Origin of the sequence: Sciscionella marina DSM 45152, assembly GCF_000379465.1 — a bacterium.
GTDB classification, from domain to species: Bacteria; Actinomycetota; Actinomycetes; order Mycobacteriales; family Pseudonocardiaceae; genus Sciscionella; species Sciscionella marina.
Genome location: NZ_KB905392.1, coordinates 393,569 through 615,388 on the forward strand (window position 1 = coordinate 393,569; position 221,820 = coordinate 615,388).

Sequence of the window (221,820 nt, forward strand, 5' to 3'; positions counted from 1 at the left end):
GGCGATCCGCCGTGCCCTGGCCGCGTCCTCGATCCGGCTCGCCGCACTCAGTTCCAGCTCGCGCAGCGTCGCGACCGCGTCCCGCCCGGCGGCCGAACGCAGGTACGCGACATCCGCGAGGGTGAACGCGTAGGCCAACTAGATCCGCACGGGCGGCTGGGGTTTGCGCCCGGTCACCAGCGCGTTGTAGAACAGCTCCCGCGGCACCACCCGGCGCAGCACGTTCTCGTCCAGCCAGGACAGCCGCTGCCATGCCTTGTAGGCGAAGAACTTCCACCGGACGCCGAGCTTCGACTCGGGAACCGCGGCCTCGAAAGTGCGCACCGGCCAGCCGAGGAACGCCGCCGAGAACTCCTCGGTCTTCGCCTCGACATCCACCGCGCCCGCGGCGAGCGCGATCCGTTCCAGCCCGGAGGGATCGAAGGTGTGGATGTCCACCACGGCCTCGAGCGCCGCGGCCCGGGAGGACTCGTCGAGCTCGGTCTGCGGGCGCCGCCACTCGCGCAGCGGGCCGAGCTTGGTCACGTTCGTGGTCAGCCACCAGGTGAACTGGCCGAGCCGGCGCGCGTAGGCATCGCCGATCTTGGTCGGCTCCCCCGCGAACACGAATTTCCCGCCCGGCTTGAGCACCCGCATGATCTCGGCCATCGCGGTGTCCAGGTCCGGGATGTGGTGCAGCACGGCGTGCCCGACCACGAGATCGAAGGTGTCGTCCTCGTACGGAATCCGCTCCGCGTCGGCGACCCTGCCGTCCACGTCCAGGCCCAGCTGTTCGGCGTTGCGCAGCGCGACCTGCACCATGCCCGGGGACAGATCGGTGACCGAGCCCCTGCTGATCACCCCGCCCTGCATGAGGTTGAGCAGGAAGAAACCGGTGCCACTGCCGAGCTCCAGGGCGCGGCCGTAGGGCCAGCCGTGTTCCCCGCCGATGAGCTTGAACCGCCCGATGGCGTACTCGATGCAGCGCTCGTCGTAGGAGATCGACCACTTCTCGTCGTAGGTGCCCGCCTCCCAGTCGTGGTAGAGCACATTGGCGAGCTTGGGATCCTGGTACGCCGCCTTGACCTCTTCGGCGCTGGCGTTGGGATTCGGATCGGGATCGAGAACCTCGGTCATCTCGCGCCTCACTTCCCTGTGAAGGTGGCTTTGCCCGGACCGTTCTCGATGAACGATTCCATGCCGATCGTGCGGTCTTCGGTGGCGAACAGCCCGGCGAACAGGTGGCTCTCCAGGCGCAACCCGTTGCCGAGGTCGGTGTCCAGTCCGCCGTCGATGGCCGCCTTTGCCGCGCCGAGTGCCAGCGCGGGACCGTTCTCGAACTGGCTCACCCAGCGATTGGCGGCCTCGTACACGTCATCCGGTGCGACGATCTCGTCGATCATGCCCAGTTCGCGCCCCTCGTCGGCGAGCACGAACCGCCCGGTGTAGACGAGGTCCTTGGCCTTGCTCGGGCCGACCAGCCGGGCCAGCCGCTGGGTACCGCCCGCGCCCGGGATGATGCCGAGCAGGATCTCCGGCTGACCGAGCTTGACGTTGTCCGCGGCGATGCGCCGGTCGCAGGCGAGCGCGAGCTCGAACCCGCCGCCGAGGGCCGGTCCGGTCAGCGCGGCCACGGTGGGTTTCGCGATCGCGGCGACGGAGCCGATCGAACTGGACAGCCCTTCGGCGCGGGCGACCATCTCGGCATGCGACATCCGGGCGAACTCCTTGATGTCCGCACCGGCCGCGAAGGCTTTCGGACCGCCGTAGACGATCACCGCGCGCACATCGGAGCGCTCGTTCGCCTCCTGCGCGGCCGCCCGGATCTCCTCCTGGATCTGCCGGTTCAACGCATTGACCGGCGGCCGGTCCAACCGAATGGTGCCGATGGCTCCCTCAACCTCAAGCCGTACGAACTCCGCCACAGCGCCTCCGCTCCTGCACCCTTCGGTGATTGCCGTTACTCGAGTCCCCTGGAGGCTACCCGGTAGTACGTCGGCGCGCGAAGTAGCGTTCCCCGTCCCGCCAGAGCGCGAGCGGCTGACCGAACGTCGCGGACAGGTTGTCCTCGGTGAGCACCTGTTCGACCGGACCCGCGGCCACCGCCTTGCCCTCGCGCAGCAGCAGCGCGTGGGTGAACCCTGGCGGGACCTCCTCGACGTGATGGGTGACCAGCACCATCGCCGGCGCGTCCGGATCACCGGCGAGGTCCGCGAGCCGCGCGACAAGGTCCTCCCGGCCACCGAGATCGAGCCCGGCGGCGGGTTCGTCGAGCAACAGCAGTTCCGGATCGGTCATCAGCGCGCGGGCGATCAGCGTGCGTTTGCGTTCGCCTTCGGACAAGGTGCCGTAGGTGCGCTCGGCCAGGTGCGCGATACCCAGCGAATCGAGCAGTTCCCGGGCCCGCGCGGTGTCCATGCCCTCGTACTGCTCGCGCCAGCGGCCCAGTACCGCGTACCCGGCGCTGACCACCAGATCGGCGACCGTCTCCGCGGCGGGCACCCGCGCGGCCAGCGCGGCCGAGCAGAACCCGATCCGTGGTTTGAGCTCGAACACATCGGTCTCGCCGATCCGCTCCCCGAGCAGGTCCACGGTCCCGGTCGTGGGGTGCAGCTCGGCGCTGGCGATGCGCAGCAGGGTGGTCTTCCCCGCGCCGTTGGGCCCGAGGATCACCCAGCGCTCGTCCGGCTCGACCACCCAGTCGAGGCCCTCGAGCAGTGCCGATTCCCCCCTTCGCACACCGACACCGGAAAGGGACAGCACGAGGTCATCTGGTTGCGGGCTCATCTGCGCGGTCACGGCCGCCATTCTGGTAGGTGCGCGACATCCGATACCGGCCGGGTGCCCGGCTCACGGTCAGCGCGCCGCGCCGCGCAGCGACCCGGCGATCGCCCGCATCGCACCGGCCAGGCTCGCCCCGGCCACATTCGCCCAGTCGAAATAGTCCCGCCAGAGCTGGATACGGCCCTCGCGCACCTCGAAGGTCCCGCACACCCAGAACCGGGACTCCCAGCGGCCCACGATCAGGGTGTCCATCCGCTCGGTGAGCACGACGGGCCCGTTGCCCGCGATGTTCACCAGCTCCGCGCGGAAGCCGGTGCCGTAGCGTGTCATGGCGCGCAGGGTCTTCTCCACCGCGCCGATTCCGCGCGCGGCGGGCAGCGACACGTTGTGGTAGACCATGTCCTCGTCCCCGAGGCCGATCGCGGTGTCCAGGTCGAATTCCTCAAGCGCGGTGAGGAAGGCCCGCACGGTCGCGATCTCCGGGGTGTCCACATCAGCCATGTCGCGACGGTAGACCCGCGCGGACGGCGCGCCAATCACCCGGCGAGGTAGGCGAGCAGTTCGGCGGCGCGGGCCGGGCGGATCAGGAAGCCGACGTGGCTGCTCTCCAACGTCCGCACTTCGAAGGGGTTCTCCGGCAGGTGCGCATCGGCCTCGGCGATGAACCGGTCCTGCAGCGCGAGCGGTAGCGACCGGTCCCCGGCAAGCCGGATGTAGCTGCGCGGTATCCGGCCCCAGTTCGCCAGGTCGGCCTTGCCGAGTTCACCACCACCGTCGAGACTCTCATCGGGTTCGAGGGTGTTGAGGTAGGCGAGCAGTTCGCTCATCGAGCCGTCCGCGAGCATCGCGGCCCGCAGTGCGGCGAGCAGTCCGGGATCGGCGGTGCGCCAGTTCATCCGCAGCACGCCCAGCGTGGCGGGATCCCCGAGGAGCACTCCCGCGGTGTCGTTCAGCGCACTGTTCGCGTGTTCGGGACCGCTCTGGTAATCCTCGACGGTGCCGTCCACACAGCACCAGGCACCGATGTAGACGATCCGGCTCAGCAGCTCGGGCACCGCGTTACCGACTCCGGTGAGCGCGAGGCCGCCCCTGCTGTGCCCGGCGAGGATGACCGGACCGTGCTCGACGGCACGGCGCACCACCCCGGTCACGTGCTCGATGGTGTCCGCGAAGGTGTATCGGCTCAGCACCGGTTCCGCTCCGGCGAACCCCTCGAGATCCTGGGGCGCCTGATAGGCCGCGGAGAAGGCCGCGCCCGGACCGTGCCCGGGCAGATCCACGGCGAGCCCGCGATGGCCACGCAGCGCGAGCTCACGCAGCAACGGAGCCCAGGTGTACGAGTTGCTGTTCGAGCCGTGGACGAAAACGAACGTCGGGCCGCTCACCGCGGTTTCAGCTCCCCGGTCCCGTAGTAGGTCTTGCACACCTTGCCGTCGAGATCGGTGGTGACCTCAGTGGCACTGCGCCCGTCCTGGGAGGCCACGATCGAGGGGCTGAAGTTCTTGCACTGCTTGTTGTCCGGCTTGTCCACGGGCACCGGGGCGGGCATCTCGTACCAGTTCCCCGCGCCAAGGTGGTCGTTGCCGAGCACCGTGTTCCCGTTGCCCGGGGCGTAGCTGCCATCCTTTTTCACCAGGATCTCGCTCATCAGCAGCACGGTGCCGTGCTGCCCCGGACCGGGACTCCAGCTGATCGTCGGGGTATGTCGCGCGTACTTGCCGTCCGGGGTGCGCACGAGGGTGCCGAGATCGTGCGGGTCACCGTAGTTCCAGCCGTCCGCCGAGGTACGCGTGTACACGCTGCACAGGTGCGCGGGATCGTTGTTGCACACCTCGTAGGCGAGCAGATACGTGCCGTTGGGTAACCGGAGCGCGCTGGCCATGCCCGGGCGCACCGACCATTGTTCGTTCACCACGGTTTCCCGGTAACCGCCCCAGTGCACCCCGTCCGTGGACCGCACCTGCACCAGTTTCTGGTCGTGATGGCTCTTGTCGCTCTCGTCGGAGTAGAACACGACGAGGCTGCCGTCCTTGGCCACCTCGAGCTCGGGCTCCCAGATCGGATCACTGGTCGGGGAGGTCGCGATGGTGGAGACGAAGGACCAGGACCGGCCGCGGTCCTCGGATTTCCACAGCCGCAGCTGAGTCCGGCGCTGCGCGTCCGGTGCGTTGAAGCCCACGGTATCGGCCCACAGCAGGGTGCCCTCCTCCAGCGAACCGACGTCCTGGGGCAGCTCGTAGAACGCCCCACAGCAGATCCCCCGGCCGTTCGCGGCCTCGGGATCCTTGATCGTCGAGAGCCGCTGGAAGGTCCGGCCCCCATCGAAGCTCTGGTGGATGATCCCGATGCCGTCTTTGCCCGACCAGCCCTCGATGCTGGTCAGAATGCGGCCGTTGGCGAAGCCGTTGTGCGCGAGCCGCAGGATCCGCGGATAGGTGCTCGCCTTGTCGTAGAGCACGTTCCGCTGTGCCGCGCCCGCCTGCGCGGACACCAGTGTGGTGCCGAGCAGCAGGAGAACGGCGGTCAGGATCAGGCGTCTGCTGCTTCTCGACCTCTTGCGCACGAGTACGCACGTTAGCACTATTCGTTCAGGATTCGATACGTTCCACACCATCCCGGAGCGCGCTCTGTCCGATCGTGCGCAACGTCGCGTAGTGTCCCTCGAACGCCGCCTTCCCCTGCTCGGTGATCGCCAGCCAGGTGCGCGGGCGTTTGCCGACATACCCCTTGTCCACGGTGAGATAACCGGCTTCCTCGAGCACCCCGATGTGTTTGGACAGCAGGGAATCGCTGACCTCGAGGGTGTCCCGGAGCAGCCGGAACTCCACCTTCTCGGCGGCCGCGAGAGCAGCCATCAGGGAGAACCGCACCGGGGTGTGGATCAGCTCGTCGAGCCGGTGCCGCGGATGAGTCACCGCAGCCGTCGCAGCACGAGCACGGCCTCGATGAGCACCGGTACCGCCGTCACCACCCCGCAGGCCAGCCACACCAGCGGCCGGTCGCCGAACAGGCGCGGGCCGAGGAACCCGCACAGCACCACGGTGAGCCCGGCCCACGGCCACATCCACCAGTTGCTGGTGTGTGGGCGCACGGCCTGGTTTCGCTGCCATCGCCCGGCCACGTAGATCAGCACCATGGTCGACAGCGCGATGACGATCGCGTAGGCCGTCCCCGTCGCCAGTGGCACCAGCGTGTCCCAGGCGACCGTGAACGCGGCGAACCCGAACAGGAACCACCCGTACCACCGCGCGGCCCTGCGGACCCGGGCGGCGGCGTCCTCGGCACCGCGGATCAGATCCTCACTCATGTTCACCTACTTTACCGCCATTCAAGTAGATGAGCAACGGTACAGTCGCGGCCATGGCAACCGAACGCGACCGCGATGACGGGGGCCGCGCGCGCAACTCCCGCCCCCGCGACGGGCTCGGCAGGCCGCTGCCGCACGGGGCGGAGGGCGTCGAACGCCTGGAGGAGGGCACGGTGCGCAGCCCGGCGGAATCGCTCGAGCTGGCGCAGCGCCTGCTCGACGAGGGCAAGCCGTTCCACGCCCACGAGGTCCTCGAGGACGCGTGGAAAAGCTGCCCGCCATCCGAACGGGAGCTCTGGCGCGGTCTGGCCCAGCTCGCGGTCGGACTCACCCATCTGGCCCGCGGCAATCAGACCGGAGGCCGCTCGCTGCTCGAACGGGGCGCGGAGAACATCGCCGAGTTCGCCACCGCCGCGCCGCACGGCATCGCGGTCAGCTCGCTGATCGACTGGTCCCGGCTGACGATCGGGCAGCTGTCCCCGGACCGTCCCGCCCCGGATCCGGCGGCGATCGCCCCTCAGCTCAGCGCGAAGTAGAGCATCGGATTCGTCTTGCTCGCCTTGATGTCCTCGGTGAACCCGAGCTCGGCGCGCAGGGCACACAGCGCATCGAACTCATCCCGCGCCCTGGCCCGTGCCGCGGTGAACCAGGGCTCGCGCCGGGTGTCCAGCCAGTCCAGCACGACCCGGCCCTCGGAGAGCGGTTTGGCGAAGCGCCAGTGGAACACATCGTGCACGCTGACGTTCATCGGCCAGGAACACGGATCGAGCAGTGCCCGCACGTACCAGCGGGCGAACCGCGCCCCGTGATCGGCGTCGATGAACAGGTACTCGGTCCGCTCCGGGAGTGCGGGCATCGTCTCGCGCGCGTCCCCCGGCCGGAACTCCCAGCTGCCGCGCAGCTCGGCGGGTACCGTCTCGCGCACCCGTTCGGCGATGTCGTGTGAACGCAGCATCCCGGTCCCGTTGTCCCGCAGCGCGCGCAGGATCCAGGTGGTGGACCAGCCGTGCAGCGTGCCCAGCTCCACCACCAGCTGCGGGCGCCGCGCCCGCAGCAACAGGTAGGTGATCTCGGCCTCGATGTCGTCGAGCTGCGCGGTGAACCCCTTCCCGCTCGCGGCGAGAAATTCCCGCTGCTCGGCACGCACCCGGTGCAGGTCTTCGGCGTATTCGGGGTAGAGCCTGCGGATCTCGGCTCCGGTCACGGCTACCACGGGGGAAGGATATCGTGTCGGTCATGACCACCCTGCGATCCCGCGTCACCGCGTGGGCCGTGCGCAAGTACCTGCCACGCAAGCTGATGCCGCTGCACCGCGATGAGCTCGACCCGGTCGCCGCGCTCGGCGCGACCCGGGAACGCGAGCCGGTGAGCAAGGTGTCACTGCCCTTCGTCGGGGTGAACGTGTGGCTGGTCACCGGGTACGAGGAAGCCAAGACCGTGCTCGGCAAGGCGAAGCAGTTCAGCAACGACTTCACCCGGCTGTCCAGTATCGGGCTGGATTTCGACGATCCCGGCGGGCTCGGGTTCACCGATCCGCCCGCGCACACCCGGATGCGCAAGATGCTCACCCCCGAGTTCACCATGCGCAGGCTCTCCCGGCTGACCCCGCGCATCACCGAGATCGTGAACGGCCAGCTGGACGAGATCGCCGCGAGTGCCCAGCCGGTCGACCTGATGGAGCACTTCGCGCTGCCGATCCCGTCCAAGACGATCTGCGAACTGCTCGGCATGCCCTACGACCAGCGCGAGGAGTTCCAGCGGCTGTCCACCGAGCGGTTCGACCTGTTCAACGGGGCCACCGAATCGATCGGCGCGATGTCCGAGGCAATGGAGTACCTGCGTGAGACCGTGCGCGCGGAGCGCAAGAACCCCGGCGAGGGGCTGCTCGGCATGCTGGTGCGCGAACACGGCGACAACATGGACGACGAGGAACTCACCGGCCTGGCCGACGGGCTGCTCACCGGCGGGCTCGAGACCACCACGAGCATGCTCGCGCTCGGGGCCATCGTGCTGCTGCGCGACCGGGACACCTTCGAGCTCGTTCGCACCGATGACGAGGTGGTCCCCGGATTCGTCGAGGAACTGCTGCGCTACCTCACCGTGGTGCAGGCCGCGTTCCTGCGCTTCGCCCTCGAGGACATGGAGATCGGCGGAAAGCGGATCGCCAAGGACGACATCGTGATCGTCTCGCTTTCCGGGGCGGACCGGGATCCCGCGATCCTGCCCGAGGGCCGCACCGACGAGTCCGGGCTGGACACCTTCGACCCGCGCCGGCCGAGCACCTCGCACCTGGCCTTCGGCTACGGCATCCACCGCTGCGTGGGCGCGGAACTGGCGAAGATGGAACTGCGCGCGGCTTATCCGGCACTGGTGCGCCGGTTCCCGAACATGCGCCTGGCGAAGGACAGCGAGCAGCTGTCCTACCGCAAGGCATCCATCGTCTACGGCGTGGAATCGCTTCCCGTGGTGCTCGACTGACGGTTGCTCGACCGACGGCCGCGCAGCAGGGCGGTCAGCCCGATCGCCCCGGCCACCGGGAACAGCACCAGGCCGGGTAACTGGTAGCGCCAGGAGAACTCGAAGGCGTCCGTGCCGACGAGCAGCAGCACCGCGGATCCGGTCGCCAGCAGCGCGGCCGAACGCAGCCGCCCGCTCCTGCGGAACACGCCGGCCACACCGAGCAGCCCGGCGATCGCGAGCGCCGGGCCCGGCGTGTAGCCGCCGTGGAACTGGTAGGCGCGCAGGAACCAGGCAAGCTGCGGCTGCACCGTCGGCCGCATCCCGTCGTACCGTTCGGTGTAGTCGTCGGGCGTCGGGTATTCCGCTCCATAGGTCGGGTAGTCGTACTGGAACTGCCAGCGCTCGATCGCCACATCCTTGTCGAAGGTCTTGCGTATCGGGGAGAAGCTCTTCCCGATGTCGATCAGGATCTTGCCGAGTACATCGAAGGGCTGCTGGAAGAGGACCTGCTTGCCGAACTGCCCGGCGAGCGCGAGCCGATCGGATCCGGGCGGCAGCGGGCCCGGCCAGTTCGGGTCCGTGTCGGCGTGCGTGTACCAGTCCACACCGAGCCGCTCGTCGAGCGGTTCTTTCGGGCAGAACACCCGCAGTTCCGGTTTCAGGTCGAGGGTCCGGCAATCCGCGACGGTGGCCGCCCTCCCGTAGAGCACGTTGCCCGAGGAGATCGTCAGCCCCCAGCGCCCGGTTGCCGAGTGGAAATAGGTCACGTACGGCACGAGCACCACGGCCAGCCCGACCGCGACGCCCAGCACCCGGGTCCCGATCAGCCGCCACTGCCGTGCCGGGATCGCCCCGCCCGCGAGGATCAGGTAACCGAGCACCGGGACCACGAGCACGATCCCGATCAGCCGCAGCAGCACCCCGAATCCGATCAGCACGCCGACCGCGGCCGCCGCGCGCCAGCTGGGCCCGCTGCCCCGCGCCAGCTGACCGCGGCGCCCGGCGAGCAGCCACAGGAGCCCGATCAGCACGCCCTGGAACCAGATCTCGGACATGATGTTCTGCTCGATCTGCAACTGGTACGCATCCAGCAGCAGCGCCGCCGAGGCGAGCGCGGCCACCCAGCGATACGCGCCGAGGCGCAGCGCCAGCGCGTAGATCCCGAGGGCGATCGCGAGTCCGGCGAGATGCTGCACGGCGGCCACGAGCGCGGTGCCGCCGATCCAGACGAACACGTTCAGCACGAGGTCGTAGCCGATCGGATTGAGCTGGACCGGGCTGAGCGCGGTGAGATTGTCCAGGTACCGGAACGAATCGATGTAGAGGATCGACGGCCGGTAGGCGATCCAGGTGAGCACCCGCAACACGAGGCCGATGCCGAGCAATGCGGCGAAGATCCAATGTTGCCGCGCAAGAACGGCAGCCCGCCGGATGATCATGTCGCGACGGTACAGGGAGCCGTGCCGCCGCCCGCCCGCCCATCACCGGGAGCACATCCGCACCCGGCTACGCTGTCCGGTGATGCGATCCGGCATCGAGTGGCGGTGACCCGCCGCTCGGTTTCGGCGAGGTATTCACCACCGATATGGCATGAAGGCTGGAACTGTGATCGACGCCGTTGGAAACCCGCAAACCGTCCTGCTGCTCGGCGGCACCTCCGATATCGGTCTCGCCGTGCTCGAGCAATACGCCGAGCGCAAGCCGATCACCGCGATCCTCGCCGCACGGGCATCCAAACGCAGGGACGAGGCCACCAAACGGCTCGAGAGCGCCGGTGCCACCGTGCGCACCCTGGACTTCGACGCGCGCGCCCCCAAGACACACGCCGAGGTGATCGGCGAGGCCTTCGCGCACGGTGACGTGGACATCGCGGTCGTCGCCTTCTCCGTGCTCGGCGACCAGGAGCAGGCCTGGACCGACGCGGACAAGGCCATCGAACTCGCCGAGGTCAACTACGTCGGCGCGGTCTCCACCGGGGTCGCGCTCGCCGAGCGGTTCCGCGCCCAGGGCCACGGCCACATCGTCGCCTTCTCCAGCGTCGCCGGGGAACGCGCGCGGCGGTCCAACTTCGCCTACGGCTCGAGCAAAGCCGGGTTCGACGCCTTCTACCTCGGGCTCACCGAGGCGCTGCGCCCCTCCGGCGTGCACGTCACCGTGGTGCGCCCCGGATTCGTGCACACCAAGATGACCGAGGGCGCCAAGCCGACCCCGCTGGCCACCACGCCCGAGAAGGTCGCCGACATCGTGGTCGACTCCGTGGCCAAGCACCGCGAGCTGGTCTGGGCCCCGGCCCAGTGGCGCTGGGTGATGAGCGCACTGCGGCACGTCCCGCGCCCGATCTTCCGCAAGCTCCCGATCTGAGCACAGACGTATCCCATCGGATACATTTGTGGCGGAGGTACCCGATGGAACTGCTTGGCAGAATTCGCCGGGCGACCGGGGCGAGCCAGCAATGGCTGGCCGAACGCGCCGGCACCTCGCGAACCACTTTGTCCGCCTACGAGCACGGCGCGAAGTCGCCGACCGTGGAAACAGCGGGCCGCATCCTCGCTGTACTCGGCTACGAAGTCACAGCCGCTCCGATCGTCACCTTCGCCTCAATTCCGGTCGGCAACCGGACGGTTCCGGTTCCCGATCGGCTGCCCCGGCTCGACCTCGATCGGGCCTTCGCAACCGTGTCCTTACCGCTCCACCTGAACTGGTCTAACCCGGATCGCATCTACCACCTCGATCAGCGCAGGGACCGAGCGCTCGTATACGAAACGGTGCTCATCGAAGGGACGGCCGAGGACGTTCTCGGCTACGTCGACGGCGCCCTGCTCATCGATCTCTGGCCGACTCTGGTGATCCCTTCCGAGGTGCGCACGGCATGGGCACCATTGGTCGAGAATGGCCTCCGGCAGGCGGCATGACCCCGCCGTACTCCGGCCGCGATACGACATTGAGCGAGTTCCAGCCCGAAGTGACCACACTGTTCTTCGAGCTGCCGTCGAGTCATGGATTTGTCCTCGCCGGTGGCGGCGCACTCATCGCACAGCGGCTCAGCGACCGTCCGACCCGGGATCTCGACTTCTTCGCTTCCGAAACAGCCGCCGTTTCCCGCGCCCGTACTGCTTTCGAACACGCGGCGGCCGTGCGCGGATGGCATGTCGAATGTGTGCATGATGGCACGACGTTCTGCCGCCTGCTGGTGCAGGGAGCGGAGCCCCTGATCGTCGACATCGCACTGGATTCAAAACCGGAGTATCCGCACGTTCCCAGTCCCGCCGGGCCGACGTAGGCTCCTCGCGAACTGGCCGGCCGCAAAACACTGGCTCTGTTCGTTCGCGCCACGGCACGTGATTTCGTCGACGTCTACGAACTCGCCGAGAAATTCGGTAGGCGGACACTGCTCGCGGAGGCGGCGAAAATCGACGCCGGATTCGACACGCATGTCTTCGCGGAAATGCTCGGGACACTCGATCGATTCGACGATCAAGACCTGGCGACGCGCGATGTTGCCACGGTGCGGACATTTTTCGCACAGTGGCGAGGCGAACTGAGCGCTCAGCCCACGTAGACGGCCATGGTGACGGTGGCCGCCCAGAGCACACCGAGGATCGGCAGCACCGGGTCGCCGAGCACGATGTCCTCCGGAGCACCGGCCGCATGGTTGTCCACGTCGACGGCGTAGCGCAGGATCGCAATCACGAACGGGACCACCGAGATCCAGGACCACACGGAGCTGGAGATCGGGTGCACGGTGAGAGTCCACAGGGTGTACATGACCACGGTGACGGTGGCGGCCAGAGCCCAGACGAACCGCAGGTAGGACGGCGAGTAGGAGTGCAGCACCTTGCGGGTGAGCTTCTGGTCCTTCTTGTCGATCAGGGCCCGTTCGGCGGCGCGCTTCCCGGCCACCATGTACAGGGCCCCGAAGGCGCAGAACATCACGAACCACGGCGAGATCTTCACCTCGGTGGCCACCCCGCCGGTGACCGCGCGCAGCACGAAGCCGGAGGCCACGGCGAACATCTCGAGCACCGGCTGGTGTTTGAGCCCGAAGCAGTAGGCGAGCTGGATGACCTCGTAGGCGGCGATGACCAGCAGCAGCTGCCAGGAGACGAGCAAGCACAGCGCGAGCGCGGCGAGCATGAGCACGACGCCGACGCCATAGGCGACCGAGAGCGGCACCGCGCCGGAGGCGATCGGGCGGAATCGTTTCTTCGGGTGCCTGCGATCCGCCTCGACATCCCGGGCGTCGTTGATCAGGTAGGTGCCCGCCGCGGCGACGGTGAACACCACGAAGGCCAGGATGGTGGCCAGCAGCACGTGCTCGGTGAACAGCTGGCCCGCGACGAACGGCGCCGTCGCCACGAGCACGTTCTTGATCCACTGCTTGGGCCGGATCGCCGCGATCAGGCCGAGTATCAGCCGGACCGGTTTCACCGCGGTGGTCTGTGCCTGGGTGGTTTCACTCATGACTCTCGCCGTTTCGCTGGTTCGCCGCTTTCCCGATGGCCGCGCCGAGCACCGCGCCGGTGAGCACGTCGCTCGGGTAGTGCACGCCGAGCAGGAGTCTGCTCAACGCCATCACCGGGAGCGCGACCCGGCCGAACCGCAGGCCGAGCAGCGGGCCGAACACGACCGCGGCGCTCGCGGTGGACATGGCGTGCGCGGAGGGCATGGAAAGCGAGCTCGGGGTCTTCGCGAGCACCTGCACCCGCTCGTCGTGCGGGCGCGGACGGCGCACCACGCGCTTGATCAGGATCGCCCCGGCGTGTGAGGCGGCGACCGCGCCGGTCGCGGTGATCCACCGCGTGCGGCGCTCGCCGTCCACCGCGGCGCCGAGCAGGCCGATGACCAGCCAGCCGATGGCGTGTTCCCCCGCCGCGGACAGCGCCCGCGCGCCACTGACAAGGGGGGCCTTGTCGAGTGCGGACTGCACGCTGCGCAGGACCGCGGTGTCGGCACGGTGGAAACGGTCCAGCACCGTCCCCGCTCCGTTGTCTGTGTTCTGCCGTCGCGCCGTTTCGCTCGTGGCCATCTCGCTCGCTTCTGGCTCGTGCCGGATCCGGGTACCCGGGACATGAGCATGCCCCGATAAACAGGCTATCGGGGAGGTTCGGCGCCCCACGCGCCGGGAACCCGAAACTCGTCAACGTGGCGCCGACCACAGCATCCGGCCGATTCCGGAGGGTCAGCTGACCATGCCACACCAGGATCGGGCACACTGGACGGGCGTGTGCCCGAGCTTCGGCACCCGGAAACCAGGACAAGTGCGGAGAGGCGTGATGCGTGTGTCGCCGACAGTTGGGCAGCAGGTCGAACCTGCAGACCCGGCACTCGACGACAAGTCGGTCGCGGCGAAGCCGGAAACCACCCAGCGAAGCGGCGGCCCACCAGCCCGTCGCGGGGATCGCCGCCTGTACCGGTTACTCATCCACCCCGCTACCCAGATCGCCGCGGCACTGCTCGGCCTGCTCGGCACCATCGCCACCGCGATCGTGGGTCTCGAGGCCGGGCGTCTTCCCGAGGACCCGAGCCGGATGTGGTGGTTCACCCTCCCGCAGAGCTGGTTCGACAACCCGAGCACGCTGCGCCTGGTCTTCTACCTCGGCCTCGCCGCGCTCACTATCGGCTGGTTCACACTCGGCCTCGGGGTGCGTGCGGGACGTTGGCGCATCCGCCAGCTCTGGGCCGTCGGCGGCACCTGGGCGCTGCCCTGGCTGGTCGCCCCGGTCGCACTGAGCACCGACGTCTACACCTACCTCGGCCAGGGCCTCGTGCTGCGCGCGGGCAACAACCCGTACACCAACGGTCCCGCGACGGCCGGGCTCACCGATCTGCTCCAGCACCGCATTCCCGGCATCTGGATGGACGTACCGTCCCCGTACGGCCCGGGGTTCATGGGCATCGACTCGCTGATCGCCCCGCTGGCCCGCGACCATCCGACGACGGCGGTCGTGGTGATGCGGCTGCTGATGCTCGCCGGTCTCGCGCTGGCCGCGATCTGTGTTCCCCGGGTGGCCCGGTTCGCCGGTACGAACCCGGTGGTGGCCACCTGGATCGGGGTGACCAGCCCGCTCGCGCTCGGTGCCGTGGTGCTGTCCGGGCACAACGACGGGCTGATGATCGGGCTCGTGATGGCCGCGCTGGCGCTGTTCACCCGGCGCGACATCCGGTACTCGGCGCCCCTGGCCATCGGTGTGGCCACCTGCGCGATGATGATCAAGATCCCGGCCGCCGCCGTGGTCGCGATCCTCGGCTTCGCCTGGGCCTACCGCAGCAGGGCGGTCGGCAAACGGGTCACCAGGGTCGGGATCGCCTTCGGCATCTGCGTCGTGGTCACCGGCGTCGTCTCGCTGATCACCACGCTCGGGCTGCGCTGGATCAACCTCGACGCCATCAACTCCCCGAGCCGCGCCGCGCCGACGTTCACCCCGCTGAACGCGATCCAGCGGGCGATCTGTGACCTCGCCATGGACTGGTTCGGCATCGGCGAGGAGACGCTGCCCCGGGCCAATGTGCTCACCGGGATCCAGATCGTCACCTACCTGTGCGTGCTCGCCCTCGTGATCGCCGTGCTCGCCCGGCTGCCGAAGGTCGGCACCGCGCGGGCGAGCGCGATCCTGCTGACCGCGGTCATCATCGCCACCCCCGTGTTGTGGCCGTGGTATCTCGTCTGGCCGGTGCTCCTGCTCGGCGCGAGCATGCGCAGCAGGTGGCGGATCATCCCGATCCTTTTTGCGGGCGGTGCGCTGTTCCTGACCATGGCCGACGGCTCGCCGTACGACATCGGCACGACCGGTTCCGTCATCGAGGCCCTGCTGGTCATCGCCCTCGCCGTCGCGACCGGCCGCTGGGTGGTACGCAATGTCATCCGTACATCGCGGTCGGAAGTGACCGCTCACGTCTGAAACAGGCCCGCACTCCATGGGAAGCAGCACCATCACCCGTCCGAAACGGGAGGTTCCGGCCAACACCGGGAACACCATGCGCCAGTTCGGCTCGAGAACGCAGTGGTTCGCGCTGATCGCGCTGGTCGTCGGGCTGTTCGCCTACTGGCTGACGCACGCCGGGCTCACCGACGACGGGTACATCACCCTCGACTACGCTCGCGCGTTCGCCACCGACGGCACCTGGGGCATGACACCGGGGCTCGAATCGAACAGCGCGACCTCCCCGTTCAACGTGCTGCTGCTCGCCGGGCTGATGTTCCTGGCGAAGCTGATCACCGGAGAGACCTCGCCGATCATCGTGCTCGGCATCGTGACGGTCGCCGCGATGGTGGCCACCGCCGCGTGGTGGTCGGTGATCAGCAAGCGGCTCGGAATCTCCTGGAGCTCCGCGCTGACCGGGCTGGTGCTCGTCCTGCTCTCCCCGTTCGCGCTCTCCGTGGTCGGCCTGGAGACCCAGCTGCTGCTCGCCCTGCTCGTCGGGCTGTTCGCCGAGGGACTGCGCGGGCGCCCGGTGCTGTTCGGGGTGCTGGCCGGGCTGACCATCCTCACCAGGCTGGACAGCGTCATCGTGGTGTTCGCGCTGAGCCTCGCGCTCGCCGGCGTCCGCAGGAAGTGGTGGCGCGCCCTGGTCCCGACCCTGATCGTCGGCCTGCCCTGGTTCGTGACCAGCTGGCTGACCCTCGGCTCGGCCATACCGGACACGCTCGCCATCAAGCAGCAGACCGAGCTTCCCGGTGGCTGGACCTTCAAGACCGGACTGTGGCTGTTCGTCTCGAGTGCGAACTCGGCGGTGCCCGCGATCCTCTCGCTCATTCCCGCGGTGCTCGGCCTGATCGCGTTGATCTACTGGGTGGCGAAGGTGCGCGGCGGACGATTGGCGCCGCTGGCCATCCTCGGTGGCGCGGGAGTGCTGTACTTCCTGGTCTATCTGGCCATCGATCCCGCGGCGTTCCTGTGGTACTACGTGCCCACCGTCGCCCTGCTCACCTTCTTCTTCGCCGGCGCGCTCGACCCGCTCTCCATGCGGATCCGCGCCGTCCGCGCCTCGGCCCTGCGCGCGGTCGTCGGGCTCGTGCTCGCGGTCGGCACCCTGATTCCCGAGCTGCTGCACGGCCTGCCGTGGCAGACCCCGCCGATCTTCGGCAACTGGGCACTGCCGACCGAGTACATGCGGATCGGCAATGACCTCGCCACCCGGCTGAACGGCGAGGGCATGCTGGCGCCCGGCGAGGTGGGCACCCTGATGTTCGGCTGTCAGTGCGACATCATCGACCAGTTCTCCGACCGCGGCGCGGCGATCCCCTATCTGCGCAGGCAGGTGAACAAGGCCGGACCGTTGACCAAGTGGGCCTACGAGCTCAACTACGCGAACCTGGATTGGACCAAGCAGCGCACCCCGCTGCGCTGGCGGATGGAGTGGCATCCGGGCTGGATCAGTCCGCGACCGGATGTCTGGAACGTGCACTCCCCCGGCATCGGACCGGGGCACTTCATCATGCTGCCGATCGACGCGCCCAAGAGCCCGGTCATCTTCCCGCCGGAGAAGCCGTACTACCCGCCCGAGAGCTGAGAACCCGCCAACACCGGCTGATCGGGCAGCTGCCCGGTCAGCCCTCGGCTTCCTGAACCCGTGGCTCCACGATCGTGGGTTCGATCTCCCGGAAGAAGATCCGCGTCGAGGTCAGTCCCGCCGTCTCGTCCGCTTCGGGCAACGCGTCCAGTTCGGCCTTGATGGTCTCTTCCACGGCCAGGTACTTGCGCCCCGCCCGCAGATCGGCGTCGTTGCGCAGCCGCACGATCATCGGGAACTCGGCGAGCGCGTTCGCGTCGAACAGCCCCGTGGTGTAGATCAGCTGCACCCCGAGTGCGCGGGCCACGGCACGCTGCAGTTCGAGCAGGTACCCCGCGGAGGCGCGGCCGATCGGGTTGTCCAGGAACAGCACCCCGGAGTGCCGATGCTTGGCACGTCCGCGATTGTTCGCGCGCAGTGCGGCCATGGTGCAGTAGAGGATGATCGCCGCGGTCAGCTGTTGCCCGCCGGAGAACACGTCACGGATCTCGGAGACCCGCTGCCGCTCGGTGCGCAGGACCGCGTCGGGCTTGAGCATCTCGATCCGGAACCCCTTGGGCGCGGCGGCGAGCACCCCGCGCAGCAACAGCGACATACCCTGTGGGGTCCCGTTCTTCCCGGTTGCCGCCTCGTCCACGACCTCACCGAGGCGCTCCACCAGTTCGGTGTCCTCGAGCGAGCCGAACGCGATACGCAGGAACTCCTGCCCGGACCAGTCGCCGAGCCCATCGGGCAGCCGGGAGACCCGCTGCGCCGAGCGCAGGGTGCGCAGCGCGTCCTCGACCATACCGTGCAGCCGGGTGATGATCCCGCTGCGGTGCCGGTCGATCGCGGCGAGGTCGTCGGTGAGGGTGCGCAGCCGTGGCCGCAGCGCCTCCGCCCACTCCCCCGAGTAGGTCGGCAGCTCGGCGCGGCGCACCGCGAGCATCTGCCTGCGCACCGGCACCTGCAGCTGTTCGAACCGGCTCTCGGTGGCGAACTGGGCGAGCGAGTCAGAGGCCTGGCGCACCCGTTCCTCGGCGCGGTTCGCCGTCTCCTGCGCGTGCGTCCACTCCCCGCGCAGCGTGGCGTACCGGGATCGGGCGGCCTCGATATCGCCCTCGAACGGCTCCTGTTCCCCGTCCGGGCGCGCGTCCGTCGAGTCCAGCAACACCCCGAAGCCCTCGGTGCTCGCGCGCGCCGAGGCCAGCGCCCGTTCCGCGGTTTCGTGTTCGCGAACCCGGCGCTCGTGTTCACGCGCAGCTTCGGACTCCTCGGCGATCGCGGCGTCCACCAGCTGCTGGCCGTGCGCGATGTCCCGCGGCTGGGGTACTTCGGCCTCGCGTGCCTCAGGCAGCCCGGCCAGCTCGGCCTTGCGGGTCGCGACCAGCGCGATCGCGTTCGACCGCCGATTCTCCGCCGCCTCGACCGCGCGGGCCGCGCGTTCCCGCGCCGCCGTGCGCGCCGAGGCGTCCGAACCCTCCGGGGTTTCCAGGAGTTCGCTGGCCAGCTCGCGCACCTCGGGATCGAGCGCCTCGAACGCGGCCAGGCTCACCGCCTCGGCCCGCTCGGCCTGGTCGAGTTCGGCGCGCAGATCACTGCCGACCTCCACCCTGGCGTAGGAGTCCTCGGCCGACCGATAAGTCCTGCGCAGCACCTCGATCGGTTCCTCGGGCGCCGGATCGGCCGCACTGACCTCACCGGCGCCGGGAACCTCGGCGAGCTCGGCGCGGGCCCGGTCGGCCGTTCCGGTGTGCCCGTCCGCCGCGCGCTGGTGTTCGGCGGCCTCGGCGCGGGCGAGCTCGGCGACGTCGCCGGCCTCGGTGGCCCGTTCCGCGGCGCGGGCCACGTTCTCCCGCTCGCGTTGCTCGGCCTCGGTCCACTCGCGCAGGTGTTCGCTCAGCTCGGCGAGTTCACTGAGCCGCCGCGCGTTCTCCTCCGTCGCGCGCAGTTTTTCGCGCGCGGCGGGCACGCTTTCCCGTAAACCGGCCCGTTCGGTGGCGAGGCGGTCCAGCTCCTGCTCGCAACGCCGCACCCGCTGCTCGGCCTCGGCCACCGCGGTCTCGGTGAACTCCACCGCCGCGGCGAGCTCGGTGGCGCTGCCCTCCGGGTATTCCTCGCGCCAGCGTTCGAGGCGGGCGGCCAGTTCGTCATCGGCACGCTGGCGCTCGGTGAGTTCGGTGAGCCGGTCCTGGCGTTCGGTGTGCCTGCGGGCGATCGCCTCCTGTTCCCGCGCCGCGGCGTGCGGATCGTAGAGCGCGGGATTCGAGGGCACCACGAAATCCGCGCCCGGTGCGACCCCGCCGGCGCGCAGGGAATCCGTGGTACCGATGGCGATGAAGGTGTTCGGGTAGAGCTCGCGCTCGGTGAGGATCTGCTTGGCGAACTCCAGCTGGCTCGCCTTGTTCAGCAGCACCCCGCTCGCCAGCTGCGGCGCGTGCTCGGCGATGCGGGCCCGCTCGGCCACATCCCCGACCGCGGCGAGGAAGGTCCAGCCGGGCCAGGCGGTGATGCCCTCCTCCTCGAGTACCGCGCACACCTCGCCGATCTCCGGTGGCGGCGGCAGCAGGTCCCCGCCGGCGAGCGCGAGCCGGGCCTGCTTGTCACTGGCCTCGGCGACCTCGAGTTCGAGCCGTACCCTTCCGGCCTCGGCACTGGATTCGGCGAGCAGTCTGCGCAGCGCCGAGTAGTCCGAGTCGAGGCGGATGTCCTCCACATCGAGCAGCGCGGCCAGCCGTGGTTCCGCCTCGAGGACGGCGATCCGTTCCTCCGCCTCGGCCTTGGCCTCGCCGGCGCGCTGATTACGTTCGGCCGCGGTCGCCGCGCCCTGCCGGGCCTCCTGCAGGGTGAGCTGGGCTGCGGAGTGCGCCTCGCCGATCCGCTCGGCTTCCGCCTCGTGTTCGGCGAGCCGTTCGCGCGCGGTCTCCAGTGCCTCACCGGCGCGGGCCGCAGCCGAGGTCACGTCCTCGCCCGCCGAATCGAGCAGCCCCTCACCCGCCGCGGTGCGCAGCCGGGCGCGCACTTCCTCGACCCGTTCGGCCAGCGCGTCGGCGCGCGCGGTCGCGGTCGCGGCTTCGGAGGTCGCCTCGTTCTGCCGGGCCTGCGCCTGGGCCGCCCGTTCGGTCTGTTCCGCGGCACTGGCCTGTTCCCGTTCCGCGGCCTGACCCGCGTCCTTGGCAAGGGCGAGCAGTCCGCGCGCGAGTGCCTGCGCCGCCGCGTTCTTCGCGGCGAGGGCGGGCCGTGCCTTCTCCTCGAGACTGTGCGCCAGTTCGCGCAGCCGCCGCGCGGATTCGGCGGCCCCGCGCTGCTCGAGCACCGTCGAGGTCTCCCGCCACGCGTCCGCGGTACGCCGGGTCTCGGCGAGTACCTCATCGGCTTCCACGCGTTCGGCTTCGGCTTCGGAGAGCCGCAGTCCGGCGACCGCGCGCCGCAGCGCGGCCACCTCGGCCGCGGCCCGGCGTCTCGTCGATTCGGCGAGCCCGAGGCTTTCCTGTGCCTCGGTCAGCCCGGCCTCGTACTCTTCGAGCCGGGCCTGCTCCACATCCACGCGCGCGTCGACCGCGCCCGCGAATCCGGCGAGCTGGGCGTAGACCCGTTCCGCCTCCGCACGGCAGGCGAGGGTGAGCGCCTCCTCCTTGGCCAGCGGGCCGCACAGTTCGAGCGCCCCGGCCACGAAGTCCCGCTCCACGTTCAGTTCCCCGCGCTGGGCAAGGCTTTCCGAGTAGTTGGTGAGCACCTCGGCGAGCTCGACCGGTCCGTCCTCGGGGAGCACCGCGCGCAGCAGGAACTCCACGAAGGCCTCGTCGGTGGCGAAGGAGAACGCGTCCGCAGCCTCGCCCTCGCCTGCGTTCATCGCCCGCTGATAACGGAACAGTTCGGTGTCCAGGCCGAGCATGTCCAGCCGCTCGGTCCATTCCCCGCGCCGCCGGGTCCAGAACAGGTCGATCCCCGGGTCCTCGGACTGTGCCTCGCCGAGCCGGTCCCGGAACGCCGAGACGGTGAGCAGCCTGTTGTCCTTGGTGAGCGGGAGGGTTTCCAGCTCGAGCGCTTCGGAGGGGCGGAAACAGTACCAGGTGTCGATGAGGTTGGCCGGGTCCGCCGAACTGACGTGCCCGCGCCACTCCGAGACCTTGCCGGTGACCAGCCGCTCCCCCGAGCCGGTGTGCATCCACTCCAGCGCCACGTGCGCCACATCGTTGGGCAGCACGAACTTCTCCAGCACCCGGGTGCTCGTGGTACCCACCACCTGGCGCCTGCCAGGCAGCATCACCGAGAAGATCAGCTTGATCAGTACCGACTTCCCGCCGCCGTTCTCCAGGAACAGCACACTCGCCGGGGAGGGACGCCTCGGCGGTTCCGTGACCTCGAGCAGATCTCCTTGCTGGCTCTGCACTTTCGCGCCCGCGCCGGAGAAATCGAGCAGCACATCCTGGTAGCGCGCGCCAGGCGGACCCACGGAGTGCAGCCGCACCCTCGAAAGCTCGTACATGTTCTCCTCTACAGAGTGTCCACAGTGGACGTTCGAAGCGATCCGCCGGACTCGGGCACGGTGACCACGCCGAGCTCGAGCAGTTCGGCGAAGGCGTTGTCCGCGGCCAGCTCGCGCACCTGGACCTGATAGCGGTGGGTGGTGCGGTACACGCCTTCGGCGTCGGCGTTCACCGCGACCAGAAATCCTTGCTCGGCAAGGAAACGCAGGGCCCGGGACACCATTCCCCGCGTACTGTCCGCGGCGAGCCGCCCGTCCTTGGTCGCCGCGGCCTCGGGCCGGCGCATATAGGCCTGCCAGGCGTGCTCGAGTTCCGGGGCGTCCACCAGCGGATCGCCCTTACCCGCCGCGCGTTCGTCGAGCACCCGGCAGGCCTCGCGTACCACGCCGTCCACCTGCTCCACGCTCACCCTACCGACGTAGGTGTCGTTGGCCAGATCGTCCGGTCGCGGGAAACCGAGCGCGGCAACGGCGAGATGGATGATCCCGTGCAGCACTTTCTCGGTCTCCCTGCGGTCCCGGATCTTGGCCGCACGCGCGTAGGAATCCATCTTGGTCTCGAAGGCGGACTCCTCGTTCGCGGCGAGCACGATTCCGGATCCGGCGCTCACATCCAGCACCATGAGCCCCATGCCCGCGGCCACCCCGTTGGTGAGCTGTTTGAAGACGCTGTCCTCGCCGTAGCGGCGCACCAGGTCGGCGTACACCACATCCCGCGAGGGCACCTGTTTGGGACGCAGGCCGAACGCGACGAGCCGCGCGGCCGACTCCGCGTCGCTCAGCGTGACATTCGCACTCATCGCTCTATGACTCCTGATCCGTACCGTCTTCGGCCGTGCCGGTCTCCGCGCTGATCTCCGCCGAGGTGAGCAGCAGCTCGTCGCCGCCGTAGACCTCGGTCTCGATGGTCCGGCCCGTGGCGACGGCGACCAACATCCTGCCCTGTCCCGAACGCACCGCCGCACCCACCTCGGGGCTGTAGGCGTGCACCGCGCGCAGCGCGACCAGCCTGGCGAGTTCGGGATCGCGTTCGGCCGCCTCGGCGAGCAGCCCGGACAGTTCCCTGCCCACCTCGGGCAGGTCGAGCAGCTCGTCGGCCATCCGCCACTGCTCCTCGCTGAACCGTTCGCTGTCCTCGCTCGGGGCCAGCTGGGGGTCGGGCACCTCGCCGACGACCTTCGCGCGTTCCGGGGCCGGCCGCAACAGCAGCGAGACGAGCGAGGGCAGGGAGGTCGCGGTCGGCGGGCGGATTCCCGCGGCAGCACGGAAATATGCCTCGAGCGGGCGGGCCGCGGTGCCGACCGGCTGATCGAGGATCGGGGTGAGCAGCTGGCCGTACAGGTCGATCGCGGCGCGCTTGGCTGGGCCGGAGAACTGCTGCCGGTCCTGTTCGGCGCGGAACACCGCACCCGCGGACTGCAACCGCGCCTGCAACTGGGTGTGCCTGCGGATGCAGTCGCCGACGATGTCCACCAGTTCCGCGGCCCTGCGCTTCTGCTCGATGTCCTCGGTGTCATCGCGCGCGGCGGTGATGTCCCGCAGGATCGCGCTCTCCGCGCGGAACCGGGCCTCCACGTGACGCAGTGCGGAATCGAGCAGTTCGGGGATCTCCCGCTCCCAGTCCACGGCGCGCACATCCCTGCGGGTGGCGTCCAGGCGACCGCGCAGCGTCTCGCCGAACTGCACGGTGCGGTACCGCGCCTGCTCGGCGGCCAGCTTCGCCTCGGCGAGGCGCCCGGAACTGATCAGGTGCTCCAGCTTGAGTTCCGCGGCGACCTGGGCGGACTCGACATCCGTGTCCAGCGCGCCGACGAGTACGTTGATCGCCTCGTCGGTGGCCCGCAGGTAGACTTGACCGTCGGTGCCCGCCCGCTCGACGAGCAGCTTGAAATCGAAGGCACGGCGGCGGTAAGTGCCGCCCTCGTCGAGTTCCCCGTACACCCGGCGGAATCCGCGGTCCACGGTGCCCACGTTGAGCAGGTTGTCGAGCACCCAGCCGGCCACCCGCGCGTGCTCGGTGTTCGGCCTGTCGGGAGCCTGCGCGGCCACGAACGGCGTGACCTTGTTGATCATCCGTTCGTGATCGGCCCCGGAGTCGAAGTCCATCGCGATGGTGACCTTGTCGATCATGTGCAGTGCGATCTCGGCCATCTGGTAGATGCCCGCGTCCACCCAGTCGAGCATGCCCTTGCGCGCGTCCAGATCGTGCAGCGGCGCGGTGCACGCGAGCGCCTTCATCCGGCGCGTCATGGCGTCGTCGAGCTCGTAGGTCGGTTCATGCTCGGGCACGGAGACCAACCGTAGTCGGGTCACTCGGGCAGCGGTTCCACCGGGAGCAGCCCCAGCTCGAACGCGCGGCTCACCGCGTGCGCCCTGCTGGTGGCCTTCAGTGCGTGCCGGATCCCCTTCACGTGCGTGCGCACCGTCTCCGGGGCCACGAACAGCTCCTCGGCGATCACCTCGTTGCGCTTGCCGTCCGCCATCAGGCACAGCACCTCGAACTGGCGCTGGGTGATCGCCCAGTGCACCGCAGGGCGGTTTCCGGGGCGCCCGATGCGCTGCTGGCCGCCCAGCGCCGGATGCACGACCGGGGAACGGCGGCGCACCCGGTCGATCCCGCCGAGCAGTTCGGTCCCCGCAACGGTGCGCGGCAGCAGCAGGTCGGCCCCCGCGGCGAGCACCCGGTCGGCATAGCTGCCGTGCACCAGCGGTTCGGGGACCAGCACCGCAACGATCGGCGGATGCTGTGCCCCTTTGAGGGTCGCGGTGAGGTAGCAGGACTCGTCCATCATGGCGTCCAGCAGCACCAGATCGGGGGCCAGCCGCGCGCAGGTGGGCAGCACCTCGCGGACCCGGCCGATCCGGCCCTGGTACCGCAGCTGTCTGCTGGCCGTGAACTGTTCGCGGATGCCCTCGGCGAACAACGGCTCCGCATCTACCACGAGTGCCGTGATGATGGCGCTGTCCACAGTTTCTGCTGCCAAGCCCATGCGTTCCTCAACCGTCTGTGCCCGTATTGTCCGGCCGCATCGACGTGTCCGCGATACCCGCAGTAGAACGCACCCCGTTGCGCACCGGGTCAACACCCGATGCGGTGAAGATATCGGATGTGCGCCGCGCGTCACACCCGAAACGCCGCGTATCGGCTCACTTACCTACGGTCCGCCGGATGCTCCGGGCTGCCCGCCTGCCCGGGAATCGGCGCACCGGTGACCAGATCCTCCCGGGTGCGCAGCAGCTGTTCGGCGATCGCCTCGGCGCTGCCCGGTTTCGCGGTGATGTACTCGCCGCCGCCGTTGTCGGTGGTGTAGAACAACACCCGCCCGGGATCCGGATCGATGTGGTTCACCGGGCTCGGCGCGATGTGCCTGCGGCCGTTGGGCGAGCGCACCGCGACGTAGTACTGCCCCTTGCCGATCGGCCGGGTGGCGAACACCTCGCGCAACAGGGCGACATCCCCGGTCAGTTCCTCCGGGGCGGTCTCGAACAGTTCCGCACTGGGCACGCTGACCGGGCGGAACCGCGCGGGCGGAAACGCGGGCAGGGCCGTGACCAGGGCCCCGGGGTCCGGATTCGCCTGCGAGATCCGGACCGTGTTCCCGTCGAGCACCGCGAGCATGGCGTGGCCGCCGTGACAGGCGAGCAGCGCGCTCACCCCGAACCCGTTCGTGCCGATGATCCAGGCGAAGTACTCCTCCTGGGCACCGGCCAGCATCTGGTAGACGCCCTCCAGATCGGCGGTGAACCCGCGCCGGTCCTCCCCGGCCAGCTCGCGCAGCTCGGCGAACGCGGCCAGTTCGGCGTGCGCGCTCGCGTAGGGATCGTCCTGTTCCCCGCCCGGCATCGGCACGTAGAGCGCATCGGGCAGTTCGCCGACCTTCGCGTACCGCCAGGTGACCGCGAAGGTCTCCGCCGAGAGCCGTACCGGGAGGCGAAGCATGGTCACTCGCCGCCAATGCCTGGGAATTCCCCCGTTTGCTTCCCCGTCTCGGCGGCGTACTCCGCATACGCGTCCTGGTTCGTCCGCGCACCGCCGTGGTACGCCCCCGCGTTCACGGCCGCCGACCCTCCCCGCGCCATGAGCACCGGATTGTGCACCGCGCCGAGCCCGCCGCAGTCCGGTGGCTGCTCGGTGACCGGGACGACCCTTCTCCTCGTCTCCACGAAGGCGTCGACCTGTTCGGCGAGCATGCTCGCCCCGGCCCGGGCGCGTTTGGCGATCTCGTCCAGCCGGTCACGCAGCGGGGCGAGCGCGGCCAGTGCCGCTTCCGCCGCCGTGCCCTGCCAGCTGCCCGCGAGCGTCGAGCGCACCGCGTGCACCCCGTCGGCGCCCGCGGCCAGCGAGGCCGAGATCGTGTCCGCGGACTCCCGGGCCCGCTGGTATCCCTCGGGGCCCGCCCCGGAATGGAAGTACTCGTAGATGCGTGCCGGATCGGCGAAATCGGGCCGGCAACCGCCCGGATGGCGCTGCGCCCACTGCCGCACGAGTGCCTGCGCCGCGGCCGCCCGGTTCGGGGCGGCGTCGACCATCGAGGCCCGTTCGGCCATCCAGTCCCACAAGGCCATCAGCGGTCCCCGCTCCCCGGCGCGTCGGCATGCAGATGCGTGCGCAGACCGAGTTCGTTGGCCAGCTCACCCGCGTTGTACTCGAGATCGATCGCGATGAGGGCGTCCACCGCGCGCTGGGCCTGTTCCCGGGTGGCGGCGTGTTCCTCGGATACCTCGCCGACCCAGTCGAGGTAGCGCTCGTGGAATCGCTCGGTCGCCGGTGCCGTGCCAGGCGCCCGAACCGTGTCCAGGCCGCCGAGATCCCCGCGCTCCTCGTCGAGTCGCGCGATCAGATCGCGAAGCATCGTCAACGCGGACCGCATACCCGCCGCGTCGTACTGCAGATCGCCAGCCACCGGCACTCCCTGACCATTCCGTGCGCGGCGCGCCACGCCCGACGCGTTCCAGGATAACGGTCCCCTCGGGGCGGGAAACGGGGGTTGTCACGCACCCCCAGCGCGTGACAACCCCACGACACTCCATGACCGCGGTCGCCCCTCCGCCCCTGCAGGGCAGCATAGCGACAGCGTCAACATTTGCATACGTTTGCGGCCGTCCGTACGATCATTCGCATTCGCCGGTCCGCCGGCCCGGAGCACCTGGCCCGGGACGGATCTCGGGAAACCGCAACCATGGGGGTCGCAGGTCATGGCACACGGAGGTACCACCTGGTGCGCCGACTCGTTCGCCGCACGACTCGGCGGGCTCATCGAACAACTCCGCGAACGGCGCGGGCCGCTCTCCTACCGCAGGATCGCTCAGGGCATCAGTGCGCTCGGCGGGCCGACCATCTCGGCCGCGTACCTGCAGCAACTGGTCACCGGCAAGCGCGGGGACCCCAAGATCAGCTACGTGCAGGCCTTCGCCCGCTACTTCGACGTCCCGGTGACCTATTTCTTCGACGAGCAGACCTGCGAACAGACCGATTCCCCCGGGCGGATCATCGCCATGCGCGCGGAAAGCCTCTCCACCGAAGGGCGCAGGCAGATCATGGGACTGCTCGACTACGTCTGGCGCGCCGAACGGGGCCGCCGTCGCTAGCCTCCAGCGCTTGTTGACACCCTGCCAATATTGCTATCGTTCCGCTACGGCAACGAGGAGGCCCGGGTGCCCGAGTACAGCGAGATCGACTACGCGGTGGACGGGGCGATCGCCACCATCACGCTCGACCGCCCCGAGGCCCGCAACGGCTACACCGTCACCATGGCCGATGAACTCGCCGCGGCCTTCGACCGCGCGGACAACGACGATTCGGTGCGTTGCGTGGTGTTCACCGGCTCGGGCAAGGACTTCTGCGTCGGCGGCGACCTGTCCAGCGGATCCCTGGACCTCGGCGAGATCGATGAGCGCGACGGATTCTGGAAGGAACCGGCCGGCCGTTGCTCGATGCGGATCTTCGCGATGCGCAAACCGGTGCTCGCGGCCATCCGCGGCGCCGCGGTCGGCGCGGGCTCGACGATCTGCCTGCCCTGCGACTACCGGCTGGCGAGCACCGACGCGCGGTTCGGTTTCGTGTTCTCCCGGCGCGGCATCGTCCCCGAGGGCGCCTCCACCTGGTTCCTTCCCCGGCTCGTCGGGATGGGAACCGCGCTCGACTGGATGGTCAGCGGCCGGGTGTTCGACGCCGAGGAGGCCAGGAACGCCGGTCTGGTGCAGCGGCTGCACGAGCCGGACGAACTGCTCGACGCGGCCTACACGCTCGCACGGGAGATCGCCACGAAGGTCGCGCCGGTCTCCGCCGCGGTGATCCGGCAGATGCTCTATCGGATGAGCGCGCTGGATTCCCCGTTCGCGACGCAGCGGCTCGATTCCCGGCTGATCGAGAACATGCCGGACAACGCCGACGCGATCGAGGGAGTCATGGCCTTCCTCCAGAAACGGGAACCGCAGTTCACCGGAACCGTTTCCCGTGATCTTCCCGATTATCTGCCGTGGTCACCGGAATGAACGTCGTCATCATCGGTTCCGGATTCGCGGGAATAGCGGCCGCGATCGAACTGCGCGCGCACGGGATCCGGGACATCACCATTCTGGAACGCGCGGACACACTCGGCGGGGTATGGCGGGAGAACACCTATCCGGGCTCGGGGTGCGATGTGCCGGCGCCCTACTATTCACTTTCCTACGCCATGAATCCGTATTCCTCGAATCGCTATACGGTGCAGTCCGAGATCCTCGCCTATCTGAACCGGATCGCGGACCGGTTCGGAATACGCGAACTCATCGAATTCGGCACCGAGGTCACCACGGCCCGATTCGACGAACCATGCGGGGAATGGGTGATCGGCACCGCGGCCGGGAGCGAATACCGGGCCAGGGTGCTGGTGCCCGCGGTCGGCCAGCTGTCCCGGCCCGCCATGCCACGCATTCCCGGTATGGCCGAGTTCACCGGGCACGCGTTCCACTCGGCGCGCTGGGATCACGACTTCCCCTTGCGTGGCGCACGGATCGCGGTCATCGGAACCGGGGCGAGCGCCATCCAGTTCGTCCCGCGCCTGCAGCCGCTCGCCCAGCGGCTGACCGTGTTCCAGCGCTCGGCGCCCTACATCCTGCCCAAACCCGACACCGGCTACGGTCCGGTCCGGCGCGCACTTTTCCGGTTCCTGCCCCAGACTCTCGGCCTCGAACGGCTGCTCTTCTGGTCCGCGGGCGAACTGAGCACCCGCGCGCTCACCGGTGACGAACGGGTCGCCTCGGTTTTTCGCGGGATCACCGAACGGTTCCGCGCCAAGCACATCACCGATCCGGTCCTGCGCGCGAAACTCACCCCCGACTATCCGATCGGCTGCAAGCGGGTGCTGTTCTCGAACGACTACTACCCCGCGATGACCAAACCCAATGTGGCACTCGAGACCACGCCCATCGACTCGATCACGCCCTCCGGGGTGCGCACCGAGGACGGCGCGGTACACGAGGCGGACGTGCTCGTCTACGGGACCGGTTTCTCCGCGACGGACTTCCTGGCCCCCATCGCGATCAGCGGCCGCGGCGGACATCCGCTCTGCGAGGAGTGGCGTTCCGGGGCGCACGCCTACCTCGGCATGACCGTTCCCGGATTTCCCAACATGTTCTGTATGTACGGCCCGAACACGAACCTCGGCAGCGGCTCCGTCCTCTACATGGTGGAGCGCCAGGCCCGCTACCTCGCCAAGGCGGCCACGTTCCTCGCCCGCCACCCCGGCGCGGACCTCGAGGTCGATCCGGCCGTGGAACGCCGCTATGACGAGGAGATCCAGTCCCGGCTCGCCGGCAGCGCTTGGTCCGGCTGTACCAGCTGGTATCGGCAGGCCGATGGCCGGGTGCCGACGAACTGGCCGGGCAACGTCTCCGAATACCACCGCCGAACCAAACGGTTCGACCTGAACGATTACCGGATTGGAGCACTGGCCCGAGCATGATCGACCCCAGAACCCCGGTCCTCGTCGGCGTCGGGCAACTCAGCTCGACCGATCGCGAGGCCCGGTTCAGCCCGACCGGACTGCTCGGCGAAGCGGCGCGGACCGCACTCGCCGAAGCGGGCGGCGGCATCACCGAACGCATCCGCTATGTCGGCGCGGTGGACAGTTTCGCCTCCCAGTTAGCGGATCTCGCGGGCGCTCTCGCCGGTTCGCTCGGCATCGAGGCCAAGGAAACCGTGGCCACCAGGATCAGTGGCACCAGCCCGGTCGAACTGCTCGCCGACGCCTGCGGGCTGATCGCCTCCGGCTCTCTGGACGCGGCATTGCTCGGTGGCGTCGAGGTGGTGCGCGCCTGGAAGGATGGGCGGCTGATCGAGGACCCGTCCCAGCCGGACGGGACCGCGCCGAGCCGGGTTCTGGGCACCGACCGCACCCCACAGCACGAGGGAGAGCTCGCCGCCGGGCTCGATCAGCCCGCCCAGTACTACCCGCTTTTCGAGCAGGCGATCCGGTCCGCGGACGGCAGCTCTATCGAGGAACACGACCGCGCGCTCGGCACGCTGTGGTCCCGGTTCGCGTCCGTCGCCGCGGAGAACCCGCACGCCTGGGACACCTCGGCCCCGAGCGCGGCGGACATCCTGCGGATCGGCCCGGACAACCGGATGATCGCCGCGCCGTACCGCAAACTGCTCACCGCGAACATCTTCGTCGACCAGGCGGCCGCGCTCGTGCTGTGCTCGGCCGAAACCGCTACCGCGGCCGGGATTCCGCGGGAGCGCTGGGTTTTCGTGGACGCGACCGCCTCGGCGAACGAGCACTGGTTCGTCGGCGAACGCGAACACCTGCACCGCAGCGAGGCCATCGCCGCGATCGGCACGGCGCTGCGCGAGCACACCGGCGTCACCCCCGCCGGACACGAGCACCTCGACTTGTACTCGTGTTTCCCGTGCGCGGTACGCGTCGGCGCCGATGCGCTCGGGATCGACGCCTATGACCCGGCCAGGGTGCCCACCGTGACCGGCGGGCTCACCTTCGCCGGAGGCCCGGGAAGCAACTACGTGATGCACTCGCTCGCCGCCATGGCCGAGCGGCTGCGCGCCCATCCCGGGGAACGCGGACTGTGCACCGCACTCGGCTGGTTCCTCACCAAACACGCCGCCGTGTCCTTGAGCACCGAGGCACCCGCCACGCCGTACCGGCACTTCGACGCACAGGCCGCCGTGGACGCGCGGCCACGCCGTTCCGTGGCACTCGGCTACACCGGGCCCGCCGAGATCGAAACCTACACCTGCGCCTACGGCCGCGACGGCGAACCCGAAACCGGCTACCTCGCCTGCCTGCTCCCAGACGGTCGCCGTGCCTTCGCGGCGAGCTCCGATCCCGCGCAGGCAACCGAACTCGTCGCCGGAGATCCGCTCGGCAAACCGGTCACCCTGACGGACGGGGCGCGGTTCCGGCTCGGCTAGGACGGCGCGATGCTGCTCAAAACGCGGTGGCGTAAGGGATCGCGGACGGATCGAACACGCTGGTGTTCCGCCGGCATCCCGGAGTGCCCGCCGCCGAACTGGCCGGATCCCTCCGCGCGGCGTCGCCTTCCTCGACGGGGAATGCCCGTTTCGGTTCCGCGCTCGCTGAGCCGAACAGCCGCCGGGCCACGGCTTTCCGCACGGGTGCCCGCGTCGACCTCGATGCGGTGCTGCCCGCACGGGCCAGGCCCCGTCCAGGGTCCCGGGCGTGACCAGGGCGATAGGCACGCCGGGCAGTACGGGCGATGGGGCGAGTACGCGATTTTCGTCAACGGGTCATACGGCACGGGCACATCCTCGGCGTTGGAACACATCGGGGATCTGCCGGACACCGCCGGGCAGCCGTTCAGCCTCATGGACATCGACTGGTACCACCGGTCGTGGCGACCGGCCGCGTTCAGCCCGGACGATACGGTCATCGAAGCCCGGAACATGGCCCTCGTGTGAGCCGACTACCGGTCCGCCGGACCGCGACAGCTCGTGGTCAGCGGTGTCGTCAGGGGCCGGGAGAAGCTCGATCGCTACAGCCGATCCCTGAACCTCGCCATCCGGCCCGTTCAGCTGTGGCCGGCCCACAGGTGACCGAGACCAGACTGCGCCGCCGCTGCATCCGAGCTGCGGACGATCGCGGTGCTGTGGTGCCCCGGCTTTGACGTGCTATTTCAGCTCAGCGCTCGATTTGTTGAGCAGCCGCCGGGCCACGATGAGCTGCTGGATCTGTTGTGTCCCTTCGAAAATGTCCAGGATCTTGGCGTCCCGGGCCCATTTCTCGAACAGCTGCTCCTCGCCGTAGCCGACCGAGGAACACAGCTCGACGCAGCGCAGCGTGACCTCGGTCGCGGTACGCCCGGCCTTCGCCTTGGACATCGAGGCCTGCAAGGAGTTCGGCTGCTTGTTGTCGGCCATCCAGGCGGCCTGCAGGGTGAGCAGGTAGGCGCTCTCCCAGTCGGCTTCCATGCGCAGGAATTCGGCGGCCGCGGCGTGCCTGCCGAAAACCGGGGCGTCGTAGTCGAGCGCGACCCCGGCCTCGGTGAGCACGGCGCGGGTCGCCTCGAGCGCGGCCTTGGCGACGCCGACGGCCATCGCGGCGACCATCGGCCGGGTGTTGTCGAAGGTCTGCATGACCCCGCCGAAGCCCTTGCTGGTGTCGACCTCCGGGCTGCCGAGCAGGTTCTCTTTGGGCACCCGGACGTTGTCCAGCCGGAAATGCGCGGTGTCCGAGGCACGGATACCGAGCTTGTGTTCCAGGCGGACGAGTTCGAAGCCCGGGCGATCGCGCTCCACGAGGAAGGACTTGATGGCGGCCTTGCCGAGAGAACGGTCCAGGGTCGCCCACACGACGACGACCTCGGCGCGCTCCCCCGCGGTCACGAAGATCTTCTCGCCGTTGAGCACGTATTCGTCCCCGTCGGCGACCGCGGTGGTGCGAATCGCGCCGGAGTCGGAACCGGTTTCCGGTTCGGTGATGGCCATGGCGGCCCATTTCCCGCCGAACCGGCCCATCTGCTCGTCGTTGGCCACTGCGGCGATCGCGGCGTTGCCCAGCCCCTGCCCCGGCATGGACAACATCAACCCGGCGTCGCCCCAGCACAGTTCGAGCACGCCGAGCACGGTGGCAAGATTGGCACCGTTGCGCGGTCCCTTGGACTCCTGCTCGGTCTCCTTCTCGTTCTTGTCGCCGCGCCCACCGGCCGCACCGGCGCCACCCGCCGCACCCGAGCCCTGCACCCCGTTGATGAGCTGAGCGAGCATGTCCATCTCGGTCGGATAGCTGTGCTCGGCCGCGTCGTAGCGGCGGGAGTTCGGGCGCAGTACCTCGGTGGCGGCATAGCGCGCCTGATCGATGAGGGTCTTGAGCTTGCGCGGGGTTTCCAGGTTGATCATACGAGCACGCCACCTTCCATCACCGAGACCGCGCGCAGGTCGCGGTACCACCGCTCGACAGGATGCTCCTTGACGAATCCGTGCCCGCCGAGCAGCTGCACCCCGTCGCTGCCGATCGCCATCGCCTTGTCCGAACAGAGTTTTCGCGCCAAGGCCACCTCGCGCGCATACGGCAGGCCCTGCTCGGCCCGCGCGGCCGCACGGTAGGTGACCAGCTTCAGCCCCTCGAGTTCGATGCCGATGTCCGCGACCTTGAACGCGACCCCCTGGCGGTTGCTGATCGGCTCGCCGAACGCCTCCCGCTCGTTGACGTAGGGCACCACGTAGTCGAGTACCGCGCGCGCCGTACCGAGCGCGAGCGCCGACCAGCCGAGCCTGGACAGCCGCACGCAGTCGGCGTACACCTCGCTCGCCGCGCTACCGAGCAGCGCCGCTGCGGGCACCGAGACCTTGTCCAGCCGCACCCGCCCGGCCCCCGCGGCACGGATGCCCATGCCCGGTTCGGGGCGCACCGAGAGGCCGCTCGCGGAGGATTCCACGAGGAAAAGCGCCGGGCCGCGCCCTTCGATGTCGGCGGCGATCAGGAACAGTTCCGCGCTCGCCGCCAGCGGGACGAAGGACTTCTCCCCGCTGAGCACGAACTCGCCGCCCCTGCGGTATGCCTTGGTCTGCAAGGAGAACGGGTCGAACAGCGGGCGCGGTTCGGCGACCGCGAGCGCCGCCGCCGGGCTGTTGTCCCCGACGAACGCCGGCAGATAGGTCGCCTGCTGGTCCCCATCGCCCCACAGCGCCAGCGCGGTGCTCACCGCGGACGGGGCAAGCGCTGCCACGGCGAGCCCCATGTCGCCGTGCGCCATCGCCTCCGCGACGAGTACTCCGGTCACCGCCGAGCGCTCGGCACTGATGCCGCCGAGCGCTTCCGGGACACCGAACGCGGACACGCCGAGCTCGGCGACCTTCGTCAGCACCTCGCGTGGCGCGGCGGTGACGGTGTCCGCCTCGGCCGCGGCCGGCCGGAGCACCTCGGCCGCGAGCTCGCCGACGGTCTCGGCGATCATGCGCTGTTCATCGCTCGGGGTCAGGTCGAACAGCCCGCCCTCGGCCGGTTTCTCCTGGCGCACCGGGCCTCCCGGACTCTTCGCCGCGCTGAAGGTCCGGCCGGCGGCGGCCGCGGCGGCGAACCCGCTACGCGTCGCGGTACCGACGACCCGCTCGACCTGTTTGCGCAGGCCGAGCCGGTCGAGCGCACCGTTTCCGGCGAGTTTGTTCAGCGCAAGAAGCCCAAACTGCATCGCATCCCTGCGGACGCCACGACCTGGAGCGTTCGTGTCACTCATCGGCACCTCATTCTTCTCACCAACTCGAGAAGCAATGTACTGCAAACCTACTCGCGAGTAAACTTACCTCGAGTCACCTGTGTCGGCGATAACTTCCCGTAATCGGTCTTCACCCGGACAGGTGGTGAAGTATCCCACTCCGCACTCGGACGTCTCCCAGCGTTCACCCTTCGTTCACCAAGCGCGGCTAACTTTCGTGTGCGGCGGCAACGCAGCCGGCCCACCCCAATAGCTTCGGCATGGATAGGGAATAGCGTGGAAAGCTCCCTGCTGGTGGTCGTGGTCATCGTGACCGCACTGGCATTCGACTTCACGAACGGTTTTCACGACACGGCCAACGCGATGGCCACCTCGATCGCGACGAGAGCGCTCAAACCCAAGGTCGCCGTAGCGATCTCCGCGGTACTGAACCTGGCGGGCGCATTTCTTTCGGTGGAAGTGGCGAAAACCATCTCCTCGGGAATCGTGAGCGAATCCGGAATCACCCCAGCCGTGATCTTCGGTGGATTGATCGGCGCGATCGTGTGGAATCTGCTCACCTGGTTCCTCGGATTACCGTCCAGCTCCTCACATGCCCTGTTCGGCGGGCTGATCGGCGCCACATGGATCGCCGCGGGATCGGGTGCCGTGCATTTCGGCGTGGTGTTCGAGAAGGTGATCATTCCCGCGCTCGCCTCCCCGGTGATCGCCGGGCTGGCCGCGATGGTCGCCACCTATCTCGCCTACGTGATGACCCGGCGCGCCAAACAAGCCAGTACCACCAAGGGTTTCCGGGCCGGTCAGATCGTCACCGCCTCGCTCGTCTCGCTCGCGCACGGCACCAACGACGCGCAGAAGACCATGGGGGTCATCACCCTCGTGCTGATCACCGGCAACATGCTCGGTACCGGCTCCGGCCCGCCGATCTGGGTGGTCGCCGCGTGCGGAATCGCCATGGCGGCAGGCACCTACATCGGCGGCTGGCGGGTGATCCGCACTCTCGGCAAGGGCCTCACCGACATCCAGAGCCCGCAGGGATTCGCCGCCGAAGTCAGCTCCACCGCGGTGATCCTGGCTTCCTCGCACCTCGGGTTCGCCTTGTCCACCACGCACGTGTGCTCGGGAAGCGTGCTCGGCGCCGGACTCGGCAGGCGGCTCGCCGAGGTTCGCTGGGGTGTCGCGGGGAAGATGGCGGTCGCCTGGCTGCTCACCCTGCCCGCGGCCGCCGTGGTCGGAGCGATCGCCGGAGAGACCGCCTCCCAGGGTTCACTCGGCACGATCCTCGTCGCGGCCGCCGGACTCGTGATCGCCGTCGGGTTCTATCTCGCTTCCCGGCGCAACCCGGTCGATGCCAAAAACGTCAACGAGACCGAGCAGATGCCTGCCGAGGCGCCCGCTCCGGTCGGCTAGGAAGGACCTCGCGCGATGCACATCGACTGGTCGTCGCTCGGTCTGGTCGCGGTCGTCGCCCTCGTGGCGACCACCGTGCTCGTCGCCCTGTTCGCGACGGGGATCCAGGCCCTCTCCCGGCGGGAACGCGCCGCCGAGGCCGGCCGCTCCGACGCGGTGGCCACGGTCACCGCGGGCACCTCGTTCCTGCTCTGCGCCGCGATCGTGCTCTACGGGATCTATCTGATCGTGCTCGGCTGAGCCGCGATTCCCGGCACCGCGGTTCCTAAGTGGAGCCGCCGTGGGCGGGGAGGTAGAACATTCGCAGCCGCATCTGGCGCGCGCCTTCGGGGGCGTCGTCGACGCTGTGCGCGTGTTCGTTCAGTAGCTGGATGAAGCCCTCGAACACGGCCGCCAGCCCCTGCTCGGTGAAGTAGCCGCCGCCCCTGGCACCCTTGGCCCACTCACCGTGTTTGCGGAACTCCGCGATGAACCGGTTGAACAGCTCGATCTCGCCGGGCAGCTGCGCGTCCCGCCATGCGTCGAGCGCGGCCCGCTCCTGACCGGAGAGCGAGTCGTAGGGCGGCTCCCGGCGATCCACCCGGACCGCGCGCCACCACCGTTGCCTGCCCTGGGAGAGCTCCGGAATCTCCTCGATCACCCCGGCATCAGCGAGCACCCGCAGGTGATAGCTCGTGGTGCCGGTGTTCTCCCCCAGTTCCTCGGCGATCCGCGTCGAGTTCGCCCGGCCGAGCCGATCGAGCTGGCGCAGGATCTCACCGCGCAGCGGGTGCGCCATCGCCTTCCACGCCGGCTCGTCACCGATCACACGCCTCGGCGGCTTCTTCGTCATCCGGCAACCGTACCGCATACGCAGAAGTTTGTTTGCAGAACTTTCTTTGCAAAATTTTCTCTGTATAACTACCCTTGCAAGCATGACCGCCTTGTTGCGCCGGACAGCGCTCACCGATCGGCCGCAGCCCGCGCGCCTTGCCCGTGCCCACCGCTGGGCACCCTGGGTACTCGGGGCGACCGCCGTGACCTTGGTGCCGTGGGCGGGTCTGCTCGCGGCGAGATTGCCGGATACGACGGAGGTACGGCACTGGTCGACCGCCTGGGCAGGTCTCGATCTGCTGCTGGCCGCGGGATGCGGGACGACAGCGGTACTGCGGCACCGGGCGAGCCATTGGTCGAGCCCGGCAGCGGCGGCAACGGCCACGGCCGCGGTGCTCGATGTGTGGTTCGACGTGCTCACCGCGCAGCCGGGTGCACCATTGACCACGGCCCTCGCGCTCGGCGCGGTGGAGCTGGCTTTCGCGGGCTACTGCGTCATGATCGCCGTGGACCGGGAGATCCCGGCTAGAGCTTCCTGCCCGCGCGGACCCGTCGGGTGACCGCGCGCTCGGCGACGAAGGACAGGAACGGGATCGTGCCGGAGAGCAGGATCCAGACGGTGCCCTTGATGGACCAGCGCGCCTTGAGCGCGAGGTCGACCGCCATGACGATGTAGATCATGTAGAACACGCCGTGCAGCGGCCCGATGATCGCCACTCCCGCGTCGGCGTCGAAGCCGTACTTGAACACCATCGCGGCGCACAGGGCGAGCAGTCCGATTCCGGTGATGTAGGCGATGATCCGGTAACGAAGGAGCGCACCGGGAATCTTCGCCGCCGCGGGAGAGTTCGTTTCCTGCGATTCGCTGGCGAGTTCACTCATGGCCGCTCCTTGGTCGGGGTGTCGGCCGCGTCCTCCGCGGCGAGTTCGGCGAGGAAGGCGTTGTAGCGGGCCAGCGCCGGATCCTCCACGGTGTCCTCGGCGACCGTCGGTGCCACGTAGGCCATCTTGGAGGAAGGCGCCTTCGGCTGCTCCGCACCGGCCAGCGTGGCGATCGCGTGCCCGTTCACCGGCTGCCCGTCGACCAGCTGTCCAGACCGTGCCGGATCCGCGGCCGAGCCGGGATCGGCGACGGTCTCCCTGGCCCGCTCGCGCCGCGCATAGCGGTAGATGCGCCACACCATGAACAGCGGGAAGAACCCGAAAAGCGGCCACTGCAGCACGTACCCCAGGTTCTGCAGCGTTCCGCTCGACGATTCGAACCTGGTCCACTGCCAGTACGCGAGCGCGATTCCCAAGGCGAGCGCCGCCAGGCAACCGAGTGCGATCCACACTCGCCGCGCGGTCACCAGTCGGCCTGCCATACCCCGAAAGTAGCACCGTGACGGCCGTCGCTCGACGCCAGCCCTCGCTCTCGGACGGTGGCGTTACCGGGCGGCGCGGGCGTACTGATCGGCGAGGCCGTAGACTTTCTGGCCGTACTCGACCGAGTTGTTGTACGACATCACACCGGACCACCAGCCGGACCCGGTCGACATGTCCCGGCCGCCCGCACACAGGTAGCGCCCCGCGGTCAGGGCGGCGTCGTCGATCTGCTGTGGATCGCCCTTGCCGTCACCGTTCGCGTCCGAGGCCCATTTGCGCCAGGTCGAGGGAATGAACTGCATCGGCCCGACCGCGCGGTCCACATTGGGATCCCCGTCGATGGCCCCGCCGTCGGTGTCCCCGACCGAGGCCACCGCGCCGCTGCCGTCCAGCGGCACCCCGACGATGGGTTTGCTCGGCTTGCCGTCCTCCTGCAGCACGGCGCCGCCGTAGCGGCCGTGGTTCGATTCCACCCTGCCGATGCCGGCGATCATGGTCCAGGAGAGGTGGCAGCTCGGCTGGATCGACCGCAGCACGAGCTCGGCATTGCCGTAGGCCCACAGCGCCCGTTCCGGAATGTCGGATTTCCCGGCGACCCGCTTGGCCCAGGCGGTCAACGGATCACCGCCGCCGGACTCGGCGGCCTGCGGACGCGGTGTGGCGCTCGGGCGCTCCGGTTCGGTGCTCGGCCGCGGAATCTCCTTGTTGAGCGAGACGGTCTTCGGCGCATCCGAACCGGGACGCACATCCGCGGGCACGACCTGCAGCGCGGGAATGTCCTGCGCGGTGGCCCCCTGTTCCGGCGTCGAGGCACCGACGAGGAACCAGGCCCCCACGCCGCCGACGGCGAGGACGACCGCGACGATACCGAGCCTGCCGAGTAAGCCGAACCCCCTGCGCGGACGCTGTGGCCGCTGCGCCTCTTCAGTCACCTGGCTCCCCGTTGTCCTCGTATTCACGTCGTGCCTACTGCACAGTAGTAGAACGACGTCTCCCACAGGAGGTTACGAGTGGGGATCCTACTGCGTCCAGCGCACCCGGCCCGCGCCCACGAGGCGGATCGGACCGGTTCTCAGGCCACGCCGTCGCGGCGCTGCCTGCGCAGCCGGGCCACACACCACTCCGGTGCGCTGCCCCGCCGCAGATGCTCGAGCACGGTGTACGGCCCGAGATGCTTGCCGAGGTCCTCGGGGCTCAGGCCGGCGGCCCGGTACTCGAGGGCCCGCTGATCGAGGGGGCTGAGCCCGGCGTCCCACCACTGCTGTGCGTCCGAGATGCTACCCACCATCTGCCAGCACTTCGCCGCCGCGATCATCAGGTCCTCGGGTACCCCGGGGAGGCGCCGCCGCATCACGACGAGATAGGCGGGGTCGACCTCGTCGACGGCCACAGCGCCCGCACGCTGACCGTCGGCCGGGCCCGCCTGCGTGGGAATGCCGGGGCTGGATTCGGCGAGCCAGGCGCTCGCGAGTTCATTGGCCTCGACGAGTTCACGGTCCGCCGAACGCTCGGCCGTCCACTGCCGGACGAGCTCATCGACCCCGAGATCTTCTGCCATCTGATCCTCCCGCAGGAAACGGATGGTTGTGCACCAGGTGTCACCGCGTGAACCTGCCTCTGGTTCTTACGGTGAATCGAAACAACCGTCACAGCGCCCATGACGATGTTGCTGCGAAACCTATGCCGCTGATGGGCTTTCGCGCTAGCCCCTTATTCGGTTTCGGCCGATCAAACACCTATGACCTGCGGTTACCCACGGAATTACACACGGATGGCGCAATCGGGACAACATATTGTGACCGACGTTGTCCCAGCAGATGAACGCCCTTAGGTGAATAGCGAGCGGACGAACGAGATTACCCCTTCGGCCCCGTCCCGAAGTCCGCCGAGAATATCTTTCACGACATTCGCCGATTGGGTGGGCGAACTGATGAGGAAGAACAGCACCAGCGCGACGACGACGAGCACGATGATTTTCTTGACGTCCATGCGCTACCACTCCACCCTGCACCAAACCCGTGCGCTCGTTATCGGCTCGCGGCAGCCGATCATAAGGGGTGGAACGGGAATCGGCTAAACCGCCGCGCGGGCCCCGGGCGTATCCGCGGGGCCGCACCACGGTCGGGCGGCGCGGTCCCGCGGACCTTCAGGCGATCGTGCCCGCCTCGCGCAGTCCGGCGATCCGATCCGCGGAGTAGCCATAAGCGGCGAGCACCTCGGCGGTGTCCGCGCCCTTCTCGTGCGGGGCGCTCGGCGTCCCGGCCGGGGTGCGGTCGAACTTGGGCGCGGGTGCGGGCTGTACCGCCCCGTCGACCTCGACGAAGGTCTTGCGCGCCGCGTTGTGCGGATGCTCGGCCACCTCACCCGGGGAGAGCACCGGGGTGAGGCAGGCGTCGGTCCCTTCGGCGAGTTTGGCCCACTCGTCCCTGCTCTTGGTGCGGATCCGGGCCGAGAGGATCTCCCGCACGGCCGCCCAGTTCTGTGGGTCCAGCCGTTCCGGGAGTTCCGCGGCGTCCAGGCCGAGCACCTCGAGCAGCGCCGCCCAGAACCGCATCTCGATCGCGCCGACGGCGACATGGCGTCCGTCGGAGGTCTCGTAGGTGTCGTAGTACGGCGCGCCGCCGTCGAGCATGTTCTCCCCGCGCCGGTCACTCCAGCCGCCACCGGCGAACAGGCCGAACATCTGGGTGGCCAGCAGCGCCGAACCGTCGACCATGGAGGCGTCCACGACCTGCCCCTTGCCCGAACGGGAGCGTTCGAAAAGGGCCGCGAGGATGCCCATGGCCAGCAGCAGACCGCCGCCGCCGTAGTCGCCGAGCAGGTTCAGCGGCGGCACCGGGCGCTGCCCCGAGCGTCCGATCTGGTGCAGGGCACCGGAAAGGCCGATGTAGTTGAGATCGTGCCCGGCGAACGGGGCGAGCGGACCGTCCTGGCCCCAGCCGGTGATCCGGCCGTACACCAGGCCCGGATTGATCGCGTGCAGATCCTCCGGGCCGAGGCCCATCCGCTCGGTCACCCCCGGCCGGAACCCCTCGATGAGCACATCGGCGGTCGCGGCGAGGGTGCGCACCACCTCGACGCCCTCCGGGGACTTGGTGTCCACCCCGATGCTGCGCCGCGAACGGGCGAGCGGGTCTCCCGCGAAACCGAGCACATCCGCGCCCGGTTTCGCGCGATCCACCTTGATCACCTCGGCGCCGAGATCGGCGAGCACCGTCGCGGCGAACGGGCCGGGGGCCAGCCCGGCCAGTTCGACGACGGTGAGCCCGGTGAGCGGTCCAGCCACGTTCTCCTCCAAGTTCGCCTGCACCCGCGGTCACAGGGTCCGCGCGATGATGTCCTTCATGATCTCCGTGGTACCGCCGAAGATGCGCTGCACCCGCGCGGCCGACCAAAGCCGGGAGATCGGGTACTCCTCCATGTAGCCGTAGCCGCCGAACAACTGCAGACACTTGTCCGCGACCTTGCTGAGCCGCTCGGTGGTCCACCACTTGACCATGGCCGCGCCCCGCACGTCGAGTTCGCCACGCAGATGCTTCTCGATCGCGCTGTCCAGATAGGTACGGCACACCTCGACCTCGGTGGCGCACTCGGCGAGCACGAAGCGGGTGTTCTGGAACTTGATCAACGACCTGCCGAAGACCTCGCGCTCCTTGACGTACTGCAAAGTCAGCCCGACCGCGATCTCCATGGATGCCACCGCGGTCACCCCGATGACCAGCCGTTCCTGCGGCAGCTGCTGCATGAGCTGGATGAAGCCCTGCCCCTCATCGGTGCCGAGCAGATTGCTCACCGGCACCCGCACATCGTCGAAGAACAGCTCGGAGGTGTCCTGGGCGTGCATACCGTTCTTCTCCAGCACCCGTCCCCTGCGGAACCCCTCGCGCGCGGTCTCCACCGCGATCAGCGAGACGCCCTTGGCGCCCTCGTCCGGATTGGTCTTGCACGCGACCACGACCAGGTCGGCCTGCGAACCGTTCGTGATGAACGTCTTCGCGCCGTTGATCACGTACTCCTCGCCCTGGCGCACCGCCTTGGTCTTGATGCCCTGCAGGTCGGATCCGGTGCCCGGCTCGGTCATCGCAACGGCGGCGACCCACTCCCCCGAGGCCAGCTTCGGCAGCCACGCCTTCTTCTGTTCCTCGGATCCGTAGGCGTTGATGTAGTGCGCCACGATGCCGGAGTGCACGGCGTTGCCCCAGCCCTCGTCCCCGGCGTAGGCCTGCTCCTCGAGCAGCACCACCTCGCTGGCGAAGTTCGCGCCGCCACCGCCGTATTCCTCGGGAATGGAAAGGCAGAGCAGCCCGACCCCGCCCGCCTTGGTCCACAGTTCGCGGTCCACGTGCCGCTGCTTGGCCCAGCGGTCGGCGTTCGGCACGAGCTCCTTCTCGCAGAAGGTCCGCGCGAGGTCCCGGAACGCGGCCAGGTCTTCGTCCATCCAGGACGGCGTCGTCGTCGGGTGGAAACCCATCACGACCTCCTTGTCTCTCGCGATGAGGTAAAAACATTCCGACTGGCATGTTTGTTGCCTGGCAGAAGTTACCGGCGCCCGATCGGCCTGTAAAGTCCGGGCACTGTGACGTCAACTGCCGAGACCACGACGCCCGGCGCGCGGGGCAACGGACGCGGGCACCGCACCCAGGCCGAGCGCACCGAACAGACCACGAACGCGTTGCTCGAGGCCACCATCTCCTGCCTCGTGGAGCTCGGCTACGCGCGCACCTCGGTCAACGAGATCTGCAAGCGCGCCGGGGTGTCCCGGGGCGCCCAGCAGCATCACTTCACCACCAAGGCCGAACTGATGGCCAAGGCGATCGAGCACCTGGCCACCAAACTCTCCGAACGGTTCACCGAACAGCTCGCCGCGGCCCCGGAAAAGACCGACAAGGTCGAGACCGGGATCGAGCTGCTGTGGCAGGCCTACGCCGGGGAACTCTCCGCAGCCGCGCTCGAGCTCTGGGTCGCCGGGCGGACCGATCCGGAACTGCGCGCGGCCATGCGCCCGGTGGACAAGGCCCTGGGGCGCACCTCGATGCGCGCCTTCGCCGCGGTCTCCGGGATCGAGGTGGAGGCCAACCGCGCGCAGACCCTGTTCTGGATGACGGTGAACCTGACGAGGGGGCTCGCGCTCGACGCGGAGATCGGCGGGGACCGCACCCGCAGGCACGCCCAGCTCGAACTGTGGAAGGAACTGGTCAGTGACTCACTGAAAAAGAGTGACTGACCACATCACAGGAACACGGTGCGGGCGGCGCGCGAACCGCGGCGGTACGCACTACCCTGAGCTCCGGAGGCAACTTTTCGCAGCCTTGCCGCGTGGACGGTACTGGAGGCGTGAGGCGTCGCTATACCTGTCGGGGAGGTGGCATGACGCGGCAAGACGATGAAGGTCCGCCCGAGGAGGGACGCAAGCGCGGTTTCTCGGTACCGGGCAAGGCGACCATCGCCACCGCGGCGGCGGTGCTCGCGTGCGGCATCATCGGCGTGCTCCTCGGCGCCTATCTGCACGAGGTGCGGCCCGGGCTCAGCGCCCCGGCCGCCTACGACCACGGTGTCTCCCGGACCACGGACACCTCGACAACGGTGACCACGATCGTGGTGACCGAGGTGCCGCGCACGAGCAAGCACACCACCGAGAACAGCCAGCCGCCGCCCGCTCCGACGACCGTGCCGACCACGACACCAGCTCCGCCGTCGAGCTCGAGCTCCGCGCCACCGTCGAGTTCGAGTTCCGCGCCGAGTTCGGCACCGAGCTCCACTCCGAGCAGCACCACGAGCACCTGCGGGTTCCTCGGTTGCCTGTTCGGCGGGGACGGCGATCAGCGGTGAAGCGCGCTCACCGGTGCAGCAGGCCGCGGTCGTAGGCCACCGCGACGGCCTCGGTCCGCCTGGTCGCACCGAGCTTGGCCATCGTCCTGCTCAGGTGCACGCTCACCGTCTTCTCGCTGATGAACAGCGCCAGCCCCACCTCGCGGTTGGTCTTGCCCTCGGCGACCAGTTCGAGCACCGCCTGCTCGCGTTCGGTCAGCCCGGACTCCCCGCCACCGGGTGACCCGAGCCGGGCCCGCTTGATCAGGTCCTCGGCCGCTTCCCCCAGCGGAGCGGCGCCGAGCCGTTCGGCGACCTCCCTGGCCTTGCGCAGCTGCACGCCCGCCCGCTCCCGCTCGCCGGCCTCGAGCAGCACCCGCGCGTAGCGCAGGCGGTAGGTGGCCTGGCTGTGCACCTCGCCGTAGCCGAAGGCCTCGACCGCGGCGGCGAACCGCTCCGCGGCGTCCGGCGCCCCGGTGGCCGCGGCGTACTCGGCTCGGACCGCGGCGAGCCAGGCCTTGGCCTCGATCCCGAGCGAATGTTCCGCGTCGATGCGTTCGGCGTGTTCGAGCAGCTGACGGTCCTTGCCCGGGGCGAGCCCGGCCGCCTCGATTCCACCCGCGTCCCCGATCGCGCCGAGGGCAAGCGCGGCCGCGCGGATGCCTCCGCTGGCCAAGGGCTTGCCGACGGACACGAAGAAGGCGAGCATGGCGTCGATCACGCGCACCGCGCCCCGGTGGTCGCCGCGCCAGGAGCGCAGCGCGGCCTCACAGGTGGCCGCCCACACCGGGACCTGCCAGTCCAGCTGCCACTTGTCCCGGATCTCCTCGAGCATGCGCTCGGCCTCGGTGAACCGCCCGCGTTCCACGAACACCGGCAGGCTCATCGCGGTCAGCCGCGCACTCACCACATCGTCGAGCGCGCGCCCGCTGGACTGGGTGATCTCCAGGCTGCGGTCCCAGAACCCGGCCTGGAACAGTGCGGCCGCCAGCTGGATCCGGCATTCCACCCCGAACACGCTGAACGTGAGTCCGTACTCGCCCGCCCTGGCCAGAGTGGCCTCCAGTTCGGTGATCGCGGCGTCCAGCTCACCCACCTCGAAAGCCTGGAAACCGAGCATGTGCCTGGCGCGCAGTTCCGCGTTCGGCGCCTCGGATTCCGTCGCGATCCGTGCCGCCTCGAGGTAGTGCTCGCGGGCCTGTTCCGGGTGGCCACTGCGCACCTCCACGGTGCCCAGGGTGATCAGGGCGTTCGCTTTGCCCGGCGCATACCCGGCCTTCTCGGCGGCGGCGATGGCCTGGATCGCGGCGTCCCCCGCCGCCTCGGTGTCCACCCTGCGCAGCAGGATCGAGCGGGTGGCCAGTACCGAGGCCTTGTCCCGGTGGGCCTCGGTGTCCTCCAGCAGCTGCCAGGCCCGGTCGATCGCGTCGAACGGCTCCTCGCCCGGGTCGTCGAGCGAGACCACCGATTCGGCGACCCGGCGCAGCGCGCGGGCCAGATCGACGGGATCCGTTCCCGGTTCCGCGGCCCGCACCGCCTGCCTGGCGTACCGGTGGGCCCGTTCCGGCTGGCCGATCGATCCGCACAGCGCGGACGCCTCGCGCAGCAGGCCCGATTCGGTCACCGCGTCCGGGCGCTGTCCGGCGGGCACCTTCGGCCAGATCCGCAGTGCCCGTTCGGCGTGCCGTAACGCCTCGTTCGGGGCACCGAGCCGTTCGGCCTCGTCCACCGCGTCCACCAGGGCGGCGAGCGCCTCCGGAAGCGTGTCGCTCTCCAGGGCGTGGTGGGCGAGCGCGGCAGCGACCCCCTTGCCCTTCTCTTTCTTGATCGCGGCGACGTAGTGGCCGTGCAGCCGGGCACGCTCACCGGGAAGCAGGTCCCCGTAGACGGCCTCACGCAGCAGGGCATGCCGGAAGCTGTAGCGGTCCTGGTCCCCGTCCACGACCAGCAGGTGATGCCCGATCGCCTCGCGCAGGGCACCGTCCAGGCCCGCCTCGGTGTGCCCGCTCTCCTCGGTGACCGCGACCAGCCTGCGGTGCCGGATCCACCGGCCGCCGACCGCGGCGATCCGCAGCAGCTCCTGGGCCTCGGCGGAGAGCTGCTCCACCCTGGAAAGCAGGACGTCGGCGAGTGCCCAGGGCAGCTGGCCCTGTCCGGTGCCCGCCGCGGCGATCAGTTCCTCGGCGAAGAACGCGTTGCCCTCGCAGCGGGCGGCGATATCCCGCAGCAGGGTGCCGCTCGATTCGATGCCCGCTTCCTTGGCCAGCTCCCGCACCAGAGTGGTGCTGTGCCGCTCGGAAAGCGGCCCCAGATCGACTCGGAGCACCGCCTTGTCCCGGACGAGCTCGGCGAGCACCGGGCGCAGTGGATGGCGCCGGTGCAGCTCATCGGTGCGATAGGTGGCCACCACGAACAGCCGCTGAGCCTGCAGCCGCGCGATCAGGAAGGAGAGCAGGTGCAGCGTGGAGGACTCGGCCCAGTGCACGTCCTCGATCGCGAGCAGCACCGGACGGCGCGCGGCCACCTCGGTGAGCGCGCCGAGCACCGCGTCGTAGAGGCGCAACTGGCCCACGTCCTGCTCGACCCGGCGGCCACCGGGCGGCACCAGGACCGGCGCGCTGCCCTGCGCCTCGGGCGGCTCGATGCCGGGAGCGAGCGGAATCAATGCGGGGCGGGTGGCGACCACATCCGGTTCCACGGTGCCGAGCCTGCCCAGCGCCTCGGCGAACGGCAGATAGGGCATGCCGCTCTCGCCGACATCGAGGCAGCGCCCGGCGAGCACCAGCCCGCCGCGCTCGGTGGTCAGCGCGGCGAGTTCGCGGAGCACCCTGGTCTTGCCGACCCCGGCCTCCCCCGCGAGCAGCACCGCACCCGCCGTCCCGTCGATGGCGGACTCGAGCGTGCCGCGCAGCATGTCCAGCTCCGCGGCACGACCGATCAGCGGTAAGGCGTTTCCTACTCGGGGCACGAGCTCCATTCTCGCGTACGGCTACGACAGTTTCCGATCCGTTTTTCCGGTCCGGGCTTTCCGGGCCTTCCGGGACTTCGCGCGCTCGCCGGTCCGCGAACGCCGCCACCACGGCACCAGCGGTACGGGCCTGCCGAGCGCGCCCTGGGCGTCCCGGATCCTGCGCAGTTCCTCGCGGTAGGCGAGTTCGGCTTCGATCACTTCTGGGGTGAGCATGGTCCTCGAGCTCCTCGTCGTCATCCGACCTTGTCGAGCTCGACAGTTCCGCTAAGGCCCGCCCCCGGACATCGGGCGAACACGTCGCAGGAGGACGCGGAAGGACCGTGCCGGATCCCTTACCCCGCGCGGCACGGGGTAAGGGCACTCATCCCTTGCTGAAGGATTCGATCAGCCGCAGGCTCTCGTCCTGGGGCAGCGCCGAGGCGATCAGGTGCTCGAACATCAGCCCGTAGCGGTCCACATCGTCCTGTTTCTCCAGGTAGACCGCGGACATGGTGTTCTCGACGTAGACCACGTCGGTATCGGCCTTGTCCGCGAACCGCAAGATGAGGAACGGGCCCTCGAGTCCGCAGTGCTCGCCCGCGGAGAACGGCAGCACCTGCAGGTTCACGTGCGGCATCTCGACGGCGTCGAGCAGGTACTTCAGTTGCCGGTCGCGTACTCCCTTGCCGCCGACCTCCCGGTGCAGCACCGCCTCGTCCATCACCGCCCAGTAGCGTGGCGGGTCATTGCCCCACAGCAGCTTCTGGCGTTCCATCCGGCCGTCGACGTGCCGGTCGATCTCGGCGTCCTCCGCGTCCGGGCGGATGCCCTTGAGCGTGGCGAAGGCGTACTCCCTGGTCTGCAGCAGGGCGGGCACGAGCAGTGCCTGGAACGCGCGCAGCGCCACGGCCTCCTGTTCGAGACCCACGAGCGCGCCGGTGAACACATCGTTGTACGCGTGCCACCAGCCCTTCTGCTTGGCCTGACGGGCGAGGGTCACCAGTGTGTCCCGCTGCTCGCCGTCCACCCCGTAGAGCTCCAGCATGTCGCGCGCGTCGCGCGGATTGACTCCGACGTGCCCGGTTTCCATCCTGGACACCTTCGAAGCCGAGCACTCCAGCTTTTCGCCGACCTCCTCGATGGTCAGCCCCGCCCGCTCACGCAATCGCCGCAGCTCCGAGGCCAGCCGCCGACGACGCACCGTCGGGCTTTGCTCCCTAGTCACGGGCGAAATGTTACGTCGTGCCGATCACACGGAGCAGACCCTCCTGCACAACGGTCGCGATGAGGGTGCCATCCCGGGAGAAGAACCGGCCGGTAGCCAGCCCGCGGGCACCCGAGGCGCTCGGCGAGGCGCAGTCGTAGAGGAACCATTCATCGGCGCGGAACGGCCGGTGGAACCACAGCGCGTGGTCCAGGCTCGCGCCGATGACCTTGTCCGTCCCCCAGTACACGCCGTGCCTGGCCAGCGGCGCGTCCAGCAGCGTCATGTCACTGGCGTAAGTCAGCACGCAGACGTGCAGCAGCTGGCTGTCCGGCAGGGTGCCGTCGGCCCGCATCCACACCTGGTTGCGTGCCGCGCGCGGGCCGTTCTCCCTGGACCGCCATGGCGGCTCGGTGACATAGCGCAGATCGATCGGGCGCGGCCGCAGCGCACTGGAGGTGAAGCCCTCGATCTCGAGCTCCGCGGCCTGTTCGGCGACCCCGGGCAGGGTGTCCGGGTCCGGGACCTCGGGCATGTCGTCGGAGTGCTCGATCCCGTCCTCGGTCCGCTGGAACGAGGCGGACAGCGTGAAGATCGCCTTACCGTGCTGGATCGCGGTGACCCGGCGGGTGGTGAAGCTGCGCCCGTCGCGGGTGCGCTCCACCTCGTACACGATCGGCACCCGCGGATCCCCGCCGCGGATGAAGTAGGCGTGCAGCGAGTGCACCCGGCGTTCCGGGTCCACGGTGCGGCCCGCGGCGACCAGCGCCTGGCCCGCGACCTGACCGCCGAACACCCGCACCGGCGAATCGGGCGGGCTGACCCCGCGGAAGATGTTCTCCTCGATCACCTCGAGGTCCAGCAGGGCGATGAGCTGGTCGAGCATCGGCTGCTCGGGCCCACTGCCCTCGGCAGCCGCGCGCCGGGCCGCCTCGGTCATACGTCCTCTTCCCCGAGCCGGTGCACCCGGATGAGGTTCGTGGAGCCGATGGTCCCCGGAGGCGAACCGGCGACGATGACCACCTGGTCACCGCGCGAGTAACGGCCGAGTTCGAGCATGGCGTTGTCCACCTGGGTGATCATCCGGTCGGTGGAGTCGACGCTCGGCACCAGGAAGGTCTCGGTGCCCCAGGTGAGCGCGAGCTGGCTGCGCACGTTCTGCTCCGGGGTGAAGGCGAGCAGCGGCAGCCGGGTGTGCAACCGGGCGAGCCTGCGCACGGTGTCCCCGGACTGGGTGAATGCGACCAGGGCCGAGGCGTTGAGTCGTTCCCCGATGTCCCGCGCGGCGTAGGAGAGCACCCCGCGCTTGGTGCGCGGCACGTGGGTCAGCGGCGGCACCTCGACCGATTCGCTCTCCACGGCCCGCACGATGCGGCTCATGGTCTCCACCGTCTCGATCGGGTAGCGCCCGACACTGGTCTCACCGGAGAGCATCACCGCGTCGGCACCATCCAGCACGGCGTTGGCCACGTCGGAGGTCTCGGCTCGGGTGGGCCGGGAGTTGTTGATCATCGAGTCGAGCATCTGGGTCGCGACGATGACCGGCTTCGCGTTCTCCCGCGCGATCTGGATGGCGCGCTTCTGCACCAGCGGCACCTGCTCGAGGGGCAGCTCGACGCCGAGGTCTCCCCTGGCGACCATGACCCCGTCGAAGGCGAGCACGATCGCCTCCAGGTTCTCCACCGCCTCGGGCTTCTCCAGCTTCGCGATCACCGGCAGCCGCCCGAGCCCGACCCGGTCCATCACCTGGTGCACCAGGTCGATGTCCGCGGGCGAGCGCACGAAAGACAGCGCGATGAAGTCGGCCCCGAGGCGCAGCGCGAACTCCAGGTCCTCGATGTCCTTCTCGGAGAGCGCGGGAACCGAGACATCCATCCCGGGAAGGCTGATCCCCTTGTGGTTGGAGACGGTACCGCCCTCGACCACCTCGCACACCACGTCCGACCCGTCCACCTCGGTGACCCGCAGGCAGACGTTGCCGTCGTCGACGAGCAGCCGGTTCCCCGCCTTCGCGTCCTGGGCGAGCCCCTTGTAGGTGGTGGAGACCCGGTCATGGGTTCCGGCTACGTCCTCGACGGTGATCCGGACGACGTCCCCGGTGCGCCATTCCACCGGCCCGGAGGCGAACGTGCCGAGCCGGATCTTCGGGCCCTGGAGATCGGCGAGTACCCCGACCGCGCGACCGGTTTCCTCGGCTGCGGCGCGGACGAGCTCGTAGACCTGCTTGTGGTCGGAGTGCGAGCCGTGGCTGAAGTTCATCCTCGCCACATCCATGCCCGCCCCGACGAGAGCGCCGACCTTCTCCGCCGTCGACGTGGCCGGACCGAGCGTACAGACTATTTTCGCGCGCCTATTCACACCACGACAGCCTAGTCGCTCTTCCTGGATCGATCCCCCTCGCGGGGGCGCGTGTCACCATGGCGCCCTCGTCACACACCCACGTGGTCGACGAACCATTCGGTCAGCGGGCGCGCCGTCCGCCAGGAATCCCGCACCCTGCGCAGCAGGCCGCGCTCGTGCAGCAGGTTGTCCGGCTCCCATTCGCGGACGAGATACAGGCTGCGATGCCGCAGCAGCTCGAGGCGCGGATGATCGGGTGCGACGCCGCGCGGCTTGGTCTTCATCGTGTCCCCGCGCAGCTCCCAGCCCTTGCGGGTCAGCCCGTCGATCAGGTCCTGCAGCTCCCCGCCGCGCCGGTCCTCGTCGAGCGCGGTGCGCAGCCGGGCGAGCTGGTCCGGTTCGGTGTGGAAACAGCCCGCACCCACGAGCAGTCCGTCCGAGGAAAGCTGCATGTACAGCGCCCCACCGCCGCGACCGCGTTCCAGCACCGCACCGCAGTGCGTCTTGTACGGCGTCTTGTCCTTGGCGAAGCGCAGATCCCGGTACGGCCGGAACACCTTGCCGGTACCGAACTCGCCGAACTCCCCCTCCAGTTCGGCGAGCAGGGCCTCCATCGGCGCGCGCACCTGCTCGAGGTAGATCTGCTTGTTGTCCTCGTAATAGGCCTTCGAATTGTCCGCGAGCAGCCCGTCGTAGTACTCGACCGCGTGTTCCCCGAAGCCCTCGAATCGCATTCCCGCAATGGTAGTGAATTCGGTGGCGCGCTCCCCCGCGCGGCCGGAATGCTCTCCCCATGTCACCTTCCGGGCCGTCTTCGGATTTCCTGCCGGGCATCGAGCTGTCCCGCTACTGCTACCGCGAATTCCTCGCTCCCGTGTTCCATGGGTACCCGCATGCGGCCGCGCTGCTCGGCCCCGGGTCGGAGGTATTCGGCTTCGACACGAACCGCTCGACCGACCACGACTGGGGCCCGCGACTGCAGGTGTTCGTCGAGGACGAGACCGGTGAGCTCGCGGCACGCGCCGAACGCGCACTGCCCCGCGAGGTCCACGGTCATCCACGGTTGCCCGGGGCTCTCGAGGTGGCCGGGCTCGGCACGTGGTTCCGCGCTCGGCTCGGCTTCGATCCCGGCGAGCCCACGGTCTTCGACTGGCTCGCCACCCCGACCCAGTTGCTCGCCGAGGTCACCGGGGGCGCGGTGTTCCACGACGGGACCGGGGAACTGACCGCCGTCCGGACCCGGTTGTCCTGGTACCCGGACCAGGTGTGGCGCTACATCCTCGCCTGTCAGTGGCAGAAGATCAGCGAAGAGGAATCGTTCCCCGGACGGTGCGCTGAGGCCGGCGACGAACTCGGTGCCGCGGTGGTCGCCGCCCGGTTGGTGCGCGAGCTGATGCGGCTGGGTTTCCTGCTCGAACGCCGGTACCCGCCGTACAGCAAGTGGCTCGGCAGCGCGTTCGCCCGGCTGGAGCTCGCGCGGGAATCGGCGCCCGTACTGCGAACCGCCACGGGAGCTCGCGAGGCCGGGGAGCGGGAGCAGGCGCTGGCGACCGCCTACGGGCACCTGGCCCGCGCGCAGAACGCGCTGGAACTGACCGAACCGGTCGACACCGCCATCCGCACCTACCACGCACGGCCGTACCGGGTGCTGCACGCGGAACGGTTCGCGGACGCCCTGCTCGCCGGGATCACCGACCCGCAACTGCGCGGGCTGTCCAGGGCCGGGGCCGTCGACCAGTACGCGGACGATCCGAAAGTCCTTGTGCCGCAAGGGCCGTGTCCCGCAACGACCGGCAACACCGCGCGGGCGATCACCGCCGCGGTGCACCCCGGACTCAGCGGGTCTCGCTGACCAGCCAGTCCAGATATTCGCTGCTGCCGCCGGTGATCGGTGTGGCGACGATCTCGGGCACGTCGTAGTCGTGCTTGGCCCGGATGTGTTCGGTGAGCGCAGCCACCCGGTCTGCGGCGGTCTTGATGTCCACCCGCCATTCCGGATCGGTCTGCACCGCGCCCTCCCACCGGTAGACGCTGGTGATCGGTCCATTGACCTGCGCGCAGGCACCGAGGTTCGCCTCAACCGCCGTGGACGCGATGCGCAGCGCCGCCTGTTCGCTCTCCGTGGTCGTGGTGACGATGGTGTGCTCGGACATAGCCGCAGGGTACCGAGTAACCTCACACGACGTGCGAACTCGATCGTTGCTCGTCGTGACCGCTGTCGCCGTGCTGCTCACCGGGGGCTGTGCGCAGCGCTCCGAACAGGCCGCCGCTCCCCCGAAGGACGGCGGTTACCCGGTCACGGTCGATTCCTCCGGCAGCAAGCTCACGATCAAGAGCAAGCCGAAGCGCATCGTCTCGCTCGGCCCGTCCGCCACCGAGGACCTGTTCGCGATCGGCGCGGGCAAGCAGGTGATCGCCGCCGACTCGCTCTCCGACTACCCGAAGGGCACCCCGCGCACCCAGCTGTCCTCGTTCCAGCCCAACGTGGAGGCGATCGCCGGGTACAAACCGGACCTGGTGGTGGCGACCGACGATATGAACGGCCTCTCCGGCAAACTCGCCAAACTCGGCATCCCGGTGCTGTTCGTCAAGGCGCCGAAGAACCTCGACGGTGTCTACGGACAACTCGGGACCCTCGGCAAGGCGACCGGGCACGAGCGCGAAGCCTCCGACACCGCCAAACGGATGCGCCACGACATCGACAAGCTCGTGGCGGACACCCCGAAGCCCGCGAAGGTGCTCTCCTACTTCTACGAGGCCGACAGCACGCTGTACACGGCGACCTCGAAGACCTTCATCGGCAGCGTGTTCGGCATGTTCGGGATGCGCAACATCGCCGACGACGCGGACAAGACCGGCTCCGGCTACCCGCAGCTGTCCGCGGAGAAGGTGCTGCAGAGCAACCCGGACCTGATCTTCGTCACCGACAAGGAGTCCGCCGCGGCTGTCGGTGCACGCGCCGGCTGGTCGGCGCTGAACGCGGTGCAACGGCACCAGGTGATCGAACTCGACCCGAGCATCTCCGCGCGGTGGACCCCCAGGCTCGTGGACCTGGTGCGGGAAGTAGCCAGGGCGGTGGACGAGGCCGGGAAGTAACCCGCCCGCCGAACGAACCGGGTCCGAAGAGAAGGCACGTGATGAAACAGGCGGCGGAGCCGGGATTGCGCCCCACGAAGCTGCGCGCCCGGCACCTCCTGGTGACGGTGCTCCTGCTGCTCGCCGTGGTGCTCGGGGCGATACTGCTCGGCGCCATCGATCTGGGCGCAGGCCGGGTGCTCGGTGAGATCTGGGCACAGCTCACCGGCGGCGTCTCCCCGCTGTCCGCACAGGAGGCCGCGATCCTCTGGGAGATCCGGGTGCCCCGGGTCGTGCTCGGCTGCCTGGTGGGTGCGGCACTCGCCGGGGCGGGGGCGGCCTATCAGGGAGTGTTCGCGAACCCGCTCGCCGACCCGTACCTGCTCGGTGCCGCGGCCGGGGCCGGGCTCACCGCGACGGTCGCGGTCGTCGCCGGGGCAGGCACCTCGGGTGGCCTGGTGCCGATCGTGGCCTTCGCGGGCGCGATCGGCGGGGTGGTGCTCACCTGGACCCTCGGCAGGGCGGCCGGTCGCGGCACCATGACGCTGCTGCTGGCCGGTGTGGTGATCTCGGCGTTTCTCACCGCCGTGCAGACCTTCGTACAGCAGCTCGACACCACCACGATCAGCAAGCTGTACAGCTGGATGCTCGGCGGGCTCGGCAGCCCCGGCTGGTCCGAGATCCTTGCCGTGCTCCCCTACATCGTGCTCGCCGGGATCGTGCTGTGTATCTGTGCGCGCCTGCTGGATGTGCTCACCCTCGGCGACGAGGAGGCCGCGGCGCTCGGGATCCGGCCCGGGCTGGTGCGGATGCTCGTGCTCGGCGCGGCCTGCCTCGCCACGGCGGCCGCGGTCTCGATGAGCGGGCTGATCGGTTTCGTCGGCATCGTGGTCCCGCACGCGATACGCCTGCTCGTGGGCGCCAGCCACCGCATCCTGATTCCGCTGTCCCTGCTCGGCGGCGCGGCTTTCCTGGTCGTCGCGGATGTCGTGGCACGCACCGCGCTCGCTCCGGCCGAACTTCCGCTCGGGGTGGTCACCGCCTGCGTCGGCGCGCCCTTCTTCCTCGTGATCCTGCGCAAGGGGACCCGCAATGGACGGGCTTGAGCTGCACGGGCTCGCCGCAGGATACGGCGGGCACGACAAGGTGTCCGGGGTGGACGTCACGGTGCCGCCCGGATCCTGGCTGGCCATCGTCGGACCCAACGGGGCCGGGAAATCCACCCTGCTCAAGGCCACGGCCGGGCTGATTCCGCACCGGGGCGAGGTCAGCCTGGACGGGACCGCGCTCGCCGGTCTCGGGCGGCGCAAACGGGCTCGCGCGCACGCCTACGCCCCGCAATCCCCGCAGCTGCCCGCCGGGCTCACCGTCACCGACTACGCGCTGCTCGGCCGGACACCGTACCTCGGGCCCTTCGCCCGGGAAAGCTCCGCCGATCTGCGCATCGTCGCGGATGTGTTGCTGCGCCTGGATCTCAGCGAACTGGCCGACCGCGCACTGCACACCCTTTCCGGGGGCGAACGACAGCGCGCGGTGCTCGCCAGGGCGCTGGCCCAACAGGCCGAGGTGCTGTTGCTCGACGAACCGACCACCGGACTGGACATCGGGCACGCGCAGTCCCTGCTCGATCTGGTCGACCGGCTGCGCACCGACGACGGCAGCACCGTGGTGACCACGCTGCACGACCTCACGCTCGCCATGTTGTACGCGGATACCGTGCTGCTGCTGGATTCCGGCCGCGCGGTTGCCTCGGGTCCGCCCGCCACGGTGCTCACCCCCGAGGTGCTGTGGCAGCACTACGGAGCGCGGGTGGAAACCCTGCGCACCGCGGACGGACGCACCGTGCTCACCCCGGTGCGGTGAGCGAGTTCTCGGTAAGAATGGCAAAATTCTTACCGAACAGGGGGTTCCGATGCGAATTACCGAAAAAGGTCAGCTGACCATTCCGATCGATGTACGGAAAGCTCTCGGTATCCGCCCAGGCGACGAGGTCGAGGTGCGCCTCGAGGGCGACCACGCCGTGTTGCAGCGAATCGAACGACCGGCTGATTACAGCAGGCTGGTGATCGAACAGCTGCGCGGCAAGGGCGATGTACCGATGACGACCGACCAGATCATGGCTTTGATGCGCGGCGATGGCTGAACCGGCAACACTGGTCGACACGAACGTTCTGATCGACATCCTCACCGAGGACGAAACGTGGTTCGTTTGGTCTTCGACTGCGCTCGGCACCGCCTTGCGTGAAGGACGGCTGGTGATCAATCCGGTCATCTATGCGGAAGTATCCGTACGGTTCGCCGACTACGAAACCTGTGACGCGACGCTCAGCGAGAAGGTCTTCGCCCGCGAGCCGCTCCCGTGGGAAGGCTCCTTTCTTGCCGGAAAGGCCTTCCAGCGCTACAAGCAACGCGGCGGCACGAAAACCAGTCCACTGGCGACTTCTGCATCGGGGCGCACGCAGCTGTCGCCGGGCTGCAGCTGTTGACCAGGGACGCGCGCCGGTACCGCGACTACTTCCCCACGGTCGAGGTCATCGCGCCCCGACCGCGCACTCCCGCCGCGAGTTCCCCGGCCAGTGCGCGCACCGCCGCTTCCGACTCCCCGGCCGCGGTGACGAAGGCGGAGCCGACGATCACCGCATCGGCGAACCCGGCGACTTCGGCGGCCTGCTGCGCGGAGCGCACCCCGAGTCCGAGCCCGATCGGCAGCTGGGTGTGCCTGCGCGCGCGGGCCACGGTCTCGGCCGCGGTGTCCGACAGGGTCGCCCGTGCACCGGTGACCCCCATGACCGCCGCGGCGTACAGGAATCCGCTGGATGCGTTCGCGGTGAGCGCGATCCGTTCCTCGCTCGAGGACGGCGCGACGAGGAAGATCCGGTCCAGCCCGGCGGCCCCGGCCGCGGCGCACCAGCCCGCATCGTCATCGGGAACCAGGTCCGGGGTGATCACCCCGAGCCCGCCCGCGGAGGCGAGATCGCGGGCGAACCGCTCGACGCCGTAGCGGTGCACCGGATTGAAGTAGGTCATCACCACCGCTCGCCCGCCCGCCGCGGCGACCGTCTCGACGGTGCTGAACACGTCGGCGAGCCGGAAACCGTTGCGCAGCGCGGTATCCGCCGCGGCTTGGATGGTCGGCCCGTCCATCACCGGATCCGAGTAGGGCACCCCGACCTCGACCAGATCGCAACCGGATTCGAGCATCGCGGTCAGGGTGCGCTTCCCGTCCGCCACGGTCGGGTACCCGGCGGGGAGGTAACCGACGAGCGCGCCCCTGCCCTCGGCATGCGTGGTGTCGAACAGCGCCTGCAAGGTCATCGCACTCGCTCCCTGGGGGAGCTCGGCGCTTCCCGCGGGCACTGTGTCATTGATTCGCTCGCAAGCTCGCTCATTCGTCAACCAATCCGAAGTACCGCGCCGCGGTCTCCATGTCCTTGTCCCCGCGCCCGGACAGGTTCACCAGCAGCAGCCCGTCCGGACCGATTTCCGGGCCCAGTTCGATCGCACCGGCGAGCGCGTGTGCAGACTCGATCGCGGGGATGATGCCTTCGGTGCGGCACAACAGTTTCAGCGCCTGCATGGCCTGATCGTCGGTGACCGCGCGGTATTCGGCGCGGCCGGTGTCCTTGAGGCGGGAATGCTCGGGCCCGACACCGGGGTAGTCCAGGCCCGCCGAGATGGAGTACGCCTCCTTGGTCTGTCCGTCCTCGTCCTGGAGCAGATAGGACAGCGCACCGTGCAGCATCCCGGGGCTGCCCTCGGTGAGCGAGGCACCGTGTTCCCCGGACTCGATGCCGTGCCCGCCCGGTTCACAGCCGACCAGGCGCACATCCGGATCGTCGATGAAGCCGTGGAAGATCCCGATCGCGTTGGAACCACCGCCGACGCAGGCGAGCACCGCGCTGGGCAACCGCCCCGTCTGCTCGAGCACCTGGGACCGCGCCTCCTCGCCGATCACCCGGTGGAAGTTGCGCACCAGCACCGGGAAGGGATGCGCACCCGCGGCCGTACCGAGCAGATAGTGCGAGTCCTCGACATTGGTCACCCAGTCCCGCAGCGCCTCGTTGATCGCGTCCTTGAGGGTGCGCGAACCGGTGGTCACCGGAACGACCTCGGCGCCGAGCAGTCGCATCCGGGCCACGTTGAGCGCCTGGCGTTCGGTGTCCACCTCGCCCATGTAGACGACACAGTCCAGATCGAGCAAGGCGCACGCGGTCGCGGTGGCCACCCCGTGCTGACCCGCTCCGGTCTCGGCGATCACCCGCTTCTTGCCCATGCGCTTGGTGAGCAGCGCTTGGCCGAGCACGTTGTTGATCTTGTGCGAGCCGGTGTGGTTGAGATCCTCGCGTTTAAGGAACACCCGGGTGCCGCAGAGTTCCCCGAACCGCTTCGCCTCGGTCAGCAACGAGGGGCGGCCCGCGTACTCCCGGAGCAGCCGGGCGAACTCGCCGGTGAACGCCGGATCGAGCCGGGCCTTGTCGTACTCGGCCGAGAGCTCGTCCAGCGCCCCGATCAGCGCCTCGGGCATGAACCGGCCGCCGTACTCGCCGAAGTGCCCGCGCGCGTCCGGGTCGTGCGGGGTCGCCTCGTGTGCGTGCGTGACCACCGGGCTCACCTGCTCGGCCGCGGGCACGCCGGGTGCGATCCCGCGGTGACCAGCTTGTTCACCGCGGCCTTCGGGTCACCGGAAGCGACCAGCCCTTCGCCGACGAGCACCGCGTCCGCTCCGGATCCCGCATAGGCCATCAGGTCACCCGGCCCGCGCACGCCGGACTCGGCGATCTTGAGCACGTCCGGCGGAAGACCGGGGGCGAGCTTGCCGAACACGTCCCGGTCCACCTCGAGGGTGTGCAGGTTGCGGGCGTTGATCCCGATGACGGTGGCGCCCGCCTCGAGTGCCCGATCGGCCTCCTCGGCGTTGTGCACCTCCACGAGCGCGGTCATACCGAGCGATTCCACCCGGTCCAGCAGCGCGGAGAGCACATTCTGGTCGAGTGCCGCCACGATCAGCAGCACCAGGTCGGCACCGTGCAGCCTGGCCTCGTGCACCTGGTAGGGGGTGACGATGAAGTCCTTGCGCAGCAAGGGAATCCGCACCCGTTCCCGGACAGCGTCGAAGTCGGCGAGCGATCCGCCGAACCTCCGCTGCTCGGTGAGCACACTGATCACACGGGCCCCCGCGTCCGCGTAGCCCGCGGCCAGCGAGGCCGGATCGGCGATGCTCGCGAGTTCGCCCTTGGACGGGCTGCGCCGCTTGACCTCGGCGATCACGCTGACGTCCGCCTGGCGCAGCGCGGCGACCCCGTCCTGGGCGTCGGGCACCTGCGCGGCCTGCTTCTTCAGTTCCTCAAACGGGAGCACCGCCTCGCGCTCGGCGAGATCGGCGCGCACGCCCTCGATGATGGAGTCCAGAACACTCATCGCACTCGCTCCTCGGCGGAGCTCGACGCTTCGCGCCCACGCTGTATCAAAGATTCACTCGCAAGCTCGCTCATCGCACTCGCTCCCCGACAGAGCACGACGCTTCGCGCCCACGCTGTATCGATGATTCGCTCGCCGGTCCGCTCATGAGGCCTCCCACGCGGAGACGTGGTTTCGTCAGCTTCGCGAGTGACCCCGATCTCGGTGTCCGTGTCGGACAGGTGAGTTTCGTCACGGATTCGTTCCCCTTCCCGCTGCACTGATGCTAACTCCCGCTCCCTTGGCCCATCCGGTTCGGGTCACTTCGTCGTCGGATCCTCCCCTTCGGAGAGCGCGTCCCACATCCGCTGATCCGGGGCTTTCGCCCGTTGTCTGCCCGCACCCCGGGTGTATCTGGCGCCCATCGCGGGCAGTACCCGTGCCGCGGAGAGCAACGCAGCGGCGGCCCCGAGCTCGGCGAGGGCCGCCAGCCCCACCAGGCTCCTGGCCAGCACATCCCGGTCACTCGGGGCGGTACTGCCCGGCCCCGGTGCGAAGGGGGCGGCCCCGGCGATCCCGCGATAGGCCAGATAGCAACCGCCCAGCAGCACGAGAACCCCGATGATCCGTTTCACCGGCGCACCACCCGCGAACTGGGCGGCGAACGCGGCCAGCGCGAGCAGGGCCAGTGGCACCAGCTCGGGCACCGCCTCCGAACCGCGCACCGGTGCCCTGCCCGCCGACCAGCCGAGCCGCGAGGAACCCCACAGCAGCGCGGCGGCCAGCAGCAGGCACAGCAGCAGTACCCACAGGGCGGAGCGGCCGGGGCGGCGATCAGTCACGGCCGGTCACCTCGGGTGCTGCCATCGTCTCGGCGGCGGCAATCGCGGCGAGGACCGCGCCCGCCTTGTTGAGCGTCTCCTGGTCCTCGGCGTACGGATCCGAGTCCGCGACGATCCCCCCACCCGCCTGCACGTAGGCGACGCCCTCGCGCATCACCGTGGTGCGGATGGCGATCGCGGTGTCCGCGTTGCCCGCGAAATCCAGATAGCCGACCACACCGCCGTACAGCGCGCGCCGGGTCGGTTCGTATTCCTCGATCAGTGCCATGGCACGCGGTTTCGGCGCCCCGGAAAGCGTGCCAGCCGGGAAACAGGCCACGACGGCGTCATGCGCGCCGCAGTCCGCACGCAGCTCACCGGTCACCGTGGAGACGATGTGCATCACGTGGCTGTAGCGCTCCACCCGGAACAGCTCCACCACGTGCACGCTGCCCGGCTCGCACACCTTGCCGAGGTCGTTACGCCCCAGGTCGACGAGCATCAGGTGCTCGGCGCGCTCCTTCTCGTCGGCGAGCAGATCCTTCTCCAGCGCAGCGTCCTCCTCCGGATCGGCCGCGCGCCACCGGGTGCCGGCGATCGGGTGCATGGTCGCCCTGCCGTCGGTGACCGTCACCAGCGCCTCGGGGCTGGACCCGACGATGTCGAAGCCCTCCAGGCGCAGCAGGTACATGTACGGGCTCGGGTTGGTGGTGCGCAGTACCCGGTACACGTCGACCGGGTCCGCTTCGGTGCGCACCTCGAACCGCTGGGAGACCACGATCTGGAAGGCTTCTCCCGCCTTGATCGCCTCCTTGGCCGCGTCGATCGCCGCGTGGTGCTGCTCCTGCGTGCGCTTGCGGGTGAACTCCGGCTTCGGGCGCTCGAACAGGGCCGCGGTGGCCGGGGCGGGCGCGAGCAGGGTCGCGGTCATCTCGTCGAGCCTGCGTACCGCGTCGGCGTAGGCCTCGTCCACCCGCTCGGAGCTGTTGTCCCAGTTCACCGCGTTCGCGATCAGCGTGACGGTTCCGGTGTGGTGGTCCACCGCGGCGAGATCGGTGGCGAACAGCATGGTCATCTCGGGCAGCTCGAGGTCGTCCTCGGCCAGCTCGGGGAGCCGTTCCATCCAGCGGACCGCGTCGTAGCCGATGTAGCCGACCATGCCACCGGTGAGCGGGGGCATCCCGGGCAGCGGTTCGGTGCGCAGGGCCTCGACCGTCTCGCGCAGGGTGGCGAGCGGATCATCCCCGTGCGGCAGGTCCACCGGCGGCTCACCGCGCCACACCGCCTTGCCGTCGACGACGGTGAGTGCCGCGGGGCTGCGCACCCCGACGAACGACCAGCGCGACCAGGATTTGCCGTTCTCCGCGGACTCGAAGAGAAAGGTCCCCGGCCGGTCCCCGGCGAGTTTGCGGTACACCGAAAGCGGCGTCTCCGCGTCGGCGAGCAACCGCCGCGCGACCGGGATCACCCGGCGATCGGCGGCAAGCTCGCGGAACTCTGTGAGGGACAGACTCACCCGTGTCGTGGACATGGGAACCATTCTGCCGGTCGGTCCGACAGTTCCCCGCGCGGGCTGTTTACTCTCATGACCATGCCAGGGCGAAGGAGAGGCCGCAGGCCGGCGAGCGAGGACACCAGGACGGTGCTGATCGAGGCCGCACGCGCGGTGTTCACCGAGCAGGGCTATGCGGGTGCCACGGTCCGCCAGATCGCCGCACGCGCGGACATGGATCCCTCGATGATCAACCACTGGTTCGGCGGGAAGGACGCGCTGTTCACCGAGGCGGTGCTGCAGCTGCCGTTCCGCCCGGTGGACATCGCCGCGAACGTGCTCGACGGACCGGTCGACGAGCTCGGCGAACGGTTCGTGCGCACCGTGCTCCGCGTCTGGGACTCCGCGGGAGGCGGGCAGATGACCGCCGTGCTGCGCAGTTTCGCCACCAGCAACGAGGCGGTCCAGGCTTTTCGCGAGCAGATGCTCGACAAGGTGTTCCTGCCACTCGCCGAGCGGCTGCAGGTCGAGGACGCGGCGTTCCGGGCGACCCTGTGTGCCTCGCAGATGGCCGGGCTCGCCCTGGCCCGCTACGCTCTCGTCCTCGAACCCCTTGCCTCCGCGGACCCGGAGACGGTGGTCACGGCCGTCGCGCCGAACCTGCAGCGCTACCTGACCGGGGACCTCGGCTAGGCAGGTTCCGCAAAGCGGCGTAGCTGCCGTGACCACCCCAGCCACTGGCACCCACGCCGCCAAGCAGACCGTTCCACGACAACCGTCAGGAATCCGGGTCGGCGAGCAGGACCTCGGTGTCGAAGCACGACGTGGTCCCGTTGTGGCAGGCCGGGCCGGTCTGTTCGACGCGCAGCAGCAGCGCGTCCCCATCGCAGTCCAGGCGCACCTCGCGCACGTACTGGGTGTGTCCCGAGGTCTCCCCCTTGACCCACAGTTTCCCCCTGCTGCGGGAGAAATAGGTGGCCCGCCGGGTACGCAGGGTCTGTTCGAGCGCCGCATCGTCCATCCAGGCCACCATGAGCACCACTCCCGTGCGATAGTCCTGGGTCACGGCGCACACGAGCCCGTCCACGGTGCGCGCGAGCCGCTCCGGGATGGTCATCGCCGGTGCACCTGCCCTTGTCCGGCCGCGAGCAGCACACCGGCCGCGATCGAGGCGAGCACCAGCAGCACGGACAGCATGCGGAACCACCACTGTCCCTCGCCGAACGCGATCACCAGATGCAGCAGTCCGGTCAGGAACAGCAGGGCACCGGCGAGGATTCGCGCGTACGGCCGGGAAAGCAGCACTGCACCCGCGGCCCCGAGCTGGGCGAGCGCGAGCAGCAGGGGAAGCACGAGCGCTTCGACTCCGCCCCCGGTCGCGGCGCGGCCGACGCTGATCAGCACGAGCGCGAGCGCGCACCCCGCGATGGTCCACGCACCGGCACGCAGCCGGGGCGAGGCGGCTTTCGCTTGTGCGACAAGAACATTCTGATTCACCGGACGACGACCCCCGCGGCACGCATGGTGTCCTTGACCTCCGGGATGCGCAGTTCGCCGAAGTGGAACACGCTCGCGGCCAGTACCGCGTCCGCACCTGCCTCGATCGCGGGCGGGAAGTGTTCGAGCCGGCCCGCTCCTCCGCTGGCGATCACCGGTACCCGGACCGCCGCCCGGACCGCGCGCAGCAGTTCCAGATCGAAGCCCTGTTTGGTGCCGTCCGCGTCCATCGAGTTCAGCAGGATCTCGCCGACCCCGAGCTCTTCGCCGCGCACCGCCCACTCGATCGCGTCGATCCCGGTGCCGCGCCGTCCGCCGTGCGTGGTGACCTCGAACCCGGTCCCGGACCGGCGCGCGTCCACCGAGAGCACGATGCACTGTGCGCCGAACCGTTGCGAGCATTCGGCGAGCAGTTCGGGGCGCTCGATCGCGGCGGTGTTGATGCCGACCTTGTCCGCACCCGCGCGCAGCAGTCTGTCCACATCGGACGGTTCGCGCACACCGCCGCCGACGGTCAGCGGGATGAAGACCTGTTCGGCAGTGCGGCCTACCACGTCGTAGGTGGTCTCCCGGTTGCCCGAGGAGGCGGTCACGTCCAGGAAAGTGAGCTCATCGGCCCCGGCGCGGTCATAGGCGCGGGCGAGCTCGACCGGGTCCCCGGCATCGCGCAGATCGGTGAAGTTGACCCCTTTGACCACCCTGCCCGCGTCCACGTCGAGGCACGGGATCACGCGCGCGGCAACAGTCATGGGGCCAGGTTACGCGACCGCGGCGAGTGCCTCGGGCAGGGTGAACGCGCCCGCGTACAGCGCTTTGCCGATGATCGAGCCCTCCACGCCGTCCCGGCGCAACCTGGCCAGGGCGCGCAGATCGTCGACCTCGGCCACGCCGCCGGAGGCGATCACCGCGGCGTCGGTACGCGCGCACACCTCCTGCAGCAGGCCGATGTTCGGTCCCTGCAGGGTGCCATCCTTGCTCACATCGGTGACCACGTAGCGCGCGCAGCCGTCCGCGTCGAGCCGCTGCAGGGTCTCCCAGAGGTCGCCGCCGTCCCGGGTCCAGCCGCGCGCGGCGAGCCGATATTCCCCCTCCACGATGCGCACGTCGAGCCCGACCGCGACCCGCTCGCCGTATTCGGCGATCGCCTTCGCACACCAGGCCGGGTCCTCGAGGGCCGCGGTGCCGATGTTCACCCGTGCGCAGCCGGTGGCCAGCGCGGCGCGCAGGGATTCGTCGTCCCGGATGCCACCGGAAAGCTCCACCTGAACATCGAGTTTTCCGACCACCTCGGCCAGCAGCGCGGCGTTCTGCCCCCTGCCGAAGGCCGCGTCGAGGTCGACGAGGTGCACCCATTCCGCGCCGTCGGCCTGCCACTGCATGGCGGCATCGAGCGGGGCGCCGTACTTGGTCTCGCTGCCCGCCTCCCCTTGGACGAGCCGTACCGCCTGGCCGTCGGCCACATCCACCGCGGGTAACAACACGAAGCTCACGGTTTTACCTTAAACGCGGTCTCCTCGACCAATTCGAGCAGGGCGGCAGCAGCGGGCGAGGGTTCCCGGCCCGCCGCGGTGATGAGCGCGGACTCCCGTGGGATCTCCGGATCGGTGGCCACCGCGGTGACCCGGTCCGCGGCGTTGCGCACCGCGTAGGCGGGCAGGAGCGCGACTCCCATGCCGTGCCCGACCAGGTCGACCAGATCGCCGATCTGATCCACCTCACAGCACATCCTGCGGTCCAGGCCGACCGCGGCGCAGGCGGCGTCCACCCTGGTGCGCAGCGCGGAGTCGGCGCGGAACTCGACGAATTCCCGCTCGGCGAGTTCGGTCAGCGCCACCCGGTCCCGTGCGGCGAGCGGATCCGCGGCCGGGACGGCGAGCACGATCGGTTCCGCGCCACTGGCCCGCGCGCGTACCCGCTCGCTGCCGAAGGGGCGGTCCACGAGTGCGAGATCGAGCTGGCCGTCCGCGACCGAACGCACGAGCCCGCCCACGCTGTCGTGCATGATCCGCAGGCCGACCGCCGGATAGCGCCGGTGGTACTCGGCGAGGACCGCGAGCACATCGAAGAAACCGAACGACTGGATCATCCCGATGGTCAGCGTGCCGCGCAGCAGACCCCGCACCGCGGCGACGGCCGCACGCGCCTCCTCGCGGGCGGCGAGCGCCCTGCGCGCCGCCGGCACCAGCGCCCGCCCCTCTTCGGTCAACCCGACCTTCCTGCTGTCCCTGGCGAACAGTGTGACGCCGAGTTCGCGTTCGAGGGCGCGGATCGAGCTGGAGAGACTGGACTGCACGACGTGCACCCGGCGCGCGGCCCGGGTGAAGTGCCGCTCCTCGGCGACGGCGAGGAACTGCTCCAGCTGGCGAAGCTCCATCAATCGATTCTAGCGATTGTTTTCATGGGCACAATCCGTTGGACCGATCGGCCCAAGATCGCGCATGCTGGATGCGTGACGAGCCAGGACCAGACAACCGACACCGATCAGGGCAGCAACGCAGGTCCGCGCCGGATGCGGGCCCCGATCGCGTTCGGCTTCGTGGCCTACGCCTTCGGGGTCACCATGGTCGGCACCACCCTGCCCACCCCGCTCTACCCGCTCTATCAGCACCAGTTCGCCTTCAGCAGCCTGCTCACCACGGTGATCTACGCGGTTTACGCGCTCGGCGTGCTCGCCGCGCTGCTGTTGTTCGGCCAGGCCTCCGATGCGCTCGGCAGGCGCCGGGTGCTGTTCGCCGCGCTCGCCGCCTCCGCGCTCGCCGAGCTGGTCTTCGTCACCGACGCCGGGCTCACCGTGCTGTTCATCGGCCGGATCGTGTCCGGCTTGTCGGCCGGACTGATCACCGGAACCGCGACCGCCATGCTCGTGGAGCTCGCGCCAAACCACAAACACACACGGGCGACGCTGTTCGCCACCGCGGTGAACATGCTCGGGCTCGGTTTCGGCCCCCTACTCGCCGGGGTGCTCGCCGAGTACGCGCCCGCCCCGCTGCGACTGCCCTTCCTCGCCCACCTCGTGCTGCTCGTCCCCGCGGTGATCGGGGTGTGGCTGGCCCCGGAGACGGTTCGGTCGCCGCCGGGCGCCCGGCCGCGACCTGGCCGGATCGGTGTTCCGGAACAGGCGAGGGCGGTGTTCGTGCCCGCGGCGATCGCCGTGTTCGCCGCGTTCTCGGTGTTCGGCCTGCTCACCGCGATCGAGCCGGGATTCCTGTCCACCGTGCTGCACCAGCCGGACCGGCTGCTCGCGGGTTCGGTCGTGTTCTCCATGTTCATCGGATCCACACTCGGCCAGCTCGCCGCGGCGCAGCTGCCCGAACGGCTCGCGCTGCCCATCGGCTGCGTCGTGCTGATCCTCGCGCTTGCCGGGATCGCGGCATCGCTGCTGACCGCCTCACTGACCCTGCTCGTACTGGGCACCATCGTGGTCGGGATCGGCCAGGGCATCTGTTTCCGGTCCGGGATGGCCGCGGTGACCGCGCACAGTCCCGCGCACCGCCGCGCCGAGACCGTCTCCAGCTACTTCGTGGTCGCCTATCTGGGTATCTCGGTGCCCGTGGTGCTCGTCGGCGTGGTATCCGCGCTCACCGATCTGCGCACGGCCGGAATCGCGTTCACCATCGCGGTCGCGGTGCTGGCCCTGTTCGCGTGGGTGACCGTGCTGCGCCTGCAGCGGCGGCGGGCGCTCAGCTCCTGATCGACTTCAGCCAGTTCCCCAGCAAGGTCGCCCCCGCATCCCCGGATTTCTCCGGGTGGAACTGGGTCGCGGACAACGGACCGTCCTCGACCGCGGCGAGGAACGGTTCCCCGTGCACGCTCCTGGTCAGCAGCGCATCGGCTGATCCGGTCCACTCGCAGGCGGCGAAGGAGTGCACGAAATAGAACCGGGTCCGCGCGTCCAGCCCGGCGAACAGCACCGAGTCCGCGGCGGGGTCCACGGTGTTCCAGCCCATGTGCGGGATGACATCCGCCTCGAGTGCCCGCACCGTGCCCGGCCACCGCCCGCAGCCCCGCGCCTGGACCCCGTGCTCGATACCGCGTTCGAAGAGCACCTGCATGCCGACGCAGATCCCGAGTACCGGCCGCTCCCGGTCCAGCCGCGCGGCGATGATCCGCTGGCCGTCCGCCGCGTCGATTCCCGCCATGCACGCGGCGAAGGCCCCGACCCCGGGCACCACGAGCCCCGCCGCCTCGATGGCGACCCTGGGGTCCGCGGTGAGCTCGACCTGCGCCCCGACCCGTTCCAGGGCGCGTTGCGCCGAACGGAGATTGCCCGAGCCGTAGTCCAGGATGGCGATCGTGTCCACGCCTTAAGGCTAGCCTGCCCGCAGCACCGGTCCGTCCGGTGCGCCCGCATGGAAGAACCGGCGCGCCCGCGCGGCGATCGAGGCCGCATCGAGCCCGTGCGCCCGCTCGTGGTCCGCGGGTTCGCCGTAGCCGCGCAGTTCATGCCCGCGATCCACGCCGAGCGCGGCGATCCGGTGCGGGATGTCCACCAGTGCCTCGGCGACCGCGTGCGTGGATGTCCCGCGCAGATACGGTTCCACGAGCAGCACATCGGTGTTCGCGGTGAACACCGCCGAGCGCAGGGTGCGCACATCCAGCGGGCGCACGGTCGGGGTGTAGAGCACGGTCACGTCGAGCTGTTCGGTCGCGGCGAGCGCGTTGTCCGCGAGCGCGCCGACCACGAGCACCACGCCTTCCCTGCCGCGCTTGAGCACGGTCATCGCGCCGTCGGTGGCATAGGGCCGCGCATTGCTCTGCTCGGACAGGCGCAGATATACCGCGTCATCCCTGGCCGCGTCGGCGCGCAGCAGGGCGGCCGCCTCCGCCGGATGCCCGGGCACCTGGATCGTCCAGCCGGGAAGACTGTCCATCAGCGCCACATCCCCGGGGCTCATATGGGTCCGCCCACCGAACGAGATGTCGTAGGAGCCCCCGGAACCGACCAGGATTCCGCCCACATCCTGGTGCGCGAAGTCAAGCTTGACCTGTTCGAAAGGGCGCTCGACCAGGAACGCCGAGAAGGTGTGCGCGATCGGGCGCATCCCGGAGAGCGCCAGCCCGCCCGCCACGCTGACCAATAGCTGCTCCCGGATACCGACGTTGATCACCCGGTCCGGATGGCGCGCGGCCGCCTCGGTGAGCCGGTCCGCGCTGATCTCGGCGAGTACCACGGCAAGCCGCGGATCCTCGTCGAGCAGTTCGGTCACCGTCGTGGTGAAGGTGTCGCGCATTCCGAGGGTCGTCGCTGTCGTCATCGTTCAGGCACCTTTCTTCTCGACCGAGGCGACCACGACGAGCGGCCGTCCGGGGTGGGGTTCGGTGAAGGCCACGCGCAGGGCATCGTGATCCCGGCCGTCGACCGTGCGTCCGGTCCAGCCCTCGAGGGTGAACCGGCGCTCGATTCCGCCCGGCCAGCCATAGGTCGAGGAGGAGTTGTCCACCACGACCACGGTGAGCTGTTCCAGGCCGAGCCGTCCGGCATACTCGATCGCCTCGTTGTTGCTGCCCTCATCGAGTTCGGCGTCCCCGACCAGCACCACGGCCCGCGGTCCGGTGCGTCCCGTGGCACGCCAGCCGAGTACCAGGCCGAGCCCGATCGGCAGCCCGTGGCCGAGTGAGCCGCTGCTGATCTCCGCGCCGGGCACCAGGGTGCGGTCCGGGTGACCGCCGAGCCGGGACTCGAAGGTGCCCCAGCCATCCAGATCCCCGGCCGGCAGCAGGCCCTTCGCCGCGAGCACCGCGTAGAAGGCCATCGGGCCGTGCCCCTTGGAAAGCAGGAACCGGTCCCGGCCGGGATCGTCCAGATTGTGCGGGCCGATATCGAGCACCGAGTCGTACAGCACCCAGATCACGTCCACTGTGGACTCCGCGGCCGCGTTGTGTTTCTCGTCGCCCGCCAGGCGCCGCATCAGCGCGGGCAGGTCGGTGTAGGTGAGCTCCGCTGTCGTCGTCATGAGCCCATCGTGAAACCTCGACTTATCTGGAGGTCAAGGAGTAATCTTCCTTGTGTGACAAAACTTCCCGAGATGCTCACGATCGGCCAGGTCGCCGCGCGCAGTGGAATAGCGCATACCGCACTGCGGTTCTACGAGGATCGGGAGCTCATCTTCGCCACGCGGACGACCGGGAACCAGCGACGCTATCGGCGCAGTGTGCTGCGCAGGCTGGCGTTCATCAAAGCGGCGCAGCGGGTCGGGGTCAGCCTCGAGGACATCAAGACCGCGATGGACTCACTGCCCGCCGACCGCGCGCCGACCCGGAAAGACTGGGCACGACTCTCCTCCACCTGGCATGCCGAACTGGAGACCCGGATCGACGCGCTCACCCGGCTGCGCGACCGGCTCACCAGTTGCATCGGCTGCGGCTGTCTTTCGCTGCGCACCTGCACCCTGCAGAACCCGGACGACGAGCAGGCCGAACACGGCCCGGGCGCCCCGCGTCTCATGCCCCTCGCGGAAGGCGGGGAATAGCGCGGATTCAGCTACCCGGAGTCGATCCGCTCAGTCCCGAATCCACGATGCACCACTTGTCGTCCGCGTACTTCGCGCGGATCTCGCCGTTCTTGTCGTCACTGACCTTGTTGCCGAGGATGCTGCCCTGCGCGGTGGTCTTCACCGGGGCCTTGGCGAAGTCACCGTCCTCCTCGACCGGGCCGGACTGGGTCATCTGGTATTCGACGTTGAGGAATTTGTCCCGCAGTTCCTGCACGGTGTCCCGGGAGTCGGTGCCCGAACACCGCAGCTTGTTCACCTCGTCGAAGTTCCCTGCGTTCACGGCCTTGATCGACTGTCCGATCACGGTGTCCGCCCCGGACCCACCACCGAGGGTGAACACGAGGATGAGCACGACGGCGACGAGAACGACGAAACCGCCGAGGAGAACAGCAAGGCGCTTGCCTTTCGTCTTCCCCGGCGGTGTCGACGGAAGCGGGTAGGTCACGGTGACTCAGTATCCACCGTCGGACGAGTCGGAACCTCCCCCGTACGAGGGCGAAGAGCCGTACGAGCTGCCCGAGCTGCCTCCGCTAGGCTTAGCGTCTTTTATTCCAGTGACGCACCAACCATCGGCCCCATTCTGGGCTTCGATCGTCCCCGCAGCGTCCTGATCCATCTTCTGGCCCATCACGGTACCGGTGATCTTGGCCTTTATCGGGGCAGTCGCTTTGTCACCCTCTTCCTTGACATCGCCGGTCAGGCTGACCTCGACCTTGATGTCCTGGCTGTACTTCTTCATCCGCTCGACGCCCTTGGCGAAATCTTGGTCACTGACCTGCTTGCAGGAGAGATCACGAATCTTGTTGGCGTCCTTGCTACTCATCGCACTGACGTAGTCCTTGATGACTCCGGAGGCGCCACCGCCACCGAGGGTGAACACCAGGACGAGTACGACCGCGATCACCACGACCCCGCCCCCGGCGATACCGAGGATCAGGCCGGTCTTCTTCTTGGGCGCGGGGCCGCCCGGGCCGCCGAAGCCCGGCTGCTGGTCGAACTGCTGCTGGCCATACGGCTGCTGCTGGCCGTACGGAGGCTGCTGGCCATAGGGCTGGCCGGGCTGCTGCGGGTAACCCTGCGGCGGGTACCCAGGTTGCTGACCACCTGGTTGTTGACCGAAGCCACCACTCGGCGGCCCCGGCTGCTGCGGTCCGGGCTGTTGACCGCCTGGTTGCTGGCCGAATCCGCCCCCTTGCGGGTACTGGCCTCCATAGCCGGGACCCTGCGGTCCCTGTGGGCCGTGCGGCCCCTGCGGACCTTGTGGTCCCTGTGGCGGATATGTCACGGTTACCCCTCGTATCTGGTTTGGTATCGAACTACGGGAACGATACTTCGTGCCCTCTTTCGTCCGCACCTCGAGTTGCACGATTCGCAGGACCCGACCACCCAGAGTGACCGTGGATCAGGTCGAGAGATACCAGACCACGCCGCCCGCGATGGCCAGCAGGGCGAGCAGTAGCAGGATGATCGCGAAGAACTTCGCGGTCTTCCACACGGAGATGACCCCGCCGATGAGGAATCCGCCGAGCGCGAGCAGCAGGATCCACAGCCACTCTCCCATTTACAGCACTCCATCCATCTAGAGCACTCCCTTGGTCGACGGAATCCCGCCGGCCCGCTCATCGGATTCCACGGCGGACCGCAGTGCCCGCGCCACCGCCTTGAACTGTGCCTCGGTGATGTGGTGCGGATCGCGGCCATAGAGCACCCGGACGTGCAGCGCGATTCCGGCGTGGAAGGCGAGCGAATCGAACACGTGCCGGTTGAGCACGGTCGGGTAATGCCCGCCGACGACGAAACCCTCCAGCAGCTCGGGTTCGCCGCTGTGCACGCAGTAGGGCCGCCCCGAGACGTCCACAACGGCCTGGGCGAGCGTCTCGTCCATGGGGATGAAGGAGTCCCCGAACCGGCGAATCCCCGCCTTGTCCCCGAGCGCTTCGCGCAGTGCTTGGCCGAGCACGATCGCGGCGTCCTCGACGGTGTGGTGCGCGTCGATGTGTGTGTCTCCGGTAGCGTGCACGCTCAGGTCGAAGGCACCGTGCACGCCGAAGGAATGCAGCATGTGGTCGTAGAACGGGACTCCGGTGTCCACCTCGACCTTCGGCGGAACCGAGCCGTCGAGGCCGAGTTCGACCACGATGCTCGATTCCTTCGTGGTGCGCTCGATACGCGCAACGCGATTCATGGCTCAACCACCCCGTTTTTCGTGACCTGAAGGAAGGTGTCGTTCTCCTCGCGGGTGCCGAGGGTGACCCGCAGCCGCCCGGGAATGCCGACATCCCGGATCAGCACTCCGGCATCCACATAGGACTGCCAGACCCGCTGCGCGTCCTCGAACGGCCCGAACAGGAAGAAGTTCGCATCGCTGGGCACGACGTCGAAACCCATGTCCCGCAAGGCATCCGTGACCCGGTCGCGTTCCGCGGCGAGGGTCGCCACCCCGGCGAGAGTGGCGTCCGCGTGCCGCAGTGCCGCGCGCGCGGCCGCCTGGGTGAGCGTCGCGAGGTGATACGGCAACCGCACCAGCGCGAGGGCGTCCACCACGGCCGGAGCGGCGGCGAGATAACCGAGCCGCCCACCGGCGAAGGCGAACGCCTTGCTCATCGTGCGCGAGACGATCAGTTTCCCGGGATATTCGGCGATCAACCGGGCGGCGCTCGGCTGATCGGAGAATTCCGCGTAGGCCTCGTCGACCACGAGCAGTCCCGGTGCCGCCTCGGCGATCCGGGCGATGTCCTCGATCGGGACCGCCTGCCCGGTCGGATTGTTCGGGCTCGTCACGAACACCACATCGGGCGTGTGCTCGGTGATCAGCCGCGCGGCCTGCGCCGCGTCCAGCGAGAAGTCCGCGCGACGCGGGGCGGGCAGCCATTCGGTCCTGGTGCCCGCCGAGATGATCGGGTGCATCGAGTAGGAGGGCTCGAACCCGAGCGCGGTCCGACCGGGGCCACCGAAGGCCTGCAGCAGCTGTTGCAGGATCTCGTTGGATCCGTTGGCCGCCCACAGGTTCTCCGCGCCGAGTTCGACCCCGGTCACCCGGCTCAGGTAGGCGGCGAGATCCGTGCGCAGCGCGGCGGCCTCCCGGTCCGGGTACCGGTTGAGGGTGCGCGCGGCGCGTTCGGTCTCCGCGACGATATCCGCGACGAGTTCGGCTGGCGGTTCGAACGGGTTCTCGTTGGTGTTGAGCCGAACCGGCACATCCAGTTGCGGTGCGCCATAGGGGCTGCGCCCGCGCAGATCCGCGCGCAGCGGCAGCTCCTCGAGGCTGATCTCCCTTCCCGGCCCGGTCATCACCGCTCCTCGAACCGTGCGCTGATCGCCTGCCCGTGGGCGGGCAGGTCCTCGGCGGTGGCGAGCGTGATCACCTTGTCCGCCACGGCTTTCAGCGCCGCCTCGGAGTAGTCCACCACGTGGATCCCGCGCAGGAAGGTCTGCACGGACAGCCCACTGGAGTGCCGCGCGCAGCCACCGGTCGGGAGCACGTGGTTCGAACCCGCGCAGTAGTCGCCGAGCGAGACCGGCGCGTAGGGGCCCACGAAGATCGCGCCCGCGTTGCGCACCCGCCGGGCGACCGCGCTCGCGTTCTCGGTCTGGATTTCCAGGTGCTCGGCGGCGTACGCGTCGACGACCGCGATCCCGTCCTCGATCCGGGAGACGAGCACCGTGCCGGACTGCTTACCGCGCAGGGCTTCGGTGATCCGCTCGGTGTGCTTGGCGTTCGCCACCCGGCGTTCGAGTTCGGCGTCCACGGCATCGGCCAGCTCGTCCGAATCGGTGACCAGCACGCTGGCGGCGAGTGTGTCGTGTTCGGCCTGGCTGATCAGGTCCGCGGCGACGTGCACCGGATCGGCGCTCGCATCGGCGAGGATGGCGATCTCGGTCGGGCCGTTCTCCGCGTCGATGCCGATCAGGCCGCGCAGCAGCCGCTTGGCCGCGGTCATGTAGATATTGCCCGGGCCGGTGATCATGTCCACGCCCTCGAGCGCCGCACCCTCGGTGTCGGTACCCCCGTAGGCGAGCAGTGCCATCGCCTGCGCCCCGCCGACCGCCCAGACCTCGTCCACGCCGAGCAGTTCGGCGGCGGCGAGCACGGTCGGGTGCGGGTACCCACCGGACTGCGGCGGCGAGCAGACCACGAGCGATTCCACGCCCGCTGCCTGTGCCGGGACCACGTTCATCACCACGGTGGACGGGTACACGGCCAGCCCGCCGGGTGCATAGAGCCCGACCCGGCGCACCGGAACCCAGCGTTCGGTGACCGTGCCCCCCTCGGCGAGCGTGGTCGTGGTGTCGGTGCGGCGCTGATCGGCGTGCACCGCCCGGGCCCTGGTGATCGTCTCCTCGAGTGCCGCGCGCACCTCGGCATCCAGCCCGGCCAGGGCCTCGGCGCAGGCCGCGCGGGGCACCCGTACGGTGTCCGGGCGCACCTTGTCGAACTGCTCGGAGTAATCGAGTACGGCGTCCACTCCGCGCTCGCGCACCGCATCCACGATCGGCCGCACCCGATGCAGCACGGCGTCCACGTCCACCTCGGCGCGCGGCAGCATGCCGCGCAGCACGGACGGTGGCGGCGCCTGGGGCCGCAGATCGGTGCGGGTCAGCATCGGATACTCCTCGATGACGGCGATGACTCAAGGGTACGGGCGGTGCCGCACCCGGCTCAGGCCAGGGCGGCGACCGCGTGCACCAGAGCGTCCAGCTCGGCCTCGGTGGTGAAGTAGTGCGGCGAGGCCCGCACGCAGCCGTCGAGGCCGCGGGCGCGCCAGTCGAGCAGCCCGTCCGGCATCGCGCCGCCGCTGACCACGATCCCCTTCTGCCACAGGGCTTCGCGTACCGCGCCCACCGGCGTCCCGGCGACCGCGAAGGTGACGATCCCGCCCTGTTCCCGACCGGGATCGAGCACCTGCACACCGGGCAGCTCGCCGAGCGCGGTGCGCAGGCGGGTGCCCTTGGCCAGCACCGCATCCCCGATCGGCCCGAGGCCGAGCTCGAGCGCGTAACGGGCGGCCCGGATCAACCCGAGCCGGGCCGCGACGCCGTACTCGAACAACTCGTACTGCGCACCCGGTCCGGAGTGGATGTGATAGCTGTCCGGGCCGTCCAGGCTGGCCGCGCTGTCCATGATCAGCCGCGGCCACAGCCGTTCGTCCCGGCGCACCGCGAGGAAACCGGTGCCCCGCGGCCCGCGCAGCCATTTGCGCCCGGTCCCGGTGATCATGTTCACGCCGAGTTCCCCCATGCGCACCGGGAACTGGCCGATCGACTGGCAGGCGTCGAGCAGCACGAAGGCGCCCACCTCGTGCGCGGCCGCGGTGATCGCCGCCACCGGGCTGATGAGGCCGGAGTTGGTCGGCACATGGGTCACCGAGACAAGCTTCACCCGCTCGTCGAGCATCGCGCGGGTCGCCTCGACGTCGACCTGCCCGGTCTCGTCGGAGGGCATCTGCTCCACGGTGAACCCGGCGCGCTCGGCAAGGCGCAGCAGCGCGATGACATAGCTGCCGTATTCGACCTGGCTGATCAGCACCCGATCCCCCGGACCGAGCGGGATCGCGTCCAGCAGCGCGAGCCAGGACCGCGAGGCGCTCTCGGTGAACGCGATCTCCTCGGGTGCGCAGTCGAGCAGTTCGGCGAACACCGGGTACCCGGCCCGGAGCTCGGCCTCCCGTTGCGCGGCCGCCCGGTATCCGCCGATGCTCGCCTCCAGCCGCAGGTGCGCGAACATCTCCTCGAGCACCGGGGTAGGCGGCACCGAGGACCCGGCGCTGTCCAGGAAAATCCGTTCGTTCAGGGCAGGGGTATCGGCACGTACCGCGGACAGATCGATCATGTCGTCCACTCTGGCAAATTCCAGTACAACCCCCAAGTGAATTGCGGACGCACCGGATCGAGCACCGGCTGATAGCCGCGCAACCGGTCCGCGACGAGATAGGTGTGCGCCATCCGGGCCAGCACCACCAGATCGGGTTTGGCGAAATAGGCCCGATCGGCCGCCCGGTAGGCGATCGCGCGCTGAGCGGGATCGGTCTGCGCCTGCGCGGTCGCGTCCGGGATCCCCGGGGCGAACGGGTCCCCGCGGGCCACCAGGGCGGCCTCGCCCTCGGCCGGTTCACCGCTCGCCGGGTCGACCTGGATGCCGACCGTGCGCATGTCCTTGGCGAAGCCCTCCGCCAAGGTCTTCGCTTCCGGGTCCCCGTCCGGATAGCGCAGCGTGAACCGCGCCTGGGTGCCGTGTTTCGCGCGCACCGCACCGGGTTTCGCGGTCCAGCCTGCCTGCTGCAAGCTCTGTTCGGCCTTGCCCTTGGCGTACTCGTAGTGCGCGCTCGGGTCCTGGTATTCGGGCTGAGCGGAAGTGAATGGGGTGGACGCGGGTTCACCGACACCGCCGAGGGCATCGCGCACGAGCGCGGACCGGTCCAGCGCACGGTTCATCGCCTCCCGCACGCTCTGGTCCCCGGTGACCGGGTTGTCCTCGGGCAGGGTGACCGCGCGGTATTCGGCGCTCAGCGATTCGACCGCGCTCGTCCCGTCCACCGGGGACTGGCGGTTGCTGTTCGTCACCCGCGCGGCATCGGCCTTGTGCTCGCGCAGATCGGCGAGCCGGGCCCGCTCATCGGGCTGGAACCGCACGGTGATCTTGTCCAGTTTCGGTTTGTCGTCCCAGTAGTCCGCCCGCGCCCGCATGGTCAGGGACCGCCCGCGCTGCCAGTCCACCGCGGTGAACGGGCCGGCGCCGACCGGCCGGGTGCTGATCGGCAGCCGCTCGGCCGGTTCGCGCTCGCGCAGCGCCGCGGCGGGCACGATGCCGAGGGTGAGCAACCGGTCGAATCCCGGTTCCCGGTGCGCGAGGGTGAACCGCACCGCACCGTCCCCGGTCTCGTCCACCGCGCGCAGGTTGGCATAGCGGGCACGAAGCGGGGAACGGTAGACCGGATCGAGCACCGCGCGGTAGGTGGCGACCACATCGGCCGGGCGCAACGGGCTGCTGTCGGAGAACCGCACCCCCTTCCGGATCGGCACCGTCAGCTGCGTCCCGGTCGCGTCCGGTTCGGGCAGCGCGGTGGCAAGTGCCGGTTCGGCGCGCCCGTCCACACGATGTTCGAGCAGCCCGTCGTAGAACTGCGCCGCTCCGTCCGGGGCGTATCCGGCGACCGGGTTCAGCGTCGCGGGCTCACTGGCCACGTCGATGGTCGCGGTCCGCATCGGCGGTCTGGGCTGTGGCTGCGGCGCGGTGCCGGTGCACGCGGACAGCGCGAGCAGGCACAGCACGAGCAGGGTCGGATACATCGCGCGCGGCACGGCTGTCACAGTATCGGTTACCGTCCCGCGGAGACCGAGACCCGTTCGAGGAAGGCGGCGAGACCGTGACCCAGGCGCGCACCCCGGAGCCGGAGGCACCGGCGCGCAGGCGGCTCCGGCCCCGTACGAAGTGGCTGACCATGATCGTCATCGTGCTCATGCTCGCTTGGATCGGATACCTGGTCGTGGGTATCGCCACCAACGACACGATCCGCAGCGCGACCTCGGTGCCCCAGCTCGCCTCGATGGTGCAGCAGAACCTGCGTGCGCACAACGGCAAGGAACTGCAGACGCACTTCGCCGCGAACACGATCAGCATGGACTACGGCAGCACCTTCGTGGACAAGCTGGAGGACAACGGGTACACCGACATCCAGGTTCGCCCGGGTGCCGGGTTCATCGAGGTCACCGCTTCCGGAGCGGACGACTCGAAGCTGTGCACCGCCTGGGACGCGGATCAGTCCGAGGACGGCACCTACCTGCTCGACCCGACCCCCTCGGTCAATCCGGCGGCCTGCCGGCGTTGACAGGTCCCAGCAGCGCCGATCGGGCAGAATACGGAACATGGAGAACGGTTCGTTCGCCGGTTACCTGGCAGGTCTGGACGAGACCAAGCTGATCCAGTTGCTGCGGATGCGCGCGGACGTGCGGGTCGAGCCAGTCCCGACAAGCTTTACCCAGCTTGCCGAGCGGTTGGCCGGAGCGGATTCGTTGAGTTTCGGGCTCCGCGAGGTGAACCGCGACTGTGTCGTGGTCGGTCAGGCCATCGCCGCTCTCGGCGCCTCGGCCGGGATACCGGAGATGGCGCGCTTGCTGGGGATTCCCGAACCCGGGCTGCGGGATCCCGTAGCCGATCTGTGTGGTCGCGGGTTGGCCTGGACGGACTCGGATACGGTTCGCCTGCCGGACCGGCTGGCGGCGCACTGGTCCGCCGAACTCGGCGGTGGCCGGCCGATCGCGAGGGTCGCGCGCGATGTACTGGTCGATGACTTGCGCGCGGCGGCCGAGGCACTGGGGGCCGACGTGACCGGGCTCCGCAAACCGGAACTGACCGTGCGGCTGGAGCAAACACTGGCGGATGTTCCGGCGGTCGCGCAGATCGTGGCGAAGCTGCCCAGTGCGGCACGTGACCAGCTCGACGAGCTGCGGTGTGATGCCGGTGCGGGGCATGTGTATTACGGCGCTCCCCGCACCAGCCCGAATCGCCAACTGGCCGCCTCCGGGCTGATACTGCGGGTCGGCAGCCGTTGGGAACTGCCCCGGGAAGTCGGACTCGCGGCGTGGTTGGCCGAGCTGGAGGAACCACTGATCGGTCCGCCGGACATCCCGGCGGCCGAACCAGCTCCCGCGCAAGTGCTCACCACCGCGCAGGCGGCTGTTCAGGACCTGGTGGGTGCGGTGACCGCCGTGCTGGATGAGGCGGGCTCGACTCCGATCAGCGCGCTGAAGAAGGGCGGTGTCGGTTCGCGGGAACGGTCTCGGCTGGCTGCCCGGCTCGCGTTGCCCGCCGAGGTCGTGCCCCTGGCGATCGATCTCGCGTCTGCCGCGAGCCTGCTCGGGCCGGTGAGCGGTGGTTATGCGCCCACCGATAGTTACCCGCACTGGCGCCAGGCCGAGCCCGGCCACCAGTGGGCGGCACTCGTCACTGCATGGTTCGCACTGGAGCACGCACCTACCAGCCGGGACATCCAGGATGACAAGGAATTGCCGCCGCCCCTGCCGCTTGTCTCCGATGCGGGAATGATCCGGCGCGCGTTGCTGCGCGCCGCACGTGGCGGCCGTGCGGTGACTGCGGCAAGCGAGCACATCGACTGGTTCTGCCCACTGCACGCTTACGAACCCGGACAACTCCGCGAGAAACTGGCCGCCGCAGTGCGCGAAGGCCGGCGGCTGGGGCTGCTGGCCGCTGATGTGCTGAGCGATCACGGCGAGCACTTGATATCCGCGCACGACGAGGACGACGGCGACACGGTGTCGGAACTGGCCGAACGGGTGGCTCCGTTGTTTCCGGACGCACGGTGCGCGGTCGTCCTGCAATCGGACCTGACGGCGGTGGTATCCGGGCAGCCGGGTCCCGCGGCAGCACGGCTGCTTGCTGCCTCGGCGGTCTGCGAAACTCGTGGGACCGCGAGTGTCTGGCGCTTCTCACCGGAGAGTATCCGGGATGCCCTCGACGCTGGGTGGACCTCCGAGGGTCTGCTGGCCGAACTCGCCGCGCTGTCCGACCGGGCGCTGCCGCAGCCACTGGAGTACCTCATCACCGACGTGGACCGGCGACATGGCCAGGTCCGGGTACGTGGCATGCGTTCCTGCGTCCTGGCCGACGCAGGAACCGTGGCCGAAATACTGCACACCCGCGAGCTGGCCGGACTCCAGCTCGCCCAGCTCGCATCCACGGTGCTGTCCAGCCCACTCGACCCGGACGAGGTTCTGACCAAGCTGCGCTCCGCAGGGTTCGCCCCGGTCGCCGAGGACGCTCAAGGTGCCGTCATCGTTGAGCACCGTCACCAACACCGAGCCCGCACGAAGACCGAGACCACACCGAGGGCCACCCGTACTCGGCTGTGCGCAGGGGATCTCGCGGGAAGACTGCTCGCGGACCCGAATGGCGAGACCACTGCCGAAACCGAAGTTTCGGACACCTTCGAACGCCTGACCACGCTGCGCACCAGTCTCACCGAAGCCGAACTCGTCCTGCTCGCCGACGCGCTCGAGCACCAGCGTGACGTACTGATCAGCTACCGGGACAAGAACGGCAGCTGGACGCACCGCGACATCCGCCCCCGCGAGCTCTACGGCCGGTGGCTGGTGTCCTGGTGCCATCTCCGCAACGGAGAACGCGAGTTCACCGTTGCCAACATCGAATCCGTCGCCCCGGCATGAACCCACCCGGCGGCCTTTCGCGGTCAGTCAGTGCGTATCCAGATCCAGGGCGATGTCCAGGGCCGGGGAGGAATGGGTGAGCGCCCCGACCGCGAGGTAGTCCACCCCGGATCGCGCGTACTCCGCGGCCACCTCGATGCTCAGCCCGCCGGATGCCTCGAGCAGCGCACCGGATCCGTGCTCGTCCCTGCGGCGCACCGCGAGCGCACAGTCGGCGGCACTGAAGTTGTCCAGCAGGATCTCGCTCGCCCCCGCGGCCAGTGCCTCCTCGAACTGAGCGAGGTCGTCCACCTCGACCTCGCAAGGCAACTCGGGGGCGTGCAGCCGGGTGGCCTTGATCGCCGCGGTCACCGAACCGGCCGCGACCACATGGTTGTCCTTGACGAGCACGGCGTCCCCGAGCCCGAAGCGGTGGTTCACCCCGCCGCCGCAGCGCACCGCGTACTTCTGCGCGGCACGCAGCCCGGGCAGCGTCTTGCGGGTGTCCCGGATCCGGCAGTCGGTGCCCTCGGCCTCGGCGACCCAGCGCGCGGTGTGGCCGGCGATCCCGGACAGGTGGGTAAGGAAGTTCAGCGCGGTGCGTTCGGCGGTGAGCATGGCTCGCACCGGGGCGCGCACGACGAACACCTCGCTGCCGGGGCGCAGCCTGCTGCCGTCCTCGATCCGGTCCAGCACCTCGATCTCACCGGCCACCTCGGTCAGCGCCCGCTCGGCGAAGTCCACCCCGGCGAGCACCCCTTCGGCGCGCGCGGTGAATCGCCCGATACCGACGAGGTCCGCCCCGATCGTCGCCGCGGATGTGGCATCCGGGCCGTAGCGCAGGTCCTCGGCGAGCGCGTTCGCGACGAGTTCGGTGATGTTCATGCGGCCAACCGTGCCCTTTCCTTGCCGATCACCAGCGGTCGCCCGGAAACGTCCAGACAGACGAACGCACTGTGCCCGAAGCGCGCATCGTCGCGTTCCGGGAAATCCACCCGCACATGGGCGCCGCGGGATTCCTCGCGGTGCAGCGCGGAGAACGCGAGAGCCTTGGCGGTCAACGTCATCGCGGCCCGCTCGACACCCTCGCGTGTCCATAGTGGACGGACGGTGGCCATCGCGGTGAGCTCCTCGATGGCGGTCCGCATCCCCTCCGCGTCCCTGCCGATGCCCAGCCGCCCGCTCAGTACCGGACGCAGCCGCTTCGCCGGTGCCATCGGTTCCGCGGGAAGGGAAGGGTCCTCGAGCCTGCCCGGTTCCGGTGCCGCGCCGAGATCGGCCCGCACCGCTTCGGCCACCCGTCCCCCGGTGACAAGTCCCTCCAGCACGCTGTTGGAGGCCAGCCGGTTCGCCCCGTGCAACCCGGTGCGCGCGACCTCGCCGATCGCGTACAACCCGGGGACCGTGGTGCGCCCGTCCACGCTCGCGACGACCCCGCCGCAGGAGAAGTGCGCGGCCGGGGCGACCGGAATGGGGTCGCGCGCCGGATCGATGCCTGCCCGCGTGCAGGCCGCGTGCACCGTGGGAAACCGCGCGGCGAATCCGCCCCGGGCCACCGAGCTCGCGTCCAGGTACACGTGCTCGGCACCGGTTGCGGCCATCGACCGCGCGATCGCCGCGGAGACCACATCGCGCGGGGCCAGATCGGCGAGCTCGTGCACCCCGGCCATGATCGGACGCCCGTACTCGTCCACGAGCACCGCGCCCTCCCCGCGCACCGCCTCGGTGACCAGCGGGCGCTGACCGGTCACGTGCGCCCCGGTGTAGAGCACGGTCGGATGGAACTGCACGAACTCCAGGTCCGCCACCAGTGCCGAGGCACGCAGCGCGAGCGCGATCCCGTCCCCGGTGGCCACCGCGGGATTCGTGGTCGCCGTGTAGAGCTGGCCGAGCCCGCCGGTGGCCAGCAGCACCGCAGGCGCGCGCAGCAGTCCGGCCACACCGTTCTCGTCGAGCACCAGCAGCCCGCCGACCGCTCCGGTCGAGGTGCGCACCGCGTCCACGGCCACATGCCCGGTCAGCACCGGAACCGTGCCACCGGCCGCGGCGACCAGCGCGCGCTCTACCTCGGCCCCGGTCGCATCGCCTCCGGCGTGCACCACCCGGAACGCCCCGTGGCCGCCTTCCCTGGTGCGGGCGAGCCGGCCGTCGACGTCCTGGTCGAACACCGCACCACGATCCCGGATCCCCTGTACCGCAACGGGTCCGTCCGCGAGAATGGCAGCCGCCGCTGCTCGCTCGCACAGCCCTGCCCCGGCCGCCATGGTGTCCGCGAGATGCGCCTCGATGTCGTCTCCGGAGTCCGCCGCGTCCTGCGGGAACACCACCGCGATCCCGCCCTGGGCGAACCGGGTACTCCCCTCGGCCACCTCGTCCTTGCTCACCACGAGAACCCGGAGACCGCGCTCGTGCGCATGCAGCGCCGCGGTCAGCCCGGCGACCCCGCTGCCGACCACCACCAGGTCGGCATCCGCTTCCCAGCCGACGGTCATTCCCCACCCCCGGACTTCCCGATCCCGATCATGCGCTCCACCGCGGTCCGTGCCTGCCCGGCGATCCGCTCGGGCACCCGCACCTCGTCGGTCCCCGCGCGCAAGCAGTCGAGCACCTTCTCCGGCGTGATCATCTTCATGTACCGGCAGGAGGCTTTCTCGTTGACCGCACGGAAATCCACCTCGGGCGCGGCCTTGCGCAGCTGGTGCAGCATCCCCACCTCGGTGGCCACGAGCACCGAACGCGCACCGGTTTCCCGTGCGGCATCGAGCATTCCGCCGGTGGAGAGGATGTGCACCCGCTCCTCGGCGACCGCCCCCTCCCCGGCCAGGTACAGCGCCGAGGTCGCGCAGCCGCATTCGGGATGGATGAACAGATCGGCCTCGGGCACCCGGTCCGCGCGCGCGGCGAGCTCATCGCCGTTGATGCCCGCGTGCACATGGCACTCCCCTGCCCAGATGTGCAGATTCTCCCGCCCGGTCACCCGTTTCACGTGCGCGCCGAGGAACTGGTCCGGGCAGAACAGCACCGGCTGGTCCGCCGGGATCGAGCGCACCACGTCCACGGCGTTCGAGGAGGTACAGCAGATATCGGTCTCCGCCTTGACTTCCGCGGTCGTGTTCACATAGGACACCACGACCGCCCCGGGATGTTCCCGTTTCCATTCCCGCAGCTGTTCCGCGGTGATCGAGTCCGCGAGTGAGCAACCGGCGCGCGCATCCGGGATGAGCACCGTCTTGTCCGGGGCGAGAATCTTCGCGGTCTCGGCCATGAAGTGCACCCCGCAGAACACGATCGTGCTCGCTTCGGCCCGCGCGGCGATCCGGCTCAGCGCGAGCGAATCCCCGGTGTGGTCGGCGATGTCCTGCACCTCGGGGAGCTGATAGTTGTGCGCGAGGATGACCGCGTCCCGCTCCCGTGCGAGCTCGCGTACCTGTCGCGCCCACTTCGCGTCCGCCAACGTCGCCGTCGTCATCGGGTCCTCCATCGACCAGGCTCAGTTTTCGACTTATAATCGAAAACATGCCTTCGTATGCTACCACCGACAGCCCCGATATCGGGCACGAAGTGCTGGCCTCGGTTTTCCAGGTACGCGCCGACGAGGCGGGTGCGCTGGGCTTACACGCACTGTTGTGGCGACGGGCACGGCGTCCGGAATCCGGGAAATGGGCACTACCCGGTGGCCGGCTGTGCGCGGACGAAGACGTTGCGAACTCGATCAGCAGGCAGCTGGCGGAGAAGGTGGACGTACGCGAGTGTCAGCATCTGGAACAGCTCGCCGTGTTCAGCGCGCCGGACCGGACCGGGAGCACCCGGCTGCTCGCGACCGCGTTCCTCGGACTCGTGCCCGCGGACGCCGATCCCGAACTGCCCGAGGACACCGCGTGGCAGTCGGTGGACCGGTTGCCACCGACCGCCTTCGACCACGGTGAGATCGTGCTGCACGCACGGGATCGGTTGCGCGCCAAGCTGTCCTACACGAACATCGGGTTCGCCATCGCGCCCGCGGAATTCACCGTCGCCGGGCTGCGCGAACTCTACTCCGCCGCGCTCGGCTATCCGATCTCGGCGACCAATCTACAGCGGGTGCTCACCCGCAGGGGCCTGCTCGAACCCACCGGGACCACGAGCCCCTCGGGTGGCCGCCCCGCGGCGCAGTACCGGTTCACCCGCAGGGACATGCTGGTGACCGATCCCTCCGCGGTGTTCAAACCACCGGAGTGAGCGAGAAAGCCGTGATCAGGGCCGGGTACTCAGGAGAGCCGCCGCCCCAGATCGTGCATCCCGTTCCACACCGCGAGCACCCCGTAGGCCAGCGAGCTGCCCAGCCCCCAGCTCACGATGGGCAGGATGCCGCCCGATTCCGGGGCGCGCAGCACGAACTGGCCCGCCTTGGCCGATCCGGGTGGTGGATAGAAACCGTTCGCGAACGCGGAGCCGATGGTGAGGGTGAGCCAGCCGGCCACGAGCGCGCCGAGCACGGTGGCGATCATGATCACCGGGCCGCGCCGTTCGCGCAGCAGCCACACCGCGGCACCGAGCAGGGCGCCGATGGCGAGACCGAGCACCGCGTGCAGCGCGACCGCGTCGAAGGCGTGCAGTTCCTCGTCCGGCAGCGGAAGCGGGCCCTGCGATGCGGTGATCAGCATCCGGGTCGGCGGCGCGATCATCGCCCAGATCCAGCCTGCCGGGATCCCGGCGAGCGAGACGAAGGACAGCACGCTGATCGCGGGCAGCAGGTCTGCCTTGACGACGACTCTCGGGCGCCGGTGCCACAGCACGGCAAGCAGGGCAGCCTCGGCGTCGGGTCGGTCCGGTCGTATCGGGGTGCTCGCCTCCACGCCGTGACCCTACTAGGCACCACCCCGGGGTGGTTGCGCCGTGGCGGCCGCGACGCGCCGTCCGGTCCTTCGGCGCCACCTGGACGGACCCCGTTGCCGGATTCGGCCGGATCCGCCTCGAACGGGGTACCCGGATCGGGGATGCGCTATGGGTTGTCGGTATCGGCGCAGGCCCGAGCGGCGAAGGTGTCCGCGTCGAACTCCCCGCCGAACCACGGCGACAGACCCGAGCGCGCTCCCGCGAGGAAGGCCTCCCCACGCAGCTGGCCGAGGCCGTCCGGGAGCACCCCGAGCAGCGGGGCGCCCGCTTCCCGGGGCAGGTCTTCGAGGTTGCACCGCTCGGCGAGACCGGGATCGGCGGGCCAGGCCCCGATCACCACGCCGACACAGTGCACCCCGCGCTGCTCGAGGGCGAGCGCGGTCAGTGCCGTGTGGTTGAGTGTCCCCAGCGCGGGTGAGGCCACGATCAGCGTGGGCGCCCCGAGCGCCCAGGCCACGTCGGCGATCGTGGCCCCGGTGTCGTCGAACCGCACGAGCAGCCCGCCCGCCCCTTCGACGAGCACGAGATCGTGGTCCTCGTCGAGTTCCCGTGCCGCTGCCGCCACCTCCGGGGCGCCGACCGGTCCGATCCCGGAGCGGCGCGCGGCCACGTCCGGGGCCAGCGGATCGGGGAACCGGCGCAGCTCACGCGTCGTGATGCCCGGGGCGAGCCGCGCGATCAGCGGAATGTCGCCTTCCTCCTCCGCACACCCGGTTTGGGCAGGTTTGAGGACGGCCACCCGCCGATCGGCGGCCAGTGCCGCGATCGCCGCACAGGTGATGGTCTTGCCGACACCGGTCGAGGTACCGGTCACCACGAGCACACTCACGATGCGCGAGACTACTGCTCCCCCGGTCAGCGCAGCTTGACGGGCAGCTTCAGCAGGCCGTGGATGAGCGAGCTGTCCCGCCAGCCGAAGGTCGTGGGCTCGCCGGCCAGGGCGATGTCCGGGAACCGGGTGATCAGCTCGCGTACCGCGATCCGGCCCTCGAGCCGGGCCAGCGGAGCACCGATGCAGAAGTGGATGCCGTGCCCGAAGGCCAGATGCCCCGAGGCGTCCCTGGAGATGTCGAAGGAGTCCGGTTCCGGGTATTTCACCGGATCGGCGTTCGCATCGACCAGCGGGATGGAGATCAGCTCGTGCTTGTCGATGGTGAACCCGTCGATGGTCCACGGCCCGGTGGTGTACCGCAGCGTCGTGATGTTCACCGGCCCGTCGTAGCGCAGGAATTCCTCGACCGCGTTGGGCAGCAGCCCGTGGTCCGCGCGCAGGGCGGCGAGCTGATCCGGGTTCTGCAGCAGCGCGAGCATTCCATTGCCGATGAGGTTCACCGTGGTCTCGTGCCCGGCGATCAGCAGCAGGAACACCATCGAGATCAGTTCCGGTTCGCTGAGCCGGTCCCCGTCCTCGGCGACCGTGACGAGTTCGGAGAGCATGTCCTCCCCCGGGTCCGCCCGCTTCCGCGCGATCAGCTCGGCCAGATAGGCGGGCAGCTCCGCGCGCACCCGCGCGACATCCTCGGGGCTGCTCGTGGCCAGCGCGACGACGATGTTCGACCATTCCCGGAACCGGTCCTGCTCCCCGTCCGGAACCCCGAGCAGCTCGCAGATCACGGTGATCGGCAGCGGGAAGGCAAAGGCGTCGAGCAGATCCACCTCGTCCTTGTCCCGCATCGCATCGAGCAGTTCGGTGGTGATCTGTTCGATCCGCGGCTCCAGCCGGGAGACCGCGCGCATGGTGAACGCCCGGTTGACCAGCTTGCGCAGCCGGGTGTGGTCCGGCGGATCCGAGTTCAGCATGTGATCGCTGACGTCCTGGAGCAGGCCGACGGTCCGGTTCTCCTGCTTCTGCAGCACCTCGTGGAATCCGTCGCTGGCCTTACTCAACTCGTCGTCCGCGAGCGCCTGGCGGGCGAGTTCATAGTCGGTGATCAACCAGGCGACCATGCCGCTCGGCAGCCGCACGTGGTGAACCGTGCCTTGTTCACGCAGTTGGCGGTATACCTCGTGTGGCCGTTGGGTGTAGTCCTTCGGCAGTTCGCGCAATTCCTGACTCACGCCCACGTCGGTCTCCTCATCGCTCGGGACTGCAATTCGCAGACTGCGCACTGTCAACGCCGGGCCCCGGTGGAGAGTTTCCGCCGCGCCCGGATTTCCCTGACACACTACGGGAATTCCGGATCCGGAGTCAGTACGAGACCGATCCCGCGACCATGCCCGAGCGCGCGCCCGAGGATGGTGACAAGGACGAAAAGCCGAAATCGGTTACCGTATTTGGCGCGCAGCAACCGGCGAATCACACGCAGTTGCGGGCCGCGCACCACCTCGGCCGTCGCGGTACGCCAGGGAGCACGCGGATTTCCGGCGAAATCCGAGGCGGCGAACGCGCACCGCGGCTCGGCGAGCAGCCGGCGCACCTTCCAGGACCGTTCCCCGATTGCGATGTCGCTGTATAGGCATACCAACGTTTTCCGGATCCGGCGTACCACAGCGGGGTGATCACCGCGGTCCCGTTGCGCCGATAGGTACGCAGCGAAGAAGTTCTCGCCACGTGGATCCGAACGCTTAGCCATTCCCCGCCGATTCCGGTTCGGCGCTGACCTCGAGCAGCGCGGTCAGATACCGACCGGTCATCCCTTTCATCGCGGTGATCCCCAGTGCGTAGCGGTCCACGGTGCCCCGGGCCCGCACCAGCAGCCGCGCGTTCTCGGTGCGGCACTCCTCGATCCGCAGCTCGAGTGGCGCCGTGGTCTCCCGGACGGTGAGCGAGCCGTACAGCATCCACCCTTCCGATTCCTCGGCGATCCGGTCCGCGCCGAAGGCGATCACCGGATGCTGCGCGGCGTCCAGGTACTGCTTGCCGTGCACCACCGGATCGCGCATTCCATTGCCGGTGCGGAAACTCGTGGCGGGCACCCGCACGCGCACCGAGGAGCGGTGCACCGGATCGGCGACCTCGATGTGCCCGGTCTCGATCCCGAAGCGCCCGCGCACCGGGGCGATCCCGAACATGTGCCTGGTGTGGAACCGGATCGTGGAACGGTCCCCGTCGATGCGATAGCGGCCGGGCGGCGGTACCTCGACCGGACCGGATGTGCCAGTGGTCATACCCGGAGCATGCTCGCCCCCGCCCCGCATGGCAATGTGCGAAAGGGACCGCCGCGACCTACTTTCGTCGTTATCGGCCCGGATACCGAGCGTCGTCGCGGCGGCGTAGCCGCCCTGGCCACCCAAGCAGCCGACACCGCGGCGAGTTCTCCGGTGTTTCCTCGCGAGGACAGCGCCGACGTGGTGTATCGGTATACATGAGGAGACGATCCCTGAGCGCGGGGGCTCCGGAGGTTCCGCTACCCGCAACCGCCACGCAAGCTGACTCACAAATAGTTCAACGCGATCAAATAGTTCTACGCGATGCAGCCCGGGCCGAGGAGCGCCTTGAGATCCCCCATCAGCGAGGGTGTCGGATCCACACGGAATCCCTCGTCGAGGCGCAGCAGCACGGTACGGCTGCCGTTCACCAGGGACAGCTGCACCTCGGTCCTACCCGGGTGGTTGGCGAGGACCTCCTTGAGCCGGGTCACCGTCGGCGGGGTGACCTTGGCGGTGAGCATCCGCAGCCGCATCGCCTGACCGTCCGCGGCGGTCGACAGGTCCGGCACCACGAGATCGTTGGCGATCAGCGAGGTGCGGTCCTCGCGCTTGGCGACCCGGGCGCGCACCAGGACGATGGCGTCCTCGACCACGTCGTGCGAGAGCACCGCGTAGGACTTCGGGAAGAACAGCACCTCGATGCCACCGGCGAGGTCTTCCAGCTGGGCGACCGCCCACGGCTCGCCGTTCTTGTTCACCCGCCGGGTGACGCTGGCCAGGATGCCGCCGATGGTCACCTGTGCTCCGTCGCTGACCGAACCTTCGAGGATGGTGGCGATCGGGGTGTCCGCCTGCGCCTCGAGGATGTGCTCGACCCCGCCGAGCGGGTGCCCGGAGACGTAGAGCCCGAGCATCTCCCGCTCGAACGTGAGCTGGGTTTTGCGGTCCCACTGTTCTTCCGGGATCCGCACGTCGAACACGCCGCCGACGTCCGCGTCGTCCCCGCCACCGAACAGGTCGAACTGCCCGATCGCCTCGGCCTTCTTGGTTTCCATGATCGCGTCGACCGCGTCGATGTGAATCATGTGCAGGCCCTTGCGCGGATGTTCGAAGGAATCGAATGCCCCGGCCTTCACCAGTGATTCGACGACCTTCTTCGAGCAGCCCGCCGCGTCCACCTTGCGCAGATAATCGGAGAAATCGGTGAACTTCCCCTTTTCCTCGCGCGCGGCGATGATCGCGTCCACGACCCCGGAACCGACGTTGCGCACCGCGCCGAGACCGAACCGGATGTCGTGGCCGACCGGGGCGAAATCCCGTGCGGATTCGTTGACATCCGGTGGCAGCACGGTGATGCCCATCTTCCGGCATTCCGAGAGGTACACCGCGGCCTTGTCCTTGTCGTCCCCGACCGAGGTCAGCAACGCGGCCATGTATTCCGCGGGATAATTCGCCTTGAAATACGCGGTCCAGTAGGAAACCACACCGTATGCGGCGGAGTGCGCCTTGTTGAACGCGTAATCGGAGAACGGGAGAAGAATGTCCCACAGGGTCTTGACGGCTTGCTCGGAATAGCCGTTGTCCCGCATACCCTTCGAGAAGTTCACGAATTCCGCGTCGAGAACTTCCTTTTTCTTCTTCCCCATCGCCCGGCGGAGCAGATCCGCTTGGGACAGCGAGTAACCCGCGAGCACCTGAGCGATCTTCATGACCTGCTCCTGGTACACGATCAGGCCGTAGGTGGTGCCGAGTACGTCCTCGAGCGGCTCCGCGAGCTCCGGGTGGATCGGGGTGATCTCCTGCTGCCCGTTCTTGCGCAGCGCGTAGTTCGTGTGCGATTTCGCGCCCATCGGACCCGGCCGGTAGAGCGCGCCGACCGCGGAGATGTCCTCGAAGTTGTCCGGGCGCATCAGCCGCAGCAGGTCCCGCATGCCGCCGCCGTCGAGCTGGAACACACCGAGAGTGTCACCGCGGGTAAGCAGCTCATAGGTCTGCTTGTCGTCCAGGGAAAGCGATTCGAGCTCGACCCGGCCCTTTCCGTTGCGCTCGATGTTGCGCAGCGTGTCGTCCAGGATGGTGAGGTTGCGCAGACCGAGGAAGTCCATCTTCAACAACCCGAGCGATTCGCACGTCGGGTAGTCGAACTGGGTGATGATCGAACCGTCCTGCGGGCGCTTCCACAGCGGGATCACATCCAGCAGCCGCGCCGAGGACAGGATCACCGCGCAGGCGTGCACACCGGCGTTGCGGATCAGGCCCTCGAGCCCGCGCCCGGTGTCGATGATCTGCTTGACCTGCGGATCGTTCTGGTAGAGCTCGCGCACCTCGGCCGCCTCGCCGTGGCGCGGATGCTTCGGGTCGAGAATCCCCTCGAGCGGAATGTCCTTGGCCATCACCGGCGGGGGCAGCGCCTTGGAGATCTTGTCCGCGATGGCGAACCCGGGCTGGCCGTGCAACACCCGGGCGGAGTCCTTGATGGCCGCCTTGGTCTTGATGGTGCCGAAGGTAATCACCTGGGCGACCATCTCCTCACCCCACTTCTCCGTGACGTACCGGATCACGTCACCGCGCCGACGTTCGTCGAAATCCACATCGATATCGGGGGGAGAGACACGATCCGGATTGAGGAACCGCTCGAAGAACAGCCCGTGCGCGAGCGGATCGAGGTCGGTGATGCCGAGCGCGTACGCGATCAGCGCACCCGCGGCGGATCCACGGCCCGGCCCCACCCGGATACCGTTCTCCTTCGACCACATGATGAAGTCGGCGACCACGAGGAAGTAGGCGCAGTAGCCCATCTTCTCGATGACGCCGATCTCGTACTCGACCTGATCGGCGTGCTCCCGGTCGACCCCGTCCGGGAAGCGGCGCTGCATCCCGGCCCAGACCTCCTCACGGAAGAACTCTTCCTCGGTCTGCGTCTCCGGGATCGGGTACTGCGGCATCATGTTGCGCGGAGTGAACATCCCGTCGATCTCCACCCGCTCCGCGATGAGCAGGGTGTTGCGGCAGCCCTCCTGCCACGCGTCGCTGGAATCGCGGGCGTACATCTCCTCGGCGGTCTTGAGGTAGTACCCCTCACCGTCGAGTTTGAACCGGCCGGGATCGTCGAGGGTCTTGCCGGTCTGCACGCACAGCAGCGCCTCGTGTGACTTGCTCTCCTCGGCGAAGGTGTAGTGCGAGTCGTTGGTGACCACGAACGGCGCTTCGATCTTGCGCGCGATATCCACCAGGCCGTCGCGCACCCGGCGCTCGATGTCGAGGCCGTGATCCATCAGCTCGACGAAGAAGTTCTCTTTGCCGTAGATGTCCTGCCAGTCGGCGGCCGCTTCGAGCGCCTTGTCGAAATGGCCCAGCCGCAACCGGGTCTGCACCTCGCCCGAGGGGCAACCGGTCGTGGCCATCAGCCCGTTCGAGTACTCGGCGATCAGCTCGCGGTCCGCGCGCGGCCACTTGCCGAGCTGCCCCTCGAAGGACGCGAGCGAGGCCACCTTCATCAGGTTGCCGAGGCCCTCGTTGTTCCTCGCCCAGATCGTCTGGTGGGTGATGGCACCGCCACCGGAGACGTCGTCGGACTTCTGGTGCGCCTCACCCCAGCGAACCCGTTCCTTCAGGAACCGCGAGGCAGGCGCCACATAGGCCTCGATCCCGGGGATCGGTTTGACCCCGGCCTTGCGCGCCTGCTGGAAGAAATCGTAGATCCCGTTCACATGCCCGTGGTCGGTGATCGCCACCGAGTCCATCCCCAGGTCGTTACACCGGGAGAACAAGTCCTTCAGTTTGGCCGCGCCATCCAACATCGAGTACTCGGTGTGCACATGCAGATGCACGAACGAGTCGGACATACGGCGCAGCCTCCCTCACCAGAACGACCAACTTGAACCAACACTCTAGCCCGGCCGGAACGGCTCTCCGGCATCGACATGCTGCAGTGAACACCATCGGACCGACAGTTTTCGGATCCGGCGCCGACACGTGCGCAAACTTCCTCACTCGCTCCGCTCCGACCTCGTTCCTCGGCCGATGCTCACTCCCTCGGCGCCTTCGCGTACCCCTGGCTCGACTTCCTCACTCGCTCCGCTCCGACCTCGTTCCTCGGCCGATGCTCACTCCCTCGGCGCCTTCGCGTACCCTCTGCCAGCGTGCATGCCGACACCGCGCGCGCCACCGACCTCGGCGACTCACGCAGCGTCCGCAAGGCGCTCGCCGATCTCACCGGCGGACTCACCAGTTACGAGCTCTGGGGCCACCTCGGCTGGCAGGACATCAAGCAGCGCTATCACCGCGCCGCACTCGGCCCGTTCTGGATCACCATCGCCCAGGCCGTGATCGCGCTCGGGCTCGGACTGCTCAACGGGCTGCTGTTCGGCGCCCATTTCCAGACCTTCCTGCCCTACCTCGCGACCGGGCTGATCATCTGGCAGTTCATCAACGGCTGCTTCATCGAGGGCATGGAAGCGTTCATCGCGAACGAGGCCACGATCAAACACGTGCCCGCGCCGCTGATGGTGTACGTGATGCGCACCCTGTGGCGACAGCTCTTGATGTTCCTGCACACCTTCATCGTCTACGTGATCCTGCTGGTCATCTTCTTCGGCGACCTCGACCACAAGTACTCGATGAAGGACGGCACCTGTCTCAAGGCGGTGCCCGGTTCCGGGATCCCCTGCCACCCGGGACTCGGCTGGTGGTCGCTGCTCGCGATCCCCGGTTTCCTGCTCGTGCTGCTGACCATGGGCTGGGTGATCATGTTCTTCGGGATCATCTCCACCCGGTTCCGGGACATGCCCCAGCTGATCAACGCGGTGCTGCTGCTCGCCTTCTACATGACCCCGGTGGTGTGGCCGATGGACCAGCTCACCGAGAAGAGCGGCAGGCGGCACGCGCTCGCGCCATACATCGAGCCGATCATCGACGGGAACCCGATCTACCACCTCATCCAGGTGGTGCGCCAGCCGCTCACCGGTGGACTGGTCAGCATGTGGAGTTACGTCGCCGTTGGGCTGATGGTCGTGGTCGGATGGGCGGCCACGCTCCTGCTCATGCGCGGTTACCGGGGCCGGGTCTCCTACTGGGTCTGACCTTCTCCGACCAGCAGATCGAGCGCGCGCACCAGTTCCTTCCGGAACCCGGCGACCTCCTCGGCCCGCCCGGAAAGCGTGCACCACAGGGCGCGCTGGAAAATCCCGTCCAGTAACGCATAGGCGGAGCCGGAACCGAGCGCGGGCGCGGCATCGCACAGTTCGGCGTACCGGCTGATCACCCGCCAGATCATCGCCTCGCGGCGTTCCTCGATCTCACGCACATCCTCGCGGAAGGTCTCGTCGAACAGACTCTGGTTGCGCAGGTCGTACCAGAGCCGGTGCAGGGGCGCGTCCGCGTTCAGCGTCGCGAAGAACATGTCCACGAAGTCCTCGCGCAACCGCGCACCGGTACCCGCCCCGGCGACCACCTCGTCGTAGCGAGTCACGCACACGGCCTCGTACTGGCGCACCGCCTCGGTGACCAGGTCCCGCTTGTCCGCGAAGTAGTAGTGCAGAACCCCATGGGAGAACTCGGAGTTCTGCGCGATCTCCCGCAGGCTTGTGCGGGCGTACCCCAGCTCGGCGAGGGTGTGCAGGGTCGCCACCGCGAGCTCGGTGCGCCGCGCCTGGAACTTGTCGACCTGGCGGCGCGCGATCCGGTCCTGTTTTGTCTCGACGACCTCCGTCACAGCTCCCACTGTATCGCCCGATGGCGTAACGGCCAGAGATTTGACAGTTGTCACAGAAAATCTTGACAACTGTCAAACTCCGGACAGCGTACAGCCCACGTCACGCGATTCGAGCGGCTTCACTGATCTCAGGGAGGAGATGCGGCATGACCAGTCATGACCTGACGGGGCGAAAAACCCTGATCACGGGTGGAGTCCGGGGACAACGGCGGGCATGGCCGAGGCGGTGCCGCAGGCGGGGAACTCGCTGGGTGGCTTCGATCTGCTGGTGAACAACGCGGGCGTGGAGACCGCCAGCCCGGTCGCGGACCCCGAGGCCACCGACATCCGCTCGATGCTCGAGGTCGGCGTACTCGGTACCGCGCTCGGTCTCGAGCACGCCTTCCGCGCGATGCGCCCGGGCGGCGCGGCGGGCGAGGGTGGTTCGGTGGTGAACATCGCCTCGGTCGCGGCGACCATCGCCTTCCCCGACATCAGCCTCTACTCGGCGACCAAGTCCGGGATCGACCGGCTCACCGGGGTGGCCGCCGCGGAATCCGGAAAACTCGGCTACGGCGTCCGGGTCAACGGCATCTATCCGGGGCTGCCCCCACGGTCATGGGTAACCAGCCGGCCGCCGACTGCGCGCGGATCGGCCTGTTCGAATCCCCCGCGCAAGCCGCGGGTGCCGTCGTCGAACTGACCCCGCAGGGCCGTCTCGGCCAGGTCGACGACAGGGCCGACGCCGTGGTGTTCCTCTCCAGTGACGCCGCCACGTTCATCACCGGGGCCGGGCTCCCGATCGACGGCGGTATGGACATCTGACCGCGAAACCGACCGCACCGACGAACGTGAGAAAACAGACGTGAATACTGACAAGCCCGTCGTCGTCTCCGGCGCCTCCGGCTACACCGGCCGGATTTCCCCGCAGGTGCGCGGCGAGATGCCACCGAGGGAGAATCCCCGGATCGACACATCCCTGGATTCGGTGCACGCTTCCGGACCGTTCGGCCGCGCGCACTGCGTGATCCACGGCAACTGCCATTACCAGCAGACGGCGGTACTCAACGCACACGCCGCCGCGCATTTGTTGCAGCAACATCCGAAAGTCCACCACCAGGAGCGAGGAAACCAGTACAGCTGAGCGATTTTCTGGACAAGGGCGCGTCACTCGACGGCGATGCTCCCTGCCTGAACGCCGACGGTGCGAGCGAGCTACGCCGAGGTGGTGCGGTCGTCCTGGCGGATAGCGGGTACCCTGCACGGCTCCGGAATCCGCCCGGGAGAATGGGTCGCGATCCTCTCGGCGAACGATCCGCTCGCCTTCGCCTGTGTGTTCGGGATTTCCCGGGGCCGGAGCCGGATGGTGCCCGATCAATCCGCGTCACGAAGCCGAGGAGAACCGGCAGCTGCTCGAGCTGTCCGGCTGCCGCTGCCTGATATTCGGAAAGTCCTTCGCCCCGTTGATGGAACGGATCGCGGACGCGCTGCCACAGCCGACCACACTGGTGTGCCTGGAAAAATCCACCGATACCGCGCCGGGCTTCGAAGAATGGCTCGACCGCGATTCTCGGGAGCCGGATCCCGTGGTGCGCCCGGACGACGAGCCGTGTGCGCTCGCCGGAACCGGGGACACCACGGGCTGCCCAAAGGAGTTCGGCTGACCGGGCACAACATCGAGACCACCACCACGCTGACCCTGATGAATTGTCCCTTCGGGGAGAATCCGCGGTTGCTCGCGCCCACCCCGCTGCCCCATTCGGCCGGCGTGCTCACCCTGCCGATTCTCACGCTCTGCGGGGAGATCGTCATCATGCCGAGGCCGGACATCGGCGAATATCTGCGACTGATCGAACGCCACCGGATCACGCATTCCTTCCTGTCGCCCACGGTGATCAACGGGCTGCTCGATCATCCGGGGCTGGGCTCGGCCAAACTGGGATCCCTGCGCTGCATCTGGTACGGCGCGGCCCCGATGTCGCCTGCCCGGCTGGCCGAAGCGCTCACCAGAATCGGCGGGTGTTCGGGCAACTGTTCGGGCAGACCGCACCGAACATGATCGCCACCCTGGCCCCGCCGAGCATTTCCGTGCGGACGGTTCCATCGCCACCGAACCCCTGAGCTCGGCGCGCCGCCCCCACCCCACTGACCCAGGTCGCGATCATGGACGGCGCGGGCGCGCTGCTGCCGAGGGGAGAACGCGGTGAGATCGTGGTCCGCAGGCCGCTGGTCATGGGCGGCTACCACGACGACCCCGAGGCGACCGCGGAGTCAGCGCACACGACCGGCACCACACCGGGAACATCGGCTACCTGGACGAGCGGAACTACCTCTACATCGTGGACCGCGCCACGGACATGATCATCACCGGCGGGTTCAACGTGTACTCCGCCGAGGTGGAACAGGCGCTGTCCGCGTACCCGGCCGTGCGGGACAGCGCGGTGATCGGGCTGCCGGACCCGAAGTGGGGTGAACTGGCCGGATTCGTCGAGGAACGGCTCGGCAGCGTGACGGCACCCGAGCAGGTGGAGATCTGGCCCGATCTGCCCCGATCCACACTCGGCAAGATCCTCAAAAACGAGGTCAGGAACCGGTTACCGCAGGGCTAGCGCGAGCACCCCGCCGAGCAGCAGGGCGAGCACCTTCACCCCTTCCAGGGCGATATAGGCGTAGTGCGCACGAGAACGGGGCGCCTCGGCACCGGCGAGCACGGCATCGGAACGGCGGGTCAGGCGCGGCTGGACCAGCACCAGCTGCGCCAGCAGCAGCACCACGGCGAGCCCGAGTGCGCCGGTCCCCCACCAGGAGAGGTTCCCGAGCACCAGGGCGCACCCCACCAGGATCGCGAACACCAGCTCGATCACATGCAGGGCACGAAAAACCAGCCGCCCGATCCCGAGGCCAAGCACCAGGGTGACTCCCGGAGCACGGAACTTCAGCGGCGCCTCCAGGAACGAGATGGCCAGCACCATCCCCAGCCACACGAAGGCCACCGCCTCAACCACATCCGCAGCCGCGCGCATACCCTGAAGCCTAATCGTCGGAAACAGGACCGAGCAGGAATGGTGACCGGTGGAACCCCGAAACGAGCAGCCGCGCGTTCTCCTGGACACGCGCGCGGAGGACCACGAACAGGGTGTCCGGTGGCGGCTCCAGGAAAGCGAGCGGGATCTGGACGCGAACATCATCGCGCTCGGGCCGCACGGCACCGTAGCCATGCACACCGGCGCCGAGGTCGACGTACTGCTGCACGTGCTCTCCGGATCCGGGCAGCTGGCCACCGAAGAGGAGAACATCGAGCTGTTCGCGGGCGCACTACTGTGGCTGCCCCGCTATTCTCGGCGCGCGTTCACCGCGGGTCCGGGCGGGCTGCGCTACCTCACCACACACCGGCACCGGCAGGCGCTGCACCTCGCGCCGCCGCCACCGGCGCGGTGACCGCGACCGTGCCCGTTAGCCGGGCAGCAATGCCTCCAGCTGTCCGATCACCGCGGCCGGGCTGGGCATTCCGGCCATCTCCGTGGCGACCTCCCGCGCCCGTTCGGCGAACTCCGGCTCGCCGAGCAGTCGTCCGATCGCCGCCCGCGCCTCCTCCACGGTGACCGTTGCCGGGTCGTGCTGCAACCCGACACCGCGCTCGGTGACCCGGTCCGCGGACATCGGGTTGTCCGCGAACGAGGGCAGCACGAACTGCGGGACTCCGTAGGCCAGCGGCGCGGCCGTGGTACCCGATCCGCCGTGGTGCACGATCAGCGAGCACCGCGGCAGTATCGCGGAGAGCGGGAGGAACCCGGCGGAGTGCACATTGTCCGGGAGTTCACCGAGTTCGGCGAGATCCGCCGAGCCCGCGGCGAGGATCACCTCCACGTCGAGACCGCCGAGTGCCTCGAGCACGACCGAGAGGTTGGAGACCCCGGCCATGATCGGCACCACGGTGCCGAGCGTGACGAGCACCCGCGGCCGTTTCGATTCGCCGAGCGCCCAGTCCGGGGCGACGACCCCGCCGTTGTAGGGCACGTACTGCATCGGCCACCACGGCCTGCCGTCCCGGTGATCCGGTTCCGCCACGCTGATCCCGCCCATGCTCGGCGCGCGGAGATCGATGCGCGCCAAGGGTTCCGGCAGTCCCCCGGCGATGCCGTACTTCTCCCGCAACACCTCGTTGATCGCCGTGTCGTTCAGCGTTCCCGAGCGCTCCCGGAAATCCTTGTCCCGCATCGACCAGGAGACCCGGTTGCCCGCCTCCAGCGCGGGCACCCCGAGCTTCGCGGCCACGTACGGACCCGCCATGTGATCCGAGGTGTACACCACCAGATCGGCGCCGAACTCCCGGCCGAATTCGATCGTCCTGCCCGTCATGGTCAGCGCGAAGAATCCGAACGGCGCTCCCGCCCCGGCCGCGGCCCGCAATTCTTCGGACATGTCTGGCGAATCGGGCTCCGCGACCATTTTGGTGAATTCCGCCCAGATATCTCGTCCGGGACAGGTATCGGCGACCGTGAGCCCGGCCTCGGCGAGCACCGGGGCCATCGGAGCCGCACTGACGAACAGCACCTCGTGACCGGCCGCCCGGGCCGCCCAGGCGAGCGGGACGATCGGCAGGGTGAGGCCATAACCGGGCATGGCGGTGAACAGAATACGCATGCGGCCAACCTAGCCGCGCGGCAAGAGCGCTGTCCAAAGCATTCCCGGCGGACTAGGGCAATTCCAGCAGGGCGAGCGGAAGCCGCCCGCAGCGGTAGAGCGGGCCGCCCGCGCCGTTCTCCCACAGCTGCACCACATCCGGGGAACGCACCAGGGAACCGGTCACCTGGCGGACCGAAGTGGACACGACCACCCTGCCGTGCGCGTTGACGAGCGCGATCCGCCCACCGAGGGAACGCAGCAGCGGCATCAGCACCCGCTCGAGCCCGCGCACGTACACATCCGAACCGACGACACCGACGAACTGGTCCCCGTCGTGCACCGGGAGCGTGAACGTGAGTGAGTACTCGTCGGTGCACAGATAATCCACGTAAGGCCCGGTCACGTGCCGTTGCCCGGTGCTGCGCGGCGTACTGAACCAGGGCTGGCGGGTGTAGTCGAGGAATTCCTCGCTCGTCGGGTCGAGGCTGACCTGGAGCCGCACCGGATCGTTGGGCACCTCGCCCTTCCACCATTCCAGCCATCGGGGACGGTCGGCGAGCATGCCGACATCGGTGATGAACCCGCAGCCGACCACGAGTCCCCGTTCGGTGCCGAGCATGCCGATGATCTGGCCGCGCAGGGCCTCCAGATCGGCAACCCCGGGGAAGGCCCCGGTGCCGGCGCGCTCGGCATAGACCTGTTCGACGCTGGTGCGCAGCGTGCCGAGCGCGGCGAAGATGCGCTCCAGCATCGCCGTCACCTCATCCGCGACGCTGGTTACGGTCAACGTTGGCATCTGTAACACCGGTGCTCCAGGTGGTAATCGCTCCGACGAAGGCACCCTACGTCGTGCAGAGCCGCATGTGTAGTTCCGCGAGCTGTTCGATCGCCTCGAGTACGTGTTTCTCGGTCAGCTCCCGCGCCCGCGGGCCATCCGCATCGGCGATCGCCGCGGCGATCGCCGTGTGTGCCTCGCGTGCCGTGCGCAGCGCCCCCTGTTCGCTCGTCGGCAGCCACAGCAGCGCGCCGAACTCCCCCTGGAGCCGCACCTCCAGCTGGGTCAGCCGGGGCGACTGCCCCGAGGCGGCCACCTCGAGGTGAAAGGCCCGCTCCGCCCGCTGGACGCCCGATTCTCCGGAGCCGAGCTCATCGACGCTGGTACCGATCCTGGCGATGTCCTCGGCGGAGGCCCGCTCGGCGGCCAGCCGCGCCGCGGTGCCCGCGATGGCCGAGTACTCGTCCCCGATATCGCGGATCTCGGCCAGGGTCATCTCGCGCAGCCGCGCCCGCACGGTGGCCTTGGCCCGGTCCGCCGGGGTGCGCACGAAGCTGCCCCCGCCCCGGCCGCGCCGCGTCTCGACGAGCTCCTGCTGCCGCAGCGCCGTCAAGGCCTCGCGAATCGTCACCGTCGACACGCCGAACCTCGCGGCCAGCTCCGACTCGCTCGGTAACTGCTCCCCGTCCTCGAGCAGCCCGAGGCTGATCGCATCGGTCAGCCGTTTGGCCACCGTTTCGGCTCTACCCCGCTGTTCGAGCGGTGCGAACACCGCCGAACGCGCCGCGCTCTCCGTCATCAAGGCACCCGTCACTCGATCCACCGCACCCGAACCTAGAGCACATCTGGATGTCGTGCCGGCGCCTCGCGGCGTAGTCCTCCTCTCGCCGGGCTTTCGACGTTGCAGCGCCGCTGCGCTGTCGTCGTCCGCATCGCGCAGCATTCCCTCGGACAGCGGGTGTCCCGCAGGACACCGTGGCTCCCGCTCGCGACGGACGAGAGTCCTCAGACGCACTCTGCCGAGAATTCTGCCCGAAACTCTTGAACTTTGACATATGATCTCATAGGTTTTAACACTCTCGGCAGGTGGCCGACTACAGACGAGCAAGGGAGCTCTCGTGCGGCAGCTCAACAACTTCGTGTACGGCGAGGCGAGGCAGGCGCGTTCGGGCAGGTGCACCGAGCTGATCGATCCGGTGCACGAAGGTGTGAACGCCACCGCCCCGCTCTCCGGGCCAGAGGATGTCGCGGACGCCGCCGACGCCGCCGGAGCCGCGTTCGAGTCCTGGGCGGCGACCACTCCGGCCGAGCGTCAGCTGGCGCTGCTGCGGCTCGCCGAGGCCATCGAGTCCCGGGCCGAAGAGATCATCCGCGTCGAGTCGGAGAACACCGGCAAACCGCTCGCGCTCATCCGGTCCGAGGAGATCCCGATGATGCTCGAGCAGCTGCGGTTCTTCGCCGGAGCAGCGCGCCTGCTCGAGGGCAAGGCGGCCGCGGAATACCTCGCCGGGCACACCTCCTTCGTCCGCCGCGAGCCGATCGGGGTGTGCGCGCAGATCACCCCGTGGAACTACCCGCTGCTGATGGCGATCTGGAAGGTCGCGCCCGCACTGGCCACGGGCAACACCGTGGTGCTCAAACCCGCCGAGACGACCCCGGCGAGCACGCTGCTGCTTGCCGAACTCGCCGCCGAACACCTCCCGCCCGGGGTGCTCAACGTGGTGTGCGGGGACCGGGAGACCGGCCGCGCGCTCGCCGAACACCCGCTCCCGGCAATGGTCTCGATCACCGGATCGGTGCGCGCGGGCATGGAGGTGGCGCGCACGGCTGCGGAGGATCTCAAGCGGGTGCATCTGGAACTGGGCGGGAAGGCCCCGGTGCTGGTGTTCGACGACGCCGATCCGGCCAAGGCCGCGGCCGGGATCGCCGAGGCCGGGTTCTTCAACGCCGGCCAGGACTGCACCGCGGCCACCCGGATCCTGGTGCAGTCCGGCATCTACGAGGAATTCCTCGCCGCACTGACCGAACAGGCGGGGGTGACCCGCACCGGGAACCCGGACGAGGACGTGTTCTACGGGCCGCTCAACAATGCGGCGCAGTTCGCCAGGGTCGCCGGTTTCGTCGACCGGCTACCCGACCACGCCAGGGTGCACACCGGCGGCGGCCGTGTCGGCAGCCAAGGGTTTTTCTACGCGCCGACGGTGATCTCGGGTGTCCGGCAGGAGGACGAGATCGTGCGCGAGGAGGTGTTCGGCCCGGTGCTGACCGTGCAGCGGTTCGACACCGAGGCCGAGGCGCTGCGGCTGGCCAACGACGTCGAGTACGCGCTCGCCTCGAGCGTGTGGACCCACGATCACGGCACCGCCATGCGGGCGGCGAGACGACTGGATTTCGGGACGGTGTGGATCAACGCGCACATCCCGCTCGTCGGGGAGATGCCGCACGGCGGATTCAAGCATTCCGGCTATGGCAAGGATCTCTCCGCGTACGGGCTCGAGGACTACACCCGTATCAAGCACGTGATGAGCAACATCGAGGAATGAAGGGCAGGCGTCGATGTCCGTGGCGGCGGAAACGCAAACCATTGCAGCACAACGAGAAGAACGCCCTCCGGCTATCCGGCTGCACGGGCTGCGCAAATCCTTCGGGACCGCGCGGGCCGTGGCCGGGGTGGATATGGACATCGCCGACGGGGAGTTCTTCGCCATGCTCGGCCCATCGGGTTCGGGCAAGACCACGATCCTGCGCATGATCGCGGGGTTCGAACAGCCCAGCGGCGGCACGATCACCCTGGATGGCAAGGATGTCACCGGGCTCGCCCCGTTCCAGCGGGATGTGCACACGGTCTTCCAGGATTACGCGCTCTTCCCGCACATGACCGTGCTGGAGAACATCGCCTACGGGCTGCGGGTGCGCCGGGTCCCCAAGGACGAACGCCTCGGCCGCGCGCGGGAAGCGCTGGACACCGTCCGGCTCGGGGACTACGCGGACCGCAAACCGAATCAGCTCTCCGGAGGGCAGCGCCAGCGCATCGCACTGGCCCGCGCGCTCGTCAACCGCCCCAAGGTATTGCTGCTGGACGAACCGCTCGGCGCGCTGGATCTCAAGCTGCGCACCGCGATGCAGCTGGAACTCAAACAGTTGCAGCGCGAGGTCGGGATCACCTTCGTGTTCGTCACCCACGATCAGGAGGAAGCGCTGACCATGAGCGACCGGATCGCGGTGATCAACGAGGGGAACATCGAGCAGATCGGCGGCCCCGCGGAGATCTACGAGGCGCCGAGGACCGCGTTCGTCGCCGGTTTCGTCGGTACCTCGAATCTGCTCGAACCGGCCGCCGCCGAACAGATCGTCGGCGAGCGCGCCACTTTCAGCGTCCGGCCGGAGAAGATCCGGCTCCACACCGAGCTCGCGACCCCGGCCGCGCCGGACGAGTTCACCGCACCGGGTGTGCTGCGCGAGGTCGTGTTCACCGGCCCCTCGACCAGATACGTGGTCGAGCTGGACGCCGGCGGCACGCTCTCGGTGCTCCGGCAGAACGACGGCGCCACGAACGCCGAACCGCGGCGGGCAAACCAGAAAGTCCGCCTGAGCTGGGCGTGCGAACACAACTTCCGGATCGCCAGCTCCACCACGAATGAGTCAACAACCGGAGGAAAATGATGCGCAAACCAGGAAAGTTCGGCGCCGTTGTCGGCCTCCTCTCCCTCGGGGTCGCCCTGACCGCCTGTGGGACGAGCGGAAACGCCGGGGAAAGCAAGGGCGGCAACGGTCTCAATCCACCCAAAATCGAGGCCATGAAACAACTCGGCGCGGGTGAAGGACAGGTGAACGTGCTCGCCTGGCCCGGATACGCGGAGAACGGCTCCAATGATCCCAAGATCAACTGGGTCGGCCCGTTCGAGAAGGAGACCGGCTGCCAGGTCAACGTGAAGACCTTCGGCACCTCGGACGAGGCGGTCAATCTGCTCAAGTCCGGACAGTACGACGTGGTCTCCGCGTCCGGGGACGCCTCCCTGCGGCTGATCGCCTCCGGGGATGTGGAGCCGATCAACACCAAGCTGGTGCCCAACTACGCCGATATCCAGCCGTTCCTGAAGAACCGCGCCTGGAACAGCGTCAAGGGCACCTCCTACGGGGTCCCGCACGGCTGGGGCGCCAATATGCTCACCTACCGCACGGACAAGGTGAAGCCCGCACCCGATTCCTGGGATGTGATGTTCGGCGAGAATTCCCCCTACAAGGGCAAGATCGAAGGCTACGACTCCCCCATCCACATCGCGGACGCGGCGCTCTATCTCAAGGCGCACAAACCGGAACTGGGCATCAAGAACCCGTACGCCCTGGATGACAAGCAGTTCAACGCGGCCGTCGATCTGCTCAAGAAACAGCGGCCGAACGTCTCCGAGTACTGGTCGGACTACCTCAAGGAGGTGCAGTCCTTCTCCAGCGGCAACGCCCATGTCGGCACCGCATGGCAGGTCATGGTGAACACCGCGAAGAAGAACGGGGCGCCGATCGCGGACGTGCTGCCGAAGGAAGGGGCAACCGGCTGGTCGGACACCTGGATGCTGTCCAGCAAGTCCAAGCACAAGAACTGCTCCTACAAGTGGATGAACTACATCACCGGGCCGCAGGTGCAGGCTCAGGTCGCCGACTACTTCGGTGAGGCCCCGGCCAACGCGAAGGCCTGCGATGTCGCCGAGGACAAGACGGTCTGCGACACCTACCACGCCAAGGACGCCGATTTCGCGAACAAGATCCAGTACTGGACGACCCCGATCGAGCAGTGCCTCGACGGGCGCACGGACGTCAAGTGCAAGGACTACAGCGACTGGACCAAGGCCTGGACCGAGATCAAGGGCTGACTGAAGAGGGAGGGGGTGGGGCGGTCGAGGCCGCCCCACCCCGATCAGACCGATGACCCTGCTGCCCCGACGCGGCCTTGCCTGCGCTCCTCGGGCCGCAGGCGGCCCTGCGATGCTCGGAAAGGACCGCCTCACATGACTACGAACACCGCACAGCGCACCCGATTCTCCGACCGGCTCTCCAGCTTCGGCTACGCACGGCCCCGGCTTCGCCTCGCCGGGCTGCTGTCGCTGCCCATGCTCTGGCTCGGCCTCGCCTATCTGGCCGCGCTCGCCGCCCTGTTCGTCTCCGCGTTCTGGACGACCGACAGCTTCACCGGGGAGACCGTCCGCGACTGGAACGTGGACAACTTCGTCAGCCTGTTCTCCGACGGGGTCTATCGCTCGATCACCTTTCGCACGCTCGGCGTCGCCGTCGGGGTGACCCTCATCGACGCGCTGATCGCCTTCCCCATGGCCTACTACATGGCGCGCTACGCATCCGTTCGCGCGCAACGGATACTGGTGATCGCGATCCTCACCCCACTGTGGGCGAGCTATCTGGTGAAGGCCTACGCGTGGCGCACCATGCTGGCGCCGAACGGGCTCATCGGCTGGCTGCTGCACCCGTTCGGATTGGACAGTCCCGGTTACGGCGTGACGGCCACCCTGATCACGCTTTCCTACCTGTGGCTGCCGTACATGATCCTTCCGGTGTACGCCGGGCTCGGGCAGCTGCCACAGTCCCTGATCGAGGCGTCCACGGATCTCGGCGCGCGGGGCTGGCGCACCTTCCGTTCGGTGATCTTCCCAATGGTGTTCCCCTCGGTGATCGCCGGTTCGATCTTCACCTTCTCGCTGTCCCTCGGGGACTACATCGCGGTGCAGATCGTCGGCGGGACCTCGCAGATGCTCGGCAACGTCGTCTACTCCAATGTCGGTGCCGCGAACAATCTTCCGTTCGCCGCGACCGTGGCCACCATCCCCGTGGTGATCATCCTGCTCTACCTGTTCGCCGTGCGCCGCACCGGTGCGCTCGACAATCTGTGAGACAACCATGACCCGATCCCGTACCTCGCGGAACCTGCTTCTGCTCGCCCTGATCGCCGGGCTGGTGGTGATCTATTTCCCGCTGCTAGTCGTGGTGCTCAACTCGTTCAACGCCGACACGACCTTCGGCTGGCCCCCGGTGCGGTTCACCCTCGACTGGTGGGGCCACGCCGCAGGCAACTCCGGCGCCATCGACGCGCTGGTGACCAGTGTCGAGGTGGGACTGATCGCCACGGTCATCTCCCTGCTGCTGGGCACGATGGCCGCGTTCGCGCTGCAGCGTTACACATTCTTCGGCAGGGACACGGTTTCCCTGCTGCTGATCCTGCCGATCGCGCTGCCCGGCATCGTCACCGGAATCGCGCTGAACAACGCCTTCCGCACGATGCTCGGGGTCCAGCTCGGCTTTTTCACCGTGGTGGTCGCGCATTCCACGTTCTGCATCGTCACCGCCTTCAACAACATCCTCGCCCGGCTGCGCCGCAGCGGCACCAACCTGCAGCAGGCCTCGATGGACCTCGGCGCGAACGGGTTCACCACGTTCCGGTTGATCACCTTCCCGGTGCTTCGTTCGGCGCTGCTCGCCGGTGGACTGCTCGCTTTCGCGCTTTCCTTCGACGAAATCATCGTCACTCAGTTCACCATCGGCGCGGGCATGAAAACGCTCCCGGTGTGGATCATGGACAACCTCGCCCGGCCGAATCAGGCCCCCGTGGTGAACGTGGTGGCCACCGTGCTGATCCTGGTCTCCACCATCCCGGTGTACCTGGCGCAGCGACTGTCCGGGGACACCGCGACCGGGCATCGGTGATGACCGGTCTCACCGCCTCAAGGCCTTGCCCTGGGCCGACCGATTGCTATCATCGGAAATAGGAGCCGCCTGGAGGCGGCTCGCGGACGAGGGAGCAGTACCCGCACAGCGACAAGACTGCCGTGAAGGTTTTGTCATGAGCTGGATTGTGTTGATCTGCTCCGGAATGCTGGAAGCGGTGTGGGCCACCGCGCTCTCGGCATCGAACGGATTCCGGAAACCCAAACCGACGATTCTGTTCGTCGTCTCTCTCATCGCGAGCATGGCCGGGCTCTCCTTCGCCATGACCTCCATCCCGACCGGCACCTCCTATGCCGTGTGGGTCGGGATCGGCGCGGTACTGACCGCGGTACTCGCGATCGTGCGCCGCGCGGAACGCGCCACGCTCGCCCGCACGCTGCTGTTGCTGGTTCTCATCGGGTGTGTCGCCGGGCTGAAGGTGGTGAGCTGACATGACATGGAAACCGAACACAAGCGCCGGATCGTCCTGGCTCGTGCTGTTGCTCAGCGCGGTGCTCGAGGCGGTGTGGGCCACCGCGCTCGGCGCCTCCAACGGGTTCACCGAACCGGTCGCGGTCACGATCTTCGCGCTCGCCCTGATACTGAGCATGACCGGGCTCGGCTACGCGATGCGCGGCATCCCCATCTCCACCGCTTACGCGGTGTGGACCGGGATAGGGGCGGCGCTGACCGTCACCTATGCCATGCTCACCGGCGAGGAAGCGGTCTCTGCGGTGCGGCTGGCCCTGCTCGCCGGGATCGTGGGCTCGGTGATCGGGCTGAAACTGGTCAAGCCCCCTGCGCCACGCGATCCCGTTCGGCGAGAAACGCGGTGATCCGGGACCAGGTTTCCCGCGCCGCGGCGGTGTCGGCTTCCCGGTGCTCGGCCGTCGCGTCATCCGTGTACAGGTGCGAGCACCCCGGGTAGCGGAATACCTGCGCCCCGTACCCGGACCAGGCGACGAGATCGGGTTCCTCCACGAACTCGTCCGGCTCGGCGACATGGATCTGCGCAGGCAGTCGCGCCGCCTCGGGAACACAGGTCCCGTCGTGCAACAGCACGAGCGCCGAAAAGGCACACCGCTTGGCGAGCCGGACCCCGAGGGAAGCGCCGAGGGAGAAGCCGAGAAACACCGCTGCCCGTGGCAGTTCGGCACACGCCCGCTGGGCACGTTCGGTGAGCACATCGCTGCCGAGCTCGTCGCGATAGGCCAGCCCGTCGGCGATCCGGTCGAACGTGTTGCCCTCGAACAGATCGGGGACGCGTACGGTATGTCCGGCGGCGCTCAGCCGGTCCGCCGCCGCGCGCACGGCCGGGCGCAGCCCATACACCGAATGAAAAACCATGATCTCGGCCACCGGATCACGGTAGCCACCCGGAAAGAGCACGGCAAGGAGGACCGATGCGGGCGATCACCCCGGGAGTGCTGCGCACCGAGCTGGCCGAGCTGATCGCCGACCGCGCCCGCCCGGGCCGCTGCGCGGTGCTCGTGGACGCCGCCCCGGTCGCCGAACCCGAGCGGTTCGCCGAGGATCTCGTGGATCCCTTGCGGGAACGGGGTTTTCCGGTGCAGCGGGTGGACGCGCGGGACTTCCTGCTGCCCGCCTCGCTGCGGTTCGAACGCGGCCGGGAGGACCCGGACTCCTACTACGAGGACTGGCTCGACGCCGCCGGTCTGCGCCGTGAGGTCTTCGACCGGTGGACCCGCACCGGTCCGTGCTCGGTGCTCCCCTCCCTGTGGGACGCGCGCACCGACCGCGCCACCCGGGCCGGGTATCGCGAGCAGCCGGAGCACGCGATACTGCTGCTCGCCGGAACCCTGTTGCTGCACAAGGGTTTCCCCACCGACCTCACGGTGCACCTCGGCCTTTCCGGGCGCACCCTGGAACGCGAACTTCCCGCGCAGGAACGCTGGACGCTGCCCGCGTTCCGCCGTTACCGTGCCGAATTCGATCCGGAGGCCAGCGCGGATGTGCTCGTCCGCTTCGACCATCCGGACCGGCCCGCGGTGCGTCCCTGACCGTAGCGGACGTCGAACTGCCGCAGATCGATCCCGCGCATCGTCAGGCGTTGGTGCGGCGCCGATCCTGGCCAGGCGATCCGGTTGACCCGGTTCTCGTCGATGAAATAGCTCGTGCAGCCGCCGATGGACCACACTGCTTCGCGCAGTGTTCCGTGCGCCCATTCGGTGAATTCCCGTTGCGCGCGCTCACCGATCTCGATGCGGCTGATCCCCTGCCTGCGCATCGCGGCGATCAGCCTAACCACGTGCGCACTGTTCGCCTCGATGGTCAGCAGGAACGAGGTGTGCGCGCGCACCGAGTTCGGCCCGACGACGGTGAACACGTTCGGCGCCCCGCGCATCGCGATCCCCCGGTACCCTTCCAGGCCCTCCCGGTCGATCCGGTCCACGAGCGAATCCCCGTCCACGCGCAGATCGGGGAAGTACTTGTACATGTCCTGCACGTGGAATCCGGTGCCCCAGACGATCGCGTCCACCTCGGTGCGCCGCCCGGTCTCGTCGATGACCCCGGTCGCGTCGATCTCGGTGACCCGGTCGGTGATCAGGTCCACGTTGTCCCGGGAGAACGTGCGGTAGTAGTCGTTCGCGACCATAGGCCGCTTGCAGGAGAACCGGTAGTCCGGGGTGAGCTTCGCGCGGGTCTCCGGATCGGGCACCTGGTTACGCAGCGCGCGCAGGCACAGCGCCTCGAAGGCACCGAGCAGCCGGGTATTGAACTGCGCGTGGTGCAGCAGCTCGTGTCCGCTGAAAATGGCCGCACGCAAGGCTTTCTGCGCCAGAGGGAGGTTACGGAACGCGGCCCGTACCGGAGCGGTCAGTTCGAGATCGAGTTTGGGCAGCACCCAGCCCGCCGAACGCTGGTACACGGTGAGCCGCTCCGCGCGCTTGGCCAGCTGCGGCACGAACTGCACCGCGCTCGCCCCGGTTCCGAAGGAGGCGACACGTTTTCCGGTGAAGTCGTAGTCGTGGCGCCAGCGCGCGGAATGGAACGAGGGGCCCGTGAAGCGGTCCCGCCCCGGAATCTCGGGGATGTGCGGGAAATGCAGGCTGATGCAGGCGAGCACCACGATCCGGGCGCGCACCGGGGCACCCGAGGTCTCCAGCGACCACATGCCCTCGTCCTCGTCGAAACTGCCGCCGAGCACCTCGGTGCCGAACCGGGTGCGCTCCCGCAGCCGGTACTTGGCAGCGAGCTCGCGGGCGTAGCCGAGCAGCTCCTCCTGGCCGGCGTAGGTGCGCGACCAGTCCGGGTTCGGCTCGAAGGAGAAGGAGTAGAGCGGGGAGGCCACATCCACGGTGCAGCCCGGGTAGGTGTTCTCCCGCCAGGTGCCGCCGACCTCCTCGGCCTTCTCCAGGATCACGTAGTCGGTGATCCCGGCCTCGGCGAGCTTGATCGCGGTGCACATGCCGGAGAACCCGCTGCCGACAATCGCGATCTCGGTGACGATCCCGGTCCCGTTCCGCTCATCTTCGGTGCGCATACGGCCTCCTTGCCGCCCGCGAGGATGACTTACCTGCAGTACTGACGGTATCTTGTGGCAGACGGGCGGGCAACGCTCCGGCCCGCACCTCCCCCGCACCGGACCCGCCCGATCGGGGTAGCGTGCGCACGTGACCATGCCGAACCCCACCGATCCCGCCGATCTGCGGCTGCTCGCGCTGCTCGCCGAGGAAGGCAAGGGGGCCGTGCACGAGTTCGCCGCGCGCCTCGGGATGGACCCCCGCGAGGTGGCCACCCGGTTGATCAACCTCTCGGCGAGCGGGCTGCCGCTCGTGGTCGGCGCGGAATGCGATCAGCAACGGCTACGCGGGACGGTCGCCGCCGCCAAGGCCGCGCAACACCGGCCCCAGTACCCGGGCAACCAGTACCCAGGCCAGCAGTACCCGGGCCAGCCGCATCCCGGATACGCCCGGCCCGGCCACCCGACGCAGCCGCCGCCCGGCTCCTACCCGGCGCCGAACCAGGCGGCGCCCAATACGGCTCCCGGCCCCTATCCGGCCCAGACCCCGGGGCCGCGGCCGGTGCAGCAGCCCGGGCCGTATCCGCAGCCGGGCGCGCAGAGCGGACCCTATCCGGCCTCCGCGCCGCAGCAGGCAGGTTCGGTGGCGCGGATTCCCGCGGTCGCCGAGCCACCCGCGCCCCAGGAGCCGCCGCCCGCCGATCCGCTCAGCATCTTCGGGCCGCCGCAGAGCGCGGCCTGGGCGCGCGGGGACGAACCGGCCGCGGGCACCGAGAAACCGGCCCCGAGCACCCCGGACGGCCCGGCCGCGAGCGGGAAGGTCGGCGAACGGCTGGACACCACGGGCCTGGAAGGCGATCCGATCAGCGTCCGGCTGGTCGAGGTCGTGGACCCCGCCGACGCTCTCTACACCGCGGCCGGGTACACCCTCGGCGGGACCGAGCGCGCGGTCGTGGTGCACACCGAGCTCACCAATCGCGGTTCCCGCACCTACCAGACGCTGCCCGACCAGTACCTGATGCTCTACACCGCGGAGGGGCACTCCATCGCGAAAGCGGCGATCTCGCTGTCCTCGCGGCCACCACACACGATGGGGGTTCCCCCGGGGGAAACCGTCGGCGGGCACGCGGTCTACATCCTCAACGAGCGCACCCGCGTCCTCGAGATCCGCTGGCTTGCCCGGCCCGACTCTCAGCGCGGCGGGCTCACCTGGGAGCTGTAGCGAAGGGAGCTGTACGAACTAAGCGCTGCGCAGTGTCTCCAGCGCGGCGGCCAGATCGGCCGGGTACTCGCTCGTGTAGGACACCCGCCTGCCGTCGCCGGGGTGTTCGAAGGCGAGTTCGTGCGCATGCAGCCACTGGCGGGTGAGCCCGAGCTGCTCGGCCAGCCGCGGATCGGCGCCGTAGGTGACATCACCGGCACAGGGATGGCGCAGCGCGGAGAAGTGCACCCGGATCTGATGCGTGCGGCCGGTCTCCAGATGTACCTCCACCAGGGAGGCCGCCGGGAACGCCTCGATGACCTCGTAGTGGGTCACACTCGGCTTCCCGCCCTCCACGACCGCGAACTTGTAGTCGTGCCGTGGATGCCGGTCGATGGGCGCATCGATGGTGCCCTGAGTGGGATCCGGATGTCCTTGCACGACCGCGTGGTAGACCTTGTCCACGGTCCGTTCCTTGAACGCGCGCTTGAGCAGGGTGTAAGCGCGCTCGCTCTTGGCGAGCACCATCACCCCGGTGGTGCCGGCATCCAGCCGGTGCACCACGCCCTGACGTTCGGCGGCGCCCGATTCGGCCAGGTGCACCCCGGAGGCGGCGAGCCCGCCGATCACGGTGGGACCGGTCCAGCCGGGCGAGGGATGCACGGCCACCCCGACCGGTTTGTCCACCACGATCAGGTCGTCGTCCTCGCCCACGATGCGCAGTCCGTCGACCGGTTCGGGACGCGCGCGCAGCGGCTGCTCCGGTTCGGGCAGGGTCACATCCAGCCAGGCACCGGGCACGAGCCGGTCGGACTTGCCCACCGCGGACCCGTCGAGCAGCACATCGCCCTCGGCGGCCAGCTCCGCGGCGACCGTCCTGGACAGACCGAGCAGTTTCGCCAGGCCCGCGTCCACCCGCATCCCGGCAAGGCCTTCGGGCACCGGGAGGGTGCGCTGCTGCCTCACGCCTTCGCCCCGTTCCCGGACTCGGTGTCCTCGCTGTCCGGCTTGTCCTTGGTGCGCCGTCCGTCGTAGTCCCTGCCGAGCAGCACGAGCAGCACGAGCAGTGCACCGCCGACGGTGATTCCGGTGTCGGCGAGATTGAAGATCGCGAACCCGGTGCCGTACGGGTTCAGGAAGGACAGGAAGTCCACCACGTGCCCGCGCAGCGGCCCCGGCGCACGGAAGACCCGGTCGGCGAGGTTGCCCAGCGCCCCGGCCAGCACCAGGCCGATCCCGATGGCCCAGCCGGTCGAGCGCAACCGGGGCGCCATCCAGACGATGGCCACGATCACCGCGATCATGATCAGCGAGAGCACCCAGGTCATCCCGTTGGCCATGCCGAAGGCGGCACCGGAGTTCCGGGTCACCGAGATCCACAGCAGCCCGCCGAGCAGCCTGATCGGAGCGTTCCCCTCGACGTAGGCCACGATGAGCAGTTTGCTCACCACGTCCACGGCGAGCCAGACGAGGGCGACGATCGCCAGCACACCGATCCTGCGTGTGGGCAGCGATCGGGTGTGTTCCGCCACCTCCGGACCATCCCCCGTCCGCGCGCCCTCGGGGTGCGCCGTGTCCTCGCCGCCTTCGCTCACCTCGCCTATTCTTCCAGGAAGGCGGGCAGCGGACGCGGGTCGGGGCTCGGGGCGTACTTCCCGTCCACGATCGCGTAGTCCCAGGAGGGCCCGTAGAGCACGATCGCGCGCAGCGCGGCGAGCAGGCGTTCGATGTGCTCGGCCCGGGTGCCGAGCCCGATCGAGACCCGCACCGCGGTCTCCGTCTCGGCGCCGGACTCGGCGAGCAGCCGCCCGGTGGCGATGTGCGCGCAGAACTTCCCGTCCCGCACGCCGATGCCGTGCTCGGCGGAGAGCACCGCGGCCAGCAGCCCGGACTCGATCCCGTCCAGAGTGAAGCTGACCACGCCGACCCGTTCGCGCGCGCCGTCGAACAGAGAGAGTTCACGCACCCCGGGGATCGTGGCCAACCCGGCGCGCAACCGGTCGAGCAACGCGTTCTCGTGTTCGGCGACCGCGGCGGCACTCCACCCGAGCGACTTGGCCGCCACCGCGAGCGCGTGCACCCCGATCACGTTCGGCGAACCGGCCTCGTGCCGTTCGGGCACCTTCGCCCAGGACACCCCGAGCTGCTCGTTGACCAGTTTGGTGGCTCCCCCGCCCGCGAGGTACGGCTGCGCGGCGTTGAGCCAGTCCGCGCGGCCGATCAGCGCACCGGCTCCGTAGGGCGCGTAGCACTTGTGCCCGGAAAGCACCACGTAGTCCACGTCGAGCGCGCTGATGTCCACCGGGCGGTGCGGGGCGAGCTGGGCCGCGTCGAGCACGGTGCGGGCACCGTGGCGGCGCGCGATCGCGGCGAGTTCGGCGACCGGCCACAGTTCCCCGGTCACATTCGAGGCGCCGCACACGACCAGCAGCCGCGGCCCTTCCGGGCTCTCCGCCAGTGCGATGTCCACTTCGGACAGTGCACTGTGGACATCGCGCGGGGTCGGCACGTGGGTGACCCGGCCGCGCCAGGGAAGCAGGGCGGCGTGGTGTTCGGTGTCGAAGAGCACCACGGAAGTGCCCCGTGGCACCGATTCGGCGAGCAGGTTGAGCGCATCGGTGGTGTTGCGGGTGAACACCACCGCGTCCCGGTCGCGTGCCCCGGTGAACGCGCGCAGGTTTGCCCGCGCACCCTCATACACCTTGGTGGAAATCTGCGAGAAGTAACCGGCCCCGCGGTGCACACTCGCGTAGTAGGGCAGGAATTCGTCCACGGCATCGGCGACCGCGTCCAGACACGGCGCGCTCGCCCCATGGTCGAGGTTCGCGTATTCCACCCGGCGCCCGTCCACGAGCGGGGCGGGCACCCCGGCGCAGCGGACACCGGGAACGGCGGCGCGCGTCGGGGCGGAGTACGCGGCGGGGCGAACTGGTGCGATGGTCATCGAGTTTCCCTCCGGGGTTCGAGGACCCTTCCGCGAGGGGTCCGCGCTTGCCCGTGGCGTTCCCACGTGGCCAGGTCGTCACCCGGGGCACCCCACCGCGGAAGGAGGGTTGCCGGCCAGCTAGCCGGGGCTTGTCGCTGGCACTCATGACCTTTCGCGAAAGACCATAACGGAGTCGGCGCACACCGGTAAAGCCCGAACGCCTCGCGCTGAGACGCAAACCACAGCAGCCGAGCAAACCGGCCAGAGAAACCTATTTGCCCGTCTCCCCGCGCCAGGTGGCGTGTTTGCCGGCCCGGTCCACGGCACGGATCCGCCGTTCGGTCTTCTCCCGCGCGGCTTCGGTGGCCACCACGAGCAGCTGGTCGGCCCGGCGCAGCCGGGTGGACGAGTCCGGGGTGAACCCTTCGCCTTCGCGCACCACGAGGCTGACCGTCGCCCCCTTCGGCAGCCGCAGCTCGGAGAGATAGACCCCCTGCAGTTTCGAACTCTCCTGAATGCGCACCTGCAGCAGCTCCGCGCCGAGCGTGTCCAGTGGTGCGGCGTCCACCTCGAGCTCGGTCGGCTGGCCGCGCTGGCGCAGGCCGAGGATCCGGGCGAGTACCGGGAGGGTGCCGCCCTGGAACAGGGTGAGCAGCACGACGAGCACGAAGACCGTGTTCACGAGAAGTGCGGCGCGCGGCGCTCCCTCGGTGAGCGGGATCATCGCGAGCACGATGGGCACCGCCCCGCGCAGCCCGGACCAAGACAGAAATACCTGTTCGCGCCAGGGCAGCCGGAACGGCGCCGTGGACAAGAACACCGAGACCGGCCGGGCCAGGAACAATAGCACCAGCCCCGCCACGATCCCGGGCACGATCGCCTCGAGCATCTTCTCGGGGGACATGTAGAGCCCGAGCAGCACGAACAACCCGATCTGCGCGAGCAAGCCGAGCCCCTCGGCGAACGACAGCGTGTCCGAGCGGTGCGGCAGCTTCGAGTTCCCGAGCACCACCCCACACACGTAGGTGGCGAGCAGTCCGGAGGCACCGGCAAGCTCGCCCGAGGAATAGGCCAGCACACACACCGCGACCGCGGCGAGCGGATAGAGGCCGGTCGCGGGCAGCGCCACGTGCCGCATCAGCCAGGAACCCGCACCACCGAGCACACCGCCGATGATCGCGCCTGCAATGAGCTCGTAGATCACCACCAAGGGGGTTTGCCAGCTGAACTGTTCACCGGAGGCAAGCAGCACGACGGCGAGGTACACGGGTGCGTCATTGATCCCGGATTCGAGTTCGAGCGCGCCCGCGATGCGCTTGGGCACTCCGACGGTGCGCAGCACGCTGAACACGGCGGCCGCGTCGGTCGAAGAGAGCACCGCGCCCCAGAGCAGGGCGGTGCGCCAGTCCAGGTCGATCAGGTAGTGCAACGCAGTCCCGGTGACACCGATGGACACCAGTACCGCGACCGTGGACAGTGCGATCCCGACCCCGAGCGCCGGTTTGACCTCGCGCCATTTGGTGGTGATTCCGCCCTCGGTCAGGATGAGCACCAGCGCGGCCAGCCCGAGCGATTCGGTGAGTTTGGCGTTGCTGAACTCGATGCCGAAGCCGGATTCGCCGAGCACGACCCCGATACCGAGGTAGAGCAACAGCGAGGGCAGCCCGACTCGGGCGAAGACCCGTACGGCGAGCACCGCGAGCAACAGAACGAGCGCGCCGACTCCGAGTACCTCGCCGAGTTCCTCCACGCCACCTCCCAGTTCTCCGATACATTTTCTCGTGTGGGTGTGAACCAGACGAAACGGGGTGCATGGCGATGGGCGATCGACCTGGTACTACCCGCACATCCCCGGGTGCCGGACCCGGGGATGTGGTGCGCGGCACGGATGAGCTGACCGCCGATGCGGCGTACCGGCTGGCCCGTTCCGGTACCCGCATCGAGTGGCACGGGGACTACCAGAACGCCCGCCAGTTGCTGGCGGCCATGGGACGGCGGGCCCGCAAAAGAAGACCACCGCGCGATTTCGCGGCACAGCGCCGCGCCACCGCGGAACAGGCGGAGATCCTGGGCCGGTTGCTGATCCCGGTGGAGCCCGGCTGCGTCATCCCGCTGCGCCGTGCCCCGGATGTGCGGGAGGCCTGCCTGGCCGCGGGATGCCCGTCGGACGAGGCGTTCCCCCTGTCACTGCGCGAACTGCTCGGCATGATCGGCGCGCAGCAGTGGCGGGAGAAGGGCGTGTACGTTCCCGCGCTCTCCGATCGGATCCATCCGCACTACGGCGTGTTCTCCCCGGTGCGCGGGGAATACGTGGATCTGGTCGCCGAGGCGCCGTTGCCGGGCGGTGGGACCGCATTCGACATCGGCACCGGGACCGGGGTGCTCGCCGCCGTGCTGGCCCGCCGCGGCCTGGCCCCGGTGCTCGCTACGGACACCAATCCGCGCGCCATCGCGTGCGCCCGGGACAACATCGATCGGCTCGGCCTCGCGGATGTGGTCGAGGTACGCGAGACCGACCTGTTCCCGCCGGCGCGCGCGGATCTGGTGGTGTGCAATCCGCCGTGGGTGCCCTCGGCCCCGAGTTCCGAGCTCGAACAGGGCATCTACGACCCGGGAAGCCGAATGCTGCGCGCCTTTCTCACCGGACTGGTGCAGCACCTGAATCCGGGCGGGGAGGGCTGGCTGATCCTCTCCGACCTCGCCGAGCACCTCGGTCTTCGCGGGCGCGAGGAGTTGAACGGAATGTTCGCCACGGCCGGGCTCACCGTGGCCGGGCGACTCGAAGCGAGCCCGAAGCACAAGCGCAGCAAGGATTCCAGCGATCCGCTGCACGCCGCGCGAGCCGCCGAACGCACCGTGTTGTGGCGGTTGCGGGCACAGAGCTAGTCCTGTGCCCGCAACCGGGCTCAGCCGACCTTGCTGACCCGTGCGGTGATCTCGACTCCCTCGCCGACGGTTCCGGTGAACCCTTCGGCCCCGGCGGCGTACTCGACCGCGTCGGCGAGGGTTTCACTGCGCAGGAATTCCTCGTGCGCCCGGATTTCCCCGGCGACATCGGCGGGCGCGGCGAGGGTGACGGTGATCCGGTCGGAAACGTCGAGACCGGCATCCTTGCGGGCCTGCTGCACCACGCGCACCGCGTCCCGTGCGGTGCCCTCGGCGCGCAGTTCCGGGGTGACCTCGGTATCCAGCACGACCAGCCCGGCACCGCCCGGCAGGGCCGCGGTGGCGCCGCTGTCCGTGGCCACGAGTTTGCGCTCGTACTCGCCTTCCACCAGCGGAATCCCGGCGGCGACCACGGCGCCCTCGGTGTCGAGTTCCCACTCCCCCGCCTTGACCGCCTTGATCACCCGCTGCACGTCCTTGCCGAGCCGCGGCCCGCAGGCTCGTGCGTTCACCGCGAGCTCGAAATGCCCGTGTGCGGCCACATCCGTGTCCAGCTCGACAGACTTGACGTTGACCTCCTCGCGGATCTGGTCGAGAAAACCGCTCAACCGTGCGGAATCCTCGGCGGCCACGGTGAGTTTCGCCAGCGGCAGCCGCACCCGCAGCTTGCCCGCCTTGCGCAGGGACAGCGCGGTCGAGACCACGGCCCGTGCCTCGTCCATCCCGGCCACGAGTTCGGCGTCCGCGGGCAGTTCCGCGGCCCGTGGGTAATCGGTGAGGTGCACCGAACGCTGCCCGGTCAGCCCGCGCCACACCACCTCGGTGGTCAGCGGGAGCAACGGGGCGATCGCGCGGGTGGTCACCTCGAGCACCGTGTGCAACGTGTCGATCGCGTCCCCGTCGCCCGACCAGAACCGGTCCCGGGAGCGCCGCACGTACCAGTTGGTCAGCGTCTCCAGGAAGTCGCGGACTTCTGCACACGCCCCGGAGATGTCGAAGGCGTCCATGGACTCCGTCAGATCCCGCACCAGATCGTGGGTCTTGGCGAGGATGTAGCGGTCGAGCACGTGCGCCGAATCGGCGCGCCACTGCCCCGGCCGGTCCGCGGCGTTCGCGTAGAGGGCCAGGAAGTACCAGCTGTTCCACAGCGGCAGCACGGACTGGCGCACCGCCTCGCGGATCCCGCGCTCGGTGACGATCAGGTTGCCCCCGCGCAGGATCGGCGAGGACATCAGGAACCAGCGCATCGCGTCCGAGCCGTCCCGCTCGAACACCTCGGTGACCTCGGGGTAGTTCCCCTTCGACTTGGACATCTTCTGCCCGTCGTCGCCGAGCACGATGCCGTGCGCGAGGCAGGTGCGGAACGCGGGCCGGTCGAACAGCGCGGTGGCCAGCACGTGCATCAGGTAGAACCAGCCGCGGGTCTGGCCGTTGTACTCGACGATGAAATCGCACGGGTAGTGGTGCTCGAACCAGTCCCGGTTCTCGAACGGGTAATGCACCTGCGCGAACGGCATCGACCCGGACTCGAACCAACAGTCGAGCACTTCGGGAACCCGGCGCATGGTGGAGTTCCCGGTCGGGTCGTCCGGGTTGGGCCGGGTCAGCTCGTCGATATAGGGACGGTGCAGATCGACGGACCGCACCCCACTGTGTTCATCGTTTCGGGTCGCAAGCTCCCCGAAATCACGCTCCAGCTCGTCCAGCGAGCCGTACACATCGGTGCGCGGGTAGCGCGGATCATCGGAGACCCACACCGGGATCGGCGAGCCCCAGTACCGGTTGCGGGAGATGGACCAGTCGAGCGCCCCGGCGAGCCAGTTGCCCATCTGCCCGTCCCGGATGTGCTCGGGAACCCAGGAGATCTCCTGGTTCAGCTCCACCATCCGATCGCGGAACCGGGTCACGGCGACGAACCAGGAGTCCACCCCGCGCTGGATGAGTGCATTGTCGCAGCGCCAGCAGTGCGGGTAGGAGTGATCGTAGGTCTCCCGCCGGAACAGCCGCCCGGCCGCCTTGAGATCCGCCATGATGGGCAGGTTCGCGTCGAACACGTGCATGCCCTCGTACGGCGGCACTTCGGCGCTGAACTCGCCGTGCGCATCCACCGGGGTCGCCGCGACGATGTCCGCGGCGTCGGTGACCTGTTTGTCGATCTCACCATAGGCGGGGGCGATGTGCACGATCCCGGTGCCGTCCTCGGTGCTGACGTAGTCGGCCAGCAGCACCTGGTGCGCGTTGCGCCGCCCCGCGTAGAAGTCGAACGGCGGAGTGTAGGACAGTCCGGCCAGCTGGGCGCCGGTGTATTCGGCGAGCACCTCGGGTTCCTCGCCGAGTTCGCGGGCGTAGGCGGCCAGCCGGTCCCGGGCGAGCAGGTATTTCGCCTCCCCCGCGCGCACCACGACGTAATCGACCTCCGGGTGCACGGCGGCGGCCAGGTTGGCGGGCATGGTCCACGGGGTCGTGGTCCACACCAGGATGCCGACACCGTCGAGTTCGGGCCGGTCCGGGGCCACGATCGGCAGGGTGACCGTGATGGCCGGATCCTGGCGCGGCCGGTAGACCTCGTCCATCTTGGTCTCGGTGTTGGACAGCGGGGTCTCGCACCGCCAGCAGTACCACAGCACCTTGAAGTCGCGGTACACCAAACCTTTGTCCCACAACGACTTGAACGCCCAGATCACCGATTCCATGTAGTCGGTGTCCAAGGTCTTGTAATCGTTGTCGAAGTCCACCCAGCGCGCCTGGCGGGTGACGTACTCCCGCCATTCGTTCGTGTAGCGCAGCACGTTGTCCCGGCACGCCTTGTTGAACGCGGCGATGCCCATTTCCTCGATCTCGTTCTTGTGCTTGATCCCGAGATCTTTCTCGGTGGAGATCTCGGCGGGCATGCCGTGGGTGTCCCAGCCGAACCGGCGCTCGACCCGGCGGCCACGCATCGTCTTGTAGCGCGGCACGATGTCCTTGACGTAGCCGGTCAGCAGGTGCCCGTAGTGCGGGAGGCCGTTGGCGAAGGGAGGACCGTCGTAGAAGACGAATTCGTTGGAGCCGTTCTCCCCCGCCGGGCGTGCCTCGACGCTCGCGCGGAAGGTGTCGTCGGCGGCCCAGTAGTCGAGGATCTCCTGCTCGAGCTCCCCGAAAACCGCCTGGGAGGGCACCGATTCGGCGCCAGCTCGTGGGTAGCGTTGTTCGGCGGACATGGGTGATGCGCTCCTAGCAGTAGTCGTGCCCGTACTCAATTCTCGTACGGGGACGACACTGTGGCCGCGGTACCACCCCGTTTGCGCGCCTCCTGCCCGGCTGCGCGCCACTCGATGGCCGGCTGTCTCGGGCCGGACCCGTCCGGTTCTACTGGGAGCCCGGCTGGGCTCTGTTCTTCCGGAGACTCCCCGGTGATGGCCGGATCTACGTCAGTTGTTCCAGGATATCAACCGTGCTTGGCGCGGGAGCGGGCGGCGAGTACCCGGTCCGGGCCGCAGATGCCGCACGGGGTGAAGCCGAGATCGCGGGCCTCGCGCACCGGAAGGGGAATCGTGTCCCGCTCGCCGAGCCAGCCGCAGGCGGTGAGGTGATACCGCGGCCGCTCGTCGATGACCACGACCTCGTCCTCGAGTTCGGTGACCGTGAGGAGATCGGCCGCGTCGGTCTCCTCCTCGCCCGGCTCCACATCGTCAAGATCGTCGCGCACCTGTTCGCTCCCCGTCTCACGCCCGCCGTCCCCGGCGGTCTCGCTCGCCGCTTCCCCGGATTCGTCCGCCCCGGATTCGTCCACCCCGGTCGATTCCGGTTCGGCCGGTTCCGGCTCCGCCGGTGCCGACTCGGTCGATTCCGATACCGCTGATTCCGCTGTCGCCGGTTCCGATGCCGCTGGTTCCGGCCCGGCGCCGTCCGATCCGGCCACCGGGAGCACGGTCGTCGCCACGGTCTCGGTGGCGGGCCGCTCGATCTCCCCGGTTTCGCCGGCCTCATCCCCACCGGCGGTGTGTTCTTGGCCGCTGTCTTGCCCGGACTCGCCAGGCTCGGCCAGGACCTCGGTGGCCTCGCCGGCTGCCGGTTCCGCAGCGGCGGTGTCCGGGTCCCCGGTCGCCTCGGTGCCCGCGGGCTCCGCCATCGCCCCGGTGTCCGCGGCGTCTCCGGGAACCGGTTCCGGTTCGGGCTGCCCCTCCGGCTCTCCCCGGCCGGAGCGCCTGCGGAGCACATCGACCACGAGCACGATCGCGGCCAGGACGCTCGCTCCGATGGAGAGCCAGGCGAACAGGCCGTAGCCGACGGCCAGCGAAGCGACGAGCAGCCCAAGCGCGATGATCACGAGGGCGAGGACAATGATCAACACTTGGCCTGCCTACCAGCGAGCGTGGCCCGACGCCAGTGACGACGCCGAGCCACGCTCAAATCGATGACGAACCGAAAAACCTATCCCGCTTCGGCCCGTGGGCTGCCGAACGAGTACCCACCCTGCTGCGAGCCGGACTGGTTGCCTTCCGAGGGTGCGGCAGGCGCACGGTTGTCCAGATCACGCAGGCTGGATTCGAGCATGGTCTTCAACCGCGTGCGGTATTCGCGTTCGAAGGTACGCAGCTTCTCGATCTCCTGATCGAGCGCGTTCTTCTCCTTCGTGGCCTGTCCGATGACCTCGGTGTGCTTGCGCTGTGCTTCGCGCTCGAGCGAGGTGGCCTTCTCCCTGGCCTGCCGCTCGACGGTCTCCGCGCGGGTGCGCGCCTCGTTCAGCATGGTCTCCGCGCGGGTGCGCGAGTCGTTGACCATGGTGTCCGCCTTGGCGCGTGCTTCGGAGAGCAGTTGCTCGGACTTGGTCCGCGCCTCGGAGAGCATCTTGTCCGACTCGGACTTGGCCTCACCGGTGAGCCGGTCGGCCATCTCCTGGGCGAGTCCGAGCACCTTGGCCGCCTGGACGTGATGGTCACCACCCTGACCGGCCGCGCCCGCCAGTGCCGCCGCCGCGCTCGCGGGGCCGCCGGCACCCGGCTGCTGCGCCTGCGTCTGCTCGAGCGCACCTGCCGGGGGCACCGTGGAGAGCCTGCGGGGCTCTTCGGCGCGCTGCTGCGGGGCCGCTGCCGCCGCCTTGCGTGCCTCGTCCGCTTCCGAACGCGCCTGCTCGAGCTGCGTGTCGAGCTGCTCGATCTGCTGGCGCAGTTCGGTGTTCTCCTGGGTGAGCTGGGCAAGCTCGGACTCCACGAGGTCGAGGAATGCGTCAACCTCGTCCTCGTTGTAGCCGCGCTTCCCAATGGGCGGCTTACTAAACGCGACGTTGTGCACGTCCGCGGGGGTTAACGACATCAGATCACCTCACGCGCTCCATAGCTGCACGCACCCTTCACCCCGGGTACGACCACCGCATCCCGATGAACACGGCGAACAGCAGCACCATAATAGATAGGTCCAGTCCGACGCCCCCGATCCGCACCATAGGAATCAACCTACGAAGCAGCTTCACCGGAGGGTCCGTCATTGTGTAGATCGTTTCCAGCGTGATCGCAACCCCTCCGGCCGGACGCCAATCCCGCGCGAACGAACGCGTGAGTTCGACGATGATCCGGCCGGTGAGCAGCACCCAGTACCCGAAGAGCACGTAGTAGAGCACCAGCCGGAAGAGGTCCACGGGGTAACTCTACCTTTTCGTTATCTACGACCGAAGTACCCACCCTCGGCGATCCGCCGCTTGTCCTCCGCGGTGACGTCGATATTGGGCGGTGACAGCAGAAAAACCTTACTTGTGATCTTGTCGATGTCCCCGCGCATGGCGAACGCGAGGCCGACCGCGAAGTCCACCAGCCGCCTGGCGTCCGCGTCCTCCATCTCGGTGCAGTTCATGATCACCGGGGTGCCGTCCCGGTACGGCTCGCCGATCTTGCGGGCCTCGTTGTAACTGTGCAGGTGCACCGTGGTGATCTTGGACAGCGGCAGTTCCTCCGGAACCGGCGGGGCCGCAGGGACCGCGCGGATCCTCGGCACCGGCTCGGGCTGGGGCTCCATGGCCAGCGAACCGCGAACCGGCGTGCGGGACGCTGCGGCCGACTCCCAGGGCCGCGGCGCGGGGCGCACCGGTTCGTAGTCGTCCTCGTAGTCGTCCCGGAACTCGTGGTGGTAGCGGTCGACGGGCGCGCGCCGGTCCCGGTAGTCGTGCGCGAACTCGTCGGAGTAGTCGTCGACCTCGTCCGCGGGAATCATGCCGAAGTAGGCCTTCAGCTTCCGTAGTGTGCTCATGGCCCTCCCGCCACTTACCTCGCCCGATAGCGGCCGCAGGGCCGTGGCCTACCGCGCGATCTCTTACTCTTCCGGGGAGATTAGTGCCCGTTCGCCGAGCAATGCGGTTCCGACACGCACGCATGTCGAGCCGTGCGTGATCGCGGCCTCCAGATCGCCGCTCATCCCCGCCGAGAGTCGGGTGGCATCCGGATGTTCGGCACGGAACGCCTCGGCGAGCGTGGCGAGCCGGGCGAAGGCCGGCTCGGGTTCGGCGTCCAGTGGGGCGACCGCCATCAGGCCGCGCAGCCGCAGTGCGTCCGTGCCCGCGACCGCGGCGGCGATCTCCGGGATCTCCCCCGGCGCGCAACCGCCCCGCCCCGGCCGCTCGTCCAGGCAGACCTGGACGAGCACATCCAGTGCCGCGGTACGCTCCCCAGCCTCGAGCGCGTTGCCGGTCGCCCGCTCCAATGCCCCGGCCAGCCGCACCGAGTCCACCGACTGCACCTCATCGGCCCAGCGGACCACCGAGCGCGCCTTGTTGCGCTGCAGCTGGCCGACCATGGACCAGCGAACCCCGGTTTCCGGGTGTTCCCTGGTGAACTCCTCGACCTTGACCGCGGCGTCCTGGCCCCGGTTCTCCGCGAAGGCGCGCAGGCCGAGCTCGGCGAGCAGCACGTTGTCGCTGGCCGGGAAGGTCTTGGTGACGGCGAGCAGTTCGACCTCGGCGGGAGCACGGTCCGCCGCGGCACAGGCCCGGTCGAGTCGGGCCCGGACATCCGCGAGGTTCGCCTCGAGCGTGCCGAGCCGCCCGGTCACGGCTCGATCCAGGTGAGCGCGGCGAGCCTGCCGGTGGGCGCGGTCCTGCGGTGGCTGAACAGGGTGCCCTCCTCCACGGTGCACCGTGGGTCCGCACCGACCTTGCCGACGCCGAGCTGGGTGAGCTGTCGCAGCAGCCCGGCCCGCAGATCCAGCCCCGGGGTGCCGCGGCGGGTGGTGCACGCGCTGCCCGGGAGGCGTTCCTCCACCTCGGCGCGCATCGGTTCGGGCACCTCGTAGCAGGCGCCGCAGACCGAGGGCCCCAGCAGCGCCTCGGTGTCCCCGGCACGCGCACCGAGCCCGGTCATGGCCTCGACCGCGGCACGGAGCACGCCGGCACGCGCACCGACCCGGCCCGCGTGCACGGCGGCGACCACTCCGGCCCGCGGATCACCGAGCAGGATCGGCACACAGTCGGCGACCAGCGCGATCATGGCCAGCCCCGGTTGCGCGGTGACCACCGCATCGCTGGCCTCGACCGGTTCGGCGCGCGGACCGTCCACCACGGTCGCCGTCCTGCCGTGCACCTGTTCCATCCACACGAGCCGGTCCTCGGTGAGGCCGAGCTCGGTGGCCAGCCGCGACCGGTTGGCCGCGACCGATTCCGGGTCGTCGCCGACGTGATCGCCGAGGTTGAAACTCGCGTACGGCGACTTCGAGACGCCGCCTTCGTTCGTGGTGACTATCCGACGGATCCGCACCTGGCGAGTCTATCGGCGCATGAACGGCGGAACGTCCACCTCGTCGCTGTCCTCATCGGTCACCGGGACGGCGTTCGGCATGGTCGTCCCGCTGGTGGGCAGTTCGCCACCACGCGAACCCTGGCCCGGCTGCTGTTGGCGCTGCGCGGGATCACCCATCACATTGCCCTGCACCGGAGTGCTGCCCATCGGGTTGGAGTCCTGGCGCGGGAACGGCTGCGGGGTGGGCGCCTGCACGGTGGGCGGCTCGGTGACCCCGGCGCCGTTGGCCGTGGCCTCGGGTGCCGCGCCACCGGCCGGAACACCGTTGCCCTGTGGCGCGGGCTGACCGGTCGCGCCGCCCTGCTGGGCCTCACCTTGCTGCGGGGCCTGCTGGCGGGCGATCGCCTGCGGTTCGAGCTTCTTGTGCGTCGGGGTGCCACTGTCGAACCCGGCCGCGATCACCGTGATACGGACCTCGTCGCCGAGCGAATCGTCGATGACGGTACCGAAGATGATGTTCGCCTCGGGGTGCGCGGCCTCCTGCACCAGCGAGGCGGCCTCGTTGATCTCGAACAGCCCGAGATCCGAACCACCCGAGATGGCCAGCAGTACCCCGTGCGCCCCGTCCATGGAGGCTTCGAGCAGCGGGGAGTTGATGGCCTTCTCCGCGGCCTGCACGGCCCGGCCCTCACCGCGCGCCGAACCGATGCCCATCAGCGCCGAACCCGCCTGCGACATCACGCTCTTCACGTCGGCGAAGTCGAGGTTGATCAGCCCGGGCGTGGTGATCAGGTCGGTGATGCCCTGGACACCGGAGAGCAGTACCTCGTCCGCGTTGCGGAAGGCGTCCATCAGGGACACGCCCTGGTCGCCGAGCTGCAGCAGCCGGTCGTTCGGGATCACGATGAGCGTGTCGCACTCGTTGCGCAGGTCGGTGACCCCGGTTTCGGCCTGATTGCCACGCCGCTTGCCCTCGAAGGTGAACGGGCGGGTGACCACACCGATGGTGAGGGCGCCGAGCTTGCGCGCCACCGAAGCCACGACGGGCGCCCCGCCGGTCCCGGTTCCACCGCCCTCGCCCGCGGTCACGAACACCATGTCCGCGCCCTTGAGGACCTCCTCGATCTCCTCCCGGTGGTCCTCGGCGGCACTGCGCCCGACCTCGGGATCGGCCCCGGCACCGAGACCGCGGGTGAGCTCCCGGCCGATGTCGAGCTTGACATCCGCATCGGACATCAGCAGTGCCTGCGCGTCGGTGTTGATCGCGATGAACTCGACGCCCTTGAGGCCGACCTCGATCATCCGGTTGACGGCGTTGACGCCGCCGCCGCCGATGCCGACGACCTTGATCACCGCGAGATAGTTTTGCGGGGGTGTCATCGACGTCCGCCCTCCTGCGTTGCTTGACCGTGTACCGCGAACAAAACCTTTGACCTCTAGTTAAGACTTAGGGCCGGATCAACCCCGTAGGTCATCGAAAGACGCTATGCAGCGCGCCCGGTTCGGTAAAGCAGCCACGCCGTGCGAGGGCGAATCCCGGTGACAACACAGCACCGAAGCGAGACTCGTCCCGGCCACTCAGCCCCCGGAGACGGTCGGCATATCGGGTGTCGCCACGTCGTAGATCTTGCCCTTGCGGGTGAGCAACGCGGCGAGCACCTTGTTCTTGCGGTCGTTGTCGACGTTTCCGCCCCACTTCACGGTTTTCCCGTCGCGCAGCACCAGTTCCACGTCGTCCGGGGAATTGGCCGTGACCGCCGCGGTCTTGGCCCGCAGCTGCGGGGTGATCCGCCCGGCGACCCCGAGCGCCGCGCGCACCTTCAGATCACCCGGCTGCACCGGGCCGACCCGCAGTTCCATCTCACCCCCGGGTGGTTTCGGCGCGCTGGCGAACGGAACCCCGTTCGCATCGATGAGCTGCACGGAGCCGTCCGCGCCCCGGGTCCAGGCCGCCGGGCTGCGTTCGGTGATCCGGATGTCGATGGTGGAGGGCCAGGAACGGGAAACCTCCGCGGTTTTCACCGGAGCCAGTCCGGTCACCCGGTCCGCGATCGCCCCGGTGTCCGCGCCGAACATCGAGGAACCCGGTTCCACGTTCGCGGTCCTGCGGACCAGATCGGCGGACACCCGGGAATTCCCGCTCACCGCGACCGAGCCGACGGTGAACAGCGGGGTGAAGAACAGCACGATGAGGATCGCCAGCACCAGCAGCACGATCCCCAGCGCGACGAGCCGTCTGGTGCGGATGCGCCCGCGCGTGGGCCCGTCGGGGCGCCTGCTCGGTGCCCGCCGCGCGCTGGTTGCCGTCATGCCGTCCGGTCCCTCACTCGCTCGTTCCCTCTGCGACCCGTTCCAGGGCGGCGAGCAGGTCGGAGCCGAGCATGGTGACGTTGCCCGCGCCCATGGTCAGCACCAGATCACCGGGACGGGCGCGCTCCACCACGAGGGCGACGGCCCGCTCGAACGAGGGCTCGAAGTGCACCTTGTCCTCGGGCAGCGGCACCTGCGCGGCGATGATCCCGCCGTTGACCCCGGGTTCGGGTTCCTCGCGCGCCCCGAACACGTCCAGCACCACGACCTCGTCGGCCTTACCGAGCGCGGCACCGAACTCCGCGGCGAAGTCCCGAGTCCTGGAGTACAGGTGCGGCTGGAAGACCACGATCAACCTGCCCTCGCCGACCACCAGCCGGGTCGCGGTCAGCTGAGCGTCCACCTTCGTCGGGTTGTGCGCGTAGTCGTCGTAGATCCGCACCCCGGCCACGCGGCCCTTGAACTCGAACCGCCTGCGCACCCCGCTGAACGCGGCGAGCCCGTCGAGCAGCCCGTCCAGTTCGGCGCCCAGCTCCAATCCGGCCAGCAGGGCCCCGGCCGCGTCCAGTGCCATGTGTTCACCGGGCACCGAGACCCGCAGGTCGACCTGTTCGCTGCCGATCCGGACCACGACCGAGCCACCGCCGGCCCGTTCGGCCCCGTCCCCGGGAACCGGATTGAACTCCGCGAGGATCGCGTCCTGCTCACCGCTCGCGGAAAACCCGTAGCGGCGCACCCGGATGCCGCGCTGTTCGGCGCGCTCGGCCAGTGCCGCGGAACCGGGATCGTCCGCGCAGGCCACCAGCACTCCCCCGGCGGCGAGATGCCCGAGGAACTGGTCGAACACCTCCACGTAGGCCGCCGTGCTGCCATGGTGGTCGAGATGGTCCGCCTCCACATTGGTGACCACGGCGACCGAGGGGCTGAAGGACAGGAAGGAGCCATCGGACTCGTCGGCCTCGGCGACGAACACCCCGCCCTCGCCGTGATGTGCGTTCGCCCCGGACTCGTTGAGATCCCCGCCGATCGCGAAGGAGGGATCGAGCCCGCAGTGCTGCAGCGCCACGGTCAGCATCGAGGTGGTCGAGGTCTTGCCGTGCGTCCCGGTCACGCACGCCACCCGATGGCCCTCCATCAGCGCGGCGAGCGCCTCGGCCCGGTGCAGCACGGTGAGCCCGCGCCTGCGCGCCTCGGCCAGTTCCGGATTGGACTCCTTGATCGCGGTGGACACCACGACGATCCGGGCTCCCCCGTCGAGCTGGTCGAGATTCTCCGCGGCCTGCCCGATCGCGATCCGGGCGCCTTGCGCACGCAAGGCGAGTACGGTGCGGGATTCCTTGGCGTCCGAACCGGAAACGTGGGCACCGCGGGCGACGAGAATGCGGGCGATCCCGCTCATCCCGGCGCCGCCGATCCCGATCAGGTGGACGTTGTCGAGTGGTGGATTCACGAGACCTCTCCGAGAACCATGTCCGCGAGGACATCGGCGGCCTCCCGGTGCCCGGTTCGCGTTGTCGCCGCGGTCATGCCCGCGAGGCGCTCGGGATCGGTGAGGATGCCGGTGACGAGTTCGGTGACCTTGCCCGCGGTGAGCGCCTCGTCCTCGACGAGCACCGCGGCGCCCGCGTCCACGGCCGGGCGTGCGTTGTTCGCCTGTTCCCCGTTGCCGTGCGGGAGCGGGACGTACACCGCGGGCAGCCCGAGTGCGGAGACCTCGGCCACGGTCATCGCCCCGCTGCGGCACAGCACCGCGTCGGCGGCGGCGTAGGCGAGGTCCATGCGTTCCAGATACGGCGTGGTCACATAGGCGGGTGCGCCGGGAACCTGTTGCACGGCAACGGTGTTCTTCGGGCCGTGCGCGTGTAGCACACCGATCCCGGCCTCGGCGAGCCCCGCGGCGGCCGAGGCGACCGCGTTGTTGATGCTGCGCGCGCCCTGCGAGCCGCCGAACACCAGCAGGGTCGGCGCCTCCGGGTCGAGGCCGAAGTGCTCGCGTGCCTTGGCGCGCATGCTGGTGCGGTCCAGCGTGGTGATCGACTCGCGCAGCGGGATACCGATCGGGCGCGCCCCGGGAAGGGTGATCCGGTCGTTCGCGGTCGCCACCTTGGCGGCCATCCGCGCGCCGACCTTGTTCGCGATCCCGGGCGGGATATTGGTTTCGTGCACCACGATGGGTACGGTGCCGCGCGCCGCGAGGTAGGCGGGCAGCGCGACGTAGCCGCCGAACCCGACGAGCACATCGGCTCCGTTCTCGCGCAGCACCGTGCGGGTGTCCCGCACCGCGGCCCGCACCTTGAGCGGGAGGCGGAGCAGTTCGCCGCTGATCTTGCGTGGCATCGGCACCGGTGGGATGAGCTCCAGCTGGTAACCGCGGGCCGGCACGATCGTCTTCTCCAGTCCGCGTTCGGTACCGAGCGCGATGATGCGGGCGTCCGGCCGCTTGCGTTTGATCGCGTCGGCGAGGGCGAGCGCGGGCTCGATGTGTCCCGCGGTGCCGCCACCGGCAAGCACCACGCACGGTGCCTTGCCCTGGGGTGCGTTCTCGCCGTGTCGTGTCGGGGCGGTGCTCACCGCCTGCCTCCTGCTCTGCGTTCGTCTCGGGGCATCCGCCTGTTCGGTTCCCACTTGCTCATATGGGCACGACGATAGCTGTTCGCTCCCGGGCCCGTCGGCGGGCGCTGTGCCTGCCGGGGCGGAGCGCTCGGCCTGGTCGGGGCCCGCTTGCTCGGCGGGGCCTTGTACGGCTCCGGCGCGGGCAGCCGGAGCAGCCTGCCGAAGGTGCCCGGGCCCTGGTTGCGCAGCGCGGACACGGCCTCGGGTTCGTTGCGCGCGCAGTTGGCCAGCACCCCGAACACCGCGAGCGTGACCGCGGCCGAGGTACCACCGTAGGAGATCAGCGGAAGGGTGACCCCGGTGACCGGGAGCAGGCCGATCACGTAGCCGATGTTGATCGCGGCCTGGGTGACCAGCCACACCGTCAGCGAGGCGGAGACCAGGCGGATCCACGGATCGGTGTTGCGCGCGGCGATGCGCAGCCCGGTCCAGGCCAGCAGCGCGAACAGGCCGAGCACCACGGCGCAGCCGAGGAACCCGAGCTCCTCACCGATCAGCGCGAAGATGAAGTCGGTGTTGATATTGGGCAGATAGCCCCATTTCGAGGCGCCCTCGCCGAGACCGCGGCCGAAGAAGCCGCCGTCCGCGAGCGCCTGCAGGGACTGGTTGTACTGCAGACCCGCGCCGCGTGGATCGGCACCCGGATTCAGGAAGGAGAACACCCGTGCCGACCGGTAGGAGGCGGCGAAGGCGAACAGTCCCGCGGCGGCGACCGCGCCCACCAGGATTCCGCCGAACAGCCGCAGCGGGGCACCGACGAACCACAGCAGCGCGAGCAGCACGATGCCGAGCGAGACCGCGCTGCCCATGTCCGGCTGCAGCGCGACAAGGGCGAGCAGCACCAGCGCGACCGGGATGAGCGGCACCAGCAGATGCCGGTAGCGGTGCAGCAGATTGCGCTTGAGCACCAGTACGTGCGCGCCCCACAGGGCCAGCGCCAGCTTCGCCAGCTCGACCGGCTGCACGCCGAACCCGCCGATCCGGATCCAGCCCTTCGAACCGTTCACCGCGGGCGTGAACAGTACGAACACCAGCAACAGCGCGCAGGCCCCGATGAGGATGCCGGACAACCGCCGGATCAGGGACAGCGGGGTGCGCAGGCCGACGTAGAACAGCACCAGGCCGATGCCCATGAAGACGGCCTGCTTGGTGAAGTAGGAGTAGGCGCCGCTGCCCTGCTGCACGGAGAGCGCCGAGGACGAGGAGAGCACCATGATCAACCCGAGCACCATCAGCAGGCACATGATGGCCAGGATCAGGTGGAACGAGGCGAGCGGGCGGGAGAGCCAGGCGGTGAGTGTCTTGCGGGCCCCGCGCAGGAGCTTGCCGAGCGCCTTCGGCCCGGCGTTCGATGTTGTCGCCATGCCGCGGGTTACCTCGTCACGGCCGCCGCGAATGCCTCGCCGCGTTGCTTGTAGTCGGTGAACATGTCCATCGACGCGGCCGCCGGGGCGAGGAGCACGGTGTCACCGGGTTTCGCGAGCGAGCGTGCCGCGGTGACGATCTCGGACATGGTGCGCATGGGATTATCGTGCCCGCTGAAACCCTTCACGACCGGGACCTCGGGCGCGTGTCGGGCAAGCGCGGCCTCGATCTGGTCCGCATCGGCGCCGATGAGCACCGCGGCGCGCAACCGGGAGGCGGCGCGTTCGACCAGTCCGTCCACCGAGGCGCCCTTGAGCAGACCGCCCGCGATCCACACCACGTGCTCGTACGCCCCGAGGGAGGCGGCAGCCGCGTGCGGGTTGGTGGCCTTCGAATCGTCCACGTAGCGGATCCCGTCCCGCTCGGCGACGGTCACCGCGCGGTGCGCGTCCGGGCGGTAGGCGCGCAGCCCTTCGCGCACCGCCCGCGCATCCGCCCCGGCCGCCTGGGCGAGTGCCGCCGCAGCGAGGGCATTGGCCAGGTTGTGCGGTCCCGGCGGATTGACCTCGGCGATGGGGGCGAGCTCGGTCCCGTCCGGGGCGAGCAGGGCCGTTCCGGAGAGCCGGTAGCCGCGTTCCGCCTCCCCCGCGGTGAACGGCATCCGGTTCGCCGCGCGGCCCGCGAGCCTGGCCGACCACTCGTCTCGCGCGTTGTACACGGCCAGCGGTTCGCCGCGGTAGATGGTGCCCTTGGCCTCCGCGTACGCCTCGAGGCCACCATGCCAGTCCAGGTGGTCCTCGGCCACGTTGAGCACCGTCGCCGCGGTCATCCGCAGCGAGTTCGACCAGTGCAGCTGGAAACTGGACAGCTCCACCGCCAGCACCCGGTGGCCCGCCCGGACCGCCTCGATCACCGGCAGCCCGACATTGCCGCAGGCCACCGCGTCCAGTCCGGCGGCGCGCAGCATCGATTCGAGCATGCCCACGGTGGTGGTCTTGCCGTTGGTGCCGGTAACGCCCAGCCAGGTGACCGTGTCCGGGGCGGCCCGCCAGGCCAGCTCGACCTCGCTGATCACCTCGATACCGCGGGCCGCGGCGGCGGCGAGCACCGGTGCGTCCGGGCGCCATCCCGGGCTGGTGACCACGAGCTCGGTGCCCTCCGGAGGTTCGGTGAGCCCGGCCTCGGTGTGCGCGGCGAACTCGCGCAGCCGTTCGGCGTTCGCATCGGTGACGGTCACCTCGGCGCCCGCCTCGGTGAGCGCGGTGACCACCGAGCGCCCGGTCACCCCCGCCCCGGTGACCAGGACCCTCCGTCCGGCGAGGGCGGTCACGCTGCGCTGAGCCATTCCGTGTAGAACACGCTCAGCCCGACGAGCGCGCAGATAGCCGCGAGCAGCCAGAACCGCACGATCACCGTGGTTTCGGCCCAGCCGGCGAGTTCGAAGTGGTGATGGAAGGGCGCCATCCGGAACAGTCGCCGCCGGGTGGTGCGGAACACCGCGATCTGCAGCACCACGGTGATGATCTCCACCACGAACAGGCCGCCGATGATGATCATCAGCAGCTCGGTGCGGGTCACGATGGACAGGCCCGCCACGAGCCCGCCGAGCGCCAGTGATCCGGTGTCCCCCATGAAGATCTTGGCCGGTGCCGCATTCCACCACAGGAATCCGCCGACCGCGCCGAGCGCACCGGCCGCGACGATCGCGAGGTCCTGGGGATCGCGTACCAGGAAACAGCCGGGGGCGAAGCCGACCGTGCAGGAATGGCTGAACTGGAAGAAGGTGATCACGATATAGGTGGTCAGCACCAGCGCGGAGCAGCCACCGGCGAGCCCGTCCAGGCCGTCGGTGAAGTTCACCGCGTTCGACCAGGCCTGCACGGCGAGCACCGCGAAGATCACGAACCCGATCGCGCCGAGCGGGATGATGCTGATGTCCCGGATGAACGAGAGGTTCGTCGAGGCCGGGGTGATCCCGGAACGGTTCGGGAAGTTCATCGCGAGCAGGCCGAAGGCGACCCCGGCGAGCACCAGCCCGATCGTCTTACCCGTCTTGTTCAGCCCGAGGTTGCGGGCCCGGCGCAGGCCGATGAAGTCGTCGAGGAAGCCCACCAGGCCGAGCGCGGTCATCAGGCCGAGTACGAGCAGCCCGGAGATGCTGATCCCCTCGGCGTTGTCCGAGGTCAGCCAGGAGATGAGGTGGGTGATCAGGTAACCGGCCCACGCGGCCGCCACGATCGCCACCCCGCCCATGGTCGGCGTCCCGCGCTTGGACTTGTGTCCCTTCGGCCCCTCATCCCGGATCTCCTGACCGAAGCCCTGCTTGGAGAAGAGCTTGATCAGATACGGGGTGAACAGGATCGACACCACGAGCGCTGCCCCGGCGGCGATCAGGATCCCCTTCACTTCGTGCCTCCATCGGTGGTCGTGGCCGCTGTCGGCTCGGCGAGCACCGCCTCGGCGATGCGCCAGAACCCGAGCGAGTTCGCGGCCTTGATCAATACCACGTCGTGTGGGCGCAGTTGCGCGCGCAGTAGCCGAACGGCGGCATCGGGGTCCTCGACGAACACTGCTTCCTCGCCCCAGGAGCCTTCCATGGTCGCCCCGGTGTGCACCGGCCGCGCCCCCTCACCGACCACGATGAGCTTGGCGATGTCCAGGCGCACCGCCAGTCGCCCGATCTCGTCGTGCAGCCGCGCGGACTCCGTGCCGAGTTCGGCCATCGCGCCGAGGACCGCGATCGTCCGGCGCGGCGGCGTGGCCGAGCGTCCCATGGTGGCCAGCGACTTCAGCGCCAGCCGCACCGCCTCCGGGCTCGCGTTGTAGGCGTCGTTGACCACGAGCACGTCATCGGCACGGGTACGGACCTCCATCCGCTTGCCCGAACGCGGTGTCGCGCTACGCAGCGCCTCGCCGATCCCCGCGATCCCGGCCCCGGCGGCGTGCGCCACGGCGGCGGCCGCGAGCGCGTTCGGCACCTGGTGGCCGCCGTGCAGGGCGAGTGCGACCTCGGCGCGCCCGTCCGGGGTGACGAGGGTGAACCGGGCCCTGTCGAGCTCGTCGGCGCGGATGTCCTCGGCGCGCACCTCGGCGTTGTTCCCGGTGCCGAAGCTCAGCACCCGGGCCCGGGTCGCCATCGCGGACACGTAGGGGTCGTCGGCGTTGAGTACCGCGGTCCCGTCCGCGGGCAGCGCGGCGGGCAGCTCTCCCTTGGCTTCCGCGATCGCCTCCCGGGAACCGAACTCGTCCACGTGCGAGGTGCCGACGTTGAGCACCGCGCCGATCGAGGGAGTGGCGATCCGGCACAGGTTCGCGATGTGCCCGGCCCCGCGCGCGGCCATCTCGAGCACCAGGAAGCGGGTGTCGTGGTCGGCGCGCAGCACCGTCCACGGCACCCCGATCTCGGCGTTGAACGAGCCGGGCGGGGTCACGGTGGGGCCGAGCGGTTCGAGCAGCTGGCCGATCAGGTCTTTGGTCGAGGTCTTGCCGGCCGATCCGGTCACCCCGATCACCCGCAGCCCGTCTGCTGCCAGTTCGGCGGCCACGTGCGCGGCGAGCGCGGCCATCGCGGCGAGCACCGCGGCCCCGCTGCCGTCGGTATCGGCCTCGAGCGCGTAGATCCCGCTGATCCCGCTGTTCGCCGAGGCGGGCGGCACGATCACCGCGGGCGCGTCCACCGCACGCGCGGCCAGCACCCCGCTCGCACCCGCTTCGATCGCCTTCGCGGCGAAGGTGTGCCCGTCCACCCGTTCCCCGGGCAGCGCCACGAACAGACCGCCGTGGCTGAGCTTGCGCGAGTCGAACTCCACGGTCCCGGTGACCGTCTCGGAACCGTCCGCCCGGTGCAGCCTGCCGCCGACGATCTCGGCGATGCGTGCGAGTGTCAGTTCGATCAACTACTCGGCCCCTGTCGCTCTCTTGGTCCCCGCGCCCTCGATCCCTGCGCTCTCGGTCACTGTGCCCTCCTGATCGCCGCTTCGAGCTCGTCCCGGTCCGAGAACGGGTGCACGACACCCTCGATCTCCTGACCGGTCTCGTGCCCCTTTCCCGCGACGACGAGGACATCCCGTTCCCCGGACCGGCTCACCGCCTCGGTGATCGCCGCGCGCCGGTCCCCGATCTCGAGCACCTCGCCGCGCTCGCCGACGGGCACCCCGTAGGCGCCCTCGAGCATCGCCTTCCTGATGGTGGACGGGTCCTCGGAGCGCGGGTTGTCGTCGGTGACCACGAGCACATCCGCCATCCGCGCGGCGACCGCGCCCATCTGCGGGCGCTTGCCCCGGTCCCGGTCCCCGCCGCAGCCGAGCACCACGAGGATCCGCCCGCCGGAGCCGGCCCGCTCCAGCTGGGTGCGCACCGCGCCGATCGCGAACTCCACGGCCGCGGGCTTGTGCGAGTAGTCCACGACCGCGGTGAACGACTGGCCCGCGTCCACCCGCTCCATCCGGCCGGGCACATCCACCGAGGAGAGCCCGTGCGCGATGTCGCCGACCGGGACACCCGCCGAGTAGAGCACGGCCGCGGCCAGGATCGCGTTCGCGACGTTGTACGAACCGGGAAGGCGCAGCTGCACCTCGAAATCCACCATCGGCCCGTGCGCGATGAAGGACTGCCCGCCGTCCGGCAGGGATCGCACCCGCGAGGCGGACCACAGCGCGTCCGGCCCGTCTTCAGTGCTGCGCACGGTGATGGTGCCGGGCCGGACCAGCCGCCTGCCCCATTCGCCGTCCACGTTCACGATCTCGGTTCCCGAGCGCCCGTCGAACAGCTTCGCCTTGGCCTGGAAGTAGTCCTCCATGTCCCGGTGGAAATCCAGGTGATCCTGGGAGAGGTTGGAGAAAGCACCCACCGCGAACCTGATCCCGCCGACCCGGTGCATCACCAGCGAGTGGCTGGACACCTCCATGGCCACATCGGTGACCCCGCGCTCCACCATCACCGCGAGCAGCGCCTGCATGTCCGGCGCCTCCGGAGTGGTGAACGCGCTCGGCAGCCGCTCCCCCGCGACCCTGGTCTCCACGGTTCCCACGAGCCCGGTGGTCCGGCCGGCCGCGGCGAGCCCGGCCTGGACCAGGTAACTGGTCGTCGTCTTGCCCGAGGTGCCGGTGACCCCGAGCACGGCGAGGTGCTCGGAGGGGTTGCCGTACACCTGGGCGGCCAGCTCACCGAGCACGGCGCGCGGGTCTTCGTGCACCAGCACCGGCAGCCCGGTACCGGTGACCTCCTCGAGCACGGCGCCCGAGGGATCGGTGAGGATGGCCGCGGCCCCACCGCGGTGCGCCGCGTCGGAGAACTTCCCGCCGTGCACGTTCGCCCCGGGCAGCGCCGCGAACAGGTCCCCGCCGAGCACGTGCTGCGCCCGCAGGGTCACCCCGGTGACGAGCGCGTCCGCGGTGCCGTTCAGCCGCGCGCCCGCCGCGGCCGCCAGGGCGCCGATGTCCACCGGCGTCGTCCGGGCAGGCCGGGGTGGTGGCGCGGCGACCTTGCCGACCCCTGCCGCGCTGGCGAGCTTGTTCACCACATGAATTCCCTGCTGTTGCTGCTACCGCACGGAGAATGTCCGTGTGCGCGCAAAGGTTACCGGCGAGCCGATCGCGCGCCGTGCTCGCCTCGGCGAGTCGGCGGCGATCGGCCCTGGACCGCCGGTGATCAGTTGAGTACGAACTTTACCTTCGGGGTCGGGCCGTCGGAGAGCCGCACGTTGTAGCGCTGCGTCAGGTACGAGCCGAGGTCGTGGAACAGCGGTGCCGCGGTCTGCCCACCCTGACCGGTCGGCCGGTCGAGCATGATCGCCGCGACGAACCGCGGGTGGTCGGCCGGGAGCAGTCCGGCGAACGTGGTCGTCTGCTCCGACTGCGAGTATTTCCCGGTCTTCGGATCGACCTGCTGCGCGGTCCCCGTCTTCCCCGCGACCTGGTAACCGTCCAGTGCCGCCGAGGGCGCGGTGCCCTCGTTCGGCGAGGGCGCCTTCTGGGTGACCGAGCGCAGCATGCCGACCAGTTGCTTGGCGGCCTGCTCCCCGATGACCCGGGTCCCCTTCGGGGATTTGTGCTCGACCACCTTGCCGTCCGGTCCGGTGGTGGACTGGATGATCCTGGGCGGGATCCGCACCCCGCCGTTCGCGATCGCCTGGTAGGCGCTGGCCATTTGCAGCGTGGTCATCGAGTAGCCCTGACCGAACGGCAGGTTGCCGAAGGTGCTCGCCGACCAGCTCTTGCGTGAGGGCAGGAATCCCGGGCTCTCCCCGGCGAGTTCGATCCCGGTTCGCTGCCCGATGCCGAACTTCTTCAGGTACTGCTCGAACTTCTCCGGGCCGAGCCGGTTGGCGATCTTGAGGATGCCGACGTTGGAGGACTTCGCGAGGATTCCGGTGAAGGAGAACCGCTGCGTCGGGTGCGACCAGTCGTCGTGCACCGTCCGGTCGGCGACCTTGACGCTGCCCGGAACGGTGACCACGTCGTCGGGTTTGACGACGCCTTCCTGCAGCGCGCCCGCCGCGGTGATCGCCTTGCCGACCGAACCCGGCTCGAACGGTGAGGAGATCGCCGGATCACCCATGTTGTTCGAGTTCAATGTGGACGGATCGTTCGGGTCGTAGTTCTTGTCATCGGCGAGCGCGACGACCTTGCCGGTCTTCACATCCAGCACGGCGATCGAACCGCCGCGGGCCTTGACCTTGTCCCGGTACTCGTCGAGCAGCTGCTGCGTCTTGTACTGCACGTCCTCGTCGAGGGTCAGCTTCACGTCCATGCCCGGGACCGCCGGGCGCACATCCCGCTCGGTGCCCGGGATGACCACATCGCTTCCGTTCCCGGTGTCCACCTCGCGGCGGCCGTCCTTACCGGCGAGCTTGGTGTTGAGCGCGTGCTCGAGCCCGGTGAGCCCCTGCATCCCCGGCGGCTTCTGGTCCTTGCGCCAGCTCGCCATGCCGACCACGTTGGCCGCCACGCTTCCCGCGGGGTACCGGCGCATGGAGCGCTTTTCCTGCCCGATGTCCGGGAACTTCTCCCGGATCTTGGTGGCGACCTGCGGGTCGACCTTCTCGTCGAGGTAGGTGAAGGTGCGGTCGGAACGCAGCCGGGCGAGGACGTCCTGCTCGTTGAACTGATCTCCGAGCTGCTGCTTGAGGAACCCGGCGATGTCCGCGGCGTGCTGGTCGTAGGAGACCGCCTTGCCACCGCTCTTGGCGAGCTTGCCCTGCGCCTCGTCCCAGGTGCCGCGCATCGCCTTCGGCCGGGCGGTCAGTGCGACCACATCCACGGAGAAGGCCATCTTGGTGCCCTGCGCGTCGGTGATCGTGCCGCGCTTGGCCGGGATCGAGACCGGGGTGATGCGCTGATCCTCCGCGGCGGAGGCCAGCTGTGGCCCGTCGAAGGCCTGCACCTTGACCAGCTGCACGGTCGCGAGCACGAGGGCGCCGACCAGCAGCACCCGTCCCACGATGATGCGTGCCGGCCTGCGCGTCTTGTCCGCTCGGGACAGCGCGCGCGAGATCGACGCCTTGCGTACGCCGATACTGCCTCGCGTTCGTCCTGGCATGGGGACCTCCCTCCCTCTGGCCTTTGTGGACCGCTAGCGATTCGGCTACTGACCTGCCGGTGGCCGCGCGCCACCCGCCACGTTGTCCCCGTTGTCGGCAGGGGCCGCGTTGTCCGTCGGTGCCCCGCCCGGGCTTTCGCCCCCAGCGGCCTTGGCGGGATCCTCCGCGGGTTTCGGTTTCCCGATCAGCTTGACCTTGCCGTTCTTGTCGACCAGCAGGTGCGCCGGATCGGTGGCCGGAACCATGCCGAGCTGCTTGGCCCGCTGTGCCAGCGAGGTGGCCGAGTTGGCCTCGGCGACCTGCTGCTGCAGGCTTTCCCGCTGCTGACCGAGCGAGGTCGTGGTGTCCTTGAGCTTCTCGAGACGGTAGGAGTCCGCCGTCGCCTGCGTGGACAACCACAGCGTCGCGCCGACCCCCGCGACGAGCAGTGCGATGAGCAGGACGACGAACGAGGCGGTGGAAGCACTCGCCGCGGCCACCCTCGTCCGGGCCGCGGGCTTCGCCTGGCGCGGCTGGCGCACCGGGTGGGTGCGGTGCAGCAGCTTCTGCGAATGCTCGAAACGTTGCGCTCGCCGGGCATACGCCTTCGTCGCGGCCGCCGAACGGGGCCGTGCCCCGGTTCTCCTGGTACCGGCCGTGCCGCGGGTACCCGTCCTGGTTCCTGGTGCGGTACTCGTCGTCATCAGCGTGCCTTTCCGCTCTCGGGAAGTTTCTCGGCCGCGCGCAGCCGCACCGAGGCCGCGCGCGGATTGTGGGCGCACTCCTGCTCCCCTGCCTGCTCGGCACCACGCGTGACCAGCCGCAGGCTCGGCCCGTGTCCGGGCAGTTCGACCGGAAGCCCCTCCGGTGTCCTCGACCGGGCCCGCCCGGCAAGCTCGCGCTTGACGATGCGGTCCTCGAGCGAGTGGTAGGACTCGACGACGATCCGGCCCCCCGGGGCGAGCGCGTCGAGTGCCGCGGGCAATGCCGTGCGCAGCACCTCGAGCTCCGCGTTGACCTCGATGCGCAGCGCCTGGAAGGTGCGCTTGGCCGGGTGCCCTCCGCTGCGCCTGCTGGCCGCGGGCAGCACCCGGTAGAGCAGTTCCACCAGCCGTGCGCTCGTCTCGAACGGAGCCCGTTCGCGTTCGGCGAGCACCGCCGAGGCGATCTTGCCCGCGAACCGCTCTTCCCCGTACTCGCGCAGGATCCTGGCGAGCTCGCCGTGCGGATAGGTGTTCAGCACCTCCGCGGCGGTGATCCCCTGCTCCGGATCCATCCGCATGTCCAGTGCAGCGTCCTTGGCGTAGGCGAATCCCCGCTCGGCCGCGTCCAGCTGCAACGAGGAGACCCCGAGATCGAACAGCACCCCGCGCAGCTCGTTCCCGGTCCGCCCGGCTTCCTCGGCGACCCTGCCGAACTCGTCGAACCGCGCGTGCACGCCCTGGAAGCGGGCCCCGAATCCCGCCAGACGTGCACGCGCGCGTTCGAGTGCGCTCATATCCTGGTCGACCCCGAACACCGTGAGACCGGGAAACCTCTCCAGCAGCGCCTCGGTGTGCCCGCCGAGGCCGAGGGTGCAGTCGACGAGCAGCGCGCCGGGCTCGTCGAGCGCGGGTTCGAACAGCTCGAGTACCCGCTCGAGCAGCACCGGCTCGTGCGTGTACCCGGTCACCGTGGTTCCCTTCGCCGGCTCCCCGCCGATGCGCTGTGGTCTCGGTCCGCCGCCGTTACCTGACGCCGGGGAAGTTGCGTCAGGGCCCGTGCACGAGCGGACAGAGACCACAGCGCACCGCGAGCGCGTCAGAACACGCCTGGGAGCACCTCCTCCTGCGCTTGCGCGTAGGAGTCCTCGTGTTCGTCCTGATAGCGCTGCCAGGCCTCGGCGTCCCAGATCTCCAGCCGGGTGACCGCACCGATCACCACGCACTCCTTCGCCAGCCCCGCATAGCGGCGCAGCTCCGTCGCGATGGAGATCCGCCCCTGACCATCCGGCCGCTGCTCGTCCGTCCCGGCGAACAGGTACCGCTGGTAGGCGCGCACCGCCTCGTTGGTGAAGGGCGCTTCCGCGACCTTGCGTGCCATCTGTTCGAACTCGTCGCGGGGAAACACGTACAGGCAGTGATCCTGTCCCTTGGTGATCATGAGCCCGCCCGCGAGGGCGTCCCTGAACTTCGCGGGCAACGTCAACCTGCCCTTGTCGTCCAGACGCGGGGTGTGCGTACCGAGGAACACCGGCACTCACCTCCGCGCAGCTCCGGCAACCAGCGACCGATCCGTCCGCCACCGCGTTGCCCCACATGTCACCACTGTACCCCACGATCGACCACCGTCAACCGCTCCCACTCGGTATACCGCATCGAAGGAATCGCGTCCATGCAGGCCAGCGCGGTGGGGGCGAAGTGGGGGAAACGCGCCCTAGCCCGCGCCCCGAGGCCCCATCCGAGGCTTCCCCCACCGCCCACCACCGGAAAAACCGCAGGTCACGCTCGACCCACGGAAGTCAGTGGTGCGAAACAGGGGGCAAAGTGGGGAGCGTGGTGGAGCCCGTGGTGGGGACTCGTGGGGCGGGAGGTGGTGGCGTTCACCTGCGCGGTGCGGGAACCTGAGAGCAGTACGTGGGCGGGATTCGTCGCGAATCGCCTTCGGGCCACAATTGACGGGCGCACTGCCAGCACACCAGGGTCGGCAGACAGGAGGGTCGAGTGACGACGAGTCCGAGGACGGGTACCGACGACGGAGTCCTCGGCAGGCACGAGCACCTGCCGGTCGGCGAACCCGGCGCACACGCGGGCGCCGGGATCGACGGTGCCGGGTTCGAGGGCATCGACCGGGAGACGATCGAGGACGTCCGCTCGGTCGCCGGACGGATCGGCGCCAATGTGGAGCGCGTGCTCGTCGGCAAGCCCGAGGTGGTCCGGATCGCGCTGGTGACCCTGCTTTCCGAAGGGCACCTGCTGGTCGAGGATGTGCCCGGGGTCGGCAAGACCTCGCTGGCCAAGGCACTCGCCCGGTCGATCGACTGCTCGGTCTCCCGCATCCAGTTCACCCCGGACCTGCTGCCCAGCGACGTGACCGGGGTGTCCATCTTCAACCGCTCGACCGGAGACTTCGAGTTCAGCCACGGTCCGGTGTTCGCGAACCTGGTGGTGGGCGACGAGATCAACCGGGCCTCCCCGAAGACCCAGTCCGCGCTGCTCGAGTGCATGGAGGAACGCCAGGTCACGGTGGACAACACGACCTATCTACTCGACCGCCCGTTCATGGTCGTGGCCACCCAGAACCCGATCGAGATGGAGGGCACCTACGCGCTGCCGGACGCCCAGCGCGACCGGTTCGCGGCGCGCGTCTCGATCGGTTATCCGGACCCGAGCGCCGAGCTCGCGATGATCGACGAGCACTCCGGGCACGACCCGCTCACCGAGCTCGGCCCGGTCTCGGATGCCGCGCAGGTGCGTTCGCTGATCGCGGCGACCTCCCGGGTGTTCCTGGCAGGCGAACTGCGCCGGTACGCGATCGAACTGGTCGGGGCCACCCGGCGGCTCGCCGAACTGCGCCTCGGTGCCTCCCCGCGCGCCACGCTGCACCTGGTGCGGGCCGCCCGGGCACACGCCGCGCTTTCCGGGCGGGAGTACGTGGTCCCGGACGACCTGCAGGCCATCGCAGTCCCGGTACTCGCGCACCGGCTCGTGCTCACCCCCGAGGCGGCCGCGGCCCGCCGCTCCCCCGGTGAGCTCGTGCGCGCGCTGCTCGGCAAGATCCCGGTACCGCACGCACCGGCAAGGCGATGATCAACACGGGCATGACCACACGGGGGCGCTGCCTGCTCGCGGCCGGGATCGCCGCGGCCGGGTGCGCGGTGGTGCTGGACGAGCGGGACATGCTGCGGGTGGCCATATTCGTGTTCGCCCTCCCACTGCTCGCCACCCTGGTCGCGCGCTGGGCGCGCACCCGGCTGCGGTGCACGCGGAGCCTGCGCCCACACCGGGTCGCCGCGGGCAGCAGGACCGAGGTGCTGTTGCACCTCTCCAGCGCCTCCCGGCTGCCGACCTCCGGGGTGCTCGTGGAGGACACGGTGCCCTACGCGGCGGGCGCGAAGCCCCGGTTCGTGATCGACTGGCTCACCTCGGGCACCGTCGAACTGCGTTATCCACTGCATCCGATGTTGCGCGGCGTGCACCCGATCGGCCCGGCCGTGGTGCGCGTCTCCGATCCGTTCGGGCTGGCCGAGTTCAGCCGCAGGCTCGGTGAACCGGCCGGTCTGCTCGTGGTGCCGCGCACGGCGAAGCTGCACGGGATGCCGGTGGGGCACGGCTCGGCGGACAGCTCCGGTCCACGGCGCGCCCGGGCCGGGCACGGTGAGCAGGACGCGATCGTGCGCCAGTACCGGCACGGCGATGATCTGCGCAAGGTGCACTGGCGGTCCACCGCGCACCGGGACGAGCTGATGGTCCGCATGGAGGAGCGCCCCTCCGGTGGGGGCAGCACGGTGCTGCTCGACCACCGCGCGGCGGCGCATCGCGGGCACGGCACCGGGGCTTCGGTGGAGTGGGCGATCTCCTTCGCCGCGAGTGTGTGCCTGCACCTGCACGCGCACGGTTTTCCGGTGCGGCTGGTCACCGAGGACGGCGCCGAGCTGGCGGGGCAGGACGCCGCGGCCGATCAGGGCCAGGCCACCCTGGACGCGCTCGCCGCACTGCGCCCCACCCACCGGCGCGAGCTGGCGATGCCGGGCGGGCTCGCCGAGGAGCGGGCGATCATCGCGGTACTCGGCGCCTGCTCGCGGCCCGCGCTCGGGGAACTGATCGCCAGCACGGCCGGGCACACGAACGGGCTCGCGGTGCTGCTCGACGTCGCGGCGTGGAGCCCGGGCGACACCGGCGAGATCGCGGATGTCCACGAGGGCGCGCAGCTGCTCACCGCTGCGGGCTGGGCGGTCGTGATCGCGGGCCCGGGCGATGGGCTCGCCCACACCTGGCAGCGGTTGTGCGAGGCGGCGAAAGCAGCGACCGGGCACCTCGAGGTGCCATCATGAGCGAGCTCGCCGGTGAACCGGAAACGCAGCGTCCGCGCGAAGCGCCGAGCTCCCCGGGGGAGCGAGTGCTCATGAGCAAGCTCGCGAGCGAACCGAAGACACAGCGTGTGCGCGAAGCGCCGAGCTCCCCCGGGGAGCGAGTGCGATGAGTGCACGCACCGGAAACCGGCCAGGGCTGCTACTGCCCGCGGCGGGCGGCATCGCGGTTCTCGCCGTGTCGACCGCGATGGCCGAACTCATCGCGGGCGGGGCGTGGTTCGAATCGCTGTTCGGCGCGGTGGTCGCGATCGTCGGGGTGGGCGTCCTGCTGCGCACTTTCGTGCCCCGGCTGCGCACCGCGTACGGTCCGCCGGTCGTGGTGCTGGTGCAGCTGTTCGTACTGCTGTGCTGCTGCGCCTCGCTGTTCAGCGCGAACGCGGTGCTCGGCGTGCTTCCCGGACCGGGCGCGCTCGGCGATCTGGGCACGCTGCTGAGCGCCGCGGTGGACGAGATCCGCACCGGGCGCCCCCCGGTTCCGGCCACCGCGGCCATGCAGTGCCTGATCGTGCTGTCCATCGGCATCATCGCGGTGCTCGTCGACCTGCTCGTGGTCGATATCCGGATGCCGGCGGTGGCCGGGTTGCTGCTGCTCGGCGTGTACGCGGTGCCTGCCTCGCTCGCCGATGACCTGCTGCCCTGGTGGGGGTTCCTGCTCGGCGGGGTGGCCTTCGCGCTGTTGCTCGCGGTGGACCGGGCCCGCAGACAGCGCGAGTGGCGCGGTGAGGTCGGGTTGACCGGAACCGGCCTGCGGGTGACCACGCCGATGGTGGCGGTCACCGGTGTCGCGCTGGCCTTGGCGCTGTTCGCCGGGGCGACGGTGACCGTGATCGGCACCTCCGGAACCTTCCCCGGCGAGCAGGAGGGGCGCCGGACGGTGAACGGATCCTGGGGGCTCAACCCGTTCACCAAACTGCGCGGCGAGCTGGACAATCCCGATGACACCGTCGAGTTGTTCCGGGTGCGCGGGGATCAGGCGGATGCCGGTTACCTGCGCGCGGTGACGCTGTCCAGGTTCGATCCGCGCTCGGGCTGGCAGGTCGGCACGATCGGCAGCGGCCAGCAGCTACGCGGCGAGCTCCAGCGGCCACCCGGTTCGGTACCGGCACCGCGCAGCGCGAACATCGACATCCAGCCGGTCAACTGGCGGGACAACTGGCTGCCGCTGTACGGGGTTCCCGGCCAGGTCAGTGGGCTCGATCCGCGGATCTGGCGATGGGATCCGACGATGAGCGCCGCGTTCGCCCGCAGTCCCGCCGAACCCACCGACTACACCGAGCAGGCCAGCCTCGCCGTGCCCTCGGCCTCGGAGCTGCGCACCGCACCGGCCGGGACCGAGGGGCTGCCGAATTCCGAGGAATACACCCGGCTGCCTGCCGTGGATGCCCGGGTTCTCCAGCTCGGGGACCGGCTCACCGCGGGCAAGGGCAGCACCTTCGACAAGGTGCGCGCGATCTGGTCGTACTTCGTCGCACCGGGCAATTTCAGCTACTCGCTGCACACCCAACCGCAACGACTCGGCGATCCGCTCGCGGACTTCCTGTTCCACGGCAAGCAGGGGTTCTGCGAACAGTTCGCCTCGGCCATGGCGGTGCTGGTGCGCAGCCAGCACATCCCGGCCCGGGTCGCCGTCGGATTCACCCCGGGCACCAAGGAGAAGGACCACCGCTCGGTCACCACCCAGGACGCGCACGCCTGGGTCGAGGTGTACTTCCCCGGCTACGGCTGGATGACCTTCGACCCGACCCCGCTCGCCGACGGGCGCGGGGTCACCCCGCCCTATCTGCAGCGCGCGCAGAGCGTGGACGCACCGGACAACAGCGCAGGCCCCGCCCCGTCCTCGGAGGTGCCCTCGGTCTCCCCCGGCCCGCCCGCGCCGTCCAGGGATCAGCTCTCCATGAGTCCCGTGCTGCCGCCCGCGGAGGACGACGACTGGTGGCCACCGCTGGCCAAGGCGTTCACCCTCAGCGCGCCAGGCGGTGCCCTGTGGGTGCTGCTCGCGCTGCTCGTCCTGGCCGGCGGGCTGACCGGGGCGGCGCGGCTGCTCTCCAGGCGGCGGCGATCGAACGGGGGCAGGCATGCGCGCTGAAGCACTGATCCGGGTGCTCACCGGCGGCGCGGCGGTGGTCTGGGCCCTGGCCGCGCTGCTCGCACTCAGCTTCGTGTCCTGGTGGCTGGTGCTCCTCGCACTGCTCGCGCTCGTGTTCGGGGCACCGGCAATGTTGCGCAGGCAGCGGATGCGCCGACGGCTGCGGATCGCGGGCTCGGGCGCGCCGGAGGCCGCGGCCGCGGGGTGGCGGGAAGTGCTGGACGCCTCGACCGACCGCGAGGTGACGCTTCCCGCGAACCGTTCGGTCCGTGCCTTGGCCGCACGGCTCGCCGACAAACACGGCTTGGACGAGGCCGCGAAGCAGAAACTGCGGTTGATCGTGACCGAACTCGAACGCAGCTGGTACGCGCCCGCATCCGCGGGAGCCGCCCGGTCCGATCCCGGACTGGAGCAGGCGGTCCGGGAGGTTCTGGGTGCCCTCGCGCTTGCCCATCCGCTCCGGGCACGGGACCGGTTCTGGCCGCGTTCGGTGCTGCGGCGCCCGGTTCCCGCGGCGGATCGCGCCGAACCGAATCGCACCGCGCCGGATCAGGGCACCACATCGGCCGGCTGACCGGCGGGCCACCGGTCAGCGGTCGTCGAACCGCTTGCGCAGCCGGTCCTCCATCCGTTTGGCGAGTGGGCTCTTGGCGCGGCCCTTGGCGGTGCCGCCCTTCGCCGATTCCGCCTCGTCCTGGGCACCGGCACGCAGCGCGGTGATCGTCAGCACGACGCCGACGAACATCACGACGAATCCGACCACACTCACGATCGGGATCTCGGCGACTCGCAGTGGAATGACGAGCCCACCGAGCAGCAGTCCGAGACCGACGACGGCGAGCACTCCGCCCTGTAGTCGTCGACTTCGCGACGGTTTACTGAGCTTCGCCCCCCGTACGTTCGACGCGAACTTCGGGTCCTCGGTGTAGAGCGCTCGCTCGATCTGGTCGAGCTGCTGCTGCTCATGCTCGGAGAGTGGCACGACTCCTCCTCCGGCACTGCTCCACGTCGCCGGGCCCATGCTCCCGGCGGGTGACCTTCACGGCTGTTACCACCAGTCTACGAGTCTCGGCCCGGGCGGACTACCCGATCCCCGCAACTCATCACGAGTCGTGCCGGTTGTTCCCCCGCCGGGCGCCTCCGGAGAGTAACGAGGCGGGCCGCACCATCGCGCCACCGAACCGTTCGTTGGCCTTGTCCGCGGCCACCTCGGCCTCTCGCCAGCTGTCCTCGGTCTCCGCGGCGAACTCCAGCTGTGTCGGTTCGTGCTCGGTCTCCCCGAGGCCCTCGGTGCGCACCCCGAGCAGCCGGATCGGCCCCGGGGCGACCGCGGTGCTCAGCAGCCGTTCGGCGTGCCGGTACACCTCGCGGGAGGAATCGGTCGCCGCGTGCATGGTGTATGCCCTGGTGATCGTGCGGAAGTCGGAATAGCGCACCTTGATCGAGATCGTGCGGGCCCGCAGCCCTTTGCGGCGCAGGCCCGCCGCCACCCGGCCGGAAAGCCGCAGCAGTTCCCGGCGCAGCACATCCGGGTCCTCGTAGTCGTACTCGAAGGTGGTCTCCGCACCGAGCGACTTCTCCTCGTTGTGCGGGGTCACCCGGCGCTCGTCCACCCCGCTGGCCAGGGTGTGCAGGTGTTCGGCCGCCGCGTTGCCGACCAGCTTGCGCAGCCGGGCCAGCGGAATCTCGGCGATATCACCCACGGTCTCCATCCCGTAGGAGCGCAGCTTACGCTCGGTGACTTCGCCGACACCCCACAGCGCGGAAACCGGAAGCGGATGCAGGAAGTCCAGCACCTCCCCGCGCGGGACCACGACCATGCCGTCCGGTTTGGCCAGGCCCGAGGAGAGCTTCGCGATGAACTTGCTCGGCCCGACCCCGACCGAGCAGCTCACCCTGTGCGCGGCGAAGACCCGGGCACGCAGCCGCTCACCGAGCTGAGCCGGGGTGCTGCGCAGCCGCCGCAGCGCACCGGACACGTCCAGAAAGGCCTCGTCCAGGCTCACGGGTTCGACCAGCGGGGTCATTTCCCGGAACAGCGCCATCACATCCCGGGAGACCGCCGCGTACTGCTCGAACTCGGGTTCGAGGAACACCGCGTGCGGGCACAGGGTGCGCGCCCGGGACGCGGGCATCGCCGAGCGCACCCCGTATTCGCGGGCGATGTAGTTCGCCGAGGACACCACCCCGCGCACCCCGCCACCGGCCACCACGACCGGCTTGTCCGCCAGGTCGGGGCGCTCCCGGGTGGAGACCGAGGCGAAGAAGGCGTCCATGTCCACATGCAGGATCGGGCAGCCCTCGTCGGAGGGCCACGGGCGATCCGGCGTGGCCCGGTACGCGCTCGATCCGCGCGGCAACTGCCCACTCCGACCCATGCGACCAGCTTAAGGGCAGAGCCCGACAGTCTCAGAGTGCGTTTGCGGGTTCTCGGCCGTCGCGAGGCCCGACGCTCGTCAGCAGCGGCCCTGCAACGTCGAAAGCCCGGCAGCACGAGGACAACGCCGCGAGGCGCCGAGGTGGCATACGAAGGCACTCCGCCACTGTCCCCGCGAAGGCACTCCGCCACTGTCCCCGCGAAGGCACTCCGCCACTGTCCCCGCGAAGGCACTCCGCCACTGTCTCAGCGCAGCGCCGCGCAGGTACCGAGCAGCCGGGCCAGCGCGGCCGGTTCCCTGGACGGCGGTCCGAGGCCGAGATAGTCGCGGCGCACCGTTTCCAGAGTGATCGCCAGCCGCTCCTGGTCGTGCCAGTGCGCGAAGGCCGCGTTGCCCCGGTCGTCGAGCAGCCGCCGGGCCGCGGTGCGCACATCGGCACCCGCCGCGAAGGCGCGCCCACCCGCTTCGACGAGCCAGCAGAAGTAGTCCCGCAGTTCCCGCACCCGCCCGGGTCCGCACGGTGGCCCGTGGCCGGGCACATGAGTACGCGCCCCCAGTGCGAGCAACCGGTCCAGCGCGGAGATCCATCCGGTGACCGGTCCGTGCCAGCACACCGGGGCCACCCCGATGAACAGCAGGTCACCGCAGAACACCAGGTCCGCATCGGGCACGTGCACCACGACATCGGAGCGGGTGTGCGCGGGGCCGAGGTCGATGAACCGCACCGGCCGTCCGCCGACCGAGACCTCGAGCGCTCCGGTGAACGGGCTGTCCGGGAGCCGGGTGCGCACCACCGCGTGCTCGAACGGGCCGAGCATCCCGTGCACGTAACCGCCGAGCCGGCCGGCCGCTCCGGGCAGCCGCGCGCCGAGTTCGGCGAGCCGGTCCAGGCGGGCCATCCGCGCCGGGTCGTCCCCGGCCATCGCCTCGATCGCCGCCTCGGTGGCGTACACCGTCGCCGATCCAGGCAGCGCCGCGTTTCCCCACCAGTGGTCGCCGTCCTCGTGGGTGTTCACCGCGGCGGTGATCGGGGTCCCGTCGAGTTGCTCGGTCAGCGCGCCGAGGAATCGCCGCGCCTGGTCCAGGTCCCAGAGCGTGTCCACCACGAGTGCTTCGCCGTCCCCGCGCACCGCGCCCGCGTTCGTCTCACCCCAGGATCCGTTCGGCTGCAGCCAGGCGTACACACCGTCGGCCGGTTCGGTGAGACCGGTCGCGAACTCTCCTGCCGCGCCCCGCAGGGTTCCCATTTCAGCGGGGCCGGGCGAGCGCGTGCAACTGGGCGGCCATCTCACGCAGCGGTGAGGTGCCCGCGGCGACCAGTTCCAGCTGGGCGAGCGCCTCGGCGACACCGGGGTCCTCCGCCGTGGCACCGGGCACGAGGTCGGCGAGCACCCCGTAGCCGTGCAGTGAGCTCACCTCGAGCCCGGCTTCCTCCAGTGCCGTGCGCAGGGAATCCACGTCGAACCGGCGCGCCAGGATGTCCCCGGCCGGTGCACCGTCGGGATCGTCGAGCAACCGGTGCGCCTCGATCACCCGCCCGGCGAGCACCATGCGCAGCAGGGTCGCGTACTTGTTGGCCACCAGCAGCGAGATCGCCCCACCGGGTGCGGTGGCGGCCCGCAACGCGGCCAGCGCGGCACCGACGTCGTCGACCACCTCGAGGATCCCGTGCCCCAGAACCAGGTCCGCTCCGCCGGAGGGCACGCAGTCGGCGAGCGCCTCGGTGTCCCCCTGCACGGCGGTGATCAGCTCGGCAACGCCCGCGTCCACCGCCCTGCGGCGCAGATTCGCCAGCGCGTCCGGACTGGGATCGATCACGGTGACCGCCGCGCCGAACTCGGCGAGCGGTACCGCCCAGCCCCCCGTCCCCCCGCCGACATCGACCACCCGCACCGGCTCGGCTCCCCGTGCCCGTGCGGCTTCCAGCTCGGTACGCAACGCGCGTCGCACGGCATCGGCTCGCATGACCGTGAGTGTATGGTGCCCGCGTGCCTACCCTCGCGATCGCCTCGCTCAAAGGTGGCGTGGGCAAAACGACGGTAACCCTCGGGCTCGCCTCGGCCGCCGCGCACGCCGGTGTTCCCACCCTCGTGGCCGATCTCGACCCGCAGTGCAACGCGACCACCGCACTCGATCCCGGCGAGACCGAGGCGAGCATCGCGACCGTACTCGGCGACCCGCGCTCGAGCACCCTGTTGTCCGCCATCGCCCCGAGCCCCTGGAGCGAACACCTGGATGTGCTCGTCGGCGCCGAGGAGACCGAATCGCACAACCATCCGGATCCGCGCTCCTATCGGGTTGGCCGCCTGGAACGGGTACTGGGCAGGCTGCCCGCGGCGGGGCGGGAGTACGGGCTGGTGCTGGTCGACTGCCCGCCCTCGCTCGGCCAGCTCACCCGCTCCGCGCTGTTCGCCTCGGACGGGGCACTGCTGATCACCGAGCCGACGATGTTCGCCGTCTCCGGAATGCGCCGGGCCGTGGCCGCCGTGCACGAGCAGGCGGAGCGGTACCGCAAACCGCGCCCGATCAGCATCCTGCCCAACCGGGTCAAACCGCGTTCGGTCGAGCACCAGTTCCGGGTCACCGAGCTGCGCGAGGTGTTCGGCGATCTGCTGCTGGACACGAGCTTTCCCGAACGCACCGCTATCCAGCAGGCCCAGGGCGCCTGCCGGCCGATCCACGCGCTGCGCGGCAAGGGCGCGAAGGAGACCGCGGAGTTGTTCGAGCAGCTGCTGCGGCAGGTGCGGGCGCAATTTTCAAGTCGGCGATAATCGGGGCCGTGAACCTGTACCGATCCCTGCTGCGCGCGACCCTGTTCCGAATCGGCGGCGGTGACGCCGAACACGCCCACGAGTACACCCTGCGCGCGATCGCCGCGCTCGATTCCACTCCTGGTGCGGTGCGCGCCGGGACCCGGATCTTCCGTGGCGGGGAGCCGGTCGAGGTGTTCGGGCTGCGGTTCCCGAACCGGGTGGGACTGGCCGCGGGAATGGACAAGGACGGGCGCGCCCTTCCCGCGTGGCCCGCGCTCGGTTTCGGCTTCGTCGAGGCGGGCACGGTGACCTGGCATCCGCAGCCGGGCAACGACCGGCCGCGGCTGTACCGGCTCCCGGAGAGCGAGGCGATCATCAACCGGATGGGTTTCAACAACGCCGGTGCCACGGCACTGGCCGCGCGCCTGTGCCGGCTCGGGCCGCTCGGGTACCCGCTCGGCATCAGCATCGGCAAGTCGAAGCGCACCCCGGTCGAGGAGGCGGTCGGGGACTACACCTCCTCGCTGCGTGCCCTGCACCGCTACGGCGACTACTTCGCGATCAACGTCTCCTCACCGAACACCCCGGGACTGCGCGGGCTGCAGGACGCGACCGCGCTCGACGGGCTGCTTGCGGCGCTGCGAGCCGAGCTGGACCGGCTGGGTGCCCGTAAACCGCTGCTGGTCAAGATCGCCCCGGACCTGTCCGAGCCGGCGCTGGACGAACTGCTCGAGGTACTCGCCGCGCGGGAGGTGGACGGGGTGATCGCCACGAACACCACGCTCGCCAGGGACGGGATCGCGGCCGCCGAACAACCGCTCGCGGCCGAGCAGGGCGGGCTTTCCGGGGCACCGCTGCGGGATCGCTCGCTGGAGCTGGTGCGGTTCATCGCCGAGCGCACCGGCGGACGGCTGCCGATCATCGGCTGCGGCGGGATCATGGACGCGCAGTCGGCGCGGCGAATGTTCGACGCGGGCGCGAGCCTGGTCCAGCTCTACACCGGGCTGATCTACCGCGGCCCGGCGCTGGTGCGCGCCGCGGCCCGGGTACGCACCCGGACGGCCGCCCGGCGCACCCCGTCCAGCACCGGGTAGCCCGCGAGGATCGCCACCGCGCCCCACACCGGACCGTTGATGCGCAGGTCGCCGAACACCAGTGGGAGCACGCTGGACCCGCCGACCACGGCGATGATCAACAGCACCAGGGTGACCGGGGCGGCGAGCACCACTCCGGACATCCGCCAGATGCGCAGCGCGATCCGCACGATCATGCCCGCGACCACGATCGAGGCGCCCGCGACGACCCCGTAGGGAACCGAGGCGAGTGCCGCGGTGAACTTCGGGCAGAACGCGAGCGCGGCGACCACCACCCCGCCGATCGCGCACGGGGCGGTCGCGTACACCTTGCTCGCCGCGAGCACGCCGAGGTTCCCCAGCGAGTTCGTGACCGGGGCACCGCCGGAGAGCCCGGCGACGACACTGGTCAGCCCGCCCGCGATGACCGCGTCCCCCACCCGCCCGTCCAGGTTGCGCCCGGTCACCGCGGAGACCGCCTTGATGTGCGCGACGTATTCCGCGGCGAGCACCACCACGGCGGGGATCGCGGCAACCACGACGTTCGGGTGCACGACCGGGGTGTTGAAGACCGGGAGACCGAACCAGGGTGCCTCGGAGACCGCGGCGGTCGCCTCCGCGGAGAGGCCGCCGAGCGGCAGCGCGGCCAGCCAGGAGATCAGCAGCCCGATCAGTACCGCGAACCGCCGCACCACTCCCCTGCCGAGCAGCATCACCAGCAGGATCGCCAGCACCGTGATCACCGTCAGCACCGGCTGGCCGATCACGAACACCACCGAGACCGGGGTGACGCTCATCCCGACGAGCAGCACGATCGCACCGGTGACCACCGGCGGGAGCAGGCTTTCCAGGAACCGGATCCCCAGTGCCTTGACCGCGATCCCGAGCGCGGTGAGCAGCAGTCCGGCCGCGAGTACGCCGCCGAGCTGCGCGGCGACCCCGTCCTGGGAGAAGGCGGCGAGCGGGCCGAGGAAGGCGTAGGAGGGCCCGAGGTAGCCGGGCACCTGATTGCCCGCGAGCACCAGGAACAGCAGTGTGCCGATTCCGGAGAACAGCAGCGTCGTGGAGACCGGCATCCCGGTCAGCTTCGGCACGAGCAACCCGGCGAACGAGATCGCGGCCACGTGCTGCAGACCGAGGGCGAAGGCGAGCGGGCGGGAAATGCGTTCACGCGGGCCGAGCACGGGCGCGGCTGGGGACAGCTCGCGATCGCTGTGCACCGGCCACAGTGCCACGCGTCCCTCCTCCGCAATCCCCGACATCGCCCGATCCGGGGTGGTTGGTCAAACTCCCGGACCGGACGGACTAACGGAATGATAACAAATCGATCGGGAAGAGCACCTATTCCCTGGATAGTTGGAATTTCACCTCAGCGCGGGAAGTGCCGTGAAAGTTCCTGCAAGGCACTCGCCAGGCCGGAAAGTTCATCGGTCGCCTCGGTCACCGCGGTGGAGCTCGGCCGACTGGCGCTCGCGGCGACGGCCCGGGCAGCGGCCGCGACCAGCTTTCCGTACTCGTCCACACCCTCGTGCAGCTGCCCGGCCAGGGTGTCGATCGGTTCGTTCAGGGCCGCCCGATCCGCGGGCGCGGTGGCCGCCCTGCTCCGCTCGATCGCCTGCAAACGGGCGGCGAGCCCGCGCAGGTTCTCCGCGGCGGTGGCGGCCGCGCCGGCCGCCGAATCGAGTGAACCGCCCGGGACGACCGGGACCGCGCCACTCGGGGTGCGCAGCTCGCCGAGCAGCTCGTGCAAGGTCTGCTCGGCGGCGTCCAGCCTGCGCATGGGCTCATGGGCGCGCGAGGAGTTGGGCGGCAGCGCCTGCCGTTCCCGTGCGGGTTCGGGAAGCGGGACCTTGTACAGCCGCCGGGTGCGCATCCCGGAGGACAGCGTCGCGATCAGGGTCAGCGCACCGAATCCGGCGAGGCCGTACGCGAAGGCACCGTCGTTGACATAGGCGAACTCGAGCGCGGCACCACCCCCGGAGACGGCGGTGAGGCCGCCCCAGGTGGTCGTGGCCCGCACCGCACGCTTGCGCGCCCGCAGGGCCTTGGCCCGGGGATCCCGCCATGCGTTGAATCGGCGCCGGACCTCGTCCACGACGGGACTGGCCCGCACCTGATCGCCGACGACCTGACTGACGAGCTCACCAAAGGGGTTTCTGGCCGAGCCCATGACGGGTCGCTATGCCTTGTCGGCTTCGTTGTTCGTCTGCTGCACCCGCTTGGCGATCTCGGCCTGAATGTCCGCAGAAGGCGCCGGCTTGCTCGCGCTGGACTCACCGCTGGTGACCTGTCCGGCCACCGGGCCGCCCTTGACCGAGGCACGGATCTGGTCGAGCCGCGAGCTGCCCGCCATCTTGTTGGTGGCCGCCTCGACCTCCATCATGCGGCCCTGCACGGTGTTCTTGGCCAGGTCCGCCTGGCCGACCGCGGTGGCGTAGCGCTTCTCGATCTTGTCCCGGACCTCTTCGAGCGAGGGCGTGCTGCCCGGCGCGGCCAGCTCGGACATCTGGCTCATCGAGGCGGCGACCTGCTCCTGCATCTTCGCCTGCTCGATCTGCGACTTCAGCTTGTTCCGCTCGGCGAGCTTCTGCTGCAGGTTGTAGGAGTTCTGTTCGACAGCCTTCTTCGCCTGCTCGGCGGCCTGAATGGCCTGGTCGTGCAGGGATTTGAGCTCCTCGATCCCCTGCTCGGCGGTGACCAGCTGGTTCGCGAAGCCCTCGGCGGCCTGGTCGAACTGGGCCGCTTTCTCCTCGTCACCCTTGGCCCGGTGCTCCTCGGCGAGCACGACCGCCTGGCGCGCCGAGGCCTGGAGTTTCTCGACCTCGCCGAGCTGGCGGTTGAGCTTCATCTCCAGCTGGCGCTGGTTGCCGATCACCGAGGCCGCCTGCTGGGAGAGCGCCTGGTGCTGCTTCTGCGCCTCCTCGATGGCCTGTTGCAACTGCACGTTCGGGTCGGCGACCTCGTCAATCTTCGCGCCGAACGCGGCGAGGAAGTACCTCCACGCCTTGACGAAAGGGTTGGCCATCTGCTCTACCCGCCTCTACTGTCTCGTGTCCGCGACGGTGCCCATCCGCTCGCGCGCACTCGTCGCCCGTACCTGAACAGGCAACGACCCGTCTGCTGTGCTGGTTCCATCGTCTCAGGTTACGGTGCGCCATGGCCACCGAACCTCGCCGAATTCAGGGCGAACCCTACCGTGCCCGGGGTCATCCCTGACCGGCGACAGGTCCAGTATCCCCCGTGGCGCTCTCCTCCGCCGCCCTGATCGGTTCACCCGGCCCCGGATTCAGCCGGTTCACCTCGGCATACGCGCCGCGGACAGCGGTCACATGCGCGCGCAGCGTGGCCACGGCCGTTCCGTCCGCCCCGATCGGATGCACCCCGTTCATCTGGAAACCACCGAGTTCGGCAACGGTGGCCTCGAGCTCGAGCACGGCCGACTCCATCGCCTCGAGCAACCGGTCCCGCTCCGCGATACGCGCCTGCACCGCACCGAGCCTGCGCCGGGCCGCCCCGGTCGCGGCCTCCGCCTGCGCACCCGGCATCCGGCGTTCCCGGTCGGCGAGCCGCTCGTATTGGGCGCGCAGCCGGTCGGGTTGTTCCTCGGCCATGCTCGCGTTGAGTTCGGTGGCCGTGGCCGCATCGGCGTGCACCGTGTCCAGCACCACCTGCGCGTCGGTGAGCAGCGCGGGCAGTTCGGCGGCGCGCGTGGACAGCTCACGTACCGCCCGCTCGCCGCGCTCCTCCCAGACCTGAGCGGTGCTGCCGATCGGGGCGCGATGGCGCACCGCGGCCTCGTCGACCTGATCCGGGCGGGAACGCAGCATGCGCACGATGAACACCGAGAGACCGGCGATCGCGAGCAGCCCGAGAACCACGATGACCACGGTCAGGGCGACAGGCATGGCTGATCAGCCGCGCTCAGGCGGCGACGAAGACACCCGAGCGCACCCGGGACGAGTAACCGCCCTCGATCGCCGTGGCCGGCAGCTGGGCACCGAGCTGGCCGGAAAAGCGCAGGTCCGCGAAGTCCCCGGACATGGCCGGGGTGAGGGTGCCGCCCTCGATGCCGGAGCCGACCCCCTTCTCCATCCGGCCCTCGAGCGCGGGAGCCGCGTCCGCTTCGGCAGGCACCGGCTCGCGCGGGCTGTCCACGCCGGCCAGCGCGTCCACATCGCTGGCCACGTTGTGCAGCAGCTCGGACAGCGGCAGTTCGAGTGCCTCGCAGATGGAGGCGAGCAGCTCGCTTGAGGCCTCCTTGCGGCCCCGCTCGACCTCGGAGAGGTAACCGAGGCTCACGCGCGCGTCCCGGGAGACATCGCGCAACGTGCGGCTTCTGCTGGTACGCGCATGACGCAGGCGATCACCGATCGCCTCACGCAGCAGAATGGTCATGGCGTGCCTCCCTTCCTTGAATGATGCGCATCGGTGCCTCGCGGCGCCGATGCCCATCGCTGGCACCACGTTACCGAGAAAACACAGCGGCTTACCAACACCGTTCGCGCCTTCCGCCACAAGCGAACGACTCAACCGGCCTCGGTTGTTCCCTCGGTCACCACGTCCAGGATACCGCCCAACCGCCGGATCGCGGCGCGCACAGCGGCCGCCCGCACCTCTTCCCGCCCACCGGTGAGGGTGTGCGTGCCCTGGTGACAGCCGTGCGGACCGGCGATCGCAATGTGCACGGTCCCCGGGGCCACCCCATCCTGCCAGCTCGGTCCGGCGACCCCGGTCAGCCCGACCCCGTAGTCGGCCCCGCAGTGGCGCGCGGCACCGGTCGCGAGCTGCCCGGCCACCTCGGGGTCCACGGCCCCGCGCTCGGCGAGCAGGTCCGCATCCACTCCGGCCAGCATGGACTTGAGCTCGGTCGCGTACACCACGAGCCCGCCACGGACCACGGCACTCGCACCCGGAACGCAGGTCAGCGCCGCGCAGACGAGGCCGGAGGTGAGCGACTCGGCGGTGGCCACGGTCAGGTCACGGGTGGCGAACGCGTCCAGCACCCGCGCGACCTCCCGCTCGGTGAGACCGAGCCCGCGCAGCAGCTCACTCATCGTCGCTCCCTGGCCGAGCTCGACGCTTCGCGCGGACGCTGTATCGATGATTCGTTCGCAGGCTCGCTCATGCCCGTTTCCCCGCTGTGCGCAGTCGCAGCGCCTGCACCACGTAGTCCACCCCGGTAGCCACGGTGAGCACGAGTGCGATTCCCATCACCACCATGCGCACCGGGTCGATCACGGCCGGCAGTGGCAGCAGGTAGAGGCCGATGGCGATGATCTGGCACAGGGTCTTGGCCTTGCCGCCCCGGCTCGCCGGGATCACGCCGTAGCGGATCACCCAGAACCGGAGCAGGGTCACGCCCAGCTCCCGCACCCCGATGACGATCAGCACCCACCAGGACAGTTCGGCGAGCAGGCACAGGCCGATCAGCGCGGCCCCGATCAGTGCCTTGTCCGCTATCGGGTCCGCGATCTTGCCGAAATCGGTGACCAGTCCCCTGCTGCGGGCGATGTTGCCGTCCACGTGGTCGGTGATCGCGGCGAGCGCGAACACCCCACTGGCCACGAGCCGCCATGCCGTGTCGTGCCCGCCGTTCACGAAGAACACCACGAGGAAAACCGGGACGAGCACCAGCCGCGAGACGGTGAGCACGTTCGCCAGGTTCAGCACCGGAACCGGGGCGTTCGTGCCAGCACCGCTCGAGGGTTCAGCCATCGCAGGCCTCGACGATCAGGTCGACACCGTCCGTTCCGGCCACCACGCAGTCCAGGAACTCCCCTCGGGCCAGTTCCGCGGATCCGGTGATGTGACATTCCCCGTCCACGTCCGGTGCCTGGTGCTCCGCGCGGCCGAGGCGTTCCCCGGTGTCCTCCACGAGCACCCGCACCCGCTCCCCGATCCGGTCCTCGGCACGCTGCGCGGTGAGTTCCTCGGCGAGTGAGCCGATGTGCTCGACGCGGGCCCTGATCTCGGCTGCGTCCAGCTTCCCGGCGAAGTCCGCGGCCTCGGTGCCGTCCTCGTCCGAGTAGCCGAAAACACCGACGGCGTCCAGCCGTCCCTCGGTCAGGAACGCCTCCAGCTCGGCCACGTCCTCCTCGGTCTCACCGGGGAAACCGACGATCACATTGGTGCGGATCCCGGCACGCGGCGCGTACTCCCGGATCTGCTCGCACAGTTTCACGAACGATTCCCGCCCGCCGAAGCGGCGCATGCTGCGCAGCACCCGCGCGCTCGCGTGCTGGAAGGACAGGTCGAAGTAGTCGGCGACCCCTTCGGTCTCGGCGATCACCCGCAACAGGTCCGGCCGGGTCTCCGCGGGCTGCAGATAGGACACCCGCACCCGGCCGATCCCCTCGACGGCGGCGAGCTTGGGCAACAGCAGCTCGAGCGCGCGGGTTCCCCCGCTGGCGCGCGGCAGATCCTTGCCGTAGGAGGTGGAGTTCTCGCTGACCAGATACAGCTCCCGGGCGCCGTGTTCGGCCAGCCACATCGCCTCACCCAGTACGTCCTCCGGCTCCCGGGAGACGAAGGAACCGCGGAACGAGGGGATCGCGCAGAAGGAACAGCGGCGGTCGCAGCCCGAGGCGATCTTCAGCGCGGCGACCGGCGAGTCGTCCAGCCGGGTGCGCAGGGTGCGCGGTCCCCAGCCGGGGACGGCGACCTCCCGGGCCGCCTCCTGGCGTTCCACCGGCGTGATCGGCAGCAGCGTGCGCCGGTCCGCCGGAGTGTGCGGGGCGATCGGCTTGCCCGCGAGCACCTCGTCCAGCCGGGTGGAGAGCTGGCCGTAGTGGTCGAAACCGAGCACGGCGTCCGCCTCGGGAAGGCTGTCCGCGAGCTGGTCCCCGTAGCGCTCGGCGAGGCAGCCGACCGCGACCACCTTGGCGCCGGTCTCGGCGGCCGCGAGCACCGTGTCCACCGAGTCTTTCTTCGCCGACTCCACGAACCCGCAGGTGTTCACGAGGACGACATCGGCGCCGTCCTCGGCCTCGGTCAGCTGCCAGCCGGAATCGGTGAGCCGGCCGGCGAGCTCCTCCGAGTCGACTTCGTTACGCGCGCAGCCGAGAGTGAGCAGCGCGACCCGGCGCGATTCGGCAGTTGGTTCGGGAGTAGGCACGACTACCAGGGTAACCGCCCGGCATCGAGGTGAGCGCGGGCATTACCGGCGCGCATCACCCGGGCACCGGGCCGCGCGATAGGTTCGCTTCCGTGGGCGAAGCCGTGATCATCCGGAGAGCGAGGATCGGCGATGTGCGGTCGATCAAGTCACTGGTCGACGAGTACGCGGGCCGTGTGCTGCTGGTCAAGGAACTGGTCACGCTGTACGAGGACGTCCAGGAGTTCTGGGTGGCCGATCAGGGCGGGGAACTCGTCGGCTGCGGTGCGTTGCACGTGCTCTGGGAGGACCTCGCCGAGATCCGCACCATCGCGGTCACCCCGAAGGTGCGCGGAGCAGGTGTGGGGCATGCGCTGATCACCCAGCTCATCGACAACGCCCGGGAACTCGGCCTCGCCCGGGTCTTCGCCCTCACCTTCGAGAAGCGGTTCTTCACCGAGCACGGGTTCACCGAGATCCAGGGTTCCCCGGTGACCCAAGAGGTGTACGAGCAGATGCGCCATTCGGCCGATGAGGGGGTCGCGGAATTTCTCGATCTGCCCTATGTCAAGCCGAATACGCTCGGCAACCACCGCATGCTGCTGGAGCTCGAAAAACCGGCAGAATAAGTAACACGCACCAGCGCCTGCAAAGGTTGCCCCGAAAATAGCGCAACTTTCCCGAGAGCCTCGCGTCTTCCGGAATGATCGAACCGAACGGCTCCGGGAGGGTCACGGAAATGCGCGGAATACGAAAAAGATCGATCGCTGCCGCCGGGCGGAGGTTCTCGCGGCCGGACCGGCCGCGGGACGGGACCGAAGGGAATCGAGCATCTCGACGGGTTCCAGTGCGTGCGTGAGGGTGCACCGGCCACCTGGGTGATCACCGGGCCGACGGCCCGTACAGCGAGACGGCGACAGCGATGGCGTTGCGGGTGAGCGACCCCGACGGCGCGATCACGGTGACCGACACCGCGCTGCACAGCACCTCGTCCTATTCGATCGCCGATCTCGACGGGAGGGAATCCCGGACATGATCATGGTCGGAAGCACCTTCGATCCGAGCCACACGATCGCGCCGGAATACCAATCCACCTATTGGCCGCAGGCTGGAAAATTCCACCCGACCGGCTGCGCCGAGCCGCGCAAACATTCGCAGCCAATACCGAGCGCTCCACTCGCCGGCGCTTGCTATGCATAACCGAAAGTCGACCGTAACACAAAGGAAATATCATGCGTAAATTCGGCACAAAAGCAGGAGCGGGACTCGCCGCGGGAATGCTCATCGCCGGTCTCGCCGGCACCGCGGCACAGGCCGCGCAGCCACCGGGTGGAACCGAACCCGTCCCGGGTTGCGGATCCGGATGCACGAAGGTGTTCGACCGCTACCTCGGGAACGGTACCCATTTCGAGGGCTACCGCTCGACCGGCGGATTCGGCCCCAGCTTCGCAGCCACCCGGCAGGACGGCAAACTGACCTCCCTGGTGAACCTCAGCAGCCAGCAGCCGAACGGGATCGAGCACTTCGAATCCGGCCAGTGCTCCCTGCCGAAGGACGACGCGAGCCTGTGCCTGGTCACCGGGGCGGTCGGGGCGCACAGCGAGGCCGCGATGGCCATGCGCGTCGACACCTCCACGGGCAAGATCGCGGTCACCGACTCGGTACTGCACAGCACTCCGACGCAGCGAATCGGCGATCTCGACGGAGACGGGATTCCGGATGTCGCGCTGCGGGAGAGCACCTGGGAACCGGACTACGCGCGGGCGCCGCAGTACTACCTGACCTACGCGCTGAGCCCGGAGGGCACGTTGACGCGGAGCGGTTGCTCGGCGCCGACGACGATGTCGACCCCACCGCCGGGGACCCTGCTCAGCGGCTCCTGCTACGCCTGAGCCACCCAAGGGGGCCGAGCCGTCCCGGCGGCGCGGGGGGCCGGGACGGCTCGGCGGTCCGGGCGATGGCGCCGGGTCAGCTCGTGACCTTCTCGGCGAAGCAGTCGACGTAGGCCCCGGTGCGCGCCTGCCGGGCGATCGCCCCGCCGCCCGCGAAGTTCTGCTCCACCTGCGCGCGCTCGGCCTGGTTCGGATGCGCCACGGTGCACGAGGTCGGGGCGCTGTGCCCGGACATCAGGGTGGAGCACTGACCGTCCCGGTTGTCCGGGAGCCCCAGGATGTGCCCGATCTCGTGCGCCGCGATCCGTGTCTTGTCATAGCCCTGGTCGACGGCCTGCTTGCCGATCACGACCTTCCCGGTGCCCACCTTCTCGCCGGGATAAGTACGCGGCCAGTCGTCGTCCTCGGTGATCGTGAAGTCCGCGGCCTGACCTTGCTGCGCCGCGGCGAGCTGCACATTGTGCACGTCACCGTTCCAGTTCTGCACCGCCGCCTCGATCTCGGCCTGATAGTCCTTCGCGCCGCTCGCGTCATAGTGCAGTGTGGTCGCGGCGAGCTGGTGTGGCGAAGTCCCCGCCGCGGCCGCGATTCCCGCCCCGAACAGCGGAAGCAGCAATACGGCGGCCAGACAGCACAGCACACGGATGATCAGGCGCATGACGACTCCTCGTCTCGAGTTCTCGGCCCGCTAGCACCGTGGCACGCGCCCCGATGACCATCAACCCGTAATTAGTCGGTCGCTTGCCGTACCCACGAGGGGTCGCGCGTCCAGCCGTTCGACGGGTTCCGGGCCCGTCACCGGCCGAATAATCTCCTCCGCAATCAGCCTGATATGAGGGGATATGAGCGGATGAACACCACCGGGGTCCGGCGGGGCGCACTGAGCTCCGCCATCGTGGCGATCACCATCGCGCTCGGCGCGGGGACAGCGGGCGCCGAGAGCATCGAAAGCATCACCGACAACTACCTGTTCAGCACCTCGCCGAGCCAGTTCGAGAAAGTCCGCGACGAGAGACCGCACGCCGACAAGCTCGACTGGTCCAGCGATTCCTGCTCCTGGGCCCCGGACAAACCGGTCGGCTTCGACTTCGATCCGGCCTGTCACCGCCACGATTTCGGCTACCGGAACTACAAGAAGCAGAGCCGGTTCGACGACACCAGCAAAAAGCGCATCGACGACAACTTCTACAGCGATCTCAAGGGAATCTGCCACGGCAACGGCAGCTGCAACGCGCTCGCCTGGACTTACTACCAAGCGGTCCGCAAATTCGGCAGTTGAGCCGTGGCTATTCGCTCTCGTCGCCTCCGGCGTCCGCGTCCGGGTCACCGCCGCCGCGGATGAAGGTCAGCGTCGCCTCCAGGTCCTCCGGCTTGACGAGCACGTCGCGGGCCTTCGACCCCTCGGAGGGGCCGACGACGTTGCGTGATTCGAGCAGGTCCATGAGCCGTCCGGCCTTGGCGAAGCCGACGCGGAGTTTGCGCTGCAGCATGGATGTGGAGCCGAACTGCGAGGTGACGACGAGTTCGGTGGCCTGCAGCAGCACGTCGAGGTCGTCGCCGATGTCCTCGTCGATCTGTTTCTTCTCGGCCTTGGCCGCAGTGACGCCCTCGGTGTAGTCGGGGGTGGCCTGGTTCTTGGTGAACTCGACGACCGCGGAGATCTCGTCGTCGCCGATGAACGCGCCCTGGACCCGGATGGGCTTGCCCTCCCCCATGGGCAGGTAGAGCCCGTCGCCCATGCCGATGAGTTTCTCGGCGCCGGGCTGGTCGAGGATGACCCGGGAGTCGGTGAGCGAGGAGGTGGAGAAGGCGAGCCGGGAGGGCACGTTGGTCTTGATCAGACCGGTGACCACGTCCACCGAGGGCCGCTGGGTGGCGAGCACCAGGTGGATCCCGGCGGCCCGGGCTTTCTGCGTGATGCGCACGATCGCGTCCTCGACGTCCCGCGGCGCGGTCATCATGAGGTCGGCGAGCTCGTCGACGATCGCCATGATGTACGGGTACGGGCGGTATTCCCGCTCGCTGCCCGGTGGCGCGGTGATCTCCCCGGAGCGCACTTTTCGATTGAAGTCGTCGATGTGGCGCACCCGGCTGGCCTGCATGTCCTGGTAGCGCTGTTCCATCTCCTCGACCAGCCAGGCCAGCGCCGCCGCGGCCTTCTTGGGCTGGGTGATGATGGGCGTGATCAGGTGCGGAATGCCCTCGTACGGCGTCAGTTCGACCATCTTCGGATCGATGAGGATCATCCGCACCTCGTCCGGGGTGGCCCTGGACAGCAGCGAGACGAGCATCGAGTTGACGAAGCTGGACTTACCGGAACCGGTGGCACCGGCCACGAGCAGGTGCGGCATCTTCGTGAGGTTCGTGGTGACGAAATGGCCCTCGATGTCCTTGCCGAGCCCGATCACCATCGGGTGCTGGTCCTTGGCCGCGGTGGCCGAGGTGAGCACATCGCCAAGGCGGACCATTTCCCGGTCGCTGTTGGGCACCTCGATGCCCACGGCGGATTTGCCGGGGATCGGGGCGAGCAGCCGGACGTTCTCCGTGGCCGCGGCGTAGGCGATGTTCTTGGTGAGCGCGGTGATCTTCTCGACCTTGACCCCGGGGCCGAGCTCGACCTCGTAGCGGGTGACCGTCGGCCCGCGCACGAACCCGGTGACCTGCGCGTCGATGTTGAACTGCTCGAGTACCCCGGTGATCGCCTCGATCATCGCGTCGTTAACCGCCGAACGGCTCTTGGGTTTGTCCCCGGTGGCGAGCAAGCCAAGTGAGGGCAGCTCGTAGTCGCCTTCCACCGCGCGGATGGTCAGCTGCTCGGGAAGGGCCTCCTCCTTCGCCGGTTCGGTCGCCTTGACCTCGGCGGCCGGTTTCTTCGGCTTGGCCTTCGGCGCCGGCTCGGGTTCGGGCTCGGGTGCCGTGAGCTGTTCGGTGTCCTCGTCCTCGGCCATCCGCGCCTGGCGCCGCTTGGCCGGCCTGCGCAGTTTGACCTCGGCGTCCGCGCCGCCGAGCTCGTCGAGCACCGCGGTCTGTTCGGGATCCTCCTCGCCCCCGGGAGCGCGCCCGATGTTGCGGATGCGGTCCGGGACCTCGCGCACCGGGGTCCCGGTGAACAGCAGCACCCCGTAGGCGAGCACCAGCACCAGCAGCACGATCGTCACCCAGCTCGTCAGCCCCTGGGACAGGTAACCGCCCGCCACGTGCCCGAGCTGACCGCCCGCGTATATCCGGCCCTGGTTGCTCACCGGGGCACCGGCGAACAGGTGCAGCAGGCCGAGCAGGGCGAGCAGCACCAGCAGGGTTCCGATGACGAACCGGGGCCGTTTCTCGGGCTGTGGTTCGGTGCGCATCAGGGTCACCGCGACCACGAGCAGCGCCACCGGGACCACCACGGCGAGTGCGCCGAACACGGTGCGCACCCCGATCTCGAGGTAGGTGCCGACCGGTCCGCCCGCCCGCCACCAGACCCCGGCGGCGAGCACCACGCCGAGGGCGATGAGCGCGAGGGCGAGCCCGTCCCTGCGGTGCGCGTGCTCGAGTTCCTTGGTCTTGCCGACCGCGCGCGCGGCCTTGCCCGCCCCCTTCGCGAGCAGCCCCCAGCTCGAACGCAGCCCGCGGGAGAACGCGCCCTGGCCGGACCGCTTCCGCGGGGCCGGGCGCGAACGCGCGCTCGGCTTGGCGGTGCTCTTCGTCCCGCCGCCGCTCTTGGTCCCCCCGCTGTTCGCGCTGCCGCGCGGTTTCGCCCGGGACTTGGTCGACTTGGCCGTGCTGGTGCCCCCGCCACTGCGGGATCGGCCACTGCCCCCACGCGAGGAGGCACTGCCACGACCGGTCACGGTTTTCGACGCCATGCTTCCACGGTATCTCGTGTGTCACCCTCAACACGGCAGCCACACGCGCCACGGCCGTCACACCGCGGCCGAGAGGCGGCCCTGCCACGGGCCGGGCACCTGTGTCTGGGATGCTGCACAGTCATGGTCAGTGTTCTGAGCTCTTCGGCCAAGTCGCCGCGCCGGGTCCCGCGCACCTGGAAGACATTGATGACCATTGACCGTGCCGTGGTCGGATTGAGCGGGAAACTGCAAGTCAGCGGTGGCGTGGACGCCGGACTGCGCGACCGGGCGGTACTGCTCGCGCCGAACCACATCGGGAACTTCGACCCCTTCGTGCTGACCGCCGCCTGTCGCGAGCTCGGCCTCGCGCCTGCTTTCCTGCTCACGGCGGGCATTCTGGACACCCCGGTGGTCGGGCACGCCATGCGCGCGAGCGGGCACCTGCGGGTCGACCGCCGCAAGCAGAGCATCAAAGACGCCTTCGACGTGGCCATCGAACGGCTGCGCAGCTCCCCCGGCCCGGTGGTGTGCTACCCGGAGGGACGCATCGGACTGGATCCCGGTCTGTGGCCCGAGCGCGGGAAGACCGGTGTGGCCCGGATGGCGCTCGCCGCGGATGTCCCGGTGATCCCGGTGGCGCAGTGGGGTGCGCACGAGGCCATGATCTGGGGCTGCGACATCGTCACCTCGTTCCGCGATGTCACGCCGATCATGCGTTCCTTCGCGAGCTCGATGCTGCGCCGCCCGTCCTTCAAGGTGCACTTCGGTGCACCGGTCGATCTCGGTGGTCTGCGCGACGGTCGCGCGGGCGACGCGCGGCGGGCCCACGAGCGCATCATGCGTGCCATCGTGCGCGATCTCGTTCCGCTGCGCCAGGCGGAGATGGACGCCCCGAGGTTCCGGGACCCGAGCCGGCCGACGACGGTGGTCAGTCCCTGGCGCCCGGAGTGACCGCCGGAGCGGACCACTGGCGCGGGCTCACCCTCGCCTTCATCTCCTCGGTCAGCTTCGCGACATCCGGGCCACTGGCAACCGCTGCGGTGGACGCCGGGCTGACCGCCGCACAGACGGCGACGGTGCGTATCGGACTCGCCGCGGTGCTCGTGTTTCTCGCGGTGGCCGCGTTCCGCCCGCGTGCACTGCGGTTCACCCGCCGGGATCTGCCGGTGCTGCTCGGCTACGGACTGCTCGGCGTGGCGGGCGCGCAGCTGCTGTTCTTCCTCGCGATCGCCCGGATCCCGGTCGGCATCGCCATGCTGCTCGAATTCCTCGCCCCGCTCTATGTCGCCCTGTGGATCCGGTTCGTCCGGCGCACCGGGCTGGCGCGCACGGTATGGCTGGGCATCGGGCTCGCCCTTGTCGGCCTGGTACTCGTCGCCCAGCCCTGGCAAGGGTTCACTCTCGATCCGATCGGGGTGCTCGCGGGATTCTGTTCCGGCTTGTCCACCACCGGATACTTCCTGATCGGCGAGCACGCCGCGAACACCAAGGACCCGTTCGGGGTGCTCGCGGTCGGCCTGCTCATCGGCGCGGCGATCGTCGGCTGCACGGCGCCGCCGTGGAACCTGCCCTTCGGCCTGCTCGACAAGCCGGTCGTCCTGGGCGGCGCCCAGTTCCCGCTCTGGCCGGTGCTGCTGGCGATCGTCCTGCTCTCCACGGTGCTCGCCTATCTGGGCGGGATCTTCTCCCTGCAGCACCTGTCCCCGGCCGCGGCGAGCGCCCTCGGCCTGCTGGAACCGACGACGGCCACGGTGCTCGCGTGGTGGCTGCTCGGCCAGGCACTCTCCCCCGCCCAGGTGGCCGGCGGTCTCGTGGTACTCGGCGGTGCGGCACTGGTCCAATTCGCCACCGGGAAGCACGTGCCCCCGGAGGCGGAACCGGTCAGCTAGACCCCGATGACGGTGGGCACGATCATCGGGCGGCGGCGGTAGGTGTCGTTCACCCAGCGGCCGACGACCCGGCGCACCGCCTGCGCGATGCGGTGGGTGTCGGTGATGCCTTCGGACTCGGTGCGCGAGAGTTCCATCTCCACCAGCGGCAGCACCGCGTCGAGCGCCTTCGGATCATCGGAGAACCCGCGCCCGTTCAGCGTCGGCGGGGTCACGGCGCGCCCGGTCTGGGAGTCCACGGCCACGTTGATCGCCACGAAACCGCCTTCACCGAGCACGAGCCGGTCGGAGAGCGTGGACTCGCCGACATCACCGACCGAGAGCCCGTCCACGTAGACGTGCCCCACCGGAACGGCGCCGACGATCGTGGCGATCCCATCGACCAGGTCGACGACCACCCCGTCCTCGGCGATCACCACGCGCTCGGCCTCCACCCCGGTGCGCACGGCCAGTTCGGCGTTGGCACGCAGGTGTTTCCACTCCCCGTGCACCGGCATGACATTGGTCGGGCGCACGGCGTTGTAGAGGAACAGCAGCTCACCCGAGGAAGCGTGCCCGGAGACGTGCACCTTGGCGTTGCCCTGGTGCACCACGTGCGCACCGAGCCGCACCAGCCCGTTGACCACGGTGAACACCGCGGTCTCGTTACCGGGGATCATCGAGGAGGCGAGCAGCACGGTGTCGCCGGGCCGGATGGAGATCGAGCGGTGCTCGCCCTTGGCCATCCGGGCGAGCGCGGAAAGCGGCTCACCCTGGGATCCGGTGGACACGAAGATGGTGTCCTTGGCGGGCATGGTCAGCGCCGTGTCGATGTCCACGATCAGGCCCTCGGGAACCCGCAGCAGGCCGAGGTCCTCGGCGATGCCCATATTGCGCACCATCGAACGGCCGACGAAGGCGATCCGGCGGCCGTGCTCGGCGGCGAAGTCGAGCACCTGCTGGACCCGGTGCACGTGCGAGGCGAAACAGGCGATGATCACCCGCTGCTCGGCGCGCGCGATGACATCCCCGAGCACCGGGCCGATCTCGCGTTCCGGGGTGACGAAACCGGGCACCTCGGCGTTGGTGGAATCCACGCAGAACAGGTCGACGCCCTCGTCCCCGAGCCGGGAGAACCCGGCCAAGTCGGTGAGCCGCCCGTCCAGCGGCAGCTGGTCGAGCTTGATGTCCCCGGTGTGCAGCACGGTGCCCGCCGGGGTGCTGATCGCGACCGCGAGCCCGTCCGGGATGGAGTGGTTCACCGCGAAGAACTCGCAGCCGAACACGCCGAACTCGTGGGTCTCCCCCTCGGCGACCTGGCGCAGCACCGGTTGCTGGCGGTGTTCCCGGCATTTCGCGGACACCAGCGCGAGCGTGAACCGGGAACCGACGATCGGGATGTCCGGGCGCAGCCGCAGCAGGAACGGCACCGCGCCGATGTGGTCCTCGTGCCCGTGGGTGAGCACGATCGCCGCCACATCCTCGAGCCGGTCCTCGATGGCGCGGAAGTCCGGCAGGATCAGGTCGACCCCTGGCTGCGCGTCCTCCGGGAAGAGCACCCCGCAGTCCACGATCAGCAGCTTGCCGCCGTACTCGAAGACGGTCATGTTCCTGCCGACCTCGCCGATGCCACCGAGCGCGACGACGCGCAGCGCACCGTCGGCGAGGGCGGGCGGGGTCTTGCTCGTCAGCCCTGGCGGGTAGGCCCAGTCGTTCACCGGCGAGGTCCTGTCGAGGTGTGCGTGGTCGGGGTGACGTACGCGGCGTTGATGTCCACATTGGCGCGCACCGCGGTGGGCATGTGGCTGGCCGGAGCATCGTCCAGCGGCACACCCGCCTCGTGCAGGTCTCCCGCGATGGCCGCGTACTGCTCCTCGGTGGCCGCGGGCAACGGCAGCCGCGGGTCGCCGACCGGCTGGCCGCGCAACCGCATCGCCGTCTTGGTGAACACCACCCCGCCGACCCGGGAGAAAGCGCGCAGCACCGGCAGCAGGCCCTGGTGCACCGAACGCGCCTCGGTGACCTCGCCGGCTTCGTAGCTGTCCAGCATGGTGCGCAGCCGGTGCGCGACCACGTGCCCGATCACCGAGACGTAACCGACCGCGCCGACGCTGAGCCAGGGCAGGTTCAGCCCGTCGTCCCCGGAGTAGTAGACGAGATCGGAGTTCGCGATGACCTCGCTGCCCGCGATCAGGTCACCCTTGGCGTCCTTGACCGCGACGATGCGCGGGTGCTCGGACAGCCGCATCAGCGTGTCCACCGCGATCGGCACCACCGAGCGGGGCGGGATGTCGTAGAGCATCATCGGCAGCTCGGTGGCGTCCGCGACCGCGGTGAAGTGCTGCTGCAGCCCTGCCTGCGGCGGACGCGAGTAGTACGGGGTGACCACGAGCAGGCCGTGCGCGCCGGACTTCTCGGCCTCATGGGCCAGGTGCACGGTGTGCCTGGTGTCGTAGGTGCCGACCGAGGCGATCACCGTGGCGCGGGTTCCCACGGCCTCCACGACCGCACGCACCAGCCTGGTCTTCTCCTCATCGCTGGTGGTCGGCGACTCGCCAGTGGTCCCGTTCACCACGAGCCCGTCGTTGCCCAGCTCCACGAGCTGGTCGGCGAGCTGCTGGGCCCGGTCGAGGTCGAGTTCGCCGCGCTCGTCGAAAGGCGTGCACATCGCGGTGAGCACCCGGCCGAACGGACGTCCGGGGGACGCTGTCGGGCAAGGGGTCGGCTGTCCGGTCATAGGGCAACGGTACCGCCCTATCCGCGGGCCGCGTAGTGCGCCTGGTAACCGGTCAAACCGGGCGCCACATCGGGGCGGAGCACGAACCACTCGTCGTAGTCACCGCCGTTCTGGTGACGGAACGCGATCGGCTCCGCCGCGGGCAGCGCACGCATCCGCGCCCGCAGCCGATCCGCCTGCCGGTCGAACTCTGCCTCGCCGAGCCGGTCGGAGCCGGGCACCACGAATGGCGCGAGCGGCTGGATGCCGGTGTACCAGAACAGCCCGTGCTGCACGGGGAACAGCACATCGTCCATGTCCCCGTCGATGGCCCTCGGCCCCATCGCGCTCGCCGGAGCGCCGACGGTGACCACGACCATGCCGCGCTTTCCCGCCAGTCCACCGTCCCCGTAGCGGCGGGTGCGGCCGGTCTCCGGATCGCGCACCCGGTAGGCGTAGCCCTGGACGAACACCCGGTCCACCCAGCCCTTGAGGATCGCGGGCATGCCGAACCACCACAGCGGGTACTGCAGGATCACCGCGTCCGCGGCATCCAGTTTCTCCTGCTCGGCCCGGATGTCCGCGCGCAGGCTGCCATCCTCGCGGGCCCGCTGCGAGGCCTCGGCCACCCGCAGCCGCCCCTCGGGGTGACCGAAGTCCGCGGCACCGACGACCGGATCCCAGCCCATGGCGTACAGGTCGGAGTGCATCACCTCGTGTCCGGCCTCGGTGAGCGCTTCCACCCCGGTGTCTCGCAGCGCACCGGTCAGCGAGCGTGCCTCGGGGTGCGCGAAGACCCACAGTATCCGCATCGATCCGTTCCTCCTCCGTGTTCGGTCACCCCGAGAGTGCACTCGGCGTGATCGCCAAACGAGTGGCCGGATAGCCATCTTGTGCAAAGATCGGGACATGTCCGAGTTCACCGGAGACAGCCCGCACCGGGTCGCGGTCCTCGCCCGTCCCGGCCTGATCCCGTTCGAACTGGCCACGGCGCACCGGGTGTTCGGTCGCGCGCGGGGCGCCGCGGGAACACCGCTCTACGAGGTGCGTACCTGCGCGCGGGTTCCGGGCGGGGTGCGCACCGACGCGGACTTCGACATCACCGTCGAGCACGGGCCGGAACTGCTCGCCGAGGCGGACACCGTGGTCATCCCGGCGACCCACGAGCCGGACCGGGCCGAGACCTGCGGGCAGCTGGATCCCTGGCTCGCCGAAGCCTTCGCCCGGATCCGCCCGCACGCCCGGCTCGCCTCGGTGTGCACCGGCGCCTTCGTGCTCGCCGCGGCGGGGTTGCTGGACGGTGCGGCGGCCACCACCCACTGGATGGCCGCCGAACGGTTCCGCGCGCTCTATCCGGCCGTGCACCTGGATCCGGACGTGCTCTACACGGACAACGGCCGGGTGCTCACCTCGGCCGGGGATGCCTCGGGGATCGACCTGTGCCTGCACATGATCCGGTGCGATCACGGCACCGCGATCGCCAACGAGGTCGCCAGGGCCATTGTGATGCCACCGCATCGTGAGGGCGGACAGGCCCAGTTCATCCGCCGCCCGGCACCCGATCCGCAGCGCAGCTCCACGGTGGCGGCGCGCTCCTGGGCGCTGCGCAATCTGAACCGGCCATTGTCCCTGCGCGAGCTCGCCGACCGCGAGGCGATGAGCGTGCGCACCTTCACCAGGCGGTTCCGCGAGGAGGTCGGGCTCTCCCCGACCCGCTGGCTGCTCACCCAGCGCCTCGACCGGGCCCGCGCCCTGCTCGAGGAGACCGATCTCGCCGTGGACCGGATCGCCGCGGAATCCGGGTTCGGCACCGCCGCCTCGCTGCGCCAGCACCTGCACGCTTCGCTCGGGGTCTCACCGAGCGCCTATCGCGCCACCTTCCGCGAACCCGCGCTATAGCTTGCGTTCGCTCGAGGTCAGGGCGCGGACCAGGTCCGGATCGCCCTCGAAGTCGAGCTGGTACTGATCCCGGCCGAGCGCGAACAGCAACAGCTCACCGGGCGCCCCGTCGATCCGCACCGAGGGCGTTCCCTTGCGCGCGACGATCTCGCCGTGGCCCTCGGCGTGCATGCGCACCCCGCAGGGCGCCTTGCGCAGCGGTAGCCAGGCCATCCTGCCGACAGCGCCCCACAGCGCACGATCTCGTTCGGCATCGGCCGGGCGGGGACGCCAGCCCTGCTGGGCACGGCGCACATCCTCGTGGTGCACGAAGAACTCCGCGGTATTGGCGACCTTGCCCACCGAGGGCAGACTGGTCGGCATCCAGCGCGGCGGCCCGGTCCGGACCAGATTGACCACCTCGGGCCAGCGGGCCGCGTACTCGTTCTGCACCCGGTCCGCCCGCCCGCGCAGCGCGGGAATGAGCACCCCCGGGGCCGCGTCCGGACGGCGTTCGCGCAGCACGAGATGCCCGGCGAGATCACGGACCGCCCAGCCCTCGCACAGGGTGGGCGCGTCCGGTCCGTACTCGAGCATGAGATCGCACAGCAGCGCCCGCTCGTCGAGATCAACCCGCATCGTTTCGCTCCGTCACTTCGTGTCCGGCCGTCCGCAGCACCTCGAGCGCGCGACCGAGATCGGACTGTTTCACCAGGATATGGTCCGTGTCGTAGGTGGAGACCGCGAACAGCGAGACACCGGCCTCGGCCAGCGCGCCGGAGAGCGCGGCCATGATCCCGGTGAGGCTGAACTCGAGCGGTCCGTGCACGGTCAGCCGCCGCCAGCCGCCCGCTGTGAGCTGGGCTCCGGCCGGGGCCACCGATTCCGGGCACACGATGGAGAGCTCGTCCTCGGTCCGGGTGACCGACACCAGGCCCGCCGCGGCGAACACGCCCGCGGGCGGTTCGGCGTCCGCGGCGAGGCGGCAGACCACGTAGCTTTCCGGGTAGGCCTCGATGCTGAGCTTGCGCATCCGGGATTCCTCCTCAGCCCTCGGCGACCAGTGGACTGGACGCGACCTCGGTACCGTCGGCCAGGCTCGAGATGGTGAAATCGGCGAACACGTTCGGCGCGGCCTTCTGCAGCTGCCGCAGGCATTCCACGGCGAGCGCGCGGATCTCCACATCGGCGTGCTCGGAGGCGCGCATCGCGATGAAATGCCGCCAGGTCCGGTAGTTCCCGGTGACCACGATACGGGTCTCGGTCGCGTTCGGCAGCACCGCGCGGGCGGCCTGGCGCGCCTGCTTCTTGCGCAGTGTCGCCTTCGGCTCGTCGGCGAACCGCTTCTCCAGACCCTCCAGCAGATCCTGGTAGGCCGCGGTGCTCGCCGCCGCCGCGGCGAGGAACCGCTCGTGCAGTTCCGGATCCTCGGCGATCACGTCCGGCTCGACGAAGGCCGTGTTGCCTTCCGGGACGTAGCGCTGGGACAGCTGTGAATAGGAGAAGTGCCGGTGCCGGATCAGTTCGTGGGTCAGCGAACGGGAGATCCCGGTGATGTAGAAGGTCACCGAACCGTGCTCGAGCACCGAGAGGTGACCGACCTCGAGAATGTGGCCGATGTATCCCTCATTGGTCGCCGTCTTCGGGTTCGGCTTGCGCCAGGACTGGTAGCAGGCGCGCCCGGCGAACTCCGCGAGCGCCTCTCCCCCGTCCGCGTCGGTCGACCACGGCACATCCTCGGGCGGTGCGAACTCCGTCTTGGCAACCAGCTGAACCTTCGGCGGCACCGTCTCGGCCACGGCGGCACATCCTTCCTGTCCTGACTCCCCGGATCGTTCTCGAGGGTAGCCGGATGCACCGATGATCCCGCGTTCCCCTGACCACCACCGCAACGCTGACATCGAAGCGACATTGCACGACGTCACATTTGATGCCATCATGACGTCATGGATTTGACACCGTATCTCTCCAGCCTTCGCCAGGACCTTGCCACCGCCGCCTCGGCGGGCGACGAGGAATCCCGCAGGCACGCCCAGGCGCTCGCCGCCGCCATCGAACCGGCCGCCCGGCTCGCGTTGATGAACGCGCTCTCCGATATGGCCGCCGAAATCACCTCCAAACTGGCCGGGAACACCGTCGAGGTACGGCTGGACGGCCGGGACGTGAAGGTAGTCGTCACCGGCCACGAAAGCGAGACCGAACCCGAGCCGGAACCGGAGCCACAGCCGTTCCCTTCGGCTGACGCCACCGGTGACATCAGCCGAGTCACCGTCCGCATGATGGAGGAGCTCAAGGCCAAGGCGGAACAGGCCGCCGCCTCCCAGGGACTCTCGCTCAACTCCTTCGTCAGCCAGGCCCTGCAGGGAGCACTCTCCGGCAACAGGGCCCGCACCCCGGGCGCGAGCTCCGGAGCCGGCATGCGCGGGTGGACGCAATGGTGAGCGGTGCGGGCGGGCCGGAGGGGCCGGGACTGGACCCGACACTCGGCGATCCCGATCTCAGCGTGTATCCACGGGAGTACACCGCCGAAGGCCCGGTCACCGTGGACGTCGAGCTGCCCGCCGGACGGCTCGCGGTACGCGTAGCCGAACCGGGCAGCACCGAGGTGCGCGTCGAGATCCGCGAGTTCGGTTCCGGCGAATCCCCCGGGGCCGGGGATCCGGCGTGGTCCTTCACCGGTTCCGAGGGCCTTTCCGGGCTGTTGAATTGGGTGGGGGAACGCATCGGCGAATATGCCGCGGGGAACCTGACCGCGGTGCACGACGCGACGATCGAGTTCAGCGCGGACCGGTTGCGGGTGCGGCCGAGCAAGCAGTTGCCGATGCGGCTGATCCCGCTCGACGTGTCGATCCGGGTGCCCGCGGAATCCACCCTGCGATTGCGCAGCGGTGGCGCTTCGGTGGAGGTCAACGGGCCGCTCGGGGGCGGGGACATCCAGACCGGTTCGGGCCGGGTGAGCCTGGAATCGGTCACCGGTCCGACGGAACTGCAGGCGGGCACCGGCCAGGTGCACGTGGGCTCGGTGACCGCGCGGCTGCGGGCGCGCACCGGGGCCGGTCCGGTCGCGGTCGACGGGCTGTCCGAATCCGCAGCCATCACCACCGGCGGCGGGGATGTGACCGTGGGCAGCCTGCGCGGCGAGCTCATGGCGCGCACCGGGAACGGCGACATCACCATCCGCGAGGCGCACTCCGGTTCGGTGGAGCTCACCGCCGGTTCGGGCGAACTGCGCATCGGCGTGCCCTCCGGGGTGCTCGCCGAACTGGACCTGCAGGGGGCGTCCGGGCGAATGCGCAGCGAGCTGGACATCCAGGCACAGCGCCCGGAATCGGACGCGGCGGCCGAACCCGCGAGCACCGTGCGGTTGCGCGGCCGCACCGGCGGCGGCATCACCCTCACCAAGGCGAGTTGACCCGTCTCCGGGGAGCGGAACCGCCAGGGCAACTCGCGCAGCCGACACCGCCGCCGGACCCGCCACGCACCGCCACTCAAGCCGACAGCTCCTCCCTTCAGAGCTCGGCGCGCAGCGGGCGGGCGAGGTCCCCCTTCGCACCGACGACCACCTCGCCGAGTTCGAGCCAGTCCGCCATGGCACACAATTCCGCAGCGAGCTCGCGGACCACGTGCGCGCGGTCGACCCCGTCCTCGGCGAAGGCACCGTGCACCAGCAGGGCACCCGCGGCCCGGTCCGCCTTGAGGTCGACCCGCGCCACAAGCACGTCGTCGAGCAGGAAGGGGAACACGTAGTAGCCGTGCACCCGCTTGTGCGCGGGCGTGTAGATCTCGATGCGGTAGTGGAAATCGAACAGCCGCTCGGTGCGCTCCCGGAACCAGATCAGCGGATCGAAGGGGCACAGCAGGGCGCGCGCTCCCGTCCGGCGCGGGATCTTCCCCTCGGGCGGTTTGTACGCGGGCGCCCGCCAGCCCCGCACCTCGACCTGTTCGAGCAGCCCGTCCTCGACGAGCCCGGCCACCGCGGCCTGGCTCATCGCGGGCGGCAGGCGGTAGTAGTCGCGCAGATCGGGTTCGGTGGCCACACCGAGTGCCCCCGCGGCACGCCGCACCAGGGTGCGCGCCGCCTCGTCCTCGGGGATCTCCCGATCGAGCAGGTCCCCGGGCAGCACCCGCTCGGGCAGGTCGTAGTGCCGCTGGAAACCCACCCGGGTGCCCGTGGTCAGCTCACCGATGGCGAACAACCATTCGCAGGCGCGCTTCACCTCCGAACGTTCCCACCAGCCGCCGCGCCTGCTCGCCTCGTCCGTACGCAGTTCCAGCACCCGCTCCAGTTCGCCCGCTCCGACCGGGCCGAGCTCCGCCACGCACGCGCGCACCTTCTCCGCCAGTTCCGGTGCGACGGCGTGCGCGGGCCAGCGCCCACGATTGGCCGCGAACTGCCGCATCCGCCAGCGGAACAGCGGCCAGTCCCCGACCGGCAGCAGGCTCGCCTCGTGCGCCCAGTACTCCACGAGCAGCCGCGGCGAACGGGCGCGGTGCTGCCAGGCGGCCTCGTCGAGCAGCCGCGCCGGATAGGGCCCGATCCGGGAGAACAACGGCATGTAGTGCGCGCGCACGGCCACGTTCACCGAGTCCAGTTGCAGCAGCCGGATCCGGTCCAGGACCTTGCCGAGATGTCTGCGGTTCGGTGTTCCCGAGGGCCGGGGCTCGGTGAGCCCCGTCGCGGCGAGTGCGGCCCGGCGGGCGGCGGCAGCGGTCAACGTCGTCACGGCGGTCATGTTGCCAGCCGCCACCGACAGAACCGATAGGGTCACCGCCATGGCGGAGGCAGTGGTGCGCGAGGCGAGCGGTGCGGACGCGCGGGCCATCGCCGGGATACAGGCGCGCACCTGGCGTTATGCCTATGCGGATCTGCTGCCCGCCGAGGCGCTCGCCGAACTCGAACCGGAGCACATCGAGGGGCGCTGGAGCGAGGTGATCGCCGCGGAGACCGACACCCTCCTCGCGCTCGAGGGCACCGAACCGGTCGGCTGCTGCGTCTGCGGAGCGGCCCCGCACGCGGAACTGCTCGGGGTGGGCGGCGAACTGCCCGGGGATGCCGGGACCGTGGGACTGATCGGCACCCTGTTCGTGGAGCCGCGCTGGGGGCGGCGTGGACACGGCGGGCGGCTGCTGGCCACCGCGGCCGGGCGGCTGCGTGCCCGCGGCTTCACGCGCGGGATCACCTGGATTCCCGAGGCCGACCACGCCGCGCTGTCCTTCTACGAACGCGCGGGATGGCGGGCGGACGGCCTGGTGCGGACCCTGGACACCGGCGGCGGGCAGGTGCGCGAGGCACGGCTGACCGGAACCCTCGATCTGCATCTCGAGTAAGCGCACCTTTGAGTAGGGGTTTCCCCATGGCGATATCGGGGATCAACCCCACCGCGCCGGGCGGTCCGCGTTGGTACCGTGACAGCGGGGTCCGAACCGATACCGGAATGGGAACAACACGATGATCGGGATGCTGTTGTTGTCGTTCGGCGTCGCGATCGGCTCGGCCCTGATTCCCGTGGTGAACGTGGAGATCTTCGTCCTCGCCGCGGCGACCGCGCAGCACGAACAGGGCCCGCCGTGGTGGGCGGTCGGCGCGGTGGTCGCGATCGGCCAGGTTCTGGGCAAGCTGCTGTACTTCTACGCGGCGCGCGGCGATATGCGGCTGCCCGCGTTCATCCACCGCAAGACCGAGGCGGCGATGGTCTCGGCGCCACGGCGGGAGTGCCCGCGGGGTTCGGTGTTCCGGCGCGCCTGGCACACCGCGAAAGTGTGGTTCACCTGGATCCGGGAGAAATGCCACGAGCATCCGAAATGGATGTTCGGCACGCACACGGTCAGTTCGGTGATCGGGTTGCCGCCGTTCTTCCTGACCACGGTGCTCGCCGGATTCTCCGGAATGTCACTCGGCGCGTTCCTGTTGGCCAGTCTGCCCGGCCGGTTCCTGCGGTTCGCGCTGCTCGCTCTTTTTCCCGGCGTGGTGTTCGGCCACCACCTGTTCGCCTGATCAGTCGGCGAGTTCGAGGGCACGGCGCATGGTTTCCCTGGCACGGCGGCGATCCCCGGCGACGTCGTAGGCGTAGGCCAGCCGGTACCACCCGCGCCAGTTCTCCGGCTCGCGTGCGGCCTCGGCCCGGATCTGTTCGAAGAACTCGTCGGCGGCCTCCCGGTCCACCCGTCCAGATGGGCGCCGGGGCAGTTCGGAGATGTCGGGCAGGCCGTCCTCCGCTTCGAGCCGTTTGGTCAGCCGCTCCATGCGCATCCCGAAACGCAGGTTCACCCAGGCGATCCACAGTCCGACGAACGGCAGGATGAGCACCCCGATGCCGAGCAGGATGCCCGTGATCTGTCCGGTGCCGATCAGCTGGAAGGCGCGCTCGGCCAGCAGTACCAGGTACACCAGCACGACGGCGGTGAGCACCACCGCCATGACTTTGGCTTTCATCGCGAAGCTGCCGATCGAGTGCGAAAGCGAGTCATCGTCACAGCTCGAGCAGGGGTTCGAGGCCGATGGTCAGGCCCGGCCGGTCCAGGATGGAACGAACCCCGAGCAGCACACCCGGCACGAAGGAGCTCCGGTCGAGCGAGTCGTGCCGGATGGTCAGCGTCTCCCCCTCGGTGCCGAACAGCACCTCCTGGTGGGCGACGAGACCGGACAGCCGCACCGAGTGCACCCGCACCCCGTCCAGGTCCGCCCCGCGCGCCCCGTCCACCTCACTGGTGGTGGCGTCCGGAACGGCACCGAGACCCGCTTCGCCGCGGGCCCGCGCGATGAGTTCGGCGGTCCGCGAGGCCGTCCCGGAGGGCGCGTCCGCCTTGCGCGGGTGGTGCAGCTCGATCACCTCGGCGGACTCGTAATACTTGGCGGCGAGCTGGGCGAAGCGCATCGACAGCACGGCGCCGATCGCGAAGTTGGGTGCGAGCAGCACCCCGACCCCGAGGGCGTTGTCCAGCCAGCCGCGCACGGTTTCGAGTCGTTCCTCGGTGAACCCGGTGGTGCCGACGACCGCGTGGATGCCCTGCTCCACGCAGAACCGCAGGTTCTCCAGCACCGCGTCGGGATGGGTGAAGTCGACCGCGACCTCGGTTCCGGCCTCGGTCAGCGCGGCCGGTTCATCCCCCGCGTCGATCGCGGCGGCGAGCACGGTGTCCGGGGCGGCCTCGACCGCTCGGCAGACCTGCGCGCCCATTCGCCCGCGCGCGCCGAGCACGCCGACGCGGATGGGGTTCTCCGGCGAACGTTCGGTCATGAGAGCGGACCTTTCGCGAGCATCGCAGGACCGCCTGCGGTCCGAGGAGCGCAGCGCAAGTCCGATCGGACCAGCAGTGTCATGAGAAGCGGTCCTTCCTGAGCATCGCAGCAAGCCCCGGCGAGCGAGGAGCACAAGGAAGGCCGCGTCGGGCCCACGCTGTCATGAGACCACCTCGTGCAGCTGGTTCGGCAGTTCGTCGGCGTGAGCGTACGGGCCGACCACGGAGACGGCGACGCGGCGGCGCAGCAGTGTGGCGGCCAACTCAGCAACCTCCTCCTCGGTGACCGCTTCGATCCGGTCGAGGGTTTCGTCCACCGAGAGGTGTTCCGCGTAGTTCAGCTCGCCCTTGCCGATCCGCGACATCCGGGAGGCGGTGTCCTCGAGCCCGAGCACCAGGCCGCCGCGCAGCTGGCCCTTGCCCCTGGCCAGTTCGGCCGCGGAGAGCCCGTCCGCGGCCACGGTGTCGAGCACATCCCGGACCACTCCGGCGACCTCGCCGAGCCGTTCGGGCTGGCATCCCGCGTACACCGCGAGGTTGCCGGTGTCGGCGTAGCAGGCCGCCGAGGAGTAGACCTGGTAGACCAGCCCCCGCCGTTCCCGGACCTCCTGGAACAGCCGCGAGGACATACCACCGCCGAGGGCCGCGTTGAGCACGGAGAGGGTGAACCGGCGCGGATCGTGCCGGTCGATCCCGCGCACCCCGAGCATCAGGTGCGCCTGCTCGGTGTCGTCACAGCGCAGCACCATGCGCGGCGGGGTGCTGATCCGCGCCTGGCCACCGCGCGGCGGCCGGGGCGCCCGGTCCCCGTCGACCCGTTCACCGAGGGCCTTGCGCACCAGCCGGAGCACCTCGCCGTGGCTGATGTTGCCCGCCACGGAGATGACCATCCGCTCCTGCGCGTACCGTCTGCGCCAGAATCCGCGCAGGCTGGTCCGCGACATGCCCTTGATCGAGGCCTCGGTGCCGAGCACCGGCCGGGCGAGCGGGTGCTCCCCGAGCGATGCGGTGCTGTAGGCCTCGTGCAACAGGTCCTCGGGATCGTCGTCGCGCATGGCGATCTCCTCGAGCACCACACTGCGTTCGAGATCCATGTCCCGCTGCGCGAACAGCGCGTCGAAGACCACATCGCAGAGCAGGTCGACGGCCAGCGGCAGATCCTCGTCCAGCACGTGCGCGTAGTAGCAGGTGTGCTCCTTGGCGGTGAACGCGTTCAGCTCCCCGCCGACCGCGTCCATCTCCTCGGCGATCTGCACCGCGCTGCGCTTGGCCGTGCCCTTGAACAGCAGATGTTCCAGGTAGTGCGCGGCACCCGCGACCGAGGGGCTTTCATCACGCGAGCCGACACCGACCCAGATACCGACCGAGGCGGAGCGCACCGAGTCGACGGCCTCGGTGATCACTCGGAGGCCACCGGGAAGCACGGTGCGCTTGATCCTCGGATTCCGGTCGGCGTCCCGCTCGACGACGACAGTGCTGCCCGGCCGCTGCCGGTGTCCCGGCAGCGGCGTGCGTGTCATGCCCATTCGTGAGGCTCAGTCGGCAGCCGGTGCCGCGGCCTCGGTGTTCTCCTCGGCAGCGACCTCGGTGGCCCCGGCGTTCTCCGGCTCCGCGGCCGCCTCGGCGGCGTCTTCCTCGCGCACCGGAACCAGGCTGATCTTGCCCCGCTGGTCGATGTCCGCGATCTCCACGCGCAGCTTGTCGCCGACCTTGACCACGTCCTCGACCTTGCCGATGCGCTTTCCGTTGCCCAGCTTGGAAATGTGCACCAGGCCGTCCTTGCCGGGCAGCAGCGAGACGAACGCGCCGAACGCGGCGGTCTTGACCACGGTCCCGAGGAACCGCTCGCCGACTTTGGGCAGCTGCGGGTTCGCGATGGCGTTGATCTTGTCGATCGCGGCGGCGGCGGAGGGACCGTCCGCGGCACCCACGTAGATGGTGCCGTCGTCCTCGATGGAGATGTCCGCGCCGGTGTCCTCGGTGATGGAGTTGATCATCTTGCCCTTCGGCCCGATGACCTCGCCGATCTTGTCGACCGGGACCTTCACGCTGGTGACCCGCGGCGCGTACGGGGACATCTCGTCCGGTCCGCCGATCGCCTGGCTGATCACCTCGAGGATGGCCAGGCGCGCGTCCCGGGCCTGGTTGAGCGCCTTGGCGAGCACGTCGGACGGGATGCCGTCGAGCTTGGTGTCCAGCTGCAGCGCGGTGACGAACTCGGAGGTGCCCGCGACCTTGAAGTCCATGTCACCGAAGGCATCCTCGGCGCCGAGGATGTCGGTCAGCGCGACGTACTCGGTCTTGCCGTCCACCTCGTCGGAGACCAGGCCCATGGCGATACCCGCGACCGGCGCCTTGAGCGGAACACCGGCGTTGAGCAGGCCCATGGTGGAGGCACACACCGAACCCATGGAGGTGGAGCCGTTGGACCCGAGGGCCTCGGAGACCTGGCGGATCGCGTAGGGGAACTCGTCGCGCTTGGGCAGCACCGGCACGATCGCGCGTTCGGCGAGCATGCCGTGCCCGATCTCGCGGCGCTTCGGGGTGCCGACGCGGCCGGCTTCACCGGTGGAGTACGGCGGCATGTTGTAGTGGTGCATATAGCGCTTGGTGGTCTCCGGGGAGAGCGAGTCGATGGACTGCTCCATGCGCAGCATGTTCAGCGTGGTGACACCCATGATCTGGGTCTCGCCGCGCTCGAAGACCGCCGAACCGTGCGCCCGCGGGACCACGGCGACCTCGGCGGCGAGCTGGCGGATGTCGGTCACCCCGCGCCCGTCGATGCGCACCTGGTCGCGCAGGATCCGCTGCCGGACCACCTTCTTGTTCAGCGCCTTGAACGCGCCGCCGATCTCGCCGACCCGCTCCGCGAACCGTTCCTCGAGCTGCTCGAGAACCTTCGCCTTGACCTCGTCGGTCTTGGCGTCGCGCTCGGCCTTGTCGCCGACGGTCATCGCCGCGGTGAGGTCGTCGGTGGCGATCTCGGCGACCGCGTCGTAGACATCCTGCTGGTAGGCCAGGAACCTCGGGTAGTCCTCGACCTGCTTGCCTGCGGCCTTGGCCAGCTCGGCCTGCGCCTGGCACAGCGCGCGGATGAACGGCTTCGAGGCTTCGAGGCCCTCGGCGACGACCTGCTCGGTCGGGGCCTGCGCGCCGCCGGAGACCAGGTCGAGCGCCTGCTCCGTGGCCTCGGCCTCGACCATCATCACCGCGACCTCGCCGGACTCGGTGACCCGGCCGGCGACGACCATGTTGAACACGGCCTGCTCGAGCTGCTCGTAGGTCGGGAAGGCCACCCACTGGTTGTCGACGAGGGCGACCCGCACCCCGCCGACCGGCCCGGAGAAGGGCAGTCCGGAGATCTGGGTGGACGCCGAGGCGGCGTTGATCGCGACCACGTCGTAGGCGTCCGCCGGGTTGATGCTCATCACCGTGATGACCACCTGCACCTCGTTGCGCAGGCCGTCGGCGAAGGTCGGGCGCAGCGGCCGGTCGATGAGCCGGCAGGCGAGGATGGCGTCGGTGGAGGGGCGGCCCTCCCGGCGGAAGAACGCGCCGGGAATCCGGCCCGCGGCGTACATCCGCTCCTCGACGTCCACGGTGAGTGGGAAGAAGTCGAGGTTCTCCTTCGGGTGCTTGGAGGTGCTGGTCGCGGAGAGCAGCATGGTCTCGTCGTCCAAGTAGGCGACGACGCTGCCCGCGGCGAGCTTGGCCAGCCGTCCGGTCTCGAAGCGCACCGTGCGCTTGCCGAAGCGGCCGTTGTCGATGACCGCGGTGGTCTCGTGCACCGCGCTCTCACCGAACTGTGTCATGAACTTGTCTCCTCATCCGTCTCTCGCGCGAGCGGCGCAGCTCCGCTCGAATGAGGCCGGCCATCGATCGAAGTTCTCGGGAACACAGGGCCCGGGAACCACTACCGAGGACCGGGCGGCTCGTCGCCTGCTCGCGCGGTTTGTTCCTGGGACGCGCCTTTCGACGCCTCCGTATATGAAAACGGGGAAGCGGCTCGCGCGCCACTTCCCCGCCTCATGCTGTTACCGGCGCAATCCCAGTCGCCCGATCAGCGAACGGTAGCGCTCGATGTCCACACTGGACACGTAGTTGAGCAGACGGCGGCGACGGCCGACCATCAGCAGCAACCCGCGACGCGAGTGGTGGTCGTGCTTGTGTTGTTTCAAGTGCTCGGTCAACCCGGTGATCCGCTTGGTCAGCAGCGCGACCTGCGCCTCCGGGGAACCCGTGTCGGTCCCGTGCAGACCGTATTCGGTCAGGATGTCCTTCTTCTCCTGCGTGGACAGGGCCACTGATACAACTCCTCTTGCTTCGTGCCGCGTTCTGTTCGATACCGGTACCCGGCCGCCGCGGACTGCAGCCGTACCGAGGTGCTGACACACCGTCTGTCAGGGTAGCAGGGGCACATGGTCACTTCGCGCACAGGGGGAAGCGCCGCAGCACGGTGTACCGCCCGCCTTCGCTGGCCACGAGCGCGGCCTCGGGCGCGGTGAACCAGGGACCGGAGTACCCGGCGAGCGGGTCGCCCGGCACGGCCCTGGACAGGGTCAGGTGCGGATGGAACCACCACCCCGCGCCGCAGGCCAGGGCCAGTTCGCGCAGCACACCGGGTTCGGCCTCGTCCACCGCGGCGAAGTACACCGCACCGAATCGCCCGGAACCGGCGAGCCGCAACCGGGGCGCGGGCATCCCGGTCAGCCGGGCGCGGAGCCGTTCCGCCATCGGGCCCGGTTCTTCCTCACCGTGGAAGCACAGCGTGATGTGCCAGCGCGGTCGCTGCGTGACCCGTTCCGGGAGGCCGCGCACCGCGTGTTCGAGGTGCCGGGCCGCCGTCTCGTCCGGGAACACCGCGCTGAACAGCCGCATCCGGTCAGTCCTGGTCGAGTTCCGCTCCGGCCGCGCGCAACAGCAGCCGGGACAGACCCGTGTGAGTGCCGTCCAGCCGGCCAGCCGCTTCGGTGAGCTCCGTGCTGCTCGCGACCGCGCGCAGGACGGCGAAGGCCACCTGTTCTTCCCCGCCGACCTCGGCACCGCCGCCCTCGACCGAGATCGCGTCCGTGGTCACCGCGGGCCGGGAATCGCGCACCTCGTCGAGGGCCTGGCGCTGCGCGTCCCGCTCCCCCTCAGCGACGGCCGGGCGGGACACGGCGCGCTCGAGCATGATCAGCCTGGCGAGCACCGCGGGATTGCCGATCTTGGCCCGTCGCCCGCTCATCACCTGGGAGAGCATCGGCGGGGAAATACCGAGTACCTCGGCCAGCTGCGCCTGGGAGATGTCGAACACGACGACGAGCCTGCGCACCCGGTCCCCGAGCGGTTCGCCGTACCACTCGCGCTGCAGTGCGATGTTGCGTGCGACCGTCTGGCTCTCGTCCATTCCTGCACCACCCCTCCTCGCTCGCCGGCCCCGCCCGGACGTGCTCCGGCGCCCGGCCCCTCCCCTTGGCTCAGCCGTTCGCGGCGTCGGCCGCGAGGATCTCCGCGGTGCGCCTTGTGTCCTCGTGCATCGTCTCGATCAGGGCCTCCGGGGAATCGAAGCGCTCCATATCGCGTACCCGGGCCACGAAGTCCAGGTGCACGCGCTGCCCGTACAGGTCCTCGTTGCTGTCCAGCAGGAACGCCTCCACCCGTCGTTCCTTCCCGGAGAACGTCGGATTCGTGCCGACCGAGACCGCGGCCCGCTCCCGCTCGGTGCTTCCCGCCCGGCCGAACCAGCACGCGTAGATGCCGTCCGCGGGGACCGCGGCGAACCGGGGCAGGGAGAGGTTCGCCGTGGGGAAGCCGAGTTCGCGCCCCCGGCCGTCGCCGCGCACCACGATCCCGTCCAGCCGGTGCGGCCTGCCGAGCGCGGCGGCCGCGGCCGCGATGTCCCCGGCGTCGATGCACGAGCGGATGTAGGTCGAGGAGAAGGTGACCCCGGCGTCCCCGTTCGGCCGGGAGGAGAGCAGTTCCGCCGCTTCGACCGAGAAACCGAACTTCCCGCCGAGCTCGCGCAGGGTATCCACGGTCCCGGTCGCCTTGTGCCCGAAGGTGAAGTTCGCCCCGACCACCACGGCCGCCGCGTGCAGCTTGTCCACCAGCAGCTCGTGCACGAAGACCTCGGGCGAGAGGTGCTGCAGCTCCGGGGTGAACGGAAGCACGCAGAACACGTCGATGCCCAGCTGCTCGACCAGTTCCGCCTTGCGCCGCAAGGTGGTCAGCTGCGCCGGATGACTCCCCGGGCGCACCACCTCGGAAGGATGCGGATCGAAGGTGAGCACCACGCTCGGCAGTCCGCGCTCGGCGGCGAGCTCGCGCGCACGCCGCAACAGCGACTGATGCCCGAGGTGCACCCCGTCGAACACACCGATCGTGAGCACGCACCGTCCCCAACCGCCCGGCAGATTCTCGAGTCCACGCCAACGCCTCACAACGGCAGAGCTTACGCGAAGCCACCGTCGGGGCGATCAGCCCAGCGGACGGTGCCGACGCAAGCCGGGTGATTCGCCAGCGCAACACGTAACGTAATCGGAGTAGGGAGCGAAACCCGGACACCACTCACCGTCCGCCGGACCCTGAAACCCTGTGAGGCCACGTTGTCCACTGCACGAAGACGCCGCCATCCCCGCTCCCTCCTCGCTGCCGGATCATTACTCACTGTGTCCTTGGCGGCCTGTGGTGGTCCGATCCAGCAGGCCGCCGCACCGTCCTCCAGCAGCGCGCCCTCCAGCCCGGCCCCCAGCACGCGCACGATCACCGCCGTACCGAGCGGCGACACCGTGGTATTGGACGGTACCCAGCGGATTCACCTGCTCGGTATCGCGGCCCCCGAGCTCACCGCACCGTGCGGACCGGAAGCGCGGAGCTTTCTCGACCGGTACCGGGGAACCCGGGTGGTGCCCGACCGCGGCGACGGCACCCCCGACCAGTCCGGCGCGGTCCTGGCGAACCTGATCACCGAGGACGACCGCGACCTCGGCCTCGAACTCGCCCGCAACGGCTGGGCCACCTTCGACGGCGCGGGCGAGGGTGCGCGCCGTGCGGCGGCCGTGGACGGCGCGGTTCGCACGGCCAAGGCGGCCACCCTCGGCCAGTGGTCGCCGACCGGCTGCGCCGCCCGGACCACTACCGAAGCACCGGTCGCCACGGTGGAACCGCCACCGGCCGAGGAACCCGGGCCGGAGACCACCCTCGAGGAACCCGATACCTATGTGCCGGACACCCCCGATATCCCGGAGCCGCGTCCGCCGAGGAAACACCACACCGGCAACACCGGGCATCCCTGTCTTCCCGGCGAACGGGACGGTGACGGGGACGGCTACTGCGGGGAGGGCAGGCACTGAGTTTCCCGCCGGGGCCGGGGCTTCAGGCCGGGTCCAGCACCACCGCGGTCTTGCAGTGCGGCCCCGCGTCCTTCGCGATGGCGATCGCATGCGCGTGTTCGTCGAGCACCCCGTAGGTGCCCGCGATCCCCGCCGCCGGGGTGCGCTGGCCGTAACGGATGGCGCGCGCGGTGGCCTCGTCGACCCGGTGCGCCGGGAAGGCGTGCGCCACGGCGGCATCGAGATCCAGGGAAAGCGCGAGCTCCTCGAGCGGCCTCGCGTGTTCGAGGGTGAACGGCCCGACCACGGTGCGGCGCAGGGCGTTCAGGTGCCCGCCGACTCCGAGTGCCGCACCCAGATCCCGGGCAAGCGCGCGCACATAGGTACCCGAGGAGACATCCACGGACACGGTGCACTCCACCCGGTTTCCGTTTTGCGCGAAGGATTCCAGGCTGAACCGGGAGACCGTCACGGTGCGCGCGGCGAGCTCCACCTGCTCACCCTCGCGCACCCGCGCATAGGCCCGTTTGCCGTCCACTTTGACCGCGCTCACCGCGCTGGGCACCTGTTGGATGGTCCCGGTCAGCTCCGCGATCGCGGCGCGCACCGCATCCTCGGTGACCGCGGAGGCGTCCGTCTCGGAGAGCGTCTCACCCTCGGCGTCATCGGTGACCGTATTGGCCCCGAGCACCACGGCGGCGGTGTACGACTTCGCGTCCAGGGCGAGGTGGCCGAGCAGTTTGGTGGCCCGCCCGATACCGAGCACCAGCACCCCGGTCGCCAGCGGATCGAGGGTCCCCGCATGCCCCACCGCGCGGGTGCCGAACACCTTCCGCGCCCGCGAAACCACGTCGTGCGAGGTCATCCCGGACGGCTTGTCCACGACGGCGAGGCCCGCCTGCTGCTTGACATCCACGAGGGCGCATTCTCCCATCCGGCCGGGCGCGATCATGCGGGCGCGCCGACCACCGCCCATTTCCCGGACCGCGCGCGCAGCGTCACCGCGAGCATGCGCAGCACCATGAACAGGGTGAGCCCGGTCCAGATCCCGACCAGGCCCCAGCCGAGCGCCAGGGAGATCCAGATCAGCGGGAGATAGCCGAGCACCGCGCAGGCCAGGGTCGCGGTGCGCAGGAAGGCCGCGTCCCCGGCGCCGAGCAGCACCCCGTCGAGCGCGAACACGATTCCCGCGATCGGTTGCAGCGCAACGAAAAACCACCAGGCCGAGGGAATCGCGCCGAGCACTCCGGCGTCCGAGGTGAACGCGAGCGGGAGCACCTGGCTCGCGGCGGCGAACACGATGCCGAGCAAGATCCCGAACAGCGTGGAGTACTTGGTCACCCGCCAGCCGACCACGCGCGCCCCGTCCGCACGGCCCGCGCCGAGTTCGGCACCGACCAGTGATTGTGCCGCGATGGCAAGGGAATCGAGCACGAGCGAGAGGAAAGTCCAGAGCTGCCAGACGACCTGGTGCGCGCCGACCGCCTCGGTCGAGGTGCGCGCGGCGACGGCGGTCGCGGAAAGGAAGCAAGCCTGGAACCCGGCACTGCGCAGCACGAGATCGCGGCCCATGCGCAGCTGTTCGCGGATGACCGCGCGCACCGGGCGCAGCGAGACCCGTTCGGCAAGCAGGGCCCGCAGGAACAGTACCGCCCCGGTGTACTGGCCGAGCACGTTCGCCAGCGCGGAACCGCTCAGTCCGAGTCCGGCCGGATAGACCAGCAATACGCAGCCGACCGCGGAGAGCACGTTGCCGATCAGCACATAACGCAGCGGCCGCATGGTGTCCTGGATCCCGCGCATCCAGCCGTTTCCGGCCATGGTGAACAGGATCGCGGGCGCGCCGAGCACCGCGATCCGCAGCCAGTCCGCTGCGACATCTGCGACCCGCTCGCTGCCGGAGAGCCCGAGCGCGATCGGTTCGGCGAGCAGTTCCCCGAGGACGAGCACGAGCAGCCCGACGATCAGGGCGAGCCAGCTCGCCTGCACCCCTTCGCCGACCGCGTCGGAGCGGCGGCCCGCGCCGAACAGCCGTGCGGTGCGCGAGGTAGTTCCGTAGGACAGGAAGGTCAGCTGGGTGGTGAGCACCGAGAGCAGCGTCCCGCCGAGCGCGAGCCCGGCCAGGGGCAGCGCCCCGAGGTGGCCCACGACGGCGGTGTCGATGAGCACGTACACGGGTTCGGCGGCGAGCACCCCCAGCGCGGGAACCGCGAGCCCGAACACCCGGCGGGCGGACACGGGCGCGGAAGACGAGGCAGTCTCGGACACGTCGACGGACTTTACCGGTGCGGTCTCCTGTGAGTGATCTCGCACGGCAGCCGCTTGCCGGGCCCGATACTCAAGAGTAACTTCTGGTACCGCCCGCGTGGATGTGACTACCCAAGGTTAGAAGGTGCCGCCGTGACCGGTGTCGATCAGAGCGCGTTCATCGATCTCTTCTCCGCGAACGCCGGAACGTACGACACCGGGGTCGAGTTCTTCAAGCCCTTGGCGGCCAAGCTGGTCGGGCACGCCGGTGTCCGCCCCGGGCAGCGAGTGCTCGACGTAGGCTGCGGCCGCGGCGCGGTGCTGTTCCAGGCGGCCGAACGGGTCGGCTCCTCGGGTTCGGTGATCGGTATCGATCTCGCCGAGGGCATGGTCGAGGCCACCGCGAACGAGGTGCACGAGCGCGGGCTCGGGAATGTCACGGTGAACCGGATGGACGGGGCCGATCCCGACTACCCGGCGGGAAGTTTCGACCAGATCCTCGGCAGCATGAGCATCATCTTCATCCCGGAGCTCGCCGACGCGTTCGGCCGTTACCATGCGCTGCTGCGCAATGGCGGCACGCTCGCGTTCACCGCCCCGGGGGTCGGGAGCTCCCCACTCGAATGGCGCATCGGACCGTTCGACATGCAGACCATGATCACCGAGGCGATGCCCGAGCGCAGTGCGGAACTGCAGGCCGGGCTCGACGAGGTCGCCGCGAAGTTCACCTCGCTGCACCCGGACAGCCTGCTCGGCGATCTGCGCACCGCGGGGTTCACCGATCCGCTCGCGCGCACCGACTCCATCACCGTCACCGCGGCATCCGGAAAGTCCTTTGTGGACTGGACATTCAGCCACGGCATGCGGACGTTCTGGGACATGATCCCGGACGAGAAGCGGCGCGCCGAGTACGCCGCCGAACTGGCCGCGCGGATCGACGCAGACCGCGGGGAGGCCGACTCGGTCAGCTATGAGGTGCAGACCCGGGTGTTCCTCGCGACGAAATAGCACGAAGGGCGCCCACCCCGGTCTCCCGGCGGCGGGCGCCCTCTCCTTGCTACTGCCCGGTTTTACTCTTCGTCGTTGCGGCGATAGGGATCCGACTCACCGGCCGGTTGCGCGGTGCCTGCGAGGCGGGCGACCTCCGCGTCCGCCTCGTGCGCCTTGGCAAGCAGCTCCTCGATGCGTGCGGCGCCCTCGCCGACCGTGTCCTGTACGAAGGTCAGGGTCGGCGTGAACCGCACCCCGGTGCCCGCACCGACCTTGGTGCGCAGCACACCCTTCGCCGACTCGAGCGCGGCCGCCGCGGAGACGTTGTCCGGCTGCGAACCGAGATCCTCGGGCATCACGGTGTAGTAAACCGTCGCATCCCGCAGGTCGGCGGTGACCTTGGCATCGGTGATCGTCACCCTGGCCAGCCGGGGGTCCTTCACCTCGTGCTCGAGCGCGGAGGCCACGATCTGGCTGATCCGCTTGGCGAGCTTGCGAGCGCGTGCCGGATCGGCCATCGCGCTCCCCTCCTTCACATCGTCACGGTGTCCATGCGGGTGCCTCGTCCTCCGGTCCGAGGACGCGCACCCTGGTGCTGAGCAGCTCCAGCTCCGGTCGCCCCGCGACCAGCCGCTCACAGGCTTCGAGCACTCCCCGCAGATGGGTGTGGTCGCCGGAGACCGCGGCGACGCCGAGCAGCGCACGCCGGTGCAGATCCTGGTGACCCGCCTCGGCCACGCTGACCTCGAACCGTCGCCGCAGCTCGGCGAGCACGGGGCGCACGAGTGCGCGTTTCTGCTTCAGCGATCGCACATCGCCGAGCAGCACGTCGCACTCGAGCGCACCGACATACATGCCCACACTCACATTCGCCGGGTTCGACGCGTGCGCGTCAGCTCCTCGGCTTCTCGCGCAGCTCGTAGGTTTCGATGACGTCCCCGAGCTTGAGGTCCTGATTCGGGTGCAGCGTCATACCGCACTCGAACCCGTCCTTGACCTCGGTCGCATCGTCCTTGTACCGCTTGAGCGAGCTGATCGACAGGTTCTCCTTCGCCACCACGTTCTCGCGCAGCACCCGCGCCTTCGCGTTGCGGCGAATGTACCCGGAGGTGACCAGACACCCGGCGATCAAGCCGATCTTCGAGGAGCGGAACAGCTCGCGCACCTCGGCGCGGCCGAGCTCGACCTCCTCGTACTCCGGCTTGAGCATGCCCTTCAGGGCCGCCTCGATCTCCTCGATGGCCTGGTAGATCACCGAGTAGTACCGGATGTCGATGCCTTCACGAGCGGCGAGCTCGGTCGCCTTGCGCTCGGCCCGCACATTGAACCCGAGGATGATGACATTGTCCGCGGTCGCGAGGTTCACATCGCCCTCGGTGATCGCGCCGACGCCGCGGTGCAGCACGCGCAGCTCGACTTCCTCACCCATGTCGATCTTCACCAGCGCGGCCTCGAGCGCCTCGACGGTACCCGAGTTGTCACCCTTGATGATCAGGTTCAGCTGCGAGGTCTCCTTCAACGCGGAGTCGAGGTCCTCGAGGCTGACCCGCTTGCGGCGCTGGGCGAGTTCGGCGTTGCGCTCCCGGGCCCGCCGCCGGTCGGCGATCTGCCGCGCCACCCGGTCCTCGTCGGCGACGAGGAAGGAGTCACCGGCTCCCGGCACCGAGGTGAACCCGATGACCTGCACCGGCCGGGACGGCGTCGCCTCGGTGACGTCCTGGTCGTGCTCGTCGACCATCCGGCGTACACGTCCGTAGGCCTCGCCGGCCACGACCGAATCACCGACCCGCAGGGTTCCGCGCTGCACGAGCACGGTCGCCACCGGACCACGGCCCCGGTCGAGGTGTGCCTCGATCGCGACGCCCTGGGCCTCCATCCGCGGGTTCGCCCGCAGATCCAGCGCCGCGTCCGCGGTGAGCAGGATCGACTCGAGCAGACCCTCGATGTTGAGGTTCTGGCGCGCCGAGATGTCCACGAACATGGTGTCCCCGCCGTACTCCTCGGGGATCACCTCGTAGTCGGCCATCTGCTGGCGGATCTTCTGCGGGTTCGCGCCTTCCTTGTCGATCTTGTTGACCGCGACCACGATCGGCAGCTTCGCCGCCTTGGCGTGGTTGATCGCCTCGACCGTCTGCGGCATGACCCCGTCGTCCGCGGCGACCACGATCACCGCGATGTCGGTGGAGTTCGCACCGCGCGCACGCATGGCGGTGAACGCCTCGTGACCGGGGGTGTCGATGAAGGTGATCAGCCGCTGGTTCCCGTCGATCTCGGCACTGACCTGGTAGGCGCCGATGTGCTGGGTGATCCCGCCCGCTTCGCCCTCGATGACGTTGGACTTGCGGATGGTGTCCAGCAGTCGCGTCTTACCGTGGTCGACGTGACCCATGACGGTCACGACCGGCGGCCGCACCTGCAGGTCCTCGTCACTTCCCGCGTCCTGGCCGTAGGTGATGTCGAAGGACTCGAGCAGCTCACGGTCCTCTTCCTCGGGCGAGACGACCTGCACGTTGTAGTTCATCTCGGTGCCGAGCAGCTCGAGCACCTCGTCGGAGACCGACTGGGTCGCGGTGACCATTTCACCGAGGTGGAAAAGCACCTGCACGAGCGAGGCCGGGTTCGCGTCGATCTTCTCCGCGAAGTCGGTCAGCGAGGCGCCGCGGGCCAGCCGGACGACCTCACCGCCGCCCTTGGGCAGGCGCACGCCGCCGACCGACGGCGCCTGCATGTTCTCCATGTACTCCTGGCGCTTCTGCCGCTTCGACTTGCGCCCGCGCTTGGAGGGGCCACCGGGCCTGCCGAACGCACCGGCCGCGCTGCCGCGACCGCCACTGCGGCCGCCGCGGAAACCGCCGCCGCCACCACCGGGACCGCCGCCCGGACCACCGGGACCGCCGCCACCGGGACGGAAGCCGCCGCCACCGCCACCGCCACCGGGACCACCACGGCCCGCGGGAGCTCCGGCACCACGGCCACCGCCGGGGCCACCCCGGCCACCGCCACCGCGGCCACCGCCGGGTCCACCACGGCCACCCGAGGCCGGACGCGCCGGCTTCGGCGGCATCATGCCCGGATTGGGCCGCGGGGGCATGTTGCCCGGGCTCGGCCGCGAGCCACCGCCCTGCGCGGCGGCCGGACGCTCGCCACCGCCACCCTGCGGATTCGCGGGACGCTGCCCGCCACCGCGCTGACGGTCACCGCCGCCCTGACGCTGGGCAGGCGGCGGTTTGGGCGTCGGGGCTCCGCCACCGACACCGAAGGGATTGTTGCCGACCCGGGGCGCGCGCGGCTTGGGAGCCTGCGGACGCGGCGGGACGACGGCGCCCTGGCCACCCTGCCCCTGCTCGGGCTTCGTCTCGGCCGGAGCGGGCTGACCGCCCTGGCCGTCCTGGGCGGCCGGCTCGGACTTCGCCGCGGCCGCCGGGGGCTGCTGCGGTGTCTCGGGCTTCGGGCCTGGTTTGGGACCCGGCTTCGGGCCGGGCTTGGCGGCCGCCGGATCGCTGGGTTTGGGGCCGGGTTTCGGACCCGGGACGGCCGACGGTTTCGGAGCCTCGCTCGCCGGAGCGGGGGCTTCGGGTGCCGACGGTTTCGCGGGAGCCTCGGACGGTGCGCTCGCCTGTTTGGCGGCCGCGTCCCGCTTCGGCGCTGATTTCGCGGCGGATCCGTTGCTCGCTCCCATGGAATCGCGCAACCGCCGCGCGACGGGCGCCTCCACTGTGGAGGACGCCGACTTCACGAACTCGCCCATGTCCTTCAGGGTGGCGAGTACTTGTTTGCTGGTGACGCCGAGCTCTTTCGCGAGCTCGTGCACCCGGGCCTTGCCTGCCACTGCTCTCCTCATCTGGGGAGGCCGGGCGGCACGAGCCCGCTCGACCTCGTCCTACTGTCGTGCGTTCATGGCTTCAGCTTCACGGCTGACTCATGACGGGTCGACCTACTTTCAGTCCTTGCACGGGTACGGGCATTTCCCGTACCGCTGTCCTCGCTCCGGATTCAATCACCCGTTTCGAGGTACGCCGCGACCGGAGCCACGGCTAACCGCCTTCGCACACGCAGCGCCCGTTCGAAGGCGTTGCGCCGCTGCGCGAGGCGGAGGCACGCCCGATCCGGGTGCAACCACGCGCCCCGGCCCGGAAGCCTGCGCCGGAGGTCGACGACGAGTTCGTCGTCTCCCGCCACGACACGCAACAGCGCCGAGCTCGCCGCACGCTGCCGACACCCGATACAAGTGCGAATCGGCCCGAACGACTCGGGCGCTGTCATCCCCTGGCCGGTGCGATTGTCACCCAGTCGACCGTCAGGGCAGCCCGAGACAAGCTCGCGGCGCCGAGCACTCCCCAAGTCTAGCCCCTGCCGGAATCCTGTGGCGAACCGGTTAACGGCTGGGCGCTCTCGGCTGGTGAAGCGGGCGGCTGGCTCAGCGTCTCCGGGGTCGGATCGTCCGGGTGCGCAAGCACCGCGTCCTGCTCGGACTCCACCGCGGCGTCCGAGCGGATGTCGATCCGCCAGCCGGTCAGCCGGGCCGCGAGCCGCGCGTTCTGGCCCTCCTTGCCGATCGCGAGGGAGAGCTGGAAGTCCGGAACGATCACCCGCGCGGTCTTGGTGCGCGGATCGAGTACCCGTACCGAGACGACCTTCGCCGGGGACAGCGCGTTGCCGACGAACGCCTCCGGGTCCTCAGAGTAGTCGATGATGTCGATCTTCTCCCCGGCCAGTTCGCTCATCACGTTGCGCACCCGCGCGCCCATCGGGCCGATGCAGGCACCCTTGGCGTTGACCCCGGCCACCGTCGAGTGCACGGCGATCTTGGAACGGTGCCCGGCCTCGCGGGCGACCGCGGAGATGGCGACCGTGCCGTCCGCGATCTCCGGGACCTCGAGCGCGAACAGCCTGCGCACGAGGTTGGGGTGGGTGCGGGACAGGGTGATCTGGGTGCCGCGCATCCCGCGCGAGACGCCGACCACGAAGCACTTGACCCGGCTGCCGTGGGTGTAGCGCTCACCGGGCACCTGCTCGGCGGGCGGGAGCACACCCTCGGTCTCCCCGCCGATCCCGACCACGACCATGCCACGCGCGTTCGCCCGCGCATCGCGCTGTACGACCCCGGCGACGATCTCGCCCTCCTTCGCGGAGAACTCGCCGTAGGTCTTCTCGTGCTCGGCATCGCGCAGCCGCTGCAGGATCACCTGCCGTGCGGTGGTCGCGGCGATCCGGCCGAAACCTTCCGGGGTGTCGTCGTACTCGGTGACCAGTTCGCCCTCGGTGTCGCGTTCCTCGACGAGCACCCGCACGATCCCGGTCTTGCGGTCGATGTCGATCCGCGCCCCCTGCCGGTGTCCCTCGGTGTGCCGGTACGCGGTCAGCAACGCCGACTCGATGGCCTCGATCACTGTGTCGAAGGGGATGTCCTTGTCCCGCTCGATCGCCCGCAACGCGGCGATATCCACGTTCATTCCGACCCCTCCTGGTCCTGTAGGCCGAGCAGCTCGAGCTCGGCGGTCGGCGGTTTGCGGAACTCGACCTCGACAACGGCGCGCTGGATCTCGGTGTATCCGACGGTCCTGACCGACTTGGCGTCGAACAGCAACCGGACCTCGCGCTCGTCGGCCGCGCCGACCCGGGCCTTCGCCGAACCGCCGTCGGCGAAGGTCAGCTTCACCAGACGGGCCCGGGCGCGGCGCCAGTGCCGTGGCTTGGTCAGCGGCCGGTCAAGTCCGGGTGAAGTGACTTCCAGGGTATAGGACCCCTCGAGTACGTCCTCATGCTCGTCGAGTGCCTTGGACACCGCGCGGGAGATCCTGGCGACCTCGTCCAGTTCGATCCCGCCCTCGGCGTCCACGATGGCCTTCACCTGGCGCTTCCGGCCCATCTGGGCGAGCTCGATGGCGTCGAGTTCGTAGCCGATGCCGGTGACCGCCGATTCGACGATCGGTTCGAGGCGTGCCTTCAGCTCGGCAAGCCCACCGCCTGCCTTCTGCCCCCCTGCCCCGCTCTTGCTCGACACCTGTCACCTCTCGTCGTTCCCACGTTGTCCCACGCTGCACCGGCCGCCGCGGCACCGGCAACTTACCGGAACCCTACCGGCGAACCTCGCATATCCACGTTAGGCACTCGTCGGAAAAGGGGATGCGCTCACCTGTCCCGGTCACCTGGCAGGATTACCTCTCGTGAGGAGTGCGCGATGGGACGATTCAGCGACATCGGCGAACAGGCCGGATCGCCGTACGGCGCTGCGGCTCGCGGGGGCGGGTGCCGGGCTGCTCGCGGCCGGCGGGCTGCTTTCGGCGTGCACGGGTGGTGATTCGACACCGGATCCGCTGATCGCGCTCGCCGATTCCGCGGGTCAGGACGCGGCGCTGGCCGAGGCCGTGTTCGCCGCCCACCCCGACCTGGCCGCGGCGCGCGCGATCGGCAAGGCCCGCCGTGAGCAGGAGAAAGCGCTGCGCAAGGAGATCGGCCGGGCGGCGGGGAGCACGCCGAGCGCCACGGCCTCGAACTCGCCGGGACCCGCCGCGCCGAAGGACCGCACGGCCGCGACCGGCGCGCTCACCTCGGCCCTGTCCAAGGCCCAGGACGCGGCCGGCGCGCTCGTCCCCACGGTGCCGACCTACCGCGCCGGACTCGTGGGCTCGGTCGCCGCGGGTTGCGCCGCACTCCGGGAGTTGTTCGCATGAGTACGCCATCCGAGGACGAGATCGACGCGCTGCAGCAGGCGCTCGCCGCCGAGCACGCCGCGGTGTGGAGCTACGGGCTGGCCTCGGCGTTCGTGGCCGCCGGTGAGCAGCAGACGGTGACCAAAGGCGCGGCGACGCACCGCGCCGAGCGGGACAGCGCGGCACGGCTCATCCGGGACGGTGGCGGCCAACCGGTCGCCCAGCAGCCCGGATACGCCACGCCGGAACCGGTCACCGACGCCGGCTCGGCGATGCGCCTGCTCGCGGTCGCGGAGCGGGACTGCGCCGCGACCTGGCGCGCGGTACTGGAGCGGACCGAGGATGTGCCGCTGCGCGAGACGGCCGTGCACGCGCTGACCTACAACGCGGTCGCGGCGACCCGGTGGCGCAAGCTCACGGGGCAGGTGCCCAGCGCGTCAGCGCTCCCCGGGACGTAGTAGCGGCCAGTGGCTCAGCCCTTGGCCAGCGCGGCCTTGCTGACCTTGGTCAGGAACGCATCACCGTGCTGGGAGCTGGCGAAGAATCCGCTCTCCACCACGATCATGGTGTTACCGCGCACCTTCGAGGCGTAGCCGCTGCCTTTGACCGTCTTCGGCCCGCCGGGCAGCCGGACACCCGCGGTGACCAGGTCGGTGACGTTGCCGGTGCCGTCCGAGTCGGTGAGCCGTTTGAGCCCGTTCGCATCGCCTGGGCTGGCCATGGTCACCGTGGACACCGAGGAGAGCACCTTGCCGCGCTCGGTTTCGCTGGCGTAGAGCACCTGGTGCAGTGCGGCGCAGTTGTGCTCCTTGAAGTACTTCTTCGCGGTCCCGTAGGAGCGTTTACGGCAGTCGTCACCGTCCACCGGCCCGCCGACCCGTTCGAATCGCGGTTTGTTCGCGGCCGAGCTCCCCGGAGTGCCCGCGTTCGATTGGCCGGCCGCCTGCTCCGGGTCCTGGCCCGAGCCGTCCCGGTTGGCCAGCCACCAGATCACCCCGGAGACCACGGCGATCGCGACGAGCGCGACCAGCTTCGCCCCGTTGCCGAACCGGCGTGTGCCCTGGACCCGCCTGATCGGACCGGTCTGCTCCTCGGATACCTGCACCCGTTCACCGTATCGGGCGAGCCACGGCGTCGAGCACCGCGGCCACATCCTCCTCGGTGTTGTAGAGGTGGAAGGCGAACCGGCTGCGCCCGGCCCGGATCGCCGCGCGGATCCCGGCCGCGCGCAGTCCTTCGGCGCGTTCCCCGAGGTCCGCCGAAACCACGGCGGTGTTCCCGGGTGCCATCCCGAGACCGGCGCGCAAGGCGTTGGCCAGGCCGATGTTGTATTCGGCGACGGCGTGCATGTCGAGCCCGGACAGCCAGGGCAGCACGGCCGCCGCGCCAGCCTGGGAGAACCACACCGGCGACAGGTCGAAGCGCCGCGCGTTCCCGGCCAGGCGCAGCGGCAGGCCGTACACGGTCTCCCAGGGGGCTTCCCCGGCGTACCAGTTCGCGTGCACGGGGTGCAGTCGTTCGGGTTCGCGGACCGCGAGCCAGGCGACCCCGCGCGGGCACATCAGCCATTTGTACCCGGCGCCGACCACGTAATCCGCCCAGTCGAGGTGCAGCGGGAGCCAGCCCGCGGCCTGGGTGACGTCGAGCAGCAGCCGCGCCCCCGCGCGTTCCACGGCCTCGCGCAGCGAATCGAGTTCGAGGATCCGGCCGTCCGCGGACTGCACGAGGCTCACCGCCACGAGATCGTGACCGTCCACTTCGGACAGCAACCGGTCCCAGGCCGTTTCGGTGACGGTGATCCCGCGATGGGCCTGCGCGGCGAAGGGGAACGTGGTGCTGGTGAACTCCCCTTCGGCCACCAGCACCCTGGTTCCCTCACCGAGGCTGGCCGCGACGGTGGCCACCAGTTCGGCGACGCTCGAGCCGATCGCCACGCTGTCCGCGGGAACCCCGGCCAGTCCGGCGAACGCGGACCGCGCGGTGGCCACCGGGGCGTCGAAGTCGGGCGCCGAGTATCCCCCGCTCGCCCAGGTGTCGATCACCTCGTGGGCGGTGACCGCGGCCGAGCGCGGCGGGATCCCGATGCTCGTGGTGTTGCAGTAACCGAGCGGGACATCGAATTCCTGACCGAAACAGCGTCGCATGCACGAAATCCTGTCACGGGTACAGTCGCCGATGTGTACAGCACCGAGCTCGACATCCGCACCGGCGACCAGGCGGTGGTGCGCGACCTGACCCGGGACTGCGAGCGCGCCCTGCGCGAGGCGGGCGCGGTGGACGGGCTGCTGCACGTGTGGGTCCCGCATGCCACGGCCGGGCTCGCGGTACTGGAGACCGGGGCGGGAAGCGACGAGGATCTGCTCGCCGCACTGGACGAGCTACTCCCGCGCGACGATCGCTGGCAGCACCGGCACGGTTCGCCGGGGCACGGTCGCGATCACGTGTTGCCTGCCTTCCTTCCGCCGTACGCCACGGTTCCGGTACTCGGCGGAGCCCTCGCGCTCGGCACCTGGCAGTCGGTGTGCCTGGTGGACACGAACATCGACAACCCGGTGCGCACCGTGCGTTTGAGCTTTCTGGCCGGTTGACGCGCTCCGGCGGGCCCGGTAGAGGTATGGGTTCGTGTCAGAGCTGCCACGATCGCCCCGCTCCCGGTTCGCCACGGTCATCGCGGCCGGGGTCGCGGGCACCACGGTCGAGTTCTACGACTTCTTCCTCTACGGAGCGGCCGCGGCCACCGTGCTCGGCCCGGCCTTCTTTCCCGGTTCGGACGGGCTGCTCGGGGTGCTGCAGGCGCTGGTCACCTATGCCGTCGGTTTCGCGGCCCGGCCGATCGGCGGATTGGTGGCCGGGCATTTCGGGGACCGGATCGGGCGCAAACGACTGCTGTTCCTCAGCCTGCTCACGATGGGGCTCGCCTCGGTACTGATCGGCGTCCTTCCCGGGTACGACCGGATCGGGGTGGCCGCGCCGGTCCTGCTCACCGTGCTGCGCCTGGTGCAGGGGTTCGCGCTCGGCGGGGAGTTCGGCGGCGCGGTGCTGCTCGTCGCCGAACACGGTCCGGCGCGGCGCCGCGGATTCTGGACGGCGTGGCCGCAGGCCGGTGGTCCGCTCGGGAATCTGCTCGCCACCGGGGCACTGGCCGCGGCGGCCGCGCTGAGCGGGGCGCACTACACCTCGATCGGCTGGCGGATCCCGTTTCTCGCCTCGCTCGTGCTGGTGCTGATCGGGCTCTGGGTGCGGATGCGGGTGACCGAGTCTCCCTTGTTCACCGAGGCACTGCGCACCGAACGGCCGGAGCGAGCACCGCTGCTGCGGGTTCTGCGGGAACAGCCGCGCGCCTTGTTCGCCATCTTCGCCGCGCGGGTCGGGGAGAACGCGGCCTTTTATGTGTTCACGATCTTCCTGCTGGTGTACGCGGGGACGCTCGGGCTGCCGAAATCCGCGGCGACCGCCGCGGTCACCATCGGCTCGCTCGTCCAGGTCGCGGCGATGCTGCTCGGCGGGCTCGCCTCGGACCGGCTGGGCAGGCGCCCGGTCGCGATCGCCGCGGCCATCGCGGCGGGTGCGTGGACCGCCGCGTTCTTCCCGCTCGTCGCGACCAAGGACTTCGGCCTGCTCGTACTCGCCGTCTGTATCGGGCTCGCCTGCCATGGGGTGCTCACCGGCGCACAATCCGCGTTCTACGCCGAGCTGTTCGCCACGACGGTGCGGTATTCGGGTGTATCGCTCGGTTACCAGTCGGCCACCGTGCTCGCCGGGGCCGCGGCTCCACTGGCCGGGACCGCGCTGCTGCGCACGACCGGGTCCCCGACCCCGATCGCGATCACCCTCGCCGGCTGCCTGTTGCTGACCGTGCTCGGAATGATCAGTGCCCCGGAGACCGCGCGCGGCACGCTACGGTGAGCGAATGCGGTTGATTCTCTGGGATATAGACCAGACCCTGCTCGATCTGACCGGTCAGGGAACTCGGTGGTACGCGAACGCACTGCGGGCCGTGACCGGTACCGAGATGGCCCACGCTCCCGAATTCGCGGGCAACACCGAGCGCGCCATCACCACCGGGGTACTGCGCGAGAACGGCGTCCCGCCCAGCGAGGAGCTCGTCGAGCGGATGTTCGCCGCGCTCATCGAACAGGTCACCGCGGAGGCGGACCAGCTCGCCGAACTGGGTGTCGCCCTGCCCGGTACGCACGAGGTGCTGGCCGCGCTCGCCGCACAGCAGACGGTGCAGAGCCTGGTGACCGGGAATCTGCGCCCGGTCGCCGAACACAAGCTCGGCGCCTTCGGGCTCGGCGAACACATCGACATCGCGCTCGGTGGATTCGGCGATCTGTCCACCGAACGGGCCGATCTGGTCGCGGCGGCCATCCGGAACGCCACGCACGCGCACGGCGAGCCGGAGCGGATCGTGGTGCTCGGTGACTCACCGGCGGACATCGCAGCCGCGCACGCCAACGGGGTGCTCGCGGTCGGGGTCGCCACGGGGATGTTCGGCGTGGCCGAGCTGGCCGATGCCGATCACGTGCTCACCGATCTGTCGGCGACCGAACAGGTGGTGCACGGGCTCACCCGCGGATTCGGCTGAACTACGCTGGCCCGCATGAATCAGCACGGCGACTATCCGCGGTCGGGTTACGGCGGTCTCGGGTACTTCTCCCCCACCCCGCAACCGCCCAGGCGCGGCCGCGGCAAGATCCTCGTGCTGTGCGCGCTGGGGCTCGTCGTGGTGCTCGCGGCGGTGCTGATCCCGCTGCTGTTGCTGAATTCCGGGGATTCCCGCGAGCAGGCGGCACCGTCCTCGGCCCCTTCTTCAGCGAGCCAGCTGCCCGCACCGCCGAGCGTGCAGACCGACGGCCTGACCGCCAAGGACGTCTCCGTTCCCGCGGTCACCAAGGACAAGGGCTGGCAGGGTGTCAAGAATCTGCGGGAGAAGACGGCCTATGACGTCCCGCCCGGCTGGAAGATCGAGAAACCCGGCCTGCTCACCGGCTATCAGAGCGAGGACGGCAAACACATCGTCTCCGGGCACGCCGTATCCACCTACAAGAGCGGGTACTGCCTCGATGATGCGCAGGTCTCCCGCGGATTCGTGGCATGGAAGACGGTGAGCCGCTCGGTGGACAAGGACATGGCGGTGCGCAATCTCGCCACGAACCTGGCCACCCTGGCCGCCTCGGACAAGGACACACTGCCGCATGTACCTGCCCCGCAGGTCACCGCGACCAGCGTCTACGGGGGCAAACCGGCGCGGATGGCGAAGGCCACCGCGGTCCCGATCAGCCAGCAGTGCGGCGCGCCGAAACGCACCGCGATCGCGGTCGGGTTCACCGCGAGCATCGGCAATGTCGTGGTCCTGATCTGCTACGACGAGGGTGTGCCGGACGCGCCCGCGCAGGGCGATATCGACAAGATCATCGCCTCCCTGCGCGACGCTCCATGACCGATTTCGTCAAGACGCCCGCCGCGCGCACCGGCTACCGTCCCCGGGCATGACCACACCACGACTGGACATGATCGGCATCGTCACCGCTGACCTCGAGTCCTCACTGGCCTTCTACCGCACGCTCGGCATCGAGACGCCCCGGGAACACGAGGGCCCGCACGTGGAGGTCTCGCTCCCCGGCGGGCTGCGGATCGCTTGGGACACCGAGGAAAGCGTGCGTTCCTTCGTGCCCGACTGGCAGGCACCGAGCGGTCATCCGCGTACCGCACTGGCCTTTCTGTGCGCCACACCGTCCGAAGTGGACAGTACTTACGCGGCACTGGCGGCAGCCGGATGCCACGGCGAGACCGCGCCATGGGACGCGCCGTGGGGACAGCGGTATGCGACGGTGCACGACCCCGACGGGAACCCGGTCGACCTGTTCGCCTGGGCGTGACTACCGCTGCAGCTTGCGCAGTGTCCACAGTCCGTAGGCGGCGAGCACCGGTTTGAGGAGCAGCCACTCGCCGGGGCGGTAGTCCTTCGCGGGCGCCAGCCGGGTGGCGAGATCGGGGCGCTGCCGCCGCAGGTACACCCGGGCCTTGAAGGCGTGGGCCGGTTGGGAAACGATCTTGATGCGGTCGGCGTCCTCGAGCAACGGGACGACGTTCGTGATGTTCTCCCACGTCGTCCTGCTGCGGTCCTCGAGGAGCACCCGGCCGTCGAACGCGAGCACCGATAGCGCGTAGTCGGCCATCAACCGGGCTTCGGCGGGACCGTGACCGGCCGCGCCCCCGCTGAAGATCACCCGGGTGTCCCGCCGACCGGCGGTGACCGAACGCAGCCCGGCCCGCACTCGCCAGCGGTTGATGACGTTCACCGTCTCCGCCGGGTTCCGGTATCCCAGCACGACCACGGCCTCGGAAACGCCACCACCGGACCCGACAAGGGAGCGCGACCACCGCCGGTTCAGCCATTCGCCCCATGCCAACACCGCCGCGGCTCCGGCGACGGCCAATCCTGTTCGGTGCATGCGGCACTCCTCAGCCGTCTCGTCAGAAGAACTCGTCGAGCAGCCGGTAGAACTCCAGCCGCGCGGAATCCGGCGCCACGCCATAGCGGCCCAGGAACCGGGCGCTCGCAGCGGGACCGTAGGCGGGATTGAGCAGTTCGTCGGCGAGGCTGCGGGTGGTCAGCGCCAGATCCGCGTACCGGTCGGCGAGCCCGAGCCGGCCCACATCCAGGATCCCGGTCACCTCGGTGGTCTCCGGGTCGAGCACCACATTGGGCAGGCACAGATCGCCGTGGGTGAGGACGAGGTCTTCGCAGTCGGGCAGCGTGGCTTCGAGCTCGGCGAGCAGTTCGGCCGCACTCCAGCCGGACCGGTGCTCGTCCAGATCCGCGAGGTCGATCCGGCCTTCGGTGACCGCCGCGCGGGCGCGTGGCACCGTTACCGCGAGGCTCGCGTCGAACGGGCATTCGGTGATCGCGTGCAGGTCGCGGGCCAGATCCGCGAGGGCGTCCACTACAGCCGCACGCAGGTGCTCGGGCCACCACTGGTCGGCGGTCCGCCCGGCAACGGCGCGCATCTCGAACCACCCCGGACCGCTGTCGAGCACCTCCGGAGCGGGGAAACCCAAGCCGCGCAACCAGATCAGCCGTTCGACCTCGGCCGCGCAGTCCGGACCGGACTTGCGGTACGCCCCGGTTCCGCGCTGCACCCGCGCCCCGGACATGCCGGTGGTGATCTCCTCCCACATCAGTGCACCAGCCGGCTCGGCGGCAGTCCGGTCAGGGCCCGCGCGTCCCGGGAGAAATGCGCCTGATCGGCGTACCCGGAGCGCGCCGCGACCTCGGCAAGTGGTGCGCCCTCAGCGGCGAGGGTCAATCCTCTGCGCAGCCGCAGGATCCGCGTCAGGGTCTTCGCGCCGTAGCCGAACACCGCGGCGCACCGCCGGTTCAACTGCCGGGGCCCGTATCCGGTCTCCGCGGCGATCCGGGCAACCGGCGCGCCACGCACGGCGAGCTCGAGCACCGCGCCCGCGAACGGATCGGATTCGGAAAACCGTTGCCGGGCAATGGTTTCCAGTCCACGCGCGCCGTAGAGCCGGACGAGCTCGCGCGCCCGGCGCACCGCTTTGTCCGGCCACAGCGCGCCGAGGTCGACCCCCGTGTCCCGCAGTTCGTCCGCCCGGGCGCCGAGCACCCCGGGCGCCTGGCCCGGCGCGAACCGCAGCGCGAGGCAACGGTCACCGGAGCGGACCGGGACCCGGTGCGCGTGCGTGTCCGGACCGGCGACGATCAGCTTTCCGTTGGCATAGATGAGATCCATGCAGCCGTCCGGGAGCACGGTTTGCATCCCGTCGACCGGGTTCGAACCGCACCAGAGCAGCGCGCCAGGAAGGGCGCTCGGCCGCTCGCGGTACGGCTGCGCGGTCATCGCGAGGCGGCCAGCAGCCGTTCGACCGCCTCACCGACCGGCACATCGGTGCGCTGTTCGGTGAAGCGGTCCCGCAATTCGACCACACCGTCCCGCAACCCGCGCCCGATCACCAGAATCGTCGGCACCCCGACGAGTTCGGCGTCCGAGAACTTGACCCCGGGACTCACCTGACGGTCGTCGAGCAGCACCTCGACCCCGGCCGCGTCGAGCCCGGCCGCGATGCGCTCGCCCTCGGTCCGGATCTGCTCGTCCTTACCGGCCAGCACGATGTGCACACCGAAGGGGCTGACCTCGCGCGGCCAGATGATGCCCTTGTCGTCGTGTGACTGCTCGGCGATCGCCGCGACCAGCCGGGAGACCCCGATCCCGTAGGAACCCATGGTGATCCGGATCGGTTTCGAGTCCGCCCCGAGCGCGTCGAGTTCGAAGACGTCCGCGTACTTGCGGCCGAGCTGGAAGCAGTGCCCGATCTCGATACCGCGGGCGGCGACCAGTTTGCCCTGCCCGTCCGGGGAAGGATCGCCCGCGCGCACCTCGGCGGCCTCGATCGTGCCGTCCGGGGTGAAATCGCGGCCGCACACCAGGTCCACCACGTGATGGTCGGCCTCGTCCGCACCGGTGACCCAAGCCGTCCCGGACACGATCCGCGGATCGACCAGATAACGGATCTTGTTGTCCTGCAAGGCTTTCGGGCCGATGTACCCCTTGACGAGGAAGGGGTTCGCCGCGAAGTCCTGCTCGGTGAGCATGGCGACCTCGGCCGGTTCGAGCGCGGCCTCCAGGCGCTTCTCGTCGACCTCGCGGTCCCCGGGAACCCCGATCGCGAGCAGCTCCCACTCCGTGCTCCCCGGCTGGCGCAGTTTCAGCAGCACGTTCTTCAGGGTGTCCGCGGCGGTGAAGGTGCGGCCAAGGTCCATCCCGTTGAGGTGATCCACGAGGGTCTGGATGGTGGGCGTGTTCGGCGTCAAATGGTCGACCGCGGGCGGCTGCTCCCCGATCGGCTGCTCCGGCGGCGGCGAGGTGACCACGGCCTCCACATTGGCGGCATAGCCCGAGGAATCCGAGCGGACGAAGGTGTCCTCACCGAATTCGCTCTCCGCGAGGAATTCCTCGGACTCCGAACCGCCCATCGCCCCGGAAAGCGCGGCCACGATCACGTAGTTCAGCTGGAGACGGTCGAAGATGCGCACATAAGCTTCGCGGTGCCGCTGATAGGACTGCTTCAGTCCCTCATCGTCGAGATCGAAGGAGTACGAATCCTTCATGACGAATTCGCGGCCACGCAGGATTCCCGCGCGCGGCCGCGCCTCGTCCCGGTATTTCGTCTGGATCTGGTACAGGAAAAGCGGGTAGTCCTTGTACGAGGAGAACTCGCCCTTGACGGTGAGCGCGAACAATTCCTCGTGCGTCGGGCCGAGCAGATAGTCGGCGCCCTTGCGGTCCTTGAGGCGGAACAGCAGCGGACCATACTCGGTCCACCGGCCGGAGGCCTCGTACGGCTCGCGTGGCAGCAGGGCGGGAAACTCGATCTCCTGGCCGCCGATCGCGTTCATCTCCTCGCGCACCACGCGTTCGATATTGCGCAGCACGCGCAGCCCGAGCGGCAACCAGGTGAACACGCCCGGCGCGGCGCGCCGGACATAGCCGGCGCGCACGAGCAGCTTGTGGCTCGGCAGTTCCGCGTCGGCCGGATCCTCGCGAAGGGTACGAAGGAACAGCGCGGACATCCTGGTAATCACCGGTGCAGAGTAACGCGCGCCGCCGGGCACGGCTCAACCGGATAAAACTGTCCGGCCCCGGCGCTAACCTGCCGTGCATGACACTCAGCATCGGCATGGTGACCATCGACTGCGCGGATCCGGGGCGGCTGGCCGGATTCTGGACCGAGGCGCTCGGCGTGCAGGTGCTCGCCGACTACGGCGAGTTCGTCCTGCTGGGCGGGGAACACATACGGCTCGGCCTGCAACGGGTACCGGAAGCGAAAGCGGCCAAGAACCGGGTGCACCTCGACCTCGGCGGAGAATCCCGGGCCGCGGCCGCCGAACGCCTCACCGGCCTCGGCGCGACCGTGCTCGGCGAGCATTCGGTGCCCGGACTCAGCTGGACGGTGTTCGCCGACCCGGAGGGCAACGAATTCTGCGTCGGCGAGCATCCCGAACAGCACCGTGAGTGAGACTCGGCAACGACTCACGATCTCGGCGCCAGAGCGTTTCCGGACGATAAAAGTGTTCGCCACAGCTTACCGTTAGTATATACTTACGGATATGGGTGAAGCTGCCGTTCTCGATGCGCTCGGCGATGACACGCGCCGGTCCATTCTCGAACTCCTCCGCAAGGAACCGGCCGCGGTCGGTGTTCTCGCCGAGCGGCTCCCGGTATCCCGCCCCGCCGTCTCCCAGCACCTGCTCGTGCTCAAGAGGGCCGGACTGGTCAGCGAATCGAGCGTCGGCACGCGCCGGATCTACCGGATCGAGCGGCAGGGGTTCGCGGCACTGCGGGACTACCTCGAACGCTTCTGGGCGACGACCCTGGACAACTTCGCCGCACTCGCCACAGCCGAATCCGAAGCCGACACAACGGAGTGAACACTATGCCGACCGACTCCGCGGATGGAATCGCAGTACACCGCTCGGTGCCGGTGCGGGTGCCGCTGTCCCGTCGACGGGCCTTCGATCTCTTCACCGCACGGATGACCGAGTTCTGGCCGCGCGGACAGCACATCGCGGCGTTGCCGTTTCAGGAGATCGTGGTGGAACCGCGCCCCGATGGCCGCTGGTTCGAACGGGATGCCGCGGGGAACGAAGCGGAATGGGGACGGGTCATCGACTGGGCACCCCCGGGTCGGCTGCTGCTCGGCTGGCAACGTGATGCTGACTGGGCACCGAGTCCGGAGCTGGAGACGGAGGTCGAGCTGCGGTTCACCGAACAGGACGCGAACCACACCCTGGTGGAACTGACCCACCGGCATCTCGAACGCCTCGGGGACCAGGCCGAGCGGATCCGTGCACTGTTCGGACAACCGGATGCCTGGGAAGGCGTGCTCGGCGCGTTCGCCGAGAGTCCGATACTCGGCCAGTACCTGAACAGCATCGAGTACTTCGGCCGGATCTTGCGGAAAATTCCTGGTGACGCCTGGGAAAACGCCACGCCATGTACGGAATGGACGGTCCGGGACATCGTCGGGCACACGATCTGGGGCGCACACCGCCTGCTCGGTTTCATCGGTGTGGAACCGGCCCCGGACCCGCGGTTCTCCCCCAAGGGCGAACCCGCGGGGCGGCTGGCCGGTGAGGATCCGATAGCGAGCTGGCAAGGCGTACACGAGCAGTGCCGTGCCGCGCTGGAACCGGTGATGCTCACCACGGCGGTCGAGCATCCGGCTGTCGCCACGGTCGGATCGTTCATTCGGCTGCTCATCACCGACATCACCGCACATTCCTGGGATATCGGACGCGCGATCAAGACCGATGTGCGGTTCCCCGAAGGGTTGCTCCGGGCGAGCGAGGACTGGGCCCGGAAAAACACGGCGACGCTGGCCGGATCAGGATTCTTCGCCGCGGCACTGACCCCGCCGAAGGGCGCGGACGCGCAGACCAGGCTGCTCGCCCAGCTCGGCCGCCGCGCGTGGTGATCACCCGAGCCGGTCGGCCCGCTCGATGAGGTAGCGCTGTTCGGGAACGCTCGTGGTCAGGCTGGCCGCTTTCCGGTAGCAGTCCCGGGCCCGCGCGGAATCCTCGGCGAGTTCGAGCAGGTGCGCGCGGACGGCGTGCAGCCGGTGGTGCCCCGCGGTACGGGCATCGGAATCGAGCGGTTCGAGCAGGGCGAGCCCGGCGTCCGGGCCTTCGTTCATGGCGACCGCCACGGCCTGGTTGAGGGTGACCATCGGATTGGGTTCGAGCGCGGCGAGCAGTTCGTAGAGCCGGACGATCTGGCGCCAGTCGGTGCGCTGCCAGTCCGGCGCCTCGGCGTGCACGGCGGCGATCGCGGCCTGGAGCTGGTAGGGGCCGACCGGCGCGGTGGACAGGGCGTCGGTGAGCAGCACACTGCCCTCCTCGATCGCGGCCCGGTCCCAGCGGGAACGGTCCTGTTCGGCGAGCGGCACGAGGGCACCGTCCGCGTGGACCCTGGCGGACCGGCGCGCGTCGAGCAGCAGCATCAGCGCGAGCAGTCCGGTGGCCTCACCGTCTCCGGCCAGCAGTTCCCGCACGATGCGGGCGAGCCGGATCGCCTCCTCGGTCAGCTCGCCGCGCCGCAACCGGTCCCCCGAACTCGCCGTGTAGCCCTCGTTGAAAACGAGATAGAGCACGTGCAGCACGCTGCGCAGCCGTCGCGCCCGTTCGGCCCCGCGCGGTTGGACGAACCGGGCGCCCGCGGCCTTGACGCGTTTCTTGGCGCGGCTGATGCGCTGCCCCATGGTGGTTTCCGGGACCAGAAAGGCCCGGGCGATCTCGGCGGTGCTCAGCCCGCCGACCGCGCGCAGGGTGAGCGCGATCTGCGCGGGCGGATCGAGGCTCTGGTGGCAGCACAGCAACAGGAGGGTCAGCGTGTCCTCGGGCTCCGCCTCGACCGGCGTTTCCAGGGCCGTGTAGCGCTGTTCGCGCGCCCGGCTCGACGCCTCGCTGCGCACCTCGTCCACCAGCCTGCGCGCGGCGACCCGGATCAGCCAGGCCTCGGAGTGCTCCGGCAGACCGGTGTCCGGCCAGTTGCGGGACGCGGCGAGCAGCGCCTCCTGCACCGCGTCCTCGGCCGCCTCGAAATCGCCGTAGCGGCGCAGCAGCGCACCGAGGACCCGCGGCGCCAGCGAGCGCAGCAGCTCCTCGATATCGCGGCGGCCGGTCACATTTCCTGACCGGAGAATTCCATGATCGGGTGCACCTCGACCCCGCCGAAGCGGGCGTCGGGGAAGCGTTCCGCGATCTCCACGGCTCGTTCCATGCTCGCGCAGTCGAGCACGAAATATCCGGCGAGCGCCTCTTTCGACTCCACATAGGGTCCGTCGGTGGTGGCCGGCAGCCCGTCCCGGACCCGTGCGGTCCTGGTGTGCACCGGATCCGCGAGCGGAACCCCGGTGACGAACTCCCCGGACTCGCTCAGTTCCCGTTCCAGTTCCGCATCCTGCTCGAGCAGTTCGGCGCGCTCGTCCTCGGACATCTCCAGGAATCCCGGCGTGTGCTCGAAGGTCGGGTGCGCCCAGTTGCGCGGGTTGCTGTAAATGAGCAACAAGTATTTCATGCGGACACCTCCTGATAGCCGACGCCGTGCAGCATCGCGGCGAGAGAGTCTTGCATGTTGGCGCGCAGTTCGGCGAGCCTGCGCTCCAGGAAACCGGGATCGCCCGCAGCCAGCTCGCGCGCCACGGTGTGCCCGGATCCGTGCCGGAAATCGTGCGACAGCAGGGTTCGCCCGCCTTCCGGGGTGAGCGCATAACGCCACAGCGATCCCGCATCCCCGTTCCCGTCCAGCACCGACCAGGCGAACACATGCGGTTTCCCCACCTCGGTCACTTCGCACAACGCATCGGTGCTGAACCCGTTCCCGAACTCGTTGTGCCCGGCGAACCTGTCACCGGGTTTCGGCGCACCGACCCCGGCTTCGAGCCATTCAGTGCGCACACACTCCCGACTCCAGCGGCCGTAGGAGGGCACATCGGTCACCAGTGCCCACAACTGGTCCACCGGCAGACCCACGCGCAGGCACACCTCGGTGTGTGCTCCGGTCACGGTCATCGCGCACCCGCCACGCCGACCACGTTGCCCTCCGGATCGGTGAACTGGCCGACGGCGAACCCGTCCCGCACGATCGGCCCGAACCGGCGCACACCGCCCAGTTCCTCGGCCCTGCGCAGTGCCTCCCCGACGTCCGGGACCGCGACGTAGACCAGGATCCTGCTGCCGTAACCGGGTCCGCCGCCGACACCGCCGTTGATCCCACCGGTGCTCTCCCCGTCCACGAAGCCGTACTGCCCCGAGGCGGACACATGCTCGCTCGCGGCATCACCGATTCCGAACCGCCAGCCGAACAGTTCCCCGTAGTAGCCGCGCAGCCGCGCCGGATCGGTGCCGATGATCTCGAAGTGCGCGATGGGCTGTCCCATGTCCTTCTCCTCTCTCCGTTGTTCCCGCTGAGGTCGGAGCGGGTGAGAGGATTTCGACAGGGTCGAACTGTGATCTGGATCACCAACGCGTGCGGTGGCGTACCCAGCGCAGCGCGGCCGCGGCGATCTTGCGCTGCTGCTCGCGCAGGCCCGCGGAACCGGGCGGTTCGGGGCAGCGAGAGGCGAACTGCCAGTACCCGCACAGCGCGGCCGCGTAGCCGGTGACCGCCCAGGCGGGAACCGCGCGCAGCTCGGGGCGGGAGAGTACGAGCTTCTCCGCGGTGGCGATGGTGTGCCCGGCGACGAGCAGATAGGGCACCAGCGGGGTGGTGTCCAGCCAGGCCGCACCACGCAACGGCCGCCGCCAGCCGGTGATCAGCACCTGGCCGGTTCCGGTGCGCACCAGGGTGTCCGGGCGCAAATCGTTGTGCAACAAGGTATCCCCGTCCGACCAGGGATGCCACGCGGTCTCCACGACGGCCAGCGAGTCCACATTGGACTCCAGCCACGGGTCCAGCCCGGACGGCAGCGATCCGGGTGTGCGCCAGACGCTGAGCAGGCCGTCGAGTTCGGTGAGCGCATCGGGAGCCCCGGCCACCGGGCACGGGGTCAGGGTCCGCACGGCCCTGCCGATCGCGGTGAACATCGCGCTGCAGTCCGGGGAACCGGGCCGCAGGTTCACCCGCGCCCCGTCCAGATCGCTGAACACCACGGCGAGCCATTCCCCATCCACGACGCCGAACACTTCAGGCACCGGGGCGGCCCGAGGCAACAGTGCGGTGGTCTCGGCTTCCGCGCGCAGCCCGCTCGCGCTCGGATGCAGGGCGGGAAGCGCGCGGACGAACGCCCACCTGCCGTCGTCGAGCAGCAGCCGCACCGCGACCGAGCCGGGGATCTCGGCGTCCTGGCGCAGCGCCTGCACCACACCCGCGCCGAGTTGGAAAGCCAGTGCCGACCGGGTGTCCACCGGGATGTCCTGCCAGCCGAGCGCCTGCTCTCGCAGCCCGTGGACGACGGTCATGATGCGGCGCTCACCTTCTCCCGGAATCGACTGTCCTCAAGATATCCTTCCGCGTCCGGCTCCGGCCAAGCGCCCGAGTAATTCCGTTGCGCGAATGGGGAATCCACGCCAGGATCGGGTTCATCGGGACAACCCGCGAAGGAGGTGCGTCATGACGGTCGTTGTATTCAGCCTGCCCACAGACCGGACCGCACCCGCCGGGGACGCCGCGTAACGTGCTCCCCGCGATGGGGCGGTAAGCATCCGAACCCATCAGGAGCACAGGAAGTGCGTTACTCCACCGATCCAGCGGACTACGAAGACTACGAGGATTTCACCGAGCGCGAACCCCGCCGGGCACGCAGGCGCCGGTTCGACGACGAGCCGCGGCCGATCCGCTCCGGGCGGCTCACCGAGGAAGCCAAGGCGCTGCTCGAGAACAGCAAGGACGACGGCGCGCAAGACGAGCAGGAGCGGTACTCCAGCTATCCGGACGCGGTACCCGGCCCGGGACCGCTTCCCGGCTGGGTGCTCACCGAGTCCGCGGCGACCGATACCGAACTCGGTGTGCTCAAGACCGGGAAAGAGGCCGATGTACATCTCATCCGGCGCGCCCTTCCCGGGAACGAGCGCACCAGCCTGCTCGCGGCCAAGCGCTACCGCCCGCCCGAGCGCCGGCAGTTCCACCGGGACGCCGGGTATCTGGAGGGCCGCAGGATGCGCAAGTCCCGCGAGCTGCGGGCGGTGCAGAACCGCACCGCCTTCGGCCGCAACCTGATCGCCGAGCAGTGGACGATCGCCGAGTTCGCCGCCCTTTCCCGGCTCTGGCAGCTCGGCGCACCCGTCCCCTATCCGGTGCAGCGGCTCGGCACCGAGCTGCTGCTCGAGTACCTCGGCGACGAGTCGGGCGCCGCACCCCGGCTCGCCGAACTGCGCCCGGATCCCGGGGAACTCGACCGGCTCTGGGCCCAGCTGGTCGAGGCGCTCACCCTGCTCGCCGAGGCGGGCCTGACCCACGGCGACCTGTCCCCGTACAACGTGCTCGTGCACGAGGGGCGCCCGATGCTCATCGATCTGCCGCAGGTCGTCGAGCTGGTGGTGAACCCGAACGGACCGGCGATCCTGGAGCGGGATGTCACCAACCTCGCGCGCTGGTTCACCGCGCGGGGCAGGAACGTGGACATCGAGCAGACCACCGCCCGGCTGCGCGCCGCGGCCGGTATGGATTGAAGCTGACTCAATCCACGATCACGCACGGCTCGCCGAGCGCGTCCACCGAGCCCGCGCCGGAAGGCGCCTCGGCGAGCTTGCGGCAACTGTCCCCGAAAGCACCCAGTTCGGCCCCGGCGAGCACATCCACGAAATGCTCCTTGACTCCGTTCAGGTGAGTACTGGTCGCTCCGCGTAGTCGTTCGTAGCCCTGCTCGGTGAGCACCGCCACCACACCGCGCCCGTCCCCGTGCACCCGGCTGCGGGTGACAAGCCCGTCCCGCTCCAGCCGGTCGACCACCCTGGTCACGCCGGAGCGGGACAACAGAACAGCCTCGGCCAGCTCGGTCATCCGCAACCGGTAGCCTGGCGCCTCGACCAGCTGCAACAGCACGTCATAGGCGGCCAGCGAGATCCGCTGCCCGGCGATCAGCTCCGCCTCGAGCGCCCTGCTGATCTTGGCGTGCGCCCGCAGGAACGCCCGCCACGCGGCCAGCTCGTCCGGCTCGACCCGGTTGTTGCCACCCTCTCCCACGGACAGGCATGGTACGCCCGCCCATCCCGGGCGGCAGCGCCGTAGCATGGTGGAGAGACCGAGGAAGACAAGGTGGGATTCGCAGTGACGACCAGCCATATCGGGGCGGCGCCGTCCGAGGAACGGGTGCGCGAGGCGCTCGCGGGGGTAGAGGACCCGGAGATCCACAAACCGATCACCGAGCTCGGCATGGTCAAGTCGATCGACATCGCCGAGGACGGGAAGGTCGCGGTGGGGATCTTCCTCACGATCTCCGGCTGCCCGCTGCGCGAGAAGATCGAGCGCGATGTGACCACGGCGGTCTCCGCGCTCGACGGTGTGCGCGAGGTCACCGTCGAGCTCGATGTGATGAACGACGAGCAGCGAGCCGAACTGCGCAAATCGCTACGCGGGGACGCCAAGGAACCGGTGATCCCGTTCGCCCAGCCGGGCTCGCTGACCAGGGTGTACTGCGTGGCCTCCGGCAAGGGCGGGGTCGGCAAGTCCTCGGTGACCGTGAACCTCGCCGCGGCGCTGGCCAAGCGCGGGCTCTCGGTCGGCGTGGTGGACGCGGACATCTACGGGCACTCGGTGCCGCGCATGCTGGGCTCGGACGCCAAGCCGACCAAGGTCGAGCAGATGATCATGCCTCCGCAGGCGTACGGGGTGAAGCTGATCTCCATCGGCATGTTCACCCCAGGCAACACCCCCGTGGTCTGGCGCGGGCCGATGCTGCACCGCGCGCTGCAGCAGTTCCTCGCCGACGTGTGGTGGGGCGACCTGGACGTACTGCTGCTCGATCTGCCGCCGGGAACGGGTGACGTGGCGATCTCGGTCGCGCAGCTCATCCCGAACGCGGAGATCCTGGTGGTGACCACGCCGCAGCAGGCCGCGGCCGAGGTCGCCGAGCGGGCCGGGGCGATCGCGCTGCAGACCCATCAGCGAGTGGCCGGGGTCGTGGAGAACATGTCCTGGATGCAGCTGCCCGACGGGTCCCGGATGGACGTGTTCGGCACCGGCGGCGGTCAGGCGGTCGCGGATTCGCTTTCCCGCTCGATCGGGGCGAACGTGCCGCTGCTCGGGCAGGTTCCGCTGGAGCCGAAGGTGCGCGAGTACGGCGATTCCGGGGAACCTATCGTGCTCGCCGACCAGGAGGCCCCCGCAGCCGCGGTACTCACCGAGATCGCGGGCAAGCTCGCGGTGCGCGCCCGGGGACTCTCCGGGCGGATGCTCAACGTCTCCCCCGCCTGATCCCGATCCGGGGCCGCCGTCCTTCCGGTGGCGGTCCCGCGATCCTCAGGTCGCGTCCGGATCGAACGGTGGACGCTCCCCCAGCCCGAGTGGCTGCTGCACGCGCGGCTGCGCGACCGGCGCCTGGGGCAGCGGAGCACGGCCCTCGCTGCGTACGTCGAAGTCCTGCCGCACGTCGAGTTCGGAGCGCACGTCGTACTGCCTGGCGTCCTCGACTGGGTCGTAGTCGTCCAGCAGATGTTTGGTGATCGCCTTGCGCGGTCCCATGGCACGCAGCGAACGCACCTGCTCGAGCGGTTCGCGCAGCTCGTCGAACTCCGGTCCGAGCTCGCCACGCAGCTGATTGCGTGCCCCGGTCGCGTACTCGCGGACTCTCCGGATCGAGGATCCGACCCACCTGATCGCGCCGGGCAGCCGTTCCGGGCCGAGAATGAACAGACCGGCGACGATGATGACGAGGACTTCGCTCCAACCGAGATTCTCGAACATGTCCTACCCTCTTGCCGCCCGCGCCGCCATGCTCAGGGTACCGCTACCGGCACCCATGCCCTAGTCCGACTGCAGTGTGACGGTGATCGTCTGGCTCGCCCCGCCGCGCACGATCTGCATGGGAATCGGCTTGCCGATCGGTGAGGTGAGCACATCCACCTGAAGCTGCTCGGCGTTGTCCACCCGATTGCCCGCGAACCTGGTGATCACATCGCCCTCCTTGAGCCCGGCCTTCGCAGCGGCCCCGCCCGGGGCCACGTTGGCCAGTTGCGCGCCCTGCGAGGAGGTCGCCGAGACCGAGCGGACGTTGGCGCCGAGGCTGGCGTGCTTGACCGAGCCGTTCCGGATGAGCCCCTGGGCGATCTGGCGGGCTTGGTCCACCGGGATGGCGAAACCGATGCCGATGCTTCCGCCCTGCGGGCCGGAGGATTTGATCGCCGAGTTGATGCCGATCAGCGCACCGGAGGAGTTGAGAAGCGGCCCACCGGAGTTGCCGTGGTTGATCGCCGCGTCGGTCTGGATCGCGTCGTAGGTGACCGGCGGATCCCCGTTCTCCCCCGCGGCCACCACCGGGCGGTTCAGCCCGGAGACGATGCCCGTGGTCACCGAGGACTTGTACTCCAGCGGTGAGCCGATCGCGATGACCGAGTCCCCGACCTGGACACCCGAGGAACGGCCGAGCTGGATCGCGGTCGGGTTGGTGACGTTCACCTTCACCACCGCGAGGTCGGTTTTCGCGTCCCGGCCGACGATCTGGGCCTTGCTCCGGGTGCCGTCGTTGAACACGGCGGTGATGGTGGCCGATTTGTTGGACGCCGCCTGGGCGACCACGTGGTTGTTGGTGAGGATGTAGCCGTCCGGGGAGATCACCACGCCGGAGCCGAACTGCCCGCCGTTGCCCACCACCACCTCGAGCGAGACCACTGCGGGAGCGGCACGCTTGACCACATCGGCGACCGAACCCTTCGGCCGTTCCACGTTCGAATCGACCTGGGCCAGCGTCGCGCTGCCGTCGGTGAGCGCGGTCCCGGAACGCCCGATCAGCCAGCCGGTGACCCCACCGACGGCGCCGATCAGCAGCGCGGCCACCGCGAGCACGACCAGTGCGCCACGCGCTACCGAGCGGCCGAACAGCAGCCCCGTCAGGGACAGCTTGGTGTCCTTGGGTTTGTTCGCGGCATCGGATTCCTGCTCGGAAACCGCGGGCGCGCCGAGGACCGCTCCGGTGCCCGGGTCCCGCCAGGGATCGGTTTCGGCGTCCGGGTCCCAGAACGGGTCCGGCTGTCCCTTGTCCGGTTCACCACCGGACGGTGGCCGCTGCAGTCCCGTCTCCCCGCCGTGCCCACCGAAGGCCTCGGTGAGCGATTCCGGTGGCCTTCCGACCGGTTGCGGCCGGGTGGGCAGGGCATCCCTGGGCGCGAAGGCGCTCGGCACCCCGTCCGGGCGGCCGAACACCGCCGCTGATTCGGGATCGACCTGCGGACGGTGCAGCGGGCGCGGCCCGATACGCGGGGCCCCCCGCCCGTTGGCTTGCTCGCTCATCGCCCTCGCTCCTCAGCGGAGCTCGGCGCTTCGCTCAGGCACTGTACCGATGATTCGCTCGCAGGCTCGCTCATGGATCCCCGTGGTCACGTTTCTACTGTCGCGATGATGTCCTGACGAGGATGCCTCATCCGGGGTGAAGTGTTCGTGCAGGGGGTTCGGGCGGGTCTTAACGGTGCACCGGATGCGCGTGCGGCTGCGGTGCGCGCTCGGTGGGGGTCGGCTTCGGCTTGGTGTGCCGGGCGCCGAACGCGGCCCGTGGTGCGTTGTTGTTCAGTTGCGCGGCGGGTTCCTTGGCCGGTGTGGGCGTCTGCGCGCTCCCGCCGGGGATTCCGAAGGCGAGCGCGCCGAGCATCAGCCCGGAGACCAGTGCCCCGGCGCCCTGTGCCGCTCTTTTACGGCCGCGTCGCCCGCCGAGCGGGGCGCGTGCCGCTCCGATCCCTGCCGTGGTGCCCAGTGGTGGCGTCGAGCCGAGCGGCGCGCCGGCGCCGAAGGCGCGGTCCGGCCGCTGCACGGAGACGAGCTGGCCGTCCTCGGTGACCGCGAGCCCGTCCGGCACGCTGGTGACCTCGGTGTCCTCGGGTATCGCGCGTAGCGCGGCGAGCAGGTTCGCGGGTGCTCCCGGGGTGTCCAGGGAGCGCATCCGGTCCCGTGCGGCGCGCTGGGCGTCCGCTTCCTGCGCGCAGTACGGGCACTTGGCCAGGTGTGCACGAGCCCGTTCGGTGGCCGTCGTGGAGAGCTCCTCGTCGACGAATGCCACGATCGCGTCCGGCATCAGGTGGGTCTCGCCGAAGCCGAATCCCCGAGCGATCGTCATTGCGTCACCTCCACGTGTCCTCTCCTCTCACGCCGCCTCATGCCGAGGCGCTCGCGAGCCTCCGTCCCTCGACCGATGCCCGCAACGCCTGACGCCCCCGGTGGATCCGAGAGCGCACGGTACCAAGTTTCACTCCGAGGGTTGCCCCGATCTCCTCATAGGACAGGCCCTCGACATCACAGAGCACGACGGCCGCGCGGAACTCGGGCGGCAGCTCGTCGAGCGCGGCCTGCAGGTCCGGGTCGAGATGGGCGGCGGAGAACGCCTGCTCCGGGGTCGGTTCGTCGCCGGCGAGCCGGTCGGTGTCCTCCGGCAGCCCTTCCATGCGCAACCGTGAGCGGCGCCGGGCCATGTCGAGAAACAGGTTCGTGGTGATCCGGTGCAGCCAGCCCTCGAACGTCCCCGGCTTGTACGAGGACAGCGAGCGGAACACCCGGATGAACGTCTCCTGGGTGAGGTCTTCCGCGTCGTGCTGGTTCCCGGACAGGCGGTAGGCGAGCCGGTACACCCGGTCACTGTGCTGGCGCACGATCTCGTCCCAGGACGGTGGCGTCCAGGTGACCTCTTCGCCGTCGATGGAGACGGTCTTGACCTCGACGGGCTGCGTCTCGGTCGGCGCCGATGGAGAAACTGTCATCGAGTGTTCGCGCACCTCCGTGTGCTGTGCTCGGTTGTTCAACGGGGCACCCACCTTCATTGTTCCCGCTCCCGCCTCATTGCCCAAGGGGGTTCTTGAGTCCAGCATCGACCACCGCCTTAGGGTTCGCATCAGAGACCGCTGAGAGCACCCTGAGAACTCGTCCCCGGGTGTCGTGCGCGTCCGATGGAGTGACGCATTAATCTGCCCTGCGTGACGGCTGACCCGGTGAAGGCGCACGACTCCGGTATCGAGACGTATGTGCACGACTACTTTGCGGAAGACGACACGCTCGCGAGTGCACGCGAGCGCGGAGTCGACGCTGGTGCGGGCCCGGTCTCGCCCGCGACCGGAGCAGCGCTCCGGTTCCTGACGGCCACGTTGCGGGCACGCGCGGTGGTCGAGGTCGGTACCGGGTCCGGGGTCTCCGGGCTGTACCTGCTCGCGGGGATGGCCGAGGGCGGCGTGCTCACCACCATCGATGTGGAACCGGAACATCAGCGCACCGCACGCCGGGCGTTCACCGAGGCCGGGTACCCCGCAGGACGAGCGCGGCTGATCATGGGGCGCGGGCTGGACGTGCTGCCGCGGCTCACCGACGCCGGGTACGACCTGGTGTTCGTGGACGCCGCGCGGATCGAGTACCCGCGCTACTACGAGCAGGGCGTGCGGCTGCTGCGCGAGGGCGGGGTGATCGCTTTCGACGGGGTGTTCTCCAACGGCCGGGTCAGTGACCGCTCCCGGCGGGACGCCGAGACAGCCGCACTGCGCGAACTGGCCGCCCTTGTCCGCGCGGACGAGCGACTGGCGCCCGCGTTCGTGCCGCTGGCCGACGGGCTGTTGCTGGCCGCGAAGACGGCGACCGGGTGAGCAGCGCAGCGAGCCCAGGCGAGCGAATCCGCGAAGACGCCGATCGAGCGAGGACACGAGGGAGCCCCAGCGAGCGAGGTCCGGAACGAGTGAGAAGTCGAGCCGACGTCGCAGCGGAACCCGGCAGCCGTCGAGCCATCAGCGCCGCGAAGACGGGGTGAACGGTCAGGACCGGCGCAGTGGTTTGAGCCCGATCAGGGTGAGCCCGAGCAAGACGACCAGCCCGAACAGCACACCGATGTAGCCGGTGACCCCGCCCCAGCCGGAGTCGGCGAACCAGACCCCGCCGAGGGTGCCGCCGATCGAGGACCCGAGGTAATAGCAGAACAGGTAGATGGCCGCACCGGGCACGGCGAGCACCGCGGCGCGGGCGCCCACCCATCCGCTGGCCACGGCGTGCGTGGCGAAGAATCCCCCGGTGAACAGCACGAGCCCGATGATGATCAGGACGAGGTTGCCGAAAGCGAGCAGCACGATCCCGGCGATCGTGCAGATGGCCATGGACCAGAGCATGCGCGGGCGGCCGAACCGGTCCACCAGCCGCCCGGCGATGGTGGAGGCGGCCGAACCGGCGATGTAGACCACGAACAGCAGGCTGACCACGGCATGCGGCAGGTGGAACGGCGCGCGCAGCAGCCGGAAGCCCAGGTAGTTGTACACGGTGACGAAGGCACCCATGGCCAGGAATCCGGCCAGGTAGAGTCGCAGCAGCCCGTGGTCGCGCAGCGCGGTGCCGATCGAGCCGATCAGCGGGCGCACCCGCAGTGGTTTCGGGGCGAATCGCTGCGAGGGCAGGATCAGCAAGGCGAACACGATGGTGCAGGCCACCGCGAGCAAACCGACCGCTCCGATGGCGAGCCGCCAGCTGCCGAAGTCGACGACCACTCCGGCGAGTACCCGGCCGAGCATGCCGCCGATGCCGTTACCCGCGATGTAGAGCCCCATGCCCGCGCCGAGCGATTCCCGGTGCAATTCCTCGGACAGGTAGGACATGGCGGTTGCCTGCAGTCCGGCCAGTGCGAAGCCCTGCAGGGCGCGCATCACCAGCAGCAGGGTCAGGTTCGGCGCGAACGGCACGAGCACGCCGAGCACGGCGGTCGCGGTGAGCGAGGCGATCATCACCCTGGTGCGGCCGAGTGATTCGGAGAGCGTGGTCAGCGGGATGACGCCGATGGCCAGGGTCAGGGTGGACACCGAGAGCACGAGGCTGACCGTGGCCGGCGAGAGGTGGAAATCGGCGGCGATCGCGGGGAACAGCGCCTGCACGCAGTAGAGCACGGTGAAGGTCGCGAGTCCGCTGGCGAACATCGCGATCGTGATCCTGCGGAATTGCCTGCTTCCCCTGCGGTGTCCCGCGTGCACTGCCTCGTCCATCGTGCTCGTCACGTGTGACCACGCTAGGCGCACGCGTATTCATCCGTCTAATACTGAGAGTGCGGCAAATTCATGCAGATTTGCATAAACTGAGCTGGTGGACTCTTCCCCGGAACGGATCGCGGCCGAGCTCACACCGCGACTGGCCCTGCTGGACGCTGTGCGCAGGTACGGCAACCTCACCGCTGCCGCCGCGGACATCGGCATCCCGCAGCCGACCGCCAGCCGCTGGCTCGCCGCCATCGCGCAGACCTGCGGGGTCGACCTGGTGGCGCGCAGTGGCAGGCGCATCGAACTGACCCGCGCCGGGCACGCGCTCGCCGAGGCCGCGTCCACGGCGATCACCGCGATGGGCACCGGGGCCGCGCGCGCGATCGAGGCGGCCGATCCGGAGCAGGGGCACGTGGTGTTCGCCTTCCTGCACACCATGGGCCAGCGTAAAGTGCCCGAGCTGCTGCGGGATTTCCGCGCCGCGCATCCCGGGGTCCGGTTCACCCTCACCCAGGATCCGCACGAGGTGATGCTCGAGGAGGTGCGGAGCGGCACCGTGGATCTGGCCCTGACCTCCCCGCTGCCGGGCGCCGATCCGGAGTTCGAGACCGCGCCGCTGTTCAGCGATGAGCTGGTGCTCGTGGTCGGCGAGCAACACCGGTTCGCCGAGCACGAGCGGGTGCGGATGGCGTGGTGCCGTGGCGAGACCTTCGTGTCCACCAAGGCCGGCTACGGGTTGCGCGGCATCACCGACCGGTTGTGCGCGGCTGCCGGGTTCACCATGCGTCCCGCCTTCGAGGGCGAAGAGGTGGACACCGTACGCGGACTGGTCGCCGCCGGGCTGGGCATCGCGGTACTTCCGGCGCGCGAGGACGGACCGCTGCCGGGGACCGTGGAATGTCTGCTCGCCCCGCGATGCTGGCGCGAGGTCGGACTGGTCTCCTCCACCCGGCGGCCGCTTTCTCCTGCCGCGCGCCGATTCCGCGACTGGGCACTGACCCGCCGGGTACCGTGAGCCGCATGGATCCGCTTGCCATCGTGGACAAGGCCTGGCCGCTCGCCAGGCACATCGCGAACCTGCACGCGCTCGCCTACCGGCTCACCGGAGGGCTGATCGGGCACCGATCCCCCGTACCGACGCTGCTGCTCGAGCACACCGGCGCGAAAAGCGGGGCGCGCCGCCAGTCCCCGCTCGCCTATTTCCGGGACGGGGACGATCTGGTGGTGGTCGCGAGCAAGGGCGGCTACCCGCAGCATCCCGCCTGGTACCACAATCTGCGCGCCAACCCGGAGACCACGGTGCGGGTGAAGGACCGGACGATCCCGGTGCGCGCCCGCACGGCGAACCCCGAGGAACGAGAACGCCTCTGGCCGGAGGCAGTACGGCACAACCGCTCCTTCGAGCTCTATCAGCGCCGCACGGACCGGGAGATCCCGGTCGTCCTCCTCGAACCGGTCTGACCGGCCAGCTCACCGGCGAACTTCACCAGAGTGCGCGCGGCGAACCCGGTCGCGCCGATGTTCACCTCGTCGTAGCCCTTCTCGGCGCGTGCGGCCCCGGCGATGTCCAGGTGCGCCCAGGGCACTCCGCCGGTGAACTCGCGCAGGAACATCGCCGCCGCGATCCCACCGGGCCCGCCCGGTGCCTGGTTGAGGTCGGCGAGCCCGGCGCGCAGGTCGATCTCCTCCTCCTCGACGAACGGCAGCCGCCAGAACCGTTCCCCGACGTACTCACCCGCGGCGAGCAACCGTTCGGCGAGCTCGTCCTCACTGGCGAACAGTCCGCCGGTACGCACCCCGAGGGTGGCCTTCATCGCGCCGGTCAGGGTCGCCACGTCCACGATCAGGTCGGCGCGGTGGTGCCGGACGGCGTAGCCGAGCGCATCGGCGAGCACCATCCGTCCCTCGGCGTCGGTGTTCGCCACCGCGGTGGTGGTCCCGTCGTAGTGCCGCACGATGTCGCCCGGCCGGTAGGAGCTTCCGGAGAGGTGGTTCTCCGCGAGCGGCACCAGACCGGTCACCCGCAGCGGGATACGCAGCGCCGCGATCGCCCGCAGCGCGGCGATCACCGCACCACCGCCGGCCATATCGGTGCGCATCCAGTGCATGCCCTCGGCGGGTTTGAGGGAGATTCCCCCGGTGTCGAAGGTGATGCCCTTGCCGACCAGCACCAGGTGTCGTCCGGTGACCCCGCGCGGACGCCAGGCCATCTCCACGAGCCGCGGCGGGGTCGCCGAGCCGCCGCCGACGGCGAGCACCCCGCCGAAGCCCTTGGCCTCGAGCCACTGCTCATCGCGCACGGTGACCCGCAGCCCGGGGTTGCCCGCGAGCTCCTGTTCGGCCTGCCCGGCCAGCCACGGTGGGTTTTTGATGTTCGCGGGAACGCTGGCGAAGTCCCTGGCGAGCGCGGTCGCCTCGGCGTGCCGGGTGGCCTCGGTGACCGCCGCGGCGAGTTCGGCGGAGGCTTCCTCGGTCGCGGTGACCAGGCGCAACCGTTCCAGGCTCGGCGGCGGGGTCTCGGTGCGCAGGGTGTACCGGTGCCCGCCGAGCAGGACACCGAGCACGAAGGCGGCCGCCGCCTCGGGTTCCATGGTCTCGGGCAGCCGCACCTGCAGTCCACGGGGGACCCGCCGTCCGGCCTCGTCGTCCTCGGCGAGGCGGGTGTTGACCGTGCGCACCAGGGCGGCACCGGCCGCACGCCAGTCACCGGGCCGCCCCGCACCCACGCCCAGTGTCCAGGCGTAGTCCGAGTCGGCGATGGCCAGCACCTCACCGGTCTTGCCGGTCGGGCGCAGTGCCGTCACCCAGTCCGGTGCGAGTCCGGCACCCGCACCGGAGAGGTCCGCGAGCGGATCCCCGGACCCGAGCACGGCAACGGTCGCGACCACGGGGAGTCTGGACTCGGCGAGCTCGACCTCGATCAACGAAACCTCCTCGGTGCGGGCAACGAGGCACCCCGGTCCCAGAAGGGCGAACCGGGGTGTCTCGTTTCCCGCTGTACTATCTCGGCTCCTCGTGCGGTGCCCACCGGAACAACGGCAAGCACCGGACACCGTCCCGGCGAGCTATTTGTCGACGACGGGGTCGAGTGCTGCCCAGAGCGACGATGCCTCGTCTGCGGTCATTTCGACGACGAGGCGCCCACCGCCCTCCAGCGGTACGCGCATCACGACGCCCCGCCCCTCTTTCGCCACCTCGAGGGGACCGTCACCGGTCCGGGGCTTCATGGCCGCCATAACGTGCTCCCTCCGTCTTATGATCGACACCGGATCGCCGAGGGTGACGATCGATGGTGCGACTATTCTTCCCCATCACCAATGGCCGGTGAAAACCGACTCGACGCTACGGAGGTCAGCAGTGCCGGATCTGCTCATCGACGACACCGAGAACGTCCGCACGCTCACGCTCAACCGCCCCGATTCGCTCAACTCCCTGACCAGCGCGCTCAAGGAAGAATTGCGGGACGCGCTGCGCGCCGCGGCCACCGACGACTCGGTCCGTGCGGTGGTGCTCACCGGCAGTGGCAAGGCGTTCTGCGCGGGCCAGGATCTCAAGGAGCACGTCGAGCTGCTCGGCTCCGGGGACGAGGCACCGTTCCGCACCGTCGAGGAGCACTACAACCCGATCGTCACCGCGATCACCACGATGCCCAAGCCGGTGATCGCGGCGGTGAACGGCACCGCCGCCGGTGCGGGCGCCTCGCTCGCCTATGCCAGCGATCTGCGCATCGCGGCCGCCTCGGCGAAGTTCGTGCTCTCCTTCGGCAACATCGGCCTCTCCGCGGACTCCGGCGCCTCGTTCACCCTGCCGCGGCTGATCGGCTACGGGCGCGCGATGGAGATGATGCTGCTCGGCAAGCCGGTGGACGCGGCCCGTGCGCTGGAGATCGGGATGGTCACCGAGGTCGTCGCGGACGATTCCCTCGCGCGCACGGCGACCGGACTGGCCGCCCGGCTCGCCGCGGGTCCCACCACCGGCTACGGGCGGATCAAGGAGTCCATGCGCACCGCGGCGGGGGCGGACCTGCAGGCCAGCCTCGAGGTCGAGCACCAGATCCAGAACGAGCTCGGTGAGACCAGCGACCACCGCGAGGCCGTGGAAGCGTTCGTGACCAAGCGGAACCCGAAGTTCACCGGGCACTGAGCGATCCGGGCGGCCGGGGCGCTCAGGACGGGGCGGTCAGGCCGCTGCGCGGTGGCAGCCGTGCAGGTGGTCGTCGACCATCCCGGTCGCCTGCATCAGCGCGTAACTGGTCGTCGGCCCCACGAAGGCGAAGCCACGGCGCTTGAGTTCCCGGGCCATG

239 protein-coding genes and 2 riboswitches (2 of these 241 only partly in view) are annotated in these 221,820 nt (G+C 69.5%); of the genes, 84 read left to right on the plus strand and 155 right to left on the minus strand.

From position 1 onward, the window contains the following. The 9 genes in view from A37U_RS0118805 to A37U_RS53740 are tightly spaced (at most 55 nt apart) and all read right to left on the minus strand, a layout consistent with a single transcriptional unit that may run on beyond the window. Window positions 1–138, minus strand: partial view of a THUMP-like domain-containing protein gene (locus A37U_RS0118805; protein WP_020498215.1) — the beginning only. 1,011 nt of this gene lie to the left of the window's left edge; only the first 138 of its 1,149 coding nucleotides appear in the window; its start codon is at window positions 136–138; its stop codon lies beyond the left edge, outside the window. Further along, window positions 139–1,116 (minus strand): class I SAM-dependent methyltransferase, encoded by a 978-nt coding sequence (locus tag A37U_RS0118810; protein ID WP_026197361.1) that lies wholly within the window; start codon window positions 1,114–1,116, stop codon window positions 139–141. It lies immediately after the preceding gene. Between the two features lie 8 nt (window positions 1,117–1,124). Further along, window positions 1,125–1,904, minus strand: coding sequence for an enoyl-CoA hydratase/isomerase family protein (locus A37U_RS0118815; RefSeq protein ID WP_020498217.1), 780 nt, complete (start codon window positions 1,902–1,904; stop codon window positions 1,125–1,127). 55 nt (window positions 1,905–1,959) lie between these two features. Next, entirely contained in the window at window positions 1,960–2,787 is an 828-nt protein-coding gene (locus A37U_RS0118820) for an ABC transporter ATP-binding protein (protein WP_020498218.1), read from the minus strand. Window positions 2,788–2,835: 48 nt separating this feature from the next. After that, complete coding sequence (locus A37U_RS0118825) at window positions 2,836–3,264, minus strand: limonene-1,2-epoxide hydrolase family protein (protein ID WP_020498219.1); 429 nt, start codon at window positions 3,262–3,264, stop codon at window positions 2,836–2,838. A gap of 35 nt (window positions 3,265–3,299) precedes the next feature. Then, window positions 3,300–4,148, minus strand: a complete 849-nt coding sequence (locus A37U_RS0118830; RefSeq protein WP_020498220.1) for an alpha/beta hydrolase — start codon at window positions 4,146–4,148, stop codon at window positions 3,300–3,302. Beyond that, the gene (locus A37U_RS0118835) at window positions 4,145–5,326 is read right to left on the minus strand and encodes a sialidase family protein (protein ID WP_020498221.1); all 1,182 of its coding nucleotides are present in this window, start codon (window positions 5,324–5,326) and stop codon (window positions 4,145–4,147) included. The genes A37U_RS0118830 and A37U_RS0118835 overlap by 4 nt, the downstream gene beginning before the upstream one ends. Window positions 5,327–5,351: 25 nt before the next feature. After that, a complete protein-coding gene (locus A37U_RS53735) occupies window positions 5,352–5,678 on the minus strand; it encodes a winged helix-turn-helix domain-containing protein (RefSeq protein ID WP_020498222.1) in 327 nt (108 codons plus the stop codon). Then, the gene (locus A37U_RS53740; RefSeq protein ID WP_240437610.1) at window positions 5,675–6,070 is read right to left on the minus strand and encodes a hypothetical protein; all 396 of its coding nucleotides are present in this window, start codon (window positions 6,068–6,070) and stop codon (window positions 5,675–5,677) included. The genes A37U_RS53735 and A37U_RS53740 overlap by 4 nt, the downstream gene beginning before the upstream one ends. 53 nt (window positions 6,071–6,123) lie before the next feature. On the opposite strand from A37U_RS53740, the gene A37U_RS0118850 reads away from it, so the two are divergent. Beyond that, complete coding sequence (locus A37U_RS0118850; protein ID WP_020498224.1) at window positions 6,124–6,606, plus strand: DUF309 domain-containing protein; 483 nt, start codon at window positions 6,124–6,126, stop codon at window positions 6,604–6,606. Here the strand turns inward: A37U_RS0118850 and A37U_RS0118855 are convergent. Next, on the minus strand, window positions 6,588–7,283 hold the full coding sequence (locus A37U_RS0118855) for an O-methyltransferase (RefSeq protein WP_157182889.1): 696 nt from the start codon (window positions 7,281–7,283) through the stop codon (window positions 6,588–6,590). The two genes, A37U_RS0118850 and A37U_RS0118855, sit on opposite strands and share 19 nt — an antisense overlap. A 23-nt stretch (window positions 7,284–7,306) precedes the next feature. Between A37U_RS0118855 and A37U_RS0118860 the strand changes: the two genes are divergently transcribed. Next, window positions 7,307–8,548, plus strand: a complete 1,242-nt coding sequence (locus tag A37U_RS0118860) for a cytochrome P450 (protein ID WP_020498226.1) — start codon at window positions 7,307–7,309, stop codon at window positions 8,546–8,548. On the opposite strand, the gene A37U_RS44250 is transcribed toward A37U_RS0118860, so the two are convergent. Then, window positions 8,512–9,969 (minus strand): hypothetical protein, encoded by a 1,458-nt coding sequence (locus A37U_RS44250; protein WP_020498227.1) that lies wholly within the window; start codon window positions 9,967–9,969, stop codon window positions 8,512–8,514. The genes A37U_RS0118860 and A37U_RS44250 overlap by 37 nt on opposite strands. Before the next feature lie 166 nt (window positions 9,970–10,135). Here A37U_RS44250 and A37U_RS0118870 point away from each other — a divergent pair, with 166 nt between their 5' ends. Genes A37U_RS0118870 through A37U_RS54905 form a run of 4 tightly spaced genes read left to right on the plus strand, consistent with a single transcriptional unit; the run spans window position 10,136 to window position 12,089 of the window. Then, window positions 10,136–10,891 (plus strand): decaprenylphospho-beta-D-erythro-pentofuranosid-2-ulose 2-reductase, encoded by a 756-nt coding sequence (locus A37U_RS0118870; protein ID WP_026197364.1) that lies wholly within the window; start codon window positions 10,136–10,138, stop codon window positions 10,889–10,891. A gap of 44 nt (window positions 10,892–10,935) precedes the next feature. Further along, window positions 10,936–11,442, plus strand: a complete 507-nt coding sequence (locus A37U_RS0118875; protein WP_020498229.1) for a helix-turn-helix domain-containing protein — start codon at window positions 10,936–10,938, stop codon at window positions 11,440–11,442. Further along, on the plus strand, window positions 11,400–11,810 hold the full coding sequence (locus A37U_RS52960) for a nucleotidyl transferase AbiEii/AbiGii toxin family protein (protein WP_205622956.1): 411 nt from the start codon (window positions 11,400–11,402) through the stop codon (window positions 11,808–11,810). Before A37U_RS0118875 ends, A37U_RS52960 begins: the two co-directional genes overlap by 43 nt. Window positions 11,811–11,822: 12 nt before the next feature. Further along, on the plus strand, window positions 11,823–12,089 hold the full coding sequence (locus tag A37U_RS54905) for a hypothetical protein (protein WP_420806250.1): 267 nt from the start codon (window positions 11,823–11,825) through the stop codon (window positions 12,087–12,089). On the opposite strand, the gene A37U_RS0118885 is transcribed toward A37U_RS54905, so the two are convergent. Both A37U_RS0118885 and A37U_RS0118890 read right to left on the minus strand, forming a co-directional pair. Continuing rightward, window positions 12,077–12,991 (minus strand): decaprenyl-phosphate phosphoribosyltransferase, encoded by a 915-nt coding sequence (locus A37U_RS0118885; RefSeq protein ID WP_020498231.1) that lies wholly within the window; start codon window positions 12,989–12,991, stop codon window positions 12,077–12,079. The genes A37U_RS54905 and A37U_RS0118885 overlap by 13 nt on opposite strands. Beyond that, window positions 12,984–13,556, minus strand: coding sequence for a phosphatase PAP2 family protein (locus A37U_RS0118890; RefSeq protein ID WP_020498232.1), 573 nt, complete (start codon window positions 13,554–13,556; stop codon window positions 12,984–12,986). The genes A37U_RS0118885 and A37U_RS0118890 overlap by 8 nt, the downstream gene beginning before the upstream one ends. Window positions 13,557–13,803: 247 nt before the next feature. On the opposite strand from A37U_RS0118890, the gene mptB reads away from it, so the two are divergent. After that, complete coding sequence (gene mptB / locus A37U_RS0118895; protein WP_020498233.1) at window positions 13,804–15,429, plus strand: polyprenol phosphomannose-dependent alpha 1,6 mannosyltransferase MptB; 1,626 nt, start codon at window positions 13,804–13,806, stop codon at window positions 15,427–15,429. 16 nt (window positions 15,430–15,445) lie between these two features. Then, on the plus strand, window positions 15,446–17,041 hold the full coding sequence (locus A37U_RS0118900; protein WP_020498234.1) for a glycosyltransferase family protein: 1,596 nt from the start codon (window positions 15,446–15,448) through the stop codon (window positions 17,039–17,041). Window positions 17,042–17,078: 37 nt separating this feature from the next. On the opposite strand, the gene A37U_RS0118905 is transcribed toward A37U_RS0118900, so the two are convergent. The 7 genes from A37U_RS0118905 to A37U_RS0118935 all read right to left on the minus strand — a co-directional run bounded on the left by A37U_RS0118905 (window position 17,079) and on the right by A37U_RS0118935 (window position 26,413). Further along, the gene (locus tag A37U_RS0118905) at window positions 17,079–21,509 is read right to left on the minus strand and encodes a coiled-coil domain-containing protein (protein WP_020498235.1); all 4,431 of its coding nucleotides are present in this window, start codon (window positions 21,507–21,509) and stop codon (window positions 17,079–17,081) included. A gap of 8 nt (window positions 21,510–21,517) precedes the next feature. Continuing rightward, window positions 21,518–22,309 carry a hypothetical protein gene (locus A37U_RS0118910; RefSeq protein WP_020498236.1) on the minus strand — a complete coding sequence of 264 codons (792 nt, stop codon included), beginning with the start codon at window positions 22,307–22,309 and terminating at the stop codon, window positions 21,518–21,520. 4 nt (window positions 22,310–22,313) lie between these two features. Continuing rightward, window positions 22,314–23,759 carry a hypothetical protein gene (locus A37U_RS0118915; protein ID WP_051111689.1) on the minus strand — a complete coding sequence of 482 codons (1,446 nt, stop codon included), beginning with the start codon at window positions 23,757–23,759 and terminating at the stop codon, window positions 22,314–22,316. 59 nt (window positions 23,760–23,818) lie between these two features. Beyond that, window positions 23,819–24,493, minus strand: coding sequence for a response regulator transcription factor (locus A37U_RS0118920; protein WP_157182890.1), 675 nt, complete (start codon window positions 24,491–24,493; stop codon window positions 23,819–23,821). A 167-nt stretch (window positions 24,494–24,660) separates the two neighbouring features. Next, window positions 24,661–25,449 carry an ESX secretion-associated protein EspG gene (locus A37U_RS0118925; RefSeq protein WP_040587997.1) on the minus strand — a complete coding sequence of 263 codons (789 nt, stop codon included), beginning with the start codon at window positions 25,447–25,449 and terminating at the stop codon, window positions 24,661–24,663. A 2-nt stretch (window positions 25,450–25,451) separates the two neighbouring features. Then, window positions 25,452–26,075: a PPE domain-containing protein gene (locus tag A37U_RS0118930; RefSeq protein WP_020498240.1), complete on the minus strand. Its 624-nt coding sequence runs from the start codon at window positions 26,073–26,075 to the stop codon at window positions 25,452–25,454. Further along, entirely contained in the window at window positions 26,075–26,413 is a 339-nt protein-coding gene (locus A37U_RS0118935) for a hypothetical protein (RefSeq protein WP_157182891.1), read from the minus strand. Before A37U_RS0118935 ends, A37U_RS0118930 begins: the two co-directional genes overlap by 1 nt. 292 nt (window positions 26,414–26,705) lie before the next feature. Between A37U_RS0118935 and A37U_RS0118940 the strand changes: the two genes are divergently transcribed. The 5 genes from A37U_RS0118940 to A37U_RS0118965 all read left to right on the plus strand — a co-directional run bounded on the left by A37U_RS0118940 (window position 26,706) and on the right by A37U_RS0118965 (window position 31,428). Beyond that, window positions 26,706–27,098, plus strand: a complete 393-nt coding sequence (locus A37U_RS0118940; protein WP_020498242.1) for a helix-turn-helix domain-containing protein — start codon at window positions 26,706–26,708, stop codon at window positions 27,096–27,098. Between the two features lie 66 nt (window positions 27,099–27,164). Then, window positions 27,165–28,004, plus strand: a complete 840-nt coding sequence (locus A37U_RS0118945) for an enoyl-CoA hydratase-related protein (RefSeq protein ID WP_020498243.1) — start codon at window positions 27,165–27,167, stop codon at window positions 28,002–28,004. Then, window positions 28,001–29,455, plus strand: a complete 1,455-nt coding sequence (locus tag A37U_RS0118950) for a flavin-containing monooxygenase (RefSeq protein ID WP_040588165.1) — start codon at window positions 28,001–28,003, stop codon at window positions 29,453–29,455. Before A37U_RS0118945 ends, A37U_RS0118950 begins: the two co-directional genes overlap by 4 nt. Further along, complete coding sequence (locus A37U_RS0118955; RefSeq protein WP_020498245.1) at window positions 29,452–30,921, plus strand: hypothetical protein; 1,470 nt, start codon at window positions 29,452–29,454, stop codon at window positions 30,919–30,921. Before A37U_RS0118950 ends, A37U_RS0118955 begins: the two co-directional genes overlap by 4 nt. Window positions 30,922–31,062: 141 nt before the next feature. Beyond that, window positions 31,063–31,428, plus strand: a complete 366-nt coding sequence (locus tag A37U_RS0118965; RefSeq protein WP_157182892.1) for a hypothetical protein — start codon at window positions 31,063–31,065, stop codon at window positions 31,426–31,428. 210 nt (window positions 31,429–31,638) lie between these two features. On the opposite strand, the gene A37U_RS0118970 is transcribed toward A37U_RS0118965, so the two are convergent. Together A37U_RS0118970 and A37U_RS0118975 are read right to left on the minus strand one after the other, a co-directional pair. Further along, window positions 31,639–32,865, minus strand: a complete 1,227-nt coding sequence (locus tag A37U_RS0118970; protein ID WP_020498248.1) for an acyl-CoA dehydrogenase family protein — start codon at window positions 32,863–32,865, stop codon at window positions 31,639–31,641. Then, window positions 32,862–34,157, minus strand: coding sequence for an acyl-CoA dehydrogenase family protein (locus A37U_RS0118975; protein WP_020498249.1), 1,296 nt, complete (start codon window positions 34,155–34,157; stop codon window positions 32,862–32,864). Before A37U_RS0118975 ends, A37U_RS0118970 begins: the two co-directional genes overlap by 4 nt. Before the next feature lie 300 nt (window positions 34,158–34,457). Between A37U_RS0118975 and A37U_RS0118980 the strand changes: the two genes are divergently transcribed. Both A37U_RS0118980 and A37U_RS0118985 read left to right on the plus strand, forming a co-directional pair. Continuing rightward, window positions 34,458–35,591, plus strand: a complete 1,134-nt coding sequence (locus tag A37U_RS0118980) for an inorganic phosphate transporter (protein ID WP_020498250.1) — start codon at window positions 34,458–34,460, stop codon at window positions 35,589–35,591. A 15-nt stretch (window positions 35,592–35,606) separates the two neighbouring features. Further along, window positions 35,607–35,831 (plus strand): hypothetical protein, encoded by a 225-nt coding sequence (locus A37U_RS0118985; RefSeq protein WP_020498251.1) that lies wholly within the window; start codon window positions 35,607–35,609, stop codon window positions 35,829–35,831. A gap of 25 nt (window positions 35,832–35,856) precedes the next feature. Here A37U_RS0118985 and A37U_RS0118990 read toward each other — a convergent pair whose 3' ends face one another. Further along, window positions 35,857–36,423, minus strand: a complete 567-nt coding sequence (locus A37U_RS0118990) for an ArsR/SmtB family transcription factor (RefSeq protein WP_020498252.1) — start codon at window positions 36,421–36,423, stop codon at window positions 35,857–35,859. A gap of 82 nt (window positions 36,424–36,505) precedes the next feature. Here A37U_RS0118990 and A37U_RS44265 point away from each other — a divergent pair, with 82 nt between their 5' ends. After that, window positions 36,506–36,964: a hypothetical protein gene (locus A37U_RS44265; protein ID WP_020498253.1), complete on the plus strand. Its 459-nt coding sequence runs from the start codon at window positions 36,506–36,508 to the stop codon at window positions 36,962–36,964. Here the strand turns inward: A37U_RS44265 and A37U_RS0119000 are convergent. From A37U_RS0119000 to A37U_RS0119030, 7 genes are all read right to left on the minus strand, one after another. Next, window positions 36,930–37,286 carry a DUF3817 domain-containing protein gene (locus A37U_RS0119000; protein ID WP_020498254.1) on the minus strand — a complete coding sequence of 119 codons (357 nt, stop codon included), beginning with the start codon at window positions 37,284–37,286 and terminating at the stop codon, window positions 36,930–36,932. The two genes, A37U_RS44265 and A37U_RS0119000, sit on opposite strands and share 35 nt — an antisense overlap. Next, window positions 37,283–37,768 (minus strand): hypothetical protein, encoded by a 486-nt coding sequence (locus A37U_RS0119005; RefSeq protein ID WP_020498255.1) that lies wholly within the window; start codon window positions 37,766–37,768, stop codon window positions 37,283–37,285. The genes A37U_RS0119000 and A37U_RS0119005 overlap by 4 nt, the downstream gene beginning before the upstream one ends. Before the next feature lie 63 nt (window positions 37,769–37,831). Beyond that, window positions 37,832–38,701, minus strand: a complete 870-nt coding sequence (locus A37U_RS0119010; RefSeq protein WP_020498256.1) for a lytic transglycosylase domain-containing protein — start codon at window positions 38,699–38,701, stop codon at window positions 37,832–37,834. A 140-nt stretch (window positions 38,702–38,841) separates the two neighbouring features. Next, the gene (locus A37U_RS0119015; RefSeq protein ID WP_020498257.1) at window positions 38,842–39,327 is read right to left on the minus strand and encodes a hypothetical protein; all 486 of its coding nucleotides are present in this window, start codon (window positions 39,325–39,327) and stop codon (window positions 38,842–38,844) included. Between the two features lie 269 nt (window positions 39,328–39,596). Then, window positions 39,597–39,758: a hypothetical protein gene (locus tag A37U_RS52615; RefSeq protein ID WP_020498258.1), complete on the minus strand. Its 162-nt coding sequence runs from the start codon at window positions 39,756–39,758 to the stop codon at window positions 39,597–39,599. A gap of 157 nt (window positions 39,759–39,915) precedes the next feature. Next, window positions 39,916–41,055, minus strand: a complete 1,140-nt coding sequence (locus A37U_RS0119025) for a CaiB/BaiF CoA transferase family protein (RefSeq protein ID WP_051111691.1) — start codon at window positions 41,053–41,055, stop codon at window positions 39,916–39,918. A 30-nt stretch (window positions 41,056–41,085) separates the two neighbouring features. Further along, window positions 41,086–42,240: an acyl-CoA dehydrogenase family protein gene (locus tag A37U_RS0119030; protein WP_020498260.1), complete on the minus strand. Its 1,155-nt coding sequence runs from the start codon at window positions 42,238–42,240 to the stop codon at window positions 41,086–41,088. A 105-nt stretch (window positions 42,241–42,345) separates the two neighbouring features. Between A37U_RS0119030 and A37U_RS0119035 the strand changes: the two genes are divergently transcribed. Then, window positions 42,346–42,993 carry a TetR/AcrR family transcriptional regulator gene (locus tag A37U_RS0119035; RefSeq protein ID WP_020498261.1) on the plus strand — a complete coding sequence of 216 codons (648 nt, stop codon included), beginning with the start codon at window positions 42,346–42,348 and terminating at the stop codon, window positions 42,991–42,993. 143 nt (window positions 42,994–43,136) lie between these two features. After that, complete coding sequence (locus A37U_RS51635; RefSeq protein ID WP_157182893.1) at window positions 43,137–43,598, plus strand: hypothetical protein; 462 nt, start codon at window positions 43,137–43,139, stop codon at window positions 43,596–43,598. Window positions 43,599–43,605: 7 nt separating this feature from the next. Here A37U_RS51635 and A37U_RS0119045 read toward each other — a convergent pair whose 3' ends face one another. The 6 genes from A37U_RS0119045 to A37U_RS0119070 form a co-directional block, all read right to left on the minus strand. Continuing rightward, the gene (locus A37U_RS0119045; RefSeq protein WP_169526898.1) at window positions 43,606–46,545 is read right to left on the minus strand and encodes a helix-turn-helix transcriptional regulator; all 2,940 of its coding nucleotides are present in this window, start codon (window positions 46,543–46,545) and stop codon (window positions 43,606–43,608) included. Between the two features lie 21 nt (window positions 46,546–46,566). Further along, complete coding sequence (locus A37U_RS0119050; protein WP_020498264.1) at window positions 46,567–46,761, minus strand: hypothetical protein; 195 nt, start codon at window positions 46,759–46,761, stop codon at window positions 46,567–46,569. Between the two features lie 148 nt (window positions 46,762–46,909). Next, the gene (locus tag A37U_RS0119055) at window positions 46,910–47,752 is read right to left on the minus strand and encodes a helix-turn-helix domain-containing protein (RefSeq protein WP_026197368.1); all 843 of its coding nucleotides are present in this window, start codon (window positions 47,750–47,752) and stop codon (window positions 46,910–46,912) included. A gap of 10 nt (window positions 47,753–47,762) precedes the next feature. Continuing rightward, window positions 47,763–48,671: an acyl-CoA thioesterase II gene (gene tesB, locus A37U_RS0119060; protein WP_020498266.1), complete on the minus strand. Its 909-nt coding sequence runs from the start codon at window positions 48,669–48,671 to the stop codon at window positions 47,763–47,765. After that, a complete protein-coding gene (pyk, locus tag A37U_RS0119065; protein WP_026197369.1) occupies window positions 48,668–50,089 on the minus strand; it encodes a pyruvate kinase in 1,422 nt (473 codons plus the stop codon). Before pyk ends, tesB begins: the two co-directional genes overlap by 4 nt. A 71-nt stretch (window positions 50,090–50,160) precedes the next feature. Continuing rightward, a complete protein-coding gene (locus tag A37U_RS0119070; protein WP_020498268.1) occupies window positions 50,161–50,805 on the minus strand; it encodes a DUF2461 domain-containing protein in 645 nt (214 codons plus the stop codon). Between the two features lie 59 nt (window positions 50,806–50,864). On the opposite strand from A37U_RS0119070, the gene A37U_RS0119075 reads away from it, so the two are divergent. Next, a complete protein-coding gene (locus tag A37U_RS0119075) occupies window positions 50,865–51,923 on the plus strand; it encodes a DUF4037 domain-containing protein (RefSeq protein ID WP_020498269.1) in 1,059 nt (352 codons plus the stop codon). Here the strand turns inward: A37U_RS0119075 and cutA are convergent. Next, the gene (gene cutA / locus A37U_RS0119080; protein ID WP_020498270.1) at window positions 51,907–52,224 is read right to left on the minus strand and encodes a divalent-cation tolerance protein CutA; all 318 of its coding nucleotides are present in this window, start codon (window positions 52,222–52,224) and stop codon (window positions 51,907–51,909) included. The two genes, A37U_RS0119075 and cutA, sit on opposite strands and share 17 nt — an antisense overlap. 55 nt (window positions 52,225–52,279) lie before the next feature. Here cutA and A37U_RS0119085 point away from each other — a divergent pair, with 55 nt between their 5' ends. Genes A37U_RS0119085 through A37U_RS44270 form a run of 5 tightly spaced genes read left to right on the plus strand, consistent with a single transcriptional unit; the run spans window position 52,280 to window position 55,632 of the window. After that, on the plus strand, window positions 52,280–53,167 hold the full coding sequence (locus A37U_RS0119085; protein ID WP_020498271.1) for an ABC transporter substrate-binding protein: 888 nt from the start codon (window positions 52,280–52,282) through the stop codon (window positions 53,165–53,167). Window positions 53,168–53,208: 41 nt separating this feature from the next. Next, window positions 53,209–54,252: a FecCD family ABC transporter permease gene (locus A37U_RS0119090; protein WP_020498272.1), complete on the plus strand. Its 1,044-nt coding sequence runs from the start codon at window positions 53,209–53,211 to the stop codon at window positions 54,250–54,252. Continuing rightward, window positions 54,239–55,009, plus strand: a complete 771-nt coding sequence (locus tag A37U_RS0119095; RefSeq protein ID WP_020498273.1) for an ABC transporter ATP-binding protein — start codon at window positions 54,239–54,241, stop codon at window positions 55,007–55,009. Before A37U_RS0119090 ends, A37U_RS0119095 begins: the two co-directional genes overlap by 14 nt. A 49-nt stretch (window positions 55,010–55,058) precedes the next feature. Then, a complete protein-coding gene (locus A37U_RS54910; RefSeq protein ID WP_020498274.1) occupies window positions 55,059–55,289 on the plus strand; it encodes an AbrB/MazE/SpoVT family DNA-binding domain-containing protein in 231 nt (76 codons plus the stop codon). After that, the gene (locus A37U_RS44270; protein ID WP_063712804.1) at window positions 55,282–55,632 is read left to right on the plus strand and encodes a type II toxin-antitoxin system VapC family toxin; all 351 of its coding nucleotides are present in this window, start codon (window positions 55,282–55,284) and stop codon (window positions 55,630–55,632) included. Before A37U_RS54910 ends, A37U_RS44270 begins: the two co-directional genes overlap by 8 nt. 25 nt (window positions 55,633–55,657) lie before the next feature. Here A37U_RS44270 and trpA read toward each other — a convergent pair whose 3' ends face one another. From trpA to A37U_RS0119130, 5 genes are all read right to left on the minus strand, one after another. Then, complete coding sequence (trpA, locus tag A37U_RS0119110) at window positions 55,658–56,461, minus strand: tryptophan synthase subunit alpha (protein ID WP_020498275.1); 804 nt, start codon at window positions 56,459–56,461, stop codon at window positions 55,658–55,660. A gap of 70 nt (window positions 56,462–56,531) precedes the next feature. Then, window positions 56,532–57,776, minus strand: coding sequence for a tryptophan synthase subunit beta (gene trpB / locus A37U_RS0119115; RefSeq protein ID WP_020498276.1), 1,245 nt, complete (start codon window positions 57,774–57,776; stop codon window positions 56,532–56,534). Further along, the gene (gene trpC / locus A37U_RS0119120; RefSeq protein WP_020498277.1) at window positions 57,755–58,564 is read right to left on the minus strand and encodes an indole-3-glycerol phosphate synthase TrpC; all 810 of its coding nucleotides are present in this window, start codon (window positions 58,562–58,564) and stop codon (window positions 57,755–57,757) included. The genes trpB and trpC overlap by 22 nt, the downstream gene beginning before the upstream one ends. A gap of 299 nt (window positions 58,565–58,863) precedes the next feature. Beyond that, window positions 58,864–59,385, minus strand: coding sequence for a Trp biosynthesis-associated membrane protein (locus A37U_RS0119125; protein ID WP_020498278.1), 522 nt, complete (start codon window positions 59,383–59,385; stop codon window positions 58,864–58,866). Next, window positions 59,378–60,895 carry an anthranilate synthase component I gene (locus A37U_RS0119130; RefSeq protein ID WP_020498279.1) on the minus strand — a complete coding sequence of 506 codons (1,518 nt, stop codon included), beginning with the start codon at window positions 60,893–60,895 and terminating at the stop codon, window positions 59,378–59,380. Before A37U_RS0119130 ends, A37U_RS0119125 begins: the two co-directional genes overlap by 8 nt. 60 nt (window positions 60,896–60,955) lie before the next feature. Here A37U_RS0119130 and A37U_RS0119135 point away from each other — a divergent pair, with 60 nt between their 5' ends. Beyond that, window positions 60,956–61,549, plus strand: coding sequence for a TetR/AcrR family transcriptional regulator (locus tag A37U_RS0119135; RefSeq protein ID WP_040588172.1), 594 nt, complete (start codon window positions 60,956–60,958; stop codon window positions 61,547–61,549). A gap of 85 nt (window positions 61,550–61,634) precedes the next feature. On the opposite strand, the gene hisI is transcribed toward A37U_RS0119135, so the two are convergent. The 5 genes from hisI to A37U_RS0119160 are packed head-to-tail and all read right to left on the minus strand — an operon-like array spanning window position 61,635 to window position 64,727. Beyond that, the gene (hisI, locus tag A37U_RS0119140; protein ID WP_020498281.1) at window positions 61,635–61,973 is read right to left on the minus strand and encodes a phosphoribosyl-AMP cyclohydrolase; all 339 of its coding nucleotides are present in this window, start codon (window positions 61,971–61,973) and stop codon (window positions 61,635–61,637) included. Beyond that, entirely contained in the window at window positions 61,970–62,353 is a 384-nt protein-coding gene (locus A37U_RS0119145; protein WP_020498282.1) for a hypothetical protein, read from the minus strand. Before A37U_RS0119145 ends, hisI begins: the two co-directional genes overlap by 4 nt. Beyond that, a complete protein-coding gene (gene hisF / locus A37U_RS0119150) occupies window positions 62,350–63,102 on the minus strand; it encodes an imidazole glycerol phosphate synthase subunit HisF (protein WP_020498283.1) in 753 nt (250 codons plus the stop codon). The genes A37U_RS0119145 and hisF overlap by 4 nt, the downstream gene beginning before the upstream one ends. 9 nt (window positions 63,103–63,111) lie before the next feature. Continuing rightward, window positions 63,112–63,843: a bifunctional 1-(5-phosphoribosyl)-5-((5-phosphoribosylamino)methylideneamino)imidazole-4-carboxamide isomerase/phosphoribosylanthranilate isomerase PriA gene (gene priA, locus A37U_RS0119155; RefSeq protein WP_020498284.1), complete on the minus strand. Its 732-nt coding sequence runs from the start codon at window positions 63,841–63,843 to the stop codon at window positions 63,112–63,114. After that, window positions 63,840–64,727 carry a LysR family transcriptional regulator gene (locus A37U_RS0119160; RefSeq protein WP_020498285.1) on the minus strand — a complete coding sequence of 296 codons (888 nt, stop codon included), beginning with the start codon at window positions 64,725–64,727 and terminating at the stop codon, window positions 63,840–63,842. The genes priA and A37U_RS0119160 overlap by 4 nt, the downstream gene beginning before the upstream one ends. A 75-nt stretch (window positions 64,728–64,802) precedes the next feature. On the opposite strand from A37U_RS0119160, the gene A37U_RS0119165 reads away from it, so the two are divergent. Further along, window positions 64,803–66,044 (plus strand): MFS transporter, encoded by a 1,242-nt coding sequence (locus A37U_RS0119165; RefSeq protein WP_020498286.1) that lies wholly within the window; start codon window positions 64,803–64,805, stop codon window positions 66,042–66,044. Here the strand turns inward: A37U_RS0119165 and hisH are convergent. The 3 genes from hisH to A37U_RS0119180 are packed head-to-tail and all read right to left on the minus strand — an operon-like array spanning window position 66,034 to window position 68,307. Further along, window positions 66,034–66,654, minus strand: a complete 621-nt coding sequence (hisH, locus tag A37U_RS0119170) for an imidazole glycerol phosphate synthase subunit HisH (RefSeq protein WP_020498287.1) — start codon at window positions 66,652–66,654, stop codon at window positions 66,034–66,036. The genes A37U_RS0119165 and hisH overlap by 11 nt on opposite strands. A 9-nt stretch (window positions 66,655–66,663) precedes the next feature. Next, on the minus strand, window positions 66,664–67,608 hold the full coding sequence (locus A37U_RS0119175; RefSeq protein WP_051111668.1) for a transketolase family protein: 945 nt from the start codon (window positions 67,606–67,608) through the stop codon (window positions 66,664–66,666). A 3-nt stretch (window positions 67,609–67,611) separates the two neighbouring features. After that, window positions 67,612–68,307, minus strand: a complete 696-nt coding sequence (locus A37U_RS0119180; RefSeq protein WP_020498289.1) for a thiamine pyrophosphate-dependent enzyme — start codon at window positions 68,305–68,307, stop codon at window positions 67,612–67,614. Window positions 68,308–68,379: 72 nt separating this feature from the next. On the opposite strand from A37U_RS0119180, the gene soxR reads away from it, so the two are divergent. Next, window positions 68,380–68,823, plus strand: coding sequence for a redox-sensitive transcriptional activator SoxR (gene soxR / locus A37U_RS0119185; RefSeq protein WP_020498290.1), 444 nt, complete (start codon window positions 68,380–68,382; stop codon window positions 68,821–68,823). Between the two features lie 7 nt (window positions 68,824–68,830). Here the strand turns inward: soxR and A37U_RS0119190 are convergent, their stop codons facing one another. From A37U_RS0119190 to A37U_RS44275, 8 genes are all read right to left on the minus strand, one after another. Then, window positions 68,831–69,292 (minus strand): hypothetical protein, encoded by a 462-nt coding sequence (locus A37U_RS0119190; protein ID WP_020498291.1) that lies wholly within the window; start codon window positions 69,290–69,292, stop codon window positions 68,831–68,833. Between the two features lie 6 nt (window positions 69,293–69,298). After that, window positions 69,299–70,132 (minus strand): Rv0361 family membrane protein, encoded by an 834-nt coding sequence (locus A37U_RS53750; RefSeq protein WP_240437612.1) that lies wholly within the window; start codon window positions 70,130–70,132, stop codon window positions 69,299–69,301. 117 nt (window positions 70,133–70,249) lie between these two features. After that, window positions 70,250–70,408, minus strand: a complete 159-nt coding sequence (locus tag A37U_RS52625; protein WP_020498293.1) for a hypothetical protein — start codon at window positions 70,406–70,408, stop codon at window positions 70,250–70,252. An 18-nt stretch (window positions 70,409–70,426) separates the two neighbouring features. Further along, entirely contained in the window at window positions 70,427–71,032 is a 606-nt protein-coding gene (hisB, locus tag A37U_RS0119205; RefSeq protein WP_020498294.1) for an imidazoleglycerol-phosphate dehydratase HisB, read from the minus strand. Then, the gene (locus tag A37U_RS0119210; protein ID WP_020498295.1) at window positions 71,029–72,138 is read right to left on the minus strand and encodes a histidinol-phosphate transaminase; all 1,110 of its coding nucleotides are present in this window, start codon (window positions 72,136–72,138) and stop codon (window positions 71,029–71,031) included. The genes hisB and A37U_RS0119210 overlap by 4 nt, the downstream gene beginning before the upstream one ends. Next, window positions 72,138–73,451: a histidinol dehydrogenase gene (gene hisD / locus A37U_RS0119215; RefSeq protein ID WP_020498296.1), complete on the minus strand. Its 1,314-nt coding sequence runs from the start codon at window positions 73,449–73,451 to the stop codon at window positions 72,138–72,140. The genes A37U_RS0119210 and hisD overlap by 1 nt, the downstream gene beginning before the upstream one ends. A 56-nt stretch (window positions 73,452–73,507) precedes the next feature. Next, window positions 73,508–74,677, minus strand: coding sequence for an aminotransferase class V-fold PLP-dependent enzyme (locus A37U_RS0119220; RefSeq protein WP_026197374.1), 1,170 nt, complete (start codon window positions 74,675–74,677; stop codon window positions 73,508–73,510). Further along, window positions 74,674–76,146, minus strand: coding sequence for an ABC transporter substrate-binding protein (locus tag A37U_RS44275; RefSeq protein WP_157182894.1), 1,473 nt, complete (start codon window positions 76,144–76,146; stop codon window positions 74,674–74,676). Before A37U_RS44275 ends, A37U_RS0119220 begins: the two co-directional genes overlap by 4 nt. Before the next feature lie 65 nt (window positions 76,147–76,211). Between A37U_RS44275 and A37U_RS0119230 the strand changes: the two genes are divergently transcribed. After that, window positions 76,212–76,673 (plus strand): hypothetical protein, encoded by a 462-nt coding sequence (locus tag A37U_RS0119230; protein WP_020498299.1) that lies wholly within the window; start codon window positions 76,212–76,214, stop codon window positions 76,671–76,673. Window positions 76,674–76,710: 37 nt separating this feature from the next. Further along, complete coding sequence (locus A37U_RS0119235) at window positions 76,711–79,029, plus strand: helicase-associated domain-containing protein (protein ID WP_020498300.1); 2,319 nt, start codon at window positions 76,711–76,713, stop codon at window positions 79,027–79,029. Between the two features lie 27 nt (window positions 79,030–79,056). Here the strand turns inward: A37U_RS0119235 and nadC are convergent, their stop codons facing one another. The 3 genes from nadC to nadA are packed head-to-tail and all read right to left on the minus strand — an operon-like array spanning window position 79,057 to window position 82,489. Beyond that, on the minus strand, window positions 79,057–79,893 hold the full coding sequence (gene nadC, locus A37U_RS0119240; RefSeq protein WP_020498301.1) for a carboxylating nicotinate-nucleotide diphosphorylase: 837 nt from the start codon (window positions 79,891–79,893) through the stop codon (window positions 79,057–79,059). Further along, window positions 79,890–81,500 carry an L-aspartate oxidase gene (locus A37U_RS0119245; RefSeq protein WP_020498302.1) on the minus strand — a complete coding sequence of 537 codons (1,611 nt, stop codon included), beginning with the start codon at window positions 81,498–81,500 and terminating at the stop codon, window positions 79,890–79,892. The genes nadC and A37U_RS0119245 overlap by 4 nt, the downstream gene beginning before the upstream one ends. Continuing rightward, complete coding sequence (gene nadA / locus A37U_RS0119250; RefSeq protein WP_020498303.1) at window positions 81,497–82,489, minus strand: quinolinate synthase NadA; 993 nt, start codon at window positions 82,487–82,489, stop codon at window positions 81,497–81,499. Before nadA ends, A37U_RS0119245 begins: the two co-directional genes overlap by 4 nt. A 35-nt stretch (window positions 82,490–82,524) precedes the next feature. Between nadA and A37U_RS0119255 the strand changes: the two genes are divergently transcribed. Continuing rightward, window positions 82,525–83,226, plus strand: a complete 702-nt coding sequence (locus A37U_RS0119255; protein WP_020498304.1) for an NUDIX hydrolase — start codon at window positions 82,525–82,527, stop codon at window positions 83,224–83,226. Between the two features lie 29 nt (window positions 83,227–83,255). On the opposite strand, the gene A37U_RS0119260 is transcribed toward A37U_RS0119255, so the two are convergent. The 6 genes from A37U_RS0119260 to dnaE all read right to left on the minus strand — a co-directional run bounded on the left by A37U_RS0119260 (window position 83,256) and on the right by dnaE (window position 90,818). After that, on the minus strand, window positions 83,256–83,843 hold the full coding sequence (locus A37U_RS0119260; protein WP_020498305.1) for a DUF2567 domain-containing protein: 588 nt from the start codon (window positions 83,841–83,843) through the stop codon (window positions 83,256–83,258). 146 nt (window positions 83,844–83,989) lie between these two features. Next, window positions 83,990–84,712 (minus strand): dethiobiotin synthase, encoded by a 723-nt coding sequence (gene bioD / locus A37U_RS52630; RefSeq protein ID WP_026197375.1) that lies wholly within the window; start codon window positions 84,710–84,712, stop codon window positions 83,990–83,992. 26 nt (window positions 84,713–84,738) lie between these two features. Continuing rightward, a complete protein-coding gene (locus A37U_RS52635; protein ID WP_020498307.1) occupies window positions 84,739–85,947 on the minus strand; it encodes a cytochrome P450 family protein in 1,209 nt (402 codons plus the stop codon). Window positions 85,948–86,048: 101 nt separating this feature from the next. Continuing rightward, entirely contained in the window at window positions 86,049–86,300 is a 252-nt protein-coding gene (locus A37U_RS0119275) for a hypothetical protein (protein ID WP_157182895.1), read from the minus strand. Window positions 86,301–86,448: 148 nt separating this feature from the next. After that, entirely contained in the window at window positions 86,449–86,991 is a 543-nt protein-coding gene (locus A37U_RS0119280) for a YceI family protein (protein ID WP_020498309.1), read from the minus strand. A gap of 296 nt (window positions 86,992–87,287) precedes the next feature. Further along, a complete protein-coding gene (gene dnaE / locus A37U_RS0119285; RefSeq protein WP_020498310.1) occupies window positions 87,288–90,818 on the minus strand; it encodes a DNA polymerase III subunit alpha in 3,531 nt (1,176 codons plus the stop codon). Between the two features lie 297 nt (window positions 90,819–91,115). Between dnaE and A37U_RS0119290 the strand changes: the two genes are divergently transcribed. Further along, window positions 91,116–92,054 carry an ABC transporter permease gene (locus tag A37U_RS0119290; protein WP_020498311.1) on the plus strand — a complete coding sequence of 313 codons (939 nt, stop codon included), beginning with the start codon at window positions 91,116–91,118 and terminating at the stop codon, window positions 92,052–92,054. Here the strand turns inward: A37U_RS0119290 and A37U_RS0119295 are convergent. After that, window positions 92,042–92,686 carry a TetR family transcriptional regulator gene (locus A37U_RS0119295; RefSeq protein WP_020498312.1) on the minus strand — a complete coding sequence of 215 codons (645 nt, stop codon included), beginning with the start codon at window positions 92,684–92,686 and terminating at the stop codon, window positions 92,042–92,044. The two genes, A37U_RS0119290 and A37U_RS0119295, sit on opposite strands and share 13 nt — an antisense overlap. Window positions 92,687–92,900: 214 nt before the next feature. Here A37U_RS0119295 and A37U_RS44280 point away from each other — a divergent pair, with 214 nt between their 5' ends. From A37U_RS44280 to A37U_RS54665, 7 genes are all read left to right on the plus strand, one after another. Then, window positions 92,901–93,368, plus strand: a complete 468-nt coding sequence (locus tag A37U_RS44280; protein WP_276141691.1) for an SDR family oxidoreductase — start codon at window positions 92,901–92,903, stop codon at window positions 93,366–93,368. After that, window positions 93,284–93,490, plus strand: coding sequence for an SDR family oxidoreductase (locus A37U_RS54435; protein WP_276141693.1), 207 nt, complete (start codon window positions 93,284–93,286; stop codon window positions 93,488–93,490). The genes A37U_RS44280 and A37U_RS54435 overlap by 85 nt, the downstream gene beginning before the upstream one ends. Before the next feature lie 40 nt (window positions 93,491–93,530). Then, the gene (locus A37U_RS52970) at window positions 93,531–93,809 is read left to right on the plus strand and encodes a DUF5938 domain-containing protein (RefSeq protein ID WP_020498313.1); all 279 of its coding nucleotides are present in this window, start codon (window positions 93,531–93,533) and stop codon (window positions 93,807–93,809) included. Window positions 93,810–93,996: 187 nt separating this feature from the next. Next, window positions 93,997–94,329, plus strand: coding sequence for an AMP-binding protein (locus tag A37U_RS54650; RefSeq protein ID WP_026197376.1), 333 nt, complete (start codon window positions 93,997–93,999; stop codon window positions 94,327–94,329). After that, complete coding sequence (locus A37U_RS54655) at window positions 94,275–94,724, plus strand: AMP-binding protein (RefSeq protein ID WP_338055020.1); 450 nt, start codon at window positions 94,275–94,277, stop codon at window positions 94,722–94,724. The genes A37U_RS54650 and A37U_RS54655 overlap by 55 nt, the downstream gene beginning before the upstream one ends. Before the next feature lie 104 nt (window positions 94,725–94,828). After that, window positions 94,829–95,026, plus strand: coding sequence for a hypothetical protein (locus A37U_RS54660; protein WP_338055021.1), 198 nt, complete (start codon window positions 94,829–94,831; stop codon window positions 95,024–95,026). After that, window positions 95,005–95,274 (plus strand): AMP-binding enzyme, encoded by a 270-nt coding sequence (locus A37U_RS54665; protein ID WP_026197378.1) that lies wholly within the window; start codon window positions 95,005–95,007, stop codon window positions 95,272–95,274. The genes A37U_RS54660 and A37U_RS54665 overlap by 22 nt, the downstream gene beginning before the upstream one ends. Here A37U_RS54665 and A37U_RS0119325 read toward each other — a convergent pair. Beyond that, on the minus strand, window positions 95,260–95,688 hold the full coding sequence (locus tag A37U_RS0119325; RefSeq protein WP_020498314.1) for a hypothetical protein: 429 nt from the start codon (window positions 95,686–95,688) through the stop codon (window positions 95,260–95,262). The genes A37U_RS54665 and A37U_RS0119325 overlap by 15 nt on opposite strands. A 49-nt stretch (window positions 95,689–95,737) precedes the next feature. Between A37U_RS0119325 and A37U_RS0119330 the strand changes: the two genes are divergently transcribed. Next, window positions 95,738–96,103 carry a hypothetical protein gene (locus tag A37U_RS0119330; RefSeq protein ID WP_020498315.1) on the plus strand — a complete coding sequence of 122 codons (366 nt, stop codon included), beginning with the start codon at window positions 95,738–95,740 and terminating at the stop codon, window positions 96,101–96,103. Window positions 96,104–96,118: 15 nt separating this feature from the next. Here the strand turns inward: A37U_RS0119330 and A37U_RS44290 are convergent, their stop codons facing one another. The 3 genes from A37U_RS44290 to A37U_RS0119345 all read right to left on the minus strand — a co-directional run bounded on the left by A37U_RS44290 (window position 96,119) and on the right by A37U_RS0119345 (window position 98,865). Beyond that, window positions 96,119–97,309 carry a nucleotide disphospho-sugar-binding domain-containing protein gene (locus tag A37U_RS44290; protein ID WP_020498316.1) on the minus strand — a complete coding sequence of 397 codons (1,191 nt, stop codon included), beginning with the start codon at window positions 97,307–97,309 and terminating at the stop codon, window positions 96,119–96,121. A gap of 52 nt (window positions 97,310–97,361) precedes the next feature. Further along, entirely contained in the window at window positions 97,362–98,042 is a 681-nt protein-coding gene (locus tag A37U_RS0119340; RefSeq protein WP_157182897.1) for a cache domain-containing protein, read from the minus strand. Between the two features lie 91 nt (window positions 98,043–98,133). Next, the gene (locus A37U_RS0119345) at window positions 98,134–98,865 is read right to left on the minus strand and encodes a FadR/GntR family transcriptional regulator (protein ID WP_020498318.1); all 732 of its coding nucleotides are present in this window, start codon (window positions 98,863–98,865) and stop codon (window positions 98,134–98,136) included. A gap of 319 nt (window positions 98,866–99,184) precedes the next feature. Between A37U_RS0119345 and A37U_RS0119350 the strand changes: the two genes are divergently transcribed. From A37U_RS0119350 to A37U_RS0119380, 7 genes are all read left to right on the plus strand, one after another. Continuing rightward, window positions 99,185–100,609 (plus strand): gamma-aminobutyraldehyde dehydrogenase, encoded by a 1,425-nt coding sequence (locus A37U_RS0119350; RefSeq protein WP_020498319.1) that lies wholly within the window; start codon window positions 99,185–99,187, stop codon window positions 100,607–100,609. Between the two features lie 13 nt (window positions 100,610–100,622). Further along, window positions 100,623–101,729, plus strand: a complete 1,107-nt coding sequence (locus tag A37U_RS0119355) for an ABC transporter ATP-binding protein (protein WP_020498320.1) — start codon at window positions 100,623–100,625, stop codon at window positions 101,727–101,729. Beyond that, a complete protein-coding gene (locus tag A37U_RS0119360; protein ID WP_020498321.1) occupies window positions 101,729–102,934 on the plus strand; it encodes an ABC transporter substrate-binding protein in 1,206 nt (401 codons plus the stop codon). The genes A37U_RS0119355 and A37U_RS0119360 overlap by 1 nt, the downstream gene beginning before the upstream one ends. Window positions 102,935–103,069: 135 nt before the next feature. After that, the gene (locus A37U_RS0119365; RefSeq protein ID WP_020498322.1) at window positions 103,070–103,963 is read left to right on the plus strand and encodes an ABC transporter permease; all 894 of its coding nucleotides are present in this window, start codon (window positions 103,070–103,072) and stop codon (window positions 103,961–103,963) included. A 7-nt stretch (window positions 103,964–103,970) separates the two neighbouring features. Next, window positions 103,971–104,774, plus strand: a complete 804-nt coding sequence (locus tag A37U_RS0119370; protein WP_020498323.1) for an ABC transporter permease — start codon at window positions 103,971–103,973, stop codon at window positions 104,772–104,774. Between the two features lie 59 nt (window positions 104,775–104,833). After that, window positions 104,834–104,899: riboswitch (guanidine-III (ykkC-III) riboswitch) on the plus strand. An 11-nt stretch (window positions 104,900–104,910) separates the two neighbouring features. Next, a complete protein-coding gene (locus A37U_RS0119375) occupies window positions 104,911–105,225 on the plus strand; it encodes a DMT family transporter (protein WP_020498324.1) in 315 nt (104 codons plus the stop codon). A 1-nt stretch (window position 105,226) separates the two neighbouring features. Beyond that, window positions 105,227–105,610 carry a DMT family transporter gene (locus tag A37U_RS0119380; protein ID WP_020498325.1) on the plus strand — a complete coding sequence of 128 codons (384 nt, stop codon included), beginning with the start codon at window positions 105,227–105,229 and terminating at the stop codon, window positions 105,608–105,610. On the opposite strand, the gene A37U_RS0119385 is transcribed toward A37U_RS0119380, so the two are convergent. After that, window positions 105,564–106,133, minus strand: a complete 570-nt coding sequence (locus A37U_RS0119385) for a dienelactone hydrolase family protein (RefSeq protein WP_020498326.1) — start codon at window positions 106,131–106,133, stop codon at window positions 105,564–105,566. The genes A37U_RS0119380 and A37U_RS0119385 overlap by 47 nt on opposite strands. A 44-nt stretch (window positions 106,134–106,177) precedes the next feature. Between A37U_RS0119385 and A37U_RS0119390 the strand changes: the two genes are divergently transcribed. After that, window positions 106,178–106,795, plus strand: a complete 618-nt coding sequence (locus A37U_RS0119390; RefSeq protein WP_020498327.1) for a nucleoside/nucleotide kinase family protein — start codon at window positions 106,178–106,180, stop codon at window positions 106,793–106,795. On the opposite strand, the gene A37U_RS44295 is transcribed toward A37U_RS0119390, so the two are convergent. Further along, complete coding sequence (locus tag A37U_RS44295; protein WP_020498328.1) at window positions 106,711–108,279, minus strand: flavin-containing monooxygenase; 1,569 nt, start codon at window positions 108,277–108,279, stop codon at window positions 106,711–106,713. The genes A37U_RS0119390 and A37U_RS44295 overlap by 85 nt on opposite strands. A 136-nt stretch (window positions 108,280–108,415) precedes the next feature. Here A37U_RS44295 and A37U_RS0119400 point away from each other — a divergent pair, with 136 nt between their 5' ends. Continuing rightward, the gene (locus tag A37U_RS0119400; RefSeq protein WP_040588181.1) at window positions 108,416–109,480 is read left to right on the plus strand and encodes a hypothetical protein; all 1,065 of its coding nucleotides are present in this window, start codon (window positions 108,416–108,418) and stop codon (window positions 109,478–109,480) included. 18 nt (window positions 109,481–109,498) lie between these two features. Here A37U_RS0119400 and A37U_RS0119405 read toward each other — a convergent pair whose 3' ends face one another. The 4 genes from A37U_RS0119405 to A37U_RS0119420 form a co-directional block, all read right to left on the minus strand. Next, entirely contained in the window at window positions 109,499–110,380 is an 882-nt protein-coding gene (locus tag A37U_RS0119405) for an RluA family pseudouridine synthase (protein ID WP_051111692.1), read from the minus strand. 41 nt (window positions 110,381–110,421) lie between these two features. Next, on the minus strand, window positions 110,422–111,054 hold the full coding sequence (gene lspA, locus A37U_RS0119410; RefSeq protein ID WP_020498331.1) for a signal peptidase II: 633 nt from the start codon (window positions 111,052–111,054) through the stop codon (window positions 110,422–110,424). A 5-nt stretch (window positions 111,055–111,059) separates the two neighbouring features. Then, window positions 111,060–112,403, minus strand: a complete 1,344-nt coding sequence (locus A37U_RS0119415; RefSeq protein WP_020498332.1) for an aminotransferase class V-fold PLP-dependent enzyme — start codon at window positions 112,401–112,403, stop codon at window positions 111,060–111,062. Window positions 112,404–112,441: 38 nt separating this feature from the next. After that, a riboswitch (SAM riboswitch) is annotated at window positions 112,442–112,555 on the minus strand. Window positions 112,556–112,656: 101 nt separating this feature from the next. Continuing rightward, window positions 112,657–114,135, minus strand: a complete 1,479-nt coding sequence (locus A37U_RS0119420) for a potassium/proton antiporter (protein ID WP_020498333.1) — start codon at window positions 114,133–114,135, stop codon at window positions 112,657–112,659. Window positions 114,136–114,203: 68 nt separating this feature from the next. On the opposite strand from A37U_RS0119420, the gene A37U_RS0119425 reads away from it, so the two are divergent. Next, complete coding sequence (locus tag A37U_RS0119425) at window positions 114,204–115,271, plus strand: methyltransferase (RefSeq protein WP_240437614.1); 1,068 nt, start codon at window positions 114,204–114,206, stop codon at window positions 115,269–115,271. A 20-nt stretch (window positions 115,272–115,291) separates the two neighbouring features. Here the strand turns inward: A37U_RS0119425 and ileS are convergent, their stop codons facing one another. From ileS to mraZ, 20 genes are all read right to left on the minus strand, one after another. Continuing rightward, window positions 115,292–118,471 (minus strand): isoleucine--tRNA ligase, encoded by a 3,180-nt coding sequence (gene ileS / locus A37U_RS0119430; RefSeq protein ID WP_020498335.1) that lies wholly within the window; start codon window positions 118,469–118,471, stop codon window positions 115,292–115,294. A 227-nt stretch (window positions 118,472–118,698) separates the two neighbouring features. Beyond that, the gene (locus tag A37U_RS52975) at window positions 118,699–119,604 is read right to left on the minus strand and encodes a hypothetical protein (protein ID WP_020498336.1); all 906 of its coding nucleotides are present in this window, start codon (window positions 119,602–119,604) and stop codon (window positions 118,699–118,701) included. A gap of 80 nt (window positions 119,605–119,684) precedes the next feature. Continuing rightward, window positions 119,685–120,566: a DivIVA-like cell division protein Wag31 gene (gene wag31, locus A37U_RS0119440; RefSeq protein WP_026197382.1), complete on the minus strand. Its 882-nt coding sequence runs from the start codon at window positions 120,564–120,566 to the stop codon at window positions 119,685–119,687. Window positions 120,567–120,603: 37 nt separating this feature from the next. Beyond that, complete coding sequence (locus A37U_RS0119445; protein WP_020498338.1) at window positions 120,604–120,888, minus strand: YggT family protein; 285 nt, start codon at window positions 120,886–120,888, stop codon at window positions 120,604–120,606. 20 nt (window positions 120,889–120,908) lie between these two features. Beyond that, window positions 120,909–121,493: a cell division protein SepF gene (locus A37U_RS0119450; RefSeq protein ID WP_020498339.1), complete on the minus strand. Its 585-nt coding sequence runs from the start codon at window positions 121,491–121,493 to the stop codon at window positions 120,909–120,911. Window positions 121,494–121,556: 63 nt separating this feature from the next. Next, entirely contained in the window at window positions 121,557–122,291 is a 735-nt protein-coding gene (locus A37U_RS0119455; RefSeq protein WP_020498340.1) for a YggS family pyridoxal phosphate-dependent enzyme, read from the minus strand. Further along, entirely contained in the window at window positions 122,288–122,992 is a 705-nt protein-coding gene (gene pgeF / locus A37U_RS0119460) for a peptidoglycan editing factor PgeF (protein WP_020498341.1), read from the minus strand. Before pgeF ends, A37U_RS0119455 begins: the two co-directional genes overlap by 4 nt. 9 nt (window positions 122,993–123,001) lie before the next feature. Continuing rightward, a complete protein-coding gene (ftsZ, locus tag A37U_RS0119465; RefSeq protein ID WP_020498342.1) occupies window positions 123,002–124,354 on the minus strand; it encodes a cell division protein FtsZ in 1,353 nt (450 codons plus the stop codon). A gap of 198 nt (window positions 124,355–124,552) precedes the next feature. Then, window positions 124,553–125,284, minus strand: coding sequence for a cell division protein FtsQ/DivIB (locus tag A37U_RS0119470; RefSeq protein WP_020498343.1), 732 nt, complete (start codon window positions 125,282–125,284; stop codon window positions 124,553–124,555). A gap of 13 nt (window positions 125,285–125,297) precedes the next feature. Then, window positions 125,298–126,683: a UDP-N-acetylmuramate--L-alanine ligase gene (gene murC / locus A37U_RS0119475; protein ID WP_240437627.1), complete on the minus strand. Its 1,386-nt coding sequence runs from the start codon at window positions 126,681–126,683 to the stop codon at window positions 125,298–125,300. A gap of 47 nt (window positions 126,684–126,730) precedes the next feature. Beyond that, window positions 126,731–127,855, minus strand: coding sequence for an undecaprenyldiphospho-muramoylpentapeptide beta-N-acetylglucosaminyltransferase (murG, locus tag A37U_RS0119480; RefSeq protein WP_020498345.1), 1,125 nt, complete (start codon window positions 127,853–127,855; stop codon window positions 126,731–126,733). Then, window positions 127,852–129,261 (minus strand): putative lipid II flippase FtsW, encoded by a 1,410-nt coding sequence (ftsW, locus tag A37U_RS0119485; protein WP_020498346.1) that lies wholly within the window; start codon window positions 129,259–129,261, stop codon window positions 127,852–127,854. The genes murG and ftsW overlap by 4 nt, the downstream gene beginning before the upstream one ends. 8 nt (window positions 129,262–129,269) lie before the next feature. Beyond that, a complete protein-coding gene (gene murD / locus A37U_RS0119490; protein WP_040588017.1) occupies window positions 129,270–130,607 on the minus strand; it encodes a UDP-N-acetylmuramoyl-L-alanine--D-glutamate ligase in 1,338 nt (445 codons plus the stop codon). Further along, window positions 130,589–131,668 carry a phospho-N-acetylmuramoyl-pentapeptide-transferase gene (mraY, locus tag A37U_RS0119495; protein ID WP_020498348.1) on the minus strand — a complete coding sequence of 360 codons (1,080 nt, stop codon included), beginning with the start codon at window positions 131,666–131,668 and terminating at the stop codon, window positions 130,589–130,591. Before mraY ends, murD begins: the two co-directional genes overlap by 19 nt. Further along, window positions 131,665–133,158, minus strand: coding sequence for a UDP-N-acetylmuramoyl-tripeptide--D-alanyl-D-alanine ligase (locus tag A37U_RS0119500; RefSeq protein ID WP_020498349.1), 1,494 nt, complete (start codon window positions 133,156–133,158; stop codon window positions 131,665–131,667). Before A37U_RS0119500 ends, mraY begins: the two co-directional genes overlap by 4 nt. Before the next feature lie 56 nt (window positions 133,159–133,214). After that, window positions 133,215–134,783 (minus strand): UDP-N-acetylmuramoyl-L-alanyl-D-glutamate--2,6-diaminopimelate ligase, encoded by a 1,569-nt coding sequence (locus tag A37U_RS0119505; protein WP_020498350.1) that lies wholly within the window; start codon window positions 134,781–134,783, stop codon window positions 133,215–133,217. A 128-nt stretch (window positions 134,784–134,911) separates the two neighbouring features. Further along, window positions 134,912–136,801, minus strand: a complete 1,890-nt coding sequence (locus A37U_RS0119510) for a peptidoglycan D,D-transpeptidase FtsI family protein (protein WP_026197384.1) — start codon at window positions 136,799–136,801, stop codon at window positions 134,912–134,914. Between the two features lie 45 nt (window positions 136,802–136,846). Next, window positions 136,847–137,485, minus strand: coding sequence for a cell division protein FtsL (gene ftsL / locus A37U_RS44310; RefSeq protein ID WP_020498352.1), 639 nt, complete (start codon window positions 137,483–137,485; stop codon window positions 136,847–136,849). After that, complete coding sequence (gene rsmH / locus A37U_RS0119520; protein WP_020498353.1) at window positions 137,485–138,453, minus strand: 16S rRNA (cytosine(1402)-N(4))-methyltransferase RsmH; 969 nt, start codon at window positions 138,451–138,453, stop codon at window positions 137,485–137,487. Before rsmH ends, ftsL begins: the two co-directional genes overlap by 1 nt. Before the next feature lie 128 nt (window positions 138,454–138,581). Continuing rightward, the gene (gene mraZ / locus A37U_RS0119525; protein ID WP_026197385.1) at window positions 138,582–139,013 is read right to left on the minus strand and encodes a division/cell wall cluster transcriptional repressor MraZ; all 432 of its coding nucleotides are present in this window, start codon (window positions 139,011–139,013) and stop codon (window positions 138,582–138,584) included. A gap of 470 nt (window positions 139,014–139,483) precedes the next feature. Between mraZ and A37U_RS0119530 the strand changes: the two genes are divergently transcribed. The 5 genes from A37U_RS0119530 to A37U_RS44320 are packed head-to-tail and all read left to right on the plus strand — an operon-like array spanning window position 139,484 to window position 144,512. Further along, a complete protein-coding gene (locus A37U_RS0119530) occupies window positions 139,484–140,569 on the plus strand; it encodes an AAA family ATPase (protein ID WP_020498355.1) in 1,086 nt (361 codons plus the stop codon). A gap of 11 nt (window positions 140,570–140,580) precedes the next feature. Continuing rightward, window positions 140,581–141,813 (plus strand): DUF58 domain-containing protein, encoded by a 1,233-nt coding sequence (locus tag A37U_RS0119535; protein WP_240437615.1) that lies wholly within the window; start codon window positions 140,581–140,583, stop codon window positions 141,811–141,813. Further along, on the plus strand, window positions 141,810–141,962 hold the full coding sequence (locus A37U_RS51655) for a hypothetical protein (RefSeq protein WP_020498357.1): 153 nt from the start codon (window positions 141,810–141,812) through the stop codon (window positions 141,960–141,962). Before A37U_RS0119535 ends, A37U_RS51655 begins: the two co-directional genes overlap by 4 nt. Beyond that, window positions 141,959–143,938 carry a transglutaminase TgpA family protein gene (locus tag A37U_RS44315; RefSeq protein WP_051111670.1) on the plus strand — a complete coding sequence of 660 codons (1,980 nt, stop codon included), beginning with the start codon at window positions 141,959–141,961 and terminating at the stop codon, window positions 143,936–143,938. The genes A37U_RS51655 and A37U_RS44315 overlap by 4 nt, the downstream gene beginning before the upstream one ends. Further along, complete coding sequence (locus tag A37U_RS44320) at window positions 143,928–144,512, plus strand: hypothetical protein (protein ID WP_040588020.1); 585 nt, start codon at window positions 143,928–143,930, stop codon at window positions 144,510–144,512. Before A37U_RS44315 ends, A37U_RS44320 begins: the two co-directional genes overlap by 11 nt. Before the next feature lie 15 nt (window positions 144,513–144,527). Here the strand turns inward: A37U_RS44320 and A37U_RS0119550 are convergent, their stop codons facing one another. The 4 genes from A37U_RS0119550 to A37U_RS0119565 form a co-directional block, all read right to left on the minus strand. Next, window positions 144,528–144,920, minus strand: coding sequence for a DUF3040 domain-containing protein (locus A37U_RS0119550; protein ID WP_020498358.1), 393 nt, complete (start codon window positions 144,918–144,920; stop codon window positions 144,528–144,530). Between the two features lie 121 nt (window positions 144,921–145,041). After that, entirely contained in the window at window positions 145,042–146,316 is a 1,275-nt protein-coding gene (locus A37U_RS0119555; RefSeq protein WP_051111671.1) for a DNA polymerase IV, read from the minus strand. A gap of 245 nt (window positions 146,317–146,561) precedes the next feature. Continuing rightward, a complete protein-coding gene (locus A37U_RS44325; protein WP_020498360.1) occupies window positions 146,562–147,563 on the minus strand; it encodes an MBL fold metallo-hydrolase in 1,002 nt (333 codons plus the stop codon). 1 nt (window position 147,564) lies between these two features. Beyond that, a complete protein-coding gene (locus tag A37U_RS0119565; RefSeq protein WP_020498361.1) occupies window positions 147,565–148,281 on the minus strand; it encodes a methyltransferase domain-containing protein in 717 nt (238 codons plus the stop codon). Window positions 148,282–148,304: 23 nt separating this feature from the next. Between A37U_RS0119565 and A37U_RS53755 the strand changes: the two genes are divergently transcribed. Then, entirely contained in the window at window positions 148,305–149,087 is a 783-nt protein-coding gene (locus A37U_RS53755) for a ParA family protein (RefSeq protein ID WP_020498362.1), read from the plus strand. 8 nt (window positions 149,088–149,095) lie between these two features. Further along, window positions 149,096–150,163 carry a quinone-dependent dihydroorotate dehydrogenase gene (locus A37U_RS53760; RefSeq protein ID WP_020498363.1) on the plus strand — a complete coding sequence of 356 codons (1,068 nt, stop codon included), beginning with the start codon at window positions 149,096–149,098 and terminating at the stop codon, window positions 150,161–150,163. On the opposite strand, the gene A37U_RS0119580 is transcribed toward A37U_RS53760, so the two are convergent. From A37U_RS0119580 to rimO, 8 genes are all read right to left on the minus strand, one after another. Then, window positions 150,079–151,377 carry a uracil-xanthine permease family protein gene (locus A37U_RS0119580; protein WP_020498364.1) on the minus strand — a complete coding sequence of 433 codons (1,299 nt, stop codon included), beginning with the start codon at window positions 151,375–151,377 and terminating at the stop codon, window positions 150,079–150,081. The two genes, A37U_RS53760 and A37U_RS0119580, sit on opposite strands and share 85 nt — an antisense overlap. A gap of 134 nt (window positions 151,378–151,511) precedes the next feature. After that, entirely contained in the window at window positions 151,512–152,312 is an 801-nt protein-coding gene (gene pspM, locus A37U_RS44335; protein ID WP_020498365.1) for a phage shock envelope stress response protein PspM, read from the minus strand. A gap of 9 nt (window positions 152,313–152,321) precedes the next feature. Further along, window positions 152,322–153,167, minus strand: a complete 846-nt coding sequence (locus A37U_RS0119590; RefSeq protein WP_020498366.1) for a PspA/IM30 family protein — start codon at window positions 153,165–153,167, stop codon at window positions 152,322–152,324. Between the two features lie 181 nt (window positions 153,168–153,348). Then, on the minus strand, window positions 153,349–154,047 hold the full coding sequence (locus tag A37U_RS0119595; RefSeq protein WP_020498367.1) for a hypothetical protein: 699 nt from the start codon (window positions 154,045–154,047) through the stop codon (window positions 153,349–153,351). Window positions 154,048–154,063: 16 nt separating this feature from the next. Continuing rightward, the gene (locus A37U_RS49810) at window positions 154,064–154,537 is read right to left on the minus strand and encodes a helix-turn-helix domain-containing protein (RefSeq protein ID WP_020498368.1); all 474 of its coding nucleotides are present in this window, start codon (window positions 154,535–154,537) and stop codon (window positions 154,064–154,066) included. Window positions 154,538–154,668: 131 nt separating this feature from the next. Further along, entirely contained in the window at window positions 154,669–155,196 is a 528-nt protein-coding gene (locus tag A37U_RS0119605) for a CinA family protein (RefSeq protein ID WP_020498369.1), read from the minus strand. A 67-nt stretch (window positions 155,197–155,263) separates the two neighbouring features. Continuing rightward, window positions 155,264–155,857 carry a CDP-diacylglycerol--glycerol-3-phosphate 3-phosphatidyltransferase gene (gene pgsA / locus A37U_RS0119610; protein WP_020498370.1) on the minus strand — a complete coding sequence of 198 codons (594 nt, stop codon included), beginning with the start codon at window positions 155,855–155,857 and terminating at the stop codon, window positions 155,264–155,266. Beyond that, window positions 155,850–157,256, minus strand: a complete 1,407-nt coding sequence (gene rimO / locus A37U_RS0119615) for a 30S ribosomal protein S12 methylthiotransferase RimO (protein WP_020498371.1) — start codon at window positions 157,254–157,256, stop codon at window positions 155,850–155,852. Before rimO ends, pgsA begins: the two co-directional genes overlap by 8 nt. A 107-nt stretch (window positions 157,257–157,363) precedes the next feature. On the opposite strand from rimO, the gene A37U_RS0119620 reads away from it, so the two are divergent. Together A37U_RS0119620 and A37U_RS48400 are read left to right on the plus strand one after the other, a co-directional pair. Beyond that, entirely contained in the window at window positions 157,364–157,864 is a 501-nt protein-coding gene (locus tag A37U_RS0119620) for an amino-acid N-acetyltransferase (protein WP_157182928.1), read from the plus strand. A gap of 603 nt (window positions 157,865–158,467) precedes the next feature. Beyond that, window positions 158,468–159,127, plus strand: coding sequence for a hypothetical protein (locus A37U_RS48400; protein ID WP_157182899.1), 660 nt, complete (start codon window positions 158,468–158,470; stop codon window positions 159,125–159,127). A gap of 76 nt (window positions 159,128–159,203) precedes the next feature. On the opposite strand, the gene A37U_RS0119640 is transcribed toward A37U_RS48400, so the two are convergent. Then, window positions 159,204–159,785 carry a snapalysin family zinc-dependent metalloprotease gene (locus A37U_RS0119640; RefSeq protein ID WP_020498376.1) on the minus strand — a complete coding sequence of 194 codons (582 nt, stop codon included), beginning with the start codon at window positions 159,783–159,785 and terminating at the stop codon, window positions 159,204–159,206. 192 nt (window positions 159,786–159,977) lie between these two features. Between A37U_RS0119640 and A37U_RS0119645 the strand changes: the two genes are divergently transcribed. Next, window positions 159,978–160,406, plus strand: a complete 429-nt coding sequence (locus tag A37U_RS0119645) for a phospholipase (RefSeq protein WP_020498377.1) — start codon at window positions 159,978–159,980, stop codon at window positions 160,404–160,406. Window positions 160,407–160,413: 7 nt separating this feature from the next. Here the strand turns inward: A37U_RS0119645 and A37U_RS0119650 are convergent, their stop codons facing one another. Continuing rightward, window positions 160,414–162,975: a DNA translocase FtsK gene (locus A37U_RS0119650; protein ID WP_020498378.1), complete on the minus strand. Its 2,562-nt coding sequence runs from the start codon at window positions 162,973–162,975 to the stop codon at window positions 160,414–160,416. A gap of 189 nt (window positions 162,976–163,164) precedes the next feature. Here A37U_RS0119650 and A37U_RS0119655 point away from each other — a divergent pair, with 189 nt between their 5' ends. Together A37U_RS0119655 and A37U_RS0119660 are read left to right on the plus strand one after the other, a co-directional pair. Further along, complete coding sequence (locus A37U_RS0119655; RefSeq protein WP_020498379.1) at window positions 163,165–163,908, plus strand: lysophospholipid acyltransferase family protein; 744 nt, start codon at window positions 163,165–163,167, stop codon at window positions 163,906–163,908. Further along, window positions 163,905–164,846: an EamA family transporter gene (locus tag A37U_RS0119660; RefSeq protein ID WP_020498380.1), complete on the plus strand. Its 942-nt coding sequence runs from the start codon at window positions 163,905–163,907 to the stop codon at window positions 164,844–164,846. Before A37U_RS0119655 ends, A37U_RS0119660 begins: the two co-directional genes overlap by 4 nt. Here A37U_RS0119660 and A37U_RS0119665 read toward each other — a convergent pair. Genes A37U_RS0119665 through A37U_RS0119675 form a run of 3 tightly spaced genes read right to left on the minus strand, consistent with a single transcriptional unit; the run spans window position 164,843 to window position 168,353 of the window. Next, on the minus strand, window positions 164,843–166,543 hold the full coding sequence (locus A37U_RS0119665) for a ribonuclease J (RefSeq protein ID WP_020498381.1): 1,701 nt from the start codon (window positions 166,541–166,543) through the stop codon (window positions 164,843–164,845). The two genes, A37U_RS0119660 and A37U_RS0119665, sit on opposite strands and share 4 nt — an antisense overlap. Continuing rightward, a complete protein-coding gene (gene dapA, locus A37U_RS0119670; protein ID WP_040588023.1) occupies window positions 166,540–167,562 on the minus strand; it encodes a 4-hydroxy-tetrahydrodipicolinate synthase in 1,023 nt (340 codons plus the stop codon). The genes A37U_RS0119665 and dapA overlap by 4 nt, the downstream gene beginning before the upstream one ends. A 17-nt stretch (window positions 167,563–167,579) precedes the next feature. After that, window positions 167,580–168,353, minus strand: a complete 774-nt coding sequence (locus tag A37U_RS0119675) for an NAD(P)H-dependent oxidoreductase (protein WP_020498383.1) — start codon at window positions 168,351–168,353, stop codon at window positions 167,580–167,582. Window positions 168,354–168,450: 97 nt separating this feature from the next. On the opposite strand from A37U_RS0119675, the gene A37U_RS0119680 reads away from it, so the two are divergent. Further along, window positions 168,451–169,440 (plus strand): GlxA family transcriptional regulator, encoded by a 990-nt coding sequence (locus A37U_RS0119680; RefSeq protein ID WP_020498384.1) that lies wholly within the window; start codon window positions 168,451–168,453, stop codon window positions 169,438–169,440. Here A37U_RS0119680 and A37U_RS0119685 read toward each other — a convergent pair. From A37U_RS0119685 to thyX, 3 genes are read right to left on the minus strand one after another with little or no spacing between them, the layout of a single operon-like run. Further along, a complete protein-coding gene (locus A37U_RS0119685) occupies window positions 169,435–170,058 on the minus strand; it encodes a TIGR03085 family metal-binding protein (protein WP_020498385.1) in 624 nt (207 codons plus the stop codon). The two genes, A37U_RS0119680 and A37U_RS0119685, sit on opposite strands and share 6 nt — an antisense overlap. Beyond that, window positions 170,048–170,452 carry an ACT domain-containing protein gene (locus A37U_RS0119690; protein WP_020498386.1) on the minus strand — a complete coding sequence of 135 codons (405 nt, stop codon included), beginning with the start codon at window positions 170,450–170,452 and terminating at the stop codon, window positions 170,048–170,050. Before A37U_RS0119690 ends, A37U_RS0119685 begins: the two co-directional genes overlap by 11 nt. 13 nt (window positions 170,453–170,465) lie before the next feature. Further along, entirely contained in the window at window positions 170,466–171,218 is a 753-nt protein-coding gene (gene thyX / locus A37U_RS0119695) for an FAD-dependent thymidylate synthase (RefSeq protein ID WP_020498387.1), read from the minus strand. Between the two features lie 147 nt (window positions 171,219–171,365). Here thyX and A37U_RS0119700 point away from each other — a divergent pair, with 147 nt between their 5' ends. Both A37U_RS0119700 and A37U_RS0119705 read left to right on the plus strand, forming a co-directional pair. Continuing rightward, window positions 171,366–171,860, plus strand: coding sequence for a toxin-antitoxin system HicB family antitoxin (locus A37U_RS0119700; protein ID WP_020498388.1), 495 nt, complete (start codon window positions 171,366–171,368; stop codon window positions 171,858–171,860). Beyond that, window positions 171,854–172,831 carry a DUF4097 family beta strand repeat-containing protein gene (locus tag A37U_RS0119705; RefSeq protein ID WP_020498389.1) on the plus strand — a complete coding sequence of 326 codons (978 nt, stop codon included), beginning with the start codon at window positions 171,854–171,856 and terminating at the stop codon, window positions 172,829–172,831. Before A37U_RS0119700 ends, A37U_RS0119705 begins: the two co-directional genes overlap by 7 nt. A 97-nt stretch (window positions 172,832–172,928) precedes the next feature. Here the strand turns inward: A37U_RS0119705 and A37U_RS0119710 are convergent, their stop codons facing one another. Beyond that, entirely contained in the window at window positions 172,929–174,143 is a 1,215-nt protein-coding gene (locus A37U_RS0119710) for a DNA glycosylase AlkZ-like family protein (protein ID WP_026197388.1), read from the minus strand. A gap of 49 nt (window positions 174,144–174,192) precedes the next feature. Here A37U_RS0119710 and A37U_RS0119715 point away from each other — a divergent pair, with 49 nt between their 5' ends. Continuing rightward, window positions 174,193–174,747, plus strand: coding sequence for a GNAT family N-acetyltransferase (locus tag A37U_RS0119715; RefSeq protein WP_020498391.1), 555 nt, complete (start codon window positions 174,193–174,195; stop codon window positions 174,745–174,747). A 121-nt stretch (window positions 174,748–174,868) separates the two neighbouring features. Continuing rightward, window positions 174,869–175,414, plus strand: a complete 546-nt coding sequence (locus A37U_RS0119720; protein WP_020498392.1) for a YqaA family protein — start codon at window positions 174,869–174,871, stop codon at window positions 175,412–175,414. On the opposite strand, the gene A37U_RS0119725 is transcribed toward A37U_RS0119720, so the two are convergent. From A37U_RS0119725 to A37U_RS0119760, 8 genes are all read right to left on the minus strand, one after another. After that, on the minus strand, window positions 175,415–175,852 hold the full coding sequence (locus A37U_RS0119725; RefSeq protein ID WP_020498393.1) for a hypothetical protein: 438 nt from the start codon (window positions 175,850–175,852) through the stop codon (window positions 175,415–175,417). Between the two features lie 37 nt (window positions 175,853–175,889). Next, window positions 175,890–176,657 (minus strand): 4-hydroxy-tetrahydrodipicolinate reductase, encoded by a 768-nt coding sequence (gene dapB / locus A37U_RS0119730; RefSeq protein WP_020498394.1) that lies wholly within the window; start codon window positions 176,655–176,657, stop codon window positions 175,890–175,892. 162 nt (window positions 176,658–176,819) lie between these two features. After that, on the minus strand, window positions 176,820–178,178 hold the full coding sequence (locus A37U_RS0119735) for a M16 family metallopeptidase (protein ID WP_020498395.1): 1,359 nt from the start codon (window positions 178,176–178,178) through the stop codon (window positions 176,820–176,822). Window positions 178,179–178,193: 15 nt separating this feature from the next. Beyond that, entirely contained in the window at window positions 178,194–180,470 is a 2,277-nt protein-coding gene (locus tag A37U_RS0119740; RefSeq protein WP_020498396.1) for a polyribonucleotide nucleotidyltransferase, read from the minus strand. Between the two features lie 222 nt (window positions 180,471–180,692). Next, entirely contained in the window at window positions 180,693–180,962 is a 270-nt protein-coding gene (gene rpsO, locus A37U_RS0119745) for a 30S ribosomal protein S15 (RefSeq protein WP_020498397.1), read from the minus strand. Window positions 180,963–181,080: 118 nt separating this feature from the next. Then, the gene (locus tag A37U_RS0119750) at window positions 181,081–181,536 is read right to left on the minus strand and encodes a 2'-5' RNA ligase family protein (protein WP_020498398.1); all 456 of its coding nucleotides are present in this window, start codon (window positions 181,534–181,536) and stop codon (window positions 181,081–181,083) included. A gap of 4 nt (window positions 181,537–181,540) precedes the next feature. Then, on the minus strand, window positions 181,541–182,047 hold the full coding sequence (locus tag A37U_RS0119755; protein WP_020498399.1) for a helix-turn-helix domain-containing protein: 507 nt from the start codon (window positions 182,045–182,047) through the stop codon (window positions 181,541–181,543). Between the two features lie 70 nt (window positions 182,048–182,117). Then, window positions 182,118–183,080 (minus strand): bifunctional riboflavin kinase/FAD synthetase, encoded by a 963-nt coding sequence (locus A37U_RS0119760; protein WP_083933643.1) that lies wholly within the window; start codon window positions 183,078–183,080, stop codon window positions 182,118–182,120. A 228-nt stretch (window positions 183,081–183,308) separates the two neighbouring features. Here A37U_RS0119760 and A37U_RS0119765 point away from each other — a divergent pair, with 228 nt between their 5' ends. After that, window positions 183,309–183,992: a thermonuclease family protein gene (locus A37U_RS0119765; RefSeq protein WP_026197389.1), complete on the plus strand. Its 684-nt coding sequence runs from the start codon at window positions 183,309–183,311 to the stop codon at window positions 183,990–183,992. 22 nt (window positions 183,993–184,014) lie between these two features. Here A37U_RS0119765 and truB read toward each other — a convergent pair whose 3' ends face one another. Together truB and A37U_RS0119775 are read right to left on the minus strand one after the other, a co-directional pair. Further along, on the minus strand, window positions 184,015–184,905 hold the full coding sequence (truB, locus tag A37U_RS0119770; protein WP_051111694.1) for a tRNA pseudouridine(55) synthase TruB: 891 nt from the start codon (window positions 184,903–184,905) through the stop codon (window positions 184,015–184,017). Window positions 184,906–184,919: 14 nt separating this feature from the next. Continuing rightward, complete coding sequence (locus A37U_RS0119775) at window positions 184,920–186,239, minus strand: MATE family efflux transporter (protein WP_026197391.1); 1,320 nt, start codon at window positions 186,237–186,239, stop codon at window positions 184,920–184,922. 132 nt (window positions 186,240–186,371) lie between these two features. Between A37U_RS0119775 and A37U_RS44345 the strand changes: the two genes are divergently transcribed. Continuing rightward, a complete protein-coding gene (locus A37U_RS44345; protein ID WP_020498403.1) occupies window positions 186,372–187,226 on the plus strand; it encodes a class I SAM-dependent methyltransferase in 855 nt (284 codons plus the stop codon). Between the two features lie 62 nt (window positions 187,227–187,288). Here the strand turns inward: A37U_RS44345 and rbfA are convergent, their stop codons facing one another. From rbfA to rimP, 6 genes are all read right to left on the minus strand, one after another. Continuing rightward, on the minus strand, window positions 187,289–187,726 hold the full coding sequence (rbfA, locus tag A37U_RS0119785) for a 30S ribosome-binding factor RbfA (protein WP_020498404.1): 438 nt from the start codon (window positions 187,724–187,726) through the stop codon (window positions 187,289–187,291). A gap of 22 nt (window positions 187,727–187,748) precedes the next feature. Continuing rightward, complete coding sequence (locus tag A37U_RS0119790; RefSeq protein ID WP_020498405.1) at window positions 187,749–188,063, minus strand: DUF503 domain-containing protein; 315 nt, start codon at window positions 188,061–188,063, stop codon at window positions 187,749–187,751. 37 nt (window positions 188,064–188,100) lie between these two features. Beyond that, window positions 188,101–191,037, minus strand: a complete 2,937-nt coding sequence (gene infB / locus A37U_RS0119795) for a translation initiation factor IF-2 (protein ID WP_020498406.1) — start codon at window positions 191,035–191,037, stop codon at window positions 188,101–188,103. 164 nt (window positions 191,038–191,201) lie between these two features. Continuing rightward, window positions 191,202–191,471 carry a YlxR family protein gene (locus A37U_RS44350; RefSeq protein ID WP_083933647.1) on the minus strand — a complete coding sequence of 90 codons (270 nt, stop codon included), beginning with the start codon at window positions 191,469–191,471 and terminating at the stop codon, window positions 191,202–191,204. 80 nt (window positions 191,472–191,551) lie between these two features. After that, window positions 191,552–192,661, minus strand: a complete 1,110-nt coding sequence (nusA, locus tag A37U_RS0119805; RefSeq protein WP_020498408.1) for a transcription termination factor NusA — start codon at window positions 192,659–192,661, stop codon at window positions 191,552–191,554. After that, complete coding sequence (gene rimP, locus A37U_RS0119810) at window positions 192,658–193,212, minus strand: ribosome maturation factor RimP (protein ID WP_020498409.1); 555 nt, start codon at window positions 193,210–193,212, stop codon at window positions 192,658–192,660. Before rimP ends, nusA begins: the two co-directional genes overlap by 4 nt. A 163-nt stretch (window positions 193,213–193,375) precedes the next feature. Here rimP and A37U_RS0119815 point away from each other — a divergent pair, with 163 nt between their 5' ends. Then, window positions 193,376–193,882, plus strand: coding sequence for a hypothetical protein (locus A37U_RS0119815; RefSeq protein WP_051111673.1), 507 nt, complete (start codon window positions 193,376–193,378; stop codon window positions 193,880–193,882). Further along, entirely contained in the window at window positions 193,879–194,319 is a 441-nt protein-coding gene (locus tag A37U_RS0119820; protein WP_026197394.1) for a ferritin-like domain-containing protein, read from the plus strand. Before A37U_RS0119815 ends, A37U_RS0119820 begins: the two co-directional genes overlap by 4 nt. Window positions 194,320–194,333: 14 nt before the next feature. Here A37U_RS0119820 and A37U_RS0119825 read toward each other — a convergent pair whose 3' ends face one another. Both A37U_RS0119825 and A37U_RS0119830 read right to left on the minus strand, forming a co-directional pair. Continuing rightward, window positions 194,334–194,966 carry a hypothetical protein gene (locus tag A37U_RS0119825; RefSeq protein WP_026197395.1) on the minus strand — a complete coding sequence of 211 codons (633 nt, stop codon included), beginning with the start codon at window positions 194,964–194,966 and terminating at the stop codon, window positions 194,334–194,336. A 4-nt stretch (window positions 194,967–194,970) separates the two neighbouring features. Beyond that, window positions 194,971–196,005 carry an aminotransferase class V-fold PLP-dependent enzyme gene (locus A37U_RS0119830; RefSeq protein WP_020498411.1) on the minus strand — a complete coding sequence of 345 codons (1,035 nt, stop codon included), beginning with the start codon at window positions 196,003–196,005 and terminating at the stop codon, window positions 194,971–194,973. Window positions 196,006–196,038: 33 nt separating this feature from the next. Here A37U_RS0119830 and A37U_RS0119835 point away from each other — a divergent pair, with 33 nt between their 5' ends. The 5 genes from A37U_RS0119835 to A37U_RS0119855 are packed head-to-tail and all read left to right on the plus strand — an operon-like array spanning window position 196,039 to window position 199,743. Continuing rightward, a complete protein-coding gene (locus A37U_RS0119835) occupies window positions 196,039–196,449 on the plus strand; it encodes a YjbQ family protein (protein WP_020498412.1) in 411 nt (136 codons plus the stop codon). A gap of 34 nt (window positions 196,450–196,483) precedes the next feature. Then, a complete protein-coding gene (locus tag A37U_RS0119840; protein WP_020498413.1) occupies window positions 196,484–197,767 on the plus strand; it encodes an MFS transporter in 1,284 nt (427 codons plus the stop codon). A 4-nt stretch (window positions 197,768–197,771) separates the two neighbouring features. Then, window positions 197,772–198,449 carry an HAD family hydrolase gene (locus A37U_RS44355; protein WP_020498414.1) on the plus strand — a complete coding sequence of 226 codons (678 nt, stop codon included), beginning with the start codon at window positions 197,772–197,774 and terminating at the stop codon, window positions 198,447–198,449. Window positions 198,450–198,464: 15 nt separating this feature from the next. After that, window positions 198,465–199,304: a DUF8017 domain-containing protein gene (locus tag A37U_RS0119850; protein WP_020498415.1), complete on the plus strand. Its 840-nt coding sequence runs from the start codon at window positions 198,465–198,467 to the stop codon at window positions 199,302–199,304. Between the two features lie 49 nt (window positions 199,305–199,353). Then, entirely contained in the window at window positions 199,354–199,743 is a 390-nt protein-coding gene (locus tag A37U_RS0119855) for a VOC family protein (protein ID WP_040588025.1), read from the plus strand. Here A37U_RS0119855 and A37U_RS0119860 read toward each other — a convergent pair whose 3' ends face one another. The 4 genes from A37U_RS0119860 to A37U_RS0119875 are packed head-to-tail and all read right to left on the minus strand — an operon-like array spanning window position 199,744 to window position 203,468. Continuing rightward, window positions 199,744–200,319: a YdcF family protein gene (locus tag A37U_RS0119860; RefSeq protein ID WP_040588028.1), complete on the minus strand. Its 576-nt coding sequence runs from the start codon at window positions 200,317–200,319 to the stop codon at window positions 199,744–199,746. A 22-nt stretch (window positions 200,320–200,341) separates the two neighbouring features. Then, entirely contained in the window at window positions 200,342–201,046 is a 705-nt protein-coding gene (locus A37U_RS0119865) for an APH(3') family aminoglycoside O-phosphotransferase (RefSeq protein ID WP_020498418.1), read from the minus strand. Further along, a complete protein-coding gene (locus tag A37U_RS0119870) occupies window positions 201,046–201,726 on the minus strand; it encodes a helix-turn-helix domain-containing protein (RefSeq protein ID WP_020498419.1) in 681 nt (226 codons plus the stop codon). The genes A37U_RS0119865 and A37U_RS0119870 overlap by 1 nt, the downstream gene beginning before the upstream one ends. Next, on the minus strand, window positions 201,723–203,468 hold the full coding sequence (locus A37U_RS0119875) for a proline--tRNA ligase (protein ID WP_026197396.1): 1,746 nt from the start codon (window positions 203,466–203,468) through the stop codon (window positions 201,723–201,725). Before A37U_RS0119875 ends, A37U_RS0119870 begins: the two co-directional genes overlap by 4 nt. A 77-nt stretch (window positions 203,469–203,545) precedes the next feature. On the opposite strand from A37U_RS0119875, the gene A37U_RS0119880 reads away from it, so the two are divergent. From A37U_RS0119880 to A37U_RS51660, 3 genes are all read left to right on the plus strand, one after another. Further along, window positions 203,546–203,902 (plus strand): VOC family protein, encoded by a 357-nt coding sequence (locus A37U_RS0119880; protein ID WP_020498421.1) that lies wholly within the window; start codon window positions 203,546–203,548, stop codon window positions 203,900–203,902. 91 nt (window positions 203,903–203,993) lie between these two features. Next, window positions 203,994–204,314 (plus strand): ArsR/SmtB family transcription factor, encoded by a 321-nt coding sequence (locus A37U_RS0119885; protein ID WP_020498422.1) that lies wholly within the window; start codon window positions 203,994–203,996, stop codon window positions 204,312–204,314. A 5-nt stretch (window positions 204,315–204,319) separates the two neighbouring features. After that, window positions 204,320–205,360, plus strand: a complete 1,041-nt coding sequence (locus tag A37U_RS51660) for a TIGR03086 family metal-binding protein (protein ID WP_020498423.1) — start codon at window positions 204,320–204,322, stop codon at window positions 205,358–205,360. Here the strand turns inward: A37U_RS51660 and A37U_RS0119895 are convergent, their stop codons facing one another. The 5 genes from A37U_RS0119895 to A37U_RS0119915 form a co-directional block, all read right to left on the minus strand. Continuing rightward, entirely contained in the window at window positions 205,361–206,569 is a 1,209-nt protein-coding gene (locus A37U_RS0119895) for an RNA polymerase sigma factor (protein WP_020498424.1), read from the minus strand. Further along, on the minus strand, window positions 206,566–206,961 hold the full coding sequence (locus A37U_RS0119900) for a YciI family protein (protein WP_020498425.1): 396 nt from the start codon (window positions 206,959–206,961) through the stop codon (window positions 206,566–206,568). Before A37U_RS0119900 ends, A37U_RS0119895 begins: the two co-directional genes overlap by 4 nt. After that, window positions 206,958–207,455 carry an SRPBCC family protein gene (locus tag A37U_RS48405; RefSeq protein ID WP_020498426.1) on the minus strand — a complete coding sequence of 166 codons (498 nt, stop codon included), beginning with the start codon at window positions 207,453–207,455 and terminating at the stop codon, window positions 206,958–206,960. Before A37U_RS48405 ends, A37U_RS0119900 begins: the two co-directional genes overlap by 4 nt. Then, the gene (locus tag A37U_RS0119910; RefSeq protein WP_020498427.1) at window positions 207,452–207,823 is read right to left on the minus strand and encodes a VOC family protein; all 372 of its coding nucleotides are present in this window, start codon (window positions 207,821–207,823) and stop codon (window positions 207,452–207,454) included. The genes A37U_RS48405 and A37U_RS0119910 overlap by 4 nt, the downstream gene beginning before the upstream one ends. Window positions 207,824–207,902: 79 nt before the next feature. After that, on the minus strand, window positions 207,903–208,844 hold the full coding sequence (locus A37U_RS0119915) for a phosphotransferase family protein (RefSeq protein WP_020498428.1): 942 nt from the start codon (window positions 208,842–208,844) through the stop codon (window positions 207,903–207,905). A gap of 267 nt (window positions 208,845–209,111) precedes the next feature. Between A37U_RS0119915 and A37U_RS0119920 the strand changes: the two genes are divergently transcribed. Further along, window positions 209,112–210,053: a serine protein kinase RIO gene (locus tag A37U_RS0119920; protein ID WP_020498429.1), complete on the plus strand. Its 942-nt coding sequence runs from the start codon at window positions 209,112–209,114 to the stop codon at window positions 210,051–210,053. 7 nt (window positions 210,054–210,060) lie between these two features. Here the strand turns inward: A37U_RS0119920 and A37U_RS0119925 are convergent, their stop codons facing one another. Then, window positions 210,061–210,567, minus strand: coding sequence for a MarR family winged helix-turn-helix transcriptional regulator (locus A37U_RS0119925; protein ID WP_020498430.1), 507 nt, complete (start codon window positions 210,565–210,567; stop codon window positions 210,061–210,063). Between the two features lie 84 nt (window positions 210,568–210,651). Here A37U_RS0119925 and A37U_RS0119930 point away from each other — a divergent pair, with 84 nt between their 5' ends. Further along, entirely contained in the window at window positions 210,652–211,797 is a 1,146-nt protein-coding gene (locus A37U_RS0119930; RefSeq protein WP_026197398.1) for an Mrp/NBP35 family ATP-binding protein, read from the plus strand. Between the two features lie 45 nt (window positions 211,798–211,842). Here A37U_RS0119930 and tatB read toward each other — a convergent pair whose 3' ends face one another. From tatB to sigE, 4 genes are all read right to left on the minus strand, one after another. Further along, the gene (gene tatB, locus A37U_RS0119935; RefSeq protein ID WP_020498432.1) at window positions 211,843–212,286 is read right to left on the minus strand and encodes a Sec-independent protein translocase protein TatB; all 444 of its coding nucleotides are present in this window, start codon (window positions 212,284–212,286) and stop codon (window positions 211,843–211,845) included. 60 nt (window positions 212,287–212,346) lie between these two features. Continuing rightward, entirely contained in the window at window positions 212,347–213,828 is a 1,482-nt protein-coding gene (locus A37U_RS0119940) for a S1C family serine protease (RefSeq protein WP_020498433.1), read from the minus strand. Between the two features lie 169 nt (window positions 213,829–213,997). After that, the gene (locus tag A37U_RS44370; protein ID WP_020498434.1) at window positions 213,998–214,645 is read right to left on the minus strand and encodes an anti-sigma factor family protein; all 648 of its coding nucleotides are present in this window, start codon (window positions 214,643–214,645) and stop codon (window positions 213,998–214,000) included. Between the two features lie 37 nt (window positions 214,646–214,682). Continuing rightward, window positions 214,683–215,342, minus strand: a complete 660-nt coding sequence (gene sigE / locus A37U_RS0119950) for an RNA polymerase sigma factor SigE (RefSeq protein ID WP_020498435.1) — start codon at window positions 215,340–215,342, stop codon at window positions 214,683–214,685. A 153-nt stretch (window positions 215,343–215,495) separates the two neighbouring features. On the opposite strand from sigE, the gene A37U_RS0119955 reads away from it, so the two are divergent. Further along, window positions 215,496–216,152 (plus strand): O-methyltransferase, encoded by a 657-nt coding sequence (locus A37U_RS0119955; protein WP_020498436.1) that lies wholly within the window; start codon window positions 215,496–215,498, stop codon window positions 216,150–216,152. A 165-nt stretch (window positions 216,153–216,317) separates the two neighbouring features. On the opposite strand, the gene A37U_RS0119960 is transcribed toward A37U_RS0119955, so the two are convergent. After that, window positions 216,318–217,538 (minus strand): MFS transporter, encoded by a 1,221-nt coding sequence (locus A37U_RS0119960; RefSeq protein ID WP_205622958.1) that lies wholly within the window; start codon window positions 217,536–217,538, stop codon window positions 216,318–216,320. A gap of 85 nt (window positions 217,539–217,623) precedes the next feature. On the opposite strand from A37U_RS0119960, the gene A37U_RS0119965 reads away from it, so the two are divergent. Both A37U_RS0119965 and A37U_RS0119970 read left to right on the plus strand, forming a co-directional pair. After that, entirely contained in the window at window positions 217,624–218,532 is a 909-nt protein-coding gene (locus A37U_RS0119965; protein ID WP_020498438.1) for a LysR family transcriptional regulator, read from the plus strand. Between the two features lie 5 nt (window positions 218,533–218,537). Further along, the gene (locus A37U_RS0119970; protein WP_020498439.1) at window positions 218,538–218,978 is read left to right on the plus strand and encodes a nitroreductase family deazaflavin-dependent oxidoreductase; all 441 of its coding nucleotides are present in this window, start codon (window positions 218,538–218,540) and stop codon (window positions 218,976–218,978) included. On the opposite strand, the gene A37U_RS0119975 is transcribed toward A37U_RS0119970, so the two are convergent. Beyond that, on the minus strand, window positions 218,927–220,441 hold the full coding sequence (locus tag A37U_RS0119975) for a leucyl aminopeptidase family protein (RefSeq protein WP_020498440.1): 1,515 nt from the start codon (window positions 220,439–220,441) through the stop codon (window positions 218,927–218,929). The genes A37U_RS0119970 and A37U_RS0119975 overlap by 52 nt on opposite strands. Window positions 220,442–220,582: 141 nt before the next feature. Next, window positions 220,583–220,753 (minus strand): DUF3117 domain-containing protein, encoded by a 171-nt coding sequence (locus A37U_RS0119980; RefSeq protein ID WP_020498441.1) that lies wholly within the window; start codon window positions 220,751–220,753, stop codon window positions 220,583–220,585. A 121-nt stretch (window positions 220,754–220,874) separates the two neighbouring features. Here A37U_RS0119980 and A37U_RS0119985 point away from each other — a divergent pair, with 121 nt between their 5' ends. After that, complete coding sequence (locus tag A37U_RS0119985) at window positions 220,875–221,660, plus strand: enoyl-CoA hydratase-related protein (RefSeq protein WP_020498442.1); 786 nt, start codon at window positions 220,875–220,877, stop codon at window positions 221,658–221,660. 36 nt (window positions 221,661–221,696) lie between these two features. Here the strand turns inward: A37U_RS0119985 and A37U_RS0119990 are convergent, their stop codons facing one another. Beyond that, window positions 221,697–221,820: the end of a DNA-3-methyladenine glycosylase I gene (locus A37U_RS0119990; RefSeq protein ID WP_020498443.1), read on the minus strand. The gene runs 446 nt beyond the window's last position; 124 of the gene's 570 nt are visible here — the last part of the coding sequence; its start codon lies off the right edge, out of view — the gene reads right to left on this strand; its stop codon occupies window positions 221,697–221,699.

Bases quoted from the DNA above. Each gene is read 5' to 3' on its own strand.
- A37U_RS0118810 (WP_026197361.1), bottom strand. From the start codon at position 1,116: ATGACCGAGGTTCTCGATCCCGATCCGAATCCCAACGCCAGCGCCGAA.
- A37U_RS0118820 (WP_020498218.1), bottom strand. From the start codon at position 2,787: ATGGCGGCCGTGACCGCGCAGATGAGCCCGCAACCAGATGACCTCGTG.
- A37U_RS0118825 (WP_020498219.1), bottom strand. From the start codon at position 3,264: ATGGCTGATGTGGACACCCCGGAGATCGCGACCGTGCGGGCCTTCCTC.
- A37U_RS53740 (WP_240437610.1), bottom strand. From the start codon at position 6,070: ATGAGTGAGGATCTGATCCGCGGTGCCGAGGACGCCGCCGCCCGGGTC.
- A37U_RS0118850 (WP_020498224.1), top strand. From the start codon at position 6,124: ATGGCAACCGAACGCGACCGCGATGACGGGGGCCGCGCGCGCAACTCC.
- A37U_RS0118860 (WP_020498226.1), top strand. From the start codon at position 7,307: ATGACCACCCTGCGATCCCGCGTCACCGCGTGGGCCGTGCGCAAGTAC.
- A37U_RS44250 (WP_020498227.1), bottom strand. From the start codon at position 9,969: ATGATCATCCGGCGGGCTGCCGTTCTTGCGCGGCAACATTGGATCTTC.
- A37U_RS0118875 (WP_020498229.1), top strand. From the start codon at position 10,936: ATGGAACTGCTTGGCAGAATTCGCCGGGCGACCGGGGCGAGCCAGCAA.
- A37U_RS52960 (WP_205622956.1), top strand. From the start codon at position 11,400: ATGGGCACCATTGGTCGAGAATGGCCTCCGGCAGGCGGCATGACCCCG.
- A37U_RS0118885 (WP_020498231.1), bottom strand. From the start codon at position 12,991: ATGAGTGAAACCACCCAGGCACAGACCACCGCGGTGAAACCGGTCCGG.
- A37U_RS0118890 (WP_020498232.1), bottom strand. From the start codon at position 13,556: ATGGCCACGAGCGAAACGGCGCGACGGCAGAACACAGACAACGGAGCG.
- mptB (WP_020498233.1), top strand. From the start codon at position 13,804: ATGCGTGTGTCGCCGACAGTTGGGCAGCAGGTCGAACCTGCAGACCCG.
- A37U_RS0118900 (WP_020498234.1), top strand. From the start codon at position 15,446: ATGGGAAGCAGCACCATCACCCGTCCGAAACGGGAGGTTCCGGCCAAC.
- A37U_RS0118905 (WP_020498235.1), bottom strand. From the start codon at position 21,509: ATGTACGAGCTTTCGAGGGTGCGGCTGCACTCCGTGGGTCCGCCTGGC.
- A37U_RS0118910 (WP_020498236.1), bottom strand. From the start codon at position 22,309: ATGAGTGCGAATGTCACGCTGAGCGACGCGGAGTCGGCCGCGCGGCTC.
- A37U_RS0118915 (WP_051111689.1), bottom strand. From the start codon at position 23,759: ATGACGCGCCGGATGAAGGCGCTCGCGTGCACCGCGCCGCTGCACGAT.
- A37U_RS0118925 (WP_040587997.1), bottom strand. From the start codon at position 25,449: ATGCTTCGCCTCCCGGTACGGCTCTCGGCGGAGACCTTCGCGGTCACC.
- A37U_RS0118930 (WP_020498240.1), bottom strand. From the start codon at position 26,075: ATGGCCTTGTGGGACTGGATGGCCGAACGGGCCTCGATGGTCGACGCC.
- A37U_RS0118940 (WP_020498242.1), top strand. From the start codon at position 26,706: ATGGCACACGGAGGTACCACCTGGTGCGCCGACTCGTTCGCCGCACGA.
- A37U_RS0118950 (WP_040588165.1), top strand. From the start codon at position 28,001: ATGAACGTCGTCATCATCGGTTCCGGATTCGCGGGAATAGCGGCCGCG.
- A37U_RS0118955 (WP_020498245.1), top strand. From the start codon at position 29,452: ATGATCGACCCCAGAACCCCGGTCCTCGTCGGCGTCGGGCAACTCAGC.
- A37U_RS0118965 (WP_157182892.1), top strand. From the start codon at position 31,063: ATGCCCGTTTCGGTTCCGCGCTCGCTGAGCCGAACAGCCGCCGGGCCA.
- A37U_RS0118970 (WP_020498248.1), bottom strand. From the start codon at position 32,865: ATGATCAACCTGGAAACCCCGCGCAAGCTCAAGACCCTCATCGATCAG.
- A37U_RS0118975 (WP_020498249.1), bottom strand. From the start codon at position 34,157: ATGCAGTTTGGGCTTCTTGCGCTGAACAAACTCGCCGGAAACGGTGCG.
- A37U_RS0118985 (WP_020498251.1), top strand. From the start codon at position 35,607: ATGCACATCGACTGGTCGTCGCTCGGTCTGGTCGCGGTCGTCGCCCTC.
- A37U_RS0118990 (WP_020498252.1), bottom strand. From the start codon at position 36,423: ATGACGAAGAAGCCGCCGAGGCGTGTGATCGGTGACGAGCCGGCGTGG.
- A37U_RS44265 (WP_020498253.1), top strand. From the start codon at position 36,506: ATGACCGCCTTGTTGCGCCGGACAGCGCTCACCGATCGGCCGCAGCCC.
- A37U_RS0119000 (WP_020498254.1), bottom strand. From the start codon at position 37,286: ATGAGTGAACTCGCCAGCGAATCGCAGGAAACGAACTCTCCCGCGGCG.
- A37U_RS0119005 (WP_020498255.1), bottom strand. From the start codon at position 37,768: ATGGCAGGCCGACTGGTGACCGCGCGGCGAGTGTGGATCGCACTCGGT.
- A37U_RS0119015 (WP_020498257.1), bottom strand. From the start codon at position 39,327: ATGGCAGAAGATCTCGGGGTCGATGAGCTCGTCCGGCAGTGGACGGCC.
- A37U_RS52615 (WP_020498258.1), bottom strand. From the start codon at position 39,758: ATGGACGTCAAGAAAATCATCGTGCTCGTCGTCGTCGCGCTGGTGCTG.
- A37U_RS0119030 (WP_020498260.1), bottom strand. From the start codon at position 42,240: ATGGGTTTCCACCCGACGACGACGCCGTCCTGGATGGACGAAGACCTG.
- A37U_RS51635 (WP_157182893.1), top strand. From the start codon at position 43,137: ATGACGCGGCAAGACGATGAAGGTCCGCCCGAGGAGGGACGCAAGCGC.
- A37U_RS0119050 (WP_020498264.1), bottom strand. From the start codon at position 46,761: ATGCTCACCCCAGAAGTGATCGAAGCCGAACTCGCCTACCGCGAGGAA.
- tesB (WP_020498266.1), bottom strand. From the start codon at position 48,671: ATGACCGAGGCGGCCCGGCGCGCGGCTGCCGAGGGCAGTGGGCCCGAG.
- A37U_RS0119070 (WP_020498268.1), bottom strand. From the start codon at position 50,805: ATGCGATTCGAGGGCTTCGGGGAACACGCGGTCGAGTACTACGACGGG.
- A37U_RS0119075 (WP_020498269.1), top strand. From the start codon at position 50,865: ATGTCACCTTCCGGGCCGTCTTCGGATTTCCTGCCGGGCATCGAGCTG.
- cutA (WP_020498270.1), bottom strand. From the start codon at position 52,224: ATGTCCGAGCACACCATCGTCACCACGACCACGGAGAGCGAACAGGCG.
- A37U_RS0119090 (WP_020498272.1), top strand. From the start codon at position 53,209: ATGAAACAGGCGGCGGAGCCGGGATTGCGCCCCACGAAGCTGCGCGCC.
- A37U_RS0119095 (WP_020498273.1), top strand. From the start codon at position 54,239: ATGGACGGGCTTGAGCTGCACGGGCTCGCCGCAGGATACGGCGGGCAC.
- A37U_RS54910 (WP_020498274.1), top strand. From the start codon at position 55,059: ATGCGAATTACCGAAAAAGGTCAGCTGACCATTCCGATCGATGTACGG.
- A37U_RS44270 (WP_063712804.1), top strand. From the start codon at position 55,282: ATGGCTGAACCGGCAACACTGGTCGACACGAACGTTCTGATCGACATC.
- trpA (WP_020498275.1), bottom strand. From the start codon at position 56,461: ATGACCTTGCAGGCGCTGTTCGACACCACGCATGCCGAGGGCAGGGGC.
- trpC (WP_020498277.1), bottom strand. From the start codon at position 58,564: ATGAGTGTTCTGGACTCCATCATCGAGGGCGTGCGCGCCGATCTCGCC.
- A37U_RS0119130 (WP_020498279.1), bottom strand. From the start codon at position 60,895: ATGTCCACGACACGGGTGAGTCTGTCCCTCACAGAGTTCCGCGAGCTT.
- A37U_RS0119135 (WP_040588172.1), top strand. From the start codon at position 60,956: ATGCCAGGGCGAAGGAGAGGCCGCAGGCCGGCGAGCGAGGACACCAGG.
- hisI (WP_020498281.1), bottom strand. From the start codon at position 61,973: ATGACCATCCCGGAGCGGCTCGCGCGCACCGTGGACGGGCTCGTGTGC.
- hisF (WP_020498283.1), bottom strand. From the start codon at position 63,102: ATGACTGTTGCCGCGCGCGTGATCCCGTGCCTCGACGTGGACGCGGGC.
- A37U_RS0119160 (WP_020498285.1), bottom strand. From the start codon at position 64,727: ATGGAGCTTCGCCAGCTGGAGCAGTTCCTCGCCGTCGCCGAGGAGCGG.
- A37U_RS0119175 (WP_051111668.1), bottom strand. From the start codon at position 67,608: ATGACGACAGCGACGACCCTCGGAATGCGCGACACCTTCACCACGACG.
- A37U_RS0119180 (WP_020498289.1), bottom strand. From the start codon at position 68,307: ATGACGACGACAGCGGAGCTCACCTACACCGACCTGCCCGCGCTGATG.
- soxR (WP_020498290.1), top strand. From the start codon at position 68,380: ATGCTCACGATCGGCCAGGTCGCCGCGCGCAGTGGAATAGCGCATACC.
- A37U_RS52625 (WP_020498293.1), bottom strand. From the start codon at position 70,408: ATGGGAGAGTGGCTGTGGATCCTGCTGCTCGCGCTCGGCGGATTCCTC.
- hisB (WP_020498294.1), bottom strand. From the start codon at position 71,032: ATGAATCGCGTTGCGCGTATCGAGCGCACCACGAAGGAATCGAGCATC.
- A37U_RS0119210 (WP_020498295.1), bottom strand. From the start codon at position 72,138: ATGACCGGGCCGGGAAGGGAGATCAGCCTCGAGGAGCTGCCGCTGCGC.
- hisD (WP_020498296.1), bottom strand. From the start codon at position 73,451: ATGCTGACCCGCACCGATCTGCGGCCCCAGGCGCCGCCACCGTCCGTG.
- A37U_RS0119220 (WP_026197374.1), bottom strand. From the start codon at position 74,677: ATGATCGATCTGTCCGCGGTACGTGCCGATACCCCTGCCCTGAACGAA.
- A37U_RS0119235 (WP_020498300.1), top strand. From the start codon at position 76,711: ATGGAGAACGGTTCGTTCGCCGGTTACCTGGCAGGTCTGGACGAGACC.
- nadC (WP_020498301.1), bottom strand. From the start codon at position 79,893: ATGAACATCACCGAACTCGTCGCGAACGCGCTCGCCGAGGACCTGCGC.
- A37U_RS0119245 (WP_020498302.1), bottom strand. From the start codon at position 81,500: ATGACCGTCGGCTGGGAAGCGGATGCCGACCTGGTGGTGGTCGGCAGC.
- nadA (WP_020498303.1), bottom strand. From the start codon at position 82,489: ATGGAGGACCCGATGACGACGGCGACGTTGGCGGACGCGAAGTGGGCG.
- A37U_RS0119255 (WP_020498304.1), top strand. From the start codon at position 82,525: ATGCCTTCGTATGCTACCACCGACAGCCCCGATATCGGGCACGAAGTG.
- A37U_RS0119280 (WP_020498309.1), bottom strand. From the start codon at position 86,991: ATGACCACTGGCACATCCGGTCCGGTCGAGGTACCGCCGCCCGGCCGC.
- dnaE (WP_020498310.1), bottom strand. From the start codon at position 90,818: ATGTCCGACTCGTTCGTGCATCTGCATGTGCACACCGAGTACTCGATG.
- A37U_RS44280 (WP_276141691.1), top strand. From the start codon at position 92,901: ATGGCCGAGGCGGTGCCGCAGGCGGGGAACTCGCTGGGTGGCTTCGAT.
- A37U_RS54435 (WP_276141693.1), top strand. From the start codon at position 93,284: ATGGGTAACCAGCCGGCCGCCGACTGCGCGCGGATCGGCCTGTTCGAA.
- A37U_RS54660 (WP_338055021.1), top strand. From the start codon at position 94,829: ATGGACGGCGCGGGCGCGCTGCTGCCGAGGGGAGAACGCGGTGAGATC.
- A37U_RS0119325 (WP_020498314.1), bottom strand. From the start codon at position 95,688: ATGCGCGCGGCTGCGGATGTGGTTGAGGCGGTGGCCTTCGTGTGGCTG.
- A37U_RS44290 (WP_020498316.1), bottom strand. From the start codon at position 97,309: ATGCGTATTCTGTTCACCGCCATGCCCGGTTATGGCCTCACCCTGCCG.
- A37U_RS0119340 (WP_157182897.1), bottom strand. From the start codon at position 98,042: ATGCTGGAGCGCATCTTCGCCGCGCTCGGCACGCTGCGCACCAGCGTC.
- A37U_RS0119345 (WP_020498318.1), bottom strand. From the start codon at position 98,865: ATGACGGAGAGCGCGGCGCGTTCGGCGGTGTTCGCACCGCTCGAACAG.
- A37U_RS0119355 (WP_020498320.1), top strand. From the start codon at position 100,623: ATGTCCGTGGCGGCGGAAACGCAAACCATTGCAGCACAACGAGAAGAA.
- A37U_RS0119360 (WP_020498321.1), top strand. From the start codon at position 101,729: ATGCGCAAACCAGGAAAGTTCGGCGCCGTTGTCGGCCTCCTCTCCCTC.
- A37U_RS0119365 (WP_020498322.1), top strand. From the start codon at position 103,070: ATGACTACGAACACCGCACAGCGCACCCGATTCTCCGACCGGCTCTCC.
- A37U_RS0119370 (WP_020498323.1), top strand. From the start codon at position 103,971: ATGACCCGATCCCGTACCTCGCGGAACCTGCTTCTGCTCGCCCTGATC.
- A37U_RS0119375 (WP_020498324.1), top strand. From the start codon at position 104,911: ATGAGCTGGATTGTGTTGATCTGCTCCGGAATGCTGGAAGCGGTGTGG.
- A37U_RS0119380 (WP_020498325.1), top strand. From the start codon at position 105,227: ATGACATGGAAACCGAACACAAGCGCCGGATCGTCCTGGCTCGTGCTG.
- A37U_RS0119390 (WP_020498327.1), top strand. From the start codon at position 106,178: ATGCGGGCGATCACCCCGGGAGTGCTGCGCACCGAGCTGGCCGAGCTG.
- A37U_RS44295 (WP_020498328.1), bottom strand. From the start codon at position 108,279: ATGCGCACCGAAGATGAGCGGAACGGGACCGGGATCGTCACCGAGATC.
- A37U_RS0119400 (WP_040588181.1), top strand. From the start codon at position 108,416: ATGCCGAACCCCACCGATCCCGCCGATCTGCGGCTGCTCGCGCTGCTC.
- A37U_RS0119405 (WP_051111692.1), bottom strand. From the start codon at position 110,380: ATGCGGGTGGACGCGGGCCTGGCGAAACTGCTCGGTCTGTCCAGGACG.
- A37U_RS0119415 (WP_020498332.1), bottom strand. From the start codon at position 112,403: ATGACCATCGCACCAGTTCGCCCCGCCGCGTACTCCGCCCCGACGCGC.
- A37U_RS0119425 (WP_240437614.1), top strand. From the start codon at position 114,204: ATGGGCGATCGACCTGGTACTACCCGCACATCCCCGGGTGCCGGACCC.
- ileS (WP_020498335.1), bottom strand. From the start codon at position 118,471: ATGTCCGCCGAACAACGCTACCCACGAGCTGGCGCCGAATCGGTGCCC.
- wag31 (WP_026197382.1), bottom strand. From the start codon at position 120,566: ATGTCGTTAACCCCCGCGGACGTGCACAACGTCGCGTTTAGTAAGCCG.
- A37U_RS0119450 (WP_020498339.1), bottom strand. From the start codon at position 121,493: ATGAGCACACTACGGAAGCTGAAGGCCTACTTCGGCATGATTCCCGCG.
- ftsZ (WP_020498342.1), bottom strand. From the start codon at position 124,354: ATGACACCCCCGCAAAACTATCTCGCGGTGATCAAGGTCGTCGGCATC.
- A37U_RS0119470 (WP_020498343.1), bottom strand. From the start codon at position 125,284: ATGACGGCAACCAGCGCGCGGCGGGCACCGAGCAGGCGCCCCGACGGG.
- murC (WP_240437627.1), bottom strand. From the start codon at position 126,683: ATGAGCGGGATCGCCCGCATTCTCGTCGCCCGCGGTGCCCACGTTTCC.
- ftsW (WP_020498346.1), bottom strand. From the start codon at position 129,261: ATGGCGACAACATCGAACGCCGGGCCGAAGGCGCTCGGCAAGCTCCTG.
- murD (WP_040588017.1), bottom strand. From the start codon at position 130,607: ATGGCTCAGCGCAGCGTGACCGCCCTCGCCGGACGGAGGGTCCTGGTC.
- A37U_RS0119510 (WP_026197384.1), bottom strand. From the start codon at position 136,801: ATGCCAGGACGAACGCGAGGCAGTATCGGCGTACGCAAGGCGTCGATC.
- ftsL (WP_020498352.1), bottom strand. From the start codon at position 137,485: ATGACGACGAGTACCGCACCAGGAACCAGGACGGGTACCCGCGGCACG.
- A37U_RS0119535 (WP_240437615.1), top strand. From the start codon at position 140,581: ATGACCACACGGGGGCGCTGCCTGCTCGCGGCCGGGATCGCCGCGGCC.
- A37U_RS51655 (WP_020498357.1), top strand. From the start codon at position 141,810: ATGAGCGAGCTCGCCGGTGAACCGGAAACGCAGCGTCCGCGCGAAGCG.
- A37U_RS44315 (WP_051111670.1), top strand. From the start codon at position 141,959: ATGAGTGCACGCACCGGAAACCGGCCAGGGCTGCTACTGCCCGCGGCG.
- A37U_RS44320 (WP_040588020.1), top strand. From the start codon at position 143,928: ATGCGCGCTGAAGCACTGATCCGGGTGCTCACCGGCGGCGCGGCGGTG.
- A37U_RS0119555 (WP_051111671.1), bottom strand. From the start codon at position 146,316: ATGGGTCGGAGTGGGCAGTTGCCGCGCGGATCGAGCGCGTACCGGGCC.
- A37U_RS44325 (WP_020498360.1), bottom strand. From the start codon at position 147,563: ATGGGAACCCTGCGGGGCGCGGCAGGAGAGTTCGCGACCGGTCTCACC.
- A37U_RS0119565 (WP_020498361.1), bottom strand. From the start codon at position 148,281: ATGCGAGCCGATGCCGTGCGACGCGCGTTGCGTACCGAGCTGGAAGCC.
- pspM (WP_020498365.1), bottom strand. From the start codon at position 152,312: ATGGGCTCGGCCAGAAACCCCTTTGGTGAGCTCGTCAGTCAGGTCGTC.
- A37U_RS0119590 (WP_020498366.1), bottom strand. From the start codon at position 153,167: ATGGCCAACCCTTTCGTCAAGGCGTGGAGGTACTTCCTCGCCGCGTTC.
- A37U_RS0119595 (WP_020498367.1), bottom strand. From the start codon at position 154,047: ATGCCTGTCGCCCTGACCGTGGTCATCGTGGTTCTCGGGCTGCTCGCG.
- A37U_RS49810 (WP_020498368.1), bottom strand. From the start codon at position 154,537: ATGACCATTCTGCTGCGTGAGGCGATCGGTGATCGCCTGCGTCATGCG.
- A37U_RS0119605 (WP_020498369.1), bottom strand. From the start codon at position 155,196: ATGAGTGAGCTGCTGCGCGGGCTCGGTCTCACCGAGCGGGAGGTCGCG.
- pgsA (WP_020498370.1), bottom strand. From the start codon at position 155,857: ATGGCTGAACCCTCGAGCGGTGCTGGCACGAACGCCCCGGTTCCGGTG.
- A37U_RS48400 (WP_157182899.1), top strand. From the start codon at position 158,468: ATGCGTAAATTCGGCACAAAAGCAGGAGCGGGACTCGCCGCGGGAATG.
- A37U_RS0119640 (WP_020498376.1), bottom strand. From the start codon at position 159,785: ATGCGCCTGATCATCCGTGTGCTGTGCTGTCTGGCCGCCGTATTGCTG.
- A37U_RS0119645 (WP_020498377.1), top strand. From the start codon at position 159,978: ATGAACACCACCGGGGTCCGGCGGGGCGCACTGAGCTCCGCCATCGTG.
- A37U_RS0119650 (WP_020498378.1), bottom strand. From the start codon at position 162,975: ATGGCGTCGAAAACCGTGACCGGTCGTGGCAGTGCCTCCTCGCGTGGG.
- A37U_RS0119655 (WP_020498379.1), top strand. From the start codon at position 163,165: ATGACCATTGACCGTGCCGTGGTCGGATTGAGCGGGAAACTGCAAGTC.
- dapA (WP_040588023.1), bottom strand. From the start codon at position 167,562: ATGACCGGACAGCCGACCCCTTGCCCGACAGCGTCCCCCGGACGTCCG.
- A37U_RS0119675 (WP_020498383.1), bottom strand. From the start codon at position 168,353: ATGCGGATACTGTGGGTCTTCGCGCACCCCGAGGCACGCTCGCTGACC.
- A37U_RS0119680 (WP_020498384.1), top strand. From the start codon at position 168,451: ATGTCCGAGTTCACCGGAGACAGCCCGCACCGGGTCGCGGTCCTCGCC.
- A37U_RS0119685 (WP_020498385.1), bottom strand. From the start codon at position 170,058: ATGCGGGTTGATCTCGACGAGCGGGCGCTGCTGTGCGATCTCATGCTC.
- A37U_RS0119690 (WP_020498386.1), bottom strand. From the start codon at position 170,452: ATGCGCAAGCTCAGCATCGAGGCCTACCCGGAAAGCTACGTGGTCTGC.
- A37U_RS0119700 (WP_020498388.1), top strand. From the start codon at position 171,366: ATGGATTTGACACCGTATCTCTCCAGCCTTCGCCAGGACCTTGCCACC.
- A37U_RS0119705 (WP_020498389.1), top strand. From the start codon at position 171,854: ATGGTGAGCGGTGCGGGCGGGCCGGAGGGGCCGGGACTGGACCCGACA.
- A37U_RS0119715 (WP_020498391.1), top strand. From the start codon at position 174,193: ATGGCGGAGGCAGTGGTGCGCGAGGCGAGCGGTGCGGACGCGCGGGCC.
- A37U_RS0119720 (WP_020498392.1), top strand. From the start codon at position 174,869: ATGATCGGGATGCTGTTGTTGTCGTTCGGCGTCGCGATCGGCTCGGCC.
- A37U_RS0119725 (WP_020498393.1), bottom strand. From the start codon at position 175,852: ATGAAAGCCAAAGTCATGGCGGTGGTGCTCACCGCCGTCGTGCTGGTG.
- dapB (WP_020498394.1), bottom strand. From the start codon at position 176,657: ATGACCGAACGTTCGCCGGAGAACCCCATCCGCGTCGGCGTGCTCGGC.
- A37U_RS0119735 (WP_020498395.1), bottom strand. From the start codon at position 178,178: ATGACACGCACGCCGCTGCCGGGACACCGGCAGCGGCCGGGCAGCACT.
- A37U_RS0119740 (WP_020498396.1), bottom strand. From the start codon at position 180,470: ATGACACAGTTCGGTGAGAGCGCGGTGCACGAGACCACCGCGGTCATC.
- A37U_RS0119750 (WP_020498398.1), bottom strand. From the start codon at position 181,536: ATGCGGCTGTTCAGCGCGGTGTTCCCGGACGAGACGGCGGCCCGGCAC.
- A37U_RS0119755 (WP_020498399.1), bottom strand. From the start codon at position 182,047: ATGGACGAGAGCCAGACGGTCGCACGCAACATCGCACTGCAGCGCGAG.
- truB (WP_051111694.1), bottom strand. From the start codon at position 184,905: ATGGGAGAATGCGCCCTCGTGGATGTCAAGCAGCAGGCGGGCCTCGCC.
- rbfA (WP_020498404.1), bottom strand. From the start codon at position 187,726: ATGGCCGATCCGGCACGCGCTCGCAAGCTCGCCAAGCGGATCAGCCAG.
- A37U_RS0119790 (WP_020498405.1), bottom strand. From the start codon at position 188,063: ATGTATGTCGGTGCGCTCGAGTGCGACGTGCTGCTCGGCGATGTGCGA.
- A37U_RS44350 (WP_083933647.1), bottom strand. From the start codon at position 191,471: ATGACAGCGCCCGAGTCGTTCGGGCCGATTCGCACTTGTATCGGGTGT.
- nusA (WP_020498408.1), bottom strand. From the start codon at position 192,661: ATGAACGTGGATATCGCCGCGTTGCGGGCGATCGAGCGGGACAAGGAC.
- A37U_RS0119820 (WP_026197394.1), top strand. From the start codon at position 193,879: ATGAGTACGCCATCCGAGGACGAGATCGACGCGCTGCAGCAGGCGCTC.
- A37U_RS0119830 (WP_020498411.1), bottom strand. From the start codon at position 196,005: ATGCGACGCTGTTTCGGTCAGGAATTCGATGTCCCGCTCGGTTACTGC.
- A37U_RS44355 (WP_020498414.1), top strand. From the start codon at position 197,772: ATGCGGTTGATTCTCTGGGATATAGACCAGACCCTGCTCGATCTGACC.
- A37U_RS0119850 (WP_020498415.1), top strand. From the start codon at position 198,465: ATGAATCAGCACGGCGACTATCCGCGGTCGGGTTACGGCGGTCTCGGG.
- A37U_RS0119855 (WP_040588025.1), top strand. From the start codon at position 199,354: ATGACCACACCACGACTGGACATGATCGGCATCGTCACCGCTGACCTC.
- A37U_RS0119860 (WP_040588028.1), bottom strand. From the start codon at position 200,319: ATGCACCGAACAGGATTGGCCGTCGCCGGAGCCGCGGCGGTGTTGGCA.
- A37U_RS0119865 (WP_020498418.1), bottom strand. From the start codon at position 201,046: ATGTGGGAGGAGATCACCACCGGCATGTCCGGGGCGCGGGTGCAGCGC.
- A37U_RS0119870 (WP_020498419.1), bottom strand. From the start codon at position 201,726: ATGACCGCGCAGCCGTACCGCGAGCGGCCGAGCGCCCTTCCTGGCGCG.
- A37U_RS0119880 (WP_020498421.1), top strand. From the start codon at position 203,546: ATGACACTCAGCATCGGCATGGTGACCATCGACTGCGCGGATCCGGGG.
- A37U_RS0119885 (WP_020498422.1), top strand. From the start codon at position 203,994: ATGGGTGAAGCTGCCGTTCTCGATGCGCTCGGCGATGACACGCGCCGG.
- A37U_RS51660 (WP_020498423.1), top strand. From the start codon at position 204,320: ATGCCGACCGACTCCGCGGATGGAATCGCAGTACACCGCTCGGTGCCG.
- A37U_RS0119900 (WP_020498425.1), bottom strand. From the start codon at position 206,961: ATGAAATACTTGTTGCTCATTTACAGCAACCCGCGCAACTGGGCGCAC.
- A37U_RS48405 (WP_020498426.1), bottom strand. From the start codon at position 207,455: ATGACCGTGACCGGAGCACACACCGAGGTGTGCCTGCGCGTGGGTCTG.
- A37U_RS0119910 (WP_020498427.1), bottom strand. From the start codon at position 207,823: ATGGGACAGCCCATCGCGCACTTCGAGATCATCGGCACCGATCCGGCG.
- A37U_RS0119915 (WP_020498428.1), bottom strand. From the start codon at position 208,844: ATGACCGTCGTCCACGGGCTGCGAGAGCAGGCGCTCGGCTGGCAGGAC.
- tatB (WP_020498432.1), bottom strand. From the start codon at position 212,286: ATGTTCGAGAATCTCGGTTGGAGCGAAGTCCTCGTCATCATCGTCGCC.
- A37U_RS0119940 (WP_020498433.1), bottom strand. From the start codon at position 213,828: ATGAGCGAGCAAGCCAACGGGCGGGGGGCCCCGCGTATCGGGCCGCGC.
- A37U_RS44370 (WP_020498434.1), bottom strand. From the start codon at position 214,645: ATGACGATCGCTCGGGGATTCGGCTTCGGCGAGACCCACCTGATGCCG.
- sigE (WP_020498435.1), bottom strand. From the start codon at position 215,342: ATGAAGGTGGGTGCCCCGTTGAACAACCGAGCACAGCACACGGAGGTG.
- A37U_RS0119970 (WP_020498439.1), top strand. From the start codon at position 218,538: ATGGATCCGCTTGCCATCGTGGACAAGGCCTGGCCGCTCGCCAGGCAC.
- A37U_RS0119980 (WP_020498441.1), bottom strand. From the start codon at position 220,753: ATGGCGGCCATGAAGCCCCGGACCGGTGACGGTCCCCTCGAGGTGGCG.